The following is a 230,686-nucleotide window of genomic DNA, read 5'->3' as shown; positions in this document are numbered from 1 at the left end:
TTAATAACATCATAAGCAGTTAAATCTTGTTTTTGATCCATTCTCATATCTAATGGGCCATCGAAACGATAACTAAAACCGCGTTCAGGATCATCAAACTGTGGAGAAGATACACCTAAATCAAACACAATACCTGAAACGCTATTAAAGCCAGCTGAGGAAACGGCATCTTTTATTTGTCCATAGTTAGACTTTAAAAGAATCAATCTATTTGTCTTTATTTCTGAATTAAAACGTTGTTTACCAAAAGAAATTGCTGCTTCATCAAGGTCAAGGCTAATCACATGCCCTTGATTAATATTTTTAAGCATTTCAAATGTATAACCGCCTCTACCAAAAGTAGCATCGACATAAATTTCATTTGATCTTATACCTAAAGAATCAACAGCTTCCTTTAATAAAACACTATTATGTACTAATTCAGTCAAAATCAATATCCATCAAATTTTCAGAAATTTCACTAATATTGTCCGCCATCTCGCTGTCAACTTTCTGATATGTATCAGCGTCCCAAATTTCCACCCGGGAATTGACGCCTAAAACAATACATTCTTTTTCTAACTTAGCAAAAGAAATCAAATTTTGAGGTAAATTTATTCTACCTTGTTTATCTATCTCAACCTCTGTCGCTCCAGAATAGAAAAATCTGCTAAAAGCTCGTGAATCTTTTTTAGTTAAAGGTAAAGAAGAAAGTTTTTTGACGAGAGAATCCCAGGACAATTGAGAGTACACGAAAAGGCAACCATCCATTCCTCTGGTAACAATAAAAGATCCTCCTAGTTCACTGCGAAACTTAGAAGGAATAATGATTCTGCCTTTTTGGTCTAAATTGTGACGAAATTCACCCATAAACATATCAATTACCCTCAAAAAAATTCTACCACATACCACCACTTCTCACCACGAAGTGACACTTTGTAATATAATTTTAATAAGAGAACATCAGTTCTAAGGCTTTCTAACCGTTTAAACTAGTTATTAAAAAAACTGATAATGAAAAAGATAAAATACCATCCAAACAAAAGTAAATTAAGGAATTTTCTCGACTGCCTAAAAAAATAACGATAACGAAATCGTTTGAAATTTAATGTATATGCTAAAATAAAAATTATTTCGAAAATAAAATACATTAAAAAGAATAATGGTAAAATGGAATTCACATAATTATTTTTTGTCTCAAGCCAAAGAGAAAAAGCCAAAGGAATTGAAATCCAATGACTTAATTTTATTTTATGTCTAGGTGCAAAATTAATCATAAAAAGGTTTATTGTACCAACTACTATAATAAAAATAATTATCAAAATTAAACTAAAGATTTGAATGCCACCCATATTACCACTTTATTTGATATTTTGTTAAAATAACTAACTAAGGAAAATACAATGAAGAAGAAAAAAACAAGTAAATTTCAAAGAATAACTAATATTGCAGTTTGGTTGATGATTATTGCAACGGTTTCGGGAGTCATTCTAACTGTTGTTGCTGTTCTTAATCAATGGTAGTTACTTTTCGTATAATTGAGGCCTAATTGCATAAAGTAACACTAAACATACCGCTGCAACAGCAAAAGTTGCTAGAAAACTTGGGAGCTGATAAATTAATGCTGCCAACCACATACTGCCATTCTTTGGTACCGTTAAATATTTGCCAAAGAAAATAACCGAAGCAGCTGTGTGACACAAGAATTTACCAATACAGGCAACCAAAATTCCTAAAAACACAAAAAGCACAGCAAAGGCATGCTTTTTTTTGTTTATCGCTAATTGAAGCGGTCCATGAACAATCCCCGCTAAACCAATCAAACTAAATGCTACAATATATTCTAAAAATGCTTGAAGCGGAGAAACAACACTGCTTGACCCAATTCCTCTTAAAAACAGATCTAAAATACCAAAAATAAAACCTGAGATAGTCCCGTTTACTAACCCTCTTTTTAATGCAAAAAAAACAATTGGAACTAAACCTAAAGAGATATTAAGAACATCTCCAGCTGATGATTTTGGTTTAAACTCATTTAAAACCATTGCCAAAGCTGCAAATAATGCGTCTTCAACTATTAAACGAACAGTTACAATACTTGATCCATTTTGATTATTTTTCATGTTTCAATTCCAGCTTTTTCCTAAAATACTCAACAATTTTTTCTGTTGGTAAGTATAAAATAACAAAATAAATTAAATTAGTAAATAAAGTGGTCGGCAAATATACTGAAATATACTGAAATAATCTTATATCAGTTAAATTAAGATAACTATTAAGCAAATAATAAATTGAGCTAAATAACGTGATTGTTAAAAAAAAGGAAGATAAAATATATATAAAATTATTCGGCAAATGATTTTCTAACCATCTAAGGAATAATGCTGAAATCACAAAGGAAACTGCATAAAAACCAATTACTCCTGAGTAAAAGATATCTTCAATAATTCCGACTACTAAAGCAACCCAGACAAAATTGAAATCAATTTCAAAAGTTAAAACAGTTAATCCGATTAGCCCACCCATCCAAGAAATCCGACTTGAAAAAATAAAGGGAATTGAATGAGAAATAAAACTGATTGATCCATCAATCAAAATCAAAATATACAAAACAATAAATGCAAAAAGTCCAATTTTAAAAGATAATTTTCTATCCATCCTTAATCACCAACTGTGCGATCAATTACCGTTACCACGCTAAAATCATTAATATCAGTTGCCGATTTTACATAAATCATTGTTGATAGTCCGTAATCTTTTTTTTCAACTTTATTAACTTTTCCAATTAAAAGACCTTTAGGAACAATCCCCCCAAACCTGACGTAACTACTGAATCTCCAACTTTTATCGAACTATCTTTAGAAACATCACCAAAAATCAACGCGTCTTCACTCTGAGAAAATCCTGTAATTACACCATTAATAACATCTCCGTTAGATGATGTTATTTGGGCAGAAAAATGATTAGCAACTTTACTATTAGAAGATATTAATTCAACTTTAGAAGTAAAGTCTGCCGCTTCAATAACTCTTCCGATCACTCCCGATCCAGACATCACAGGCATATTTTTCTTAACTCCGTTCACCGTTCCACGATTAATTATAACCAAATCCTGCCAGTTAGAAGGAGAACGAGAAATAACTGCTGCCGTTATTTGAGAATAATCAGATAAAGTTGCATTTAACTGGAGTTCTTTCTTTAATTCTTTGTTTTCCTTAGTCAAAACTGCAAGCTTAGTTTCATTTTGTTCAAGTTCATCAATCTTTTTTTTCAAACGTTGATTTTCACTATACGTTGAAACCAATTCTCCTTGAAATTTAAAACCATTGTTAATTAACTTTCCCGGTTCATTAACTACATAGCTCGTCACTCCAATGACATCATTTGTTAATTTTAAAAGATAAGGTGGAGTTTTAGAATAGTTAATGATTCGGATCGAAAACACAATCGATGAAGCTGCTAAAATAAATGATATTAAAATTACAATTAATCTTTTATTGGAAAAAAATTTAGGCATTTGCTCTTTTTTCTTTTCTATTATCCATGGCTTAACTCAATTAATTTATCCCAGCCACCAATTGCTGCGCTATCAGCTGGATTGGGAGGTATTAAAACCGTTAACCCGGTTTTTTCTTTTACTGCTAACGATAGGTTATTAAGCAAGGAACTGTCACCAGTCAAAATAATTCCTTGTCTTATTATATGATTTTGAATTGATTCTGGAAGTATTTTTATAAATTTTTTTATTTCTTTACTAAACCTATCCATCGTTTTATTCGTAATTTGCTCAATAATTTTATTAGAAATATTTAAATATATTGGCAACCCTGTCTTCGATTCAATTCCTTTAATTTTTAAATTACGATTGCCATCATAATCGGATGAATTCATAAAAAAATTACTTTTTAGATATTCTACAGTATTATTACTTAAAATTACTCCAAATTTTTCAATAAATTCCTTCTTTACTAGTTGATTAAAACTATTAATTCCTTGTCTGAACAATCTTACTTTTAATTTTTGGTCAGAAAAATTGGCAAAACTTGTAAGATTACTCCCAATATCTATCAATAAATAATGACTAACCGATAACTTTTCTTTTTTTCTTAAATAAACAGTATTTGTTATAATTTTATCCTCAACAGTCACATTTCTAACACCCATTGCCATTAATTCATGTTTGAAACGCTCTTTGGTTCTAAAATTAGGAAAATTAGGGATAGAAATCAAAACATTAAGCCGATCTAGTGGTCCAAATTTCATCAAAAGACTTTTTACAAAATATAGCATTGCATTATAATTTACAATCTTCCCATTCTTAAAAGGTCTAACAATTAATTTACTAGTTGGAAACCGTCCCACAAGTTGCTCTGCATTTATTCCAAATGAAATATAATCCTTTTTTATAACATCAAAAGCCACAATAGTTGGCTCTTTTACCAAGTTATCTGTCTGGTCGTACTTAATAGTTGTATTGACTTGTCCCAGATCAACTGAAAGGTATTTAACACCAAAATTAAACATTTTTTTCAACCCTAACTAAATAAATTTTCTTCTTGCAAGGACAAATAGCGTTCAGTCCCTATAATTAGATGATCCGTAAATTCAATTCCTACAATTCGGGCAGCTCTATTCATTTTTTTAGTAAAACGAATATCTTCAGGAGATATACTACATTCCCCACTTGGATGATTATGAGCCAAAATAAAACTATGCGCATGATATTTTAAGGCAAATTCTAAAATTTCTCTTGGACATGCAATACTAGCATCAAGGGTTCCTTTAAAGATTATTTCACTCTTGATCAGTTTTCTATTAACATCTAGAAAAAAGCCAACCAAACATTCCTGATAAATATTATTGAAAAAACTAAGAGATATCTCTCCGGCTTCCTTACTAGTTGTTAATTGTCCATACCTCAAACGGCAGCTTTTAAAAACACGATTGCCTAATTCTACTGAACATAATAATTTATAGATTGTATTATCACAAATACCGGTCTTATCTTTTAATTCCTTGAAATTTAAAAATGCTAAATCTCTCAAATCAAAGTCATCACTTACTTCATCATCTTCTCTCGAATCAGAACGAATAATTATTGAAAGTAGATCTTCTGTTGTAATTGTTGAAATTCCAAAATTTTTAATTTGATCATAAATTTCAAAAGTTCTTAATGAATCCATTTGCTTTACGCTCCTTTTTTATTCCTATATAAAAAAATTACGCAAAGCAAATAATTAAAACAAAAAATCTAATCCATTTACCAAATTACCTATAATTTAAATCAATAAAATTATTAAAAACTATTATAAAAGATTTAATATTTCTTCTTTTTCATTATTTAGATAGTTTTGATCTATTTTAATATTAGTAATTTGAATATTATTTAAAGCATCATCAATCAACTGCTCAACATCTAATAATTTTTCATAATTTCTTGCTTGATCTAAATGCGGTCTAGTTTTTGGCTGAGGAGGAGCAAAAATCGTACAGCAATCCTCAAATGGCATAATTGATAAATCAAAAGTATCAATTTTTTTGGCAATAGAAATAATTTCATTTTTATCAAAAGACACTAAAGGACGTAATATCGGAGTTGTTGTCACATCATTAATTGCCATCATACTCTCTAAGGTTTGCGAGGCCACCTGTCCAACAGACTCTCCGTTAACAATTGCTAATCCATTTCTTTGTCTTCTAACCAAATCAGCTAATCTTAGCATCATACGACGCTGAATTGTCATTAAATAGCCTTCAGGAACTTTCTTCCTAATTTCTTCCTGAATTGCAGCAAAAGGTACTGCGATAAACTGAATCCCATTTGCTCCAGTAAAGGGAATTAACTTTTTTGTTAATTCTTTACTTTTTGCTAGTGCCTGCTCCGAGGTATACGGTGGAGAAAAGAAGTGAATCATTTCAACCCGCATTCCTCTTTTTAAGGCTAAATAAGCTGCTACTGGAGAATCAATCCCACCTGAAAGCATCACGTGAACTAATCCCGCAGTTCCGGCCGGCATCCCATGGGCTCCTGCAATTACCTCACTATACAAGTATGCTGCATCACCTCTAATTTCAATTGTCAACTCAATATCAGGGTCATGAACATTCACTGTTAAATAAGGATGTGTTTCTAAAATCAAGTCGCCAATTAAATTATTAATCTCAAATGTTCCGTAAGAAAAATCTTTATTGGATCTCTTCGTTCGAACTTTAAAAGTTTTTGCTTCATGACTGAAATTATTTATCACAAAAACAGAGGCTTCTTTAATTCTTTCAATATCTAATTCAACCCGTACTACTTTACAAATACTTTGAATTCCAAAAATGGTTTTAAGAATTTTTATAATCGGATCTGGATCTTCATCATTAAGAATTACATGTAGGTGGTCACGGGTAGTTTTAATTTCAACTGAAAAATCAGTTAATTTACTTTTAATATCTCGTCGGAGATTTTCAATAAATTGTCCTCTATTTTTTCCTTTCGTTGATAATTCACCATAACGGATCATCAATTCATTATATTGCATTAATTAATCACCTTAATATCCTCTTTCATTTGTTTCAAAGCATTTATAAAACTTTGCATTTCACTTAACATATTTTGAGATCCTAAACTAACCCTTAACGCCCCTTTCAAAACTTCATCCGGCAAATTCATTGAAGCTAAAACATGTGAAGGTTTATTATTTTGCGATGAACAAGCACTCGTTGTCGAAATATAAATATTTTTCTTTTCTAAATAGTGAACGGCAGTTTCTCCTTTAATTCCAAGAACTGCAAAGGAAATTATCGAAGGTGTATAGATTGATGAATCTTTAGAAACAAGACAAAAATCTGGATCATCCTTTAAAAAATCAAGTAAAATATTTTTCATTTTCTGATACTTTTTATGATTTTCTATGCTGCCTTCTAAGGATATCCTGAAAGCTTTCACCATTGCAGCGATAGCTGGAGTATTTTCAGTTCCGCTTCTTAAATTTTTCTCCTGACCTCCTCCGTTAATTAACGGCTCTAAATGTCGATCAGGATTATAAATAATAAAACCTACTCCTCGCGGTCCTTGAAATTTATGTCCAGAAAATGTTGCAAAATCAATCCGAGGATTTGAATATAATTTTTCTAGATTTTTGCCAACCGCTTGAACAGCATCAACATGAAAAACAATCTGAGGATGATCTTGCAAAATCTCAGCTATCTCACTAATAGGCTGAATAGCTCCAGTCTCGTTATTAACGGCCATAATTGAAATTAATGTGGTGTTTGGTCTAATCGCTTCAGCTAATTTCTTAGGGTCAATTTGGCCTAATTTATTAGGCTTTAGGTATGTAATTTCAAATCCGTATTTTTCTAACTGTTTAACTGCTTCAAGAACCGCTGCATGTTCAATTGAACTTACAATAATATGATTGCCGCTTATTTTACGAGCCAAGGCGACTCCTTTAATTACTAAATTATCACCTTCAGATCCGCCGCTCGTAAAAATAATTTCCTTAGTTTTAAGATTGAGCAGATCTTTTAATTGTTGACGCGAAACTTTAAGTACTTCTGCAGCTTCTAGACCTAATTTATTTAAACTAGAAGGGTTCCCGAAAAACTTTTTCGATACTGTAACATATGTTTCTAGTACTTCTGGAGCAATTGGTGTTGTTGCACTATTATCAAAATATATCATTAATTTTTCAGATGCTCCATTCGTTATAATTGAATTTTTATTTCATCGCTTTCATTGTAATTGGCTGCTATTTCCTGAAAAGATCCAGGTTTAATTAATTCGAGCTCTTTAGCTAAAACATTTACGGCCTGTCCATAATCAAACTGATTTGCATAAATTTCTTTAGCTTTGTTAATAGATTGAGTAACTGAAGGATTTGTTTCCTGATATTGAATAGCGTTTTGAATCAAAATTTCTGTTAACCGAGAATTTTTAACCATTTCATTAGTTTGATCGCTTAAGGTTATTAAATCTTCTTTGAGTAACGAAGATACGTTTTCTATTTCATCAATATCAATTTTAGAAGAAGTGATCAAACTCTTCATTTTCTTTAATTCTTTACTTACAACTAGATAAAATTCGCGGTAATCTTCTAAAACACCAGGCAAATTCTCTTTTTCTACATATCGAGCAATAACTTTAAAAGCAGAATCATAGTCTAACAGATCTTTTTTAAATTCTTCTAATTTATCATATTTTTTAGAAACTTCATCAACAATCTCTATTTGTCTCTGCTCAATTTCTGTCAGCTGTTTGCGCCATAATTCAAAATCACGATTAATTACACTTAAAACAGCTTCTTTATCTGTTACCTTCTGCATGTCACGATTGTAATCCAACCTAATATTTTCAATTTGAAGTTCAAAATCAGCTGCTTGCTTTTCTTCATTATTTTTTAATACAAAAGTATTTGATGCTTGATAAATATTTTCGCTTAGCGTTCTATTTTGACGTCCTGCATGAATAATGAATTGGTAAAGATCATCTTTAGTATTTTTTACTTTACGATGAGACTTATACTCTCTTTCAAGAATCGTATATAATTTATCTATCTCTTTAGAAATGTGTTCGCAATTTGCTCTAATATCATCAATAGCTGCCTGCGTTAACAATTCCTTTGTCTGATCAACTAAATTTTGCAGAGTTAAAATTTTATTGTCAAAATCATCGTCAATAAATTTATAACCACTTGCTTTCATTTTTTCGTAAGTGGCTCTAATCTCTTTAAGCTGTCCAGGAAAAGTTTTATTTACCTGCTCAAAAAGGATTGAAATCTCTTTCATATCATTTTTTAAATCAGCTAATTCGTGAGTGATTGTTTCAAAAAGTGCTTTAGCTTTTGAATAATCACCGCCAAGATAAACTTGCTGGGCACTGTCGTATGCTTCATCAATTTTTGAAAGCCGATTTTCCAAAATATCCTGGGCAGGTCCATAAGCATACCCTTTAGATAAAATACTTCTCTTCACGTCAGTTAATTCGTTATTAATTCCATCAATTAACTTCTTATCAAGATCTTGAACGTCCTGTATTTTAAATAAAGCTTGTTTGATTTCGGCAATATCTTTTTTAGAATCTTTGAGCTTTTTTTCTAGCTCAGCCACTCTTTGACGTCCCTGAACAAACTGAAATTTATTATTTGCATCTTCAGCTTTAAAGAAAAAAGTTTCTAAATCAACAAGTTGACGATTTTTAACTCTTTCATATACTTGCTGCCAATGATTAAGATCAACCAGACTCTCTCCACTAGGACTTGACTGTTTTAACTTAACAAATTCTTCATCAATACTAGGGTCAAGTAACTTTTTTTTCTCTTGATCTAAAGAATCAATTCTTAAACTAACTCGACGCTGATAAAAAACAATACCAAACCATCCGAGTATAATAACTATAAAAACTATAAATACTGATATCCACAACATAATTTCACAAAAGCCTCACTATAATATGTTAAATTATACCAAATTCCAATCAATAAAAATTATAATTAAGAGAAATTGACTATAAAAGCTAAATAAAGTAAAATTAAAAATTGTGTAGAATAGCAGCAATCATCTAATCGGACGTCAACAATTTACACATTTTAAGGAATGAGTAACTTTGCTGCTAAAGCGAAAATTAGGTTAAATTGTACGAGATAAGGATGATAGTTATTTTACTCCAAGACAAAAATTTGGAGGATAAAAATGTCTAGAAATATTAAACCAATTTGGAAACAATCTAGAAGATTAGGATATTCATTATTAGGAACTGGTAAAGAGTTACAAAGAAGACCATACGCTCCTGGTGATCATGGACGAAACAATCGCTCTAAACCATCTGAATATTCTACTCAATTAAAAGAAAAACAAAAGGCTCGCTTACTCTATGGTTTAAACGAACGTCAATTCAGAAATTCTTTTATTAAAGCCGGTAAAATTAACAGTGAATATACTCACGGCGAAAATTTGCTTAACTTACTTGAATCAAGACTTGATAGTCTAGTTTATCGATTTGGATTTGCTTTGACTCGTCGTCAAGCTCGCCAATTGGTTAATCATGGTCATATTACGGTTGATGGCAAAAGAGTTGATATTCCTTCTTATATTGTAGAACCTGGACAAGTTATCAGCTTAAGAGAAAAATCAAAGAATCTTGACATTGTTAAGACTGCGCTTGACAGTACTATAAGTCGTCCTAATTATGTTACATTTGATGATAACAAGTTGGAAGGTACTTACGTTCGTGTACCTGTTCGTGATGAACTAGATCCAGATATTGATGAACAGCTAATCGTTGAATACTACAATAAGAGACTTTAGTATCAATAATATTGTTGGTAATAAATCTTTGTGATATATTTGAAGTGTTCTCTAGTGGTCGAACTAAGTCCAAATTGTGTTGACCGACAAACATTGATATTGGGAACAAAACACACTTGTCAACATAGACCTGGCACAAAGGTAATGGGGCATTTGGATATAGTTCCCACCTAACTATATCGTGGGATCAACCAAAAGTGCTTAGTGAACGACACCAAGAGATTTAATAAACTGGATAAATCCAGTTTATTTTTTTAGTGAGGAAAATATATGTATTTTTTATTTGCCATCTATGCGATTTTAATCAGTTTGTGTGGTGTTTTTATTACTGTAAAAAGAAGTTTTTTAAAATTAACTAATCTTAAAGTATTATGTTACGATATAATTATCGGCATTGTTGTTGTGATCACCATTTTTGCAATAGTGACTAAGAATTCTTGGTTAGAATTTTTATCATTATTTCTAGGTGCAATAATAGCTTTCATGATCAATCGGCTTCTTATCAAATCGATGAAAGGTAAATAGATGACTTACAGAAATATATTAATTGCTTTTGACGGCTCAGACGGATCTTTTTTTGCTTACGCCAAAGCTTGTCATCTTGCACTCAAAACTGGTGCAAATTTAGATATAATTTCAGTTATTGACAATCATATGCTTAAAGGTATTTCAAGTTTTGATACTGATTACATCCAACAAATTCGTGATGGGGTCATTAATGAAATTAGTGAGTTGACTGATAAAGCTAAGAAAAAAGGTGTAAAATCCGTTCAAAGATTTGTTGAGTTAGGAAATCCCAAAGTCATCATTTCGAAAGATATTTTTTCTAAAAAACATGACTTAATTGTAATGGGCGCTACCGGAATGAGTGAAATTGAAAAGATATTTATTGGATCAGTTACTGAATATGTCATTAATAATGCAAAATGCGACTGTTTAATTGTAAAAAGTTAAATTTAAAATCTCACAGTAGATAAAAAAGAGGTTGAGACATAAGTCACAAAAATCGATCAGACGTGCAATTATAGTCTGAGTTTAAACAAAAACGCTGATGAAAAACGAGATCAAGAACGATTTCGATTTCATCAGCGTTATTTTAGTTTTGAGAGGCAGTTATGTCACAGCATCTTTTTTATTTACCAAGATCTACGACCCAACCATCAGGCCCTTCAACATCTCCGAACTGAATTCCTGTTAATTGATTATAAAGTTTTAAAGTTACCGGTCCTGGCTCAGTTTCTGAATAAAATACATGCTTTTCACCATTATGAGTAATCGAGCCAACTGGTGAAATAACTGCTGCTGTACCCATCGCTCCTGCTTCAGAAAATTCATCGATATCATTAATTGAGATCTGAACTTGCGCAGGTTTTAATCCCATTTTTTCTGCTAAAGTCAAAACTGATAGTTTTGTAATTGATGGTAAAATTGAAGGCGATTTAGGTGTCAATAATTGACCCATCTTGGTAATACCAAAGAAATTGGCTGAGCCCAATTCTTCAATATATTCATGCTCTGTTGGATCAAGATAAACAACATCTGAATATCCATCGCTATGTGCTTTTTGGCCTGGATACAAGCTAGCAGCATAATTACCGCCTACTTTAGATTGTCCTGTTCCACCATGAGCTGCCCGATCGTATAAGGAAGTAACGAATGCAGTCGGAATAAGGCCTCCTTTAAAATATGGCCCAACAGGTGTCACATATATGTTTAAAATATATTTCTTTCCCGGCTGAACACCAACAACAGAATCAACAGCAATCATCAAAGGTCTGATATAAAGAGTCGCACCACTGCCATACGGAGGTACAAACTCTTCATTTGCTAGAACAACTTTTTTAACTGCCTCAATAAATCGATCAGTTGGGAATGCAGGCATTAACAATCGACTTGCAGATCTGTTCATTCTTTTTGAATTTTCATCTGGACGAAAAAGATTAATTCCTCCATCTTTACGGCGATATGCTTTCATTCCTTCAAAAATTTGTTGCCCATAATGTAGAGATGGAGTTGCTTCAGACATTACTAAATTAGAGTCTTCTGTCAACCCTCCTTCGCCCCATTCACCATTTTCATACGTAACCCGATAACGATACGGTAGATCGTGATATGAGAAACCTAGATTCTCCCAATCGAAATCACTTGGTTTTGCTTTTTCCTGCATGTTAATTTCCCTCCTAATATACACAATTTTGAATGTTTATAATAATAACATTTATTTTGATCCAGGGAAATACATTTTTAAAAAATATTTCTTTTTGTAATAAATATTAAAAAAAATACCCCCTCAGGGATATCTTCTAAATCTAACAAAATCAGCCAATTCCTCCGACAAATTCCATTCCGATTAATCGATTCAACTCAACGGCATATTCCATCGGTAATTCTTTGGTAAACGGTTCAACAAAACCCATGACTATCATTTCTGTCGCCTTTTCTTCGGATATTCCTCGACTCATTAAATAGTAAAGTTGTTCCTCAGAAATTTTAGAAACTTTTGCCTCATGTTCCATGGTTACATTACCATTTAAAATCTCATTATAGGGAATTGTATCCGAACTTGATTGTTCATCCATAATAATCGTGTCACATTCTACATGACAAAACGAACGATCAGATTTGGGACCAAAGCGAACTGTTCCTCGATAATCAACCGCACCTCCGTCTTTTGAAATAGATTTAGAAATTATTGAACTTGTTGTATCTGGTGCATTATGAATCATTCTTGCACCGTTATCTTGATCAACATCCTTAGAAGCAAAAGCAATAGAAAGCATTGTCCCTTTTGCTCCGCGACCGTCTAAATAAACTGCAGGATATTTCATTGTTACTTTAGACCCAAGATTACCATCAACCCATTCCATTGTGGCATTTTCCATTGCTTGAGCTCTTTTTGTTTCAAGACTATAAACATTTTTAGACCAATTTTGAATTGTGGTATAACGGCAATATGCATCACGTTCAACAAAAACTTCAACAACTGCCGCATGAAGACTATCACTGGAATAATTAGGAGCTGTACACCCTTCTACATAGTTTACCGATGCCCCTTCATCAACAACAATTAAAGTTCGTTCAAATTGACCTGAATTTTCTGCATTTATTCTAAAATAAGATTGAATTGGAGTCTCAACTTTTACACCTTTTGGTACATAAATAAAAGTTCCCCCTGACCATACTGCACTATTTAAAGCAGTAAATTTATTTAAATTAGGCTTTACTAATGTACCAAAATACTTTTTAAAAATTTCGGGATACTCATGCAGAGCTGTGTCAGTATCAGTAAACACAATTCCTAACTTATCAAATTGTTCTTTCATGTTATGATAAACAACTTCTGATTCATATTGAGCAGATGAACCGGCCAAAAACTTTCTTTCAGCTTGAGGAACTCCTAACTTTTCAAAAGTTTCTTTTATGGTATCTGGAACGTCTTCCCATTTTCGATATTTACGATCAGTTGCTTTTTGATAATAAAGCATATCTTTAAAGTCTAAGTCACTTAAATCGGGACCATAGTCAGGCATTTCCAGCTGCTGATAAACTTTAAATGCATGGAGTCGATAATCAAGCATCCATTCTGGTTCATTTTTCTCTCTTGAGATCGAACGAACAATTTCTTCAGTTAATCCTCTTCCAGTTGAAAAAACCGGTTCAAAGTCATCAGAAAATCCATAATCAAAACTTTCATCAATTTGAATTTTTTCAGCAATATCTTCATTATTTTTGGTGTTTTTTGTCTTTGCCTCAACCATTATCATCCTCCATTTTCATAATTGACTTTTCCAATGCATTCCACGCTAATGTAGCACATTTAATCCTTGGTGGAAATTGCCTTACTCCTTGTAAAATTTCAGCATCTTCTAAAACATCAGTGTCTTTAAAGTCTGGATCAGTAATCATTTTAGAAAAAACTTCTTTTAAATTTTTCGCTTCTTTTAAACTTTTCCCTTTTACTAAATCCGTCATCATTGAAGCACTGGCTTGTGAAATAATGCAACCACTGCCATCAAATTTTATTTCGACAATCTGGTCATTAGCAACTTTTAATTGTAAATTTAGAACGTCTCCACATGTTGGATTATGCAATTCCGTTGAAATTGTTGGATCTTTTATTTCACCAAAATTATGAGGAGACTCCCCATATTCAATAATCATTTCACGATAAAGATTCATTAAATTAGCCATTTTAGTGTTTGAAAAACCTCTGAACTTCCTTTACTGCAGTAATTAACTGATTAATATCTTCTTCATCATTATAAGCATGAATGCTAATCCTCAAACATGCCGAAATATTAAAATAACGCATTAATACTTGAGCACAATGATGCCCTGCTCTTACTTCAACCCCCAACGAATCAAATACTGTAGCTGCGTCATGAGGGTGAATCCCATTTAAATTAAAAGAAATAATATCATGATGTTTAAGTGCACCTTTGGAACCATATATTTTTATTTCTGGCAAATTACTTAATTTGTTAAAAGCTGAATCCAAAAGTTGGGAGTTATGAGTTTCAATTTCTTTTAACCCAACTTGATCAATATATCTTACAGCAGCTCCAAGTCCAATTACCCCGGCAATATTTTGAGTCCCTGCTTCAAGACGCAGCGGCAAGTCCTTAAATGTTGTATTTTGATAATCAACATCTTCAATCATTTCACCCCCATATTCGACTGGTTTTAATTGATTTAATAGATCATACTTACCATATAATACTCCAACTCCCGTTGGCCCAAACATCTTATGAGCCGAAAAAGCATAAAAATCACAATCTAAGCTATGAACATTAACGGGTAAATGTCCGACTGCCTGGGCACCATCAACCACTGCTAAAGATCCTGCGTCATGAGCAAGTCTACAAATTTCTTCAACAGGATTTAAAGATCCTAAGACGTTTGAAACATGAGCAACAGCTACAACTTTTACATGATGATTTAATTTATTTTTAAAATCTTCAAGATCAAATTCCCCATCGTCATTTAATTGTACGTACTTAAGATGGGCTCCTGTTAATTTAGCGATCTGCTGCCAAGGAACTAGATTACTATGATGTTCCATTACTGAAATAAGAATTTCATCACCTGGTTTCAAAAACTGCTTAAAAAAGCCAAAAGCGACCCAATTTAAACTTTGTGTCGCTCCTTTCGTAAAAACTATTTCTTCACGTCTGTCAGCATGAATAAAATCTTTAATTAAATCTCGGACTGATTCAAATTGTTCAGTAGCTTGCTCGGCAATTTGGTAAACTCCACGATGAATATTAGCATTGCCAAATGAGTAATACTGATTTAAAGAATCAATGACAATTTGAGGTTTTTGGGAAGTAGCAGCACTGTCTAAATAATCTAACCTTTTTCCATTAACCTTTTGATTAAAAAAAGGAAAGTCTTTCCTAATATTATTACTGATTGTCAATGTTTAAGCTCCTCTCAATCACAGAACGGAGCATTTTTTGAGTCCTTTGACTCTCAACAACAGTTATTACTGATTCCAAAAAGCCTTTTATAATTAGCCTTTTAGCCATATCCGCATCAAGACCACGGCTCTCTAAATAATACAACTGTTCTTCATCAATTCGGCCTACAGAAGCAGCGTGACCCGCTGTTACATCATTTTCATCGATTAGAAGAATTGGATTTGCATCCCCACGAGCTTTTTCACTCAACATTAAAACTCGATTTTCCTGCTGTGAATCTGAACCGCGAGCACCCTTTAAAATTTGCCCAATACCGTTAAAAACTAATTTAGCTCGATCTAAAATAACCCCATGCTGTAAAATATTACCTTTTGTTCTAAGGCCAACATTTGTAACTCGACTATTAATTGCAGACAACTGATCATTTTGAGCAATTGCTACTGTTTTAACTTCTCCAGTTGAATCATTGCCTTTGAGTCTTATCTTATTGTTAATTAGCACGTTTCCTTCTGTAAACTCACCAGAAGTTAAATTAACTGTTGCACGTTCGCTCGTCTCAAAATAACGATAAAAATAATTATGTCCGGTTGTTTTGGATTGATCATTTACAACGTATGATAACACCGAACCTTCCTGCGGATATATTTCAAAAAAGTTGGAATAATCTCCCTCAGCTACCATTTCAGCCATCTGATTCTCAGTAATAGATAATTTTGCATTTTTTCCAACGATTAAAACTACTTGGATGCTCTGACTTGCATGAGTTGAATAGTGAAAATATGCTTGTAAAGTTTCTTTAATTTTCATTTCATCCGGCACATAAATAAAAACGCCGCCGCTCAAGCGTCTGTAATGCTCAAAAGTAATTAAATCTTCTCTAGCAGAGATTAATTTTGAAAAATATGACGAGAAAATATTTGCATATTCACTAAAAGCATGCGTCATATCAGTAATTATTAAGCCTTGATCTAAATATTCCTGAGGAACCTTGATTGTGTTTAACTCCCCGCCTTTAAAAGAAAAAGCAAAGTTATCGGATAACTCAAAAGTATCTTCAGAATCCATTTGATTAAAAGTTTCGTCAGGTCTAATTAATTGAAGAGATTTGACATTAATTTGATCAAAAGATGGTAATTGTAAATCTTTTGGGCCTTCAGAATTTAATTCACTTTGTAAAGTTAGGATTTCTTTTGGAATTAATCTGTCATTTTCCATTATAGTTCCTCTTTAAAGCCATCATATCCTACTCGTTCTAATTCTGCAGCTAATTCTGCTGAACCAGTTTTAATAACTTTGCCACCCATCATAACGTGAACAAAGTCTGGCTTAATATATTCAAGCAATCGTTGATAATGAGTAATAATCAAGGATCCAAATCGATCTGAACGCATTGAATTAACACCCTTAGCAACAATTTTCAAAGCATCAATATCAAGACCTGAATCAATCTCATCAAGAATCGCAAACTTTGGTTCAAGCATCATTAGTTGAAGAATCTCGTTTCTTTTCTTTTCACCGCCTGAATAACCTTGGTTTAAGTTTCGCTCCTCAAATTCTTCTGAAATATGAAGTAAATCCATAGTGTAATCTAATTTTTTTATAAAATCCTTAATTGAAATTTTATGTTCTGGATCACGTTCATTCATGGCGGTTCTAATAAACTCCGTATTAGTTACACCCGGAACTTCAGCGGGATACTGCATTCCCAAAAACAACCCTTTTCGAGCTCTCTGATCAACCGTTAACGGTAAGATTGATTCACCATCAATAAGGATATCTCCATGAGTTACTTCATAATGAGGATTTCCCATAATCGTTTCTGAGAGAGTTGACTTACCAGTGCCATTTGGCCCCATAATTGCATGAATCTCACCAGTTTTAACGACTAAATTAACCCCTTTAAGAATCTCTTCTTTTTCATTTTCGTCGTTAGTCACTTCAACATATAAATCTTTTATTTCTAATACTGTCATTTTATATAAACCTCACCTTCGGTAGAGCTAAAAGTTTCGCTATTACGAGAAAACATATAATTTTTATAGTGGAATTTCATCGACATCACAAGACCAACTCCAATCATATTACTCAATAGATTAGACCCCCCTTGTGATATAAAAGGTAATGGAACCCCCGTCATTGGTAAAAGGCCAATTGACATCCCAATATTTTCAAATACGTGGAAAAGAATCATCATAATTACACCAGTCGAAATATAGGCATAAAACTCATTTTTTGTTTCAAAAGTCGTACTTAACATTTGATAAATTAGAACAAAATAAATAAAAATTAGAACACAAGAACCAATAAAGCCAAAATTCTCACCTATGACAGAAAAAATCATATCAGATTCTCTAACTGGGACATAAACTTGAGATACACCAAAACCTTTACCCCAAAGCTGACCAGATCCAATTGCCTGAATACTGCTTAAAACCTGATTTGAAGAAACACTTCCGCTTGTTGGATTGAGCCAATCAAAAATTCGATCAAACTGATAAGGTTTAAAACCAAGCTTTATTAAAAAGCCTTGATCAAACACTACTAAAGCTAAAACGCCGCCTATAAGCCCACCAACTGCAAGAAATGAAGGCACTAAAATCTGCCACATAATTCCTGACATAATCAAAATTCCCAAAAAAATTGCAACAAATACTAAAGTCGTCCCTAAATCCGGCTGCAGCATAATAAGGCCAATAATCGGAAGTGTCCAACCTATCAATTCAAAAATTAAAACAAAGTCACTATGAATTGAGTGCGTTGGATATCTTGTATTATGCAGCGTTGTAATTCGAGCCAACATGACAATATAAGCCGGTTTTGCAACTTCTGAAGGCTGAAAAGTAAATGATCCAATTCGAAACCAGCTTTTAGCTCCATTATCAAATGCAATTTGTCGATCAAAAAAAACTAAAACTAAAATTAGAAGAAAAATGCCAGCAGCGTAAAAATAAGGAGTTAATCTCCAAAGCTGTTCAGAGTCTAACTGCATTACTGCAACCATACAAGCAGCCCCAAATACATACCAAACACCTTGAGAAACCATTGGTTTAATAAGGCTAACATTAAGTGGATCATGCATTAACGAAACATAAAGGGCAGCCATCCCAATTATAACTAATAAAAAGACACTAAATAAAATGCCATAATCTATTTTATTATCTAACTTCGATTCATTTTTCATAAGATAAGATTATCGTACTTCTCTTTCATTTTCACGATTACGAAAAATAGTAAAATGATCAGGAACGTGATCAATTCCACCTCTATTAAATGGATTACACCGCAAAACTCGTGCAACCCCCATAATTAATCCTAAAATTGGACCATGTTTTTTTAAAGCTACGATCATGTAACTTGAACAAGTTGGATAAAATCGACAACTCGGAGGAAAAATAGGCGAAATAAATTTTTGATAAAATCTAACAAAAGCTATTAAAATTATTCGCATCCTCACCTCTTAAAATAATCTAATAAATGCTGCCATGTTGACCAATTAAACGCTTGAAAAAAATTACCGCCACCGACCATAAAGCCGATGCCGGTACCAATTAAAACTAAGAGAATAAAGGTCAAAATATAAATCACAACTTTTATCAAAAAGTTTGTTTTTCCTTTATCTGTTCGCAAAATTAAATTTTTAATCCTTTATCAAGATGATCGAGTAAAATTCCTGTTCCAAGCGCAACTGCTAATAAAGGTTCATCACCAACAATAACTGGAATTTGTAAACTATCTGAAAACATTTGAGAGATTCCTCGTAATAAAGCTCCGCCCCCTGTTAACATTACACCACGGTCTACAATATCAGCCGAAAGCTCAGGAGGAGTTTTTTCTAAAACTTCCTTTGCTCCAGCAATAATTGATAACATCGAATCATGCAATGCCTCTGATACTTCTACAGAACTTATTGTGATTTCACGCGGCAAACCAGAAACCATGTCACGTCCTCTAACTTCAACAGAAACCTCTGGATCGGGTTTATACACATAGCCAATGTCGATTTTAATCTTTTCAGCAGTTCTCTCTCCGATCAAAAGGTTATGCTTTTGCCGTACAAAATTAGCAATCTCTGTATCCATTGCATCTCCAGCAAGTCTCAAAGATCGGCTCGTGACTACTTCTCCCATTGAAAGAACAGCAATATCACTCGTTCCACCACCAATATCAACTACCATATTACCGCTCGGTTCATAAATATCAAGACCTGCTCCAACTGCAGCTACTTTGGGTTCTAATTCAAGATAAACTTTTTTCCCGCCAGCCTTTTCAGCAGCATCAATAATTGCCTTTTGTTCAATCGATGTAATATTAGTTGGACAGCAAATCAAAATCGTTGGGCGTGACATAAAACCTTTCAAATTCAATTTATTGATAAAATAAGTCAACATCTGTTCAGTAATATCAAAATCAGCAATGACTCCATCTTTAAGTGGGCGTATCACTCTAATATCTCCGGGGGTTCTTCCTACCATCCGGTAAGCTTCTGAACCAACAGCAACTACCCGATTACTTTTCGTTTCCACTGCAACTACAGATGGTTCATTTAAAACAATCCCCTTATCTTTTTGATTAATAAGGACATTGGCGGTCCCTAGATCAATGCCAATTTCTTTAGCCATGCGTATTCTCCAAATTTATTATATTTATGAATATCTCAATGAAATTAATTATAACATTTTATCCCATTAAAAATTAAAAATTATTGATAATTCGTTGTTTCTTAAAATTTTATGCTACAAAATTTTTTAAGAAAATAAAAAATCTCAGATTTAAACAATTCATTTGTTTAATCCAAGATTGTATTTATCTTAAAGATACTGTATTAATTCGGTTAATTGCTCGATTCAAAGCCACAGTTGCACGTCGAAGCTCTGCCTCATCGTGTTCTCGTTTTGCTTTTTCTATCTTTTCTTTAGCTCTCTCTTCAGCAGACTGTGCTCGATCAACATCAATATCGCTGGGGCGCTCAGCAGTATTGGCAACAATTGTCGCTACGTTGTTATCCATTTCTAAAAAGCCACCATTAACTGCTACATACTGTACTTGTCCATTAGTCCGGTAAATTTTAACCGGCGCAATCTGCAAAGAAACCAAAGCGGGCTCATGTTTGGCTTGAAAACCAATTTCTCCACCAATCGCTTTAACAACAACCAAAGTGGTTCGATGATCATAAACTAAACCATCTGGAGTTACGATATTTACTTGAAATACTTTATCATCACTCATATTTCACCTACTTTGACGTTTCCTTATTTTCATCGTCGCTTGTAGATTTATCATCAGATTCATTAGAATTATCAACAGCCTTTCCTTCATCAGAACCTTTAGATTTAACCTGAGTTCTCATACTTTCAGCCTTTTTAATAACATCTTCAATTGGGCCCACATTACGGAATGCATCTTCGGGAATATCGTCATATTGACCATCAATAATTCCTTTAAATCCTTTAATCGTTTCTTTTACTGGAACATAAGAACCTGGATTTCCAGTAAACTGTTCAGCAACGAAAAAGTTTTGAGAAAGGAAAAATTGAACTTTTCTAGCTCTTTGAACAATGGTTTTTTCATCATCAGATAACTCGTCCATCCCTAAAATTGAGATGATATCCTGTAATTCACGATAACGCTGGAGAACATGCTGGACTCCTGTAGCTACTTCATAATGCTCATCACCAACAATTAACGGATCAAGCGCACTAGAACTCGACTCTAGTGGATCAACTGCTGGATAAATTCCCTGCTCTGTTAATCTACGTTCCAAGTTGGTCGTTGCATCCAAATGAGCAAACGTTGTTGCCGGAGCCGGATCTGTATAATCATCAGCAGGAACATATACTGCCTGAATTGATGTAATAGAACCTGACTTCGTAGAAGTAATTCTTTCCTGAAGCTGTCCCATTTCAGTTGCTAATGTTGGTTGATAACCAACTGCTGATGGCATTCTTCCAAGTAATGCGGATACCTCAGAACCAGCTTGAGTAAATCTAAAGATGTTATCAATAAAAAGTAAAACATCTTGTTTTTCAGCATCACGAAAATGCTCAGCAATTGTTAGCCCAGTAAGAGCAACCCGCATTCTAGCTCCAGGCGGTTCATTCATTTGTCCAAACACTAGTGCGGTGTTCTTTAAAACGTTTGAATCTTTCATTTCGTAGTAAAGGTCATTACCTTCACGTGTTCTTTCACCAACACCTGTAAAAACGGAAATTCCACCATGCTCAGCAGAAATATTATGCATTAATTCCTGGATTAAAACGGTTTTACCAACTCCAGCGCCACCAAACAATCCAATTTTTCCACCTCTTAGATAAGGTGCAAGCAAATCAATAACCTTGATGCCTGTTTCTAATATCTGATCAGATGGTGTGATATCTTCATACTTAGGTGGTTCACGGTGAATATTATCCCTTGGATAATCCGGGGCAAAACTTGGCCCACCATCAATTGCTTCACCTAGAACATTGAATACTCTTCCTAAATCTTCTTTACCAACTGGAACTTTTAAAGAAGAACCGGTATCTATTACCTTCATCCCTCTAGTTAAACCATCGGTAGATTCCATGGCAATTGTTCTAATTACGTTATTTCCTAACTCCAAAGAAGCTTCAAGAGTAACTGTTTCTTTTTCATCTTTTTGGACGATGAGGGCATTATTAATATCGGGCAAACTGTCTTGAGTCGGAAACTCAACATCAACGACCGGTCCAATAACCTGAACTACTTTTCCTATATTATCAGCCATTACTATCCTTTCTACTCAAGAGCGGATGCTCCGCCCACAATTTCATTAATTTCAGTTGTAATCGCACCCTGACGAGCACGATTATATTCGATCGACATTCTGCTGATCAAATCTTCTGCGTTATCACTTGCACTCTTCATAGCCATTGTTGAAGCAGAATGCTCGGCAAGTTTTGCATCAAGAATTGCCCCATAAATTAAACTTTCAGCATACTGTGGTAAAACAGTATCCAAAACCGTAATGGGGTCTGGCGTAGATAAAAACTCAACTTCTTCATCATCATTACTTTTAGCATTATCATCAAAAATCTCGAGTTCAGACAAAGGAAGAATCTGTTCAACTCTAAAACTACTAGTTAAAGAATTAACAAAATGGTTGTAACAAATAATTAATTTTGTATACAAACCTTTTTGAAATAAATCAACTGCTTTAGAAATTATTTTTCTTACTTCACCAAAGCTAGGATTATCTGACAAGTTCATAACTTCAAGATCTGTTTTGATACCTCGATGATGAAAGAAGTCAACCCCTACACTTCCGACGCAAAAAAGTAACGGACTTTCACCCTTATCTTGTGCTTGGCGCAATAAGCTTAATGCCGATTTTAAAACACTACTGTTATAACTACCTACTAAGCCACGGTCTCCTGTGATAACCAGATAAGCTGTTCTCTGATCTTCTATCTTTTTGTAATTTTCTTTTCGACTGTCGAGAAAACTATTAACTATAGATTCCTCAGTTTGGTCAAAATAAATTCCTTCTAAAGCTTCTGGGTCTGTCTCATGGAGTTTAGCAATATTTTTAAAGTTTTGAGATTTAGCAACTTTTTTTACAATGCTTCTTAATTTTTTATCATAAACCTCATATTTATTATATTGCCTTTGCACCTGATTCATTTTAGCCGCAGAAACCATTCGCATTGCTTTAGTAATTTGCTCAGTACTTTTTACTGAAGCAATCCGATGTTTAATATCAGTTAACGATTGTGACATTTCATCACCTAATTAGAAATCTGATTAGCAATTTTACCTGCTGCATTCGGATTATTACTTTTTAACGTAGAGATAAAACTGTCTGTGATTTCTTTAACTGCTTGATCCAATCCGTCCCCTTCAGGTAAATCCTTCTTTTCTTGGATTTCTTTCATAAGGTCCGAATACTGAGCATGCATCTTCTTAATTAAATCTTCTTCATAAGCAGTAATATCATTAATTGGTACGTTATCTACATAGCCTTTAGTTAAAGCATAAAAAATCACTGTTTCGTCAGAAACTGATAACATTTGGTGAAGTTTTTGCTTTAATACTTCTACAGTTCGACGTCCACGATTAAGTTTCGACTGTGTAGCTGCATCAAGATCTGTTCCAAATTGAGAGAATGATTCTAATTCTCGGTAACTGGCTAAATCAATTCTTAAAGTACCTGATAACTTCTTCATAGCCTTTGTCTGAGCGGCTCCACCAACACGAGATACTGAAGCACCGGCATCAACCGCTGGTCGAGTTCCAGCAAAGAATAAATCACTAAGTAAGAAGATCTGACCGTCAGTAATTGAAATAACATTAGTAGGAATATATGCTGAAATATCTCCTGCCTGAGTTTCAATAATTGGTAATGCGGTCATTGATCCACCACCTAGTTCATCGCTAAGCTTTGCACTTCTTTCAAGTAAACGTGAGTGGGTATAGAAAATATCACCGGGATAAGCTTCACGTCCTGGCGGACGACGAAGTAACAACGATATTTCACGGTAAGCGACTGCTTGCTTCGATAAGTCATCGAATACAATCAAGACGTCTTTACCTTTGTACATAAAATATTCACCCATTGCTGATCCTGCATAAGGTGCAATATAAAGCAGTGGTGCTGGTTCAGAAGGTCCAGCTTCAACAACAAACGTGTAATCAAGTGCTCCATACTTTCTTAATGTTTCAACTTGAGAACGTACAGTTGATTGTTTTTGCCCAATAGCAACATAAATACAAATCATATCTTGACCCTTTTGGTTCAAAATAGTATCAATTGCTAATGAGGTTTTTCCAGTTTTTCTATCTCCAATGATCAATTCACGCTGACCTCGACCAATTGGAACAATAGCATCAATTGCTTTAATTCCTGTCTGCAGTGGTTCATCAACTGATTTTCGCTGCATAACTCCTGGAGCTTTATATTCAATTGGACGATTTTCAGTTGAATGTATTTCTCCTAAACCATCTATTGGACGACCCAGTGGATCAACAACTCGACCAATCATATCATCACCAACTGGCACTTCCATGATTCGACCAGTTCTTTTAACGGTGTCGCCCTCTGAGATTTCATCATAATCTCCAAGAACGATGATTCCGACATCGTCTCTCTCAAGGTTCTGAATTAAGCCGAACACGCCGTTTTCAAACTGTACAAGTTCACCATACATGGCGTTGTTAAGTCCAGATGCTCGGACAATTCCATCACCTAAATAAGTAACGGCACCAATTTCATCAACTTTTATCTCGTCTTGATATTGGCTCAGCTGTTTTTTTATAAACTCAGCTAATGCCTCAGTAGTTGCCAAAATTATGCCTCCAATCCTTTATCATTAATTTTTATATGAAACAACGATTCTTTTATCCGATCTAATCTCGTACGAATGGAATCATCAATCAAGTACGTATTACTTTCAATGATGATCCCTCCAATTAGATCCTTATCGACCTGATAATTGATTTGAACCTCATTCAGATCAAATTTATTTTTTAAAGTCTCTTCTAACTTCTGTTGTTGTGCGTTATCGAGCTTATATGTGACTGTTACTTTAAAGGCCATAAGTTTAAGACGTTCATTTTGAAAATCAACAAATTTGTCGCGCACCCGATTCAAAATCATAATATGTCCATTTTGAACCAGAACTTGTAGAAATTTCTCAACGTTACTGTCATAACCATTACACAAAGCATTAATTAAACTTTTTTCTACATCAGTCGGTAACCTCCGACTAGCAAAAGCAAGAACTAATTCTTCGTGATCCTTTACATACTCATTCAACTCAGTTAGCTGATCGATAAATTTACCGCCATCTTTAACTGAAACGATATCTCCTAAAGCATTAACATAAGCTTGAGCATACTTTTCTCGATCATAACTCATTTACTAGCCTCAAGTTTCTGCAAAAAATCATTAACCGATTGTTTTTGCTTATCTTCATCGATTTGATCTTTTAAGATACTTGCCGCCATTTTAGCTGATACTTCGACTAAATTATTTTTAACTTCGCCAAGCATTTCTTCTTTTTGGCTTGCAATATCATCTTTAGCACGCTCAGTAATAGCTTGTGCATCATCATGAGCCTGTTCAATAATTACACTTCTTTGATTTTGACCATCTTTTTCGGCCTTTTCAATAATCAAATTAGCTTCAGCATGACTGGCACTAACTTCTTTTTGACGTTGTGCAGCAAGTTTAGTAGCTTTTTCTCGCTCTGATTGTGCAGAATCAAGATCGTCATTGATTTTATTTCGACGATCTTCAAGCATCTTATTAACCGGGCCATACGCATACTTCCCAATTAAAAAGATCATAACAATCAAAGTCGCGAGCAACAGAAGAGGATCGCCTATTTCAAGACTATTCATTCCTAAATTAAGCATCTTCTCTACACCTTTCTAACTTTAAACAATTATTATTTAAATACTAAGATAAGGGCAATAACAATTGCTAAAATAGGAGTTGATTCAGTTAAACCAACGCCAAGAATCATCGTTCCACGGATAGTTCCACTTTGTTCTGGCTGACGAGCCATACTTTCTAATGCTTTACTTACAACAATTGCATCACCAAAACCACCTGCAATAGCTGCAAAAGCTGCTGCAAAAGCTGCTGCGATTAAATTAATTCCCATTTTTATAAAAATCCTCCAATTTTTTACTCATTTGCTTTTCGATCAATGTAAACCATTGATAAATTTAAAAATACATACGTCTGGACTGCGCCAATAAAGAGCGAAAATGCTTGCCAGATTAACATCAAGATAAAGGCAAAAGGAACTGTTACAAAAGCAAATCCCTTAATACCAAAGGCCAATTCAGTGATTAAATGAATCAAAACTTCACCTGCATAGATATTTCCATACAAACGTAACGAAAGCGTTAAAAAGCTTGAAAAATCATCAATCAAGTTAATTGGTAGAAAAAGGGCAAAGGGCTGGACAAAACTTTTAAGGTAATTTTTCAACCCATGTTTTTTTACTCCAACATAATGGGAGTATGCAAGTACCATCGTTGCTAGAGTCATTGTAACAACAGCTGAAGCAGTTGGTGACCTAAAGAAGCTATACCCATTACCAGAGAGCTGGAAAAATAATCCAATTTCATTACTTACAATAATGAATAAGAAGATTACAAATCCAAACAATCTTGCCGGTTTTCTTTCTTCCTCTCCTGATAAATTACTATTTACGACATTGTTGGTAAAATCTACCAACCATTCTAGAGCATTTTGCTTTTTTCCAGGTTTCATTTGTAAATTGCGCGACCAATAATAAACCAAGAAAAAAATCAAAACAGCTATTACTAAAATGGGAATATCGTTGGCAAGGTTAAAACGTAATCCAAAAATACTTATTACTGCATCCTTATCCGTATCCTTACCTCACTTTCAACAAAATTAGAACTTTTTAAGTTCTTCTTGTCAAGTAGTTATAATACACCTTAAAAACAAAAAGTGAACCAGATTTTAAAACAAGGAAACGCTTTTATTTTGTTCCGAACAGTCGATCGCCTGCGTCACCTAGTCCTGGAACAATATATCCGTTGTCGTTTAATCTCTCATCCAAAGCTGCGGCATAGATGTCCACATCGGGATTTTTTTCTTGAACTTCTTTAACTCCTTCAGGTGCAGCTACTAAAACAACAAGCCTAATTGATTTTGCTCCTCTTTTTTTGAGAGCTTCAATAGCCATATTAGCAGAACCCCCAGTCGCCAGCATTGGATCAACAACAAAAAGGATTCTTTTGTCAATATCAGATGGCATTTTAACAAAATATTCATGAGGTTTTAACGTTTTTTCATCACGATACATGCCCACATGACCAACTTTAGCAGCTGGAATTAATCTTAAAACTCCATCAACCATTCCGAGACCTGCTCTTAAAATTGGAACAACGGCTAGTTTTTTTCCTGCTAAAGTTTTTTGAATCGACTTACCCATCGGTGTTTCAACCTCAACATCTTTAAGAGGCAGATCTCGGGTAATTTCGTAAACCATTAATTCAGCAATTTCATTGGCTACTTCCCGAAAATCTTTCGTTCCGACGTTCTTATTTCTAATCATCGTTAGTTTATGTTGAATTAACGGATGATTTAATACTGTAAAATTACTCACTAAACACCTCCAATTTGAACTTATCCTTTTTCCTTATTAATCGATCCTGATAGATTTTAATACTTGTTGATTCAATTCTTCAAGTCTTATTATGTTTTTTTGCTCGTTAAAAGCATTACAAATTAGTTTTCCAAAATTTTTAACATCTTTGGAAGTATAGCCTTGATGGGTTACTTGATAAGTTGACAGGCCAAAAGACTTTTTCCCATCTATATCTATATTTTCTTCTTTCACTTCAATTCCAATTTGTCGCAAAATCTTTTGAAAATCTTCAATTCGATCTTCTTTCTCTTTAAAAATTAAATGAGAAAAGCTGCCAATTGGTTCACAAGAAAAAGTTTTATTTAACTCAAGACATAAAGAATCCATATTTTCATTTGATTTTAAAACATCAACTTCTTCAGATGCCAACATGGGCTTAAATTGGAAGAAATTTAAAATAGCTTCATCAATTAGAGAACTATCTGAATTTTTTGAGATAATTAACCCATCACCCCACTGCGCAGTCATAAAATCAGCATGTTCACTCAAACTAGTTTCTTGAGCTAAATCACTGGTAATAGCTTCGCCTAAACAAACAACCAGCTCAGAGCCATTAATTCGACTCAAGTGTCTCAATTGTTCCCAATCAGGTGATGAAGAAAAACTAAGAAAATCGTAAACAATAACCTGTGGACAATAACTTTCAATAATTGATTCAACTTTTTTTAAATCAAGATCATTAAACTCTTGATGAATATATTCAACTTGATAATGATCTAAAACCCACCTAAATTTACAAGCAAGATTTTTAAACTCTGATGTGATTATTAAAAGACGTTCATTTTGTTTCATTAAAGAATCAATTAAGATATTAAATGCCATTATTTCACTTTGGGGTACTATTTCTACTGTCTCTACTCCCAACAGTTTCTGGTACTTTTGACTCAAGTCCTCTGATAGATTCTTGTTCCCTTTTGAGTATAAATCTATTCCCATTTTGTAGCTATTTCCTTTAATTTTTGAGTATATAAATCATTTTCAAGGTTCTGTGCAAAAATAATACTTATGTGTGGATCGTTATCTAACTTTGTTAAAACTTTGAAAAAGTCTTTTAATGGGTTTTCCCCTAACGTTTTTTTATTTCCTTCAAAACCAAAACTATTGCCCCAAATCACAAAATTATCGTTTTTATTTAATTTTATTAAATTAGCTAATTCATCTTTGTTATGGTAAACAAACAATTTCTTTTTTAGCTGATAATGCTTGAAATCTGATATAACTTCAATTTTTTCTTCTAAAAAGTTTGAAAGATCAGCTGCTGAAATTGCTCCAGAGCGTCGAATTATCGGGGTTTTAGACAAATCTAATATTGTCGATTCAACACCGACGGTCGCATCACCATCTAAAAGAATAATATCAGCCTTGTTGTTCATTTCGTTCAAAACATCAGATTCTTGGGTTAAAGAGAGATTGCCGCTTAAATTGGCCGACGTCCCAGGCATTGGTCCCACTTTTTCTAAAACTTTTAAAAATAAATCATTAGCAGGCATTCGAAGAGAGATTGTTCCTTGATGCGTAAAGTATTCACTACCTGATTTTGAGTAATTCGTTTTAAAAATAACGGATAAAGGCCCCGGTAAGAATTTTGCAGCAATTTTTTGATAAAGTTTAAAATCCTCTGAACTAATAAACGATTGAGCCATTCTAACGTTAGAAATGTTTAGACTTAAAGGCTTTTTTAGAGATCTTTTTTTTATTGCAAAAATTTTCTTTAAAGACTGCGAATTAACAGCTACTGCCCCAATTCCATAAACCGTTTCAGTTGGATAAACCGTAATTGCTCCTTCTTGAATAAAAGGAATTGAATCAATATAATTACCTACTTGATATTTTTCCGTCATTTAATCCACCTTAACATTCGATCTCGTCCCCCAAGATCTTTTTTAAAAGTTAAACTACCGTCTGAGAATAAAGGATTTATTTTATCCTTTTGATTGTGACCAAACTCCATAAATAATTCTCCGTTTTGATTTAAAAAATCTTTAACTTGTTTTGAAATTTGTTGATAAAAATAAAGGCCATTATTTGGTGCAAATAGTGCATTATACGGTTCATAATTCAAAACAGACTTATCCATCTCATTAACTTCAAAAGACGAAATATAAGGAGGATTTGAGACAATTACGTCATATTTATCTTTAATTTGCTTAAACAAATCACTTTGGATAAATTCAATTTCAGTTTTAATTTTTTTAGCATTAAATTTTGCTATCTTCAAAGCTTCACTTGAAATATCACTTGCTGTCACCTGCCAATTTGGTCGATAATGTTTCAAAGTAATCGCAATCGCCCCCGAACCAGTTCCTAAATCCAAAACTTTCAAATGGTCTGTATTATGATTTTTTAAAATCCATTCCACCAACTCTTCAGTCTCTGGACGCGGAATTAAAACATTTTGATCAACATAAAAAGTTAAATCAAAAAAATAAGCCTGATGACTAACGTACTGATACGGAACCCCGGTTAAAAACTTGTCTAACCATTGGTACGCTATCGTAGTTTGTTCAAAAGACTTCCCGTAATACATGGGCAAATTACTCAAAGGTATTTTTAAAAGATCAGCAGCAATATAATCAGCAATTTCTGGTTCAGATCCTAACATTTTTTTTGCTTCTTCTAAAAATTTAGATACTAACTGATCATCCATTTTCAATTTCTTTTAATTTTTGGGCTTGATCATATGCAACTAATGCATCAATAACCTCACCTAAGCCGCCATCCATAATTTTATCGAGTTTATTTAGAGTTAAGCCGATTCTGTGATCAGTAACCCGATTTTGCGGGTAATTGTAGGTTCTGATTCTTTCTGATCGATCACCTGTACCGACCAAATTTTTTCTAGTAGAGTCATATTCTTCTTGATTTTGCGATTCATAATAATCATGAACTCTAGTGGTTAGAATTTGTAGTGCTTTAGCACGATTTTGCTGCTGTGATCTCTGTTCTTCCATAAATACCATAATGCCAGTTGGTAAATGGAGCATTCGAACTGCACTAGAAGTTTTGTTAATATGCTGGCCTCCTGCACCACTTGAACGTAAAACATCTACTCTAATATCTTTAGGTTCAATTTTATAATCAGTTTCACTATATTCAGGCATAATAATTACTGTTGCCGTTGAAGTATGAACTCGACCTTGAGACTCAGTAACAGGAACTCTCTGAACCCGGTGAGCTCCATTCTCATATTTTAACTTAGAATAAACATGATCTCCGGTAATCATTGCTTCAACTTCTTTGTAGCCGCCGACCTCAGTTGGCGAAGAACTGACAATTTCCATCTTCCAACCGGGTTGAGTTGCAACAAATTTCTCATACATGCTCAAAAGATCTCCAGCAAATAAAGATGCTTCATCTCCACCTGCTGCTCCTCTGATTTCCATGATAATATTTTTTTCATCATTCGGATCTTCTGGCAGCAGGTCTAGTCTAATTTCTTGCTCTAAATTTTTATTTTCTTCATTTGCAGTTTTCGATTCATCTTTAGCCAATTCAATTAATTCTGAATCCTCTGAACTGTTAATAATCTCTTGATTTTCTTTAATTAAATTTTGATTTTTAACATAACGATCATACTTTTCAATAATTGGTCGTAAATTAGCCTCTTCTTTTGAAAGTTCCATGTAACGATCAGTATTTGCAATAATTTCCGGGTCGCTCATCATACCTTCTAATTCACTGTATCGATCGGCTATTGCTTGAATTTTATCTAAAAAATTATTCATTTCGTAATTCCTTTATATTGGGATTAAAGTAGTGGTAACGACAAACTGGTAAATATGACTCATTGCCCCCAGCATAAACTGTTCTCCTTCATAAACTGGTTTATTATTTGAAAGCCGAAGATTCATAGTTGCTTTATGGTCACAAAACCAACAGATTGTCTTAATTTCCTCAAATTTATCAGCATAAAGTAATAAATACTGTGTCCCTTCGAAAAGATGGTTTTGAAAATCATTTTTAAGTCCAAAAGCCATCACGGGTACTTTTAAATCATCCACAATTCGAGCGCAATCAATTACATTCTGCTTTGACAAAAATTGAGCTTCATCAATTAATACACACGATATATGTGCATCCTTTGTTTCATTTTTTACTTTTTCAAAAAAATTTGTATCTGGATCAATTACCTCAGCAGATCGTCCGATTCCAATCCGGCTCTTAATTTTACCGTGTCCAAACCGTGAGTCGAGTCCAGAAGTAAAAACTAAAACTTTTTTCCCCTCTTCCTCGTAATTATGTGCAACCTTTAGTATTTCAATACTTTTACCACTATTCATTGCCCCATAGTTAAAAAATAATTGTGCCATCTTCCATCCTTCCAAAGAAATTCCTATTAATTATAAGAGAAGTCTCATAAATTGACAAAACTAGTTATTCATGTAAAATAAGACTATTGTTTTTGATCTTATTGCCCGATAGTCAAGGGGTTAAGACGTCGCGTTCTCATCGCGAAGACACGGGTTCGATTCCCGTTCGGGTGATTATAGTAAGCCACTGGCTTATTTTTTTTACATTTAATCATTCCTTCGCCAACGTTTATCCATGATTACTCGAGCGGTAAACAAACCTAAAGGAAGCATCATGATTATTAAAACTGCTCTAGACATCCATGATGCCCCTACACTAATATTATTTAAGCCAATATTGTACATTCCACGGTAAATATACAGCCCTGGAACCATAATCACAATTGAGGGAACTGTCAAAGAAATTCGTGGATATCCATTAAAGTGGTTCATTCCAGACGCAATTAAACCGGCAAAAAGTGCTGCAATAAAGGCTGCCGCTGCAGGCGGTATCTTAGAATAATCAACAATTTCCAATCTTAAAGTATTTGCAATTGCTCCAATGATGCCACTTAAAAACGCCATTCGATAGGGACTATTAAACATAATTGAAAATCCAAAAACACCACAAAAACTTGCTATCAATCTCAATCCCAGCATTAGAAAGGGGGGTAAATTGAGTGGTAAAAAATTAGCTGGTTTTAAGTGAACTGTTAAAGCAACTAACCAACCTACTAGTGTTGCTACTGTTGTAATCATTAAAGCGTAAACTAATCTTTCTAAACCTGAACGTAAATCCTGTTTAGAAATATCAAGCATGCTGGTAATAAACGGAAAACCTGGAATTACAAATAACATAGCTCCAATATATCCAGCTTCATGTTGCCCTGAAATATTAAAAATAATCTCAAGAACATGAAACATCAATAAATAAACTAAACACGCACTTGCAACTCCCAAAGCCACTGTTGCAATTAAAGTTAATCTTTTTTGTAATAATTTGGTTCGAATCCAATTACCGATTGCAGCTCCAAAAAAGCAACAAACCATTTCAATTGATCCTCCTCCCAAAAGAAAAACAAAAGCACTACATGCTAAACCTGCAGCTAAACCAGTAATAACTGCACTATAATTTCCAGGCATCTTTTGAATTTTATCTAATTCTTTATGAATATCTCTCGTTGACATTTGATGAACATTTTCGGAAAAATTTCTTACAAAACGTTCTAATGCATCAAGTTTATCGGTATCTACCCCACTTTTTGAAAGCGTCAAGACCTCAGAGTAGGAATGATTTTTATAAAAACAGGTAAATGAGATCGAGGTTAACCCAATATCTGCTGAACAAGTTAGACTTAAGTTTCGAGCAATATTGTTCATTGCTTCACGAACCCTCCAAGCACCAGTACCGCATGATAAAAGCATGATCCCAACTCTTCCAACAATTGAAGCCCTTTCTTTTAAAGCAGCAGTTATAACTTTATCATTATCGTCATCAATTAGATCATACCAAGGTATCTGCATGTGATGATCTTTGGAAAGTTCTATTTTAGAATAATTATCTGTAAAATCTTCAGTCATTAATTTTTTGGACCTCTTTATTATTTGAATACAAATCATTTTATACCAAAAAAGAAAGTAATCTGATGTATAATCTTATTATTTGAAATGGTGGGTCTTAAAAGTGAGCTTTATTTTATTAAAAGAAATAAAAGGTGAAAAAGAGTTTGAAGTCTGGATTAATTTAGACAAAGTCACCAGAATTTTTAGAGAAAAAAATGAATTAAGCGATAAATGTTTTAGAATTTGCTTTTCATCTTCTAATGATGATTCAGTTCTTATAAACGATAGCGAAAATCATTTACAAAACGCATTATTCAAAAACAAAGCTAAAGAATAATTTTTTAAATACAATTAACAGGAGTAACAACAAATGGTCATTTGGATTGCTGTCATCAGCATACTATGTCTTTTTTTGTCTTTGATTTTAATCAAACAAAAAAAAATAAAAATCGGATTAATTACATTAACTGGTTTAATTACGTTCATCTCAATTGTTTTATTTGCAGTGAATACACTTTTTCATTTTGGAATGACTAAACAAAATGATCTAGAAACCAAACAAATTTATAGTGTTTCTTCAAGAAAACAGTTTCCGTTACTAGTTTACCAAACTTTAAATAAAGATCTGTCAATTTATCTTTATAAAGATCAACCTAAAGGTAAAAACAATAATACCGATCTTAGGTATCATGTAAACAATAGCGTTCAATTTACTAATAATAATGGAGCTATTCTAGTAAAAAGAGAAACATATTGGGGTTATTCAAATAATTTCACAAAATCTTTTTTTAACAACAACAATGATCACGAATTTATCGAACAAAATAATACTTTTAAGATTCCTAAAAATTGGACTGTCCTGACCGTCAAGCAAAGCCAGTTGCTCGGAAAAAAACTTAAAAAGCTCAGTAAACCAACAGCAGAACAAAAATCTTACATGAAAAATGCTATTGGTCAGAAAGTTAAAGAAGCACATCTTAAAAATCCTCAGATGACACCTCAAATGGATCAGAAATTAATAAATAAAATAACTAATGAATTACAGCAAAATGAAGTTCAAAAAGTTATTAATGATGTTAAAAACAAAAAATAATTCTTTATCTTTCGTTTATAATGGTTAAAGAGATTTTATTGATTAGGAGTGAATTAATTAAATAATGGATCAAACAAATAAAAAGCCTTTTTACAAAACTTGGTGGTTTTGGATTATTATACTTATCATCGTTATCGTAGGTGGATATTTTAGCAGTACTTTAATATCAAATAAGACCGCTAATGTTAAAGATTCAAGTACAAAAACAGTAAAAAAAGTAACACCTGTCACTAAGAAGTCAAAAGCCAAAGAAGTAGCAGAAACAGCAATATACAATTATTTATCTAAAGAGAAGAAGCAAAAGATTAAAAAATCAGACATTCAAATTACCGCAGTAAAAACCTCTGGACCTTATTATGTCAAGAAAAATAAAAAAGCTCGTACCAACGGTTGGGAAATTCAGGGTAAGATTAATAACAAAACTAAGGGTTCTTCAGTTGATTTAATAAGTGCAGTAGTTAATATGCCTGATCAAAATAAAAGTCAAATCGATTATTTGTCAGTTGGCTGGGATACTTTTGTTAACAACGTTAAACAAACTGATGCCAAATAAAAAGGAGTTGTAAAAAACGCAACTCCTTTTTATGACTTTAAGAATAAATATCCTTTAGCGGTGCCAATCTTTTTTCCAGAAAGAAGAAAAGATTGCGCCTTTTTTTGTAAAGATGTTTGAGCTGGATAATGTTTTATATCCTGAACAAAATTAAAAATTCTCTCTTCCGCCTGCTTGTTGTGTAAATCAGTATTAAGCAAAATAAAACGTCTTTGAAATTGCAAAATATTACTATTTGAAGATAAAATTTTGATTAATGCGGGAGCTAATAACCAAGATTCACAAATCCCTATTTGATAATCCAGCCAATGTTCTGATGCTTGCTTTAGCGAATCAGAAACTAATCCATTAGATAAATGATTGCCAGCAGGAATATGAATTTTTAAATATTTAGTCCCAATTGAAAAATGATCATTACCCTTAGTAATCGCCTCAGTAAGTAATTTGGGCTCAAACTGTAACCTTCCTAAACGAAAAACTTTACCTTTCATCGTCAAAGCTAACCAATGCCACTGATCAACTCCATATGTTTGAGTTCTCTCAAAATAACTTTCGGCCCAAATTGTTAAATCTTTCATTGAATCAACAAATATTTTGTCTGATATCCACTGCTTTTTGTATATTTGTTCAGTTTGGTCCATTATTCTGCAAAGAAAAACCAACATGTATAAGTTTGGATTGCCAGTTTGGGAAATTTTATGAAATAACTTTTCTTCGTTAAAATAAAAAAGGGTTCGATCATCTTCAAAATTTTGGTCAGAATAACAAAAATCAAGAATTGCGAAACTAATTCTTGAAGGCATTTCTATTAATTTAAGATTCTTTTTTAAACTCATTAAAAGTGGACTCTGCTTTTATTTTATAACTTCATAAATTTTATCTAACGGTTGACGTGTCTTTGGAGTGATTTGCTGATCTCGATAACCAAATCCTGCCATATGAGAAAGTCCATAATGCTCTGGATCCATTAAATTATGATCAATTAAATAACTACTAACCTTTTCACGATTAAATCCTTCGATTGGACAACTATCAATCCCAAGCCATGCAGCAGTGGTTAACATATTACCCAATGCAATATATGTCTGCTTACATGCCCATTCAAATAAAGATTTTGAATCATTAAGCTGAAAATCATTTGCTTGAAAATTTCGAAAAGCATCAGTCCGCGGAGAATGCTCTTCATATTGATTATGAAAAACCTCTTCAACCATATATTTGGCGTATTTACTATCAGCAGTGACATCATTACGAGCTAAACAAATAATAAAGTGACTCGCACCATTCAGACTATTTACTGCTCCCCAAGCCAAATCCTTCAAGTCTTCTTTTATTTGCTGATTTTCGATCAATAAAAACTTCCATGGCTCATAGCCAAAAGAACTAGGAGATAATCTGGCTGCTTCCATAATAATTTGCCAGTCTTCATTAGATATTTTTTTAGTCTGATCAAACTTTTTCGTTGCATAACGACGATTAAAAACTTCAATAAGATCTTTACGGATTTGTTCTTGCCTTTTCATATAAACTCCTTTTTATTTTCAATCAGTTTTTCTTCTTTTAAAAACACGCGCTAAAATCTTAGTAAAAATTAGATCAAGTTTACCAATTATTTTTGCAAGAAAATTAATATAATAATTCTGAAATTTACCAAACATAATTGTTCTTGAATACTCTATCAAAAGACAAACAAAAAGTATCACCGCTGGAATTGTAAAAGTCTGTTGCATTACCATCGGTAATTCTTTTACCTTGGTAAAATGAATAAAATTTCTAAAAATTAAGCCAGAAATATATGGATTATCGTGAATTAAATAAACAGCAAAAACGCCGCTGGCTGCGTAATTGACAAGAAAATTAGGCTTCAACCGCATGTTTCTAAATAAAAGAAAAACCACAATTGCCACAACATAACTATAGAAACTATAGTTATACATTCCGATATTCATTGTATATGTATAAACCTTAGGGTGTTCAATTCCAATATTAAAACCCCAAAAGTGAAATAAAAAATTACCTGCAATTAGAACTAGTAAGAAAATAAGCAGAAGCCAGCTTCTGATATTAATGTATTGCTCATACTTGCGAAGAAATGCTCCCGTAAACCATAAAAGAACCATAACTGCAACATCTGTGTAACCATAAACGGGGATCCCATAATACATTAAATAAGCCGGTCCGCAAATTACAAAAATTAATACTGCCAACAAAATAATGTATTGTTTTAAAGCCATTTTTTCTGCAAGAGTATTAAGATAAGGCATCAAAATATACATGAAAAAGTAAGCAGTCGCAAACCAATAAAAATTAGAAATAATTGGAAATACGCTCTGAAAAAAAGTTTGCGGTGTAACCCTTGTGCCTGGAATGGTTAAATTAGCCAAAATATAAATCAGGATTGAATAAAAGCTGGTAGTAGTTACAATGCGCAACAACGTTTTTAACTTGGGAGGATGCCGAAAAGTAAAATATCCCGTAATCAGGATAAAAGTTCCAACACCAACTTTTCCCAAAGGGAGTATTGACATCAGCCAGATTTTAATTGGCGTAACTTTAAATTGACTCCACGTGAAGCCGCTGTGGGCAATTAAATGGTGAATAATGATTGCGTACATACTTAATATACGCAGCACTTCAAAATTTGACTGACGATAATGACTATAATCTACGTGCGATCTTGTTCTTCGTGAAATTTCCATATTATTATTAAACAATACTTTGTACTTTTTTTAAAACAAAAAAATTATCTTCGATAATGTTCATTATTTCTTGGCTCATTAGCAGATCCATTCCTGTAATTGTATTCTTTCTGTTGTTTCCGTTCTTTATCTTGCTGTAAGGTTTGATATGCCATAATTTTTCGAATTTCTTTTAGCTCATCCAACTCAGCATTATACCCAAAACGATCTTCTGGATTTTTAGCAATGGTTTTATTTAACCACCAAATAATCATATAAACGATGAAAGCCAAAATTAAAAAATTAAGTAAGTCACTTATGAATTGACCCCAACGAACATAAATTGCATTTGGACCTTCACCAACCTGTAGTACTTTTTGGGCAAAGTTAACACGATTTAAGATAATGCTTACAAATGGGTTAATTAAATTACTGACAAAAGAACGAATAATATTTGAAAAAGCTGATCCTACTACTAAGCCGATTGCCATTCCAATCACATTATCTCGTAAAAGAAAACGGCGAAAACCTGAAGCTATTGAATTCTTGTCGTTACTAGACATTGGTATATCTCCTTTTATAACGTTAATCAATTAATAAATGTATCAGAAAATTTTGCTTTTTCTTTGAACATTTATCTGGAAAAAAGATTATACCCTCATCTTTTGCTAATTAAAATGCAATTGATTTAACAAATTCACAATGAACGAGATGATTAAAATTCCAATTAATCCTTGTAACAGCTGCTCACTCCCAGTAAGCGCAACCCAAAACAAAATACAAATGATAACCGCCGTCACAATTATTCTTAAAATATAGATTAAATTTTTATTTTGTTTCATATTTTTAGTTAATTTTACCTTTATTTTTGTTACACTGATCTAAACAATAAGAAAGCGGGTTAAGTAGTGAATTCAATGATAATTTTAAGTATAATTTCTTGTGGCGCTCTAGGGTTCATTTTCTTCTCGCTGAAAAAAGCGGGCAAAGAATAAATAATTCCTAATTTCATTATAAAGATAATTTCTTTAAATTAAAAATCTCTTCAGTTTTTGTGTATAACTGGAGAGATTTTTTGGTTTTGGAATTTGAACATCTACAAACAATTTAAATAGAAAACATATAAGTATTGTCATAAATTAGAGGATCAATTTTTTTAATTACTTTACATGTTTGAATGGAACTAGACTCTTATTAAACTGACATAGTTCTGAAGCACCAGAAGTTAAAAACGGGTACGCAATGGCGGTCTAACCCTCATTGAACTGACATAGTTCTGAAGCCTTAGGCTCGGTAGAACTTAGAGATCGAGAGGTCTAACCCTCATTGAACTGACATAGTTCTGAAGCTAATGGCTTCACACGGACAGGCGCTACAAGGGTCTAACCCTCATTGAACTGACATAGTTCTGAAGCATCTGTGGAGCTTGATCCAAGATATCCGCCGGTCTAACCCTCATTGAACTGACATAGTTCTGAAGCCATAATTTTGTACTGTGTCTGTGTAAAATAGGTCTAACCCTCATTGAACTGACATAGTTCTGAAGCTTTTAGAGCAGAAAATGTTTCAGCTTAGTAGGTCTAACCCTCATTGAACTGACATAGTTCTGAAGCGTTTGTTGAGCATAATTTGCAAAGTAATCTGGTCTAACCCTCATTGAACTGACATAGTTCTGAAGCGTGATGTTGGCTATCGTTTAAAGTATGACAGGTCTAACCCTCATTGAACTGACATAGTTCTGAAGCTTAGTGCAAAAGCGCTCTGACGAACCACCAGGTCTAACCCTCATTGAACTGACATAGTTCTGAAGCACATCGATTAAATCGATCTGGTACGTCTGCGGTCTAACCCTCATTGAACTGACATAGTTCTGAAGCGTTTTTATCTTGATAATAGTCCGGATCAATGGTCTAACCCTCATTGAACTGACATAGTTCTGAAGCTCTTGTAGCACGTGATAGCGATCCTGATTTTGGTCTAACCCTCATTGAACTGACATAGTTCTGAAGCTTGATAACATCATTTGTGGTATGATCGCCAGGTCTAACCCTCATTGAACTGACATAGTTCTGAAGCTCTTCTTCAGTAGGTGAGAGTAAACTTCAAGGTCTAACCCTCATTGAACTGACATAGTTCTGAAGCAGATTAAACACTTCAAATCGTCGAAATCGTGGTCTAACCCTCATTGAACTGACATAGTTCTGAAGCTTAAATGTGCTCGGCAAGGCTCGAAACCTAGGTCTAACCCTCATTGAACTGACATAGTTCTGAAGCTCTTAATTCAATTATAAAGATTAAACGGGCGGTCTAACCCTCATTGAACTGACATAGTTCTGAAGCAAAAAATCAAAACTATTTATTAAAAATAGAGGTCTAACCCTCATTGAACTGACATAGTTCTGAAGCGGAACATGCGTTCGAATTACCAGTTAGTGAACATAGTGAAATCACTATCAATAAAACAACCATGTTTATCCGCTTCATTTTTACTTATGCCCTCAATTGACAAATTTAACGACAAAACTAAAACTTCTTTACTCTCAAGCTCATAGACAACTTTTTCAAATTCTTCCTTAGAAAAATAATAGCTAAGGTTGGTAAAAATTAAAATTCTAATATCACCAAGATAAAAAGATAAATCCACAAACTCGTTAAGTAAATCTATTGGATTTGTATTCTGATGAAAACTATAACTTAAATCCAACATTTTAATTATATCATCAAAAGACCATTCCTGACTTACTTCTAAGGGCAATCCTAAATTAAAAACTTCTTTTGAAAGAATATTTCTGATCTCACGATCTAAAAGATAAATATTATGTTTACTTTCATCAGAAATAAAACTATTTAATTTTTTTAAGATTTGTTTATAAAAAACTTGTTTTGGACTTGGACAACTTCCAATATCTCCTAAATAAACTATATACTTAGAAAAATCTAAAATTTTGTTATTTTCGCTAAATACTAAAACATCCTTATCTTCTTCTTTTAAACTATTTATTATCTTCCAAAACAAAGGTATATTTTGAATATTTATTGAATTATAGCCATTTTTTAAACTAATCGGATCAAAAGGAAAAATTGTCAGAGATTTAGTCATATTACGATCATCCGTTCATCAGAATTTCTAACATCATCAATCTTTTTACCTGCAAGAAATTTAATTTCAGAATATTGCTTTTCAGTAACAATCATTGATTGAACAATTCCATTTACTGGAGCAACTCTTTGGATTCTTTCTTCTAAAAAAGCAGCAGATTGTTTATTTATTAAAACTCTAGAATAAACTGATTCCTGAATCATTAAAAAGCCCTCCTTAACTAAAGATTGATGCAACTTACGATAATTTCTTCGATCATCTGCAGTCAAAGTTGGTACATCAAAGAAAATTAATAATCTCATAACACGATACCTTAAGCTCATACTTTTATCTCTAATTCAGGGATATTCTCAACGTCTTCTGATAAATATTTAAGACAGCTTCTAACAAACGTCTTGATAACACCTGATAACAACGCATCTCCATTGTTCGTTGTAATTGTTTGATTTAAAAGATCTACTAATTCTAATTTATCAGACATATCTAATTCTGATCCCGGTGTTTTATTAAAGGCAATTTCATCAACAAAAATTCGAAAAGGTTCTATAAAATCTGAAGCAAGATTATAAAAATTTTCCATACTATTATGATGAACCCCTAACTCAGTTAAATATCCAGCACAACAAATTTCTTGAGTTATTAACGATAATAGTATCGAATATCCAAAATTTAAATAACCATTAATTTCATTTTCATCATTTCTTCGATTAAACTTTGTATCAAACAATCTTTGAAAATACATTCTGGCCGCGACAGCTTCTCGATTGGTAACATCTCCAATTTCAATCTGGTTAATTAATTCTTCTAAATCTATATTTGCCAGATTCCCATCATATTTTTCGCGGTCATACTTTGCTAAGAGCTTTGCTTGGTTAGTAATTTTTATTTTTATAATCGCCTGCCACAACAACGATTTTTTATCTGAATCCCAGGAAATTTGTTTTAAAATATTTCTATTTCGATTTAAATTACTATAATACGGATTAAACTCTCCAACAGGCATTTTCTTATTATCCGTAAAGATGATTTTTATATCTCTTTTTGCCAATTCCATTACAAGATGAGATGTTATAACCGATTCAGTTGTTGCAATTAATAAAATTTGAATATCCGACATCGGTATCTTTACAACATCATCTTCAGTTTGAATAATCAAATGTTCCATCTTATAAGAAGCTTTTGAGTGCTTAGTTATAACAACTGTTCGCCATCCCATTTACAAATCCTATCTAATAATGTATATTATCTTTGTAGGTAAATCTACATGGTCTACCTCGTTGAACTGACATAGTGAATTGAAGTAAAACAATCAGTTTATCTGAGAGTTTATGTACTGTCCCGAGAGGGACTTTTTTTATGCTCATTTTTATTCTAAATCTCGAATTGATGGCAAATTTTTAATTTGTACTTTTCTTTGAAAAATTCCTGAAGGCGAATTGAAAAGAAAAACATCGTTAATGCTAAAATTATGTCCTAATGTTAATCCATATGAAAGATTAATCTTTCTCTGGAACCTGCCAAAGCTAGAACTAAAGTCTATTTTTTTATAAGTTGCATCAGCATGAAGTCCACTTAAGATTCCTTGTAATAAGTCTCTTTGATCTTCAAATTTACTTTCAATAAACTTATCACGATACTCCAACATCTGTTTTAAATAATTTTTATGCATCGGAAAATACTCTTTCATTGCTTGAGTGATTGCATCAAAAGCCTGGTTTAAAATATCAGAAGCAGTTTTTGTAGTAACTCTCTCTAATCTTGCATCTGCTTGTTCTTCGTTATCTGCCTTTAAAACTATCGTTAAATTATTATATAAATCATGTGCAAGATACAATTGTTGAGCATTATGGAGTTCGGTGGCTGAACCAATGGTCATCCGGGCCCCATCTTTAATAATCTCTTGTTCACTTGGAATATGGCTTAAAATAATTTTAGCTCCAGGTGCAATCTCTTCAACTTTTCGTTCTAAAAATTCTGGGTCTTTCTTCATTGCATCAACCCAAATCCTTCTAACGCCCATTAAACGAAATTCTTTTTTATAGTAAACGAGAATCGAATAAGCTAGTTGAATGGAATCAAATCCACCGTACAACTCAACAGATTGTTTATCATTAAATGGCTGCTTCCCTTTAGTTTTTGGATCATGAAGCTTACTTGGAAAACGAGTCTCCTTATATAACTGTCCTTTTGAATCTTCAGTTCGACGAGTAAATAATATATTTCTTTCTTCGAGCTGTTTTAATAAATATTGATAATTTTCTTCGGTCCAGACAATTTCACCGGTTTCTCGATTAGTTTGCTGAATTAAAGACTGACTTCTCATACTTCCAACTACAAAACCATAAGGATCAATGCGATCATTATCCTTACCTTCTTCACGTTTTTCTTTGAGCCATTTTTTGGTATACCGATTAAAAGCATCATAAGTAAAATCGCCGTTAGCATCAAAACCTCGCCGTTGAATATACTTCCCGACCGTTGCAATCATTAAAGCATCATGAGCATGATGATAATCGTTAATATCACGATTCTTTAATTTATGAGTATATCTTCTCATATCACCAGTTAAGCTAGCTCTAATTGCCACCGCTTTTGTATCTTCTCCAAAATAATCTTCAATTAAAGCAGCAACGTTTTTAATAATTTGTCTTGTCTCAACCAAAGATCTAGCAATAAATCTTTTCTTTTGAGTTTCATCAAAATCCCCTTTTCGAGTCAACGAATTAAACTTATCCTTACTAATCAATCCAAGGTTCAAAAGGTGTAACCAAAATGGACGCATTCTTTCAATTAATTCTGGTACGTAAGTTGGAGAATCGCTTTTTCTTGCATTATCAGCTCTATTAACTAAAACTCGATTATCAAGTGAGTTATTTTTGGTATAGGCTTGAGGAACAATATGATCGATATCATAGTTAGAAGAGATATCTTCAATTGGAATTGGTTTACCAGTATACATATCTTTTCCAAGTTGAAGATAATATAAATAAAGACGATCATCTTTGATTGTTTCTTTATTTTCTTCAGATAATTGTTTTGAAATTTCTGCAAATTCGGCTTTAATTTCTTTATTACTATAAAGCTGTTTTAACCGATTGATTCGAGAATTCGTTGTTTTAGAAGCTTGAGTTTCTCTTGCAAATTCCAAAAAAACATTACTAGGAGCCACTCCGCCCATCGCTTTTTTAATATCATCTAGAATCCTAAAAGATTGTCTGATGCCTCTTTTAATATTTGGAGCCCCTGCTAAATCACTAATTGCTTGATAAATATTGTTTTTTTCTTCAACACTTTGATTCTCTTTAGAAATCCAATCATTTACTTTGTATACAGGATCATTGATAATTTCCATTAAATTAAGGCCTGTTAAATATAAAAGGTCTAAAATGCTGTAATTGCTAGATGTGGCATTTTCCGGCAATTTAACATAAATCTTTTTTGCAGTTAAAAATTTCTTTGAGAGTCTTCCCCAGCCTGTGTAATGTTTATTGCTAAGCTTCTTAATTTGCTCTTCAGATAATTCTTCGTGTTTGGATAATTGCCTCTTTATAAGTTTCTTATCTTCAAAAATGGTTTGAATTTCAACGATGTCTTCAAGTAATTCTTCATGTTTTGGATCTTCGACAAAATCTCTTCCAAACACACTAACAAAATAGTTATAAGTCTTCAGTGAATTATTAAACTTAGTCTTGCTAGCTAATCCAACAATTTCTGCATTTAAACCTTCGTTACTTAAAATATAATCTTCGACCATTCTTTTGGTTACGTTGGAATGTTCTTTAAAGACATTATTAAAAATTTTCTGTTTTAATTTAACAGGTAGCCGACAACGCCTTGTTTCACCCTTTAGTACATAGCGAACATTATTTAACTCCTGAAGAACCGTGTATTTTTGATAAATCATTGAATTTTGCGGGATTGTATCCTCATGAATTAAATAAGTATCCTTAATTGTCATCCTTTTAATAAACTGTTTGGCAGATTCATCTGTATCAACCATATCATCCAGATTCCAAGGTGTTATAACACCTTCACGTTTTCGCTTCATCCAATGATTCGTACTATCACCTTGAACTTTTTCTTTTTCTACAAGTGGACCAACATAATAAGGAACTCTAAAAGTTAAAAGACCAACAATTTTATTTTCGGTTTTCTCTTCTTTTTGATAAGTAGAGTTTAAAAACGGGTAATATTTACTCTGTTTTTCAATAATTTTTCTTAATTCATTCTCATGCAGCTGATGCGGAATAACTCCGTTGCTTTTATTACGCTGTGTCAACAAGAAATTCCCTAAATTTATATCATTCAGCATTTGTACAAGTTGATAATCTTCTATTGCCAAAGGATCAAGTTTATCGACCCTTTTTTTAACAATCGCCGTTAACTCAACAATAGATTGCTGAACATCTTGTTCACGACTTTTATTATTAGTTATAACACCGCTGATAGAATCAAATTCTGGCTCATTACTAAATTCTTCCGCAATTTTATCAACAATTACATCTCGAAAGTATTTTCTGCCAGGTTCTTGAAGTTTCTCATCATGTGACAAAACTTTACGATACGCTTCATCAAATGCTTCCTTTGTTTTAGGATTACGAAACTTAGTTTTTAAAAGTTTCAGATTTCTTTTATGATCTTCATAACGTTGAACCATTGCTTCGGAAATTGATTTATGTTCTTGTAAAATCGAACGAAGTGTCAAACCGTCATATGCGTTATGTAAATTGTTAACAAATTGAAACTCATCTTCAGACAAAATTGATGCTAAATTTCCAAGAGTTTCATCTAAGTTTTCATCTGAAAACTTGAATTTATAGTTCTTCTGTTCTTCTTTTTCAACTTCTTGTGATTTATCAAAAATCTTTATTAAATCAACCGTATTACCAACAATTGCCATCAAAATAGCTTTTAAGATTGGCAAGTCACCTTTTTCAACCTCAAAGCCCTTAATAGCATTTTCTACTCTCTCTGTTTTGGATTTATCAAAATCTAATAACCCTTGGTTAATTAAACTTGAATCTTTAATTTCAAATATCGGACTATCACTATAAAAAATTTCGTTAAATTCTTTTAAATAATCAACTAACTCGTTAATATCAAAAGTATTTTCAGGATTTATTTTTCCTTCAATTAAAAAATGACCACGATATTTAATTAAATGATGAATCGCTAAATAAACCTCTCTAAGGTCGTGCTTATTATCATCTTCAGCTAACTTTTTACGCAAATGGTAAATTGTCGGATATTCTTTATAAAAATCTTTATCACCTTGTGAATCTCCAAAAACCGCACCTCCATAAAAATAACTACGATTTTTTTCATCTAAAGGATGTACCCAAGTATATTTTAAACGCTTAAGAAAATTCTCATCTACTAATGCAAGTTCTGGCGCAAAAATTTCATTCAGGAGATTGATTCGCCATCTTCTTCTAGAAAGTCGACGTCTTGTAGTTCTATACACACGACGGTCAGCTGCTGTTTCAGCAGAATTGAACAGATTTGCTCCCATCAAATTTTTACCTCTGGCTTTTAAAACCTGATAGTCATCATCGATTACTGCCCATCCTACTGAACCAATTCCTATATCTAGACCAACACTATATTTTTTCATTACAATCTCCCAATTCTAAAAAATAATTAATATTACTACTTTACCAAAAATGCGCTTACAATGCATTCATGTTTGAAATTTAATTATTAATTAAATTGCTAAGCCAATCGCTTCTCTTTTTTAATTTATTTTTGTTAATCAAAAGCCAACTGTATCCAAGGAAAAAAATAGTTGAAATGGAAATTGATAAAATGGTCTGGTAATTTACAGAAACTTTTTGCTGCGCGGGTCCATTCGTATACATAGATAAATAATCATATAAAAAGTGAAATAGAAATGAAGGAATAATTGATTCAGAACTGACATAAAGACTTGAAAAGAATACTCCTGCGCACAATGCAAACCATACTTGCAGACAAGTAGTTACAAGATCTTGTGATGCTAAGTTAAAAAAGTGAAGGCAAGCAAATATTAAAGAAGAGAAGAATACTGCTAAATAAACATTTTTACTTTCAACTTTTTTGATCCCATTTATTGATTTTAATATTTGAGGAAGGAGCAAGCCTCGACACAAGTACTCTTCAAAAAAACCTGCTGCCAACGGAAGCGGCAAAACGTAAGCATATGTCTGATCACTTCCGCTTTCCGAAATCGAAGCCATAAACATCAATAACAATAAAACTACTGGTAAAAGAACTAAAAAAGAGTTTTTAATTTTTATATCATAACTAATCATTTGTCTTATAAAATAATGGTTTATCAAAATCATATAAACAATAATCAAAATTTCTAGTATCGTCTGCAGCCAAACAAAACTATGAATATGTAATTTTGAAAATAAGCCAAAATTTTCAGCAACTTTTATGAAAAAGCGAAACAAAAGATACGCACCCAAAATAATAAATACTTTGTACCAACTACTACTTTTTTTCAATTTGATACCCCCATTGATTTTTGAAAACAAAAAAACCATCGCTGAATTCAACGATGGCATTTTTAATTTCCTGACATTGGGTAGATAGGATTCGAACCTACGCATTATGGATTCAGAGTCCACTGCCTTACCGCTTGGCTACTACCCATGAACAATATAAAATTCTATCTAAAAAAAGAAGAACTGTCAATATTTTTCATTTTTTATAACCCAACTTAAAAATTCCAAGTATAATTATAAACGAAAGATTAAGGGAGGATAATATGAACTTCTATACTTATGACTATTTAGTAAAACAAATTAACAGTTCGCAAAATATGAAATTTATTGTAGCAGCTATTTTTGGGGTTATCTTGGTTGCTTTAGCTTTTCAATTTGCGCATCATCGCGATGATAATAAATACCGTGATTTAATTATAATTTTTGTCCTTTGCGGCATTTTGTTGTTGGGAATTCAATTCACTAACTATCAGCAGTCACAAAGCAGTACCAATCAAGCATCTCAAATGACTTCTTTTTTACGAAATCTAAGTAAAGATAAAAAGGTTAAAACTAGCGAGATATCTTGTAATCAAACGACCCTTACGAACCAAATGGTGGTAAAAATCAAAAAAGACTATTATCAAGTTCTTTTTAATAGTGATTTTTCCAGTTATCAGCTAGTCAAAGCCGCACTTGTAAATAAAGACATCAATTTTATAAAGTAAGGAGTCTACAATGATTAATTATAGTGAAGTTGCAATTAAATTTGTATTAGGTTTTATTTGTATAATTGCTCAAATCAATCTATCAGGAAAAGGAAATCTAGCACCAACAAACGTAATTGACCAAATGCAAAATTATGTTTTAGGGGGAATTGTTGGTGGTATTATTTACAACGAAGCTATTACTCCCCTTCAATTTTTCTTAGTATTAGTAATTTGGACTATTGTTGTTTTGTTAATAAGATTTCTAACTAATCATACACGAGTAGTCAAAAAGCTTGTCGAAGGATCACCGCTTACCGTTATTTCAAATGGAAAAATAAATGTTGATGCTCTTACCAACCGGGGAATGACCGCTAGTACTCTTATGTTCCAATTAAGAACTGATGGAATTGAAGACTTAAAAAAAGTAAAAAAAGCGGTTCTTGAACAAAATGGTCAGCTTACAATAATTCAAGAAGGTGAATCAATGATTAACGCACCTTTAATTACGGACGGTCAAATTTTAATAGAGTCACTAGAATCCATAAATAAAGATGAAGATTGGCTAAAACAAGAAATAAAAAAGAGAGGCTTTCAAGCTAGTGATATTTATCTCGCAACGTATGAAGACAATAGCCTTAAACTTTTTACTTATCGCAGCCATCAAAAATATTCAGCTGGAAATAGTACGGCAAAATAGGTTATAAAATTATAAAAAATAAAATAATAGTTAACGTTATCGATGCCAAAGTGAATTATCTATGTTATTATTAAGTAAATTTTAACCAAAGGAAGATTGTCATGATTTTAATGAAGGATATTATTCGTGAAGGAAATCCAACATTAAGAGCGACAGCAAAAAAAGTCTCATTTCCTCTTTCCCAAGAAGATCGTGATCTTGGAAAAAAAATGATGAAATATCTCGAAGTCAGTCAAGACGAAAAATTGGCTGAAAAGTATCATCTTAGAGCCGGCGTTGGTTTAGCAGCTCCTCAAATTGATGTTTCAAAAAGAGTTGCGGCAGTTTTAGTGCCCGACAATGATGGATCAATTGTTTTTAAAGATGTACTTTATAACCCAAGGATATTAAGAGAATCAGTGAAACGCGCAGCACTCAACGAAGGTGAGGGCTGTCTTTCTGTCGATCGCAATGTAGCAGGTCTTGTTATTAGAACTGACCGGATTACCCTTGAATATTATGATGTTAATGGTGAACGCCATGAAATTAAATTGGAAAATTATCCAGCAATTGTCGTTCAGCATGAAATTGACCATTTGAATGGGACTCTTTTTTATGATCACATTGATAAAGAATCTCCTTTTAAATTACCTGAAAATACAATAATTATTGAATAAATTGGAGGAATATGATTTATAAAGTTTATTATCAAGAAGACTCTGAAAGTGCTCCCCGTCGGGAAAGTACAAAGTGTCTATATGCGGAAGCTGAAAGCATTCCGGATTTAAAGAAAAAAATAACAGATAAATTTAACTACGGTATTGAATATGTTACAGAGTTAAATGATGAATATTTAAACTATGAGAAGGAACACAACCCTGATTTCTCAATCATAAAGGACTTATGATGCCTACGAAATCAAAAAAAACAAAAAATGTTCGAGTTGCGGCAATTGGCGGTCTAGGCGAAATTGGAAAGAACATGTACTGTATTGAGTACAACGATAAAATTGTAGTTATCGATTGTGGTATTAAATTTCCAGAAGACGATTTACTAGGGATTGATTATGTAATTTCCGATTACCAACACCTTATTAAAAATCGCGATAAGATTTTAGGACTTGTAATCACTCACGGACATGAAGACCATATTGGCGGTATCCCTTTTCTATTGAGACAGCTTCCTGGTATTGATATTTATGCAGGTCCTTTAGCTTTAGCTTTAATTCAAAGTAAACTAGAAGAAAATGGATTAACTAAAGATTGCCAGTTAAATGAAATTAATGAAGATTCTGTTTTAGATTTTGGAGAAATGTCAGTTACTTTCTTTAGGACAACTCACTCGATCCCTGATACTTTAGGGGTTGCTGTCCATACTCCTGAAGGAATCATTGTTCAAACTGGTGACTTCAAGTTTGACTTAACTCCCGTTGATGGTCAACCTGCCCCAAATTTACAAAGAATGGCCAAACTTGGATCTGATGGTGTTCTACTTTTAATGTCTGATTCTACAAATGCAGAAATTCCAACTTTTACCAAGTCTGAACGTTTTGTTGGAACATCCATTAGAAACATTATGGGTGCAATTGAAGGAAGAATCATTTTCGCTAGTTTTGCTTCTAATATTTCAAGAATTAAACAAGCATCTGACGTAGCGATTGAGCAAGGAAGAAAAATTGCAGTTTTCGGTCGTAGTATGGAAGCCGCAATCAAAAACGGAATAGAATTAGGCTATCTAGATTACCCTAAAGATACTTTAATTGAGCCAAAAGACGTTAATAAAGTTTCTGGCGATAAATTGATGATTCTTTGTACGGGATCTCAAGGAGAGCCGATGGCTGCTCTTTCTAGAATTGCTAATGGAACTCATAAACAAATTTCAATAGTCCCTGGAGATACCGTCATCTTCTCTTCTTCACCAATTCCAGGTAACACTGCTAGTGTTAATCATGTTATTAATGGATTGGAAGAGGCAGGAGCTAACGTCATTCACGGGAAAGTAAACAATGTTCACACTTCCGGACACGGTGGTCAAGAAGAACAAAAGCTAATGCTTCGATTAATGAAGCCTAAATTTTTCATGCCGATTCACGGTGAATACCGAATGTTGAAAATTCATACTGAATTAGCTCAGTTATGTGATGTACCAAAAGAAAATTGTTTTATTATGGAAAATGGTGATGTTCTAGAAGTTAACCATGAAAAAGCAGAAGTTGTTGATCACTTCCCAGCTAGTGATGCTTTCGTAGACGGTAACGGAATTGGGGATATTGGAAATGCTGTTATTCATGAAAGACAATTGTTAAGTGAAGACGGATTAGTCGCAGCATGTGCAACTGTTAAGATGAAAACTGGTCAAATTCTATCAGGCCCAGATATTCTATCACGTGGGTTTATCTACATGAGAGAATCTGGTGACTTAATCAATCAAGCTCAAAAACAAGTTTATCATGCTATTAAGCAGTGCTTCCGTGAACAGCAGCATGTAAATGAATCCATGCTCAACGAAGCAATTATCGATGCTTTACAAGATTATTTATATGATAAAACAGAAAGAAAGCCAATTGTCATTCCAATGATTATTAGTGTTTAACAAAAAAGGTAAAATTTAAAAATTTTACCTTTTTTGTTTTGTTTTAGAAATCAGTTGGGGAAATATCTGACATTCCAATCATTGGATCAATATTTTGATAATTTTCAGGCGTTAGAGTATATGTCTTTGGCTGATTATTTATCTGCGGTTCTTTTTTTTCAATTAGTTCACTTTTAACCGGAATAACTTTTTGCATTTCTTTACTTATAGAAGGAATATCCTGATCTTCTTCAAATTTTTGGTCTAATCTTTGAACTAAACCAGTCGTTCGAATAATTGACGGTAATCCGGCTGCTCTAATAAAAGTAGCTAGATCTCCTACTAAATAAAGATGTTCTCGTGCTCTTGTAACTGCCGTATAAAGTAAATTACGACGCAGCATCGTATCAAATCGGCCGTTCATTGTCACAATTACGGTTTTGAACTCACTGCCTTGAGCTTTATGAATTGAAATTGCATAAGCAAGCGTCAATTGGTTTAAATCATCCGGTTCATAAACAATTTCATGATCGTTATCAAAAAGAACTCTCGTTTCCACGCGCCCACGAACTCTAGCGACACTCTTTACAATTCCAATTTCACCATTATATATGTCTTTTTCAGGATCATTTTCAAGTTGAATCACCTTATCACCCACCGCAAAACCATTAATTTTGCTTTTTTGGGGATTTACCAGCTGCCTAATTGAATCATTAATTTCAAAAATACCCCCTTCCCCTTATACATGGGAGCCAAAATCTGTAGTTCAGTAATTGGGGTTCCTTCTTTAATTTCTTCTTTGACAATTTTTTCGATTGCAGGAACAATTTCATCTCCACTAGCTGAAATCATTTTTAAATCTTCATAATCATCTTCCATGCTGTCATAAATTTCTCCAGAATTTACAAGACTGGCAAAATTAATAATATTTCCACCTGAATCTTGGCGAAAGTTATGCTGCAAAGTAGTAACTGCTAAAACATCGCTATTAATTAAATCCTTGAATACTTGCCCCGGACCGACAGAAGGAAGCTGATCGACATCTCCTAACATTACAATCGTTGGTTCAGTTTTTAACGATCTAATCAGTTGCGCAAATAAACCCGTGTCCACTAGTGACATTTCATCAATAATTAGTAAATCTGGGCTAATAAGATCAGTTTCTGAATTTCGGTCTTCGATATCTCGAACTTTTAATAATCGATGAATTGTAGCAGCCGGAAAATTAGTCTTATCACTTAAAGCTTTCGCAGCTTTACCAGTAGGTGCGGATAGAAGAATTCCCGAATCCTCTTCATGTTCTTGCTCTTTTAGATCTAATTTATGAATATTGGCAAAAATCTCAATAATGGCCTGAACGATGGTCGTCTTTCCTGTTCCTGGTCCCCCGTAATGATACTAACATTATCTTGAAACGCTGCTTTTACAGCTGATTTTTGAAAAGGATCTAATTTTAAATCAGCCTTTTTTTCAAAATTTTGAATCTCTTGTGAGAGTTGATCTTCATCAGATTCAATCTGATGATTTAATTTAATTAAATTGGAACTAATTTCTTTTTCATAGGTTGCATAATCTAGAGTTGTGACACTTTCACCCTGAAAGAAGAAATATTCTTCATCGTTATCATTCAAACATTTTTCAATTAATTCTTCATCAACAATCGCTCCGCTATTTTCGCCCAAAACCCACGCAGTATTCCGTAAGACTCTTTCTTTTTCAATTAGGGTGCTGCCAGAACGAAGGATCATCTCGCTAGCCACCCATTTCAAAGCACCGCTGATTCGTTCTTCTTCACTAACACTTATTTGAGTTAACTTACAAGATTGATCAATCTGACTAAATGAAAGTCTCGCTACCCGGCCTAAAAAATAATATGGATTATCATTTAAGATGTTTATGGCATCTAAACCGTAAATGTTGTAAGCATCAATTGCTGCTGACTGGGAAATATGAAAACGACTAAACGCTAACAGAACCTGATTCAATTCGACATCTTCAGTTAGTTTATTTCTGATTTCTTTTCTTCGCTCAGGATTAATCTTAAATCCATTTAAACTGTTCGGATCATTGATAATCTCATCAACTGCATTGACGCCTAATTTATCAACAATTTTTTGAGCTGTTTTTTCCCCAATGCCTGGTAACTCTCTCGACACCAAAAATTTAACAACTGCTTTGGGATCATCGGGTTCAGAAGCTGGTTCAAAAGTCTTTGCTTTAAATTGACGACCATACTTTGGGTGAGTTGTTAATTCACCGTAAAATTTATAAGTTAAGCCTTCGGCTAATCCCGGAAGAGTTCCCGTAATTGTAATATCATCTGTCGAAAAATCAAAAGAAATCTCAGTAATATCTACTGAGATTATAAAAAACTGATCTTTTAAATTTCGGAAAATAATTTTCTTTACTTTTCCGACTACGTACTTATCGTTATTTTCTTCCATATTAAATTGTATCTGTTGAATCCAAATAATTAAGGTGATCTGTATTATTAAAATCAATTAATTGCGCAGAATGATCATCGTTAACATTAACTCTCGTCAATGAAGCATTTGTAATTCCCCCGTGCTTTCGATAATCCTTAAGCGGTATTTGTAAAAGAGCGTTAATGAGAATATTTAAAATTCCACCATGACTTACCAATATAATTTTGGATTGATCGGAATAAGTTTTTAAAAGGCTGATTATAAAATTTTTGGTTCGAAGTGCTGCCTGCTGGTAACTTTCTCCATGCAGCTTTTCCCCATTATATTTTTCAGGCTCTTTAAAAAAATATGAAACTTCTGCCTGATACTTTTCGGGAAGATCCTCATCCCTTTTGCCTTCCATCACTCCAAAATCAAATTCTCTTAGTGCTTCAGCAATTCTAATTGGTTTCTCATAATTCATCGCTTTTGCTAAAAGTTGAGCCGTTTCAAAAGCTCTTTTTAAAGGCGAAGAATAAATTTCGGCAAACTCAATTCCTTCAAGCCGCTCAGCCAAAGCTTTAACTCGATGTAAATCCTCTTTTAAAAGCGGAGAATCACCCCAAGCACCTTGGAGTCGATGTTCATCATTCCATTCAGTTTTCCCATGACGCACTAAGTACAATTCAATCATCTATTATACGTACTCTAATTGTTTTTGATCTTGAAAAACTTGATCAATAAAAGCACTGCCTAAACATTCATCTCCCTGATATAAAACAACTGCTTGTCCAGGAGTAATTGCTCTTTGAGGAGAATCAAAATTAACTACGATTTCTTTCCCCTCAGTTTTAACTGTTACAGGTACATCTTTTTGCCGATAACGAAACTTAGCAGTCAAATTCTTAGAATGATCTAAATCAAAATCGTCATTAACTAGACTTAAATTGGTTGCCTTTAAACTCGTCGACATTAATAAAGGATTATTATAGCCCTGATCAACGTAAAGGATATTCTTAGAGACATCCTTACCTACTACAAACCAAGGTTCTGAATTTTCTTTCGTCCCGCCAATTCCCAGACCTGACCTTTGACCAATAGTATAATATAAAACTCCGTCATGCTCTCCCATAATTTCTCCGTCAGGAGTCATCATAAAGCCTTTTTGGCTTGGTAAGAAGTTATGGAGAAAATGTTTAAAATTGCGTTCGCCAATAAAGCAGACTCCAGTTGAGTCTTTCTTATGGGCTGTTGCCAAACCGTACTCTTCGGCAATTTTACGCACTTCAGGTTTTTCTAAATTACCCAAAGGAAAGATAACCTTTTTTAGCTGGGAGCTGGTTAACTGAGATAAAAAGTAAGTTTGATCCTTATTAGAATCCTTAGCCCTCATTAAATGAGCGTTACCCTCACTATCGATAACATTTTGAGCATAATGTCCCATTGCAACGTAATCTGCATCAAGTTCCATGGCATAATCCAGAAATGCTTTGAACTTAATTTCCTTATTACAAATAATATCAGGATTCGGTGTCCGTCCTGCTTTATACTCATCTAAAAAGTAAGTAAAAACTCGGTCCCAATATTCCTTTTCAAAATTAACGGAGTAAAAAGGTACGCCAATTTCTTCTGAAACCGCGGCTACATCCTCAAAGTCTTCAGTGGCAGTGCACACCCCGTCATCCTTGGTTTCATCCCAATTCTTCATAAAAACGCCGACAACATCATAGCCCTGCTCTTTTAACAAAAGAGCGGAAACTGATGAATCGACTCCACCGCTCATTCCTACAACAACTCTTTTACTCATCTATCTCCAATATTTCCCGGTCCAACAAATTATTAATTAAAAAATGATATTGCTCGATCGCTTCTTTATCACCAGTATTTTTAAAAATATCAATTGCTCTTAGACCAGAAGCATCTGTTGTGCTCATGTCTAAAAGCTTTAAATCACCATCAATTGCTATTTTCAATTTCTTTTTTGCAGTATAAGGATCCATCGGATCCAATGAACGCTGCATTACAAAGTTTCCTCGTTTAGTCTTTGCAAATCCGACATCTGTTAAAGAATATCTCTTAATATTTTTATTAACGCGATAAGATTTGTCATCACCTTTAATTGTATTTACTTCTTTTAACATTCTTCTACTGACCTTTCTGTTTTAGATGAGTAACCTGCTTGACAAGCTCTTCAGCCAATTTCACGACATCATTTTTGTTGTTGTCACGACCAAAGCTAATTCTGATTGACTCACGAACTCTCTTTAAATTATCTGGATACATTGCCAGTAACACATGTGAATCTTCAGCACTTCCCGCAGTGCAGGCAGAACCTGCTGAAACGGCAAATCCATCTAAATCTAATCTGGGTATTAATACTTGCGAAGGAATATCTTTTAACCAGAGGTTAATAGTTTGGGGTAATGAATGATCTAAATCACCATTTATTTCAAATTCAATCCCACTATTTTTTAATTCATCAATAATAATTTGTTTATATTCCCTATATATTATAGCCCATTCTTGTTCATTTTTTGGAGTGCATAACTTCATTGCTGCTTCAAATCCCATGATTAATGGTAAATTTGTCGTTCCAGCTCGAAATTTGTTCTCTTGCTCTCCGCCTAACAATAAAGGAGGAATTACCAACTTTTGATTTTTATATAAAAAGCCGATCCCTTTTGGACCATAAATTTTATGGGCAGAAACACTCAAAAAATCAATGTTAAGTTCTTTGACATCAATTGCTTCGATTCCAAGTGCCTGCGTGGCATCAACATGAAACCAAGCAGTGTGGTCTTTCAACGTCTTTCCGATCTCTTTTATCGGCATCAAGCTGCCCGTTTCGTTATTTGCTGCCATAATTGATACTAAGATCGTGTCTGGTCTTAAAGCATTTTTCAGATCATTTAAATTGATTGCTCCCGTATCATTTACTGGCAAAAAAGTTACTTCATAACCATGCTCTGATAAATACTTCATCACATTTAAAACTGAAGGATGCTCAACAGAAGTTGTGATTAGATGGCGTCCCTCATTTGCTCTTTTTAAAGCAACTTGTCTGATCACCGTATTATTGCTTTCAGTTGCCCCGCTTGTAAAATATATTTCATTTAAATCTGCATGGATCTCATCAGCCATTACTTTACGAGCATTACGCAGCTTTAGTTTTTCGCGTTGACCAAAAAAATGGGTACTTGAAACATTACCGAAGTCATTAGTTAAACTATCAGTAATTACTTTAATGACTTCTGGAGCAACCGGCGTGGTCGCCGCATGGTCAAAATAATATCTATTCAATTTTTTTCCTTAGTTCTTGTCTGATAGCTGATTTATGTATTCAATTGCAACTTCGGCAGCCATTAAGCCTGCATCATCAATGGTTTCATCAAATTGGTTAGCTGATTCATCAGGGTTGTCATCGCTAATACTGCGAATTTCGCCGAACTCAACTCCAAATTCACTGCAAACTTGACCAATGGCTGCTCCTTCCATTTCTGCACACAATGGTTTAGGGAATTCAGTAAAGATTTTATTTTTTAATTCATTACTGCTCACAAAAGAATCTCCAGTTGCAATTAAGCCTCTTTTTGCATGAGCTCCGTATAACTTCTGATCAATTTCCATGAGCTGATCAGTTAAAGAAGGTTCGGTTTTAAAGATCAAATCATGACCTGATAATTGTCCTAATTCATATCCAAATGCTGTCATGTCAACATCATGATAAAAAGCTCCATCGGCGATGATACAATCACGCTGTCTGACATTTGGATCAATTGCTCCAGCAGATCCGGTATTAATTACCAGATCAGGTTGTCGCTGACTAATTAAGTAACTTGTAGTCATTGCAACTTGAACTTTACCAATGCCTGATTTAGCCAATCTTAAACGTAAATTTCCTTTTTCACCTTCATAATAATGAAAGTTCTCAGAAATTTGTTTGTCTTCAAAATAAAACATTTCAGTAAACCTTGTAATTTCTTCGTCCATTGCACAAATAATTAAAATATCTTTCATTTTTGCCTCCTATACAAAAAACAGTACTAAAAAAACTATAATAAGCAGAATAATCTCAGTTATAATAATAAAATTTAACTTCTTGTTAAGTATCTTTGATTTTTTTTCTTCTGAAAAAATGCTTTTATTTTTTTTAAAAAGATTCATTCTTTAGACCGAGCGCGCTCGATTCCCTTTGTGTTAAAATTTTTATAATCAAGTAAGAAAGCTGGCCTTGGAAAATGGATTATATTGATACACCCTTCGCGATGGCGGGATATTTTCATCACATAATAGGAATTATAATATTTATTTTCTTAATCTCAGCCATTGGATCTATTATTTGGAAGTCCTTCCATTATATTAACACCAAAAGCAAGTGTAAAGAACAACGTAATAAAGGCAAAAACATCAATAAAAAAGTTCTTGCAAACTATCACAAAGAAGGGCTCAACGACCATGATATTGATTATTTTCGTGAAATGATGGCGACGGCTCTAAAACAGATTAATCAAATCGAATCAATAAGTTCAAAAAACAAAACTTTAAAAAGTATTAATAAAGAACTTAATTTAGAACATTTATTGCATGGCTTTTTTAAAGCAATTGTAGCTAAACCTAATCGAATTGATGCTGCCAGCAATTTTCTATTTAAAGAATTGCCTAGTCTTACGACAATTTATCAAAAGTATAGTGAAATTGACTCCTACTTATATAAAGATCAAGATACCGAGAAAGTTTTAAATCTTAGTAAAGAAGCAATCGAAAAGGCTTATCATAAAATTAATGAAGAATATCATAAATTTATTTCAGATGATCTTCAAACTTTACATGATGCAGCAGATAATTTTCAGGAATAATTAATATGGATAATAAAAACGATTTAAATCAACCAACAACAAACCAAGAAAAATCAATTGTTAATGATCTAGTTAACAATGCTTTTTCAACCCCTAAGCCTCCATCCACTACTTCGGAACAAACAATCAAACCGATCGCCGAGGATGTTGTAGATCATTTAAACAGTACTGATCGAGAAAGTGCTCAAAAGTTAGCCGAACAGATTGATGAAACAAAACGCGAATCTGTTTTAAATTTTGGTAATGATGCTCAAAGAAAAATTAGTGCATTTTCTGATAAAGTCCTCGACCACGTTCAAAATCAGGATACGGGACCAATAGGTCAAACTTTATCGGATCTTTTATACGATATTAAACAAGCCGATCCAAAAGATCTTGAGAATAATAAGCCTTCTTTTATTCAGCGAATGTTTGGTCAAGTTAAACAATCGATGTTCGAAGTCAAAGCCCGTTATCAAAAAGTCACAACTCAAATCGATGTTATATCCCAAAAACTTAATCGCCAACGAAACATATTGATGCGGGATAATCGCGTGCTTGACGACATGTACGAAGAGAACAAAAATTATTACGAGGCATTAAATATTTTTATTGCGGCTGGACAAATGAAAATTCAAAAACTTGACCAGCAAATTGATGACCTTGGCAACAAACAAAAGAACGGTGAAATGAACGATTTAGAAATTGAGGAAATCAATGATGTGCGACAATTTAGAGAGCGTTTGGATAAAAGAGTGTACGATCTTTCACTAGTAAGAGAAATGACACTACAACAAGCACCGCAAATTCGTCAAATGCAGCGCACGAACGAAGAACTAATTGATAAAATTCAAACATCAATTAATACCGCAATTCCTCTCTGGAAAAATCAGACTGCCCTTTTGATTAATGCATTAAGTCAAAGAAATGCGTTAGAACTTCAACGAAAAGTTACTGAAACCACTAATGATCTTTTGAAGAAAAATAGTGAAATGATTAAGGGATCTTCTATTGAAGCTGAAAAAGAAAATCAACGAGGCGTAATTGATATCGAGACATTAACTCAAACTCAGAATAATTTAATTGAAACCTTAAATGAAACTTTACAAATTCAAGCTGAAGGCCGTAAGCGACGTGAAGAAGCATCCAGACAGCTTAATGATATGGACAAACAATTAAAAGATCAGCTATTAAACTACGTAACTAAAGAAAAAAATAATTTTGAATAAAAATAATTGATTCTAAATACCCGAAAGAAAAAATAATTTCCAGGGTATTTTTTCTGTAATAATTTAATAAAATCCGTATTTTGTATTGATTTTAAAATAAATTTATTTAAATTTTTAATATTTTCTAATCAAAACTTTTAGTAGTTACGGTAAAATAAATTGTATTGAAAGAAAGAAGGATTATAAATGAAAATTGGTTCTAGTTGTACTTCAATCTTAGTGGGAAAAAAAGCCTCGATTGATGGATCAACAATGATAGCTCGTAATGACGATACATTTCATGCTGTTGCACCACATAAATTTATTCAACATCCGGCAGTTCATAACGAACCTGGACGGGTATTAAAATCATGGCTGAATGGTTTTTCCGCTGAACTGCCTGAAAATAGCTATCGCTACCCGGCAGTTCCAAATGTTGATTACAAAAAATTAGGTTACTACGAAGAAAGTGGAATCAATGAAAAAAACGTTGCAATGAGCGCTACTGAAAGCACTTATGGCAACGAACGGGTTCTCGCTTTTGATCCATTGGTTAAAGATGGACTAGACGAAGATTGTATTGTAAATATGACTTTGCCGTATGTTGATTCCGCACGTGGAGCAGTTAAATACCTTGGAAACTTAATCAAACAATACGGATCTCCGGCTGGAAATTCAGTTCTTTTTAGTGATAAAGACGAAGTCTGGTACATGGAAATTTCCAGTGGTCATCATTGGGTTGCTCAAAGAATTCCTGACGACGCATATGCAATTTGCGCTAATCAGGTTTCAATTCAACAAGTTGATTTCAATGACTCTGATAACTTTATGTGGTCAGAAGGTATTCAAGAATTTGTTGAGAAGCATCACTTAAATACTGATCAAGAGGGCTTTAATTACCGTCACATTTTTGGCACATCTAACGAAAAAGACCGCCATTATAACACACCTCGTGTTTGGTACGGTCAAAGATATTTCAATCCTGAAATTGAACAAGATCCAGAAAGCTCAGAACTTCCATTTATTTGTCGGACCTCTAAAAAGATTTCACCCGATGATATCGAATATGTTTTGGGATCACACTACAATGAGACGCCTTTTGATCCATTAAGTAAAGGTGACGATCCTAGAAAGTATCTCTATCGTCCAATTGGTTTAAACAGAACTCAAAACGCTCACGTCTTACAAATTAGAAATGATGTTCCTGAAGAAGTTGCTGCCGTAATGTGGTTATGTCTTGGTTATCCTACATTTACCCCATTTGTTCCATTCTTTACTAATATGAATGATACTGCTCCTTCATATAACGATACTAAATTAGACTATTGCGATCAGGATGCATATTGGCTTTACAAATCACTTTCAGTTTTAGTTGAATCTGATTACAAAAACTTTATTCAAATGGATCGTGATTACTTAACAGAAGCTCGCCGAACCTTAAGAGCTAGAGTTGCTGAAATAACCAATGATGCACTTAATAGCAACTTAAAAGGTGAAGACCTCACAGATTATCTAACTAAAGAAAATCAAAAGACTGTTAGTGAAATTGAAGATACTACCCGTAAATTTATGGGTGAACTTTACACTAAAGGAATTACTGTTTCCCGTCTCACTTTTAATATGGATAAAAATCTTTAATTTAAGCATTAAAAAAACCGCTGGTCGTTTGCCAACGGGTTTTTTTATTTACTTATTTTTTTATCCAATTTTAAAAAATTTAAAATTAAAGCAATAACCGACAGAACGATCATCACCAAAAATAAAACTTTCATTCCAAACATAAACAAATCTGGACGTCCGTTCACGTATGAAATAACTTTATGACCAGCTTTTACAGACATTGCTGAGAAAAGGATGGTCGTAGAAATTGTAAGGCCAAAAACCATTCCTAAATTTCTAAAGAGTGCATTTAAGCCTCCGGCAATTCCTAAATGCTTAACATCAATGCTTGCCATAGTTAAAGCATTATTAGGTGATTGAAATAATCCATTACCAAATCCTAAAACACCGATCGTTAAGATCACAAACCACATTGAAGAGTTGCCACTAAAGAAACAAAAACCAATCTGGCTTATAATAATTGCCCCTACACCGATTCTAATTAGTAATGAGGCTCCATATTTATCAGTTAAACGTCCAGCAATTGGCGAGAAAATCACTTGCGCAATTGGAAAAGCCATTAAAACTAATCCCGAATGACTCGGATTCATACCTCTTAAATTCTGCAAATAATATGGACCAACAACATTAAAAGCAAAATTACCGATAAAAACTAATAGTACGGAAATTAAACTTATTGAAAATGGTAATTTGCGAAAAAGGCTTAATTCAACTAAAGGATGAGAATTTTTCTTTTCCAAGCGAATAAAAACTAAAAAACTAACAATAAATACAACTGCTAAAATTAACACCGGCAAATTCACAAAACCGTTAAGCTGAGCGTAACTCATTAAACCAACAATACTAATAACTGCCAGGGAAAATGTTACAGAACCGCCATAATCAATCGGTGATTTTTGAAATGTGATGTCTTTTGGTAAAACTTTTAATCCCAACAAATATGCAAAAATTCCAACTGGAATATTAATCCAAAAGATGTAGCCCCAAGGTAAGAATCCTAAGACGATTCCACCAATGCCGGGACCTGCAATACTTCCTAAAGCTACAAACGTACCAATCCAGCCAAGCGATCGTCCCCGTTCGCTGTCTTTAAACACTTCTGTGACAATCCCGTTACTCGTACTCATTGTCATCGAGGCTCCGATTCCTTGAATTAATCGGGATCCGAGTAACATCCAAAAACTAATGTTAAATCCACAAAGGAAAGAACCAAGAGTAAAAATAATCATGCCAATTTTAAAAACTTTAATTTTACCGATTAAATCACCAATTTTACCAAATAGTAATAAGAGACTGCAGACGACTAACAAATAAACGGTCGCCACCCACTCGGTTTGACTCATGGAGACGTGTAAATCTCGACTAATGGTCGGTATTGCAATATTTACAATTGACGTATCAAGCGTCGACATAAAAGTAAATAAGCCAATTGCCGTAATAATCCACCAACGATTTTTTTGAATCTTGGGATCTTCACTAAATGCAACTGAATTTCTCATTAGGAATCAAAACCTTCCGTAACGGTCTCTGGATAAACATCACTAACGATTTCTGCACAGCTGGCACAAAAATCAGGATAATGAGAATCACTTCCTACATCTTCTTTAGTTAATCGACAGCGCTGACAAACTGATCCTTTTGCTCGATCAACTTTAACGTTAGTGTCAGAACCTTCAGTCTCATTAAGTGAACTGACCATTAAAATTTCACGAACATCTAATTCAAGATCACTAACTGCTTTTGCTACTTCTGGCGCATAAGTGATCGTAAGTGCTGCTTCCGCATTCTTCCCAATAAGTTCACTTTGACGTGCTTCTTCTAGCGCTTTATTAGCAACGTCTCTAAATTTCATAAAAATTGCCCACTGATCCATCTTTTCTTTATAAGCTTCAAAGTTACGAACCTTTGGCATTTCACTTAAGTAAGCATATGATTCATATTCTTTAAGATTTTCCCAAATTTCTTCACTAGTGTGTGGCAATACAGGGGCTAGAAGCTGTGTCAATTCTTTTGCAATTCGGTAAAATACTGTCTGCATGCTCCGGCGAGTCGGATCATCAGGTTTTGTGATATAGACGATGTCTTTTGCCACATCAAGATAAAAAGCAGAAAGATCAACATTAATAAAATTCATTAACATTTTAAAAGTATCTTGAAAATTATATTTATCAAAATTATTCAGGTATTTAGCAACGATGTCATTCCATTTAACAGCCATATATTTATCAATTGGCTTCAAATCATCAAAAGGAATTTCATCTTTTTGCGGATCAAAGTCATCAGTGTTTGAAAGTAAAAATCGCACAGTGTTACGGATTTTTCGATAAGCGTCACTAACCTGTTTAAACAGATCCATTGAAACTTTTACATCCCGTCCTGTATCAATACTCATGACCCAAAGGCGAAGAATTTCAACTCCCATTTGATCAGCAACTTTAATTGGACTAATCACGTTACCTAGAGATTTACTCATCTTGCGCCCTTGATCATCTAAAGTGAAACCTTGATGTAAAATTCCTTTATATGGTGGAATTCCATTCGTTGCAACTGAAGTGATTAGCGAAGAATTAAACCATCCTCTAAACTGATCTGAACCTTCTGAATAAATATCACACGGATAATCTAAATTATCTCTAGTATTTAAAACTCCATTCCAAGATGATCCCGAATCAAACCACACATCTAAAATATCATTTTCTTTAGTAAACTTCCCGTTTGGTGAATGTTCATTAGTATAACCTTCTGGAAGCAATTCTTTAGCATCATGCTCAAACCAATAATTAGATCCATGTTTTTCAAATAAATCAGCAATATGATCAATAACTTCAGGATCTAAAATTGGCGTTTCATCTTCTGCATAAAAAATCGGAATCGGAACGCCCCATGCACGTTGACGAGAAATGACCCAATCTCCACGATCACGGATCATATTGTAAAGCCTTTGTTTGCCCCACTCTGGACTAAATTCAACATGATCGAGCTGATCTAAAATCTCTTGTCTAATTTTTTCAACCGAAGCAAACCATTGCGGAATAGCCCGCCAAATTACAGGTTTTTTTGTTCGCCAATCAAATGGATACGAGTGAGTAATTTTCTCAACGGCTAATAGTAAATCTGATGATTTTAACTTATCAATTACGATTGGCGTTGCCTTTTCATAAAAAACACCTTCAAAATCCGGTCCGGCATTTTTCATCATTATTCCTCTTGAATCAACAGTTACATCAGCTGGCAGTCCATATTTTTGACCCTCGTTCCAGTCATCTTCCCCAAAACCAGGTGCCGTATGAACTAATCCAGTTCCACTGTCAAGAGTTACATAATCACCCACCATGACCAATAATTCAACATCACTATCCCATGGGTGAGCAGCTGTAATTCGATCCATTTCCTGACCTTTAAAGGTTTTTAGAACCTGATATTCATCCCAACCAAATTTTTGTGCATCCTGTTCAAGCAAGTCTGAACCAATGACGTATTTATTAGCACTTCCTGCTGGCTGAACCAATGAATATTCGAAATCAGGACCAACTGTGATTCCCCGACTTGCAGTAACTGTAAAAGGAGTTGTCGTCCAAACTACTAAATAAGTATCATCATCTAACAAACCTTTGCCGTCAATAACCTTATTTGCATAAAAAAGTGATGTAGATTCTAAATCATGATATTCAACTTCAGCTTCTGCTAATGCTGATTCTGAGGACCATGACCAAAAGATTGGTTTTGAACCACGATAAATCAAACCTTTCTTAACCATTGCTTCGAACACTCTAATTTCTTGAGCTTCAAATTCTGGATTTAAGGTTAAATATGGATTGTCCCAATCTCCTATAACTCCTAGGCGTTTAAAATCTTCACGTTGGAGATCAACTTGTTCTAAGGCAAACTTTCGGGCTAATTCGCGCCACTCAACAATATCCATTTTCTTACGATCATGACCGGCTTTTGTCAATTGTTGTTCAATTGGTAGACCATGGGTATCCCAGCCAGGCACATATGGTGCGTAAAAACCATTCATATTCTTATAACGAACAATGATATCTTTGATGACTTTATTCATCGCATGTCCGATATGAATTCTCCCGTTGGCATATGGCGGCCCATCATGTAAATTAAAATGTCTTTTATTTTTATTTAATTCAAGCCGCTTTTCATAAAGATTATCATCTTCCCATCTCTTCTCTCGAACTGGTTCAGTTGTTGGAAGTTTTCCCCGCATTGGAAAATTTGTAGATCCTAGGTTAAGGGTATCTTTAACTTTCATAAATCCTCCTCATTGTATAAAAAAACTCGCCTTTTTGAGACGAGTTAATCGCTATACCACTCATTTACGTGATTATCATTAATTCAAAATGCTTTAGGTGATAAAGGACTAGCTTCACATGCTGACTTTCACCGTTTTCAGCTCGCTGTGATGTTCCACTAGACCCACTTGTCCTTAGTCAAAATTATAAAACAACAGGGCAATTCGTCAAGTTGTTTCGCACAAACAATGGATCCTTGATATAATAACTGCATGACTTATGCTTTAATAATTCTTTTATCATGTATTTTAATCTTTATAATTGGTGCTAAATTGAGATTGTATTTATCAATCCCAATTAATGTTGCTGTTATTGTATTTTTGGCGCTTTTAGAGCTTAACCTTGACCATAATGATATGACCTTTTTTTGGGTTTACGCAATATTTATGATTGTTACCAACTCCATTGCTATCTTTCTTAAATTATATTTTCATGACCATCCTCGTAACAAGCATGATAAAAACAATTTAATTTAAGAATGGTTATTTTTTCTCAACTTTAGGAATCGTCAGACGCCAATTTTGATCAAAATATTGTCGATAAGCCCAAAAGCCAGTAATGCTGGTGGAAATCCCAGTAGAACAAAATAGCATAAAAACAACTAAAATCTGATACTTAATGGCTTCTACAGGATCAAATCCTGCCATTATTAAACCACTCATCATTCCGGGCAGCTGAACTAATCCATACATTCTTACAGAATCAATTGTCGGCTGCAAGCCAAAATGTAAAGCCTGCCTAACTATTTCTCCTGCAGCCAATTTTGGACTTGCTCCTAATGCCAACATCTCTTCAATTTTTTCAGAATTTTCTCTAAAACTTTGATTGAGATTTGAATATACTAGTCCTACTGCTGCCATTGCATTTCCAGCAATCATCCCAGTTACTGGAATTGTCTGAAAAGGTGCTGGCTTCATTACTTTAGTAAGCAACATTAAACTAACCGTAATTGCAGTTCCACAAAATAATCCTACAAAACTAATTAAGAACGCATGATTAATTCCATGAGCTCTTTTTTTGCCGTTATATGCAGCGTTTACAACAATAAAAATCATCATTAAAATTGTCAAAAATAAGTTGTTAACTTTAAAAATAAATCTTAAAGCAAAACCGATAATAATTAACTGAACAATTGCTCGAAAAATTGACCAAATTATTTCTTTATTTAACCGAAGCTTCTGATAGTAACTAATAATTAGAGTGATTGTTACCATTAATGCTGCTAAAGCCAATGAAAGATTAGATATTTTTAAATTATTCATTGCTTCCTCCAATTTGAATTTTTCTTTTAGCTTGAGAAATTTCTTCTGGATCATGGCTTACAGAAATTAGACTGAAGTGATTTTCTTCCTGTAATTGATCAATTACCTGCCAAATTTTGCTTTTAGTATCAGAATCAAGACCAGTGGATATTTCATCAAGTAAAAGCACTTGTGGTGGAAAAAGTAAATTCCTTAAAACTCCAACACGCTGCCTTTCACCACCGGAAATATCATTAATCGACTTATCTAGGTATTCAGCCGGTAATTCCATTTTTTCTAAACCTGAAATTTCTTGCTGTTCATCAATTGGTAGATTTCTGACTAAAAAAGGTAAATCTAGATTATCGCGTACCGTTTCACCAAAAAGCTGCACACTTTGCGCAGCATAAGAAACTTTTTGACGATAATTTTCAATCGGAAGATCTGATATATTTTGCTGATCTAGAAATATCTCTCCTTGTTGAATAGCAACTAATCTAGCGATAATTTTTAAGATTGTGCTTTTACCACTGCCTGAAGGCCCCGTTAATAACAAACTATCTCCCTCATCAACTGAAAAATTCAAGTTTTGAAATAAGACTTTGTTATCCGCTTGATAAGAAAGATTATGAATTTTAATCATTAAAAAACTCCTCTAAAGTATAATGATTCTAGTTTAAAGCAAACAAAAAGAGCTAGCAATAAAAATGCCAACTCCTCTTAATACTTTTATCTAATAACCATAACTGAAATTGGTGCATATTTAGCCATGTAAGCTGCTTGTGAGCCAAAATGTTTACGGATACCTTTTTTTGCAAGTGATCCAATAACTAATAAATCAGCTTTCGTTGCTGGAATAACATTTTTAACGATCGTTTCGCCGGGATCACCCTCGCTAACAACCATCTCAACGTTCTTTACTCCTGCTTTAATTGCAAAATCTCGATATTCTTCAATGTGCTTTTCCAAGTCTTCCCGTTCTCCATGAACATAATCACGACTTAAAGCTTGATAGATATTCATTTCACTGTTTTCAAGAATCGATGTAATTATTAGATCTGCATCAGCTTCACGTGCCGCATTAATCGCATACTTAAATGCTAACTGGGCGTCAGCAGAATCATCAACCCCAACTAAGATTCTTTTAAAGGCATTCTCATCATTTCTTAATTGTTCTGGTGTTTGATTTTTTAATTGATCAGGTGTCTCTTTCATATGACCTCCTTAACTATTCAGTTCCGGCCTGTTTTAAAATTTTATTGTTAGTTCTACGCATATCAATAATCGTCCACGCAAGAAGACCCAAAATAACAACTATTGCTGTATATGCGATGATATTTGCTTGTTGAAGTTGACTTGCTGTTGGGTTATCACCATAAAATGAAGCTATCGAATCTGGTAAACCTTTCATATTAAGAGCAGTAAGCCCAATTACTGAAATCCATCCAGCAATTCTTACCCAAAGTGAATTAACAAATCTGTTTCCCATTTCTACTTTATTATCTGTCATTAATAATAGCGGAAGCATCGAAAAAGGTAAGGCAAATGCTAGGAACACTTGTGAATTATTCATCAAAGTATTTAGTGCTTCATGCTGTTTAAGTTCAGATAAATGACTAGTCATTCCAACACAGATTAAAACTGGAACAACTGATATCAAACGAGTAACAAGTCGACGCAGCCACAATGGCATTTTCATATGGACAAAACCTTCCATAATTACCTGACCCGTTAAGGTCCCGGTAATTGTAGAGTTCTGACCTGAAGCTAACAATGCAACCGCAAATAATACAGATAGTATACCTGACTTGGCAACACTAATTAAAACCCCATTACTTAAAGTCGAAGTATCCGACAAAGCTTTAAATAATCCGAAAAATGAAGGATCTTTAACTGCTCCCGTTTTAAATACTGCAACTCCCATAATTAAAAGTAATGAATTTACTACGAATGCAAATGAAAGTTGAATATTTGAATCCCAAGTTGTGAATTTAACAGTTCTAGCGATATCCTCTTCGTCATCGTGATTAACTTTACGAGTTTGAGAAATTGCAGAATGTAAATAAAGATTATGCGGCATTACCGTTGCACCAATAATTCCAAGTGCTCCCTGAATTGGATTTTGTCCGCCAATATTAGGAGTCGAAGCAAAAGTCTTAGTCGTTGGAACTAATCCTTTAATTACTGCCGCCCAATCTGGATTAGAAAGAGCTACTTGATAAACAAAAACTAGCAAAATTACTAAAATTAGACAAACAACAATAGCTTCAATTTTACGAAATCCAACCTTAGTCAATAAGAGTAGTAACAAAACATCAAATACGGTAATTAAAACTGCGTAAAATAATGGAATGTGAAACAACAGATAAAGAGCAATAGCTCCTCCGATTACTTCAGCAATATCAGTTGCCATAATTGCCAGCTCTGTTAAAACCCACAAAACGATTCCCAAAGATCGACTTGTTCGAGCTCTAATCGCTTGTGCTAAATCCATTTGACTTACGATGCCCAGTTTAGCTGCCATATATTGTAATAACATCGCAATTAAACTCGACAGTAAGATAACTGACATCAATAGATATTGAAAATTTTGTCCGCCAGTAATTGAAGTTGACCAATTACCAGGATCCATATAACCAACCGCTACCAATGCTCCAGGGCCAGAATACATGAACAAAGTTTTCCAAAAGCTCATTCCTTTTGGCACTTCAACCGATCCGTTTATTTCTTCCAGCGAAGGGCCGTTAGCATAATGAATTAAATGCTGTTTCTTCTGCTTTTTTTCTCTTTCATCAGACATTTAATACCTCCTTTTTTTCATTTAAATCATAGCATACCCCTAAAGAAAGTAAACCCATTTTTTTACTTCAAGCCTTTATTTAAGGCATTTTGTGAGTTATACCGCCTTATATAGAATGAAAATTATTATTTAATTTCAGGAAAAAATTTGTATTTTCTCATAATCTTTCACAATGATTTTTTCTTAGTCTTGCGTATAATAAAACGTATGGAATTTAAAAACAAAAATGTTTACTTAATTGATAATGATACCCCCATTGATTTAACTTTAATCGTTAAAAGATTAAAAGAACTCGGTGGTAATCAGGTTACAATTAGTGAAAAGAAAATTGATTATCTTATTTACGATGAAAATAAAGACCATGATGAGAATTTGGCAAAAAGATTTGAGCGTCTTAAAAAAGGAAATCCGATAGTTATGTCTCCTTCTGATTTTATTAAAGAAATGGGTTTTAATCCAAATCCTGCTTATATCGAATGGGATGAATATCCAAACTATGATCCTTGGACTGGAGAAAAGTTAAGCTTATGGCAAGATTAACAGACAATTTTAAAATGTAAATTTTAATTGGTTAAAAAGGATAAAAATGAATAAACCTAAATAGATTAAATAATCTCGCCGATGATACTTAATCTCTTGATAATTAAAAAGACGTGCTCCTCGATGATACCCTTTTGCAATTAAAGCATCAGACACTCGGTCAGCTTTTCTAAGCGCAATTAAAATTACCGGCTGAAGCATAAAAATATAATTCATTGCTCTTTTAAGATAACTGCTATCAGTTTTTGAATTACGCAAAGTATAAGCATAACGAACTGATCGAAATGTCTCCTGAAATTCGTTAATAAATGACGACATAATTATTATTACTAAAGGAATGCCTAGACCATTATAGTGCCCAAGCGTTATATCATGTGCAATTTTTCCCACAGCTAATGCCATTTCTTCTGGACTCGTTATAACAATTAAACCTAATGCCAAAATCAAAAGGATTATGAGACGAATAAAAATTTGTAAATCTAAATTAGTTAACTTTAACCAGCCCCAACGCCAAATAACAGGACCATTTACAAAAAATAAATTAATTAATAGGTTTAAAATTGGCAAAATTAAGATCAGTTTCCAGTGACGAAAAATTTGACCTCTTTCAGAAGAATTTAATTCAGTAAATACAGTCAATCCTAAAAGTATAATCATAACTAAATATTGGAAATAATAATGGAAATTAAACATCAGAAGAGTCAACAAAATCCATGTGATTAGTTTTGTGCGCCCATCGATTCGATTAATTAATTTCATGAAAGCACCTTTTCTGCCAATGCTTGAGCAATTTCTTGATTGCTTTTATAATAAGACCCCTTTGAGAATATTTTTTGATTAATTAATGCCTGACAAACTGCAATAGTCGGTGGATCAATTAAACCAGCATTTTTAAAAACATGGGGATTTCTCAAGACCTGCTTTTTTGATTGCTGTTCAATTCCATCATTTTTTAAAAATAAAAACTCATCTCCATAGGTCAAGGCTTCACTTAAATTATGAGTAACCATTAATACAATGTGATTAGACTTAAAGTAATTGATTTCATCCATAGTTAATTGAAGATTTTTAGCATCAAGACCAGCTGTAATTTCATCACAAAATAAAATTTTAGGCTTTTTTAGCAGCATGATTGCCAACTCTAACCTTTTTTGCTGCCCACCTGAAAGTTCAAAAGGTGATTGCTTTAATAAAGATTCTAATTTAAGTTCTTCAATAATTGCTGTGAGATCTCCAGAATAATGATACTGAAGTTCTTCTTCCACCGTTTGATTAAAAAATAAATTTTCTGCGTTTTGTAAACAATAACCAACATTTGTCAGGTAATTTCGTAAACTCGCTTTTGATTGATGAATCGGCTGATCCTCAAAATAGATTTCACCTTTAGTCGGTTTAATAAGACCGCTTAAAAGATTAAGCAGAGTCGTTTTTCCTACTCCATTAATCCCTACTAAAGTATAAATTTTGCCTAATTCTAAACTAAAATTTAAATCATGCCACAAAAAGGGATGCTTTTTTGACACTTGATAATTAAGATTTTTAACGGTTAACATATAATTCTTCCACTGTTTTGATAAATGTAGCTAAACTCGAATCTTGGAGACTAATGGGGTCATTAATCAAATCAGCCAAGCGATTAATGATATCAACAGTAATCGGAATTGGCATTTGATTTTCTTTTAACAAACTTGGATTAAGCAAAAGATCATTGGTCTCAATTTTATTAGTAATTTGTCCTTGATTTAAAATTAAAACTCGTTTTGTTAGAGCTAACTCTGCTAATTTATGGGTAATTAAAAGAATCGTAACTTTTCTTTTTTCCTGCAATTCTCGCATCAATTTATATACTAATTGAGAATTTTCTGGATCAAGCTGAGCTGTAGGCTCATCTAAAATTAGGATTTTGGGTTCTAATACTAAGGCTTCTGCAATAGCTAAAAGTTGTTTTTGACCGCCTGATAAAGTTTTAAAAGATTGCTTAATTATCGACTCAATTCCCAACTCATTAACGATTTTCATCATTCTGCTTTTAATTTTTTCCTTGCTCCAGCCAAAATTAGCTAAATATAAACTAAGATCTTCCACAAAATTAGGTGCAATAAACTGCGAATCTACATTTTGAAACACTAAACTAATTTCATGGTGCAGCTTCCACTGAGGTTCAATCTGCTCATAATTAATACCATTGAGTAAAATTTCCCCTCCTGTTGGCTCAATAATGCGAGTTAATAATTTACTAATTGTGGTTTTTCCCGACCCATTAGGACCGACAAGTCCCACAAATTCTCCTTCAAAAATACTAAAGTTAAGATTGTTAATAATTTCTTGCTTTTTAGTTTCTAATTGCAGATTAATCAGTTGTTCAGCTGCATAACTAAGATTACGTATTTCTAACAAAGGTGTTGCGTTCAAATTATTCTCCTAAATCAATTTAAAATAGCTCATGAACAATAGCGCAACTGTTGCAATCACTAAGAAGATCACTGCAAAAGCCGTCCATTTTTCTTCATGGTTAATCATCTTAAAATCAGTTGTTCTTAACACATTACCTTTCATTAAAGCCTCAACTACTGGCCGATAAAGAATAACCGTAAACAAGGAATTTAGGCCGCCTTTGATTAAATTAAACGGCAAAATAATTGGAACTAACATTTTAACAACTGATGCTCTAGTGTAACCAAAGAAAATCGGAGAAAGTAAATAATTCCAAAGCAGCATCGATATTGTCTGCATGATAATTCCAATTATTAATCCAACAATTAAATTTTTTGCATTCTTTTTTCTGGAATAAGCAATGACCGGCGGCAAGACAAAACAGATCGCAGCAATCACATTCATAACAAAACCTATTGCTCCAGTCGAACTAACTGTAATCATCTCAAAAAATGGTACTAAAACTGATAGTAAAATTGCAAAAATCGGGCCAAATATCATCCCACCAATTGTTAAAATTACATCTTTTGGTTCATAACTTAAAAAGAAAAACATTTTTATTTTAATAAAAGTAGATAAATATGCTAGCGCCCCAAAAGCAGCTAAAAATGTTAAATATCGGATATAACTCTGATCACGTTTCATTTTGAATTCTCCTTATCAAAAACAAAAAGCTATGACTCAATTGAATAACCTCAGCTGAGCCATAGCTAAAAAAATCCCGCAATTTTGCGGGGGTACACGACGAAGAATCTTCAATAAATAAAATTTTATTGAAGAAACTTCTTCTTCCATCCAGACTTTAACTGTCGGTTCCGGTCTCACACCGGATCAGCTGCCATAGGCAGGTCGCGGACTTCAATTTTAATTGTTACCGCCGATTGGGAATTACACCCGACCCCGAAGAAGTTATCTATTTACTTAATGTAAGTGTAGCATACTTTTATTAAAATAAAAGAAACGCTTACTTTTTTTTCGGATACTAAATAATTTGAAACGCAAAAAACTATCCATAATTTCAGGATAGCCCTTAATTTTTTCATTCTTCAATTTATTAAATAATTTTAAGGAATATCATTCACTAACGTAAATGTTACCGACGCATTGTAAGTACCAGCCTTCGGAATATCATTTGGATTTGCCTTAAAGCTTAATGTCCACGGATAGTTCTTGTCTTCAGGATGATTATCACTTCTAGTTCCGTTATAGATAGTCTGAGCTGTTGATGTTAAATGAGTCGTTGTGCCCCCGTCAGTGTCCTGATAATACAGCGGATCGCCACTAATCACTTTACTTGAATCTGTCGTATGAGTGAACGGCTTCGTTACCGCGGCCTCAATGTGCCACTGACTTGTTGCATTACTATTCCGATTATCTGTTCGTTTTAAATTCTGAGCACTACTTATGTACTCCTGATTCTTTAAATATCCCGCATGGGTCCCTAAATCAATACTTCCTGGTATTGATGTTAACGTCTGAGTACCAACCTGATCCCAAACATAAGTTCTTGTATCAGTTCTAGTTTGTGATTCAGTTGCAATCTGAGCTGCCGTTCTTGCTGCTCCCGTTGGTGCATGAACGGTTGCCGGAGTTAGCGCCTCCCGCCACTGAGGATTAGTCGCATAATACACTGGTGTTGGATTGTCTAAATCAGTAATCGGAGTCCCTGCGGTCGGATCAGCAAGCAACGTATCACTTCCTAATTTAGTTCCGTTTCCTAATGTCAATTTCCATAGTTTATTAGTATATCGAAACATAGAAGTTGTTGATGCTGTAGATTGAATATTAAAATTTGATAAATCTAAGCTAGTTAAATTTAAACAACTATCAAATAACCATCTAAAATCAGTTACCTTTGAAACATCAAAACTACTCAAATCAAGTTTTGTTAACTCTTCACAATCAAAAAACATTCCCGGCATTGCAACAACTTTACTAGTATCAAAATGACTAACATCAATGGACTTTAATTTTTTATCTCCGTAAAACATCCATCTCATTTGTGTTGCTTTTGAAGTATCAAAATGACTTACATCAACTTGTTCCAATGAATAACAATTTGAAATCATTGAATCAAAATCAAACGCATTTTTGGTATCAAATTTACTAATATCTAAATCGGTTAAGGATGTATCTGAAATAAACATGCCACCGAAACTAGTTACATTACTAGTTTTAAACGCTGGACCAAATTTAACACTGGTTAAACTTGTACAACCCCGCAAAAATCGATACAGTGAAACAACCGAACTCGTATCCCATGGAATGTTAAGGGAAGTTAAACTTGTACACTTAGCAAAAACACCAGACATATTAACTACTTTGCTCGTATCTAAATTAGCAAGACCCTCAATTGTGGTTAGATTAGTCATCCCATAAAATAAATGAATTAAATTGTCGTTTCCTGATACTCCCGGACTAATCACAACTTTTTGAATTTGAGATAAATAATCATTCCAAGGCCATTTAACTAGGTCATCATATGGATCATCTGGATCAGGATGAGTCTGTTGAGCGTCAACATTTGCATTTAAAACATGGGGATAAATCGTTAATGTCCCACTTTCATATTTCCACCATAAGTATTCACTTAAGCTAATCGTCTTTACTGCTGATACATTACTATTGTTATCCACCGCTACAACATGAAGATACTTTCCCGCATCTGCTGCTCTTGTCAAATTAATCGTTCCATCAGTCCCACCACTATTTGGCATTAAATTAATATTTGTTACTTTTTGGGTCGCGGGATCTCTTACAATTGTTGGACTTCCATTTGGATTATCATCAACTGTATAAACATATCCCCTCATTCCACTCATAACCGGAACTTTGATAATATCTGAATACGCATTTCCTGCTGATGTATCTGCGCGAGCTCGATAATAGTAATCAGTAGCATTGTCGTTGGCATCAATTCTTAAACTCGCATTATCATTAACAACTGAACTTGATACCAACGTCGGTGCGTTAGGAGCAGCAGTATCTTTAGTCATGATATCTTTACCATTAGTACTGGTATTTAAACTTGACGTATAGTAAATCATGTTGAAAATAACTTCTGCTTCCTGTGGCGTACATTGATTTACAGTATGGCCTGTTTGAATCTGGGCGTAATTATTTTTCGACACTAAATACCAGTTATTGTCACCAATAACATTGCCGTTAGCGTCTTTTAACTCTTCATATTTTCCCGAAGTAATATTTGCAGGATCATACTTTAACCACCTTATAGCACCTGAATTGTACATGAAATATGAAGAAAAACTATGAGAAGGCGACACTTGATAAGTCACTGTTGGATCCAAAAAATACGGTTGTTCTGTTAGTGAACCTGGAGTAGCCACTTGAATCTTATCGCTACCAACTGGCTTGTAATCAGCTGATACTTGAACCCCTAAAGATGAAGCAAAGCGATTAAAATAAGTATGATAAGGCACATTAGGTAGACCAGTCCAAGCAAATCCCTCAACGGTATCATGGCCCATCGTAATAGCTCGACCGGTATCTCCAAATGCTTTTGTTGCTTGATACGAAGCTTCATTCAAATCTTGATTGTCTGGATCATAATTGTCTGAATTCCAGTCTGACGCGCCAAAGAAGATACTGTCGTACTTATAAGTTCCATCTGGATTCTTAAGCATGCCTGGATTATCATTAAAATCTTTCAGCCATACCGTTGTAATATTGAATAAGCCCTGATCTACAGGACCTGTCCCATCAACATTCGTCATCTTCATCCAGTTTTTAAACCATGTCTCAGCAGCTGCAGTTTTAGGTGCTACGTTTAAAATATTAAAATGTTTACCGTAGTTAGTCCCAATTTCATTTGCTGTTGTAAATGATGGACTAGTATCTTTCTCAACATGGTATCCCCCGCTAATGTTTGTCGGCGGTACCCATGTTAAATTAACATCGTTACGATTATCAGTATCATTCCAATAGCTTTGACCAGTCATCTGAAAACTGCCTGGAGTTACAACTGTTGAATTAATTACTGATGAGATTCCTCTTGGCTGTATTTTAGGGAGTGATAATTGTTTCAATGGATCACTGAAACTCGGTGTAAGCTTGTTAGCTAAACGCCCCCCCCCTGGAAACGCTACCATTATTTACATTCGCTGTGTTCTGTGGAAAATCTGCTGCTTTACTCTCTTGTTTATTGTTTAAAGCAATCCCAATAGTCGCGATACTCACAATCACTACTATTAAATATCCTAATCTTTTGACTAACTTGTTCATAAACTCACTCCCTAAATTGATTTATTTATACAAAGTTAGATTTATTATATCAAAAAGTGGGTTTTTTCAATTCTAATTTTCATAAAATTTTTAGCAAAAAAACGATCAACAGCCGTCTTATTGGCTATTAGTCGCTTAATCATTTTAAGGTGTGTCATTCACTAACGTAAATGTTACGGTCGCATTATATCTCCCTGCACTCGGGATATCACTTGGACTTGCTTTAAAACTTAACGTCCACGGATAGATCTTGGTGTCAGGTTGATTATCACTCCTGGTCCCACTATAGATAGCCTGGCCTGTTGCTGTTAAGTGGGTAGTCGTCCCTGAAGTTGTATCATGATAATATAACGGATCTCCACTAATTTTCTTTGTCGAATTTGTTGCCAAAGCAAACGCTTTCGTTACCGCTGCCTCGATATGCCACTGCTTGTTAACTTCACTATTGCGGTTGTCGGTCATCTTTAAGTTCTGTGCCGTACTCTTGTATTCTTGATTACTTAAATACCCCGCATGAGTCCCTAAGTCTATATTTCCTGCTTCTGCCTCTAATGTCTGAGTTCCCAACTGATCCCATACATACGTTCTAGTATCATTTCTCACTGCCGATTCATTCATCATTTGAGTTACATTGAGCGCATTTCCCTTTGGTTCGTGCGCGCTCCCAGTTCCTACTTCTCTCCACTGTGGATTTGTTACATAAAACACGCGATTGGGGATATCATCATCATAGATCTTACCATCATCTCCCCCTACCGTTGGATCCTTTAATTTGTTCCCTTCAACATAATCTTCTAGAATAAAGTTCGGTCCAAACGTTATCTTCCACAGCTTCGGCGTATTGGCTAACATTGCCTTGCGGTAATCACTATATACCCGCTTCGTGTTGAAATTCTTTAAATCTAAAGTCTTTAACTTGCTGCACCCTGAAAACATTGAATTGAAGTTGTTCACTTTCTCCGTGTTAAAACCACCTACGTCTAACTTTGTTATCGCTGCACACCCATTAAACATATTCTCCATTGTTGTCACATTAATGGTTTTAAATTTAGCTTGATCTATCTTAAGATCGGTCAGTGACCGACAGAGTTGAAACATGCCTAACATCCGTGTGACATTTGTTGTATTGAAACTTCTCAGATCTAATGATGTTAACCCAGTACAAAAACCAAACATCGAACTCATATCCAATACGCTGTTTGTAGTAAAATTATTTAAATTTATAGTCGGTAACGAGGTACATTCAAAAAACATCGAAGTCATATCCGTAACCTGACTCGTGTTAAATTGCGTTACATCTAAGCTTGTTAATTTCTTACAGCTCATAAACATTGCTGACATATTGAGTACCTTACTTGTATCAAATTTCGTCACATCTAAGCTTGTTAGGTTATTACACTCCTTAAACATCGCTGCCATGTTATCCACATTACTAGTGTTAAAGTGAGTTACATCCAAATTGGTGAGCTGACTGCAGTAACTGAACATACTTGACATATCTGTCACTTTAATTGTATTAAAATGGGTTACATCCAAGACCGGTAGCGATGAACACGAAGAAAACATCGAGTTCATGTTGATTACTTCACTGGTATCAAGCTGCGTAAGACCTTCAATTGCAGTCATTGCACTCATTTTATTAAAAAGTCCAAACAGTGAATCCTTGGCTGTGACCCCCGGGGAAATAACTGTTTTGACAATCTGACTGTCTTTTTGATACCACGGCCAGTCTGAAGTGGGTTTACCCTCAGAACTCGTGAAGTTAACGTGATCTTTATCAAAATTAAGTTCATGCGGATAAATCGTCAAAACATTCGTTGCTGCATTAAAATTCCACCAGCTTCCAACAATAAACGTCGCTTGACTGCTCATCCCCTCCTGATCCTTCACCGTCACTGTCACCGTTTGGTTATAAGAAGATAAGTTCCCATAACCCATATCACTCGGCAGCTGTGCCGTCCACGCTTGGTCAACTCCTGCTGTATTGGTTATTAATCGATTTTGAACTAACGTCGTCGGATTCTTTAAATTCCATGGAACTGTTTTAGTGAGACCTGTATTGCTTTTATAGGTGATGTAAAAGTCCAGATACGCTGGATTGGCTGCAGTTCCCGTGTAGCGATTATTTACTTTACCTGTTATCGTTGCGTGATCACCGTTATAGCTTGGCTGATCGGTTGTTACTGTCGGCTTATAAACCAAAATTTTATTGGTTACTGTATTTGTACTTCCTGTAGTTACTGGATTTGTCCCCACCTGATAAGTAAACGTTGCCGTATTGGGATAACCCAAATAAAAATTCTGAGGATCGGCTGTCGGCTGCAGCTGCGGCTGCCAAGTTGTAATTTTACTTCTATCGACACTTCCTTTAATCAGAAAAGTAAAAATATGTCCCGCTGTGCCATAGAAATCAGCCTTACTCAACTCTGTCGGTTTAGCCGCAATTATCAAATGATTTAAGGTATCAATACTAATATTAAATTTGGCAGTTACATTATTATTGTCTTCATCGGTTACCATGATATCGGTTGGATTAACTTTCCAAGCTGGATTCAAGTTATCATCAATTTGATATCTAGTTAAATAATCGGCTGTTGATTGCGGGTACGTTAAAATTTGGGTAACTGAATAAAGCGTTCTAACCTGTCCCGGTTGAACAGTAGCTAGATTGGGATTAATTCTTGGTGTTAAAAATGATTCTTCTTTTTTGTTTTCAGTTAATAATTCATTATTTAACGGTAAAGTTTGAGCGGATGCATCTATAAGCGGATCTAAGCTTTCATCATTTCCAGCTTTATTTGGATTTGGCATTGCGATATTAACTATCGACCCTAAAAGAAAACCACTTCCTATATAAGCCAATTCATAAGGTTTTGTGGTAAAACCATATTGAAACTCAGATTTATTTTCAAAAATTGCAGTAAGTCTCGCAGTTTCATCAATTTTCCATACATCACTAGAAAAATCTGTTAAACCTCCTGACCCCGGAGCATACTGAATAATTGTGTCGCTTCTAGTATAAATTTTTGTAAAATTATCTGTATTTAAGGATACAATTTTTGCACTATTAATTGGACCAAAGGTCAAATGACCACCTGAAACTGTTGCCGGAGTGTTAGTTCCGTGTAACACAAAATTTAACTTAGCTTGAGCGCTCATTTGCCCGGGAATAACATTACTAGTCGTAACAGCTCCAATTGGCAAAACAAGTGCATACTTATTAGAATTAGTGGTAGTAACAGTGGTTACTACATCAATGGATCTACCTAAATTATCAAATCCAACGTTAGTATAAGTAAATTTAGCTTGCATGTTACCATTAGAACCTGCAGTTGGCCACATTACATAAACCTTCGAAATATCAGCAGGCATGTTAGGGACATTAAGACTTGGTTCATACAGCTTAATTGTACAATTGTTAATCGAAGTAGTAATTACTCTTGTCTGTGAACTCACAACTGGAGAAAAAGCATATTTCCCATCTAATTGGGTTGTTAAATCCGTGCTAACCATTGGGGATTGAGGCAATGGTGTACCAACAAATGCATCAACCCGTTTTACCCCCGTCAAAACACACAAAAAGACCGCAATCATCATTACGGTCATTAATCCAATTCTTCTATGATGCGCAAAAATAAATTTTAGAGGGTTAGCTAAACGCCCCCCCCTGGAAACGCTACCATTGACTTCATTTGCTACATTCTGATTCTTTTCGTCGTTATATAAAGAAACAAAATCAAAAAATGATATTTTTTTCACAAATTTTCTCATCAATTTCTCCCTCACTCTATATTTATTAGTTAATTATACCAACGATTTGTTTTTACATTAATTACTTTAACAAAAATTTTTTACAAAAAAAGCAACTAACCTATAAATTAGCTGCTTTCATATATTATTTTCATTTTTATAAATAAAATTCGTCCAATCGATTTATGATAATTCTTTGGCAGAATTAGACATGTCAATCTCTGTATTGGTTATTTCTTTTTGATTAGGATCAAGCTTCATGGTACTAAAACCAATTCCCCGACAAGTTTGAACATAAATTCTACGCTCGCTTAAATTATAGCCAGCCCAATATCGCGTAAAATCGCTTAATGGATCTTCTTTACTTGCCCGTTCTAAACCTCTAGGTACCATTACGGTTCTAAATGCAGAATATAATTGATTAATCCCATCATCACTTGAAAAATCATCCAAATGATTAGAGATCATTGTTGAACGGACAAATCTAGAAGGTGAAGTATAGTCACCAGGAAGGCCGAACATTCCATATCCGGTTCCCATCTCAATTGGTGACAAAGTGACATCTTTGCTGATTTGACGTGGCTTTTTAGGATCAATATTATCTAAACTAATATAATTTCTAATATTTGTTAAATGCCAACTGTACTCAGGACTATTAGTCATTATTCCAATACTGTCATAAACTTTAAAACCGCCTTGATTAGTTGGCTCAACAACAATTTTTGCACCAGTTTCATCAACAAACGTGTAATGAGCAGGAACTTGGATGGATTGTCCTGCCACTTTGTATGGCTGATCAATTAAACCATATTCATTAATATGCTCTTTAATATCAGCAACATCTTTGAAATTACTTAGAACATAGGTCACAAATTCTTCAGCCATTAAACCAGTTAAGTTGCGCTTAGCTAATTCATCGCTAGTTGCATGAGTACATTCCATTAATACTTGTAAATCACCGCTTAAGCCCGCTTCATTAACTCCATCGTATAAACAAATTGTTCCTTTAGACCCTACTCCCATTACCGCATATTTACTGTCCCAAGGAGTATATTGACTCTCTAATTTAGAACCTTTCGGAAACGTTAGAATACTCGTTAAAGTCCCTGGATCTTCGCCAAACATTCCCATATTGAAATCCATCGTTCGGCCGTAAAACACTTGACCTTCTTTTGAAGTAATTGTGATACTAGTGCACATATTGTCACCTTCCTAATCGTATTTTGTTTAATTATACATCTTATATGCGATGATAACGATAAAACAAAAAACTGCCTAGTAAATTCACTAGACAGACTTTATTATTAATCGTTATTTGATTCTTTTTTATTAAATAAACCGCGGACCCAGACAATTACCGCCGGTAAAACTGAAATGATGATAATGGCAATTAAAATCAGTGAAAAATGCTTTTGAACAAATGGATGCTGCCCGAAGAAATAACCTAGAAGCGTCATTAACATCACCCAAGTAGTTCCTCCAACCAGGTTATAAATCACAAAGTGGCGATAAGTCATTTTTGCGGTTCCTGCAACAAAGGGCACCATTGTTCTAATAATTGGCATAAAGCGGCCTAAGAAGATTGAGATTTTCCCGTATTTATTAAAAAAGTTTTGAGCTCTCTTTAAATACTCAGGTTTGATAAATCGCTGCCAACGCGGACTATTTTCAATATGATGTCCGAATCTTTTACCGATTTCAAAATTAACAAAATCGCCCAATATTGCAGCAACAATTGAAATGATTATCAAATACCAAAGATTGATCCCTCCGTTTCTTAGGGCAGCTAGCGATCCTCCTAAAAAGAGAATCGAATCACCTGGTAAAAACGGAAAAATTACCAACCCCGTCTCGACAAAAAGAACCAGAAAATATAAAAGATAAATCCAAGAACCATAGAGTTGAATAAACTGCGGTAAGTACTTTTCTAAATGAATAATGTAATCTAAAAATTGCATCAAAAATCCTTTTTAAATAAATAGTTATCAATAATCATAACAAAATTATCTTTAAAACACTTAATAAAATATTTATTTAAACATTCTTTAACCTTGAGTTTCATTATGATACATGTTACTAGCAGTATCTTTTAAAGAATTCAGAGTACTTAAATCTTCTGCATCAATTTGAAAATTGAGATTGGTATTATCTACTATATGATCTTTTTTAGTAGAACGAGGTAATGGCAACACTCCATTCTCTAAAACAAAGCGCAATGCAAGCTGTGCTGTAGTAACCCCGTATTTAGCTGCAATTTCTTTTACCTGCGGATTGTTTAACATTTTGCCAGTTGCTAGAGGTGAATAGGCTTCAACTAAAATATCATTATCTTTACAGAACTTAGATATTTTTGGTTCAGTAAAACCAATATAATACTGGATCTGATTAACTGCCGGCTTAAGCTTGCTATTATCCAAAATATTCTGTAAATCTATAACATCAAAGTTGGAAACCCCGACAGCTTTAGCTCGACCGCTTTGGTAAATTTCAGTGAAAGCTTTCCAAACATCTAAATTTTCCTGATTGTATCTTTTTCCTGCCAAATCCCAAGGCCATGGAGCGTGAATTAAATAAAGATCGACATAATCAATGCCTAAATTTTTTAAAGATTGATCAAAGTCTTTCAATGCTTGATCGTAAGATTTATTTTCAGCCGGCTGTTTAGTTGTAATGAAAACTTCTGACCGAGGAATCCCAGAATCTTTAATTGCCTTTCCAACACTTTTTTCATTTTCATAGACAAGCGCTGTATCTATATGACGATACCCAGCCTCTAATGCCCATTTGGTGGAATTATATGCCTCTTCCCCATCTGGAATTTCCCAAGTTCCAAAACCTACCTGTGGAATCTTAATCCCATTATTTAATGTAAATGTATCTGTTAATAGTGTCATTTTATTCTCCTAACTTTATTTCCTTTGTTGCTATTTTATCGCTAAAAGTTCGATCATGTTCAACAAAAATCATCGTCGGCTGGGTTCGTTCAATCACTTCTTCAACCTGTTTAACATTATAAACGTCCAGATAATTAAGCGGTTCATCCCAAATATATAAGGTCGTAGGTAGGCACAACGATTTTGCAAGTGCTGCTTTTTTTCTTTGCCCCTGACTTAAAGAATTAATTGGCGTAAAGAAATTGTCACGCTCAAAACCTAACTTACGTAAAATATTTAAAAACAATGATAATTCCAGTCCCTCCTGCTCACCAAATTGTTTCAAATTACCTGAAAAATCGATCAGATTTTGTGATAAATATGAAAATTTAACTGGTGTTGTTACTAGATTTCCCGTTTGAAGTCCATCAAATTTTTTCACGATTGCTTTTAAAAATGTTGATTTTCCACTGTCGTTATCTCCTCTAACCAGCAAACGATCTCCTTGATACAAATTTAAATCAGGAATCTTAATTTCTCGATCAGAATAAGATAAAACCAAGTTTTGAGTTGATAATAAATTTTTATGAACATCCGGCTGATAATTCATTTGAAGTTCTGAAGTCACTTCAATATCTTTTAAAAGGCCCTTTTTCTCTTTAATTCTTTTCTCCATCCGATGTTCCAAATTTTTAGCCTTTTTCATTACTCTTTTAGCTCGAGCACTAATCTGATCTTTATTTACAATAAGACCGCTATTTTTGATATGTCGATCACCATGTTTATCTTTCTCACGCCGTTTAGACCATTGTTCCTTGTCAGAAGCGGTTTTCTTTAAACGACCAATTTCTTTTTTTAAGGTTTTATTTTTTTCAGCTTCATAATGATCCCGCATAGACTTTTCTTCTTCATAAACTGAATAATTGCCTTGATGAACTATCATTTGGGTTCGTTCAATTGCTGCGACGTGATCTACCGTAGCATCAATAAATGACCGATCGTGGCTAACTATGATAAAACCTTGCTTTTTATTCTTTAAATATTTTGCGATTATCTGCCGTGTTTTTAAATCCAAATGATTCGTTGGTTCATCTAACAAGGGAAAAACATTTTCTTTTAAAAATAAAACTGCTAAAAGTGCTTTGGTTTGTTCTCCTCCGCTCAATGTATTAAAATGGCGATGAAGAGCTTCTGGATTTAGAGCAAGTTTCATAAATTCACATTCGAGTTTCCATAAAGGAAATTCTTGATTCTGAGTTAAAACATCAATCGTCAGCAAATTTTTATTCGAAATAAACTTGGGAAAATAAACGAAATTAAGATTGGTTACAATTTCTCCCTGCCCGATCAAATCCCCTGACAAAATTTTTAATAATGTAGTTTTCCCTCGACCATTTCGTCCAATTATTCCTAATTTCCAACTACTGTCGAAATCAAGATTAATATTTGAAAAAATGGGTGCTAAGCCACTCTCATATGAAAAGTTTAAATTCTTAATTTGAATTACAGTCAAAAAAACCTCCATTTCTTCCAAAGCGAAATAGAGGTTAACCAAAAGATAACCGAAAAAAGACACAATCTACCCCGCTTTAGAAATCTAAAAAATTTCTATTTACAGTGCAGATCATTCTTCAACGGCTTACTCCTTTGTTCTTATTTTGTTACATACTAACGAATATTCAATAAATAATCAAATTAATTTTAATTAAATTTATATTTTAAAATTTGGCAGGCATGTAAAATGCATTTAATATTATTTTAATTCAAAGACCAAAAAAAATATTGACAATTTTGCAATTAGCTTTTTATTATAGAAAGGATAATAATTAGTTATCGTTTTAAAAAGTTAAGCAAAACAATTTTATATTCCTTATTTTCTAAAATTTTTTTTTAGAAAAAATAGATACGAAGAATAAAACAGAATGCTATCAATATTATTTATAAATAACGAAAGTCTTTTTTTACATTTTCAGTTAAAAGCAATATCTCAGTGGGTTTTTCTCTGTTTTTTGGTATAATTTTAACAAAGTAAGAAAATTAGGAAAATTTTTATCATTTAATTTCATATGAGATACTTTATATATATAGGTATATGCTTAGTATGATGTATTATAGGAACTAAAAGATTAAACAAATGGCCGAAAATATACTATTAAAAATAAAAGAGAATCTAAAGAACTTCAGTTTTGCCGAAAAAAGAATTGCGGTTTACGTTCTTAATAATCAAAATGATGTTCTCCAAATGAGCATTAAAGAATTAGCCGATGCTTGTGAAACTAGTCAGGCTACTATTGTACGTTTTTCCAGAACTGTCGGTGCGACAGGTTTTTCAGATTTTAAAATTCGACTTTCAGCTTTACAAAATCTTGATAAAACATTACTTGAAGAAATTTCTCCAGATGAAGATTTGAGCACCGTCAAAGAGAAACTAACGGTTCGAATTCAACAAACACTTTCTGACACAAATAAAACTTTAAACGATAGTACAATCAATGAAGTTGTAAAATTAATTGATAAAAGTAAAAGTATTAGTGTATATGGAATGGGGTCTTCTCTTTTAGCAGCATCAGATTTTGCTCAAAAGTTTGGGCGGCTTGGTTTGACTCCTTTTGTCGGTCACGATGTTGATGAAGTAATTGCTCATGTTGTAAATCAAGAAGTTCCTGGTTTATTTATTGTAATTTCTAATAGCGGAGAAAGGCCTCTTTTAAAAAATTTACTTAAATCTATTCCAGAAGAAATAAAAACCGTCGTTCTCACTAAAACCCCAAAAAGTTCCTTAGCAAAATGTGCTGATTACGTCCTGAACTATAGCGCCACCTCTTTTCCTAATAAAATGAGAACTTCTGAGACTACTAGTTTGCTAGCACAGCTTTATTCAATTGATTTACTTTACTATCGATATTTTCAAAATAACTTTGAAAAACATTTTTTCCAAATTCAAAATTCTTATGAAAAAACCCACGGACCTCGTAAAAAATAGTCATCGTTATGATTGAACTAAACTGGTTATATCAAACTTTATCAAAACACATGGGACCATCTGGTTGGTGGCCCGCTGACTCTAAACAAGAAATTATTATTGGTGCCATCTTAGTTCAAAATACCACTTGGAAAAATGCCGATTTGTCGCTTCAAGCACTTAAAAATAAAACTAATTTTAAACCAGAAAAGATTTTGCACTTAACTGATCAAGAATTAATCGAAACAATTAAACCGAGTGGATTCTATCGCAATAAATCTCGAACTATCAAACTTATTTATCAATGGTTTAACAACCGAGATTGGAATTTTTTACTTCAAAATGGAGAGACCAAAAGTCAGCTTCGAAAAGAACTTTTAAATATTACTGGAATTGGAAATGAGACAGCTGATGTATATCTGGTTTATATTTTTGACCAAGTTGAATTTATTCCTGATTCGTACACTAGGCGTCTATTTAAAAAGTTAGGATTTTCACATACTAATCGTTATGAAGATTTAAAGTGTCATATAACTTTACCTCAAGAATTTACTTATCACGAGGCTCAAGACTTTCATGGTTTAATTGACGAATTTGGCAAAATTTATTTAAAAAATGATGTCATCTTTAATAATAGTTTCCTCGCAAAAGAGATTCAATTGTCTAAAAGTTGAATCTCTTTTTTTATCTTGGCAGCTAATTGCGGTTCATCAGTAAATACTCCCTCAATCCCATTTAAAAAGCACTTTTGCAATTGACGACTGTTATTTATTGTCCAAGGCCGGATTGGAATAGAACTGTTGAGATAAACATATAAATACATTGGATGAAAGCTTTGAATGATGCCTTTTCGATACAAATCTTTTGCTTTTCGATCACTACACTTAAACAAAAGAGCACATTCAAAATCAGAAATATCGTGTAATTTAACAACTGAAGGTGGATAAAAGCTAGAAAAAATTACTCGGTAATTTCCCGAATATTCTTTAATCAGCTCAACTGTTATTTCTTCAATTCGTGGATAATGAATTTTGTCTGTTTTAACTTCTAAATTTAAAACACCTTGAAAATTGCTTTCTTTTAAAAACGCTAAAAATTCTATCAAAGTCGGAATTTGTTCATTAGAATTATTCAACCTCAATTCTTTTAATTGAGATAAAGTTAAATCCTTAATATAACGTTCGTCACCCGTCATTCTTTGTAAAGATTCATCATGCATAATTACCGGTACAAAATCTTTTGTTAAATGAACATCAGTTTCGATTCCTTCAATCCCTATAGAAATAGCTTCCTTAAAGGAAGCCATCGAATTTTCTGGATCCAAATTATGAACCCCTCGGTGAGCAAAAATAACTGTCATTAAAAGTCTCTCTCAAATGCATTGAAATACATAATTGAAGCCACTGTATGAGCTGAAAAAATCTTACCTTCTTTAACTAGTTCCAAAACTTCTTCAAATGGAACAAGATGATTCGTTACAAACTCATCTGAATCAAAATGCTGCTCTCCTCTGACATTTGGATCAAACTTGACCAGTGCTAACCCCACCATTTCAGTAGTAAATCCATCGGAACTAGTAACATAAGTCATCATTTTAACGTCTTGAGCAATATAACCAGTTTCTTCTTTCAGTTCTCTTCTAGCAGCTTCTTCATCAGTTTCTCCGAGATCGGTCAGCCCTGCTGGTAAAGCAATTACTTCACTATTTACACCCGGTCGATATTCTTCGTTTAAAATAATTTTATGATCTGGCGTAATTGCTAGCAGATTAACCGCTGGTCCGTGTTTAATTAAATCTCTTTTTACCACCAGATTATCAGGTGTTTGAATTTCTTGTTTAACGAGATCAAAAATTGGGCCTTCATAAATTTTATCTTCTTTTAAAACTTTTCCTTTTTGACCAAATTTTTTAAATTTCACTAGTTCTTTGCCTTCTTACTTTCAACAACTGCACTTAAAGTTTTAATACTGCCCAACGAATCAGTAACTGAAGTTGGAACAACAACAGTATTTGTTTCACTGCCTGCCAATTTTCTAAAAGCATCAATACTTTGAGCTGCTAAATATTGATCAGAAGTTTGACTCAAAATTTCATTTTCTTTAGTAATTCGATAAGTTTCAGCATCAGCTGCTACTTTTACAGCTTGGGCATTAGCTTCTGCGGTAGCAATTAAAGCATCATTGTTTGCTTTGTTCGTTAATTCGATACTTCTTGCTTCCCCTTCAGCTTTTGCAATGGCTGCTTCTCTTTCCCGAGTTGCATTAATTTGTTTATTCATTGATTCTTGAATTTCTGGTGTGGGTTGAATTGTATCAATATTAATTCGATCAACATTAACCCCATATGAGTCAGTAATAGAATCAAGCTCTTTTGAGAGTTCAGCATTAATTCGTTCAGTTCCATTTAAAACTTCATTTAGATCCATTGTCCCAATAATTCCTCGTAAGTGGGCCCGCGACTGTTGAATCATACTCTGAACTGAATCGGCATTTTCAAATGTAAACTTATAAGGATCTGTAACATGATAATTTAAAGAAAGGCTTATTATTACTTCGGCATTATCTTTTGAAATAACCGACTGTTCATTTAATTTCAAAGGTACTTGCGCTAAATCAACTCGATCCACTCTTGTGATATAAGGCAAAATAATATGAAGTCCTGGTTCAATTTTTTTTGAATATTTCCCAAGTGTCGAAACCATTCCAACCTGATTCTGCGGAATTACAGCTACTGCATGACTAATTATTAAAAAAAGTACAAAAACTACTAATACTATCAAAGCAATCATATTAAAAGGTAACATCACTATCTCCTACCATCTTTTTTTCTAAAATTAAAATATTCCCTTTGGTTCCAGTAATTATCACGGTGTCCCCTAGCTTTAACGGCATCCTGCTTTCATAACGATAATAAATGCCATTTAACCTCAGTCGATCATCATGAAAATTTTCTTTGTCTAATATTACTGATTCCCATAAAAGGCGATCATCGAAATTATAGTCCATAATTATCAATCTCCTAAATATAAGAACATTTTATCATAGCAATAACCTAAAAAATCACTTAACTAATTTATTAAGGATAATCACTCACAACAGTCCAAGAAATTTTGGCCCTATAGTTGCCGGCACTGCCAACTCGCGGAATAAATAGTGAAGTATTTTCGCTTTTAAAAGATACGGTCCAATTACCTTTATTTGAAGCTGTTAGACTATCAAATAAAATTGTTGCTGTTTGATCAGTTGAAGAAATATTGTATTGACTAGATGTAAAAGAAGGCTTTGTCAGAGAATCAAGATTTCCATCCTTTTCAATCATGCTGTTATCTGCATTAATTTTAATTGTTCCATCAACGTCAGGACCGCCATGCCCAACAGGCATAAAATTACTCATTTGAGCCGTAAGCTGGATATTAGATACTCCACTTCCAATATGGAAGCCTAAACGAGCAGGACCATTTACTAATTTATTAGTTGATCCATTAAAATGCATGCTTCCAAAGTTTAAATTTGGCGGGGCTTTTGTAAAGAAAGACGATGTTTTTTTAGCATAATAAAAATCAATATGCGGATTGGTCCCCGTATCTTCTTTAAAAGTACCGTTTTGGGTATCTAAACCTGGACTAAAATGTCCTTCTGTATCACTAGATCCTACTAATTCATAATCACCAATCTGACTAACAGCTGCAAAAGACCAATTTAATCCAACGAATCCTTCAATGTTAGGAGTTACAGGGGCTCCCGGAACTGGTGTTGAACTTAAACTTCCGTCGTCGTTTATCTGAAAATAATTAATTTTAACCGATGATGTAGGAGTCGTTCTTTTAGTAACAATCACATTTGCCGTTGAAGAAGACCCTTGATACGAATACTCAACTGGATAAGTGCCTAATATATGAGTATCAACCGTTGTAGGATTTACCGTTATTTCAGAAAATGGGACATCATTACCTGCATTATCTACTGCACTGACAAAATTATCAACTGGATTCCAGGTGGAATCTTGAATAACAATAACATCTCGCACTCTAATATTGCTATCTCCAAAATCAACTGTATAAATCCCGTTGTAAGATTTATCCTCTTGACCACTTGAAGAAATATATCCATCAAAATTAAAGACAAACCTTGTCACATTTGCTGGAACATGAAAACTTCCATTTGAATAGGTAACACCGTTAGTCATATTAGAAAAAAGCAATTTTTTTGCTTGATCAATTCCGTCAATGTGTACATCAAACAGATCATCAACTGGAATATCTGTTTGATAAGTTAAATGTTTATAAATACTTTGTCCATTGAATGTTTGATCCCCAATTCCAATTGGTGCATTATAAGGACTCATTTCAATGTCCCACAAATTGTTCCAAGAAAATGCATCATAAAGAAAATTTTGATACCCAAGTTTTGCTTGTGATGGAATTACGACTTTCTCTAATTTACCGCTCCAAAAAGCTTGATAACCTATTTCAGTAACGGTGTCTGGAATAATTAGTTCTTTTGCTTGAATAAATTGAAAAGCTTGAGGAGCAATCGTTTCGAGTCCATTTTCTAAAATCAATTTTTTTATTGGATTTACTGAAAATGCATCTTTACCAATTGTCTTTATCGTACCTGGCACTGTTAAATCAGTGATTTTGGCATATTGAAAACAGCCGTTAGGAATTGATGTTAACGTTGATGGAATCGTTAAGCTTGATATTTCAGTACTTGCAAAAGCCTCTATCCCTATACTTAACAACCCTTCTGGTAAAACTAAACTACCCTGCATCTTTTTACAAGATTCAAAAGCTTTTTCTCCGATCGCAGTAAGTTTAGATCCTGTCTCAAAATTTAAACTACTTACGCCATTTGAACAACATGCAAAAAAAGCTGTATCTTTGATTTCAGTCACATTTTTTGGAATTGTAATTATTCCTTGAAGATTACTACAATAGGCAAAAGCAGCTGTTGGTATTATCGATAATTTAGAATCAGCTCCAAAAGTAAGTGTTTTAAGACTCGTACAACTTTGAAAAGCACCATATCCCATTGTTGTTAAATTAGTAGGAAGATCAATTCTTTGCAAAGAAGTGTCATTCGTAAACGCCCAATCACCCATTGAAATTAGACTCTCAGGCAAATTACAGCTAACAAGCTTTGGATCATTTTGAAGAGAAGATCCATCAATTGAAGTGATCCCTTCATTCAAAGATACTGTTTCAAGATTTGCACAACTGCTGGCAAAATTTGTTCCCAATTTATTAAGGTTTCTACCAGTAGTAATGCTTTTTACATAATTGTTTGTGAAAAAAACTGCTCCTGAGGTAGTTATCCGATAAATCTTTCCATTGTAATCAACGGTATCTGGCATCACTACAATAGGATCAGTTCCGTTATACTTAACTACATTGCACGTTAAATTAAGATCATTGAAAGAATCAAAAGTAAAATCACTTACGTCAGTTTCCCCAATTCTGACCAAACTTTTTTTTGAATCATTTTTGCCTGTTGAATTATTTTCAACTTTATTATTAGAAGGCGCTTTTAAACTTTCGTTGACAGCAGAGTCTTCATTAATGTTGCCGTCTGCACGAGAAAGAAAACCATTCGTAACCTGTAGGAAAATCAAAGTAAGAATTAAAAGAAATGAAAAAATAAAAGTAAATGTAAATTTTAAACTCTTTTTTTTCATTCCGATATTTTCTTCCTTTCTATGCACATAGTTTTAGCATTATATTTAAGATATTTCTTATTATAATTTGAATTTGAATTATTATTGTCCGAAATTTAAAAATAAATATTATAATTTTTGAAATAAAACTTCAATATCTTAGATAAATAAAATAATCTATATCTTTGAACATTATGTGATATTAATTCAAAAAATCAAAAAAGAAAGTTCTAATAATTTTTTACAAATTTTATAAGGTAAAAATTATTGAAAAAATAAATTCATAACCTCAGCTTTTTCTGAAAGAAAAAAGTCTCTACTTCATCAAAGACCGTATTATTTTCAACAAGCCATGCATGAGCAACTTTTTCTTTTAATTCATGATCTTCATACTCTCTACTGTGACCATATAACATTTTGCCGGCTTTAACACTTTCTACTGGAACAATCCCGTCTGAATCATCTTCAAGATTACTATAAATGTTACTTACTTCAATATTCCGTGGCAGTTTATTCTTTGCCGCGAGTAATGGTTTTAAGTCACTAGAAATTGTTTTTAATTTATTATGATTATCAAGCTTGTTTTCGTCTGCTTCAATTCCATTGAAAGGAGCTCCTAAAAACATTAATTTATCTGGAATTGGATCACCATTTTTGACATGAGATTCTAAATAATAAGTGATAATCAAACCTCCATTAGAGTGACCTAAATAATTGAATTTCTTAAATTTATAATACTTTTTTAAATATTGAAAAGCATTGCCTAACCATTGTCCTTGCGCTGGAACAGATTCATCACTACTGTCAGCAAAACCAATCACGACAATCGGAATTTTGTCTGTTTTATGTAAATTTCCTTGAGAAGTCACTTTACCTTTTTGATCTACTGTTAATTTTAACCAATTAACTCCTTTTTCGTCTTTTTTGAGCTGATCAATCATTGTGTCATAACTATCAGCGGTCCCACCTGATCCTGGAACCATAATTAGTGGCTCTTTGATTGTTACTTTTCCTGATTTTAAACTTGGAAATTCTGCAACTTGCGGTTTAGAATCGACTTTTTTTGATAAATAAATTGCTCCAAATACTAAAATGCAAACTAAACCAATTATGGTTCCTATTAGAAACTTTTTCTTCAAATGATCACCTCCAATAAAACAAAAGAATAGCCTTATTTTAGAATGACCACTCTCTAAAATAAAGCTCGTAATTTGGTTTGTTAATTTATTTCTTGACCAAATACATCAAACTGAGTCCTGAAATATTCACGGGTAAAATATAATCATTACCTACTTTTTTTGCAGTTAGAGTTTGATGAACAACATCGGAACCATCTCTAAAAGATACCTCAAACTCGATATTAGCTTCGAACTCATTAGGTAAATGAAGCTTAATTTCTTTATAGTCATCCAATGAAAAATTAGCTAAAACTAGTGCTAAATGGTGATTATCCTCTCCAACGCTGACGTTTACTGCCGGCATTTCTGAAACGTAAGGAAGCTCACAATATTTACTTAAGATTTCTTGGAAAATATCTGCTTTAAAGTTAGTATATTGATCACCATAACCATATTTAGGATCTACCGCCAGTGGCATTAACAAGGTTTTCTTATTAACTAATGCCATTACTGAACCAAGTTTTTCAGTTTTCGCGTTATAAGCATCGGATAATATTTGGGTATCAGAACCTTTTTGATAATCATTCTGCAGGTAAGCTCCTATATGCTGCAGCATGCTTACTCGTGGTTTTTCAATTCCTTCCATTGATTTGCGATATTCTTCAAATGACTGATAATTAGTTCTTTCCTCATGCCAAGTACTATCTTCAATATTTAGAAGATCTTGCAATCCTAAATCGATAACGACCTGAATTGCTTCTCCATCAAGAATTACAAAATTATCTTCCAGCAACTGACGAACTTTTGAAGCATCAAATCCTCTTAGCACCTGACCTGAAATCGCAATTGTCGCGTTATGATATTCTTGTCCGTCATAGAAAACGGGTACGGTCGGAATTCCAAAAGTTGATAGTAAGGAAACCCACTGATAGGCAGTCGGATAAAGGCCTGCTAATGTTCCCGGCTGAGAATTTACGCGGTAAAATGATTCGTCCTGATTTAGCAAGACTTTTACACCTTGACGCTGATTTAATTTATGTGATGTTAAAAATTCCATTAATGAACGAGATTCTTGCAGCATTGAAGCATAATCAAAGCTTTTAACAACTCCACTGCCAATCATGTCATATAAATTTAAAAGAATCCCATCAGCCGGCAAGATTGCCGTTGACTCGATCTGAAACTGCGTAAATCGTTTAGATTTAGCATAAGGAGAGTACATATAATTCTCTAACTCTGGAAAAATTTGAATATCATCCGGCACCAAGGCAGCAGTAGTTCTCGTATATTGGTTAAACACTCGTGAATAGATTACCCCTGCAACTTCTTCATAAGCTGGCAGATGCGGTCTTACCGCAGCTCCGACAGACCCTGCTAACGTTCTAAGCAGCTTATGCCAGTCTCGTCCTTCCATCGCATGCATTTCGGGAAACGAACACATCAATCCTAAACGAGTTTTCGGCGACACTTCATGAACTCTCTTTTCAATGCCCGCAGCTGCATCAATCATTTCTTCTCTTGCAACTGCCAAATAAACTTGCCGTTCTTTAGTGGGAGCTCCATCTTCTAATATCCGATTAACAAAATCTTCTCGACTGATTTCGTAACCAAGTTTTTTAGAATAAATTTCCATATGCCGCTCACAAAAACAGCCAGTTGTAATATGTGGCGTATGCTTGTAATGCTTAAAGTCATCTTCTAACCAAAGATAATCGGGTTTAATTGTGGCATAGTGTCCATATATTCGAGCAATATATTTTTTCCATTTAGGATCCGCAGGACAAGCAACTGCAACTGCTGATTCACCAGTATAATCAACCATCGGAGAAAAGCCTAAAACAGGATTAATTTTTGGCCCCCGATCACTATGCAAAAGCGTTGTCCAAGGATTTACACTAACACTCACACCCATTTCATGAAGCTTAGGAGTCAGTTCCTTCATGATATCAAGCCACTCGTCAGCCTCAACTTCTGTTACATGACCGCGATTTAATTCTTCTTGATTGAGGAAAAAAGTGACTCCATCAGTTGTGCTTTCTGATAAAAAATCAATTAAATCTTGTTTTTGTTGTTCACTAAATGTTTTGGGATCAAATGAATAGCGAAGATCATAACGATATTGATGTTCCATTAATACTGCCTTTCATCTATAATCTACGTTCTATTGTAAGGTAAAAGCGCTTTAATTTAAACGGATTTTTCCATAAAAAAACCTGAGAAAAATCTCAGGCAATTTTTAATCTACTGTACTATGCTGAAGTTTAAACATCTTAGCATAATAACCACCTTTATTAATCAATGTTTCATGAGTTCCAGCTTCAATAATTTGTCCGTCATCGAGAACTAAAATCTGATTAGCATCAACAATAGTTGAAAGTCGATGTGCTATTGCAATCGTAGTCCGACCGTTCTTCATTGATGCAAGACTAGCTTGAATCTGCTCCTCAGTTTGAGTATCGATATTAGCAGTTGCTTCATCAAGAACCAAAATTTTCGGGTCAGTAACGACCGTTCTGGCAAATGCTAAAAGCTGCTTTTCACCAGTGGAAAATTGCTTTCCTCCTTCAATAACCGTTTCGTTATATTGCTGCGGTAATTTTTCGATAAATCGATCTGCATGAACAATTTGTGCAGCTTGTTTAACTTGTTCATCAGTAATTTTATGATTGAACATCCGAATATTAGATTTAACATCACCATAAAAAATAAATGAATCCTGCAGAACCAAGCCGAGCTTCTTTCTGATCTCAGAAATTGGATAATCACGAATATCTCGATCATCAATCAGAACTTCTCCCGATCCAAATTCATAAAACCTCATTAAAACATTAATGATTGAACTTTTGCCGCTTCCAGTGTGTCCTACTAAAGCCAAAGTTTCACCCGGTTCAACGACAAATGAGATATCTTTTAAAATCTGATCCTTGCCATTATAAGAAAAAGTCACGTGACGAAATTCGACTTTTCCTTTAGTAATTTCAAGACCTTCTTTTGGGTGCTGTTTAGGATTTTTGATATCACTATCCATAATCCGAAAAATTCGGCTTCCAGACACAATCCCATCTTGGAAAGTAGACAAAACATCCATGATATTAACAAAAGGATTAAAGAAATTACTTGCTAAATTAACAAATAAAAATACATACCCAACCTCAATTGAATTATGAAAACTCATAATTCCAAAAAATGAAAGGATTAAAATGTTTGCTAATCCATTTAAGAGATTGATAATCGGGGCAAGCAATAAAGCGTTCATTTTAATTACATCTTTTCGTGCCTTATAATATGCATCATTCGTTTTATCAAACTCTTTTTGAATTCTTTTTTCCTGGCGAAACCGTTGAATAATGTTAATTCCTTCGACTGATTCAGAAATTTTAACGTTGATTTCTGACAATCGCTGGCGCATCTGACGATAGTTCTTAGTACTTACATAGAAATAAATTCTCGCAATAATTAAAATTACCGGAATGAAGCACATTAAATATAGAGTTAACTGAACGTTTTTAAAATAAAGCGTCACTAGTGAAGTAACAATTGAGACAATACCTGCTACGATTGCGTAAAAAAGGTACCAAAAATCGTTCATTGTCTCGGTATCATTAACTAATCGAGACACAATTGAACCCGCAGGAACTCGATCAAAAAATGTCATTCCAAGGCCCATCACTTTTTTGTATAGGTCTTTACGAAGATCCTGCTTTGCTCTTTCCATCCCGTTGTAATACACAAATGCTGAAATATATTGGGTTATAACCCTAATAAATACAAAAACTAAATAAGATAGCGTAAAACCCAACAATAATTTTGCTGCCGTCTGTCCCTGCTTTAAATGCTGATCCAAAAGAGTTTGAATCAAAGTCATCATCTCAATATAAGTAATACTTGAAACAACTCCTAAAACCACAGAAAAAATTAAATGCCAGGGATATTTAAGAAGATAGCGATTGAGCCGATTAATAATTTGAAATTGTTCTTTAAGCGTAAAGTGTTTGGCCCAGACTGATTCATTTTGTTCATCATTAACCATCTGTTAAACCTCCCATCCGGTCTGATTCCTGTTTATTCCAAGTATCGTAATACCAGCCTTTTGCAGCAAGCAGTTCATCGTGATTTCCACGTTCTGATATCTTTCCGTTACTCATAACTATTATTTCATTTGCATTCATTACACTGCTTAAACGCTGAGCCAAAATAATTGTCGTTTTTCCGCTTCGTTCATACTTTAAATTATGCAGAATATTTTTTTCAGTTAAAGCATCGACTGCTGATAAAGCGTCATCAAGAATTAGAATATCAGGATCAGTAATTAGAGCTCTCGCAATCGCAATACGCTGCTGCTGTCCGCCTGAAAGCGAAACTCCTCTTTGTCCTACTTTAGTATCGTATTGTTCTGGAAATTCACTAATATCTTTATCAATATCAGCAATATGAGCTGCTTTTTTAACTTCATCCATTGAAGCTTCAAAGCGCGCAAATTTAATATTTTCCGCAATACTTGAGGTGAACAAAAAGTTATCTTGTGGAACATAACCAATTGCTTTTAAATAAGAATCAAGTGAGTAATCTTTGATGTTTTTGCCTGAGTAAACTATTTCACCGTTATAATCGTCAAAAGTCCGCAGTAATAATTTAATAATGCTGCTCTTCCCAGCCCCAACGGGTCCCACAATACCTAAGATCTGACCTTTCTTTAAATCAAAGTTCACGTTAGTTAACGCAGTTTTGGAATCATCCGGATACTTAAATTCCTCAATGTGATAATTTAAATCGCCACTTGGAATTTGATGATCGTCATGAATTGATTCAATGATGCTGCTTTTTTCATGCATCAAAAAGTTAATTCGATCATAACTAGCGTTCCCCCGCTCTACGATATTAAAAATCTGTCCAATCGCAAACATCGGCCAAGTTAAATTTAAAATATAAGAAAAATAAGATACTAATTTTCCAACTGTTAAAGTCCCAGCTGCTACCATTCCGCCACCGATAAAAATGGTTAAAACATAAGTCATTCCAATGAAAAGCTGAGAAGATAAATCGAACAATGGATCAATATAGAAAATTTTACGAGCTGCTCGATAAGAACTTTGAGTCATTTGAGCAAAATCTTCGTAATCTTCTTTTTCCTGCCCTAAAGCTTTGATAACTTTGATCCCGCTCATACTCTCTTGTGCTTTATCATCAAGCCGTGAGAATGATGCCTGATATCGATCAAAAGCCTTGTGCATCCATTGACCTAATAGGAAAGCTGTTACAGCTAGAAAAGGCATCGGTATCAATGTCATTGCTGTTAGCTTAGGACTAACAATAAAAACCATAGCAAAAATTGTTGTCAAACCGGTTACAACTGCGTCGACCAGTGATAAGACCCCGCTTCCGACAACCTGCTGAACTGCATTAATATCATTAGTGGCATGAGCCATTAAATCGCCGACGCGATATTTTTGAAAAAACTTTTCATCCATTTGTAAGTAATGTTGAAAAAGTCTTCTTCTTAAAGTTTGTTCTAATTTGGCCGCTCCACCAAAAAGGGCGTAACGCCAAATAAAACGCATTCCGTAATCAACTAATGTTAAAACTAATATCAAAAAAACCTGGAATAATAACTTGTTCCAGGTCAGAGTGTGTTTATTAAGCTCATCAACAATTAAGCCAATAATATAAGGAGGCAGCATATGGATTATTGCAAGGAATAAAAGATCTGCAATCCCAATTAAATACCGCTTCCATTCAGCTTTAATAAACCACGAAAGTTTCGAAAATATATTCATCCTTACTTCTTTCGTTTATTTGCTTTGCGCTGCGCATCTTTCATACTTTCCATGACCTGGTGTAATTTTTTACTTGATGGTGTTTGTCCCATCTGCATCATCATCGCGCGCATCATATCTTCTGTAATCGGTGGATTTTCAACCAATTGTTTTTTAATCGTTGAACGAGCAATAAAAATTCCAATTACTACTCCACCACAAAGGCCAATAACTAAGGCCAAAATAATCCATGCCATTAATCTCTCTCCCTAAATTTAATCTTTTCGTAACCCTTTTTTCTTTTGAATTTCTTTTAGTTTTTCAGGTGTTACATCGTTTCCTTCTGGATCAATAACCTTTAAACTTTCAATCTGCGAACGAAAGCCTTTCTTGAATTCTTCCAAATACTTTTGGCGTAATTCAGCTTGTTCCTTCTTTTCTTCTTCAGAAAGCCCAACGGTCTTCTGTAAGTGAGCTAATTCATTGATTCGTTCTAAATATTTATTTTCCATTTTTTCACCCACCGATCTTTTTACCGTAAAACATTGATTACTAGTATAAAATAAATACCAATTTTCGGCAAATTATTACTTGAAAAAAACAAAAGAAAAAGCCCTCAATCCAAGGACTTTTGCTGATTGTTGATTACTTTCTAACTTCTTTAATACGAGCTGCTTTACCACGAAGTTTACGGAAGTAATACAATTTAGCTCTTCTAACTTTACCGATTTTAATAACTTCGATCTTTGCAACACGTGGTGAATGAAGAGGAAATGTTCTTTCCACTCCAACACCGCTAGAAATTTTACGAACTGTATAAGTGGCACTGATACTATCTCCACCTTTACGTTTGATTACAACACCTTCAAAAATCTGGATTCTTTCGCGCTTACCTTCGACGATCCGAGCATGAACTCTGATCGTATCTCCGGCTTTAAATTTAGGAAGATCCGTTTTCTTTTGATCTTTTGTAACTTCTTCAATAACTGGATTCATTCTAACCTCCAAAAATATTAACTATCATTTGTATCTTGTGCCATAAACTTTTGATATAAGTCTGGCCTTTTTTCTTGCGTTCTTTTTATTGCTTCTTGTAATTGATAATCTCTAATTGCTTGATGATCGCCGCTAACTAAAATATCAGGCACTTGCATCCCCCTAAATTCACGGGGTCTCGTATACTGCGGATACTCCAGTAAATAATGGGAAAAAGATTCTGTCTCAGTCGAATCGCTGTTGCCTAACACTCCAGGAATCAATCGAATAATACTATCTAACATGACCATGCTGGCAAGTTCACCGCCTGATAAGACAAAATCTCCTAAGGAAACTTCATCAGTAGCTAAACTTTTGATTCTTTCATCGTATCCTTCGTAGTGCCCGCAGATGAAAACTAAATGCTCACTTTGGGATAAATCACTCGCTAGTGCTTGATCAAATGTTTTGCCGCCGGGATCTAAAATAATAGTCCGCGGAGAATCACTTTGATCGATTGTATCATAGGCACTAAAAATCGGTTGAGGCATCAAAAGCATTCCGGGTCCACCGCCAAATGGTGCATCGTCGACATGCCGCTGTTTATTGTCCGTAAAATCTCGAAAATTAATAAGATTTAACTTTACTAATTCACTTTCAAAAGATTTTCCAATGACCGAAGACTCTAAAGCTGCAAACATCTCAGGAAAAAGGGTTAAAACATCAACTTTCATCTGCGTATAATTCCAAATCAATAATTATTTTTTGATTCACAAGGTCAACGCTTTTAATAAAATCTGTTGTATACGGTAATAAAATTTCTTTTCCTGCTTGGTTTTCAATCACCCAAACATCGTTTGGTCCATATTTTAAAACATCTTTTAACTTGCCGTATTTCTCTTGATTAACCGTATATACTGGTAAATCTACTACATCAGAAACATAAAATTCATCTTTTTCTAACTGATCATTACGCTCAGTTACAAAAAGTGTTTGACCGACAAAATCTTCAACTTGATTGATATCATTAAGGTCTTTAAACGTTATGAACCAAAAACCTGCTTGTTCACGGCTTTTGGCTATTTCTACTGGAATATCTCCACTTTTAGATTTAATCAAAAGTTTTGAACCAATTTTAAAGCGCGTTGGAAAATCAGTAGTTGATTTAACTTTTAATTCTCCTTTAAGACCATGAGTTTTTAAAATAATTCCTACTTGAAAGAAGTTTTGATTTTTAGTCATTATTACCAATAACAGAGACTTGAACTTTCTTTAACCCAAGGTGCCCGAAAGCTCGAATAATCTGCTGAATATTTTCAGCAACGCTGCCATTACGACCAATTAGCCGACCAACATCACTTGGTGCTGAATGAATAATAAATTGAATTACATCCGGTTGATCATCAATCTCTATATCCAACTTATCTTCATATGCCACTAAAGGCGCAATTAACGTCCTGACCATTTTGTTTAGATCATCATTCATATTTTATCAATTATTTTTTTGTATATTTTTCGTCGTGATATTTCTTCATGACGCCAAGGTTAGAAAGAAAACTTCTGACCGTATCAGATGGCTGAGCACCTTTCTTTAACCAATCTAATGCCTTATCTTGATCTAATTCTAATTTTTGAGGATTAGCTAAAGGATCAAAATAACCTAACTGTTCGATGTAACGGCCATCACGGGGCATTCTAGAATCAGCTACTACGATCCGATAAAACGGCTTCTTTTTTCTACCAATTCTCGTCATTCTAATTTTTACTGCCATTAAACGTACTCCTTTTGTTAAGATAACTTAAATATTCTACCAACTTTTTTGGGTGGTGTAAAGTATTTTTACTTGACAGTTTTTTGAACATTTCAACACTAGTATCGGTGTCAGCAATTCAAATTTAAGTTAAAAAACTATGCAATGTAGTTAATAACAAATTTTAAATACTAAAAAAGCAGATTTTACTCTGCTTCATCTATTGTTAATTTAGTTTTTTAATTTCCTCGTAACTAAGTCCAGTAATGTTCTGAATAAGTTCAATGTCTAAGCCTTCGTCTAACATCTTACTGGCATCTTCAAGTTTAGCTTTATTAATTCCTTCTTCAAGGCCTTGCTCCAAGCCCTGCTCCAAACCTTGTTCTAAACCCTGTTCCAAACCCTGCTCCATCGCTTGTTTTCTCGCATAAGCAAGACTGCTCTCATTATCTGCTTTGATTCTCTCAATTTCACTTAACATTTCTCTCTCCTCCTCACTGAAATTAATGTATTCTGCTTTTCTGTGCGCATCTTTGATGTAATTAGGTGCTTTTTTTCCAACCGGTTTACCTTTAAAATATTGAAACCATTCAATCACATCTGCTGGTAGATTATCAGCCGCTTTCTTAAGCTCAACTATTACCATCTTCATCAGCTGTCTGCCGTCTCCACCGTTAAATGTATCTTTAGTTTCTCTTATTGTCGTTTCAACCGTATGAATCGGCAACTCATCATCAAAAAAATTATGATATAAAACTACGATTTGATACACCGGTCTTAACGAATTGTACTTATCCGTTTCAATATCTGCCAGTCCTTTTATTCCATAATTCGCACTGTATTTCTCCGACCAATAGTGCATCAATCTTTCCGCTAAGTATAACTCAGGCAGGACCTGCAGTTCAACAATGATCCCTGTCCCATCTTCCAGCTGAGCATATAGATCAACAATGGTTACCTGAAGTCGGGCATTATTTTTGATTTCTTTAAGCGATCTGATGTTGTAAGGGGACCCGATTTTAATATCTTTTGCTTTGATGTGAAGAAAGTCCCAGATAAGACCTTTTAAAATGTGAATATTTTCTGGACTGGCAAAAGTTTTTTTGAAGACCAGATCGTTTGAAGGTAAAATATATTTTTTCATAAAACTCCTTTTGCATAATTTATTTGCCTACATCTAAAAATTACGCAAAAGGGTCAAAAAAATACCCGACGATGGGCATTAATTTGACTAGCTTGTTTTAAAACGTTTAACTTTCTTCAAACGTTTCATTTTCTTCTTTTTATTTTTCTTAATCATGGAATTCATTGCCATCTGACCAAGTTTGCCTTTGACACCTTGTCCCGCAAACATCTGATCCATGCCACCCATATTTCCTTTTTGCATCTTATTCATAAGGGTTGAAGTTTGTTTATATTGTTTAATCAAACGATTGACTTCCATTACATCACGGCCAGAACCTGCAGCAATTCGTTTTCTACGTTTTGGCGTTAAAAGATTAGCATCCATTCTCTCATCTGGAGTCATTGAGGACACAATTGCCCGCATATGAGCAAAATCTTTATCACCAAATTGGATATTAGAAGCTCCCGGCATGTTTGAAAGACCTGGGACCATTTTGACTAATTCATCAACTGGTCCCATTTTTTGAACTTGATTCATTTGTTCAATAAAATCATCTAAATCAAAATTATTTTCTTGAATCTTGCGTGCCAAATCTTGAGCTTGCTGTTCATCATACTGATGTTGGGCTTTTTCAACCAGAGATAAAATATCTCCCATTCCCAAAATTCTGCTAGCCATTCGATCTGGATAAAATACATCAAGATCGCTTAACTTTTCACCAGTTCCGACAAACTTAATTGGAACTCCTGTGTCATAGCGAATTGAAAGGGCAGCCCCACCTCTCGTATCGCCATCAAGTTTAGTTAAAACAACCCCGGTAATGCCTAAAGCGTCATTAAAATCATTTGCAACATCAACGGCAGTTTGACCAGTCATTGCATCAACAACTAGAAGAATTTCGGTCGGCTGAGTTAAATCTTTAATTCTCTTCAACTCATCCATCAACTCTTCGTCAATTGTTAATCGGCCAGCCGTATCAATAAAGACGTAGTCGTTGTTGTTTTCATGTGCTTTTTCAAGCCCATTTTTGACAATTTCGACTGGATCTACATCGGTCCCTTCGTCATAAACTGGTACGTTTAAAGTTTTACCAAGAGTTTTCAACTGATCGATCGCAGCGGGACGGTACACATCGGCTGCAATTAACAATGGTCTAGCATTATTTTCTTCAACTAGTTTTCGCGCTAACTTACCAACCGCAGTTGTTTTACCAGCACCTTGGAGACCAACCATCAAAACAATCGTCGGAATATGCTTAGATTTATTTAAACTTGCAGCCTCAGCACCCATTACATCTGTTAATTCATCGTTAACAATTTTAACGATCTGCTGATCAGGTGTAATACTCTCAAGAACATCAGCACCTATCGCCTTCTCTGACACTCGGCGGGTTATTTCACGAGTTACCTTCAAACTAACATCAGCTTCAAGCAAGGCTGCTCGAATTTCACGCATTGCGTTATCAAGATCAGTTTGATTAATTCGGCCTTTGCCGCTTATTTTCTTAAAAGTTTCTTTTAATCTTTCTGTTAATCCTTCAAATGCCATTAATTACCTCTTTCAAAATCCATAATTGTGCGGATTTTTTCGATTAAATCCTTTGGTGCCTGCTCTTTTTCTTCAGCCTGGTTCAAAACTTGCTCAAGTTGATCTAGCCGATTTAAAACACCAATTTTTTCTTCATAATTCTCTAACTGCTGAACTGAGCGCCGTAAATTTTCAGAAACTGCCTGCCGGCTAATTTTAAAATATTCGCCGATTTCATTTAATGAAAGATCTTCATCATAATAAAACGTCAAATAGTCACGCTGCTTATCAGTTAACAACTCGCCGTAAACATCAATTAATTGGGTAATCCGCAGTTTTTCTACGTAATTCATTATACTTGTAAGATTCCGCTGAAGAAACCACGCATGAATTCTACGGGATCAAAATCAACCAAATCATCTACGTGCTCTCCTAAACCAACTAATTTCACTGGAATGTTAAGTGACTTTTTAATTTGCAGGACAATTCCACCTTTGGCAGTTCCATCAAGCTTACTTAAAACGAGTCCTGATAATTTAGTTACTTGATTGAACTCTTTTGCCTGATTTAAGCCATTTTGCCCCGTGGTGGCATCAATTACCAGCAAAGTCTCTGTCGGATCAGTTTCGGCCTCTTTTTTGATCGTACGCTTAATTTTATCAAGCTCATTCATCAAATTCACTTTATTTTGAAGGCGTCCAGCTGTATCAATCATTAAATAGTCCGCGTTTTCCTCTTTTGCTCGATGAATTCCCTCAAAAACAAGTGATGCAGGATCTTGATTGGTTTTCCCTTTTACAATTTCTGCTCCGGTTTTTACTGCCCAGCGATCTAACTGCTCAGTAGCACCTGCTCTAAAAGTATCACCCGCAACTAAAATAACTTTTTTTCCTTCTTTAACGAGCCGATTGGCTAATTTACCAATTGTTGTAGTTTTGCCAGCACCATTTACACCGACAAATAGATAAATATTTAAACCATCTTGCTGATTAAGAGCTTTCCCTGCCTCATCAGTATCATAACTATCAACCAAATATTGAACAATCGCCTGTCCGATCTGTTCTTTAGTCTTAAGATTCTCTTCTTTAACCATTTCTTTAAGCTGGTCTGTTAAATCCATCGTTAATTCATAACCAACATCAGACTCAATTAAAAAATCTTCAAGATCATCAAAAAATTGATTATCAACTGTTCTAAATTTAGCTAAAAAGTGATTAAAGCCCGCAGCAAAACTATTTCGTGATTTTTTTAGGCCTGATTGATACTTTTGATCGGGCTTAGAGTCATCATTTTCTTTTTCAGGCTGATCTTCAGATGCAACTCCCGTTATATCAGTTTTTTCTTCAGTTTCATTAGAAGTAACTTCAATAGTCTCTTCTTCTTTTTGATCTTCACCATGATCAGATTCTTCAGGAGAATTATCTACTTCGATATTTTCTTCTTGATCGTTCTCATTTTTATCGGCTTTGTCTTCAGTTTCATTGGAAGTAACTTCAATTGTCTCTTTTTCTTTTTGATCTTTATCATGATCAGATTCTTCAGGAAAATTATCTACTTCATCTTTCTCTGATTCATGTGTTGGTATTTCTGCTTCTTCTGGCTCTTGATCTGAAATATCAGTCTCATCTGTTTTTTGATCTAAAGGTACATTGGTTTCAGAAGCAGGTCCTTCATCAGCAGAATCATTTTCGGATTCTTTTAAATCATCAGTCTCTGATAAATTTGCTTGTTCCTCATTTTTTTCTTCTTCAGAATTATTGCCAAAAAGTGACTTTTTTAATTTATCAAATAATCCCATCGTTACTCCTCGTTAGTAAGCTCATCGTCAAGCTTCACCGATACCATCTTGGAAATTCCTGTCCCCACCATTGTAACGCCAAAAAGCCTTTGTGCAGATCTCATTGTTGAACGTCGGTGAGTAATAATAATAAACTGAGTTTTCCCATTAAACCGTTCCAAGTACTGACTAAAACGATCAACATTAGCATCATCTAAAGCTGCTTCAACCTCGTCAAGAATTGAAAAAGGAACGGTACTAACATTAATTATCGCAAAAAGTAAAGTAATCGCACTTAGTGATTTTTCTCCTCCTGAAAGTAAACTAAGTGAGCGCGTCTTCTTGCCAGGGGGTGCAGCAACAATTTCAACTCCAGTTTTTAGTAAATCATCCGGGTCAGTTAATTTCAGCTCTGCCGTTCCACCACTAAACATGGTTGGATAAATCTCTTGGAAAGCTTCATTTACTGCATCAAACGCTTCTTTAAAAAGATCCCGAACTCGATCATCTAATTTATCAATTGACTCCTGCAGCTCAACTCTTGCCTGCAAAACGTCATTCAGCTGTTTTTCAGAAAAATCAACTCGTTCCTTTAATTTTTGATATTCATTAACCGCATCTAAATTGACATTACCAAAATCCCGCAGCTTCTTTTGTAATTTCTGAGGATCTGATTTTAGTTCTTCATCGGTTAGCTCATTTTCGTCTACAAAATGCTTTGCACCTTCAAAGGTCATTTCATATTCATTTGATAAATCGTCTAAAAGTGAATCTAATTGAACCTTAAACCTAGTTAACTGAACTGTTAGATCATTTAACTTCTCAGCAACATCAGATCGCTCTTTTTGCTGTAATTCAAGTTTTCGATCTAATTCTGAATGCTTTGAAGTTATTTCTTGAGACTTTTCAATTAACGCCTTTTTCTCATCATTTAGTTTTTGTTCACGATCGTTTGACTGTTTAAGTTTATCTGATGATTCCTTAATCTCAACAATCAAATTTTTAAGATCATTTTTTAAGTTTTCAATTCGATCTTGAGTTGTTTTTTGTTCAGTCTGATTCTTTTTAAGTTGAGTATCAAAATCCTTTTGACGCTGCTTTAAATTAAGCTTTCTTTCCCTTAAGGTAGCGAGTGCTGATTCTAACTCACTTCTTTTTCCTGATTCATCCTCACGTAACCGTTTATCAACTTGTTCGTTAATTGAAGCCATTTCTTGATCAAGTTTCGTAGTAGTTTCAGAATTTTCCTTTAATTGCCCTTTTAACTCTTCAATTTTTTCGGCACTCTGCTGGTGTTTTTCCTGTTCAGAAATTTCTAATTTTAGTTCTTCAATTTGTTCATTAACACTATTTCTTTTCGCATTAATTTGCGCCTGCAGTCGATTCTGCTCTTCTGTTTCTTTACGTAAAGACTCTACTTCTAACCGACACTGATTTAAAAGTTTTTCAATTTCCTGCGATTTAGAAATAAGCTTTTTATCTTCAACCTCATTTTTAGAAATATTACTCTCTACTTCAGTTAAAAGCTTAGCTTTCTCATCAATTTCGGTTTGACGGAAATAATCGTTTCGGGTACTTGATTTTCCACCCGTCATCGAACCGCCAATATTTATTAAATCACCATCTAATGTGACAATTCGATAACGACTTTGAGTTAAATGGGCAATTTTAGTCGCCTCATCAAGATTTTCGGCGATAATTAATTTACCAAAAAAATTGGAAATAACGTTACGATATTTCTCATCAAAACTTATTAAATCAATTGCAATTCCTAAAAACCCAGGAACTTGAGCTAATTGATCTTTCAAAGAATCACTAACTGTCTGCTCTTGAATCCGATCTTGCGGATAAAAAGTTGCCCTTCCTTTATTAGCCTTCTTTAAATAACTAATTGCCCGCTTTGCAGAAACCTCATCACTTGTGACAATGTTTTGAAACCTAGTGCCTAGAGCTTCTGATAGTGCTTTTTGATATTTAACAGGAACGGTTACTAATTGGAAAATTGTCCCAACAATTCCGCCAATTTGTTCTGAATTTTGAATAACTGCTTTAACACCCTCAAAAAAACCGTTCATCGCACGTTCTTGATTTTTTAAATCTCTGATTTGACCGCTTAATAATTGCTTTTTATTGTTGTTTAAAGCTATCTCATGCTCTAATTTGGAACGCATTGCTTGAATTTCTGTTCGCTGACTAGTTAATTCATCAATTTTCTTGCGATTATTTTCAATTGCAGTCTGGTTTAACTGAATTTCTTTATTTATTGCTTCTAATTGCTGATCTAATTCAGTTAAAGTTTCTGACTTTTCATCAATCCGTTTTTGATAACTAGCAATTAAGTTATTTCCTGCAGTTTGAGCACTCTCTAAAACATTCAGTTCATTTCTTAAACCTGTTTTTTTATTCAACAGGTCAAAATATTGTTCTTTTAGCTCATCAAGTTGATGGTTTAATTCCTCTAAACTGGCACCGCTGTTTTCAACAAAAGCACTTTGCTCTTTTTCTTTAAGTACTAATTCATCAGTAATTTTTTGAATATTCTGAGTCGTCGACTCTTGTTCAGAAGTAATCTGTTTAGCTTCTTTGCGCAAAACAATAATTCGCTCATCTAGTTCTTTTATCTGATTTTCGTGCTGATCTTTTTTGGTCAGTAAAACTTGATGCTCTGAACTAGTATCGTCACGTTCTTTAATAATTTGAACTAATTTTTGCTGCAGCGCATCTTGTTCAATTTGCTGCTGATTAGATTGTTCAGTATATTTTTGTAATTGCTGTTTAGAACTTTGAATCTGTTGATCTTTAGATATTAAATCTTCATTTAAAAGCTTTTGCTGAACTTCTTTTTGTTCACGTTTAGAAACTAACTGATCAATTTTTTTGACAATGCTAAAAAGATGAATGCGATCATATAACTCTTTTAAATTAGAATATTCAGTGGCTCTTTTACTTTCGACCTCTAAAGGCTTTAAATTATTGTTTAACTCAAATAAGAGGTCCTTTAGACGTTGAACCTCAAAATCAGTCGCATCAAGATTACTTACTGCTTCACGACGATTTAATTTATATTTATAAACACCAGCAACTTCTTCAAATACGCCCCGGCGAGAAACTGGGTCGCTATCAATAATACTTTGAACTTTACCTTGATTGATAAATGCCATCGTGTCTCGACCAAGACCAGCACTTAAGAATAAATTCTGAACATCCTTTTGACGGACATTCTGTTTATTAATCTGATAATCAGAAGTCCCGTCACGATACAAAGTTCTTCCAACTTCGACTAAGTCACCAAATTCACTTAGAAGATGATCAGAATTATCTAAAACAATTTGAACCTTCGCACGATTTAAGGCACTTTCAGTCTCTGAGCCAGAAAAAATAATGTCTTTCATGGTATTTCCCCGAAGACTTTTCCCGGATTGTTCACCCATCGCAAAACGGATTGCTTCAATTAAGTTGCTTTTACCTGAACCATTAGGGCCAATAACCCCATTAATCTGCGGGTCAAAATCTATTGTTGTCTTTTTTTGAAAAGATTTAAAACCTGTTAATGTTAAAGATTTTAAATACAAGGATCAATTTTCCTTATCTGTTTGAATTTTTTGAAGTGCTTCCTTTGCGGCTTCCTGCTCCGCTAATTTTCGATTATGACCGATTCCACTGCTTAGTAATTCACCGTTAACATAAAGATCTGTCGTCCAGTCCTCTTTCTGATCAATGTGCTCTCGCGGAATATATTCAATCTTTATAGTCCCGTCTTCTTGAAGTAATTCCTGCAGCGTTGTTTTGTAATCGACATTCATTTTTAAAGTGCCATTTTTGATATCTTTAATGACGCTTTCATTTAAAAACTTAACGACATCGGATAAACCCGTGCTTAAATAGATCGCTCCTAAAAGAGATTCAAAAACGTCCTCCATTAATGATCTTCTTTTATTGCCGCTATTTTTTAATTCACCTTGTCCTAGTAAGACTGCTTTATCAAGTCCAATTTCAAGTGAAAATTGACTAAGACTTGCAGACTGGACAATATTAGCCCGAAATCTCGTCAATTCTCCTTCATCAAGATCAGAGTAATTTTTATAAATATACGAGGTGATTACAAATTGAAGAACTGCATCACCCAAAAATTCCAACTTCTCATAACTCTTAGAACGGTCTTCATTAATTTCATTAATATAACTAGTATGTGACATGGCCTGAACTAAAAGAGCATAGTCAACTTTAATTCCAAAGCGACTTTCTAATTTATTCTGTAATTTTATTATTCGTTCTATTTTTGTATCCATAATTGTGATTATACAAGAATCAAAAGCTACATTAAAGAAAAAAATATTCATTCAGCTAATTTTTGAGTAAAAAAAAACTAGGTTTCCCTAGTTTTTTAAATCTACTTAGATTATTTGCTGATACCAATCTTGTAATAGTTCATTGTAGCATTTTGTTGATCAGCTAATTTCTGTGAGTAGTTTTCAACTTTACTATTAAGGGCAGTTACTTTATATGCACGATCGATAGGAATTATATAAGCTTCCTTGTTCATATTATCCTGCCACTTAATCATTGCATTAACAAAATAATCATGATCAGTTATAGATTTTTCAGATTGAACATCTTTAATCAATTGGTTATTCTTAGCGCTATTAAATCTACCATAATTCATTGGCTGATTTGCGCTCCACATTGTTGCTGCATTACTTGGCTCAGTAGAAAGTGACCATGCTGCCATGAAGATATCAAATCCTTTAGCATCTTTTGTCAAATTATCATAGAAGGAATTAAATTCAGTTAATTTACCATTCATTAATTTAACATGGAGACCAACATCTTTCCATTTCTGGATGTAATTATCCATAATAGACTGTTGTTCAGGTTTCCCAGACATTGCACTTAAAGTAATAACTAATTTCTTACCTTTAGGATCAGTTCTGTAACCATCTTTACCCATCTTGTATCCAGCTTCGTCTAAGAGTTTCTTAGCCTTAGTTGGGTTATAAGGGAAGCCTTTAGCTTTAGAATCGTGGAATTCACCAAAACCAGTTGGAACTAGAGTTGTATCACGATAACCTAAGCCATGACTAAATTTCTCAACAACTTGATCAACATTCATTGCATAAGCCATTGCTTGACGTAATTTTTCGTTACCCATTTTGGCATTTGGATCCTGAACGATAGTACCTTTATCTTTGTCAAATTTACCAACTCTAAATGCCATGTATGAATATTCAAGCGGTTTTACACCTAAGAAATCATAACCTTTAGTATTCTTAACATTATCCCAAACGCTTGACTTTACATCGATTAGATCATATTTATGAGCTTTAATCTGTTGCGCTAACGTTGCTGGGCTCACGATTGAAACTGTAACTTTCTTTAAATGTGGAGTCCCTTGATAGTAATATTTGTTAGGTACAAAAGTAACTGACTGTCCGCTTACAATATTATCTACTTTATATGGACCATAAAATACAGGATTAGTATTATTCTTCTTTGAAGATTTTAAATCTTTAAATGCAACATCTTTCAAGTAATGATAAGGTTCAGCATTTTCCCAGAACCAACCATTACCTGAAACGTCCATTCCTGGTTTCATTTCTTTAAAATGAAGAACAACGCTATCACCATTTTCACCGTTTGGATAAGTAATTCCAGAAATAGTCTTTGCTTTTCCTTCGTGATACTCCTTAACGCCTTCGATATTTTCATACTGATCATTATATCTTTCAGTAATCGTATCTTTATTAGCTACCATTTCATAAGGATACTCAATATCTTTAGCAACTACTTTCTCACCATCAGACCATTTCAACTTAGGATTAAGGGTGATTGTGGCAGTCTTTGCCTTATTATCAAGCTTAATATCTGCTGGTCCACCATCTACAAAATTGAAATGCTCATCAGTTTTAAACAACGGCTCATACGACCATCTCATAATATCCGCATCAATAGCACTAGTTTGAATTTCAGGCAGCCATAAAGCTGTAAATGGAGTGTCATTAATCTCAGCTACATTTAAAGTGCCGCCCATTGTATTGCCCTTTTTGGTAGCAGTTTTAAACTTAAGTGAAGATTTAGCTGCATCATTCTTGCTTGAATCAGTGCTTGAAGAGCTACTGCTTGAACTACTTGACCCACAAGCAACTAGCATTGTTGTCGCCAATAATGTTATCCCCGTAGTCAAGGCTTTTTTGAATTTAATCATAAATTCATCTCCCAACAAAATAAATTTTAATCGTACTATACCAGTTTTTGAATATTTTTACAAATTTATTTATTTTTTTATGCTGTTCTTTGTCTTGCGTCAGCTGCTCTTCTTAAAGCCTGACCAAAAAAATTAATACTAACAGTTAAAACAATTAATAAAATTAACGCCGGTAACCAGCCCCATGGATAGGTCAACATAAAGTTAGTGTCACTTGCATATCCAATCAGTGTCCCAAGACTTGGAACACTTGTCGGCAAACCAAATCCTAGATAACTAAGTGTGACCTCAAAACCAATCATACTAGCAAGAGTTAACGTAAAATCAGTGATAATAAAAGTTGAGATATTAGGAAGAATCTCTCGAAAAATAATGGCAAATGTACTAGTTCCTGATGTTTTAGAGGCCAAAACATAATCGCGGTCTCTTTGAGATAAAGCAAGCGACCTCATTAAACGAGTTGTCCCCATCCAAGAAAATGCGGCCATTAACAGCACTAAATTAAGAGGTGTATAGTGCTGCCAAATTGAAACGATTGAGATAATCGTCATTAAGAACGGCAAAATCATAAAGAAATCAACGATCCGCATAATGATTAAATCAACGACTCCCCCGAAGTATGCACTTATCAAACCAACAAAAATCCCAACAACTTCAATAATGATTGCTAAAGCAAATCCCATCAAAATAGAGTTTCTGGCACCAAGAATTAAAAATCCCAATAAATCGTAACCTGAATTATCAGTTCCTAAAAGGTGTCCGTTTTGTCCCGGTTTTAACCAAGAGTTCATAATATCAACTTTTAAAATTTGATTTTGGTTTAAGAAAAAGCTGCCGATAAGTGAAAATAAAATAATGAATAAGGCAACAAAAAGCGAAAACATTGCCAGCTTATCATGAATAATTTCCCGGTAAATTACTTTAAAGGTAGATGGGGTTACTTCTTCTTGATTATTTAATTTTTCATTTTTTTGATCTTTATTTTCCATAACTTCACCTACTGAATTCTAATCCGTGGATCCACGATACTCATAATTATATCTGACAGTAAATTACCAATCAGGGTTAAGATTCCAAACAATAACGTTAACGCAATCATTACCGAATAATCACGACTCATTACTGACTGCATAAACAACTGTCCCATCCCCGGATATGAGAAGATCTGTTCAGCTACTAAAGCTCCACTAAGTAAATTAAGAATTGTCAATCCAATTGAAGAAGCAATTGGTAAAAATGAATTTCTTAAAATGTGTTTTCTGAAGATAACATTTTCTGGTACCCCTTTTGAACGAGCGGTCTTAACATAATCTTCCTGCGTATTATCAATAATTCCTGAACGTAAGTATTGAACAATACTAATTGTTCCTGATAACGTCATCGCAATTGCCGGGAGTATCATATGGTACAGCCGCGACATCACCACTCCGAAAAATCCGTGAGCATTAGCAGAAACGGTTCCACTGGAAGGAAAAATTTTCAAAATAAATGAAAATAGAATTAAGAGAATTAAGTAAATTGCAAAAGGCGGAATTGCATTAACGATAAAATTATAAAAAGCAATAACTCGATCAGGCCATTGTCCTTCATGACGTCCTGCAATTACTCCTAAAGGAATTGCCAAAGCATAAGTTAGGATTGCCGTTAACAAGCCAAGCCAAAAAGTATTTGCGGCTCTTTCACCTATTAAACCAATCACTGGACGTTCATATGTATAACTCATCCCCAAGTTACCATGAAAGACATTAACAACCCAATGCCAATACTGAACCAACGGTGGATCATTTAACCCCAGTTGCTGTTTTAATCTTGCAATCGTTGCGGGATCAGTTTTCGGGGTAATTTTCCCACTAAAGGGGTCGCCCGGCATTAATTTGGCTAAGAAAAAAACCAAAATGCTCAAAATAATAATTTGCGGGATCATTAAAAGAACTCGTCTTAAAATTGTTTTCCACATTTTTACTCTCCCCCTTCATTTGATTTCAGCGTTTCTTCAGGTACTGCTGCAAAATGAGTTTCTGATATTGGTTTTAAATCAAGAACCCGATGATCTTTATCATACCAAGACTTTTCGTCTTCATCATATTCTTTTTCAACTTTAAGACGTTCTTTTGTATCTTCTTCTCGATTACGTGGATTAATATCCGGAATCGCTGCTAAAAGACGCTTAGTATAAATATGCTGCGGATTATTATAAATATCTTCACGAGTCCCGACTTCTACTAATCTTCCACGAGTCATAATTGCAAGATTTTTACACATATGACGCACAACCCCTAAATCATGTGATATTAAAAGATAAGAGATATTAAATTCTTTTTGAATATCCTGCATATAATTTAAAACTTGTGCTTGAACTGAGAGATCTAGTGCTGAAACAGGTTCATCTGCAACAATAACTTTTGGGTGAGTTGCAACTGCTCTTGCAATTCCAATTCTCTGACGCTGTCCGCCACTAAATTCAAACGGATATTTATACATTGAACCAGAAGGCATTCCAACAATGTCGAGCAATTCTTTAACCCGATGTTTCTCTTCAGTTTTGGAGGGGTGTTCAAAATTTCGCATTGGTTCGGCAATAATATCAAAGATCCGCTTACGTGGATTTAAACTTGAAAGTGAATCTTGGAAGATCATCTGAACGTCACGATTATATTTGAGTGATTTACGATTATGCGATTTTGTAACGTCTTCATTTTTATAAAGAATTGAGCCAGAAGAAACTCTTTCAATTCCAACGACTGACTTTCCAATTGTTGTTTTACCGGAACCAGACTCCCCAATTAAGCCGTATGTTTCTCCTTCTTCAATGTCAAAGGTTACATCATCAACGGCTTTTACATACCCCTTAATTGTGTTAAAAAATCCACCTCTAATGGGATACCAGACTTTTAAATTTTTTATTTCAATTAAACTCATAACGATTACCCCTACTATTGATCCTCAAAGTGGAAATCTTGATAACACGTACATAAAACGTAATGTCCATCTCCCACTTCATGATATGTTGGATTTTCTTCGTGTGCAGAATCAGGAATCCACGGAATTCGTGGTGCAAAACGACAGCCGGAACGCTTCATTTCGGTTAGCGGCGGAACGTTCCCTTGAATAACATGTAATTTATCACCCAATGAATCTGCTTGAGGAATTGAGTTTAATAGTGAACGGGTATAAGGATGTTTTGGATCTTCAAAGATATCATAAACGCTGCCAGTTTCAACAATTTGACCAGCATACATTACACCTACTTGATCAGCAGTTTCAGCAACAACACCAAGATCATGGGTAATTAAAATAATTCCTGACTCTTTCTCTTTTTGAATATCCTTTAAAAGATCAATAATCTGAGCTTGAATTGTCACATCAAGCGCGGTTGTAGGTTCATCTGCAATAATTATTTCTGGACTGCAGGCTACAGCAATTGAAATCATAATTCTCTGACGCATTCCGCCTGAAAGTTCATGAGGATATCTGCGATAAGTCTCTTCAGGATTTACAATCCCAACTCTTTCAAGTAAACTTAACGCCTTCTTTTCGCGTTCTTCACTAGTCATTTTTGTGTGATATAACAGAGATTCCGTAATTTGATCCCCAACCCGCATTAAAGGATTTAGAGAAGACAATGGATCTTGGAAAATCATTCCAATATCTTCGCCCCGAATCTTGTCATATTCATCAGAATTCATCCCAATTAACTCTTGATCGCGGTATTTTATTGATCCCTCAATTTTCGAGTTTTTTGCATCTAGTAAACCAATAATACTGGTCGCAAGCGTCGACTTGCCACAACCTGATTCTCCGACTAGAGCATAGATTTCATTTTTATGCAGTTTCAACGAACAATCATCCACAGCATCATAAAATGATTCGCCTATTCGAAAAGACGTGTGTAGGTGCTCAATCTCTAAAAGCGTATTATCTTTTTCCGTATCCAAAACATTTCCTCCAAACTAATAGTTTTAATTATACTAAAAAAGCCCCTAAAAATGAATTTTTCTTCAATTTTTTGTTTAGGGCTTTAGTTTTGTGCTTTGATAAAGTTTACCGCATCTTGTACAGTTTGAAGCTTTTCTGCATCATCATCGGATATTTCTTTGCCAAATTCATTTTCCAGCTCTAGCGAAAATTCTAATAGTGAAATTGAGTCTGCATCTAAATCATTTTTAAAGTTTAGATCGGGTGTTACTTTAGCTGGATCGATTTCAAATTGTTGGATAATAACATCCTTTATTTTATTGAATATTTCTTCGTCAGTCATTTTTAACCTCATTCATACAAGTTTTTAAATTTTTGAACAGTCTGTCCTTGAATCATCTCTTTAACCTGCTTAATTGCATAGTATACTGTTTCCGGCTGAGAATTTCCATGCCCTTTTATCACTGGCGCATTAACCCCCAACAACACAGCACCGCCAAAACGAGAATTATTAAATTGTTCTGCTAAATTACCAAGACTTCCTTTAACTAAAAGGGCTCCCATCTTAGTTTTAAGATTGCCTGACATTAAGGAATCTTTTAAAAGGTGTAGAACTGTTTTCATCGTGCCTTCCATTGTTTTTAAGACAGCATTCCCAGTGAAACCATCAGTTACAATCACATCAGCCTTGGCATCCATAATTTCGTTGGGTTCAATATTACCCTGAAAATTAATTTCTTTCAATTGCTTTAATTCTTGATAAACACTCTGATGCAGTTCGTCTCCTTTATGCTCTTCAGATCCAATATTTAATAATTTTACAATTGGTTTTTTTACGCCTCTTAAATCAGACGCATAAATTGAGCCCATTTGGGCAAACTGAACTAGATATTTAACTTTTGATTCAGCGTTAGCTCCAACATCAAGCATGTTATAAAATGTATTTAGGACCTTTGTCGGCAAAGTTGGCATTAAGGCTGGCCGCTCAACATTTTTAATCCGTCCAATGACAAAAATTCCAGCTGCCAAAACTGCCCCTGTATTACCAAAAGATAAGTAACCATCGGAATTACCTTCTTTAACATCTTGAGCTGCTCGAACAAGTGATGAATCTTTTTTATGTCTAATTGCAGCTACTGGTTCATCATTACCATCAACCACTTCAGTAGTGTTTATAATTTCAAGCTGGTTCGAAGGTTCGATTAGTTTTTCTATTGCTTCTTGTTGACCAAATAGTCTAATCTTAGTTTCTTGATCTTCACTTAAAAATTTCTGTACCCCTTCAACGACTGCTTGGGGAGCAAAATCTCCTCCCATCGCATCAATTGCAATTTTCATCACTCACTCCTTTAGCTTGATCATATAAATATACCACTTTAATCAATAGTTTCGTCTTGATCTTTAGTATGAACTAAAAATTCATGAAAGTTTTGATTCTCTGCATCAGTTAATTCTGGATCTTTGCTAAATACTTGATCAACTGCGTCTCTTGCTAGCTGCAGACTTTTTTGATCTTCTAGCGGATCACCGACTTTAAAATTAATTTCACCAGACTGACGATTACCAAACACTTCACCTGCACCTCGCAATTTAAGATCATTTTCCGCCAGAAAGAATCCATCATTTGATTCAACCATCAATTCAAGCCTTTTCTTGGCAACTTCATTTTGCGGATTAGCAACTAAGATACAATAAGACTGAATACTGCTGCGTCCTACACGCCCTCGAAGCTGGTGCAGTTGCGAAAGGCCAAATCGATTTGCATCATAAATAATCATCAAAGTTGCATCTTTTACATCAACACCAACTTCAATAACCGTTGTGGAGACCAAAATCCGATACTTTTTGGCAGCAAAATCGTTCAAGATTTGCTCTTTATCATCCGGCTTCATCTTTCCGTGGAGCAATGCAACTTCCACTTTGGGATAATTTTGCACGTATTGATCATAAATTTCTTCAGCATTTCTTAGGTCCATTGTTTCAGATTCTGCGACCAAAGGAGCTACGACGTAAACTTGATGATCATGTTCTAGTTCATATCGCACAGCTCGATCAATTAATGGATCGCTTGCTCCTTTTACCCAAATAGTTTTAATTGGCAAACGACCCTTCGGCATTTCTTTAATGGTCGATATCTTGATACTTCCGTAAATAGTAATTGCTAGAGTTCGAGGAATTGGGGTTGCAGTCATTGATAAAATGTTAGGCATTAAACCTTTAACTCTTAGAGCTCTTCTTTGATTAACACCAAATCGATGCTGTTCATCAATAATTACAAATGCCAAATTATTAAATTCCACATCTGGCTGAATCAATGCATGAGTTCCAATTAATAGATCAATTTTCCCGTTTTTCAAATCTTCAAGTAAAGCTTTCCGCTCACTCTTTGAGGTCCCACTTGTCAAAAGTGCAACTTGAAGATTAGTATCATTAAAAAGTTGTTTTAAATTATCGTAATGCTGCGCTGCAAGAACTTCTGTTGGAACCATTAAAGCACTTTGCATTTTCGCAGTAAAAGCTGCATAAATACCCAGTGCAGCCACAATTGTTTTACCAGATCCAACATCTCCCTGCAATAAGCGATTCATTGCCTGTTCACTTTTTAAATCAAAACAAATTTCGTTAACTGCATGTTTTTGCGAATCAGTTAATTCAAAGGGTAGAGTTTCAATAAATTGTTTTAATTCATTTAGATTATAGTTAACTTGAATTCCGAGTTGATCGTCATCCTTTTTCAACCACTTTAAACGGCCTAAATACAGAAAAAATTCTTCAAAAACCGCTGACTGCCGTGCTTCTTTCACATCATCATATGATTTAGGAAAATGAATTTTAAAAATCATGTCGTGTTCATCCATCAGATGTAACGGATCTCTGATTTCATTAGGCACTATATTAATTAACTCAGAGCCATAATCTTCAAAAGCTGATTTAATTAGTTTTCGAATTGCCCACTGTTTGATAGAAGCTGTTGTTGAATAAACTGGCTCCAACTGGTCGGTCTTTTTCAAGTCCACAGTTTTACTTGCAGTCAAGCTAAGCTTTGCCTGTTCCCATTTTCCATAGACAGCAAGATCCTCACCAATCATAATTTTATCCCGTAAATAAGGCTGATTAAAAAATACAACGTTAATTACAAGATCCTGCACTTCCATTTTAAATCGTAAAGAGCTCTTTTTATAACCGAATCTGCTTAACACAGGTGTAGTTACAACTTGACCATGCAAAACCGCCTTATCACCATCAGCCAGATTATAAACATTTTGTTCATAAAAATCCTCATACCGATAAGGAAAATAATAAAAAAGATCCATCACCGTTCTGATTCCGAGACCACTAAGTGCTTCAACTTTCTTAGCACCGACCCCCGAAAGAATCGAAACAGATTCATATAAATGCGAACTTTTACTTTTGACCATCTTTACTCAACTGAAACAAGATATGGATAGACTGCTTGATCTCCTGCATGAATTTCTAATTCAAGATCGGGATATTTCTTTTGAATTTCACTTTCAAGTTTTGCGGCTTCTCGTTTAGAAGCATCGATTCCATAAAAAATTGAAACAATTTCACTATCATCATCAATCATATGTTCAATTAATTGAATTAAGGCGTCTGGTCTTCTTTCAGCAGTTGTTACAATTTCACCATCTGCAATCCCCATAAAATCACCTGAATGAATCTCGATACCATTAATTTTAGTGTCACGAACTGCATTGGTCACTTCACCCGATTTGACCATCATGATATCTTCTTTCATCATTTCAGCATTTTCTGATAAAGAATTTTCCTTAACAAAAGAGAACAGTGCTGAGATACCTTGTTGAATCGATTTAGTTGCAATCACTTCAACGGGCAGATCTACTGAACTGGCAGCTGCTTGGGCAGTCATTAAAACATTCCCGTTGTTTGGTAAAATAATCGCATTTTTAGCATGAGTCCGATTTAAAATTTTTAAGAAGTCTTCAGTACTCGGATTCATTGTTTGACCACCAGTAATAACGTGGGTTGCACCTAAGCTCTTCATTAATTCAATCAACCCTTTACCTTGGGCAACAACTATTATTTCGGTAGTAATATCATCGCCTTTATCACTATTGCTATCATTCTCAATAATTGTCTCATGCTGCAGCCGCATATTGTCAATTTTAATTTTACCTAGTTGACCAAATTGAGCTCCATAACTAAAAACCTTCTCAGGACTTTCAGTATGGACATGAACCTTCGCTACTTCATCATCAGAAACAGCTAAAAGTGAATTCCCTAGTTGATCTAAATAAGTTCTAAATTCCGAAAGATCAAAATGAACCTCTGGATCTAAAGTAATCATCATTTCCGTACAATACCCAAATTCGATATCATTTGTTGCTAATTGACTCTGAACACTTTGGTGATGAGCTGCATTAACCATTTCGTTCATCTGTTCATCGCTCGGGGTATAAACGTCATCGTTAACTTCACCTTTGATTCCATTTAAAAATCCTTCATAAAGGAAAACAAGCCCTTGACCGCCAGAATCAACGACACCAACTTCTTTTAAGACTGGAAGTAAATCAGGAGTCTTTTTAAGCCCTTCTTTAGCTCCTTTTACTACCGCCTCCATAACTTCTGCCAAATCGTCACTTTGATTTGCTGCTTCGAGGCCACTATGAGCAGCATACTTAGCAACTGTTAAAATTGTTCCTTCAACTGGTTTCATAACAGCCTTATAGGCTGAATCAACTCCTTGCTGTAAAGCAGCAGCAAAACTTTTGGCATCTAAAGTTTCCTTTTCGCTGACTGATTTTTGAAATCCGCGAAAAATTTGCGATGAAATTACTCCAGAATTTCCTCGAGCGCCCATTAAAAGGCCTTTACTAAAAGAAACGGCTAGTTCACCAACGCTTTTAGATTCTGACTCATTAACAAATTTAGCACCACTTTGAAAAGTCAGGTTCATATTAGTCCCAGTGTCACCATCAGGAACTGGAAACACATTTAATGAATTGATAAAATCAACATTCTTATTTAGACGGTGTGCTCCCATCTTGATCATATCTCTGAAAATATCAGAATCAATTATTTGCTTACTCAATGGTACTCCCCATTCTCATTAATCATCAATCAACTTTACGTCTTGTACAACCACATTAACGATTGAAGGACTTACAGACAACATCAATTCTAAATTATACCTAATGCGATCTTGAACATTCTTCCCAATTTCTGAAATCTTCATTCCAAAACCAACTACAACAGAAACCTCTACTTCAATTTCGCCTTTTACCTGTTTGATCTGAATTCCTTTTTGATAATTTGTTTTATTCAACAACACTAAAATATTATCACGAAGATTACGACTAGGTGCAAGACCAACAACTCCAAACACATCAGCTACAGCATTTCCCACAATTGTTGAGATTACCCGATTTGAAACGTCAACCTTACCATATTTTGTATTAACTTTCAGTCCCATTGAGAACTCCTTTCACAAAAATAAAACAATAATGTTAGTGTACCGCAAAACTCAAAATTACTCTCTCTATAATACTAATAATTTGCAAAAATACATCTTTGATGATAATATTTTTAAGATACTTTTTAATGGAGCAGACAAATGGCAAAAGATTATTTTACAGGTAAACATACCACATTTGGTAATAACCGTTCGCACGCTTTAAATTCTAGCCGTCGTTCGTGGAAACCAAATTTACAAAAAGTCCGTATTTTAGTTAACGGCAAAAAGAAAAGAGTTTGGGTTTCAGCTCGAACTTTAAAATCTGGTAAGCTTACTAGAGTTTAAGCAACTAATGTAGTTGCTTTTTTTATTGCTCAGAACCTAAAATATTTCGTAATTTTGAAACTGGTTTTGTTAAATCAGTTTCGTTAAAAATATATGAACCAACCACAAACTCATCTGCTCCTGCATCACGACACAATGCTATTGTCTGTTCATTGACACCCCCATCAACCTCAATTTGATACGAATATTGATTAATTTGTTTTGTAAGATCTAATTTTCTTACTTTATGAAGCATTGGTTTAATAAATGATTGCCCGCCAAATCCCGGATTTACTGTCATCACCAAAACTCGATCCGCTGCCATAATCGCAGCTTCAATTGCTTCATAAGAGGTACCGGGATTTAATGCAATGCCCGCTTTAACCCCTTTTGATTTAATTTTTTCTAAAAGTCGAAAACTATCATGAGTTGCTTCATAATGAAACGTTATTCCAGCTGGTTGAATTTCTAATAATTGATCGATTATCCGTTCAGGATTTTGTACCATTAAGTGAATATCTTGCTTTAATGTTGTCTCTTGAGCAATTGCTTCAACAAAACTTGAACCAAAAGAAATATTTGGTACAAAATTGCCATCCATAATGTCAACATGAATCATTTCAATATCTAAATTTTCTAACTCTTGTAAATCTGTTTTTAAGTTCAGTAAATTAGCATTCAAAATTGAAGGAACTATCATTATTTTTCTCTTTTCTATTGCATTTAATCAACAATTATAACTTATTATCAATGAGATGTGCCATTAGAGGGTTGTGACCCTTTAGATAATGTAATATGAATTGTGTCTCCTTCTTTTATGTGTGCCCCTTTGGACGGCCATTGAGAAATAACTTGGCCAGCTTCGTACTTATCAGAAAACTTAGCAGGATCTTCAACTACATTTAACCCATTATCACTGGCATAATCATTGGCTTCTATTAAACTCATTCCAATTAGATCTTCAACCACTAAGTCTTTAGAATCACTATCTGTGTCACTATCTTTTGAATCAGAGTCATTTGAATTGTCACTATCATCCGTGTCATAATCATTTGGAAGATTTTTTTTCGGTTCAGGGCCAAGAGAAAGCGTAACGTGGAAACTGTCACCTTTTTTTAACTTTGAACCATAAGCAGGCTGTTGAGACATTACCGTTCCTGCTGGATATTGATCGGAATATTGTGGAGGATCTGCAATTTGATTCAAACCAGTTCGATTTGCAAAATCAATCACATCTTCACCCGAAGAACCAATTAAATTATCCATCGTAAATGTTTCAACACCTTTACTGACCGTTAAAGTAATTGAGGTCCCTTCAGGAACATTTTTACCTGATTCAATACTTTGTGAAATAATTAATCCTTCTTTAATCTTATCTGAGTATTCCTTCTCTACTTCAACTTTTAACCCTTTGCGGCGTAAAATATCACTTACTTCTGAAAAAGGTTGTGAAGAATAATCCTCTATTTTAGTTTTTGGAACTCCCGTACTGACATAGAGCCTGACAGTTGAACCTTCTTTAACAACTGTTCGTGCTGGTGGGTCTGTTTTAATTACGTGACCTGCTTTAATAGTTTTATCACTCACTCTTTCGACTTTTGGACTAATGACTAGTTTTTGCTCCTTTAAAGCTGATGTTGCTTCATTAACTGTCATATTGGTGACATCCGTTAACTCAATACTTTTCTTGTGATTTAAAAGCAAAATTAAAGTCAAAAGTAAAAATACAAAAACAATCACACTCGTAGCAATTACAAAAATTTTCTTTTGATCACTCCAGTGCGTTTTTTGTTTTAAAGGCTTCTCAGGTTCAGGGAACTCTTCCAAAATTTCTTTTGAATTAGACGACTCCGGCAAAAAATCAGGCTTATCAAAAATAATTTTAGGTTCATTAAATCGTTCACTTTTTAGAGCAGTATTCAAATCATCTAACATCTGCCCAGCTGAATGATAACGATTATTAAGATCTGATGCCATCGCAATAGTAATAATATTCTCAAAAGATTGCGGAATTTGGGGATCTTTTTGACGAATTGAAGTCATTTGATCTACAGTTATCGAATTTGGATCTCCATCAATGAGAAACAACGATTGATTGAGCAACTCAAAAAAAATAATTCCTAAAGAATACAAATCAGATTGTTTACTAGGATATCCCCCTTTCAGCAGCTCCGGTGCTAAATAATAAATGTCTGTCACATTAATTGGCTTGATTCCGATTTCCTTTAAAGCACTGGACAAACCAAAATCACTAACTTTAATATTTTTCTCATCGTCGATTAAAATGTTGCTCAGTTTCAAGTCACCATGAATAAAACCCATTGAATGAGCTGCATTAACTGCAAAAAGAACCTGCTCCATGATCCTTTGAATTTCTTCAAAACTTAAAGGAAAATTCATCTGCAGGTATTCTTGTAAATTGGTTCCCGACACATATTCCATCACAATGTACTGATTGCCATGATCGTTGCCAATATCATAAATATTAACAATTCTGGGATCATTTAATTCTGACATTGCAGCAGCTATTTCTTCAAAATGCTGACTTTTTTGTGACCCTGACTGAAGCGGGACTATTAAAATTTTTATTGCTACTTTACGGTCTAATATTAAATCGTGAGCTAAATAAACAGTCGAATTTTCACCGTTTCCAATCTCTTGGATAATTTGATAACGTTCATCAACTATCTGCCCAATTTCCACCATTAATGAGCAACCCCCATCATTGTAAAAATATTATTTACGGTGCCGTTACATTTTCAGACATAATTAACTGACCGTCAGAAACAACTCGATACTGACCTCGTTGCCCTTTTTCTACTGTAAAAGGTAATGTTATCTGAGTATCTTTTCTAATCTTAATTTCAGTGTATAAATCACTAATATTATGATGTGCATCACTTAAATAAACTTTTACATCGTTTTGTTCAGGATTTGCATTAGCCGGCGCTGTATCACCATCTTTATTATTTTGGTAAGGAATAATAATATTAACTGAAAATGAAACTTCATTATCATTCTCGTTTTTATTAGATTGAGAATTACTATCATTTGAACTAGATTTGCTGCTTGACGATGAAGCCGTTTCTTGTGGTTTCGGACCTAAAGAGAAAGTAACATGAAATTCATCACCTTTCTTCAGCTTAGTTCCAGAAGCAGGAGTCTGGGCCATTACCGTATTTTTGTCATAGTCATTAGAATATTGAGCAGGATCCTCAATCTTCTTAAGACCGTGATCATTAGCAAAATCAGTTACGCTTTTACGTGAATAGCCAGTAAGATCAATCATCTCCACTTTCTCTTGACCGCGGCTGACCGTTAAAGTTATCGTACTGCCTTTAGAAATCCGCCGACTAGATTTAACACTCTGATTCATAATTAAGCCTTCTTTAACAGTATCAGAATATTTCTTTTTAACTTTCACTTTAATGCCATGTCGCTCCAGCCTATCTTTAACATCTGAAAAAGGTTTAAAAGTATAATCATCTAATTTATAAGAAGGTGTCCCCGTGCTTACAAACAGTTTAATACTGTCCCCTTCTTTAACATTAGAATCCGCCGATGGATCTGTCCTTATAACACTACCAGCTTTAACCTTGCTGTCACTAACCTTCTCAACTTTGGGACTAATATTAAGCTTTTTAGATTTCAGCATTGAAACCGCTTGGGCTTGAGTCATATTTGTTACATCCGGAACTTCAACATTCTTTTTCCGATTTAAAAGTAAAACTAACAGCATGATTAAAACAATTGCAGCAGTCACTCCACCGGCAATCACCATAATCTTTTTCTGTTTTGACCATTTCTTTTTAGGTTTTTTTGAATCTTTTGGTTCATCTTCAGAAGGTAAAATTCCTCCTTCAGGCATCTTAGACAAATCCTGATCATCGAGATCGCTAACTGGATGAGTTGGAATTAAACGAGTCGCTTCACTATCGTCATGATTAATAAACAACTTCGGTTCATTAATCCGGTCAGAATCAAGCGCTGTCTTAACATCTCCCATCATCTCTTCAACATTTGCATAACGGTCTTGCGGATCTTTCGCGGTTGCTCGACTAATAATATTCTCAAATGACTGCGGAATACTTGGATCTTTTTGTCTAACGGAAGGTAAGTCGTTACGAGAGTGTTTAATTGCTACTGAAACAGGGGTCTCACCAACAAAAGGAACTGAACCCGTTAAAAGTTCATACAAAATAACCCCAAGTGAATAAATATCAGACTGTTTAGTAGCTTGCGCTCCCCTAGCCTGTTCTGGTGAAAGATAATGGACCGTCCCCAAAACTGAGTTGGTTTGAGTCATCCCTTCATCGTTTAAGGCCATCGCTATTCCAAAATCTGAAATTTTAATATTGCCGTCTTTATTAATTAAAATATTAAGCGGCTTTAAATCACGATGAATAATTCCTTGCGAATGAGCGTGAGCCACCGCCGAAAGGATCTGTTCCATAATCTGCTGAATTCTCTCCAGCGGAAGCGGAAAATTATCTCTTAAATATTCCTTTAAGTTTGTCCCGTCAACATATTCCATTACCAAATATTGCATTCCATGATCATTTCCCACATCATAAATGCTAACAATATTAGGGTGGTTCAATTCAGAGATCGCCATTGCTTCTCTCTCAAAACGTCTGGTTGTTTCTGGATTGTTCTGCAGATCATATTTTAAAACTTTAACTGCAACATCACGATCTAAAATCAAATCATGGGCTAAGTAAACAACCGACATCCCACCTTCGCCAATTTCGCGAATAATCCGGTATCGGCCGCCGACAGAGTATCCTTTTTCCATCATGATTGATCACTTCCTCTATCGCTAATACCTAAAATAATTGAAATATTATCTAGTCCACCGTTTTTAATTGCCTTTTCAACTAAATTATCAACAATTTGCTGCGGAGCGGCATTCGAGGACAGTTCCTTAGAGATTTCGTCATCAGAAACCATATTAGTTAATCCGTCACTGCTCAAAAGAATAATTTCATCACCCTTTAAATCTATTGTTTTATATACTGCATCGACTCTTTTATCGACCCCTAAAGAACTAGTAATAATGCTTTTATTAGGGAAAACTTCAGCCTCTTCTTCACTCAATTCGCCTTTATGAAGAAGTTCATTCACCAAAGTCTGATCGACAGTTATTTGTTCTAAGCTACCAGACCTAAATAAATAACCCCTTGTATCGCCTAAATTAGCAAATACAATTTGTTTTTGATTACTTAAAAAAACACCGACAAAAGTCGTCCCCATTCCATGGAGTTTCATAGTTGTTTCAGATTGCTCGATAATAGTGTCGTTTACTTTAAATAACTCGGCATCCACCCAAGAAATGAATGATTCTGCATTCAAATCTTTAGTTTGTTCAAATGAAGTTCCAACGAGTTTTAGGGCAATATTGGAAGCAACATCTCCTCCGAGATGTCCTCCCATTCCGTCAGCAATCATTGCCAATGTTTCTTGCGATTTATTCGTAAAAACGCCAATTGCATCTTCATTATTTTCTCTTTTTAGGCCTATATCAGTCTTTTGAAAAAATTTCATATTCTCCTAAGCTTCTTGTTTCTGCATTAATGCGATAAAGAATCCATCTGTTAAATAATCATCCGGGTAAATCTGTAACATTGATTCTTTTTCACTTTGTGGGTTCACAGATAGATTAACCAAAGAAAAATTTAAATGTTTAGTTAAAAACTGTGAAACCACGTCTTGTGTTTCTTCTTTAAAAATCGTACATGTACTATAAAGCAGTAACCCCCAGCCTTCAGGCTTGGGGCAACACTATCTAAAATTTTTAATTGAATCTTGTTCGAACTTATTATATCAGATGTTTCATGATTGTATTTCACTTCCGGTTTACGGCGTAAAAGTCCAAAGCCACTGCAAGGTGCATCAACCAAAATCTTATCAAAAGATACCCCTGGCATTTTGCTTTGAATCTCCGTTACATCAGCAAGATGTGTTTTAACAACCTTCTCTAAACCTAAACGTTTGACATTTTCCTCGATTAAAGCACATTTTTTATCCGAAAGATCAAACGCATGAACCATTCCATTTTGTGAAGAATCAAGATATTGAGCAATATGAGTCGTTTTACCACCGGGGGCAGCACAGGCATCAAGCACTACATCGCTTTTTTCGATTAATAAGTTAGGCGCAACCAACTGACTAGACTCATCTTGAATTGTGTAATAACCTTCTTTAAAATCTGATCGATGGATAACGTTACCTGCTTTAGAAATCACTCCGACGGGAGAAATCTTACTAGGCTGAAAGTCTGCATTCTGCGCTAATAATTCGGCTTGAGTAATTTTCGTGGTATTGACTCTTAAACTAGTGCGGGGCTTTTGAATTAAAGAATCAAATATTAATTCAGTCTTTTTTGTCCCTAATTCAAGATTTAATTTCTGTACTACCCAATCAGGCATGCTATAAGTCATTGCTTGTCTTTTAACCGGATCTTTAATATCATCAACAGATCGAAGTCCTCTCCGCTGGGTTTGGTGTAAAACAGCGGTTACAAATTTGACATCACGCCGATTCACAACTTTAGCAATTTCAATTGCTTCATTAACTGCTGCGTAATCAGGAATTTTCTCTAAGTAATACATTTGGTAAATTGCAATTTTTATTACTAAAAGCGTTGCTGGGTCAGTCTTTTTTACGCTTAAAAATGATGAAAGTTCATAATTGAGGCGCAAATTATAAAAAGTGACCCCGTATACCAAATTAGTAAAAAGTCTCCGATCAGCATCATTAAGATTACTTTTTGTTAAATAATAATCTACTACGTTATTTGAAAATCTTTGATCAAAAAGAATCTCTTTTAATGCTAAAAAAGAAAGATAACGTGCTGATTGTTTAATCGATTGTGACAAATTGATCTCCAACTTTTAAATTTTTGCCTGCCCCATTTAAAAAGTCTCTAACATCGACTCTTTTTGCGCCCTGCAATTGAATTATCCGAGGCATTATTCCTCGTTGATCTCCTGTTACAATTCCTAATCTCTTTTTATCTCGAAGAAAGATACTGCCAGGTTTCCCTTCAACTTTTTCGACTAACGGAATTGCTTCATAAATTTTTATTCTTTTGCCCTGATTCAAAAAATAAGCACCTGGTTCAGGTGAAAGAGCCCTGATTTTATTATTTAAATGTTCTAAATCATTGTTAAAATCTAACATTTCTTCTTCTGGTTTGATCGATGGAGAAAAACTAACCTGCTCTTCATCTTGTGAAATTCGCATGAAATCATTATTAAAAATTTTCGGTAAATCACTTTTAACCATCTCACCAGCTAATTCTCCCAATTTAACGGTTAAACTGCCTAAATTATCCTCAGGGGTAATATTTACCTGATCTTGAAAGAAGATATCTCCGGCATCCATCTTTTTAACCATTTCCATAATTGTAATTCCGGTCACATCATCTCCGTTAAGAAGCGCGTACTGAATCGGTGCTGCACCACGGTAATGCGGGAGCAGTGAAGCATGGAAATTAATAGCTGCATATTTAGCACTGTCTAATAATTTCGTTGATAAAAATTGACCGAAAGCCGCGGTTACTAAAAGATCTGCATGACTGGAGATGATTTTCTCCTCTTCTTCACTGCCGGTTAGTTTGACGGGCTGAAGAACAGTTAAATTATGATCTACAGCAAACTCCTTAACCGGACTCGCAGTTAGTTTTCTTTTACGTCCAACCTCTTTATCTGGTTGTGTTACAACGTACTTAATGTCATAACCCTCTTTTAACAAAGCTCCCAGCACATTAACCGAAAACAGCGGGGTTCCAAAAAAAATTACACTTTTCATTTCATTTTCCTTTTCTTAACAAGTGATATGACTGATACTGATTTTTACTTTATTAGCATTTTTCTGAGTCTTACTCATAATTTCCTGTAAGGTAGTTTTGATCAATTCATCTTTCTTGTACTTTAATGATAACTGATAAGTATATTCATTATTGATTCGCTTAATATAATATGGCGCAGGTCCTAAAATCTCCGTTTGCGCTTCCTTATTTTTCTCTAAGGTTTCTTTAATTTGCAGTGCTGTCTTCAGTGCCAGCATTTCCTCTTTACTGGTAATTTTAAGAAAAATTGTATAGTAATAAGGTAAATATCCATAAAGATGACGAACATACATTTCCTGCCTAAAAAACCATTCATAATTTTGATTTTTTGCATCTTGAATTGCATAGTGGTTAGGATTATAAGTTTGAATAATAACATTACCCGCAATCGTCCCGCGACCAGCACGTCCAGCAACCTGAGTTAATAAATCAAAAGTAACTTCACTTGCATCAAATTCTGGCCGATTAAGGCTAATATCAGCATTTAAAACTCCTACGAGCGTTACATCTGGAAAATTGAGCCCCTTAGCAACGCTTTGTGTACCAATCAAAATATCTGCTTCATGATTTTCAAATTGACTGATAATTTTTTGATAACTGCCTTTGCGGCTCGTGGTATCTCGATCCATCCTTAAAGTCTGGATTTCTGGATTAAGTTGATGAATTTCTTCCTCAACTTTTTCTGTCCCTCCACCAAAACTGCGTAAATCGTTCTCGTGACAATTTGGACAAACCTGTGGAATTTCTGAAGAATAACCACAATAGTGACAGATCATTTTATGTTCATAAAGATGAAGCGTTAGAGAAACATCGCAATTAGGGCAGTTAAAAGTATAACCGCAATTACGGCACTCTAAGAAATTTGCATATCCTCGGCGGTTTAAAAAGAGAATTGTTTGTTCACCGTTCTTAAATCGCTCAAGAATGGCTTTCTTTAAAGGAGTTGAAAAAACAAGCGATTTACTGCGAACCGAAGGATCACGTAAATCTACAATCTTTACCTCTGGAAGATGTCCGTTTTTATTCACTCGTTTATCTAATTTTATTAATTGATAAACATTCTTTTCTGCTTTTGCTCTTGCCGTCACAGTTGGAGTTGCCGAACCGAAAATAACGGGACAAGAATTATATTTTCCGCGCCACTTAGCAAGCTCTCGCGCATCATAAGAAGGATTTTCTGTCTGACGATAAGAATTTTCATGTTCCTCATCAACGACAATTAATCCAAGATCTTTAATTGGAGCAAAAATTGCCGATCTAACTCCTAACACAAGATCAACTTCATCATTTTTTATTCGGCGCCATTCATCATATTGTTCTCCTCTGGATAATCGACTATGCCAAACGGCAATTCGTTCTCCAAAAGTCTGCTGAAAAAAAGAAATGATCTGGGGAGTTAAGGAAATTTCAGGCACCAAAATGATAACCTTTTTCCCTTGATTTATCACCTTTTGGCTTAATGAACGATAAATTTCTGTTTTCCCGCTGCCGGTGATTCCTTCAATTAAAAAGACCTCAGGATTCTTTAATGAAGCTGCAATTTGATCAATGGTGCGAGTCTGATCTTTTGTATGCTTCAATTCTTTTAGCTGCTTGTGAGCAAAACCAGATAAAGGTTTGCGATAAGTTTCAACTTTTTGAATTTCAATTGTGCCTTCTTGCACTAATTTATTTAATACTCTTCGAGGAATTCCAACTTCCTTAGTTAAATGTGTTATTGCCAGAGGGCTTCCTTCTTTTTCAACCGTTTCCCAAAACAAACGACCATATTTATTCGTTTTTGAAAGTTTTTCTAATTGATTCGGAATTTCTTTTTTAGAGATATTTAAATTAATAATTTCTGTATATTTTTTTGTAATTTGACGCGACTGACCGTAAATAACTTCGATCTGATTATTGGAAATGCCCTTTTTAATTTTTTTTATTTGATCACTGGTAAATGATCTCAAATCATACTTAACAGGTCCTGCGCTAAAAATATTTTCCAGCGAAGGATCACTAAAATCATGCGCAATAAGAAACTTTTCAGTTTTTCCTTTTAACATCGTCGGCAGCATTAACCATAAATTTGAAACTTTAAAAGTGAAAAATTCCTTCGTTAAAAAATCTGCCATTGCCAATTGCTCACGATTTAAAACTGGTTTTTCATCAATAAGTTCAGAAATTTCTTTTAGCTTCCCATCATATGCAGGAACTTCCGCTAAATCTATGACAAAACCCGTTACTTTTCGATGACCAAACTCAACAACGACCCGCATCCCTTTTTCAACATTCATCTCTGTCGGAATTTCATAATCAAAGGTATGATCAGTTTGTCTTGTTGGAACATCAACAACTACTTTTGCAATTTTCATAATTAAACTAAAAAAGGTCTGATTACTTCAGACCCCCAATCCAACTAAACTTTTTCTTTTTTATTTTTGGCTTCAATTTCATCTTGAGTTTCCACCGTTATTTTACCATGATCAATTTCTTCTAAAGCCTGCCCAACAGACTTTAATGAATCATAATGATCAAGCGCTTTAGTAAAGCCATCTTCAATTTGATGTGCTCTTTTAGCTGCTAAAACTGCTAAAGAATAACGTGACGGTACTTTTTCTAATAAATTATCAATTATTGGCTTTGTAATCATTTTGAACTCCTGAGACTTTTAGATAGTCTTGTATAATTCTTTCTACTTTTAAATGTTCACTTTCGATGATAGTCTCAATTCGGTCAGCTGCTTTTGAAACAACATCATTGACCACGGCGTAGTCATACTCTTTCATTAAATTGATCTCGTTAATTGCTTGTTCCATTCTTCGATCAATCACCGCAGCAGAATCTGTGCCTCGTTGAGTAATTCTTCCCCGCAGCGATTTCAAATCTGGCGGAGTTAAAAAAATAAAAACTCCTTCAGGCATCTTTTCTTTTACCTGCATTGCCCCGCCAACATCAATCTCAAGAAAAATATCTTTTCCCTGGTTGATCGTATCTTCTACGTACTTTCGAGGAGTTCCATAATAATTTCCTACATATTGATTATACTCCAACATTTGATCGTTCTTAATTGCTTGCTGAAATTCATCAACCGTTGAGAAAAAATAATCAACTCCATCAACTTCTTTAGGTCTCATCTTCCGAGTCGTCATCGATACTGAATAAACGAATTGGCCTTTATCTCTGCGGGTCAATTCTTGTCTAACTGTACCTTTACCAACCCCAGAAGGACCGGATAAAACAATTAACATTCCTTTTGACATTATTTAAACTCTCCCGTATATGAAACCTATTGTCTTATAAATACGGTTAGTTTTCAAGCCATTATTCTTCAAACTCCATTGGATCTATTGATAAAAGTTCCTGTAATTCTTCTTTAGATAATGTTACTCCTCGTCCCATCTTATGGTGTTCTGGATCCCAACTACGAATATCAAATTTAGGTTCGGCATCATTCCATGAAATAAGATTAATTTCTTTCGTCCAACCATTTTTTTCGTTTTTGGATAATACTTTAAGATTCTTAATAATCTGAAATTTTATTTCAGCCATTTATTCCCGCTCCTTAGATTTTTGAGCTAGCTCTAACATTTCCATTGCATGATCTTTGGTTACTTTCGTCATTTTTGTCCCCGTCAGCATTTGAGCAATCTCGTCAACTCTTTCTTTTTGATCAAGCAGACGAACTGAACTGATTGTTCGGTTATCAACAATTTTCTTCTCAATCAGATATTGATAGTCACTCATTGCTGCTAACTGAGGTAAATGGGTAATGCTGATAACTTGATTTGAACGAGCAATTTGGTAGATTTTATCGGCCATCGATTGAGCTGCCCGACCACTGACTCCTGAATCTATTTCATCAAATATAAATGTAACATTTTCAAAAAATTGTGAAAAAACTGATTTTAAGGCTAATAGTATTCGTGACAACTCCCCACCAGATGCAATTTCTGCTAACGGGAGCATTTTCTCGCCGATGTTAGTTTGGACCATAAACATTAAATGATCTTGTCCTCGTTCTTGAAGTTCACTTTTCGTAAATTTAATTTCAAATTTTGAATTTTGAAACTCTAGAGTTTTCAGTTCAGAATTTATCAGTGGTTCTAATTTATCAGCTGATTTCTTACGAATGTCTGTCAACTTATCAGCTAATTGATGAGCTTGTTCAAGATAAAGGCGATATTTTTCATCATATTCTTTTAAGGACTGCTCACTATTTTCAGCAAATTTAATTTCTGAACGGGCTTTCTTTTGATATGATAAGACTTCTTCCAACGTCCCGCCATACTTCTTTTTTAATTGGTCAAAACTGCTTAATCTCTCCATCACTAGTTCTAGCTCATTTTCGTCATTTAAGTCAAGCGTATCACTTACATCGCTAACTTCTGACATTGCATCATTTACCGCTTCTATTGCATTAGTAAGATTATCAGCAATTTTTTGGTAACTTGATCCATAGTTTTCAAGGCTATCGCTAAGTGCTTGTGCTTGTCCTAAAAGATCTTGAATCGAATCTTCACCGCCAATTAAGGTTTGAATTTGTTGTAGACTGCTTGAAATTTTTTCAAAATTACTAAGTTGAATTTTCTTCTCTTCCAGCCTTTGATCTTCACCAATCTTTGGATCTACTTCAGTAATCTCTTGATCTGCAAACTTCAGATAATCCAGTCTTTCTTTTAAATCTTGATTTTTCTTTTGAATTTCTTCTTTCTTTAATTTAATAGATCTTAATTCTCGGTAAGTTTTCTCGTAACTAGCTAAAGTTTGAACTAACTTCTTGCCGCTAAAAGCATCAAGTAATGCCAATTGAGCATCAGCATTTAAAAGCTGCTGATGCTTAGATTGTTCTTCAATATTAAAAAGATGGTCGCCAACTTGTCGTAAAAAGCTTCCGTTAACAACACTCCCGTTAATCCGAGCAATTCCGCGACCATTTTTTTTAATTTCTTTTTGAATACTGAGGTAATCTTCATCTAAATCAATATCATTTTGTTCAAATAATTTTTTTAGCGAGCTAAATGGAAAGTGCGAGAATTCAGCCAAAATAGTTGCCTTGTCACTGCCATGACGAATTAACTCTTTACTACTCTTAGCACCTGCAATTTGAGCAATTGCATCAATGATAATTGATTTGCCTGCACCAGTCTCACCCGTTAAAGTGCTAAGACCATGGTGAAAATCAACTTCAAGATGTTCGATAATTGTAAAATTATCAACGACGAGTGATTCGAGCATTATTTGTCCCTAAACTATTTATTTTATCAATTAGTTCAGCTGCATCATTACTAGTTTTAGTAATCATAAAAATTGTATCATCGCCTGCTAAAAGTCCATGAACCTCAGAAAATGCAAGTTGATCAAGCAAAGAACCCAAAGCTTGGGCATATCCAGGTATCGTTTTAACAATCACAATAAAATGTTGAGCCTCAATGTTGACCATTGATTCAGTAATGATTTGTCCTGCTTTTTGTTCCAAACCATTATTTGATTCTTCTGGCAAAACATAAATGTAGCCATCATCACCGCTAGAAATTTTAACAATATTCATTTCATGCATATCTCTTGAAATTGTTGCCTGAGTAAAATGTAAACCTTTATCTTCGAGCATTTGAACTAACTGGCTATGCCTACTTATTTTATTATTTTTGATTAGTTCGCGTATTTCATTTTGACGATCTGCTTTTAACATATCTTCATCCTAATTATTTAAATTGTGAATATTATACATTGATTTGAATATTTTTCAAAATTATAAATTAGTTTTTGCATCTTTTATTAATAATTTTAAATCTTTTTCAGAATATGGATTCGATGACTCTTCAGATTTTTGAACTTGCACCAAAAATTCTACGTTGCCATGCTGCCCCTTTATTGGTGAGTAGGACAAGCCCTTAACTTTAAAACCATTTTCTACAAAATAGCCTAAAACTTGCTGTAAAACCGCCAAGTGAACAGCTGAATCCTTAACTAAGCCATGTTTTCTAATATATTCTTTTCCTGCTTCAAACTGAGGTTTAATTAAAAACACAGCTTTTCCATTTGGTTTTAATAATGTCGATGCAGGAGGAATGATGTGTTTCAAAGAAATAAATGAAACATCGCATTGAATTAAGTCGAACTTTTCTGGCGGAAAATCATTTTCTTTAGCATAACGAAAATTATAATTTTCGATCACTATTACTCTTGGATCTTCTACAAGCGTGGTGTTTAATTGACCAGAACCTACATCAAGAGCGTATACCTTTTTGGCTCCCGCATTTAATGCCACCTGAGTAAATCCACCGGTAGAAGCTCCGATATCCAAAACCATTTTATCCGTAAAGTCGAGATGGAATACTTCAATTGCCTTTAATAATTTATAAGCACCGCGACTAACATAATTATCATGGTTTTTAATCGTAAAAGCAGTATCATCAGGTAAATCTAAAGATGATTTTTTTACCGGTTTACCGTCAGCCAGAAAAACTTTACCCTGACTAATTGCTTCTTGGGCTTTAGCTCTGCTGCTGAATTTATTTTGGGATAATAATAATTTATCTACTCTCATAATTATAAATATTCATCTAAAAATTTCTTTAAGGGATCTGATGTAAAATGGTCGCCCGACAAACGATCCAGTGCTTCATTAGCTGAAGAGATTCTTTTTTCTTTTAGTTGTCGAGCTTGTTGAATCCCAAAATCAACTGCAAAATTGTTTTCACCGCTTTGATCTTGATCTAAATCACTCAAATCATCAGCTAACTGGAAAGCCAATCCAAAATTTTTAGCAAATTTTTTTAATAAATTGGTTTGATCAAAATTAAGATTTAAACAAATTGCTCCATATTCGCTCGCAGCCACAAACATTGCAGCTGTTTTATGATAATGCATTTCAATTAAATTCTCTTCTGAAACATCTGAAATTTGTAAATCCTGAACCTGACCATTCACCATATTTTGAGAACCAGCAGCATTTGATAAAGCATTTACTAATGAAACTTTTTGATCTGAAGAAACCTTGCTGTCAGCAATAACTTTAAACGCATCAGTTAATAAGGCATCTCCAGCTAAAATTGCTAAATCCTCCCCAAATAAAACATGGTTTGTGGGTTTTCCTCTTCTTAAATTATCATTATCCATTGCTGGCAGATCATCATGAATTAAAGAATACGTATGAACCATTTCAAGTGAAGCAGCAATGTCAAAATAATGTTCGAATTCATTGATCCCAAAAGAATTAAGAATGCTAAAAAAGAGCAACGGCCGAAGTCTTTTACCATTAGACAACAATGAATAGTTGATTGCTTCTTTTAATTTTGGATCGATCTCTTTTGATCCATAAAGGTGTTCTAAATATTCATTAAATTTTAAAATCACCTTTAAAAGATCGCTATTCATTTTCTGCTTGCTCCGCAAAATCTTTGATATTGCCATCTTCATCAATAATTGAGGAAATTGATTTTTGAGCTTCAGAAAGAGTTTTTTCCATCGATTTAGAAATACTAACTCCTTCTTTAAACCGATCAATGGATTCTTGAAGTGGAAGATTTCCTTCTTCAAGCTGTTTTACAATTCCCTCTAATTTTTGCATTTGTTCTTCAAAACTTAATTCTTTTTCACTAGTTTTCTTTGCTGGCATTATCTTCTCCTTCAATTTGATCGACTTTTGAAATTAATACACCATCACTTAAAATCACTCGAATATTTTGATCAATTTTAGCTTTTGAAATACTATCAATAACATTATGTTTATTATCTTCTGTAATTGCATATCCACGTTTAAGAACATTGTGCGGATCAAGCATTACTAGATTTCTAGAAAGATTATTTAATCTAACTTGTTCATTATGATTTAAATTTTGGATTACCCGAACCAAAGAATTCTGAGCTTGTTTATTAGCGATTTTAAATTGATTAAGTGTTCTATTAGGTGCAAACGACTTTAAAAGTGATTGAAAATGATTAAGCTTGTTTTGATCTTGAACTAATACATTTTTTTCAGTTTGTAAAAGTCGTTCTTTTAATCGATCTAAAGATATTGATTGATTTTGATAAAAAGCTTCAGGCCTTCTAAATAAGTAACTTTCGGTCAAAGGTTTTATTTTGGCAGTTAAATTCTCTAAATAATGAAGCTCAGCCTGACGTAATTCAAGTTTCTTCTGACGTACTGATTGCTTAAGTTCATCAAGAAGCGGTGTTGCTAACTCAGCGGCAGCGGTTGGTGTCGGAGCTCTAAGATCAGCAGCATAATCAACAAGCGTCGTATCTGTCTCATGTCCAACAGATGTGATAACTGGCGTCTTACTTTCAGCTACAGCTATCGTTAGAGCTTCATCATTAAACGGCCAAAGATCTTCAAAAGATCCGCCGCCTCGAGCAATGATAATAGTATCAAACGTGCCCATTTGATTTGCTCGATTCAATTGATTCAGTACTGATTCAGCTGCTTTATCTCCTTGGACAACTGCTGGAAATAAAACTAACTTCACAAGTGGAAAACGGCGACGCGTTGTAGTAATGATATCCCTAATCACTGCCCCGCTGGGACTAGTAATTACTGCGATGCGTTTTGGAAACTGACTAATCGCTCTTTTTCGCTCAGGTAAAAAGTAGCCGGCTTTGCTTAACTTTTCTTTTCTTGCCTGTAATTCAACCAAAAGGGTTCCTAATCCATAGGGTTCAATTGACTCAACAATCAGCGAATAACTTCCGCCCGGAGCATAAATACCGACTCGTCCGGTACAAACGATCATATCTCCATCCTTAAGTTTAAAGTTAATTTTTTGGTAGATATTACGAAAAAGAGTGACCCCAATTTTAGCACCATCATCTTTTAAACTAAAATACTGATGCCCATTCGGCCGCTCTCTAAAATTCGTTATTTCGCCTTTAATATTAACGTGATCTAAATAAGGATCCTGACTAAATTTCTTTCCAATATAAGTCGTAATCTGACTTACGCTCAGATAATCATCCTTATTTACCGTTTTATTATCCATTCACTTCTCTCAATTTTGCTGTATTAACAATCTGCTGCATCAAAGTAATAACTGTCATCGGACCAACGCCCTTTGGAACTGGTGTAATAGATGAACATTTTTCTAAAACTGATGTAAAATTAACATCTCCTTTAAGACCTTCTTTGGTTCGATTAATTCCAACATCAACAATAACTGCACCCTCTTTCACATACGAAGCATCGATGAATTCAGGTTTGCCAATTGCAACAAAAAGAAAATCTGCTTGTTTCGTAATTTTTTGCAGGTCTTGCGTTTTACTATGACAAATTGTCACTGTACTATCACGATTTAACAATAATCCCGCAAGTGGTTTACCAACAATATTACTTCGTCCAACAATAACTGACTGTTTTCCTGACACATCAAAATGATAAAAATCAAGCAAATTCATTATGCCGACCGGCGTAGCAGGGGCTATAAAATCAGTTACTCCGGTCCATAATTTGCCAACATTAATTTCACTAAATCCGTCCATATCTTTGAGCGGATCAATCGAGTTAACAACTTTGGAATAAGAAATTTGCGGTGGCAGCGGCAGCTGAACCATAATACCGGTAACTTCAGGCTGCAAGTTATAAGTGTTGATTAAAGAAAGAACTTCTTCTTCATCAACATCATTATTCAAGTAAGTAGTGTTTACTTTAATTCCAATTTCTAATGCCCGCTTCTTCTTATTACGAACATAAATTTCGCTCTCAGGATTATCGCCTAAAACCAAAACTTGTAAAACTGGAACATGCTTTAATGATGCAACAGTTCCTTGTAATTTTTGGGCTATTTCATCAGCTGCTTTTTTACCATCTATAATTTTATCCATTTACTACTCAACGCTTCTGCTAATTTCTTCAAAAATACTGACTAAGATCCCATTTATAAAACTCGGTGACTTTTCAGTTGAATATAATTTGGCTAAGTCAACTGCCTCATTAACCGTTACGTCAAAAGGAATATCGTCTAAATATTTTATTTCAACAATCGCAACTTCCAAAACTGCTAAATCCAACCATGGAATTCTTTCGATTTTCCAGGTTGTCTTTAGATGATCAGATATAAGTTTTTGACACTCTGATTCCTCTTTAGATAAATGCTCTAGTAAAGGATCAACATATTTTCGATGGTCTTCATTTTTTAAACGCTCATTCATAAAATTAAATTCAATTGAATCTAAAAGTTCAGTTAAAGATAGATCCTTTTGAAAAAAATGAGCGAAAACCGATTTTACTAATAAGTCTCGCTGCTGTTTTCTTTTCATGCCTTTTCATCACTAATGTTTTCATCAATTAGATCAAGCACATGAACATTAACTTTTGAAAGATCAAGGTCAAGCATTTCTTTAAACTGATTAATCACTTCAGACTGAACTTTATAAGAAGTTTGAATTACATTAACACCATAATTAACATTAATATAAATATCAGCAACTAATTCATCATTAACCAGCTTGATCGCTGCCGAATGCACTAATCGAACTTCTGGAAATTTAGTGCCAAAAATATTCTGGAAAGCATTAGACATTTCATTAACATCCTCAACATTACCAGCTGTTAGTTCTAAAATCTTTTCTAACGCCTTTTGAGAAATTGAAACCTTGCCAGTTACAGTTAAGCTGCTATTTAGCTTTAATCCACTCCGTAAATTTGCCATCATTAAGCCCTTGAAATGTATGAACCATCAGTTGTATTAATTGTAAGAACATCTCCTTCATTAATGAAAAATGGTACTTGTACAACTAATCCTGTTTCCATTGTTGCCGGTTTTGATCCGCCAGATGCTGTATTACCTTTAATTGTTGGTTCAGTTTCTGCAACTGTTAAATCAACTTTATTAGGTAATTCAATTCCTAAAGTTTCACCATTATAAGTAGAAATGCTAACTAACATATTTTCTTTTAAATATTTAGTCTGATCACCAACAACTTCATTAGGAATTTCAACTTGTTCATAAGATTCAGTATCCATAAAAGTATAAGTGCCGCCATCATTGAATAGATACTGCATTTCTCTAGTATTTACGTCAATTTTTTCAACTTTTTCCGTTGCTCTAAAAGTTTTATCCTGCACAGCACCGGTTCTTAAATTACGTAAAGTTGAACGAACAAACGCTCCGCCTTTGCCCGGTTTCACATGTTGAAATTCAACTACCTGCCAAATATCTTTTCCTGTACCAATTGTTAAACCATTTTTAAAATCATTTACTGATATCATTAATTTTCTCCATTAAATAATTATTAATTCATCTTTCGGTGAATTTGTTAATACTTCATATCCTTGATCTGTGATCAATACATCATCTTCAATTCGAACACCAAATCGATCTGGTAAATAAATGCCAGGTTCAATTGTTATTATGTTACCACTAACGACAGGCTCTGCTTGATATTTGCCCCAAGCCCCCGGGCCTTCATGAATACTTCGACCAATTCCGTGCCCTGTACCATGACCAAAATTTTCTTTGTATCCCGCTGAATCAATAATACTATGAGCTTTTTCGTGCATTTCAGCGCCAGTTACTCCCTGGCGAAGAATGGCAATCGTTTCTTTGTTCGCTTTTAATACAATATTGTAGATTTGACGCTGACCTTCACTTACCGAACCAACTCCAATTGTTCTAGTAATATCAGAAGTATATCCCTCGTAGTAACAACCAAAATCCAAAGTCACGAGGTCTCCTTCTTTTATTCTATTACTAGAAGCAGCTCCATGTGGCATCGAAGAACGAATTCCAGCAGCCACAATTGTTTCAAAAGATGGTCCAGTAGATCCGAGTTCTTTAAAATGGCTTTCTAACCGAGCTGCAACTTCTAACTCAGTCATGCCAGCCTTGATTTCTTTTAAAATCATCGCAAATGATTGATCTGCGATTTCACAAGCCTTTTTAATCTTTTCGATTTCTAATTCATCTTTAACTTGTCGTAATTCATCAATTTCTTCAGAAACGTCAATTATTGGACGTTGAATTTTCTTCTTTATCGTTAAATAATCCGCTGCAGACACACAAGTTAGCTCTACTCCGATATCATCTAAAGAAAAATTCTCATGAATTAAATTTAAAACTCCATCCAAGCCTTTTTGGTTTTGTTGAATTTTAAAACCGTTTAATTCAACTTTTGCTTGGCTGACAAATCGCGAATCGGTAATAAAAATTTCTTCTTTTGGAGTTACAAAAAGGTAAGATTCATCGCCAGAAAATCCAGTAAAATAAGAAACATTCACGGGATTTAAAAGAAGTGCCCCTTCAATTCCTTTTTCACTTAACCAATTTTGAAACTTTTTTAACTTTTTATGTTCCATAAGTCTTCCAAACAAAAAAGCAAACATTCATGAAAAACATGTGTCTGCTTTAATAAAATAACTATTCGGGATTAACAGAAACTTGTTTCTTGAATTTACCCATTCGTTCATACTTAACATAGCCATCAGCTAAGGCAAATAAAGTATCATCTCCGCCTTTGCCAACATTCGTTCCTGGATGAATATGTGTACCGCGTTGACGATAAATAATTGTTCCTGTATGAACAAATTGACCATCAGAGCGTTTTGCACCTAGACGACGACCAGCAGAATTACGACCATTTGATGACGATCCGCCACCTTTATGGTGAGCCATTTTAGTTAATCCAACATTATTAATATGAAAATTCATTAACATTTTTATTTACCTCTTAAACGTTGATAGATTCGATTGAAACACGTGTATAAGGCTGACGATGTCCTTGTTTTGTATGATAGTGTTTCTTTGCCTTGTATTTGAAAGTAACGACTTTCTTTTCTTTGCCTTGCTTTTCGATTTTTGCTTTAATCGTAGCACCAGCAACTGTTGGATTGCCAACAGTAATCTTGTTATTATCGTCAGAAACTAAAAGAACCTGATCGAAGGTAACTTCGCTGTCAACATCCTGATCAATTTTTTCGAGGAAAAGAGTATCTCCCACTTGGGCTTTATACTGTTTTCCGCCATTTGCAAAAACTGCGTACATTTAACTTCACTCCTATATTAGACTCGCCTTACTGGTTATTTCATTAATTCCAGATCAGTGCGGTTGTATACATACAACTGATAAATTTTATCACATTTTCTTGTTGTAAGCAAAACAAAGCCGATTATCTAATCATTGTTTTAGCGGCTCTTAATAAAACACGTGGATCTTTTTCGTAATGATGGACTTTTGTTAATTCAGAATCAGGAATTCCCAGAAGTTTATATACTGCAATTTGAGCAGCTCTAACAGAAAATTGTTCAGTAAATACCATGTCAAATGGCATTTCTACAAACTGACTGATAAAAGCTAAGTTGTGCGAATGAGCTGGTACTACATCTGGTCTGTCCCCCTTTGCCCGCTGATTAAATAATGCACTGGCATAAGGCATATAAACTGGTATTGAATTAATCACACTGTCCATAATCCGATCTTTATGATTTCTAATATTATCTTGTGCTGGATCTACTTCAGCTAGATGACCAATCAACTCTTCAACAATTTCACGCCCTGTCATTTTAATAATTGGTTTTAATACGTAATCACCTAATTTACGTGGAAACATGAAGTAGCCCCAAAGAACACCCTCTTCAGGTTTTTGAGCATGGAAATGAGGTTGGTGGTGAACGACAATTGAAAGCAAACCAGTGCTGTCAATCCACGTATTTAAGGCATTACCCGGTTGCTGCTGGGTGATTCTTGCAATCTGATTAAACAAGTAATGATCTTTGGTCGTAATTGTGAAACTTAACCATTCTGATTGAGCTCGATCATTAAAAAATTTATCCGGGTGCCCTAAACTATAAAAGTGTTCAGTTGCTTGCTTCCAAAGTTTGGCACTGACAGGATAGTCATGGTTTTCAGTCACTGGTGTATCCAGATCACCCAAAGTTGCATCGTCAGTAATGGCTCCGTTCGTATCAAAAACAAGGTCATCTTCAGCAATTTTAACTTCACTTGCTTCTTTAGTTTCAACATTCTCCATTTTAAGACCAGTTACAATAATGTCATCTCTCAGTGGAGTGTCAGCAAATTCAAATTCTTTAACCAACATATTATTAACAAAATTAACGCCATGGTCCTTAAGATATTTACGCATCGGCACAATAATTGATTCGTATTGATTATACGGTGTTCTGGTAACGCCTTCTAATGTGTTAATTCGACTAAACTCAACAATCATCCGGTTCATGTAGCGCCTAAGCTCCATTGCACTGCTTTCTTTCTTAAAAGCAAAAGTAGTTTCCCACATGTACCAAAAATTAGTTGTAAAAAAGTGAGGACTGTCTCTAAACCAATCTTCTATACTAATATCATTAAGGAGTTCTTCCTTTTTTTCCGGCAAAAGCATTAAGCGGCTTAAAAGCATCCGGTCTTTATTATCAAACTGCATATGATAATAGTTGTCAGCATTATCTTTATTTCGGATTCCATTCTTTTTATCCATTAAACGTCCGACATCATGAGTTGGATGGGCATGATCAAAGTTAAGAATATCATCCGTTACGGATTGACCGGGATTATCAAGCGATGGAACGCTTCTTAGTACATCCCATAAATTTTCATATGTTTCTTCATTAAGCATGCGCCCGCCTTCGGCTAAGAAACCTTTAGTATTTCCGACATGCGGCACTTCATATTCATTTTGATATTTCTCATAAGGCGCTCCATCGTTAGCCCCATGTTTATTAATTCCATACATCGTAATCTGCGAACCGTCCCAATAGCCATCTCTAATCAAATAAATACCAGCAGCTAAATTACCAATTCCAGTTCCTATCATATAAGCTTTGCGTACCATAGTTTTGTGCTCCTATCTATAATTATCTTTCATACTCAATTATACTCGTTAAGCGCTATCATTGTTAAATTACTATATATTTTATCATTTGCTGCTACTTCACTATTTTGATTAAAGCATGTATTATTATTCATAAACATGAGAGAGAAAGGACCATAATTTATGGCATTAAAAGAAACTTGGAACCTGAAAGACTTATTTGGCGGTGATATTGAATCAAAAGAACTCGAAGAAGCATTTCATAAAAGTGATGAAATGATTGACGAGATCAGCAATTCTTTTGATCAAACAGAGTTAAAAGATTTTCCTAAAATTGCTCAAAAACTTCAAGATGCAGAAGCAAATTTAGGAGAAATTTCTTCATTTATTGGAATGTGGCAGGCCGCATTTTATTCTGATTCAAGAGTCAATGTAAAATACGGTCAATTTCAAGATTTATATTTAAAATTAATCCAATTGGAACAAAGTTGGGGCCGTAAACTTGCTGAATTAAGTGATGATGAATTCAATGAACTTTTAAAAAATCCTCAAATGGAATCAATTCAATTTACCTTAAAGGAACAAAGAAAACAGGCGCAGCGTTTATTAGATCCCCAAACTGAATACTTCATTCAAAAGCTGCAGCAGGATGCCTTAAATGCCTGGTCCAGTCATTATGAAACGATTGCCTCTGGTTTGAAAACTTCTTACACAGATGAAAATGATCAAAACCATGAAGTAAGTGCAGGACAAGCACTGAATTTACTTGACAGTATTGCTAACCCCGCAGCTCGAAAGAACTTGATGACTAATTATGAAAAAATGTGGGGCAGTGCTGAAAACTTGTCGGGAGATACACTTAATCATTTAGCAGGCGCTCGTTTAACTGAATATCAAGCTCACAAATATCAAGACTTTCTTGATTATCCACTTGAACTTAACCGAATGAGTCGAAAAACTTTAGATACGATGTGGCATGTTGTTTCAGAAAACAAAGAAATGTTGGTGAAATTCCTTAACCGAAAAGCTCGCCTTTTGAAACTGCCAACTGACAAAATTTCATGGCAGGACCAATCCGCACCTCTTGACCTGCCTGGTTATAAATCCCGCCAGTTAACCTATGAAGAAGCAGCAGATATTATTGTTACTAATTTCACCAAATTTTCACCAAAAATGGGAAAAGTTGCAAAATATGCCTTTGAACATCAATGGATTGAGGCTGAAGATCGACCAGGCAAACAGCCTGGCGGTTTTGAAACCCCGCTTCCCGTTTCTAAAGAAGCAAGAATTTTCTTAACTTTTACGGGTTCTGTAAATGATGCTGCTACTATTGGTCACGAATTAGGTCATGCTTTTCATACAATGCAGATGTATGATCTCCCCCTCTGGCGGCAAAACTATGCAATGAATGTTGCCGAAACTGCGTCAACTTTTGCCGAAACAATTATTAATAATGCCAATGTTGAAAGTGCTAAATCTAATGCTGAAAAATTAACTCTTTTAGATGCTAAAATGGTCAATGCCGTAGCAATGTTTATGAACATTCACGCCCGCTTTATTTTTGAAAAAGACTTTTATACCGAAAGACAAAAAAGAATCATTACTCCTGCTGAACTCAATAAAATGATGATTAACGCTCAAAAAGAGGCATTTGCAGGAGCGCTTGACGAAAATGGATATCATCCTCATTTTTGGACCAGTAAACTTCACTTTTACATTGACGGCGTTCCATTTTACAATTTCCCATATACTTTTGGATATTTATTTAGTTTGGGCATTTATGCTTTTGCTAAGAAATCGGGCGATAATTTTGAAGATCAATATATCTCACTGTTACGCGATACTGCTAATATGAATGTCGAAGAATTAGCCAAAAAGCACTTAAACGTAGATTTAACTAAAGAAGATTTTTGGCAGGATGGAGCCGATTTAATTAAGCAAGATATTGATGAATACATAAAACTATCAGAAGAATTTATCTAAAAAAAGCCTCTTGAAGTTATTTTTCAAGGGGTTTTTAATAAATTTTTGACATCAAAAACAAGATGCATATAACAATATAATTAAATAAACAAAACGCTGATGAAAATCAAAATCCAGAATAGATTTTAATTTCATCAGCGTTAATTTTTTTAGATTAATTTTTCTTCAAAACATATAAAGGCACTTCTTTACGGCTTAAAAATTCCAAGTTCTGAACTAATAATAAAAGCCACGAAAATGCTAGAATAAAAGCAAAAATTTCAAAAGCAGTAAGTGAAAAGTACCGAAATATTTTCCATAAAATTCCTACGAAAAGAATTAATCCTCCAATGATGTACGAAGTTGCCAAAAATGTTTTTGTAACTTGCGGCAGCAACCATTTAATAGCAACAATTTGAAAAAATATTAAACAAACCATCAACAAAGCTGAATCATCATGCAGCTCATGTAAAATATCTCCATGAACGTTCGGAAAAAGCCCCACTCCTCCCAAACAAATTGCCGTCATCGTTAAAGTAATTCTTAAAAGGTTAAGCCGCCAATTATTGTGAAACTTTTTCTCTAATGAAACAAATAGATAGTCAATCAGCGCCACCATCAACAAAGCTGAAAGAATTAAAGTAAAGTTAAACTGCCAAGCATTTTTTGCAGCCTTCGAGCCCAAAAAGCTCAGATTTACTTCCCACCAACGAGAATTTTGATTCATGATAATAGAAAAAATGACCCCGCTAATAATCACCACAATTAGTAAATTAGTAATCATCGAAGGCGAAACATTATTAATCATAAAATTCACGCTGTAATTATTAATTGCCAAAAACATTGAAGCCAGAATCGTTGAAGTATAAATATCAAATTCTGCACCTTTGAAAGCCACACTTAAAAGCCAGAAAAAGGCAATCAAGAAAAATATTGTAATACAGGTAAAAGCAATGATAATCGTCGGAAAACTTCGCCAAGATAAATCTTTTAATCGCGGTATTTCTTTGAATTTACCTCGAATAAAATAATTCATTAATAAAACTAAAGAACTTACCGCACCAATTACAATTACGAAGCTTGATAAAGAATAAACTCCAGAAATCGGTAAATATCTTTTTTGAGTTGAAAGAGCCAGCAGCAAAAAAACTAACGACCCAACGATAATCGGCCATATTGACTTGTGAATCAAATCAGACTGCTGATTTTGATCATTTTCAATTAAATTAACCTGATAGGTTTTGCCATCTGCTTTAAATTGAAATTTTCGATCCTGAGGAATCTTAAGTTTTGAACCATCTTCTGTAATATAAATTTCGTGTTTTTTATTATCCATCGATGAATAATTTTACCTGAAAACGAAAGAAAGAACATCCTAAATTACAGATTCATTTTCCAAATGCGATTCAAATATTTTTCTCTTTGTTCTTTTTTTGAATGGGTCATGTTGCCAAAATTGATCCATCTCGCTTTTTTTACGCCTATTTGTTTAAGAGTCTGATTAATAAAAATCTTCTTAATTCCATTCCCAGCCAAATATTTATAATATAGGGTCGGAGAAGTTGAACTTGTAAAAACGTAAGCCTTTTTGATGTTGGTTAATTCTCCTTTGATCCCAGTTTTTGTGACAATATGGCTTAACCCCTCACCTTCTTTCATCACCTTATCAATAAAACCTTTAAGCATCCCGGGAATTCCATTCCACCAAATTGGTGTGACAAAAATTACTTGATCTGCGTTTTGCATCATTTTAAGATACTTTGTAACTAATGGGTCATGAGTTTTTCCTTCGTGAAAAAGTCTCAACTCTTCCTCATCGTATGCTGGATCAAAATGTTCTTTATATAAATCGATCAATTCAAATTTCTGATGATGCGATTTTAAATTGGCGATAATTTGCTGCAAAACAGAATGATTAAAACTTCCATTCCAAGGATGGCAATAGATAATCAAATAATTATTCACTCTCTGGTTCCTCCAATAATTGGTTTAAGGTTCGTTTTAAAAATTGCGAGTCAAAATGAGTAACGTGATTAACCACTAAAGTAATATACCCTTGAATAAAAGACCACAACTGAATAAATAGTTCTTCTTCATTCACTTTTAAATGTTTTGTAATGATCAAATTTCTTATCAATTGCTGAATTAATTCAAGCAGCGGAAACACTGGCTTTTTCGCAATCAGAACTTGACTAGCAACTGGATTAAAAAACAAAAAATTCATTAGATTAGGATCATCGTCAAATAACTTAAAAAGTTTATCGGCATATTTTAAAATTGCAGTTTGTGGTTCACAATCAATTAAATCAACTTCAATCTCTTGAGAAATTTCTGTTGATATTTCTAAAGTAACCTCTTCAAACAACTCATCCCGACTACTAAAATGCTTATAAAAAGCTCCCGTCGTCAAACCAACCTGCTTTGATAATTTTCTCAGTGATAAATCTTGATAATTGTGTTCACGAAGCTCATTAATCGCCGCTTCAATAATTTTTTTCTTAGTATCTTTCTTTTTATTAATCATTTTTGTCCTCTACAAAAAGATAACACTGTTATCTTTTTAAAGCAAGAAAAAATCACCGTTTTTAAAAAAGTAACCTAAAAGAGACAAAGATTACTATATCCGGTGACATTAATTATTCATTATTATGATATTACTACTTAAATAAATTTATTTTACTCATTCTTTACGTGATTTCCCGCCAGGATGATTGTTAATCTCCTTATTTTCAGATTCTTTGGTGTCTTTAGACTTTTCGTCAGAATCAATCGGTGTTCCCCAATACAACAGCCTCTTTGATTTATATACGCTAATAAAGAATTTATATGTAGCAAATATAACAATTATTAACACAGTAACAATCAGTAAAATAAACTTAATTCGGATTCCAGAATCTATTCCTTTGGATTCTCCACTTTCTTGACTACTGAAACTTTTATCTACTAATTTTGTAACCGAGTTATAAACATTTCGCAAACCTCGATCTAATTTCATAGAATCAGTAGATTTTAGATCATCACGATTACTCTCAAGAATTTCTTTTGCTTCTTTATCAGTAACAACTTGGGCTAATCCATAATCAGTTTTTATTGCAACATTTTGTTCTCCGTTATTATACGCATACAAAACCATTGCTCCATTGTGTTTATCTCGGCTTCCTAGTTTCCAATCTAAGATTATTTCGTCTGCGTATAAGCTGACACCTTCACCGTGACTAGAATTTACCACAACTAGCATTACTTGCGGTGCTTTGTCTTTTTTACTATATTCAGCGTTTTTATTTTCAACTTCATCTTTCGTTGAATTACTTAAAACTCCCAGTTCATCATAATAGCTTGTCGAGGGCTTCGAAGGTATAAAGTCTGACGCATTTACAGTTTTTATATTTAAAGCAATAACAAAAGCTAAGATTAGCAATAAACTTGGAATTAACTTATCTTTAAATTTCAAATCTGGCCCCCTACGATCCAATTTTTTTGATCTTTTAAAATCAAAAAAGAAACAAGTTCAAACTGCCCACTACAACTTAATTCCTGGCTTTTTTGGAGGATTGTCCTTAGAATCGGAAGATTTTTTCTTAAACCCATTACCTTTAAAAGGATTACTATGATCTGGATCATCATAAGTTCTTCGGATGAATTTAGCAAAAAATCTTTCAGATTTTGATCTAATAAAAAGAACAATCAGTAATAAAACTACAAAGATCATTGCAACAGACATTAAAATTCGAAATACAATACCTTGAAGAGTTGGGTTTAAATCACTAAATTTAGTGTTAGAATCACTGCTGCTAGAACTGGAATCAGAAGTTGAACTAGAACTAGATGTTGAATCATCATCTAAACTGACAGCTGAGTGAACTTCATGATATGGTATTATTTCAGCCGCAACATTTTGAAAATTGAGCAAACTACCGCAAATAAAAAATAACACTAAGTACAAAATACAGTTTCTTTTTGTAAACATTTTATTTAACCTTTTCTGATTTTAGCTTTAAACGTATTTTAACTATATATTATTTAATAAATTTCAACAATCAAATTGTCACCTAAAATAAAAAAACAGCTAACAAATCGTTAACTGCATTTTATTAAATGCTGGCTCCGCCGCCGCCGGAAGAACCGCCGCCTCCAGAAAATCCTCCACCGCCGGAGAACCCTCCGCCGCCACCGGAAAATCCGCTTCCTCCCCAAAAACCACCGCCACGATGATTGTTGTTCCAAAATAGGATCCAGAAAATCCACCACAAAATACTGTGGCGCAATCCATCTTTATGAACACTTCTAGGTTTGATACAGGCCAATACTGCAATGAATATTACAAAAATAATTACAAAATATGGTTTTATGCCAGTACTATCTTCGTTACTATTTCTCTGATTAACGTATGTTTCACCGTACTTAACATCTGAAGTCTTGTACCCATTAGCTTTATCGACAACTCCCGAAACTGATTTAAAAACTTGCTGCAATCCTTTATTAACGCGATCAGGTGAATTAGATTTTAAATCACTTTTATTATCACTAAGAATTTTTCCCGCTAAGGCATCCGGCAAATCTCCTTCAAGTCCATATCCAACTTCAATTCTTACGTTTCGCGATCCATTATTAACCGCATATAGAATTAGGATTCCATTATTTTTAGATTTATTCCCAATTTTCCATTTTTGAAATAAATCCGGCGCATATTCATCAATATCATCACCATTAGTACTTTTGATCATTGCAAGAACGATCTGAGGAGCCTTGGACTTTTCCTTATAGTAAAGATTCTTTTTCTGAACCAAATCTTTGGTCGTTTCATTCAATGTATTAGTTTGATCATAATAAAATGAATCTGGTGCACTTGGAAGATCTTCAGCTGCTCTAACTATTTGTCCTGACGAAATTGCCGAAAAAAAGAAGGTCAAAAGAAATAAGAAGATGAAACTATACTTTCGATTTTGTTTGTTTGTCATTTTAAATTATCCAATCTTATTGAATAAAAAGAACTCATTGGATGAGCTCTATTAAAATTATTTATTTACCTGTATCAAGATCAACTTTTGGTGCATTTTGTGCTTTACTATCTGCTTTATAGTAATCCATTTTATGATACCCTAACATGCCGGCAACCATATTTTTAGGAAAAGTTACAATTGAATTATTATAAGTCTGAATTGATTCGTTATATCTCCGTCTTTCAACACTAATTCGATTTTCGGATCCTTCTAATTGAGTCATTAAACTATTAACGTTATCGTTAGACTTTAATTGAGGATAGTTTTCACCGATTGCATTTATCAACGTTCCAACAGAACTATTGATTTTAGCATCAGCTTTTAATTTATCGGAAGCAGTTGTTGCATTGCCATAACTCTTGCGAGCTTCTGCAATTTCCCCAAAAACCTTTTGTTCTTGTTTCATTGATCCTTTAACAGCATTAACCAGATTAGGAATCAAATCATATCGACGCTGCATCACGTTTTCAACCTGTGACCACTGCGCATCAACATTTTGTTTTGATTTAGCTAATGAATTATAGGTCCCAATAACCGAAAAAATTAACATTAAAACGATGACAACAGGAATGCCAATCCAAAGCCAGCGACGTGTATTTCTACTCATAAAAATCTCCTTAAAATTAATAATAATTATATATTAAATGCTATTTAGAAAACATTACTCAGTATTAAGACTGATTTTGCGGTCTAACCAACTGTTCCAACAAATCTTCATAAATTGGCTTGCCGCTCAATTCATCAACCACCAAGTAAGAGGTAATTGCCACAATTAATAATGATAATACCTGACTTGTTCCTCCTACCATTTCGCTTACTAATAAAATTGCAGTAAAAGGAGCCTTTGTTACTCCAGCGAAAAAACCAACCATTCCTAAAATTACCATATTTGGTAAATAATTAATTGGCAGAACACCAATATTAATTAGAATATTTGCGCTCCACGCACCTATTAAAGCGCCTAAAGTCAAACTCGGTAAAAATATTCCCCCGGTAACTTTGTTGCATAAGACAAAAGCGAGTATAAAAATCTAATTAAGATAATCAATCCTAAAAACCAGATATTAATCGAATTTTTGCCTACAAAAGTTATCAACTGATTTCCCCCACCGATGCAGTAAGGCAAAAACAAAGCCAGCGGAATCATCAGAATGTAAACAAAAGGTCCAAAAAAGTAATCTGGGAGCTTGGTGTAACTCATTAACAGCGGCATTTTCAAAAGCAATATTTGATATAAGCGGCAAAGCAAGCCAATTAATATCCCAATTATAATAATCCAGGGATAATATTTAAGCTGTAAAACAGAAATATAATGAATTTTTAATACTGGCTGTAAGCCAAAAATATTTAAAGTCACAAAAGATGCTGCCATTGAACTTACAAACGCTGAAATCCAAACAACTGGAATAAAGCGGTGATAAATTTCCTCTGCTACAAAAATAACGCTTGCTAATGGTGCCGTAAAAGCAGCTGATAAGCCAGCAGCTGCCCCGCAAGCAATGAAAATTTTTAAATGGCGATCTTCTTTTTGATGATAAAAAGAACTTGTAATCTGACCAATCGAACCGCCGATCTGCACACTTGGTCCCTCGCGTCCCAGCATTAAACCACTGCCAATCGCGATTATCCCGCCAAAAAATTTACCGATTAATGTACCTATTGCTTTTTCGTGGTAAACACCTTTTAATTGTCCTTCAATTTGAGGAATCCCTGAACCGCTTAAGTAAGGATATCGATGGATTAAGAATCCGCACCCGCTTAAAGCAAGCACACTAAAAATTATTAAAAGTAAAACGGGTATTGGCGACTGATTAAAGTTGGTAAAAATTTTAGTGATTAAATCAAATATTTTTTCGATTGCTAAACGAAATACTGAAATGACAAATCCGGTCAAAGTTCCAATAATTAACGCGTTTGCAATTAAAAATAATTTTTCCTGATGATCACGAAATTCACTCTCTTTATTTTCCATTTTTCACCAAATAATAATAGACTGCTGAATCATAAAATTGACCTGCTGAAAAGTGATCTTCTTTGCGGATCCCTTCAAAAGAAAAACCTGCACTTACTGCCAACTTGCGACTTGGCTCATTATCTACATCAGTTCTTATTACAAATCGGTGTAGCTTTAAAACCTCACTAATTTCTCTAATTAAGACCTTGATCGATTTAGTCATAATACCCTGATGACAGAAATTACTTGCCAGCCAGTATCCCACTTCTGCCGAGCGCTCATTTTGATTTACTTCATTAATTTCAGCAATTCCTACAATTTCCGTTCCTTTTACGATTAGATATTCAAACATTTTCCCTTGACCAAATAAATCAATCGCATTAGTTAAAAACTTCTTTAAATCATTTAAGGTATTAATTTTGACCCACGGAAGATATTTTGCTAAATGGTCACGATTTTCTTCAATCACTTTCTCCAAAGCATTTGCATCAGCTGGCATTGCTAAACGCAAATTTAAATTTTTTTCGACTGAGATTTGAAATAGCCTTTGGAGATTTTCCAAAATTATTCACCTTCTATAAGATAATAATAAACTTGAAAATCTTTAAATTCACCATTTTGCTCAACTGCTCCATGTTGAACACCTTCTAATGTAAAACCAGCATTCAGAGCAACCTTTTGACTTGAAACATTTGAGGGATCGGTCTTAATTACAACTCGATGAAGGTTTAAAACTGGGGAAAGTGCTTCGACTAATTTTTTAACTGCCATTGTCATTATTCCTTGATGCTGATGGTTCTCTGCCAGCCAATAACCGATCTCGGCATTTGTTTTATGAATATTATGCAAATCAATCGTTCCAACAATTTTTTCATTCTTTTCAATAACATAATCAAATGACACTCCAGCGTCAAAACTTGCTACTGCTTCTTTAACAAAACTTTCTTCGGCTGCTAAATCATTAGCTGTTGCCCATGGCAAAAACTTTGCCAAATTATCGCGGTTTTCTTCAACTAATTGCTGAATTTCTTTAGCGTCATTTAACTGATAACGCCTAAGACTTACTTCATCAGTAACCGAAATATTCTCGATTTTTTGTAAATCTGCTGAAGGCATCTTCTTAAGTACTTTAAGTCCCAATTCATCTAGCTGAGCTTGTTCTACTTCACCCGGTGCATCAGTGAGAACTTCAACACCCTTAGAATTTTTTGGAAAAGCAATTACGTCACGAATATTATTTTTCTTTGCCAAAAGCATTGCAAAACGATCTAACCCAAAAGCTAAGCCACCATGGGGAGGAAATCCGTAATCAAGAGCATTCATTAAAAATCCAAAACGTTCATTAGCATCTTCTGCTGTGAAGCCCAATGCTTTAAACATTTTTTCCTGCATTTCTCTCGTATGAATTCTAAGTGAGCCGCCGCCAAGTTCGTATCCATTCAAACAAATATCATAGGCATATGCATAAACTTTGCTAGGATCACTTTCTAAATACTCAAGCGTATCTTCTTTTGGCAGCGTAAATGGATGATGCTCAGCCATATATCGATCTTCTTCCTTTGAATAATGGAACATTGGCCAATCAGTAATCCAAACAAATCGGAATTGATCATGATCAATTAATCCGAGTTTTTCGCCAAGAAATGTTCTTAAATATCCCAATGTCGCATAAACAACTTCTTTTTCATCGGCTGCAAAAAGAATTAAATCATCATCTTCTGCTTCTGTTGCTTTTAACAACTCTTCAGTCACTGGTTTCATAAATTTAGCAACAGGTCCTGCTAGTTCACCATCTTTAACTTTAAGCCAAGCAAGACCCTTTGCCCCAAAGCGTTTAACATATTCACCCCAAGAGTCAATATCTTTTCGAGAAAATTTATCTCCTGCTTTTGGTGCAACTAACGCTCTAACAATCCCACCGTTATTTAATGCTGAACTAAAGACCTTAAAATCAGTTTTACTGACGACTTCTTCAACATTAATAAGTTTCATGTCAAAACGAAGATCTGGCTTATCTGAACCGTAATTATCCATAGCTTCATTCCAACCCATACGCTCGATCGGCAGTTTAACATCTACATTAATTACTTCTTTTAAAACTGTCGAAATTAATTGTTCAGCAATTGTCATAATTTCTTCTTCACTTAAAAATGAAGTTTCAATATCCACTTGCGTGAATTCAGGCTGGCGGTCTCCTCTTAAATCTTCATCTCTAAAACAACGAGCAATTTGATAATAACGATCAAAGCCTGCACTCATTAAAAGCTGTTTAAATAGCTGGGGTGACTGCGGTAAAGCCCAAAAATTACCATTATAAGTACGAGATGGGACTAGAAAATCACGCGCTCCTTCGGGCGTTGATTTTGTTAAATCGGGAGTCTCAATATCAATAAAGCCGTTTTCATCCATAAAACGATGAATTACGTGCTTAATTTTAGAACGCAGCATGATTGCCCGCTGCATTTCTGGCCTTCTCAAATCTAAATAACGATACTTTAATTTTAAGTCTTCTTTAACGTCAACATGATCTTCAATATTAAACGGCAAAGCTTTCGAAGTGCTGAGAACTTTTAAATCGGTAACTTCAATTTCAATCTCACCGGTCTTCATGCGTTCATTTGCTTCACCATTAGCTCTTTTGCAAACTTTACCGGTAACCTCAATTACGTACTCATTTCTTAACGTTTCAGCCAAATCATGTAAATTTTTAGAAGCATCATCTTTAAAAACGATTTGAACAATGCCCGATCGATCTCTTAAATCAACAAAAATAAGGGCTCCTAAATTACGTCTTTTTTGAACCCACCCTTTTAATGTTATTGTTTGATCGACATCACTTACTGTAACCTCGCCAGCATACTTCGTTCTTTTTGCCATTATATTTCTCCTAACATTTCTTTTGTAATCTTATCAAACGGTACTTCAACTTCCGTTCCATCAATCATTTTTTTAATTTTACAAGTTTTGTTTTTTAACTCTTCATCACCAATTACCGTAGTAAATGACGCATTCTCTCGACTGGATAATTTAAATTGAGATTTTAATGAACGGCCTGTGTAGTCATATGAAACCGAGATTCCCCGTTCTCTCAGCTGATTCGTTAAAACAAAAATTTCTTTAAATGCTTCGTCCCCTACTCCAATAATAAATAAATCAGTGGTTGGCTGCAGGCGTTCTTTTAATTCTTGATCGTGCTGTAAAATTTCAAAGACTCGCTCTTCTCCCATTCCAAAACCAACTCCCGGAGTTTCTGGACCTCCCAGTTCTTCAACTAACTGGTTATATCTACCGCCGGCTAATACAGTAAGAGGATTTTTACCAAATACAGATCCGGTATAGATTAACTCAAAAATTGTATGGTTGTAATAATCTAGTCCCCGAACTAAATCTTCATCAATTTCAAATGGAATATTAATTAATTTTAAGTAACTTTTTACTTGTTCAAAATATTCTTTGGCACTTGTTGTTAGATACTGACTTATTTTTGGAGCAGATGCGACAATTTCCTGATCATGGTGATCCTTTGAATCGAGAATTCTCAAAGGGTTCTTTTCCAATCTAATTTTTGAATCATCTGATAGTTCTTCTTTAAAAGGTGTTAAGTAATCGACTAACGCTGCAACGTATGATTTACGAGACTCTTGATCCCCTAAAGTATTAATTGCAACTTTAAATTCATTTATCCCCAAGCTTTTTAAAAGTTCTTGTCCCATTGCAATAGTTTCTGCATCAAGGCGTGCATCTTCAACTCCAAAAGCCTCGACGCCAAATTGATTAAATTGGCGGCTGCGTCCGCTTTGTGGCCTTTCATATCTAAACATTGATCCAATATAATAAACCTTAACTGGTTTAACGTAATCCGGACCATACAGTTTGTTTTCAATATATGCTCGAACAATACCCGCTGTTCCTTCGGGCCTCAGCGCCATCTTTCGATTTCCTTTGTCGATAAATTCATACATTTCTTTAGAAACTACATCAGATGTCTCTCCTGCACTTCTTTGAAAAAGATCAAGACTTTCAAATATTGGCACTCTCATTTCCATATAGCCAAATTTTGATGCTATTTCTTTAGCCGTGTCTTCAAGATACTGCCAAAAAACAGCATCTTCAGGCAATATATCATTAGTTCCTTTTGGTTTTCGATAAAGCAATTTTTCACCTCATAAAATAAAAAAAAACGCCACTAAAAAAACTTTTAGGGCGCAATATGCACGGTACCACCTATAATTATTACTCTACTTTGATAAGGCAGCGGACTGCCGAGAATCGTCACGTGTTGTTTTTCAGATCTTTCAGCTATTGATCTGCTCTCTGTTATTCTATAACAATAGAATAAACACGAAAAAGATCCCTGTCAACAAAAACCAATTGATGGCTAAAGCCCACAAGCTCTGATATAATTTTTTATTAATTAAAGGAAAATCGGTCCCAAGGACCAAGCTTTAGATTTTTTTTAATGGATAATTATAATTATTGATTAAAAATTTATAATTAATTTCAAAAATCGATTTTTTTTTTAAATTCATGGATTGATTTTAATAATTTTTAGTTTAAATAGGTAAATTATTCTATAATGGGGTGGTATGTTTTGAGATCATCAAATAATTTTAGCAATGGCTAAGGAGTAATCTTTAATGAAGAAAAAATGGCTAGCCTTTAAAAATAATGAAATTACTCGATTTATTTTTACAACTTTATTTTATGCAGCAATTTTTTTGGTTTTAGTCTATCTTTATAGTTATAGCGGCGTCGGTGGCGGCGGATTTATATATAATGGATTTTAAATTGGAGATAATTATATGATAGAAAATTTTATCCAAACGGTCGATCAATTTGGAATTAATGAACCAGATCGAATTGTTTACGAAAATGATGGCGTTAAAAATACATACGGTGAATTAAGAGAATATTCAAATAATCTTGCAAATTATATTGACCAGCTAAAATTAGACCCCGATCGGCCAATTTTAGTTTATGGGAATCAAAAATTTGAAACGATTGCAACGTTCTTTGGGGTTGTCAAATCTGGTCATGCATATATTTCAGTTGATTCACATTCACCTCAAACAAGACTCATGTTGATTAGTGAAATTGCTCAGCCGGCAGCATTAATTACTGTTGAAGAAACTGATTTTTCTGTACCTGAGATTCCCACTGTTAATGAAGAAAAGCTTAAACAAATTTTTTCCAACCAAATTGACTATCGTGTTGATCATGCAGTTAACGGCGACGAAACTTACTATATAATTTTTACTTCTGGTACAACTGGAAAACCCAAGGGCGTTCAAATTTCTCATAACAATCTTTTGAGCTACGTAAATTGGATGTTATCAGATCAATTTAAATTGCCTGAGCATCCCAGAAATCTATCTCAACCACCTTATTCTTTTGATCTTTCGGTCATGAACTGGGGACCTACTTTAGCTAAAGGTGGAACTTTAGTTGCCATCGATAAAGAAGTCACTGATAACTTCAAACAGCTGTTTCAAGTTTTACCCCAGACTAACATACAAGTTTGGGTCTCAACACCGACATTTATGGATATTTGTCTTTTAAATCCGGCTTTTAATGCTCAGTCAATGCCAAATATTACTCACTTCCTTTTCTGTGGTGAAGAACTAACGCATAAAACTGCCCAAACTCTTCGTACTCGTTTTCCTAGTGCTCATATTTTTAATACTTACGGTCCGACAGAGGCTACCGTTGCAGTTTCGGCTGTCGAAATTACTGATGAGATTTTATCTGAATATGACCGACTACCGATTGGAACTCCCAAAGAAGATACCTCATTTACAATCGTTGACCCCGAAACTGATGAAAAATTACCTGATAATGAAAAGGGCGAACTAATCATCGGCGGACCGAGCGTTTCTAAAGGGTATATTAATAATCCTGAAAAAACGAAAGCTGCTTTTATCGACCCAATTCCTCGTAAATATCGAACTGGTGATCTTTGTGCTCGTGATTCTAATGGGCAGTATCTTTTCTTTGGCCGTACCGATTTTCAAGTTAAGCTGCATGGGTATCGCATTGAGTTAGAAGAAGTAAGCTTTCACTTACAGCATCAGCCTTCTGTAAAGCAAGGTGTTGTGGTCCCAATCTATGATCGTAATCAAAAAGTTTCTCAATTAATTGCTTGGGTAGTACCAAACGAATCGGTTGAAGGAAAAGAGCTGCAGGAAACAGAAAAGATTAAAGCTGGATTACAAAAAGAAATGATTTCTTATATGGTACCGCAAAGAATTATATACAAAGAAGCTCTTCCCCAAACTTCTAATGGCAAAATTGATATTAAAACGATAATTAAAGAGGTTAACTCTTAATGATTTATTTTCAACCATATGAAAATCCAATGTATTTTGGAGTTTTGTTTATTGCATTAATTCCGATTATTGTTTTAATTTTAAATGGTCGTCGAAGTAAAATTTATGAATCAATTATCTCAATTTTTTTCTTATTTTTAACTTTCGGCGGTCCATCTTGGAATCAAGGCGTTGCGTTAATTATTTACACCATTTATGAAACAGTTTTAACTTTTGCCTATTCAGCTTATCGGAAAAAAGCCAACAAATCTTGGATTTTCTACCTTGCAGTTTTTCTAGCGGTTTTACCGCTGACTCTTGTAAAAATTTCTACTGCAACCCATGATCAGGTTCAAACTTTAATTGGATTTTTAGGAATTAGTTATTTAACCTTTCGGGTTGTTCAAACCATCATGGAAACACGTGATGGAGTTATAAAAAACTTAAATTTAATAACATTTCTACAGTTTCTGTTATTCTTTCCAACGATTTCTTCTGGTCCGATTGATCGTTATCGCAGATTCGAAAAGGATTACAATCGAGTTCCAAAACAAGATGAATATTTGGAAATGCTAAAAAAAGGGATCCATTATATTTTCATCGGATTCCTCTATAAGTTTATTTTGGCCTATATAACAGGAACCTTAATGCTGCCTGAATTAAAAACAATGGCGATGGCTCAGCGTGGTAATTTTCTTGGTTTATCATGGCCGCTTTTAGGTGTAATGTATGTTTATTCCGCTGATTTATTTTTTGATTTTGCGGGATACAGTCTATTTGCCGTTGGTACATCTCATATCCTCGGAATCAACACCCCAATGAACTTTAATCGTCCTTGGCAGTCTTTAAACATCAAAGATTTTTGGAATCGTTGGCACATGAGCTTATCATTTTGGTTTCGAGATTACATTTACATGAGACTTCTTTTTATGTTTATGAAAAAGAAGACCTTTAAATCAAGAATTACCGCAGCCAACGTGACCTATGTTTTAAATATGTTAATTATGGGATTTTGGCATGGACTGACCTGGTATTATATTACATATGGTTTATTCCATGGATTGGCGATCGTTATTAACGATGCTTGGCTAAGATTTAAAAAGAAACATCAAGAACAGATCCCCCATAATCAATTTACTAAATATTTTGCTATTTTCTTAACAGCAAATATTGTATGTTTCAGTTTTTTAATCTTTTCAGGATTTTTGAACCAATTATGGTTTTCCCCGGTGACAACACCTAAACCACATGTTAAATTAAAATAAAAAAGGAGTTCTATCATGGAAATTAAAAATGAAGTTCTTGAAGTATTAAAAGATATCACGGGAAATGATTTATCAGATCAAATGGATGTCAATTTATTCGATACAGCTCTAATGGATTCAATGGCAACAGTTGAAATGTTACTTCAACTGCAGGAAAAATTAGGAATTGATGTTCAAATTTCTGAATTTGACCGTGCTGAATGGGATACTCCAGAAAAAATTGTTAACAAAGTTAGTGGTATGCTTCAATAATGTTTAAGAAACTCTTCAAGATTTTTGGCCCGATCATTTGTGCCGCGATCCTCGTCTTTCTTTTGTTAATTTCACCCCTAAATTTTGGTTTTGGACATATCAATAAGAATGTTCAAAAAGATGCTGCAACTTCTTTAGAAGCCAAAGTTGTTAAAGGAAAGGAAGTTAAAGAGCAGGCGCTTAACGACAATTATGTAGCTTTTTTTGGCTCGTCTGAGTGGTCACGATTTGATCCCATGCACCCTTCAGTTTTGGCTCAAAAATATGATCGTAGTTATCGGCCTTTCTTGTTGGGAGCTAAAGGAACCCAATCGTTAGTTCAATTTCTAACGATGCAGACTGTTACTAAACAATTAAAAAATAAAAAAGCCGTCTTTTCAATCTCTCCCCAATGGTTTGTCCCTGAAGGGGCTAAATTAGACGCTTTTAACTACTATTTTTCACCACTGCAAGCGACAGAATGGATTCTTAACGAACATAATTCAACAATGGATCGTTACATTGCAAAAAGATTCTATGAAATGCTTAATTCTTCAAAAGATCCAATTTTAAGGCAATCTTTTAAAGATGTTAGTGAAGGAAAAGATTTATCTAATTTTGAAAAGTCTTATCTAAAACTACGTCATCGTATTCTTTTAAAAGAAGATCGCTTCTTTTCAACACTATTTATTTCTAAGAAGAATCAATTAAAAATTAGAAAGTGTGAAAAACAGCTTCCGAATAATTATGATTACAATAAATTATATGATTTAGCTGGTCAATTGGGACGAAAACAGACTTCAAATAATAAGTTTGGTATTAGCGACAAATTTTATCGTAAACAAATTAAAAAGAGAGTTAAACAGCTAAAAGGATTTCAAAAAGACGAAACTTTTACAAAATCACCTGAGTACTCAGATTTTGAGGCTGCTTTGGAAATGTTTGCCCGTAACAATACAGATGTAATATTTGTTTTACCGCCAGTTAATGCAAAATGGCAAAAATATACAGGACTATCACAAAAAGAAATTCAAAATGCAGTTACCAAATTGAAATTTCAGTTAAATTCTCAAGGATTTCATCATATTGTAGATCTCTCAAATGATGGTGATATTCCGTACTTTATGACTGATACAATTCATTTGGGATGGCGAGGCTGGTTATATTTTGACAGTGCTGTTAGACCATTTCTTGAAAACGAACAAAAGAAACCAAATTACCATATTAATGAACAGTTTTATAGCTCATCTTGGCAAAACGCAATGGTTTCTCAAATTAAAAATTTTAAATAGCTCAGAAAAGAAGCCTGATCTTTTGATCAGGTTTTTTGATAAAATCAATTAGGATCAAATTTTAACCCTTTCCTATTTTTAAAAAATAAGATATCGTTATTTCAGTACCTAAAATTGAAGTGAATATTCGGAAACAATAATGAAAGTTTTTCTTAAAAAAAATTATATTAATCTAATTTTGTTAATCGCAATCGTGATTGGTTTTATGACAACTTACGCTTTAGCTGTTTCTAATGTTGTCAGCATTAAGGCAAAAGTTGTTAATGTTCGAACTGGTCCAATGCTTTCTTATAATGTGATGGGTCAGCTGAAAAAAGGTGACCAAATTCAAGTTATAAAGAAACAAAACGGTTGGTATATGGTCAGACTTGGCGGGGATAAGGTCGGTTGGGTTGCCAGCTGGCTGACTGATTCCACCGAAATTGATTCAGCAACCAATACAGTAGGAATTATAAATACCGATCAAACTAACGTTAGAGAATATGCAAATACTAATAGTAAAATTTTAAAACGTATTAACAAAGGTGAAAAAGTAAATGTTGTCTATTCCAATGGCGAATGGAGCCAAATTATTATTAACGGAAAAGTTGGTTGGATTAATAATAAGCTTTTTAACTTAGCTGATAATGAAGTTATCGAAAATCAAAAAACATTACGTTATGTTTACGTGCTTGAACCCATGACTCGCCTACGAAGTGATGCTGATCCTAATTCTGCAATAATTGCTAATTTGAAACAGCAGACTAAGCTATCAGTTTTAGGTTCCAAGGGTGATTACTATGAAGTTAGAAATCCAGATAATGTAACGGGGTTTGTAGCTAGAAAAATGGTAACAACTGAAATTCCAGACCCTATTAAAATTATTAGACCTGATTCGATAACTAAATCAACAATAGTTTTAGACGCCGGACACGGTGGAAGCGATCCCGGTGCCCAAGCCAATGATAACGAGAATTTTGAAAAATCATATACCCTTTTGTTCACCGAAACTTTAAAACAAAAGCTTGAAGGTGCCGGAGCTCATGTCGTAATGGCTCGAAGTAATGATCGTTACATCTCATTAGAAGACCGAGTTGAATTAACCAATAAAACTAAACCAAATGCTTTTATTAGTATCCACTTTGATTCTTCTAATCAATCAAATCAAGCTAGTGGTGTAACTACTTACTATTATTCAAAAAAAACCGATCTTAAATTAGCAAGATCGATTTCTCATCAACTTAACGATTTAGAACTGTCAAATCGCGGAGTCGCTTTTGGCGATTTTGAAGTATTAAGAGACAGCTTTTATCCTAGTATTCTACTAGAATTAGGTTATATAAACAGTGATCAGGATTTTGCTCAAATTAGTTCGCGTCAATATCGTGATCAGGTTACTGATAAAATTATTGATGGCTTAAAAAATTATTTTAAATAATTTTCAATTTCTGCCAAATTATTAATTTTAAAATCAGCATCATTAACAGTAATCAAATCATTTGGCGCAAAGAAAAGTCCAGAAATATTTGCATTATGAGCAGCTTCAATGTCCAATTCTCGATCTCCAACATAAACCGTTTCGTTAAGCGGTAATTGATACTTGTTAATCAGATAGTTAAGAGACTCAGGATCCGGTTTTCTTTTAAAACCACTGTTATTTAAAACGAAGTCCGAAAAGTATTCCTTAATATCAAAAGCTTGAAGTAAAGTTAAAGCAGTCTCATCATTATGGGTTATCAAAAAATTATTCCCGCTCTTAGAAACGATTGCTTTTAATGCTTGAGAAGCTTCCATAAAAGGTTTTGCTTCCATCTCATGTTTTAAATATTCAGATCGATAATCATCATTTAACTTTAACGGATCAATCTTAAATTCATCTGCAAAATATTTTAAGCCAAATCCAATTGACTTGCCTCGAATAACTCGTTCAATATCATCTAAAGGAATACTTTTAAAGGTATTCTTTTTTATTGCAGCTTGTAAAGAAGAATTATAGATCGGATATGTATCAAATAAGGTTCCATCAAAATCCCAAATATAATTTAAAAATTTTTGGCTGTTTAACAACTTATTACTCCCTACTTCAGAACTCCGTTATGGCTTTGTAAAATAAGGGTGAACGGTCCATCATTAATTGAACTGACTTCCATATGGGCTCCATATTCACCCGGTAAAGTTTTAATTCCTAAATCATTTAATTTTTTTAAAAAGAAATTATACAGAATTAACGCATTATCATAAGACATTGCTGAAACAAAACTCGGCCGGTTTCCTTTTTTGATGTCAGCCGCCAAAGTGAACTGAGAAACGGCTAAAACTTCACCTTTAATATCTTTTAAGCTTAAATTAATCTTATCGTCTTGATCTGGAAAAACACGTAATTTGCTGATCTTTTCGACTAATTTAAGCACGTCGTTTTCTGTATCTCCCTCTTCTGCCCCGATTAAAAGCAAAAAGCCACGGCCAATTTGATTAATTAATTTTTCGTCAACCGTGACTGCTGCTTCTTTTACTGTTGTAAGAACTACTTTCATTTATTTGCCCGCTTTACATCATAAACATCCGGCACTTTTTTCAAACTTTCCATAATGCGCCTTAAACTATCGTGATTATAAATCTTAACTGTTGTTTCAATTGTCGCCGTTTTATCATCTGAGCTGATCTTGGCACTAATATTACCCAAGCCTTTGGCCAGAATACTCAACTCCTGAACGATATCTTTTAAAACACCTTCTCGATTATAAGCATAAATTTCAATATCAGTTGAATAGAGCACATTTCGATTATCCGGATTGCCCCAAAATACTTCAATTAAACGCTGCTGTGCATTATTATTTTTTACATTAGGACAATCGGCTCGATGGACTGTAACTCCTCTTCCCTGAGTCACATAACCAACAATTGGATCTCCAGGAACTGGCATACAGCAATGCGCTAAATGAACCAAAAGATTATCGATCCCTTCGATGTAAATTCCCGTATTATCATCAATACTAGATTTCTTTTCGGGAATATTATTCGAACTCAGCATCTCAGCTAAATCTTGATCTTGTTTTTCTTTAGCCAATTTTTTTCGATAATCTTCAGTTAATCGGTTACCTACTGATTGAGGTGATAATTCGCCATACCCAATCGCAGCTAGAATTTCTCCAGGTCCAAAACCTTTAAATTTATCTCCAACTTTGGCTAGTGCCTCTTTAGACATAAATTCTTTTGGATCAAATTTCTTATCAATTAGATATTCTTCAAGCAGCTGCCTGCCGTGCTCAACATCTTCTTCTTTTTCTTGATTCTTAAAATATCTGCGGATCTTATTACGCGCTCGATTAGTTTTAACAAAATCGAGCCAATCATGACTAGGCTTAGCCTGAGTTGCTGTCATAATTTCAAGGATATCACCGTTTTCAAGCGGCGTATCTAAAGTAATAATCTTACCGTTACGTTTGGCACCAATTGCATGATTGCCAACTTCTGTATGAACAAGATACGCAAAATCGAGCGGTACTGATCCTTTTGGCAGATCATACACATCTCCCATTGGGGTAAAGACATAAACTCGATCAGAAAAAAGATCACCTTTAACCGTTGCCATAAAATCATTAGCGTCAACGTCTTCGGATTCACTTTGAATTTCTAGAATTTCACGGAATAGATCAAGCTTCTTACCAGTTGCATCAATTTTTACCTGATCAGTTTCACCTTCTTTATAAGCCCAATGAGCTGCCACCCCAAATTCAGCAATTTGATGCATTTGTTCAGTCCTAATCTGAATTTCTAATGGTTTGCCGCCAGGTCCGATTACTGTCGTATGAAGCGATTGATATAAGTTTTTCTTCGGACTTGCAATATAATCTTTAAAACGACCGGGAATGGGACGCCACTCGGTATGGACGGCTCCAAGAACAGCATAACAATCTTGAACATTTTGGGTAATAACCCTAAGTGCCAAAAGATCATACAACTCATCAAATTGTTTATTCTTTGTAACCATCTTTTTATAAATCGAATAGATATGTTTTGGACGGCCGTAAATTTCATAGTCAAGATGCAAATCTGCGAGACTTTTATTTACTGCTTCAATTGCTTCATTAATGTAGCCTTCTCGTTCTCCTCTTTTGGTATCCATTAAGTTAGCAATTTTATGATATTCCTTCGGTTTAAGGTAAAGAAAAGATAAATCTTCTAGCTCCCATTTAATCGCACTAATTCCCAAACGATCGGCTAAAGGAGCGAATATTTCTAAAGTTTCGTTTGAAATTGCCTGCTGGCGATCAGGGGCTAAGTAATCTAGGGTCCGCATGTTATGTAATCGGTCGGCTAATTTAACCATAATAATACGCAAATCTTTCGCCATTGCTAAAAGCATTTTGCGGTGATTTTCTGCTAATTCATCTTTATGAGCAACATATTTTACTTTCGATAATTTAGTTAACCCATCAACAATATAAGCAATATCACTGCCAAAAAGGACTTCAACATCACCGACTGTTACGCCCGTATCTTCGACTACATCGTGAAGAAAACCCGAACTTACAGTGTCGGGATCCATTTTTAATTCAGCCAAAATACCCGCTACTTGGATTGGATGAATAATGTATTCTTCTCCTGATTTACGCCGCTGATCCCGATGAACATATTCTGCAAAATCATATGCCTTTTTGACAATTGCAACATGTTCTTCATTCATGTAACTGCGGCACATTTCAATTACATCATCAATTGTAAAATTTTTCGTTTTTACCATTTTCCCACACCCTGATCGATAAATATGATCCATTATAACGTATATTACCTATCAAGTATTCATATCTCAAAATAAAATGACAAAACACTCAAAAAAAACAGTGGTGCATTTTCAGCTCTTAAAATTCGACGACCTAAGGAAATTGAATGAAAGCCGTGTTCAATAAATTCTTCTACTTCTTTTGAGGCAAAACCACCCTCCGGACCAAATGCACAGCACAAAGATGATGGGATTGCTATTTTACTTAAACGCTCTTTTAAGTCACTCTTAGAATCACTTGCTTTTTCATAAGCTAAAAATTTTGTTTGAAATTCCAATTCGTCCCATAGAAGGTGCTCTTGAACTGTAACGGTTGGAATAAAGTTACGATGAGATTGCTTAGCAGCAGTCAATGCAATCTTATTTAAACGCTCTTCTTTCTTTTGCCCCCACTCGTCTGAATATTTAACTGGAGAATATTTAGAATGATAAAAAATAAAATGATTTGCGCCAAATTCACTACCTTTTTCGACCGTTTCGTCGATTTTTTTCCCTTTGGTTAGAGCACAAATTAGGGTTACCTCAACTGGAAGTTCTGTATCACGATCATTTTTTGAAACTAATTTAATATCAAGGGTTTTCTTTGATTCATTAATTTTATTAACTTCATAGACTGCAACTTGCCCCAATTTATCAGCAACTTCAAAGGTTTTGCCTTTTTGATACCGCAAGACTTCGATCAAATGATGATAATCTTCACCACTAAGCGTTATTTGATCAGTTAATTCATTAGAAATAAAAACTCGCTGCATTAATCACCTCTTTGAACAATATAACTAACCCAATCTTTCATCGCCAAACGTTCAACAACTTTAAAACCATGATTTATCAACTGTTCTTCAACAGCGGCCGCCTGATCGTTTATAATTCCGCCTAGAACAACTCGACCATTTTCTTTCAGGTGCGAATCAAGTTCTGGAATTAATTTAAAGTGCACTTCGGCTAAAATATTTGCCAAAATTAAATCGGCTTTTTCTTCCGTTCCTTTTAAAAGATCACTCACAACTAAATTGACCTCATCACTAACGTCGTTCACCGATAAGTTTTGTCTGGCATTTTCCATGGTTGCCTGATCAATATCAGTTGCATAAACATTTTTTGCTCCCAATTTAACTGCTGCAATTGAGAGAATTCCACTGCCGCTGCCAATATCAAAAACTCGATCTCCTTTTTGATAAGCAATCAAAAGTGCCTGTAAAGTTAAAATGGTAGTCGGATGATCTCCCGTCCCAAAAGCCATTCCCGGATCAATAAAAATTTTAATTCGTTGATCATTTTTGTATTCTTCCTTTTGCCAAATTGGAACAATCACCAAATTTGCAGCAACAGGAATTGGAGCATAATGGTCTTTCCACACCTTGTTCCAGTTTTCATCATCTTCAAATGAGATAAAAATTTTAACTTCTCCCGGATCAATTCCGTACTCAGTTAAGTTCTCTATTTCCTGTTTAATTTGTTCAGGATTTAAATCTTCAGATTCTGGAATCCAGGTTGTTACACTTACATCTCCTTGATCAAGTACTGCTGAATCAACCAGTGTATCAGATGACGGAATATCATAATGATCTAAGGGATCATTGATTTCAACCCCTTTAGCTCCATTTTTTTCTAAAATTACACTGACGGCCTCAATCGCCTCATTAGTTGTAATAACTTTAATTTTTGCCCACTGCATAATCTACTCCTTTAAAAAAAGATCTGCTGGATCAGATCTTTTTAAAATAATTAATTCCCATTGCATCACGCACTTCTTCAAGTGTCGCATTTGCAATTTCATTTGCTTTTTCGCTTCCATCTTGTAATACCTGATAGACATAATCTAGATTAGCTTCAAATTCATCATGTTTAGCTCTAATTGGATCAAGAAAAGCGTTTAAGACCTCGATTAAACGACGTTTGATCTTAACATCGCCCAAGCCGCCTTTTTGATATTGATCTTTTAATTCTTGCACCTGAGCTTGATCTGGATCAAAAATATCTAAGTAAGTAAAAACAACGTTGCCTTCTACTGAACCTGGATCCTCAACGTGGATGTGATTTGGATCAGTATACATCGACATAACTTTCTTTTTGACCTCATCAGCACTATCAGACAAGTAGATTGCATTGCCTAACGATTTACTCATCTTGGCATTTCCGTCAATGCCCGGAATTCTTCCCTGACCTTTTGGCGGGAAAATTCCTTTCGGCTCTACTAAGATATCTTTTTGATAAATTGAATTAAAAGAGCGCACAATTTCTCGTGCCTGCTCAATCATCGGCTCTTGATCATCACCAACCGGTACATAATTGGCTTTAAATGCCGTAATATCAGAGGCTTGCGAAACTGGGTAAATAAAGAAGCCCGCCGGAACACTTTGACCAAATTTCTTTTGTTTTATTTCGGTTTTAACAGTTGGGTTTCGTTCAAGCCGCGAAACGGTAACAAGATTTAGATAAATCATGGTTAATTCATTTAAGGCTGGAATCTGCGACTGAACAAAAATCGTTGAAACATCAGGATTAATCCCTACCGAAAGATAATCCAATGCAACGTTAATCAAACTACGACGAATTTTTTCAGGATCCCTTGCATTATCGGTTAATGCCTGCATATCTGCAATCATAATTAGATTTTGATCAACCTGATCCTGCAGCTCGACCCGTTGTTTTAGCGATCCAACATAATGACCAAGATGAAGTTTTCCAGTGGGCCGATCACCCGTTAATGCAATTTTTTTCATTTTTCCTCTTTTCTAATTGACACCCATGTAAGTTTTTGTTAAATTTTATTTATTGCCGCTTTAGCTCAGTAGGTAGAGCACCACCGTGGTAAGGTGGGGGTCAGCAGTTCGAATCTGCTAAACGGCATTTTTATAACTTGAATAATTATATAGCTATGAGCATTTATTGGTAAAGTAAAAAGACTGAGTAATGTAAAATGCAGCAAAAAAGGTAAAAACAAAACATTTACGAGTTTGTTTTTACCTTTTTTTAATAAATTATCAATATTAATCATAAATTTATAATTATAATTATATCCCCGAAGTATTCACTAGTGTAAATGTAATTTGACCCCAGTAAGTTCCAATACTCGGAATATCTGTCTTTCGAGTTTTTATTCCTACCGTCCATGGAATGTTGATTTCATCTTGGTAATCCGTGCTTCTTGCTCCTGTACGCACCGTCTGAGCAGTTGAAGTTAAATTATACTTATTACCTGTATCCGTATCATGAAACCACAGTGGATTACCAGAAATTATTTTTGTTGAATCACTGGATAACTGCAGTGGCTGCGTAACTGCTGCCTCAATCTTCCAAGTTTGTCCCTGCCGAAAATTACGATTATCTTTTTCAGTCATTATCTGCGGGATGCTTTCTACTTCTTTTTCATTAAACCAAGGATTTTGACCTGAAATATACCCAACATTACTTACCCTAAACGTTTGAAAGCCTTCCTGATCCCAGACATAAGTTCTTTTATCAGTTCTATTCATCGTGTCACGAGTAATATCATTGCCATGAGATTTTGGCCCTTGAGGATTGTGATCACTCCCCCCTGATCCTACTTCTTGCCAGTAATCACTTGTTGCATAACAATTTAAAGTTGGTTGATCAAGATCTTTAATTTTCGTCCCCGCTACTGGATTACCTAAATTATCTTCTGAAAGAAGTTCATAATCCAAAATTGTGTCTGGTCCTAAGGTTAACTTCCATAGTGACGGCATATTTTTAAGAACTTTTTGTCTTTTATCCTGACCATAGTTTCGTACTGCTTTCCTCGTATTAAAATTACTCAGATCTAAACTACTTATTTTCAGACAATTACTAAACATCTCATTAAAATTTGTGCCTTGACTCGTATCAAAACTGCTTAAATCAAGCTGTGTTAACTCTTTAGAATAAGCAAACATCTCTGAAAAATAAATAACCTTACTCGTGTTAAAGTGCCTAAGATCTATTTCTTTAAGAATTGTACAGTCATAAAACATGCGATCCATTCTAGTTACTTGACTCGTGTCAAAATGAGTCACATCGATCGCTGGTAAAGATTGGCAGGAGGCAAACATTGCATCCATATCCTTCACTTGACTCGTGTTAAAGTTTGTAAAATCATATTTTAAATCAACTAGTTCTATACAACCCTCAAACATCCGGCCCATATCGTTAACCTGATTAGTCACAAAATTTCTAATATCGAGCTGCGTTAATGCCCCGCAAGATGCAAACATCGTATTCATTGTTGTTACTTTTCGAGTGTCAAAATGGGTCACATCGATAGTTGGCATCGATTGACATCCCGAAAACATGCCATCCATTCTTGTCACTTGACTCGTATCAAAATGGGTCACATCTACGGTCGGTAAAGAACTGCAGACAGCAAACATCGAATCCATATAAATCACTTTGCTGGTATCAAAATGAGTCACATCAAGTGATGACGATCCGCAACCGGAAAACATCGCACCCATATCTGTAACTTTGCTGGTATCAAAATGAGTCACATCAAGTTCTGGTAAAACGTTACAACTTCGAAACATCGATCTCATAGTTGTTACTTGACTAGTATTAAATTTAGTCACATCCAAACTGGTCAAGGCTCTACAGTCCCCAAACATATAGCTCATATCTGTGACTTTACTAGTGTCAAAATGAGTGACATCTAAACTTTTAACTTGACTGCAATAATCAAACATTGCCTTCATATTTGTGACATTGCTTGTCACAAGCGGCGTGACATCGAGACTTGTCATTGACGAACATCCCCAAAACATTTCACTCATGTCATTCACTTGCCTCGTGTCAAGGGGTGCTAAATTTAAACCCGTCAATGACACACATCCAAAAAACATCTCACTCATATTGGTGACCCGACTCGTGTTTAAAGGTGTTAAATTTAAATTCTTGAGTGATCTACAGTATCTAAACATCGCACTCATATCGGTGACGTTAGCGGTATTAAGCGGCGTCAAGTCGATACTCTGCAACGCATAACAATAATTAAACATCCAGCTCATATTAGTTACCTGACTGGTATCCAACTGATCAAGTCCTTCAATTGAGGTCATTTGTTTTAAATCACTAAAAAGTTTATACATTGAATCTTTTACCGTTACGCCAGGTGAAATTACGGCTTTAAATATTGGTACGCTCTCATCAGACGATTGATATACGGCTGGAACCCATGGCCAGTTCTGCATGGCTTGACCATTTTTAGCGGTCCAATTCACGTGATCCAAATCCCAATTGAGTTCGTGAGGGTAAATCGTCAAAACTTTGTTGCTGTCAACGTTCCACCACAGATAATCACTTAAAGTAACCGTTTTTGTTTTAGTTACGTCGAAGTTATTATTATTATCAACTGCAACAATATGTAAATACTTCTTACCCCCGCTGCTAACACCATCAGCGCGGTTAACGGTGATGAACCTGTGTGTATTAATATTTGTAACTACTCCGTTAGCATCCTTAACTGGGGTTGCCACTCCGTTGGGATCTGTGTCAATTTGATAAACATAACCCTTAATGCCGCTAGTGATTGTTGATTTAACTACATCCGAATACTTAGTTCCCGCTGCCGTCTGTGCCTTGATCCGATAATAATAATCAGTTCCTAGATCAACTCCAATTACTGAAATTTCTGCATAATTCTTATCCACTGACACACTTAGTCCTGGAGTATCTGGTGCTGTCGTATCACTGACCGTGTGATCTTCACCATGCGTGGTGGTATTTAGGCTGCTCGTGTAATACACCATATTGGCAATTACTTTTGCTTCATCTGGCGTACACGATCCAGTTGTGTGACCCGTCTGAATGATTGCATAATTATTTTTCGTCACTAAATAATCATTGTTATCGCCAATGCGATTCCCGTCATCGGTCCACGTCCGTTGACCGCTGGAATCTAAGTAGTGCTCTGAGGTCGGAATCCCTGAATCTCCATAAACATAATATGGAGGTAAATATTCCATCCAACGGGTGCCTCCACCTGAATACAAGTAAAATTGGCCTCCTGAATGCGAAGGCTGAATGTGATATTGCGCATTAGGGTCGAGTAGATAAGGATACTTGGTTAAATATCCATTTCTGGCTTGCGGCGAAAACTGAACCACATTAGAACCAAAACGATCATCATTAATTGAAGCATCATCAATATTTGGCATTAGTTGGATCCCCAGATCTGAGGCAAAATTATTAAAATATGGATGCAGTGAACTCATGACCGTATCGTGACCAAAAATCACTGACCTCCCGGTCTGACCAAAACTTTTCACTGCGTTAACACTACTGCTGTTTAAATCTTGGTTATTATTCCCATCAGATGAACCAAAATAAATCCCGTCATACTGATAATTACCCGCAGCGTCCTTTAAATAACTATCAGGGTTATTATTAAAGTCAATTAGAGAAACCGGCGTCACTTCTATTAAGCCCATTGAAACCGGCTGTCCGGTATTAGGATCCAATTGATCCATCCAAGTTTTCAAAAAGTTACCATTAACTGGATAGACGTTTAAAATTTTGACTTTCTTGCCATAATTAGTTGGCGGAGTCTGCCACAAAGCATCATTATCCGGCAAACTTGAATCTGTCGAACGCTGAACGAGATAGCCGTCATTTATTCCAGAGACATTTTCCCAATCTAAAACCACATAAGGCTGATTTGCAGTAGTTAAACGATCATCAGCAGTTAAACGAAAATCATTAGTTTTAACTACTGGTCCAGCACCTCTAGAAGTAATTCTATTTTGACTTTGAGCAACTAACTTTCCGTGCGGCTGTAAATGACTGGAAGGGTTAGTTAAAACGTCCTCCTCCCTGGAATCGATTACATTATTTTCACGAGATAAATTATTGGCTTGGCTTTTTTCTTTTGGCATGGTGTTCAAAAAAGCAATTAACAATACAAAACTTATCATAAAAAATAACGGCAGCTTTAATCTCTTCCAATTCATTTAATTAATCCTTTCAGTCTCAAACGCTTTACTGAACTTTAACATCTCACCGATTCTTTATTCGGTTATTTTTTAATATATTTTTTATAAAAAATAGTTATATTAAATTTTATTTCGTAATCGATTATTTTAAAGATCAATATATAAAGTTTTGTTTCAACCGTTGAGAAAGAACGATTCAGGATTAATAAATATTTTTTAATTTAATGAGCAAGATTTAAAGCAAATAACAAAAATAGAAAAATTAAAAATGCCAAATACATAATTGGATGTACTTTTTTGGCTTTGCCTTTGACGACCATGATAATTACGTATGACATTACGCCAAATGCAAAACCATAGGAAATATCATAAAAGAGCGGCATCCCGGCAATCGTAACAAATGCTGGAAAGGCACTTTCAAACTTGTTCCAATCAATATTACCTAGAGAAGTAACCATATATGAACCAACAATAATCATAATCGGTGCAGTAACTTGCGAAGTTACTACTGATAAGAGCGGTGAAAAGAACAGACTAGCAGCAAAAAATACTGCGACAGTTAGTGAGGTAAGGCCGGTTCTGCCCCCAACTGCAATTCCTGTCGATGATTCGACATAAGCAGAAGTTGGTGAGCTCCCGAAAATTGAAGAACCTGTCATTGAAATTGCATCACTAAGTAATACTTTTCCAACTCGCGGTGAAACCTTCTCGCCTCGTTTCATTAAACCAGCTTGTTCAAGAAGACCAACAACTGTACCGGTAGTATCAAAAAAGGCTACTAAGAAAAATATTATAACGACCGTTAACATTTGCGGTGTAAAAACATCTTTAACATGAAATAAAGCTTGCGCAAACGTCGGTTTAATTGAAGGAATCGGTGCCACAATTGCCTTAGGCATTTTTATCAAACCCGTTAAAATTCCGAGAATCGAAGTCGCTGCCATCCCGATCAACATATTACCTGGAACTTTTCTGGCAACCAAAATTAGAGTTAACACTAGTCCAAATACTGTCAGCCAAACTGTCGGATTATGAAAATCAGTTATTGTTAAAAGAGTTGATTTATCTTTTTGAACTAGTCCTCCATTCTGGAGTCCTACAAAAGCAACAAAAAGACCAATTCCTGCTGCAATTGCCGATTTTAAATCTGCTGGAATATTATTGATGATCTTTTCTCTAACTTTAAAAACGGTAACTAATAAAAATAATAATGACGCGACAAAAACACCTGCTAAAGCCGTCTGCCATGGAATTTTCATGCCAACTACTACGGTATAAGCAAAAAAAGCGTTACTCCCAAGAGAAGGAGCAATCGCAATCGGATAATTAGCTAGAAAAGCTGTGGCAACACATCCAATAATTGCAGCTAATGCCGTTGCTGCAAAAATTGCCCCCTGATCCATGCCCGCAGCACCTAAAACACTTGGATTAACAAATAAAATATAAGACATTGCAATGAAGATAGTAGTTCCAGCTAATATCTCACGTCCAATGGTAGTGTTATTTTTTTTAAGCTTAAAAACTCGATCTAAAGATCCTTCAATAAAACCCTTTTTCATTGATTCCCCCATCTTTATTTTCATTGTCATTTTCATTATTACTGAAAATAGAAGTAATTTCCAGTCTTAACACGTAAATAACAATTAAAAACAAATCAAAAAAACACTGGTTTTTAAACCAATGCCTCTAACCTAAAAAAGTGGTAAAAGATTTTGCAAAACTAATGAAATACGGATGAACTAAAAGATAACTTACAATCATCGAAACTGCAAAATATAAAGAAATAATGTAAACCCGATCAAAGAGAACCTGGCCCCTTGCTTGTAGTAAGTATAACGAACTCGCTAATATCAATATAACCGGAGCTAGACAAAGTAATATTAAAGTAAGTTTAGTAACAAAAGGGTTATTAAATAAAGAATAAACAAATGCTAAAACTGAGATCGGCAATAAGGATATTGAATAGCGAGAAAACTGAGCAATAAATGATTTTATTGAAAAATCTCGATCACGAATTAAAAATTTATCGCAGAAGATTCCCAGAAGCGGAATCAGCAGAAAAACTAAAAATAAAACTAACATCAATCCTAAAATATTATGCTTATTATTTGGATCTAATGCATGAATCAAGTACTGACCAAAGGCTTTATCATTTCCCTTAGCACTCATTTGAAACCCACTATTATAAAGAAGCTGGAGTGAAAAAGCGAAAAAGATAAACTCTATAACTAAAGAAATAATTCCCATTAAAAAATCATTAGAAGTTGTTTTTAGCGAAGGAGCTTTTAAAGACTTGATGATAAATTCTAGAAATTCTTGGAAGATGTTATCTTTACTCGCCGTTTGATGAATCTTTTTCTCAGGTTTCGATCTATTGCTTTTAAAATCTTCAGGTTCATCAACTTCTTCTTCAACTTGAGTATTAATTATAATTTTTTCAGGCGCATTAAGATCTTTTATCTCGTCTACACTTGAATAACGATCAAAATCATGATCATTTTCTAACTCATCTTCTTGTTTAGTGTTCGCATCAACGCTTTTAGAATTAGAAAGAAGGCCCCTTCTTTTTTTTACGTAGTTCATTTCTTTTTGGCGGACGCCCAGTATCTCCAGCATAATTTTGATTTGAATCAATTTCTTCTTTTTTCTGAGATGTAGAAGTCAGCGGTTCAACGCTATTATCTACCGTTTGACCATTAGATGCTAACAGTTGCTGCAATTCATGAATAGTAATTTTACTTTGACTTTCTTGACTGTCACTTAAAATTGTATCCAGTTCCTCAAATCCTTTATTCGTAGAAGAATTCGAACCAAAATCACCTTCAGAAGATGAACCTTCAGAAGATATTTTTTGATCATTTTCTTGATCATCAAGCGGGACAATATCCCCCACATAAGAATCGCATTTAGGACAATAATCCAATCCGGCATCAATTACTGCACCGCAGATTGGACATTCTTTTTTTAAATTTTTAATTTTATTTTCCATTATTAAAATTCGAAAGAGATGAAAGGTTATTAGTTATATAATATTGGTTTCTTATCACCAATCCATTATATAACAAACTGAACTCATATGTCTTATTATTATCTTTTTTTAAATCAGTTAAAAGTTTCCCTTGTGGCTGCATTTCGAATTTTATTTTCCGTTCATAATTTTTAACTTTATTCGAAATAACTTTAACTTTTAAGTTATCTTCTGGATAATCTTTAAACCCCCATCTAAATTTAGATGTGTCCTCATGATAACCGACGGTTAAAGAAATTTTTGGATGATCTAGTAATTGTTTATTCGTATAAAATAAATTGGGATGTTTTTTAAAACTTTTTTCTGAAGGACGATCATATGAACGTTCAAAATTAACAATTTTAAATCTAACCTTTTCGTCAGCTTGATTCTTAATGAGCTTTATATCGTCAATTAGTTCTCCTTTGCTGTCAGAACTTTCACCAAGATAGATAAATCCCACATTCTTTTTTTTCTTTTTCTTGGTTAAAACGTTAGTCGAATCATAATGAACTGTCTTATTTTTGTAATAAATCACTAGCTCTAGATTATCATTTACTGTCAGCGGAAAAGGTGCTTTAAAATAGAGCCTTTGTCCCTTTTTAGGATTATCTGGCAGTTTAATTTGTCCTTCATAGTTATAAGGTATTAAATATAGTTTTTCTTCCGAATAAGCTGTCAAAGTATCATCAGGCAGTCCTTTTTTATCAAAAGTCAGATTCGACTGAAGTCGTTTTTTTCCTATTTCTGTTAAATAAGTATACGAGTTACGTTCAGTATGCAGTTTCCCCTTTGTAGACAAAAGGTGATACATTGTTTGAACCCTTTTATGGTCTCGCAAATGCTTTAACTTTGATCCAGCCATAAAGGAACCACCTAAAAAAATTAACGCAACTAAAATAATTGCTAAAGCCATTAAGCTATTTTTTTGTGATTTTTTCATTCGACAGTTCCTTTTTATCTTCAGTTAGATTTTGTTTAGCTTGTCCCAAACATTCTTCAATGACTTTAACATTCTCATCTAAATTATTAATTTCGGCAATCCAAAGTTTAGATTTATTTACGTAAGGAGATTCGATTGAAAAATAAAACTTAATTTCTGCCTTCGAACCGTCAGAAAAAAATTCAGCATACTTGTTCGCATATGAATACGGTAAATTAATTATATTTGAAAAAACATTAACTTTTAAGTCATCCAAATCGCTAATGTCAAACTGATACATTGCGAGACCGTTTTTCTCATAATTATTTTTTACTGTCTCAAACGATTTCTGAATGAGCTTTTGATCATCTTTTATAAATTCTTTTAACAATAAATCTCTTTTTTCAAAAAAGTATTTTTCTTCTTCAATTAATTTACTAGCTTCTAAAATCGCAATCTCCACTTTAATTTACCTCAAGTTAACTATAAACTTTCTAAAAAAAAAGCTCAAACACAAAGGTTTGAACTATGTGCAGGACTTAATTTCTTAAGCAGACTATTAATCCTTGCTTCCTCTTCCCGAGGTGTGCAAGCAACCTGCTGAAAGGGTACATACGTACCCCATCGACTCATCGCACAATCGTATTTTATCAATTACTATACTTTAAATCAAGCACGGATTTTTTTGATGATTCTTTTAAAAGCTTCATCTATTAACTGACTCAACATCGTACCGACAGCCAAAGCTAAAATTACAATCATTACTCGAACAACAACATTTAACCCAGAATTCACTCCATTAAATACTGTATCGTGAACTCCTTTATAAGTTAAAGCACCCGGTGCCAAACAAATTAAACCTGAAACATTGAAGTTAAGAATCGGAACTTTTTTGTACTTTGCAAAAAGATAACTTATAAGTCCTATTACAAGTGCACCCATAAAATTAGAAATAAAGATTCCTAAATTTAAATCATGAAATAGTAAATACGTCATCCAGCCACAAACTCCTGTAAGTCCAGCTGCATTTAATAAACGATGAGGGACATTGATAATAATGCCAAAACTGACACTCCCAATGTAACTCAAAATTAAGTTAGTTAAAATTTCCATTATCATCGAAAGAACCTCAAAACTAGGGCAAGACCTGCACCAATAAAAATAAATGTTAAGACGGCTTCAAGAAATCGTAATAATCCCGAAAGTAAGTGTCCTGAAAGCATATCCCGCAGACCATTCATAATAACGATTCCGGGTACCAAGGGCATTACCGCACCAATAATCACTCCATCTAAACTGACAATTAAATGCAACTTTAATGAGACTACCGCCAAAATACCTATCAAAAAAGAGGCTACAAAATCACTAATAAACTGTACTTCATAAAAACGGTGCAAAAATGATGACATTAAAAATCCTAACATGCCAATAATTCCGGCTGGAATAAAATCACCCCAATTAGCCGTTGCATGAGAAAAAAGGATCATTAAACCACCACTAATCAAAAACGCAGAGATTCCTTTAAGCCACCACGGAAAGTCTGGAACATATTTTTCCACTTGATCTACACCACAAGCTAATTCTTTAAATGTGATTTTGCCAGCTGTAAATTTGCGGGATAAATCATTTATTGCGACTATTCGCTCCATATTGGTTGCTCTCGAATAGATTTGAATTACTGCGGTTTTATCAACTTTATTAATTCCAATCACAATCCCTGTTAAAGTTGAAAACACTTCTAAATCCGAAACTCCTGCTTGTTTTGCGATCCTTTTCATTGTATCCTCAGTTCGCGTAGTCTCAGCACCATTTTCGATCATAATTCTCCCAACTTTTAAGAGAACCTGCGAAATATAATCATAATTAAGATCTGACTGCATGAATAAACTTCCCCAAATTGAAATTATTTAATTCATTTTAGCCTTTTTTCTAAGGGAAAGCGATGATTTAAATGAATCCCAAACTCCTTTTTGAGAATAAACCAAAACGTTTGAACGATATAATTTTGCAGAAACTAAAGATATTACAACTGTTGCAGCTAAACAAATAAGAATTGAAACGATGCTTTCAAGCCAGGTCACTTTTCCTAGAACTAGTAAAAACGGCATTAAAGTCTGAGAAATAAAAGGAATAAATGCACAAATTTTAGTAATCGTCGTAAGTCCACCGCCAATTGAAGCAAAGATTAAAATATAAGCTATCATTGCTGGAACCATGAGCGGAATAATAGCCTGATTGACTTGTTCAATACTAGAAACTAAAGCTCCCAGCATTGCCGCCACTACTAGGTAAATAAAAATACCCATCATTCCAAAAATTAGTGTGTAAATCATTTCAGGACTAAACACCAGACCCCAATTAAGATCTTTTAAAATTCCGTTGAATCCATCGGTGACTTGGAAATATTTTATAAATCCTAAAATCATCGCCAAATAAATTAAAATTTGGACCACCATCGTTAAAAACACCCCGCCAACTTCGCCTAAAAACTGGGTTTTGGCATTAGTACTCGATAAAATAACTTCCATGACCCGTTCGCCTTTTTCTCGCCCAATATTTGTTGCCATTTGAGTCATGTAAATGATCATTAAAAAGAAGAAAATAAACGATACCGCCATTACTGCTACCATTTTTATGATTAATTTACTTTGATCCTGAGTCACCAATTGATGGTTACTGACCATACTAGTATGTTGTTTAAATTCAATCGGCGTCACTATTTTTTTCAAAGTTCTCGGTGGTAAATTAAGATGATTAGCTTTCACGCTTAAACCGATTTGGTTAACGGCTAACTGAATATCCTGCTCGGAAATCTTGGAACTTTGATTGGTATTATAGAGAAAAGCAGCAATTTCCCCTTTTTGTTCTTTCAGGACTAAATAACCGTCAATTTTCTGATCAATGAGAGCTTTTTTAGCAGATTTCTGATCATCATATTTAGTAATGTATTTAGTATCATCCGAATCAAAATGAGAAAAAGATTTAGCTAAAGAGTCATTAGACGAAATAACTGCTACTTTTGCTTGATCAGAGCTCGACTTACCAACGATGCCTACCACAGCTCCAATTAAAATCGGAAAAATTAACATCCAAATAAAAATGGGAGATTTCAAATTTTGAATTAAAACATTTTTTAAAACCACTTTTAGTTTGTTCATTAGTTTTCCCTCGCTTTAATCTTAAAGATTTCGTCTAATGATAAAGGCTGCTGAGAAAATTCTTGAAAACTTCCCTTGGCTTGAGCCTGAGCTAAAATTTCTTTACCGACCTCAGGATCGCTTAAAGTAATTTCAAAACGACCATCTTTTTCTTTCAAATCCTTTATGCCAGAAATTTGTTCTAGATCTTCAGCAGTTAACTGCGACTCTAAAAAGACCTTAATACGACCATAACTATTTCGGACTTCTTTAACCGTTCCATTAAGAATTGTATTCCCGTTTTTTAACATCATGATGCGATCACTAAGTTCTTCAACATTATCCATATTGTGACTTGAAAAAATAATACATTTTCCTTTTTCTTTTTCTTCTAAAATTGCATCACGAAAAATTTGAGCATTAACTGGATCAAGACCTGAAAATGGTTCATCAAAAATAATAAAATCAGGATTATGGATTAAAGTTACCATTAACTGAACTTTCTGCTGATTTCCCTTCGAAAGAGATTTCAGTTTATCGTTTTTCTTACCTTTAATTTCAAACTTCTCAAAATATTCGTCAATTTTATTTTTTGTAACTTGTCGAGATTGACCCTTAAGTTCAGCTAAATAAACGACTTGATCTTCAATTTTCATTTTCGGAAAAAGTCCTCTTTCCTCTGGTAAATAACCAATTTTGTTTAAAACCTCTTCATCAACCTTTTGATCATCGAACTTAACATTTCCATAATCAGGTTTCATTAAACCTAAAACTATCCGAAAAGTTGTTGTTTTTCCAGCACCATTCTGCCCGATTAAACCTAAGATTTCTCCTTTGTGAACCTCAAATGATTCATCAGTTAATGCTTGAACGTCTCCAAAAGACTTGCTAACATTATCTACTTTTAACATTAGTTCCCCTTTAAAATTTAGTTAAATCCATCTTTTAATATAAAACAAAAAAGATCCTATTACAGTAATTCCAACGAATAATATCACAAATAAAGAATGAGCACCTAAAAAAGCAATGCAAAAAATCCACATCGCAATTAAAATAGCTTGAACTATCCCGTTCATTTTTTTAATTGGCTGATCAAGCTTATCCTCCGTAAATTTAGTTAAACGCATTGTAATTAAGCTATCGACGATCAAAACAAGAGAAATTATCGCACCGATCTTAGTACTACTCATCATATAAACCACAAACAATAAAAACATATTTGATCCCATTAAAATTATGATATTCGACCTCATTACTTTAGCGGCATCTTTTTTTATTTCTTCATTCATATCCTTATCCTCACAAAATTAGTTATTTTAAGAATAAGAAATTAGACCAATTTTTGCTAACAAAGAATCTTTGTATCTTTGGTTTAACAGCAAAAAATTTTAATTTTCCAAATTCTTTTGATTAAGAAATAATGCAAAAGTTAAAATTATTAATACACCAATTAAAAAGCCACTAAAAATTTTTGATACTGGAGAAAAAAATAAAATTAATCCTAAGATCCAAAAGCATATAAGAATCGGCCAGGAATACCTGCTAAGTTTTAAACGAGGTTTATTAAATAATTGGGATCTCATAAAAAAGCTGATATAAACTAATGCAAAACTATTGATTAACATTACCGCCAGCAAGATTAACACTGAAGCATCCTGCTTCTTATCATTAAATAAATAGATAAGGTCAATTAAAAGTAACCCTAAATTAACCACAAGTAATGAAATGTGAATCCGTCTAATTACGTGAATTACCTGTTTTTTTTCGATGCTATCTTTTAATTCGGCATCTTCTTTTAACAAAACATCAAGCGACACCTGATACATTTCACTAAGATTGATTAGAGAATCGAGATCAGGATAACTACGCCCATTTTCCCAACTAGAAATTGTCTGTTGGGTGACGTGGAGATTTTCCGCAACTTCTTTTTGAGTTAGATTTAAAAGTTTTCTTTGGTTTTGTAATCTTTTATTAAATTCCATTATTTTGCCTTCTATAAAGTACTAAAAATTTTAAGTTTAGCTAACAAAGAATTCCTGTATTCTTGATTTTATCAGCTTCGATTATAATTTTCTTATTTATTAATACATTTTATAAATACCGGTAACGTAGAAAGATTAGTTGCGGTATAATATGAAAGATAAATTTTACTATTTTTAAGAGGAACGAATGAATTCAAAAACTAACAAAAGTTTCACTAACTTTTTTCAGACTATGATTCTCTTTGGGATTGTCTTAATAATTTCCCAGCTGCTTTTAACTTATGTGATTGGTAATGATGTCGTTAATGGACCTTCAATGGAACCTACCCTATACAACGGCGAAAGACTTCTTTCTGCCAGAAATTTTAAAGTGAAAAGAAACGATATTGTTGTTTTAAAAGCTCCTGATAAAGTTAATCAGCTTTACATCAAACGAGTTATTGGTTTACCGGGAGATAAAGTTGAATCTAAAAACGATCAACTCTATATTAACGGCAAAAAAATTGCCCAACCATATCTTAGTGCAAGTAAAGAAAAAAAAGGACTTGCTCAATTCAACAGTACTTATGGAGCCAACCAAACTCAATATACTAATGATTTCACGCTTAAACAATTATTTCACGTTGATCGAGTGCCAAAGGGAGAATACCTAGTGATGGGTGATAACCGCCCAGTATCTCACGACGGAAGATCATTTGGCTTTCTTAAAAGAAGTTCTTTAACCGGAAAAATTTTTGTTCGTTATTGGCCTTTTAATAAATTCAGATTCTTCTAACTAATGAATAAGAAAAAGGATTGAGATGAAGGATAGACTCCTCATTTCAATCCTTTTTATATTGCTTAAATTAAGCTAATTCTTTCTGATCTGGATAACTCTTGACTTCTTTTTGACTTGAATTAGTTCGTTCAACCTGAAGTAATTGAATTTCACGATAAATTCGATAAAATTCATTTTCGTTGGCTTCGCTATTCCAATATAAAACTTTCTTATCTTTAGGAACAACAATATTCGGAAGATTATCCAATTGTCCAAGTGGAGTAATAACAACATCTGCTAGTTCAATCGGATCTTTTTTGCTAAGAATATGTATTCCTTTAAGATCAGATAGAAATGTCATAAGGTCTCTGCTAGCCAAAATATCATCTTCAAGATAAAGCTTAACGCGAATTGCATCCGCAGTTAATATCTTACTAATAACCGGCAAAAAGAGCTGATAGATATCTTCACCAATTTGTCGATTACTGATAACAATATCCTGCATTTCATAATCACCCGCATTTTTAATAATAAAAGAACGGGTAAGTTCAATTAAGGAGTTATATCCAGATAAATTGTGCTTCTCTTTTCCAAAAAGGCGCCCAACCGTCGGATAATCACCCATAAAAACATAATAAGAGTAAAAAACGCGAACAAGATTAGATAAAAACACCTTATCTTCTAAAACTTTAGAAGACAGATCTTGTGAGTATTCATTTGCCAAAAATTCAAGATACTTAACCGTAAACTGCCACAATTTAGAATTATTCGACTTAAAAGTTTCAATTAAGTTATTATCATTAACATTTGATTTAATGAATGGAGAAATTGTTCGATTAAATGTAAAAAATAAATTTTCCACTTCGTTAAAAGAATATGTATTTGATAAGCGGAATATTTCAAAATTCTTAGCTTTTTCAGTGTTAAAAAACTTATTATTTTCAATAATTAAGTCAAGCCTACTAGCTCTAGAAATTGGATATCCATCCTGCATTCTTTTCATCGCAATGGCTGTTCTGAAAATACACTGATATTCGTCAACTTTATTAGAGTAAAGATAGTAAAATTCACTATTGTTAAATAGATTTAGAACTTGACGTGCCTCTGAAAAAGAAACATTTTCAAAAGGCCACTTATAACCCATAAATAGAGAATAATAAAAAATAAATAAAAATTCTCTGATTTTCTTTTCGTCACCTATAAACTTCATATCGATGTATGAAATTCCAATTCCGTAATGTTTCATATATTCATGAAGTGAGGAAGTTTTGCGAGAAAGAGTAGAACGGGAAATAAAATTAGTATCTAAAAAACCTTTTATATCAGAAAATTCATTCTTAAAAAGCGAATCGATAAAACGAAAAGTGAGCGTATTTGTAATAACTCGATTCCGATACTCTGTTAAAGACATTGTAAAACGGGTCCGGAATACTTCATTACCATCAAAAAATTCTTCAGGCGGAATCTGATATAACTTTTGAAGATCTTTAAGCAAACTTTGAAGGTTGTTATAGGTTTGCTGATAATTTGTTCCATGAACATTTGCCAGATCTGTTACTTTAAAAATTGGTTTTTGGATCGACAAAATATCTCGATACAAATTCAACCGAGTCAGATCAGATTTTTCTAAAAAGAGATTTTCAAAAATCATTATATAATTTCTCCACGAAAGTTGTTCATACTATACTTAACTAAGATATCACAAAAAGCTTATAAAAAGTCAAATTTCAAAAAAAAATTTATTATATTTAAAATATAATTCACAAATTTACTACGTATTAATCAAAATAAAAAAGATTAAAAGTCTATTTATCGTTAACAAATATTCATGTTTTAACCATCTTTTATAGTTTCAAAAATTCGATATAATCCACTCGACATTCAATTGTGATGATCTTTAGTATCCATTCTATCATATTTTTTTCAACAACTTTACAAATGTTTTTTAACTAAAAATGCCTCCAAATGAATTTAATTTGAATAAAAATCACTTATACTTAAATATATAAAATTTTGGAGGAAGTAATGGCACAAAAATCAAGAAATGAGATCCCTGAAAAATATACGTGGGATTTAACAACGATCTTTAAAACCGACAACGACTTTGAAGACAATTTCAAAAAAGTTCAAGAATTATCAGACAAAGCCAGTAAACATCAAGGTACGATGGCTACTAATGCTGAAACATTTTTCAGTGCGATTGAATCCAGCTTAGCTGCTTTTCAGCTGCTTGAGAAAGTTTATGTGTATGCAAGCATGAAAAATGACCTTGATACAAGCGACAACAAATATCAGGGCTATATTGCGAGAGTCAACGCTTTAGCTGCCCAAGTTGAAAGTACACTATCTTTTGTTCAGCCTGAAATTCTTAGTATCGAGCCTAGTGTAATTGATAAATTTATAAATGAAAAGCCTGAATATCAACTTTACAAACATTATCTCGACTACATTGAAAAGAAAAGGCCTCACGTTCTTAATGAAAATGAGGAGGCAATAATCTCAAAAGCGCAAGATGTTCTCAGTTCCTCTTCTGAAACGTTTGCGGTTTTGGCAAACTCAGATTTAAAATTTCCCGAAATCACTGATGAAGATGGTAATAAAGTTCCGTTGAGCAATGGATCATACGGTCTTTATATTGAATCATATGATCGAAGAGTTAGAAAAGAAGCATTTCAAGGAATTTATAGTGCTTATGGGGAATATAAAAATACTTTTGCCCAAACTTTAGCGGGACAAGTTAAAGCTGATAACTATCTAGCAGATGTTCATAAGTACCCTAATGCCCGCAGTGCAGCCATAGCCGAAAATAATATTCCTGAAACAGTTTATGATAATTTAGTTAACTCGGTTCACGACCATTTAGATCTCTTACATCGTTATGTTGCATTACGTAAAAAGGTTTTAAAACTTAATGAAATGCATATGTATGATCTATATGTTCCATTATTAGACGAACCACCAGTTGAATATAACTTTGATCAAGCTAAAGAAAGAGCTCGAAAAGCTCTTGAAATTTATGGTGATGAATATTTAGAAGCAGTTGATCATATATATAATGAAAGAATGATTGATGTTTATGAGACAAAAGGTAAACGATCAGGTGGATATTCTGGCGGATCTTACGATACAAATCCTTTTATCCTGTTAAACTATCAAGATACTCTCGATGACGTTTTTACTTTAATTCATGAAACTGGACATAGTGTTCATAGTTGGTTAACTCGCAAGTACCAGCCTTATGTTTACGGAGATTATCCGATTTTTGTCGCTGAAATTGCTTCAACTACCAACGAAAATCTGTTAACCAATGATTTCTTGGCAAATTCAGAAGATCCAAAATTAAAAGCTTACATTTTAAATCATTACTTAGATGGAGTAAAAGGAACAGTTTTCCGGCAAACCCAGTTTGCTGAATTTGAACATTACCTTCATATCTCTCAGCAAAACGGAACTCCAATAACTGCTGATGGAGCTTCTGAATATTACGGTAAACTTAATTCCGAGTATTACGGTGACAGTGTGATCAGTGATCCTGAAATTTCACTTGAATGGTCAAGAATTCCTCACTTCTATTATGATTATTATGTTTATCAATATGCGACTGGATTTGCGGCAGCTACTACTCTATCTGAAGCAATGTTCAATCATCAAAATGGCGCTGTTGAACGTTATCTTGGATTTTTAAAGAGCGGTAATTCAAAATATGCGATTGATACCATGAAAGAAGCTGGCGTCGACATGACTAAAACTGATTACTTAGATAAAACCTTTGCAGTTTTTGAAGAACGGCTTAATGAATTAGAAAAATTAATTTAAAGTCTATAAAAAAGGAACATTTTCAAATTAATGAAAACGTTCCTTTTTAAATTTTAAAAACTATTTTTTAATAATCATTACATCAACTTTTGCATGTCGATTAACGTATTCTGCAACTGAACCAACTAAAATCCGTTCGACTGCATTTAACCCTGTTGACCCAATCACAATTAAATCAATGTGATATTCATCTACAAAATCCTTTGCAATAACTGTTTTGGGATTACCAAATCGCACATGAATTGAAACGTTCTTTGCTCCAAGCTTTTCAGCTTTTTCTTTCATCTGAGTTAAATATTCACGAGCCCGCTCACTTAGATCATAAAACAGGTCCCCCGATACCACGCCATAATTGCCAACTAGTGGCATTGTATCGATGACATGGACCAAATACAAGGAAGTACCTGGCTCTGACACAAACTCCATCGCTCGATTAAATGCTAATTCAGAATTATCTGATCCATCTAAAGGAACCATGACTTTTTTATAATCCATTTTTTTACCTTCTTACTCTATAGTAGCCTTGCTGCGATCATTATAACATGATTTTCTCAATGTGATATTATTAATATTAATCACTAGCAGTATCCGTCTAGGTCCAAAATTTTTTTTAGAAAAATATTGATAAAAGTCTTTTTTCTTATTTAATAGTGTAAAATTATAGATATCCATTAATACGAAAGAGATCGCTATGTCTAATAAATATAATCAAAAAAATCACCATATATTTATCCTGTTAGTAATAGTTTGCTTAGTTTTACAAGTAAGTGAAACTGATGTATTTGCTGATGATTCCGCGCCGTCATATACGCCAGCGGAGTTGTCAAGAATAAATGAAATTAAAGCAAAATATTCTGATTTAGCATCTCGTGATTATGTTCGGGGAAATTACAACATTTATTCCGTTCCCCCAACTTTCTCTTATCCTTACAATGCTGGATTTATTAAACAAGATTATATCGATGATACAACTAACTGGATCAACTATTATCGTTTTTTATTAAACCTGCCTCCTGCTACAAACGCAGCTAAGACTAACGAAGACGGAACAGCTAATACTTATGCACAATTGGGAGCTTATTTATTGGCTGCCAGCAATGCTGATCCTGGGAAATATCAGCACAATCTTACAAATGCTGTTAGACCAAGTTATATTCCTACCCCCGTTTGGAATCAAGGGAAACCTTATACAAATTTTGCGGTTTTATATTTTAATACTAATTTAGCAGAGGAAACTGCATATTTTTCCATTTCTTCTTTAATTGCAGATAATTATGATTATCTAACTCCTGAAGCAACTGGACACCGAGCTGATCTGTTATCAAGCAGATTATCAAATTTTGGGGTCGGAGTTGCTTATGGGACTAATGGGACAAAATATGAAGTAATTCATTTTGACAATACCTTAAATGATATAATGTCAAAGCCAAGTCGAGAAATAGTAAATTATCCTGCTGAAGGTGTTTTTCCTATTGAAGAATTAACTCAAAGTAATACTGAACAACATCCAATTTATTGGTCAATCTATTTCAGTAATGATTACTTAATTCCGAAAACCGGGCTTAGCGTTACTGTAAAAAATGATACTGACGAAACTAGCGGTAATGCAACAAATGTTAAAAATGTGCAGGCAGATAATGTTGCAGGACATTACGCTAGTGCGCTAACCTACATTCCGCCCAAAAACGTAAAACTTCAATCCGGTAACCAATATACAGTTTCATTAAAGGGACTCGATCCTCAAAAATATAAAGGCGGAGAATATTCTTATACTTTTAAGCTTTTTAATGAAGTCGGGGCTCAAATTCCAATCAAAGATCCTGGAAATACCGTTGATATGAAACAAGACGGAATTGCTACTGTCCGTTGTGGACAAGGATCAATTCCAGTTTATGATAGTTATCCAGCTAATCATAAAAAAACTGGTCAATATTTAATCAATAATTCTCGTTGGAAAACGTCTGGCATATCATACTCTAACAATACTTTTTGGTTCAAAGTTGGAGATAAACAATGGATTAATGGAATTTATGTTGAATCAAATAACTATAGTTACAAATCAATTGCTACTATTAATTACTTACCAAAATATGGTATTAGAGTTTGGACCTCTCCATTCTTTAACAAAAAACCAGTGGGAAACAAATTTTTAAAAACCGGTACAAAATGGAAAACTTTTAAAGCAACAACAGTTAATAACGCAAGCTGGTTCAACCTTGGCGGTAATCAGTGGGTTGATGGTAAATATTTAATTGTTAAATAAAATTTAGGAGATATTTTGATAGAAGCATTAACGGCTGACGCCGCCTGTATTTTAGTCTTTCTTTTTTTAGAAGAATTATTCAATTTTTGGCGTCAAATTTTATACTATAAAATTAAATTTGGTGAAGATGACAGTAGTAAATCGGCCAAACTTCAAAAAGAACAGACTAAAACTTATTATTCTGCAATTATCAGCTGGGTGTTAGCTATAATTACTACTGGATTTTTTTCTATTACATTAATAGATAATATCGAAAAATATTTAATTAGTTCATTAACTAAAAATATTTGGATCGAATTGATTATTTATATCGTAATCTTTTTAATTTTTGTTTTTATAGGAAGTTTTTGTATCACATACAGCAGAAACCATATTTTTGTTGCTACAAAAAATAGTGAAATTGGTCGTTTTAGTTTTATTTTAAAATTAGCCAATTTAGTTTTTTACCCGGTTAGCTCTTTTGTTATCAATTTTCAAAATCATCCGGAAACCAACTCTGATGAAGCTGATGAAAAAATTGATTTTGTTAGTGAAGATGAAATTATAACTTTAACTGAGGAAGCTGTTAAACAAGGCGCGGTCGATGAATTTGATTTAATCTACATGAAAAGAGCTTTTGAATTTAATGATAAAATTGCCACTGATATCATGGTTGATCGCACTAGCTTGGAAGTTATTGACATCACAATGACTGTAAAAGACGCTCTTGTTACATACTTAAAAGAAGGATATAGTCGATACCCTGTAGTTGCTGACAACGATAAGGATAAAATTCTAGGTTATGTTTATATATACGATTTAATCAGACAATCTCAGGTTGACGGGACTATTACTGTCAGTCGGCTCTTACGATCAATTATTACAGTTCCTGAAACAACCCCTGTTCATGATCTTTTGCAAGAGATGATATCAAAACACACGCCAATTGTTATTGCTGTGGATGAATATGGCGGCACTAGCGGGATTATAACTGATAAAGACATCTATGAAGAATTATTCGGTACCGTTCGAGATGAAATTGATGATGTTAGTGACGAATATATTCAAGAAAAAGAAGATCATACTTTTTCTGTTTCTGGCAAAACAACTCTTTATGATTTTGAGAGATACTTCAAAGTTGAAATTGAAAGTTTTGAAGATTCAGAAAGCACCACAATTGCTGGCTACATTAGTGACATCAAGCCGGAAATGAAGGCCAACGACACTATCAATATCAATAACTTTAGTTTTACTGCGCAAGAAATAAAACGTGGTTTTATAACTTGGTTCTTAGTTAAAGAATTACCTCAAGAACAAAAAGAGATTGATCCTAACGATGAAGATCAATCTTCAGATTAAAACTAAGGAAGATATTTGTTTAGAAAATTAACAACTGTTTTCTGATACTTAATACGTTTCTTTTCAAAAGACCCTGCATGGGATGCACCTTTGACTACTAACAGCTGTTTAGGAGCAGACGTTGCTTGGTAATTATCATAAACCATTTTAGTTGGAACAAAAGTATCCTTGCTGCCGTGAATAAATAAAATCGGCAGCTTATTTTTTTTGAGTTGAGCAATCGAATCCCCATCATTAAAATTATATCCACCTCGAAGTCGTGTCTCTAAATTAACTGATGGAATTAACGGAAAACTAGGCAGATGAAACATTTGATTGAGCTGATATGATAGCTCACTATTAATACTAGAGTAACCACAATCTTCAATTAAAACTTTAACTTGCCGAGGAAGTTTTTCGCCGGCCAGAAACATCACTGTAGCCCCACCCATACTAACGCCAAAAAGTCCGATTTGAGCATTAGATTTGCCGGTTTTTTTAATTAACCGTTTTATCCAAAGCAAATCATCATAATGATCTGGCCAACCATAACCAATTATTTTTCCTTCTGAAGCCCCAGAAGCACGCGCATCCGGCGCTAATACATTATAACCATTATTATGAAACATCCTAATATAATCAGCCATATGCTCTTTATTTTTTGTATAGCCATGGAAAACAACAATTGTCTTATTTGTTTGTTTTGCTGCTGGTACAAAAGCCGCTTCTAATTTTAACTTTCCTTGAGCTGATTGTTCATACCAAATTTGTTTAGGATATTTCTTTAACCAAGCTTGATCTTTTTTTAAAGCCTGAGAACTGCCTGATTTAATAAAGGACTTATCTTCCCGCACAAAAGCATAGTTAAACATGTAGTTACTGGCAAAACCCAAACCAACTACCAAAACAAAAAGTACAGCAGCGATTATTATAAGTATGCGACGCTTTTTTGACTTTTTCATTGAAGGAACCGCCTCAAAATTTATTAAATTGTTCAGTTTTAGTGTAATAACCCACCTTGATCACCAGTTTCCTTATAACGAACCAGCAAATCTTTCACTAAATCTGGTTCATATCGATAAGCGTGAGCAAATTCTAATGTGCGGTCAACTAGAATGCTCTGTGAATCTAATAATTGATCGGAGATCTTTAAAATATCAGCGGCGTAAGATAATTCTGTACAGCCTAAAATTAAAGTTGATACTCCAAAGTATTCGCGAGCCTCTTTTAATATTTGATTAAAGAAAGTGCGATCCATCTCATTTTTTTCTTTAACATTTTCATAAATAAACTGCATGACTTTATCAGTAAGTTTTTCGTCCGGCAGCAGAATTTTTTTACCAAGAATTTCAAAAGACTTTTCGTAAACATGGTCGTGAACCGTTCCCTTGGTTGCTAATAAACCAAAAGATTCTTGATCAGGATACTTTTTCACTGCTTCCAAAGCTACCAAAAATGGCATATGTAAAATAGGAATTTCTGTCAATTTCTGAAGATCAGAGTAAAAATAATGTGCTGTATTACATGCAATTGAAATAAACTGTGGCTTTATCAGATTTTGCTGTCTGACGTCATCTGCAAGATCTGGAAAAAAGCTTTCTTTTTGATGATCTAAAATGTAATCTGTGCGATCAGGTACTGAAGCATGATTGACTAAGAGATAATTATAATAATCTTGATCCTGGTGAGATTTTGTACGTTCATTTAATAATTTTTCAAAATTCATCGAAGCAAATGTTCCCATCCCACCAAAAATCGTAAAAAATTTTTTCATATTTAATCCTTAATAGTTGCTAAGGCAATTTCTTTATCTCCTGCATAAGGTAGTTTCTGTCCTCGAACAATCATGTACTTATCAGCACCTTTTCCTGCTAAAAGAACCACATCCTCTGGACCATTATTCAAAACTGCTTTCTTAATAGCTTCTTCTCGATCTTCCACATAGGAAACTTCTACTTGATCATTAGTTATATATGATCTCATCTCTTCAGCAATATCACTGGCTTCTTCAAAATCAGGATCATCGGTTGTTAAATAGACCCGGTCGGCAAGATCATTGAGAACTTCACCCATATCACTCCGCCGGTTAATCCCTTTGTCCCCTGCACTGCCGGTTACAACACTAATTTTAGCATTTGGGAATTTGCTCTTTATAAAGTTTAATGTAGCAGTCAAACTTAATTTGTTATGAGCAAAATCTACAACTACCGTCCCGTGTTCCTTCAAATCAAGCACTTCAAGACGTCCTGGTACTCTAACGTCTTTAATACCTAAAAAGGCTTCATGACGATTAGCGCCTAAAAGAGTGGAAGAAATAATTGCTCCCACGGCGTTAATAACGTTAAATATACCTGGCATTGAAATTTCATAATCACCATCTATATTTAATAATTTCCCTTTTTGTGAATTTGCATGGAGGACAAATTTGACCCCATTAATTAAATCTTCATTAATCTCATAATAAAAATCAAAATCAATTTCCGGATGTTTTTCTAAATAATCCTTGCCGGCATAGACAAAAATACTATCATCATCTGTACTAACTTCTGCAGCTTTTGAAACCATGTCCCAATCTTGAGTGTCTGCGTTTAAAACGACCTTTCGTGAATTCATGATCAACTGAATTTTATTATGAAGATAATTCGCATAGCTTGGATGTTCATTTTCTCCCACATGATCTGGTGAAATATTTAAAAAGACCCCCACATCATAGGTTAATCCGAAAACTCGATTCCGTAGATAGGCTTGACTGGATACTTCCATAACCAAATCCATCATGTCGTTGATCCCGGCCTGACTCATTTCAGAAAAAAGATCGACACTTTCTGGCGTCGAAAGATTCGAAGGAATCGTATCCCCCGGATTAGATCCCATAATTCGTTCAATTGTTGAAAAAAGAGCAACTCGATGAGGAATCTGTTTATCCAAAATAGATTGAGCAAAATAAGCGGTGGTTGTTTTTCCTTTAGTTCCAGTAATTGCCAAAACATTTAAATCATCTTGAGGATAATCGTAGAAAGCTGCTGCTAAAATAGCCATTGCTTTAGTAACATTACGAACGATAAAAGCGTTAAGGCCCGTTCCTTCAACCATTGGTTTTTCTGCTACGTAAGTGATTGCTCCTTTATCTTTAGCCATTGTTAAAAAAGCAGGTCGAAAATGATCCCCTTTACAGAAAAAAATGGAATCTTTTTTCACAACGCGGGAATCAAAGGCAATATCACACATTACCGTATCTAAATCACCTTGAATTGCGCTGCTTTTTAATAAATGATGTTCTTTTAATAGTAATAAACACGAATTAATTGTTAGTGACATAATTGACTCCTTATTATTACCAGTTTACCATGGATTCTCTCATTTGCTGTTAAGATTTCCTAAAATATACCCGGTTAATTATTTGAACCTTGATAAAATATTTATTACTTTTAAATATTTGTAAAAATCTAATTCTTCATCTAAATTGGGTTATACTTAGTAATAGCAATTAATTTTTTTATCAAGTAAAAAGACATTTCTTCATTGATCAAACTTTCTATAATTAGGGATACGAAAATTATCTTTAATTACTTTTCAAAATTAACAGCCTCTTTTTTCAAGTCAATTTTTGATTTAATCAAAGCAGTAATTGTTTAATAATATATGCGTTTAAAATTCAAATTTTAAATATTAATAATTTTATTTTTTTAAAGAGGGATAAATAATCATGGAAATAAGAGCAGCCAAAGAATCAGACTTAATACATTTAATAAATATGGAAATGGTGATAATTGATGAGATGGAGACTCCACTCTATAGAAAGCTCGGAGCAAAAAAATCGGAAGAAATACTTTTAAATGCTAGTCAAAATTATCCAGATTCCAGATATAATTATAGAAGAGCTATCGTAGTAGAGATTGACGATAAAATTGCAGGAATGGCCTATGGATTTCCTAGTGAAGACGAAACTATTGTTAACTTGGAATTAGACCGATTAACTAGAGAGACTGCTAACACTAGTGACACATTTTTTACCGATCAGGAAGTCGTCGGAGATGAATGGTATCTCGATTCACTGGTTGTTAATCCAATGTTTCGAGGGCAAGGAATCGGAACGGCACTTTTAAATCATTTACAGACAAATGCAAAAAAAGCCCATAAAAAGGTTATTGGGCTTAATGTAGATGATAATAATCCTCGTGCTAAAAAACTTTATTTACGTACAGGATTTAAAGACGTAGCCACTATTAAAATCGATTCGCACAATTATACTCACATGCAAAAAGAAGTTGACTAAAAAGCCTCTTATTAGAGTGAGAGTCTTTGCAATAAGTTTACATTATTTATTTGAAGTAATTATTTTGTTTTAAACGATCATAAATATAATAGCGATAAGTTAACTAATTTATCTAGCAGAGATAATAAATATTGATTTCTTTAATAAATTATTTTATGTTTATTTCATACAAAAATATTATTAACTTTTTAACAATATTAAGCTTTAGGTTCTTGTTGAGTAATACAGTGAACATTTCCTCCGCCATATACAATTTCAATAGTGTCAACCCCTACAACCTTCTTATCAGGAAAAATTTCTTTTAACTGTTCTAAAGCCAAGGCATCATTTTTGTCACCGTATTGCGGAACAACTACGCCATTATTGGTGATCAAAAAATTCATATAAGAAGCAATACATAGATCTCCTTCTTCACGAGGAATAGTGCCTTCAACAAAATCAATATTAAAATTCTTTTGAATTGTAACCATTTTTTCTGGACAGCATAACTTATGTACCTTCAATTTTCTGCCTTTAGCATCAGTCATTTCACTTAAACGTTTAAAGGCATCTTGTGAAGCTTCATAAAAAGGACTGCTTTTATCATCAGTATAAATACAAACAACTTCTCCAGGTTTAACAAAACAAGCAACATCATCAACATGTCCGTTGGTTTCATCTGGATCAATACCATCTTTCAGCCATAATACTTTTGAACAATTTAAATAATCACAAAGCTTTTTTTCGATCTCTTCTTTGGTTAATTCTGGATTACGACCCTTACTTAAAAGACACATTTCTGTTGTTAAAACTGTTCCTTGACCATCTACATGGATTGAACCACCTTCTAACACAAAATTATCTGTTCTATAAGAATCAACATGTTCAATTTCACATAACTTTCTTGCAACTAAATCGTCTTGATCCCAAGGAAAGTATAATCCATCTACCAAGCCACCCCATGCATTAAAAGTCCAATCAACTGCTCTTCTCTCACCATGATCATTAATTAAAAAAGCTGGACCGCAATCTCGAACCCAAGAATCATTGTTACTCATTTCGTATACAGAAATTTCCGGTGGTATTTGTTCCCGACAATTTTGAAATTGCTGAGGTGATACTAAAACATTCATGGGAGTAAATTCACTAATAGCTTTTGCTACATTAGCAAAAGCTATTTGCGCGGGTTTTCCTCCGTTTCGCCAATTATCTGGTCTTTCAGGCCAGATCATCCAAACTTTCTCTTGTGGTTCAAATTCTCCCGGCATTCTAAAACCATCTATTTTAGGAGTGCTATTTTTAATTCTTTGTGCCATTTTTGTTCCCTTCTTTAATTATTCTTTTAATCTTAATAATATTTCTAAAAACTCTACATTCTTTGTAAACGCTTACAAAGAGATCATACATGTTAAGTTTAATTTAAAAAAGTGATTTCTTGCTCTTGGTATTCAGATAACAATTATGTATTTTGTTACATTTAGTGAAACGATTTTAAATTGAATCTAAAAAAACGCCGTGCATTAATTACACAGCGTTCTTACTTCTAAGAATTCATGAGAAGATCTAAAAGTTCTTTCGCAGATTTATGGAGACTCTCTTGTGACTTATCATTACCTAAATGAGTATAAATTTCTCCTACATACACTTGATGATCAAACAAGTTTTTAAATACTTTATCAATAACTGGTCTGGTTTTTGCCTCTTCTTGAACAGGACCAAAAGGATTGGCGAAAAATGTGGTGCTCATTCCTTTTTCATCGGTAGTTCCTAAAGCTTTTCGTTTACCAGAAATAAAGGTTTCTTTGGCAGCTTCTTCATTATCAAAACGATGAATCCCGACTTGATCGTCATAGTTATTAGCATAAACAAACATATCAATTTCGTGATGCGCAATCACGTTTTCATAAGAATCCGCGGGAATAATTACCCGCGCATTTTTTTCGTTCGGATTTAAATAGATTCCACGATCCATATTGTTAAATGCAACAGCTGAACTTAGATCGTCCAAACGGACAAAAGCTCCAATTTCAGTCCCTTGCGCATATAATTGATCGCCATCCAGGGCAAAACTGCCCATATCGTCAAATATTGTTTCAATTCTAATTATCTTTTCATCTGCAACATTCTGTAAGGCCTCAATCGATTCTGATTTACCAGCACCTGAGTCTCCGAAAAAGACAACTGTTTTAGTCTTGCCGTTTGTGAATTTAATTTTGACCATTGAACCGTGAATTGGCAGTTTACCTTTATCAATCATTCTAAGATTATGAAGAGTTAGACACATTTTTTTCATGTAGCCAAAATAAGTTGTTTTATCATTATAAGGTACTTCACCAACCCAGATATCATTTTCGGTATCGTGATAGTAATGACATGTCCCTCCTTCAGTTTCTGTGAGACCAAAAAGTAAAATTAAGTCTGGTTTATTTCCTTCAATATCTTTTGCACTGGCAACTTCAAATAAGTTGGCAAGTGAGATGCCGCTGACAAAATAATCACGATGAAAATAAATATAGGCAAGACTTTCGCCAATTTTTGCTGGGAAACAATACCACTCTTCACTCGTTGCAGTAAATTTATGAATCGGGTTTGTTTGAACTGCACTAAAAACGCCTTCCCGTTTATTGCTTGGAGTTTTCATCATCATCGGCGGACGTAACATTAAAGTATCAATAAAACGAATGGATTTTAAAGATTCATAGCCTGAAGGAATCGGCCAATTGTGAGATTGAGTAAGGACACAGGCAGAAGATCCAGCACTTACCTGACGATAAGTTTTATTAGAAAATCCCTGCAGCTTTTCTTCAACTGATCGATAAAAATGAATAATTAAGTCATTAAATTGATTATCAATAATCATGAAATTTTGAGCAATGACATCAGAATCATGCTGATTTAGAACTGAAATTCTTAAGAATGAACGATAAAAAGAATATAAATCTTCAATACTTTGGAGAATTTTATCAGGTTTATATTGACCAAAAATATCAGTTTGATCTAACACAACTGCTTTTATAACTTCCACATATTTTTCGGCAGTTAGATTTTCAAATTCTGGACTATCATCATGAACGTGACTTGCAAGAAATAAGCGAACCACTTCTAAAAATTCTTCACTATTTAACAAGGAAAAAGAATCTAAAATATATTTATTGCTATAATCAATCACGCCAATGTGACGATTTAAATTAAGATAAAGTGCTGGTGTTTCAACATTCTTGTATTTTGCCATTTATTAATTCTCCTTTTCAATTATTATGCCTTAAAATTAAGCTAGATACTATAAATTTCATTAATCTACCGACTTTAAGGCTGCCAACATATCCACATTTCTTAATTTCCGATTGACGAAAATGCCTAAAATAATCGTTATCACAGAAACTACAACTAATGGATATAAAAACGGAATGTAATTTAAAGCTGGATTAAACATCACATCATCCGGGGGAACTGTCACAATAATATATTGATGCAGAAACTCTCCAAATAAGTAACCGACTAGAACGCCAATTAAAGATAAATAAATCGTCTCGCGATAAATGTACATGGTTACCTCTTGATTGTAAAATCCCAAAACTTTAATCGTCGAAAGTTCTCGAATCCGCTCAGTAACATTAATGTTGGTTAAATTATACATAATAACTACTGCTAAAAGCGCTGCAATTATAATCAGAACTACCATAATTTGATCTAGTGCTTTTACAACGACACTAACTTCATTCATGAGGGCAGTATTTTGAACAACACCTGCTACAGCTCCTAATTTCATATAAGATGCTGCTTGATTCTGCACATTTTCAAGCGATCGATCTTTAAGGGTAATTAAATTAGCGTTTGAACTAAATTTTTGGTTAAAAATTTGATGATAGACCTTGGGACTCATAAATACGAAATGACCCATGTACATCTCAGTAACCCCGTCAATTTTCATTTTACGATTATGACCATCAGCGTCTTTTAAAATAATTTTAGAACCTTTTTTTACGTTCAGTAAATTGGCTAACCGTTCTGAAATCACAACGCCTTTACTGGAAAGAGAAAGTTTCTTATGGCCTTGACGTTGATTTAAAGTAATAAAATTTTGCAAATCGCTAACCGATTCAGGAGAAATCATGGTAATCGTCTGAAGATCTCCATTTTTTCCAGCAACTTTGGTCATTTGTTCATAATGTACATTTAAGTTTTGACTTACATTGTTTTGTTTTAGTTTTCGTTCAAACGTTTTTGACTGCTGAGGTGAAACATAATTGTTTTTGGCAACTATTAAATCATATTGAATTAAATCATTAAATTGCCGAGAATTGATACCTGAAATCGAATGCTGAACTGACAAGCCTGCAAAAAGCATACAAACAGCTCCACTAACTCCAAAAATGGTCATATACATTCTTTTTTTGTAACGAAAAATATTTCGTGCTGTTACTTTAGCTGAAAATTTAAGATGATCCCAAATCCAAGTTAAACGCTCTAACAAAATTTTTGAACCAGCTGCCGGAGGTTTTGGTAAAAGTAGATTTGCGGGTTTTTCCTGCAGTTGTCTAGCTGCAACAATATAAGTGGGCACCACTGCACTGATAACCGCCAATAAAAGCGCAACGATAGTAATCGCCGGATCAAAATTAAGTTCAATTTTTGGAACCGTAAATCCTTCTGAGTATGCATGGTCAACAATTAAAGGAATTAAAATGTGCCCCATGATAATGCCAATGGTTGATCCTAAAATAGCTGAAATAAAACCGTATAGCGTAAATTTCTTAATAATATCGTTGTTACGATAACCAAGAGCTTTTAGCGTCCCTGATTTAGTTCGTTCTTCATCGACAAATCTGGTCATCGTTGCCATCGTAACCAATGCCGCCACAAAATAAAGAAAAATTGGAAAAACATTGGCCAATGAATCTACAATGTCAGCAATGTTGCCGTAGATGCCGTACCCTAAACCGCCCGGTGCATCACGGCGATTATAATCTGTATAAACGGGTGTGGGTAAATGATCTAAAGTTGCTTGTCCCCGCTTTAATTTAAACTCTCCCTTTTGAATTTGAGCAAGCACCTGCGGCTTTTTCTCATCAAATTCTTTCTTTTTAGTTTGATAAGCTGATAATTTGGGAGCTAAAGCTTGGCTGGCAGATGCAATTTGTTGTTTACCAGCGTTAGTTTGGGCAAGCGACGAGTTTTTGGCTGCTTTAATTTGATTTTGAACAGCATTAATCTCTTGTTCAGCTTGCTTTAACTTATTCTCCTGATCCTGAAGTTCTTTTTTAGCATCGTTTAATTTTGCGCTTGCTTGAGAAATTTGATGCTCTGAAGATTCTTTAATTGTCGCTAATCGTTCTTGCGGCTGACTCTTTAATAAATCGTTTAAATCTTTTTTATGGTCTTCAACACGTTTATTATATTTATGTGAATAGGGATTAAGCCCTTTAGTATCTCTAAAAGTGAGCCGGGCGATCATATAATAATCACTTTGAAAGTTTTGGGGCAAAACAACAGCGTAACCCTTTAGTTCTCCTGTTCCCGCAGTTGACTCACCTCGATTAACGTAAGAGATTATTTCTCCCGAGTAAACAAAACCCGTGATCTTATAAGAGTGCCGTTTTAAATTTTTATTTCCTGCAGGGTCAGATTTTTCTTTAAATTTTACCTTTTGACCCAATCGATACTTTTTTTGGTAATGAGCATCAATCGCAATTTCATCAGACTTTTCAGGTAAACGCCCTTTAATTACTTGATATTTTGAAACTTTCTTTGGTTTTGAAAAAAGGCGAAAACTATTATGCGTATTATTGATTGTGGCATCTTTAAAATATCCATATTCAATCTGCCTCAGATCATCTATTTGATTTATCTTCTTTTGATCATTTCGGTCAATTCCAAGTGAACCAATAACTGAAATATCAGCGCTATTGAGATCATGAAAATATTTTTCGCCAGTACTTCGCATATCAGGACCAGTAACTTTTAGCCCCACTAAAGCAAAAGATCCTAAAAGCATTAACCCAACAATTGCAAAGAAACGACCTTTAGAATGACTAAAAGATTTCCAGATATCTTTCCATAAAGCCTTCTTTTTCATCGTTCACCTCTACCAAGTTATATCTTGAATCGATTTAGGGTTATTATTTTCTTCAATTTTCTCAATTTTTGCATCACGCATCCGAATTACCCGATCACCAATCGGTGCAATTGCTGCGTTATGAGTAACTATTATTACTGTTGCTCCCTTTTTGCGGCTCATATCTTGAATAATTTGTAAAACTTGTTTGCCAGTTTCAAAATCAAGCGCTCCTGTTGGTTCATCACATAATAAAATTTTCGGATTTTTGGCTACTGCCCGCGCAATTGCTACTCGCTGCTGTTCTCCACCAGAAAGCTGAGCCGGAAAATTATTAATTCTTTTTTCTAATCCAACATCTTTTAAAGTCTGTTCGGCATCGAGTGCTTCGCTAACAATTTCAGAAGCTAATTCGACATTCTCTTTTGCGGTCAAATTCTCGACTAAGTTATAAAATTGGAAAACAAATCCGACGTCATTACGCCGATAAGTTGTTAACTGCCGTACATCATACTTTGCAATATTATTGCCATCAATAACTACGTCCCCTTCATCGTTGGTATCCATGCCGCCTAAAATATTCAACAGAGTTGATTTTCCAGCACCCGAAGCTCCCAAGATAATTGCCAATTCTCCCTGCTTAATGTTAAAAGTAACATCATTATTCGCAACTATCGTTGTATCACCCATTTTATAACGCTTATAACTATGTGCGACTTCAATATAATCCATATGTCCCTCCGCAAAATTAAAACTTGATCTATCAAAAATTATTATTACTGGTATTCTATACTTAATTCAGTTAATTGGGTTAACAAATTTTAAGAAAGGACCAATAATAATGAAAGTTTATATTACCGATCCAATCCCAAAAGTAGCTAGAGAAAAATTAGAAGAAAATCATTTAGAAGTTACTACTTTTGATGGAAATGGAAAATTAATTATCGAAAAAGAATTGATTCAAGCTGTCGAAAACACTGATTTTTTAATTACTTCTCTTTCTACCAAGGTGTCCCCTAACGTAATTGATCACGCTAAAGACTTAAAACTAATTGCTAATTTTGGAGCAGGATTTAATAACATTGATACAGTTTATGCCAGAAAAAAAGGAATATTAGTAACTAATACTCCCTTGGTTTCCACAAATTCTGTTGCCGAAGTAACTCTTGCCTTAATGCTTAGTATAAGTCATCGAATTGTCGAGGGTGATACTTTAATGCGAAATAATGGATTTTCAGGTTGGCAGCCTTTGTTCTTTCTTGGTCATGAACTTGCTGGTAAAACTCTTGGAATTGTCGGATTAGGACATATTGGCAAGGCTGTTGCAAATTTAGCACAAAATTTTTCAATGAATGTTAAATACTGGCAGCCACGTCGCTTAAATTCTGAACAGGAAAGTATTCTTAATGTTGAATATCGTGATTTTGAAGATTTAATTAAGAATGCAGATTTAATTACAATTCATGCGCCAGCTAATAAAGATAATTTTCATCAATTTAATACCGATATTTTTAATAAAATGAAAGAAAGTTCTTTCATTATCAACGCTGCCAGAGGACCAATTATTGACGAAAAAGCTTTAGTGTCAGCGTTAAAAGAAAAACAAATTGCCGGAGCTGCTCTTGATGTTTATGAAAACGAACCCAATGTTGAACCAGAACTAAAGAAGATGAAAAATGTAATATTAACTCCTCATATCGGTAATGCAACGGTTGAAGCACGCAATGCAATGGCCGAAATTGTTGTCGATAATATTATGAAAGTGATTCGTGGTGAAGAAGTTACAACAGTTAACTAATTTTGCGGATACAGATCTTTGAAAATCTCGCGCATTTTTGTATCCATATTGCTTAACTCTTCAGCATATACCTCAAGATCTGCTTGATATTGTTTCTTTACCTTTGGGTCTAAGTTGTTCTTATAAACCAATTCGTGTTCTAAACTAGCCCAAAAATCCATACCAATTGTTCTGAACTGAACTTCAACTGGAATATCATAAACTCCATCAGTTTGAAACACTGGAACCGAAAAAATTACATGCAAACTACGATATCCATTATTTTTCGGATTTTTGATATAATCTTTTTCTTTAATTACCGTTATGTCACTCTGTTGTTTTAATAGATCAGCAACCGAATAAGCATCATCAATATAGCTGGTCACAACTCTAATCCCGGCAACATCAAAAATATTATTTTGAATACTTTCAACATTGATTGGCAATTTCTTTCGATTTATTTTACCCATTAAACTTTCAGGAGACTTCATCCGGGCCTCGATTGAATGAATTGGAGCATAATCATAGGTTAAACGAAAATCATCATCTAAATTACTTAGTTTAGTCCCAATTTCATTTGCCCCGGCCTGATATCTCTGATACATTCTAACTAAGCTCTCGATATTTTTCATCTCATCTTCGGAAATTACGTGCTTAAATTCTTGTCTAATTCTTGAAAGGTTAATAAAATTATTGCGCTGATTAATCAATTTGAACTCCTAATGTTTTTATAGATTATAATTTATCATAATTATCAAATTTTTAATCGGCCAGAAGTTGTATTCACAACAATAAAAGGAAAAAAATGAAAATAAGTGAAGGCTATATGCCATTTTTAAAATACCAAACGTATTACCGGATTGTCGGAGAAAATAACTCGCTGAAAGCTCCACTCCTCCTAATTCATGGCGGTCCCGGTTCATCTCACAATTATTTTGAAGTGCTTGATGACTATAGCAAAACTGGCCGTCAATTAATTATGTATGACCAAATCGGCTGCGGTAAATCATCGATCCCTGAAGACGAAACAATCTATGTCAAAGAAACCTGGATTAACGAGTTGATTGCTTTAAGAGATTATCTTCAGCTCGATCAAGTTCACATTGTAGGACAATCATGGGGCGGGATGCTCTCACTATCATATTTGTCTGAATTTCACGCAACGGGCATCAAAAGTTTGATGACAAACGGCGCTGCCGCTTCAATTAAATTATGGAATCAAGAACAGCAGCGTTTAATGAAGTATTTATCGTATGAAGATCAAATTGCAATCAAAGAGGCCGAAAAGTCTCAAGATTTTGATAATGTGAAATACCTTGCCGCCTGTGATCGGTTTTTAAGAAAATTCTGTGGCGACGGAGTTAGCAAGGACTTACCGGAATCTCTTCAAAGGCCCACTAACGGCGAACGAGTGGGATTAGTTACGGGAGGTGAAGACATGTTTAACGAAGATGGGACAATCAGTGATTTTGAAATTACCGATCAATTATCTAAAATTAAAACTCCTGTCTTAATTACCAGCGGTACAGATGACTTCTGTACTCCTCTGATCTCTAAAAGTATTTATGATCAAATTCCGAACGCTAAATGGCACTTATTTAATAACAGCCGCCATTTAGCTTTTCTCGATCAGCCGGATGAATTTATAAATGTGCTTGATCAATGGCTTAAAGATAACGATTAAAAAACGAGGCTTAATTACGGCCTCGTTTTTATATTTTCCTGTATACCATTAAAACTATAATCGTTGAGATAACTATTTTTACCAGAAAGTGACTGGGATGAACTTTGCCTAAAGTTATTTTCCCGTTTAAAACACCTACATATAACGCTAAACCCAGACCTAATATTAACCAAATTATGCTCATAAAATTTAAAACAATCAAAACTGCCGCCAAAATATTTAAAATATAAAGCCAGATTGGCATCTTTTTTGTTGTAAACATCGTGTACGATGCAGCAAAGGCAAATAGAGCTGCATAAATATATGCAATAATACTTCCAATCATTAAGGTTTATCTCCCAGTTTAATTGCCTTTATAATATCACGACTGATTAAAATACTAATTAAGTTAATAAGAAAATGAATTAAAACTGCATTAATCAGACTTTTAGTTTTAAGTTGAACCCATATCAGCAAAATTCCTGCAAGAATAAAAAAAAAATTACCTAGAAATGTTTTCTCAAAATGCAAAATAACAAAAATGCTTAAGCTAATAGCAATTCCTAAGATCAAATATCCATTATCATTCAAAGTTTCTAAAATCACTTTTCGACAAATAATTTCTTCAATGATGGGTGAAAATATTAATGCTTGAAAAATTAATGATGAATTTAGTTTAACGGATTCACCAGCAGGATAGAACTTTAAAACCAAAAATAAAACAAGACCAATCGGATTTTTCAAAGTTTGAAGTTTTCACCATTAATAATCCTCTTAAAGATTGATTGCAATATTACGACATTATTTGTTTACCGTTTAGTCAAAGAACTACGACAAAACTACTCCCAAAACATAGGTAATAAAAATTGTTAAAAATCCGATCAAAAGATTTCGTAGAATTGTTTTCCACATTGGAACTTCTGTACCCCAAGTGCTGACAATCGCGTTTAGCAATAATGATATTCCCATGGCAATTGCAGTAATCAACACCCGATAAGGTTTTGGGGATAAGGTAATTGCCGCAAGCGGGATAAGGGAACCTAAAATAAAAGAAACAAATGATGTAGCAGCTGCATGAAAAGGCATTAATAGATCGTTTTGCTGTAGTTTAATCGGACAGTCTTCACATTCTTCAGCGGTCTGCTGTCGTTCCATTTCTTTAAGTTGTAAGTCATGCTGGGTACTAACTGACATCCACTCTCCACCAGCCATCGAACAAGCGCCTGCCAACATGCCAGAAATACCGCTAATAAAAAGTGTTTTAGGGTCTAAATTAGCTCCGGCAGCTCCTAAAACAATTCCGGACACTGAGATAATGCCATCATTTGCACCTAAAATACTTGCTCTTAAGACGTTTAAGTGATCCCAAAAGTGAGTTTTCCTTCTTTTCTCTGACTTTAAAATGTTTAACATTATCCCTCCTTAAATTCCTAAAAGGTAGCGTGCACTTCGGCTAATTCGATCGATACTCCATGCTGGTTCCCAGACTAAATTGATTTTACAAGTGTCAATTCCCTCAACAGCAGTTACCGCTTCGTTAATATCTTTATTCAGCCATTCAGTTAAAGGGCATCCTACGGTAGTCAATGTCATATCGATTATGCATTGTGATTCGTGACAGCTGATATTATAAATTAATCCCAAACTAACAAGATCAACTCCCAATTCAGGATCAATTACTTTTTTTAAAGCAGCTAAAACTTGATCTTCGAGTTGTTCATCTATTTCACGATTCTTCATTAAGTCCCCTTTTATAAATAACTACTATACTAATAATTTTACTACTTTTAAACAAATTAATTTTATAAAAATGCGGTCACACAGCTTGCAATCAAGATCAATGCTAATCCAGAGATAGTTTTCACTAAATCTTTTCCTTTTTGGTGCTCTTTTAAAATAAAAATACTTCCTAAAGTGGAAATAACAACATTAAGCTGTCCAATGACAAAAGCTGTGTTAACCCCTACTTTACGAGCTGCAAAAATATAAGCCAACGAGGCTAACCCATATAAAATTCCCGGTATAATATTTAACCAGCTCTGCTTTTGTTTCACCACTTGATTATTTTTATACAATGAATAGATAATGGCAACCGTAAATGTTCCTAACATTTGAATTGAAAACAGCTGAAGCCCATTAACATTAATTGCCTTTGGAATGCAGCTATAAACCCAATATCCAATACTAGTTATAAACAATGGCAAATAGTCTTTAATATTTTGATCTTTGGTTTGCTTTCCAGTTTTAGAAATAACATAAACTCCTATGATTAAAACAATAATTGCTGCAAATCCAATCACCTTATTTATTACTCCAGTCCATTCCCCAAAGGCAATCACTCCGATAATTGACGTTCCAGTTAACTGTAAACCAGTCGAAATTGGCATTGTTTTAGAAATTCCAATGGTTCGAAAACTCATAAATTGGCCTAACTGACCAATTGCCCAAGCAGCACCTGAAATAAAGCTTAGTCCAAAAGTTAATAGAGTTAACCCGCTAATATTACCCACAATTAAAAAAGCTCCAATACTAGTAATTAAAGCTCCCAAACCAGTGCCAAACATTTCATTTGATGTATGACCGTTAATCTTCTTAATAATCAACGGGTTGATTCCCCAAAAAATCGCCGGCAATACTGCTAATAATAAATACATTCTTTTCTCCCTATTCGAAGTTACGTTTCACTAATCAAAAACGCACTAGTCATTAGTTTAAAACAAAATTTCAAATAGAAAAACAACTAATTTTTTTTAAAAATTTCTTTCGCGATATTTATTGCGTTTAACACCCGTGGAAAACCAATATAAGGAATACATTGAATAAAAGTTTCAACTATTTCATTTTTCGTTAAACCAACATTCAAAGCTCCATTAATATGAACATTTAATTGTGACGATGTGTCCCCTTGAATTAAAAGTGCAGTAATGGTAATCATTTCCCGCTGCTTTAAATTTAAACCCGAACGATTATAAATATCTCCAAAAGCAAATTCGAAAATATATTTCCCGACATCCGGCGCAATTTCTTCCAAGGATTTAATTACTGCATCTCCTGCCTTGCCGTCAACTTTCTTTAGTGTTTCTTTTCCAATTGTTAATCGTTCCATTTTTAAACCAACTTTCTTAATTATTGCATTAAGCGTACAAGCTGGTGTTAACTCCAGGTCAAGACTTATTTAAATCATTCTTCATGTTTTGATACATTTTGATTTTTTGAGCCAAAAAATCTAAGTGACTTTGGATTTCTGTTTGCTGCCCCAGTAAAAGTTTCTGCTGATTTCCTAAAAGAAGCATTCGTTCATCAATAGTTGAATTTCCCTTACGTCTTAATTCAGCATACTTTTTTATATCTTTAATCGGCATGCCGGTTAGTTTTAAACGTTTAATAAATTCAACCCATTTAAGATCTGATTCAAGAAATTGTCGATGACCATTTTTAGCTCTTTGCGGTTTAATGAGACCTTCCTTTTCATAATACCTCAAAGTATCAATCGTCAAATTAACTTTCTTCGCAAATTCTCCAATTTCATAACTCATTTTTTCTCCTTACCCGACACCCTGTCTAAATTTGTTGGTTGTTTGAGTTTTTACCCGATGCAATACTAATAATCATCAATTCTTGAAAGAAGGAAAATATGAATTCAAAAAAGAATAATTTGATTTTTAGTACCCTGCTTTGTGGAGCAATTGTTACTTCTTTACTTCAAACCGCCCTTACTACGGCACTTCCAAATATTATGAAAGAACTCCAGCTAACTGCCGCTACTGCTCAGTGGCTGACCAGTGCTTTTAGTTTAACTATGGCCGTCATGATCCCCGCAACAGCATTTTTAATCAAGCGATTTTCAACTCGTCAGATCTTCATTTCTGCAATGACATTTTTTACAGTTGGGACTTTGATCAGCTGGCTTGCTAAAAACTTCGGTATTCTATTAATAGGAAGAATTTTTCAAGCACTTGGCAGTGGAATTATTCTACCTTTAACCCAAGTTGCTGTTATGACGATGTATCCTGTAGAAAAGCAAGGCACAATCATGGGAGTTTTTGGCTTAGCAACCGGGGCGGCCCCAGTTATTGCTCCGACACTGACTGGTATTGCCATTGATTTATGGAATTGGCGCAGTATTTTTTTGATCAGTCTAATTCTTGCTGCCTCAACTCTAATTCTCTCACTTTTTACAATTAAAAATGTTACCCCAACTGAAAAAATCAAATTCGATCTTTGGTCAATGATTCTATGTACTGTTGGATTAAGTGGCATTTTAATCGGATTAAGCAATTTAACGTCTGATAATTTTGCTAAGGCAGTCATTCCACTAATCATCGGGATCATTAGTCTTATAATATTTTCAAAAAGACAGTTAAATCTTAAATCTCCATTTCTTGAACTTAAAACGTTAAAAACTAAAAACTTTCGAGTAGCGGTTATTATTAGTATCTTGCTGTACGCTGTCATGATGGGAGGATCAACAGTTTATCCAATTTTGATTCAAAGTGTGATGAAGAAATCAGCGATGATCTCTGCATTAGTAATGCTTCCTGGATCTCTCGCGATGGCGCTTATTAACCCTTTTACTGGTCGTTTTTTTGATCGTTTTGGAATTAACAAATTAGTGATTGGCGGCAGTATCTTAATGTTCATCAGCTGTCTCGGAGTTTCATTTGTCAGTTCTTTTACTCCAATTGGACTTTTAATAGTTTTCTATTTGATGCGTTTATTAGCAATTGGGTGTATTATGATGCCAATTGTAACTTGGGGAATGCAGAATCTTCCTAGTGAACAAGTGGCTCACGGAACTGCGCTTTTAACCGCTCTAAGAACTGTTAGCGGTGCTTTTGGAACAGCAATTTCAATGGAAATTATGACTGAGATCTCAGCACCTAAACCTGTTAATTATGCTGGCGTTCGAGTTGCATTTGTTACGATCACGATAATCGCTTTAATTCAGTTAATTATTTCCCTTATTAATTTTCGAACTATTAAAAGAGAACCTTATGAAAACACAAAAGAAAAGTAAAGAAGGTCGCAAAAAAATTCAATCAGCCGTGATTGATCTTTTAAAAGATCATGAATTTAGCGAACTAAAAGTTACTGCTATCTGCCAAAAAGCAAAGATTAACCGCTCGACTTTTTACGATAATTACCTTGATATATTCGATCTTGCAGATCAACTGAGGGAATACTTGACTCAACAATTTATTGAACTGCAAAAAGATATTCATGAACCCAATTTTTTAAAACTATTGGAAAATATTAAGCAAAATCAAGATCAATATCGAATTTTCTTTAAAATGCAGCTTCATGTTGGGCTTGCTGAACAAATTGATGATAATTTTAATCAACAAAACAAATACGAAAAAATCTTTTTTCGCGCAGGAGTTGAAGCAGTAATTTCAAACTGGCTAATTAATAACTGTCAAGAATCACCAGCAGAAATTGCGAAAATCATTGAAGAATATAAGAAATAATACTTACTAAACGATCCTTTATACAAAAAGAGCAATGATCTTTCTCATTGCTCAAAATTTTTTAAGGTGTGGTTTCAACTAAGGTGAAAGTCACTGTCCCCTTATAAGTTCCAGTTGCTGGAATTGCCATTGGCGAGGACTTAAACACTAAGTTCCAAGGTTTATTCCACTCATCTTGATAACCGACACCGGTACTCGTACCTGAATAGAGCTCTGCAGCCGTTGATGTTATCTGATGTTCTCCCGCTGAATCTTTAATATATAGCGGATTTCCATCAATCTTCTTCGTTGAATCATCTGATTTCACCAAATCAGTTGCTTCAACTGTCACCTGCCATTGTTTATTCGTTCGAAGATTTCTGCTGTCAGTTACATCGATACTTTGCGGTTCACTTTCGTATTTTTCATGATTAACTGGTGGCTTTCGAGTTCCTAAATCGATCTCGGTTGGAGCTGTAAAACCAAGTTTACCCACTTGATACCAGACATAAGTTCTCGTATCTGTATGCGGTAATTGCGAATCGGCAATAATATCATCAGCGGTTTTCACCGCCCCATTTGGCTCGTGGTCATTAGTCGATGTCCCCAATTCCTGCCACTTAGCATCTTTACAATAATACTCTCCTGTTGGATCAGCTAAATCAACGATCTGACTTCCCGGCGTTGGATTTACAAAATACGGGTCAAAAGTTTGCCATCCTGACTTTGCTTTTGGATAAATTTTAGTCTTCGGTCCTAAAGTTAATTTCCAAAGCTTGGGGGTATTATCAAACAGATGATCCATAGTAAATGAACCTGGATAGATACTAGGACCTAATTTAGAGGTATCAAAATTATTCAAATTAAGACTGGTTAGCGAGGTACAATTTTGAAACATACTAACAATAGTTCCTCTACCATAAGTATCATAGTATTGTCCAAGACTACTGGTATCCCAGGCACTTAAATCTAGTTTTTGTAATGAACTGCAGTTTTGAAACATATATGCAAAAGTTTTTGTTGTAGTTGTATTTAAATGACTAACGTCTAAATCAGTCAAAGAAGAACAATAAGAAAACATCGAATCCATTTTTATTACATTAGCTGTATTTAGTTTTGTCACATCTAAACTCGTTAAAGAAGAGCAGCCTCTAAACATGGATCCCATATCCTTAACCATCCCAGTTATCCATTTAGTAACATCTAGATTAGTAAGCGAATTACAACCTGAAAATACTCCATTCATGTCAGTTACTCTTCCTGTATACCAATTACTAACATCCAAACTCGGAATAGATCTACATCCATAAAAAATCCATTTCATATTCTGCAAACTGTTGGTCTGAAAATTGCTTACATTTAAATTGGTTAATCCAATACAATTGTAGAAAGCATAACTCATGTCAGTAACGTGGCTTACATCAAAATTAGTAAAATTTAAATCAGTTAAAGCTATACAACTACAAAATGTATAACTCATATTAGTAACCTGACTCGCACCCCAATGACTTACATCTAGAGTAGCTAATTTACCACAGCCATAAAATGAATACTGAAGGGTTTGAACTTTACTTAAATTCCAATTTGTCACTGCCAATTCAGGTAAATTTCCACATCCATAAAATAGGTAACTCATGTCAGTAACATTACCTGTATCCCAGCTGCTAACATCTAAATGATTTAAAGCAGTACAACCATAAAACATCCGAAACATGTTAGTAACACTAGATGTATTCCAGTTACTAGTGTCTATAGTTGGTAAAATTTCACAGCCTTCAAACATATTGTTCATTGTCTGAACACTTCCCGTATTCCAATTACTAGTATTAAGGTTATTAAGTAATTTACAATTATAAAACATATAAGCCATTTGAGTAACCTGACTCGTATCCCATCTACTAGTATCAACCGTTGGCAGAGCCACACAACCTTGAAACATTGAGCCCATTTTTGTAACATGACTCGTATCCCAATTGCTAACATCAATTGAGGTTAATATCGGACATGACAAAAACATACTGGTCATATTGGTAACATGGCTCGTATTCCAACGATCAAAATCAATGGAAGCTAATTTATTACAATTATAAAACATCGCACTCATATTAATAACTTGGCTCGTATCCCAGTTGTTGAGATCAAGTTGAGTTAATTTACTGCACCCTGCAAACATCTGACTCATATCGGTAACTTGACTCGTATCAAAATGAGTCACATCGATGGTCAGTAAAGCGCAGCCATAAAACATCGAACCCATAGTTGTCACTTTGCTGGTGTCAAAATGAGTAACATCGATGGTCGGTAAAGCGCAGCCATAAAACATCTGACTCATATCGGTAACTTGACTCGTATCAAAATGAGTCACATCAAGTGCTGGTAAAGAAGAGCAGCCGTAAAACATCGAACCCATAGTTGTCACTTTGCTGGTGTCAAAATGAGTAACATCAAGTGATGGTAAAGACATGCAGTTCGCAAACATAAAACCCATATCTATCACCTGACTAGTATCAAAATGAGTCACATCCAAACTGGTCAGAGCCTTACAGTAACTAAACATACCGCTCATATCTGTGACTTTCCTGGTGTCAAAATGAGTGACATCTAAACTCTTCACTTGTCTGCATTGATCAAACATTCCTCTCATATTCGTGACATTGCTTGTCACAAGCGGCGTGACATTGAGAATTGGAATTAAACATCCAGAAAACATTTCGCTCATATCGGTCACTTGACTCGTATCAAAGTGGCTTAAATCTAAAGATGTTAATCCACTACCCTTAAACATCTGACTCATATCAGTAACATTACTGGTATCAAAGTGGGTTAAATCTAAACTAGTCAAAGCATAACATCCCGAAAACATTCCGCTCATATCAGTAACATTACTGGTATCAAAGTGGCTGACATCTAGACTGCTGAATCTACCACTAAACATTGAATTCATATCAGTCACCTGACTGGTATCAAGTTGTGCCAAACCAACTATTTCTACCCCCCTATAGTTATCTGCAAAATTAAACAATCTGTATAAAGATCCTTTTGCGGTTACTCCCGGTTCAAGAACTACTTTGTTTATATACGAGCCCCTTCTTCCATTATAGGATTCCCAAGGCCAGCCGGTTACTAACTGATTATTTTCATCACGATAAGTTACCTTATCCGTATCCCAATTCAGCTCATGCGGGTGAATTGTTAACGTGCGACTACTATAATCATAATCCCACCAAGTGCCGTCCCGCAGCCAAAAGTCTTTCTTCATCCCGTCAACACTCTTCGCCGTCAGCTTCACCGGTGCTGCTTTGGCGTTCAGGTTCTCAGGCATTGCTGCCTGCCACTTCTCTTTAGTATCTCCACTTCTGGCTGTAAGTGCATTAGCTGTCAAATTAGGTTTGGTGGTAATCTTTAATGGTTCGTTATCATGGGGCTTTCCCGCGTTATCTTTATAGCTTAAGTAAAACTTCGTTGTCTCTGGGTGACTGATCTTACCGCTAAAAGTTTTCATCCCGCTATAAATTGAGCTCTGGTCCAGTTCAACCTTAGGTAAGGCAACTTTTACTTGATTGACCGCTGCATTAGTCTTCTGCGTCACAACCCCGTCTGCTGTTTTTAAAGTGATTTTAGCGGTATTGGGTTTCCCTAACTTTAAATCGTCTTTATCACTCTGCAGGCCCTGTTGAGGATTTACCTTACCTTTAATTAAAACTGAATACGTATGACCATAAAAGTCTGAACTCTTTAATGCTTCTGCTGCAGCATCAATTGTTAAATGATGACCCTTAATCATTACTTGAAAATTGTTGGTAACATCTTCCTGCAGTTCATTGGTAATCACAATGTCTTTCGGTTCGACTGACCAGACTGGATCTAGTTCATCATCAATCTGATTCCAACCTAAATACCCAGCTGACTTACTTGGAATATTCTGCTGCAGCAGATATAAAGGACGTACTTTATTAGGTGCTGCTTTGGTTTCTGTTAGTTTTCCTTGAAATTGATCAGTCTTCGTTTCTTCTGAACTCTCTGCTGGATCAACAGTTTCATCAATCCCCGTCATCCTCGCCTGAGGCATCTCAATCTCAACTACTGAACTGCTGCTTAAATTAAGCTGTCCTGCTTCTGCTCCGATATTCTGTAAGGTGTAGTCAAGTTCTGCCTGATTCTCATAGACTGCCGTAAAGCGATTATGTTCACTAACAGTATTAACCTTGAAATTAGTATAACTTTGATCAGAATTAGTCTGAACTAAAGAATCTCCCCGACTGTAGATCTGCTTAAGCTGATTAAGCTTCAGTCCTATTTCTTCATTTGGCTTTAACTGGTCAATTGTAAAATGACCATCTATTGCTATCGGGGTCTTTGTCCCATGCAGCAAGAACTGCAGCTTCATCTGAGCTTTAGCGTTCCTTCCAGTGAGGGTAATGCTGCCGATTGGCGCCACCGTTACTTTTGATGCATTTTGGGCAGTTACGGTTAATACTGCATCAATCAGCTTACCGCTTGCAGTAATCCCGGCGTTAGAATAAGTAACTTCACCTGAGATTTCATTGTTAACTGCATTAAACTGATAGGTATTACGGTTAAGCTTAACTGCATTAGAACTGGCAGTAACTTTTGAGTTTTCTGCCAAAGCTAAAGAGAAAGCATCCTTACCAGCCAGAGGTTGATTTAAATCGGTGCTTACTTGAGAAAGTTTGGTAATCGATAAAGTATCTTCAGCTTTTGAATTAAAAGCCAGAAATTGTTTACCGAGGAAGGTCAAGATTAAGGCAACCAGGATCAAAACCTGCCAAAACAAGATAATATTAAAACGTCGTCTCCCATTTTCTGAATTAAAATTCATGTTAAAGCTCCTTAAGAAACAAAATAATAAGTGAAAGGAAATAAATATCCAAAGAAATTATATCATCACAGCAGAAAAGAGTTTTTTTTTTTTTTTTTTCTTAATAACATAATTTTAAACAGAGGGGTCTAACATCAAGGGGGACGGGCAATGGAAGAAAGAGAACCGATTTTTGTAATAAATCTTTTCAAAAATTGAATTAGCTATAAATTAATTAATAAAAAAACTGGCAAAATGTATTGTCAGCTTAGAAGGGTAGAGCCTATTCAATTTAATAATATCTGATAAAAACTTTATTAACTATTTAACAAGCTTCTCGATTGCTTGGTTTTGATATTGAGCAATTAATGCTTGCTGCTGTTCTTTTGTCATTTGAGGATGATTTTTCATTGCTGAAATCATCTTTAGTTTAACTTCCTGCTTTAATTTATTTTGAATTTTAGGATCTTTAAGTTTTTTGGCTTCTTTGGTTGATAAAACCATCCAGTTTTTTGGAATATAAAAAGTATTAGTGGTTTTTATTCGGGTCCCCTCGTTACCAGAAACACTAAACATTACTCGATAGAAACTGTTTTTATAACGCCAAACTTTTTTATTAGTTATCAATTTAGGACTAAGTTTTGTTCTAACAACTTTATTAGTCGTTAAGTCAGGAGTGGTATGTTTAATTTTTCCACTTGCCAAAGTCTTATATAGATAAACCTGTTCTTTTCCTGCTGTTCCCAGTGGTTCATACAACAAAAATGGCATTTGTTTTTGCGGTGAAGCAGAACTTATTTGCGTAGTTGAAGTTTCAACTTGCTGCTCCATGCCAAAATGATATGAATTATTTGTAATAATTAAAGCAACAATTCCTACTAACAACAGATCGCTGATAAAACGAATCCAATTGCCAACTTTTCGATTTTCGACATAAACGCCGCCAAAGTAGGCAACCAACGTCATCATAACTAATAAGGCAATAATCATTTAGATTCACCTCCTAGCGGTAAATCAGCTGAGGTCTGTTTATCCTTTAATTTAAACGACAAACAAAATGTAACTACACAAAATAACACGGCCACTCCAAAGGCTGCTCTGTAACCCGTAATTGTTGCATTCAGCATTTTATCCTTATACAACATTGGAGTTGCAGATAACACGCTTTGAGCAGGTTTCAAATTATTAGTGACGTTAGTTAACACACTGACCAAAATTGCCGTCCCCATTGAGGTAAATACTTGACGAGTCGTGTTATTAACGGCTGTGCCATGGCTAATTAGATTAAACGGCAGAGAATTCATTCCAGAAGTCGTGACCGGCATATTAACCATTGAAATACCAAACATTCTAAATGCGTAAAGTGCCACAATATAGAGAGTTGATGTATCTTTTGTAATGAAGATAAAAGGAATTGTTCCGGCAGTTAAGAAAAACATGCCTGTAGTTGCGAGCCTTTTTGCTCCGTATTTATCAAAAGCGGCCCCAGTTACCGGACTCATAACCCCCATAATTAATGCACCTAACAATAAAGCAAGTCCGGAATGAAATGCAGATAATCCTTTAACCATTTGCAGATAAAGCGGCAAAATCATTTCGACTCCCATCATTGCCATATTGGTAACCGATGACAACACCACCGACAGAGCAAATTCTGGGGACTGAAACACTCGTAATTGGAGGAATGGAATTTTTAGATGCAGTTGGCGAAAAACAAAAAGTGCAATAAATATTATCCCTAAGATGATTGTTCCATAAACCATGGGTGAACCCCAGCCGTGATCTCCGACTGAAGAAAATCCGTATAATAAACTGCCGAAACCAAGTGTTGATTCTATTATTGAGAGAACATCGATTGAATTGTGAGATATTTTCAAAACTGAACGCATCGTGAAGAAGCTCACGATTATGACCAGAATCACAATCGGAATAATAATCCCAAATAAATCACGCCAAGTCCAATTATCAATTACCCAACCAGAAAGTGTTGGGCCAATAGCCGGAGCTAAACCAATAACAAGTCCCCCCAGACCCATCGCAATTCCCCTTTTTTCAGGCGGGAAAATTGTTAAAATTATTGTCTGCATTAAAGGCATTGTAATTCCGACCGCAACACCTTGAATTAAGCGACCGGCAAGTAACATTTGAAAACTGCCGGAGAAATAACAAATAATTGTTCCGATTAAAAATGTACTCATCGCACTTATATAAAGAATTTTTGAGTTAATCCGAGTACTAATCCAGGCACTAACTGGAATCATGACTCCATTTACCATCATAAAACCAGTAGTTAACCACTGGACTGTTGAAGCCGATATATTAAAATTTCTCATTAAAGTTGGAAAAGCGGTTGCAAGAATTGTTCCGTTTAAAACGGTACAAAACGTCCCACAAAGTAATGTGACTACTAAAGCAATTTTATTGAAAGGCTTCCCATTAATATCAACAGTTTGATCCATAAACTACACCTCATTTTTTGTTTTTATTTTGGAATTCATTTAATAATTCTTGATAATTCATTTCTTTTAAATTTAATTCCATTTTTGATATTAATTTTTCTAAATCATTTTGTTCTTGCTCGTTAAAATTCTTGAAGATAAGCTGGTTCCAAAGTTTTAAGAAACTATTGAATTCATCAAAAACTTCCTGTGCCTTTGTCGTTGGGTTAACTAATTTCTTTCGATGGTTATCAGGATCTTCACAACGTGTAATAAGATTTTGACGTTCAAGATTTCTGAGCCCACGCGCAATGCTTGTCTCATCAGCCATGACATGTTGAATAATGTCACTTTGACTGCATCCGGGATGCATCAATACAGTAACAAGCAGCATACTATCAAATGCTTTTAACTCATATGGTTTCAAAAATTCTTGCAGCAAGCGGCGTTTTAAGCGGTAAAAACCAATTTCAAAACGCAAAAAAGACTTAGTATTCATGATCGCCTCCCTATAGCAAAGAAAATTATAATTTTATACTTGTCTTATGTCAAGTGTTGTCTTTAGACAATAATTTTCTTGCCCTTAAGCTAACTCTAGGGTTTATGATTAATTTATTGATTGAGGAGGACTACCGATGAACATAAAAAAAGCTGCTCAAATGTTTAATCTAAGTATCGATACGCTGAGATACTATGAGCGAATTGGAGTAATTCCGCCCATTAAGCGAAACGACCATGGCTACCGTGACTATTCAACAAATGATTTAAATTGGATTTACTTAGTAAAAAGTCTAAGGGGCGCTGGATTATCGATTGAATCTTTAATTGAATTTGCTCATTTATCTGGTTTAAGAAATAAGGCAAACGTTGAAGAAGCACAAAAACAGATTCTATCTGACCAATTAGAAGAACTCGATAAAAAAATCAGTGACTTAAAGAAAGTTAGAAAATTGTTAGTTTACAAGATAGAAACCTATGATGATCACATTGCAAAATTTAAAATTGGGGAAATGAATCCCAATAAAACCGAAAAATTATGGGAAATAAATAAAGGAGAACAAAAATGAAAAATATTCTTATTATTGGGGCCGGGGGACAAATTCCAAAAGTTTTGATTCCCAAAATTTTAGAACAAAACGATCTCAATTTAACATTATTTGGAAGATCAGCAGCAAATTTACCTTACAAAAATTCAGTCAAAATTTCTGGTGATGCCAACAATCAATCAGACTTGGTTAAAGCCATGAAAAATCAAGATCTAATTTATATGAACTTTGACGATAAAATAATCACCGAGGCAGTAATCGAAGCTATGCATAAAACTGCAGTAAAGCGAATCATTCAAGCTGGTGTTTTAAGTGTCTACGGGGAAGTGGCAGAGCCATTTGCCAGTTGGAATAGTCAAATGATGGGTGGTCCTATCGCTAAAAACAGAGGGGTTGAAGCATTAGAGCAAAGCGATTTAGATTATACATATATGAGAATGACCTGGTTATATGATGGTGAAAGGGATGATTATGTTGCAAGTCCAAAAGGAGAGCCTTTTCTAGGAGCCCAAATAACAAGACGGGCAATTGCACATTTTGTAATGGATAATATTAACAGAAAGCGTAATGATCTAAAGTCCAGTATTGGATTGTGGGAACCGGGCTCAGAAAACAAACCTAAACCTGACTTTTATTAACTCTCATTAAAGAAGGATTATTGATGAAAATTCCAAAAAAGCTTTTGATTGGTATAATTTGCATTTTTGCTGTAATTCTTATTGTTTTAGCAAATCTATATAAAAAAAGGGAGGTGAAGCCAAGAATGAATGAACCCAAAACATTAATTGTGTATTACTCTAGATCTGGAAATACTAAAGCTGTTGCAAAAATAATTCAAAGTAAAGTCGGTGGTGATTTAGTTCAAATTGAAACAAGTGATCCTCGGCCAACTAACTATCGAAAAGAAGTTGAACAAAATGTCCAAGAACAAAATAACAATACTTTACCAAAATTAAAAACAAGTATTAAAAATTTCAATAGTTATAAAAGAATTTTTATTGGAACTCCAACATGGAACATGGCATTACCACAAGCTGTCGTTACATTTTTGAATAGCTACGATTTCTCTAAAAAAACAGTCATTCCTTTCAATACAAATGGTGGTTATGGAATTGGGTCGACCTTCGATCAGATTAAAAAAGGTGCCAAAGGAGCGGACGTGCTTCATGGATATTCAGTAAAAGGCGGCGAAGAAATCGATGGAATCTTACTCACCATAAAAGATCAAAAAAAAGTCAAAGTATCAAAAGAAGTAGATTCATGGCTCAAAAGAATTCGAGTTAAATAATAGCAACTTTATATCATAAAAAAAATTAGTTTAAGCATAATAATTTTCAAGTAGAATTATTATGCTTTTTGTATATAATTAACAAAAAATAAAAACATGGCATAATATATTAGTTAGAGGTATTAAGATTGAAAAACAGAAATGCAAAATTAGTTAATGATGATTACTTCAAACAGGGACATTGGGGTTTAAAAATTTGTCAAACACTAGTGGCAATTATTGGATGGTGTGGTGTCCTATTTCCTTTTTTCTGGGTCTTGTCACCTATTTGGTGGCCGTCTTTTGCCAAGAAAATCAACATTGCCCATTATGCTGATGAAATTCAATTATTAAAATTTTTAGGCCTATTTTTTATTGGTTATTTTATTTTTATTGTAATTTTCTATTTTTGCGTGACGTTATGGAATAATCGACGTTTCTCGCATACTTTAGATCGCTATACTGTTCCTGACCAAGAAAAGTTAAAAAATCGCGAACAAGTATTAGAAGAAGCCTGGAAAGAGCGCTTTGGCTCAATCGAACAGCGCCATGAATTGAAATTTTATAGCGTTCCACCTGAAAAAAATCTAGATACTCATTTTACGGAAAGACTTTTTAAGGAACACGAGGTATAAAATGAATCCTTTTTGGCAGACAAGTACCACTACTTTTAATATTTTGTTTTTAATCTTGATTTCTTATCCTATCTTAGGCGGGATTGCTTGGTTCGTTGGAGTTCTTTGTTATAAGTTTATTTTTAAACATCAGCAAAGAGAATGGGTTGAAATCCCAAAAGATATTGAGCCAATGATTACGATCATGGTTCCCGCACACAATGAACACGTGACGATTAAACACACGATTGATTATTTAATGAACGAGCTTAATTACAGTAACTATGAAGTATTAGTTACTGACGATGGATCGACAGATGATACGCCCCAGATTCTTCAAAGCCTTCAGGAGCAATATCCGAAGTTACGAGTTATTCACATCGAAAAAAATAAAGGTAAAGCCCATGCTTTTAACATCGGATTAGCTTTTGCCAAAGGAGAACTAATTCTTAGTAACGACGCTGATACTGTGCCAGAGCCGGATGCTTTAAAGAAGTATGTTAATTATTTTATTCGGCAAGATTCTCAGAATATTGCAGCCGTTACTGCGAATATGGATGTGCAGAATAGAAACAAGCTGATTGCTAAATCTCAAACAGTAGAATTCTCAAGTATTGTTGGAATTATTAAAAGAACGGAAACTGGTGTTTTTGGCGGCATTTATGCTTATAGTGGCGCCAACACGATGTATCGCAAGAGTGCTTTAATTGATGTTGGATTGTTTCGCCAAGATCGCGCAACTGAAGATATCAGTGTTGCTTGGGATCAACAGTTAAGAGGTTGGCTGGCCGCTTTTGCTCCTGACATTATGTTTTATATGAATGTGCCCGAAACGGCTAAAAATCTTTATCGCCAACGAAAGCGCTGGGCGAAAGGCGGAACTGAAGTTTGGTTAACTAATTTTAGTAAAATTCTGCGCCATCCATTAGAAAATATTGGTCGAACATTGATGTTTATCGATCAGAGCTTTAGCATTATCTGGTCATTCTTCTTCTGGCTTTCCACAATTTACTTTGTTGGTTTAGTAATTAGGGATCTTGCAGCTAATAGCGGCAGCGAACTTATTCACTTGCTCACAATGGCATTAGTTTTTGTATGTTTTGAAATGATTGCCGGAGCACTGCAGTTAACAGCATCTCTTATCATCGATGATCGTGGGAGAAAATTTGCCTATATATTATTTGCCCCACTCTACATGCTTTGGTGGTGGATTATGAATGCCCTCACTATCGTCACAACTTTTATCCCTGCAATCAAAACCATTTTAGGCCATGGATCTGGGACTTGGGTTAGTCCGACGCGGGAATAGTCGTAAACAAATGCTTCCGTTAAAGGACGCTCAAACTTAAATGTCCTACTGTATTAAGTCAGAGAATTAATAAATATAAGCAACATTTTTAAATCTAATAATGATAGAATTTAATCTTAAAATATCAGAAATTGTGACCTTAGCTGTTGTAGTTATTGGAATAGTTTTACAAGTGATAATTGAATTTATGTATATTTTTACGTTAACAGCAATTAAAGTTACTTTACCAAATAATCAAACGATCTTCTGGGCAACGATACATTCGGTCACCTGAAGTAACGTTAAAAGCTTCGTACCATTCAGAAAAATTAGTTACGGGGATATTCGTCCTGAGCTCAAAAGGCGCATGAACTTCTACAAACAGTAGAATTTTGGCAAATTCTGGTCGATATTTAATCCGCCAACTGCGAGCATAATTTTTAAAAAACTTCTGATAATCGGGATGCTCAAGATTTTTCATGAGCTGCAAGGCTGCATTTAATCCTGCATTATCAGCGATATTCTCACTGACTACCAGCTGCCCGTTAACTTTACCACCAAAACTTTCAATCCCATCGAATTGTTGAATCATCTTGTCCACATATTTTTCAAAATTTTTGTAATCTCTCGCTTGCCACCAGTCATTTTTGTTTCCGAGTTCATCAAAAAACGCACCGTTATTATCAAAAGCGTGACTAATCTCATGGGCAATCGTACAACCGATCCCACCTAAATTAGTGCTTTCATCAGAATCGGTATCGTAAAATGGAGGCTGTAAAATTCCTGCAAGAATCGTTATATCATTAAACGAACTGTTATATTGAGCGTTGACCATTTGCGCAGGCATGCCCCACTCTGTTCGATCAACCGGTTGATTCAAACGAGTAAAATTATATTTAATCGCAATTCGACGACAATTATCTATCGTTTTACTTAATGAGAGGGTTGGTGAAATTTCTAACTGATCGTAAAGATCAGATAGCTGTTCAGGATATCCCACCTTTAGAGTCATTGTCTCAAGTTTCTTTATTGCCTTCTTTTTGGTTGATTCACTCAGCCATGAATTGTTTTGAAGTTGAATGCGATACGTTTTAATCAATGTCTGAGCTAACTTTGTAACTGTCGCTTTTGAATCAGAACCAAAATATTTCTGTCCATAATGGCGACCAAGCACTTCATCAAAAATTTCATTGGTCACATCATAAGCATGTTCATCCTCTGAACTTAAGGATTCTTGTCCCAAAGCAATCATATTGAACTGTGATCCAATCGATCTGATTTCTTGGCTTAAATAATCACTATGGTTAATAATTTCTAAAACATAAGCCCAATGCTGCCAAAGAATAAACGTTTTTGAATTAAAAACTTGGTCGAAATTCAGCAAATATTTTTGATCATAAACATTAACCGTTTCAGGCTCAAGATGGAAAATGGTTTTTAAAACCCGTCTAATATCAAAAGCCGAAACATGTTCAGCTAATTCAGCTACCCCAATCTCGTGATCTAAATTATTCATTTCAGCTAGCTCGACCGAAGTGAGTTTAAATGATGCAATTAAGCGGTCAAAAGCAAGTGTGTCATCAACAAACTGTTTTTGTTCGGCTAGAGTTAGCGGTGTAAAAGCTATGAGATTGGTTGCCATTGTGGTAAAAAGATTTATAAGCGGTTCGCTTTGTTCTGGGTGTTCATACATCATGACATCGGGAAGAATTGTTTCTGGAGCAGAAATATTTACTTGGTAACGGTTAGAATCGAGAATAGAAGGGGCGACACCCAGTCTAATTGGATGATAAAAAGAATCTTCGATCCAACTAGGCAGATGGTTCTGGAAGTCGTCCAAATTTTGCAAATCCAAAATTTTCTTCAAATTCGCTAAAATTGGGTCGATCCCCTCTCGGTTACGCCGTTCAAAATCACGAGCCTTACTAAATAACTGCGCTGCTCTGGTGAAGTTATCCGATTTTGCGACCTGATCCCCCTCTTTTAAATCAGCAATGAGCTGACTGCGAATTTTTAAATCTATATCAGTCGTCACACCTGCAAAATTACGATCGGGTCTAATTTGAGCATGCTGCTGCCAGCTCCCATTAACCGCACCGTATAGATTATCTTGAATCCTTGGGATTATTGAATTTTTCATTTGTTGTCCTTTTCGACTCTTTCTAAGACTTCTTTAATCATCAGTGTCGGAGCCATATCAATTTGAGCATAATATTGCTCTTGATCAGAAAGATTACTATTGTATCCAACATGAACTTTATCTGTTTTTTCAAAAACTAATTTTCGATATTTATTAACATTGCTATTAATTAGATCCTCAACTTTTTGTTTTTGTTTTAAATCTTCAAATTAGATTTCACCTCTAGCTCCTCTTGTTAATCTAATTTTAATGACCATAAGTATCGATCTAACTCTGAAAGAACCCCTTCTTTATGAGCAACTCTTCTTAATCTTTGACCTTTCCCTGGATTTAAATAATAATATTTCCTAATAGATTCAACTTTCGATTCCTCATCAGTACATGAATTCGGTCTCAAAATATCCGCAATTGTTCGCTCAGAGGTCGTCACTCGAACAGGATTACCTTCACTTGTTTCTTTAATTAAAATTTGAGATTTCTCAATAGGTTCACTTCGAGTTAAAACAAGAGGGTCATTATCTGGATATCTTACAAGTAAAGATTTTTTCCTATTATATATTTCCCAGGATGATCGCAAAACAGTATCGCTAATTTGAGATAACTTATATCTCATCGGCATACTCATAACGGTTCTTTTTGGGATGACATCACACAAATCCAACAAATACAAAGCTGATTCATGCGAGATGACAGATTTTGAATATTGTTTTTGAAATAAAAACGGCGCATCAATTTTTTTTGACGGAAAAACAAGAGTTTTATTGGTGATAGTTTTCAAATGATATTTCTTACTAAATTTATCTATGTAATAATTGCTAATACCCGCTTCATTCATTAAACTTCTAACAATATTTCCATGATATTTAGCTGCCTGGACCAAGAAATCAAACTCTTTCGAATCAATTTCTGGCAATTGCGAATCGATCAAATATTCATTTAATTGAGCATTAAAAAAAGGTTTCTTCAATGATTCAATGACCTGAGAAATTTGATTATCATCAAGTTTAGTTATCATTTTATTTACTATACTTATTTTTTCTTCTTTACTTATTTCAAATTTTTTTTCCAGAATCTCTGCTAGTTCAGTTGACATCATAAATAGTACCTCCGTTTAAGTTTATTTTAACATTTAACTAATCTATTAGCATTAAAATTTAGTTAAAAATAAAAATATATTAAAATTTATATCTTTTATTTTTGATTTTAACTCAAATTTTTTCATATTTTTTAGTTGTTTTCGAAAAATAGAAGGTCTTTTTCTACAACAATTATGATGACAAGATCGATTGATAAAAAAATACCAAAGATTGTCTTATCGGTACTAAGAAATTATTTATGAACGATGCGACCACGGATTTTTTAATGATGACAAAGCTGTTTTTACTCGTGTCTAGAGATGATAAAATAATATAAGGATTCGGGTGTTACAAATTTATTTATCAACAAGCCCTCTACCGTTATGTAAAGCGCGGTTTACTCTTAAATTTGCAAAAGGTACACTTAAATGTTAAAATATCCTAGAAATTGAAAAGAAGCCACTGAGGGCTAGCTCAGCAGCTTCAATCGTGGTTTGGAAGAATCTTGTTTAGCTAATCTTTACGATTAGCTTTTTTTATTATCGCATAGGCTTTGGCGATTCTTATCACTAAGAAGCCGACTGCCACGATAACCGACGCTAGGTTCAGCGCCCAAGTTCCTCCGTTTTAAAATTGTCATGTCCAATCACCTCCGTTAGTTTTTCAATTGAGGGGTGATTTGAACTTCCAAAATCCACGATAACTAATTTTATCGTACAAATGTTCTTTTTTCAAATAGTATTTACTTTTTAATTCTGTACGCATTTATTGTCAAATAAATAAGCTCCCGCTTAAATTTCGAGGAGCTTATTTTAGATTATCGTGCTTTTCTTGATCTTCCACTTAAAATCTGCAGCGTCCAAAATGCTGCTGCAAAACCAACAACAATTAGCATCGACTGTCCAAATGATTGGTAAAAATTCGCATTAAAATTAACCGTATCACCAATTAAATCATTATTTTTCGTAAACCAATAAACTGGTGTGAAGCAGGCAATTTTGCCAACAAAATCAGGCAGCAGACTGCTCGAAACAAACACTCCGCCCAAAAAGCAACTTCCTAAACCATAAATGTTCTGAAAACCATTTAACGCCTGCTCATTTTTAAATAAACTAGTAATTAAGCTCGATAGCGTGACAATTGAAAGGATAAAAATCAAAGAATTGAGAATAAATAACAAGGTTACTTTATTAAAACTTAGCCCCGCGGAAATGAAAATCAGGAACAAGAAGATGGCGCTTGTCGCAATCAGATAGGTCGACAATCCTCGATTAATCTGCGTAGATAATTCGCGTGGTTTAAGCGGTGAACACTGGTTGCGCACTTTAATTTCCTTGCGGTTAAAGACTAAATTAACTGTGCTAAATGCCCCAAAAATAATGATAAAAATCCCGTAGGCAACTAAATTGTAAATGTTTGACGCCCTACTCTGTTTTTCCCGCTTTTCGTAGGATTCATCAAGTTTAACTTTTCCCTGCTTGCTCAAAGTCCGGCTCGTCTTAGTTAAAAGTTGATCCCATTTTAAATCGGGCAATTTCGTTTGGTACAGACGTAAAGTATTTAAATATTGATCAACGTTACTATCGACCAACTCTTTGGTATAAGTCCCCGGACGAACTTGCGTTTTGAGCTTAGGTTTCTGACCTGACTTTACTTGTTCTTCAAAATCTGCGGGCAAGTATAAAATGTAATCCGCAGTTTGAAAAAATATCGCATCATCAATCCCCTTTTGACTCTGATCTTTGATTTTAACAACCTTTTGCTGGTGCCCTAGATACTCAGTTAACGAATTAGCGAGATCACTTTTTTTAGTCGTAATTACCGCAACTTTTGCCACTTGATCAGAAGAACCTTTTTGTTGAAAGGTTAAAATTACAAGAATCAACAACGTAACTCCAAATGCCAGCAAAAGTTCGCCAATATTTTTGATCAAAACTCTTAAAATCGTCTTATAAACTGACATACTGAACCCGCCTTTCGAATCGATAATCTAAGAGCACAAAAAGGATTGTCAAACTTAACAGCCAGACTAAATTTTGATAAAAAGTTGTTAATGACTGGTAAAAGAATAGTTGATAAATGCTATCGCTGATCAGGTTAATTGCATTGATCTTACCCAAAAGCGGCAAATTTAAATCAATTCAATGTTTGATACTCTGAGTGCCCATCATCCCAGCAAGGATAGTTAATAACGATACCATCAGACTCACAACCCCGAGTTTTTGAGAATTGCTTTGCTTACTCATTAAATTACCGATAAATTTGCCCAAACAAATTTGCAAAACACTCCCCATCAAACAAACTAGGAGAATCAACCCCCAACGATTGCCAAAATCGACCTGATAGCCCCAATGGAAAACTGCTAAAACGATCAAGACGATCGCATAAAATACAATTAGCGCTGCAATTAAATTACTGATGACCACCCGTATTTTCGGAATCGGCGTTAAAGTAAGCCGAATGCCGTTTTCTGATTGATCCGCCTGCTCGTCTTCGGCATTACGCAGACCAAATTGCACGCCATAGCCGACCGCCATCGCAATTAAAGTAAAGAAATAAAAACTCATAATGCTAAAATTACGACTTTTGGCTTGATTAACAGTATAGTGATCATCTGACACCTTCAGATTTACAGGATTCACTTTGCCAGACTTTGCCAATTCCGTAAACATCGCCCGATTTTGCTCGTAGCGGCTCAGAATTTCCTTTAAAATATTTTGTTCGGAACCATTTTGAGCAATCACTAATTTAATCGGTTGAGAATTTGTATCGTAATATCCCTCCAGATCTCCTGCAGTTAATTTCTTTTGAGCTTCTGCTCGGCTTAAGTGGCTCACCTTAAAAACTGGCTTATTTTTATTTTTTACCTCAGTTAAACCATGCCGAAGTTCCCGATCACTGCCCACAACTGCAACTGGGATACCGTTATCTAACATTTGGATCTGGTCTAAATTACTAAATACCATTTTGAAGAAAAGTCCCATGACTAAAGGGAACACCAGTGTCCAAAAAAGCAAAAAACGGTTACCAAGCAAAACTTTAACTCGGTAATAAACTAAGTGTCTCATCATGCTTCGTCCCTCAATTCACGACCGGTAATTGTTAAGAACACATCGTTTAGCGTCACCTCTTTGGTATGAAGATCGGCGTAAGCAACTTTGGCCTGCTGCAAATATTCAAGCACGGGAAGCATCGTTTGCTCAAGATCAATACTGGTAATTTCTAAAATTTGATCAGCATAGTTAAGTTCTTGCACTGCTGGCAGCTTCAACAAATCAGCTTCTTGCACTTTGGTAATCAATGGAACCGTCATGACAATCTTTTCGTTAGCTTTGACCATTGCTTTAAGTTCGTCTGAAGTACCCTTAGCAATGACCGAGCCATGATCTAAAATCACAATTTGATTACACAAAAACTCGACTTCTTCCATGTAGTGAGTCGTATAAACAATTGTCGCCCCATTACGATTTAATTCTTTAATGCTTTCCAAAATTCGATTCCGACTTTGCGGATCCACAGCAACCGTCGGTTCATCTAAAAATATCAATTCAGGTTGGTGCGCAATTCCACAAGCAATATTAAGACGTCGAGCCAAGCCACCACTCAGCTGCTTAGGATAAAACTTAGTAAAGTCCTGCAATCCGACTAATTCGATCGCTTGGGCCACATTTTTTGCAGCCTGAGCGCGGTCTTTGATGTATAAACCACAATAGTAGCTAATATTTTCCTGCACGGTTAGTTCTTTAAAAAACGCCAGCTCTTGAGGTACAATCCCGATTCGCTGTTTAATTGCATAGCTATCAGGCTTCATCGTTTGATCAAAAACTTTGATTTCACCCCGATCATAACTAAGTAGTGATAAAATACAATTAATCATTGTCGATTTACCACTGCCGTTTGGTCCTAACAAGCCAAGAATGTCACCTTCTTGGACTTGCAGATCCACGTGATTGAGCGCTGTTAACTCCCGATAGCGTTTGACCAAATTTTCAACGTCAATAATCATTTTGAACTCCTCATCTTGATCTGATATCCTCTACTATATAAATTTGTTGACATGATGCCCAGTGACTTTAGGCCAAAATTATGTGACAAATGTCATGAAATGGATTCAAAATATGAAATTAAAAACACATTTTTATCTAGAAATTGGCTTTTTAGCTGCTGGTAGTTTAATTTTAATGGCCATTAAAGGTTTTAATCCTTTAATGATTAGGGTCTTTTTAATAAGCATCATTAGTCTTAATCTAACCCTTTTCGAACCTAAATTACCGGGATCTCTTTTTGTCACAATATTTCTATCAATACTAGCGTGTTTTGACTCAACTTTCATTTATTGTTTACCAATAATTACGAGAGTCTTACTTTTAAAAAGAAAACCAATTATTTTAATTCCTCTAGTAATTCCGCTTTTGATTTCATTAAATTGGCTTAAAATTTTAGTGGCTTTGGGTTGTTTATTAGCAATTTATTTTTCACAGCAAGATCGAGATTTATTTAAAATACAGCAAAAAGTATATACGCTGCAAGATGATAGTTTTGAACAGCTTGCTAAACTACAGGAACAAAATTTACTATTAAAATTAAACGGACAAACAAAACTAAAACTGCAAGTAGCTCAAGAACGAAATCGGATCGCCCGTGATATTCATGATAATGTCGGTCATTTGTTATCCAGTAGTATTATTCAGCTGGGAGCGATTCAAATCGTGAATCACGATTCAAAAATAGAAAGACCTCTTACCGAACTAAATACAACTATCAATCAGGCGATGAATAGTATTAGAAATAGTGTGCAGGGAATCCAAGAAAAGTCTTTAACTTTAACTCAAGCGTTAAAACCGATATTAGCTAATTTTACTTTTTGTACTCTTGAAGTTGAAGGTGAAATTTTTCAAAATCTTCCCGATGAAAAAAGCCAAGTTATCGTAATGACGATTAAAGAGGCTTTAACTAATGTAATTAAACATTCTGATGCCTCAAAAGTGATAGTAATATTTCGAGAATTACC

At 34.3% G+C, this 230,686-nt stretch carries 218 protein-coding genes, 3 tRNA genes, 3 pseudogenes, 1 CRISPR repeat array and 1 riboswitch (2 of these 226 cut by a window edge); of the genes and pseudogenes, 42 read left to right on the top strand and 182 right to left on the bottom strand.

Annotation, left to right across the window (positions count from 1 at the left end):
* The 3 genes from rsmH to R8749_RS10785 form a co-directional block, all read right to left on the bottom strand.
* On the bottom strand, positions 1 to 428 hold the 5' end (the start) of the coding sequence (gene rsmH, locus R8749_RS03765) for a 16S rRNA (cytosine(1402)-N(4))-methyltransferase RsmH (RefSeq protein WP_317698088.1). The gene continues 532 nt to the left of window position 1, outside the view; 428 of the gene's 960 nt are visible here — the first part of the coding sequence; the start codon lies at positions 426 to 428; its stop codon lies off the left edge, out of view.
* On the bottom strand, positions 421 to 855 hold the full coding sequence (gene mraZ, locus R8749_RS03760; RefSeq protein ID WP_317698505.1) for a division/cell wall cluster transcriptional repressor MraZ: 435 nt from the start codon (positions 853 to 855) through the stop codon (positions 421 to 423). The genes rsmH and mraZ overlap by 8 nt, the downstream gene beginning before the upstream one ends.
* A gap of 116 nt (positions 856 to 971) precedes the next feature.
* Complete coding sequence (locus tag R8749_RS10785; protein WP_425613210.1) at positions 972 to 1,331, bottom strand: DUF3397 family protein; 360 nt, start codon at positions 1,329 to 1,331, stop codon at positions 972 to 974.
* A 51-nt stretch (positions 1,332 to 1,382) separates the two neighbouring features.
* Between R8749_RS10785 and R8749_RS03755 the strand changes: the two genes are divergently transcribed.
* On the top strand, positions 1,383 to 1,502 hold the full coding sequence (locus R8749_RS03755; RefSeq protein WP_317698087.1) for a DUF4044 domain-containing protein: 120 nt from the start codon (positions 1,383 to 1,385) through the stop codon (positions 1,500 to 1,502).
* On the opposite strand, the gene thiT is transcribed toward R8749_RS03755, so the two are convergent.
* The 8 genes from thiT to R8749_RS03715 form a co-directional block, all read right to left on the bottom strand.
* Complete coding sequence (gene thiT / locus R8749_RS03750) at positions 1,503 to 2,102, bottom strand: energy-coupled thiamine transporter ThiT (protein ID WP_317698086.1); 600 nt, start codon at positions 2,100 to 2,102, stop codon at positions 1,503 to 1,505. It lies immediately after the preceding gene.
* Positions 2,092 to 2,637, bottom strand: coding sequence for a hypothetical protein (locus R8749_RS03745; RefSeq protein ID WP_317698085.1), 546 nt, complete (start codon positions 2,635 to 2,637; stop codon positions 2,092 to 2,094). Before R8749_RS03745 ends, thiT begins: the two co-directional genes overlap by 11 nt.
* 127 nt (positions 2,638 to 2,764) lie before the next feature.
* A complete protein-coding gene (gene mreC / locus R8749_RS03740; protein WP_317698084.1) occupies positions 2,765 to 3,496 on the bottom strand; it encodes a rod shape-determining protein MreC in 732 nt (243 codons plus the stop codon).
* A 20-nt stretch (positions 3,497 to 3,516) separates the two neighbouring features.
* Entirely contained in the window at positions 3,517 to 4,503 is a 987-nt protein-coding gene (locus R8749_RS03735; RefSeq protein ID WP_317698083.1) for a rod shape-determining protein, read from the bottom strand.
* Between the two features lie 11 nt (positions 4,504 to 4,514).
* Positions 4,515 to 5,162, bottom strand: coding sequence for a JAB domain-containing protein (locus tag R8749_RS03730; RefSeq protein WP_317698081.1), 648 nt, complete (start codon positions 5,160 to 5,162; stop codon positions 4,515 to 4,517).
* Positions 5,163 to 5,285: 123 nt separating this feature from the next.
* Entirely contained in the window at positions 5,286 to 6,506 is a 1,221-nt protein-coding gene (thiI, locus tag R8749_RS03725; protein WP_317698080.1) for a tRNA uracil 4-sulfurtransferase ThiI, read from the bottom strand.
* Positions 6,506 to 7,651: a cysteine desulfurase family protein gene (locus tag R8749_RS03720; RefSeq protein ID WP_317698078.1), complete on the bottom strand. Its 1,146-nt coding sequence runs from the start codon at positions 7,649 to 7,651 to the stop codon at positions 6,506 to 6,508. Before R8749_RS03720 ends, thiI begins: the two co-directional genes overlap by 1 nt.
* A 23-nt stretch (positions 7,652 to 7,674) precedes the next feature.
* Entirely contained in the window at positions 7,675 to 9,393 is a 1,719-nt protein-coding gene (locus R8749_RS03715; RefSeq protein ID WP_317698077.1) for a septation ring formation regulator EzrA, read from the bottom strand.
* Between the two features lie 264 nt (positions 9,394 to 9,657).
* Between R8749_RS03715 and rpsD the strand changes: the two genes are divergently transcribed.
* Both rpsD and R8749_RS03705 read left to right on the top strand, forming a co-directional pair.
* The gene (gene rpsD, locus R8749_RS03710; RefSeq protein WP_317698076.1) at positions 9,658 to 10,272 is read left to right on the top strand and encodes a 30S ribosomal protein S4; all 615 of its coding nucleotides are present in this window, start codon (positions 9,658 to 9,660) and stop codon (positions 10,270 to 10,272) included.
* 525 nt (positions 10,273 to 10,797) lie between these two features.
* Entirely contained in the window at positions 10,798 to 11,226 is a 429-nt protein-coding gene (locus tag R8749_RS03705; RefSeq protein WP_317698075.1) for a universal stress protein, read from the top strand.
* Positions 11,227 to 11,404: 178 nt separating this feature from the next.
* Here R8749_RS03705 and R8749_RS03700 read toward each other — a convergent pair whose 3' ends face one another.
* From R8749_RS03700 to R8749_RS03585, 24 genes and pseudogenes are all read right to left on the bottom strand, one after another.
* Entirely contained in the window at positions 11,405 to 12,439 is a 1,035-nt protein-coding gene (locus R8749_RS03700; protein ID WP_317698074.1) for a branched-chain amino acid aminotransferase, read from the bottom strand.
* A gap of 151 nt (positions 12,440 to 12,590) precedes the next feature.
* Positions 12,591 to 14,030, bottom strand: a complete 1,440-nt coding sequence (sufB, locus tag R8749_RS03695) for a Fe-S cluster assembly protein SufB (RefSeq protein WP_317698073.1) — start codon at positions 14,028 to 14,030, stop codon at positions 12,591 to 12,593.
* Positions 14,023 to 14,463 (bottom strand): Fe-S cluster assembly sulfur transfer protein SufU, encoded by a 441-nt coding sequence (gene sufU, locus R8749_RS03690; RefSeq protein WP_317698072.1) that lies wholly within the window; start codon positions 14,461 to 14,463, stop codon positions 14,023 to 14,025. Before sufU ends, sufB begins: the two co-directional genes overlap by 8 nt.
* A gap of 1 nt (position 14,464) precedes the next feature.
* The gene (locus R8749_RS03685; RefSeq protein WP_317698071.1) at positions 14,465 to 15,691 is read right to left on the bottom strand and encodes a SufS family cysteine desulfurase; all 1,227 of its coding nucleotides are present in this window, start codon (positions 15,689 to 15,691) and stop codon (positions 14,465 to 14,467) included.
* Entirely contained in the window at positions 15,678 to 16,907 is a 1,230-nt protein-coding gene (gene sufD, locus R8749_RS03680) for a Fe-S cluster assembly protein SufD (protein ID WP_317698070.1), read from the bottom strand. Before sufD ends, R8749_RS03685 begins: the two co-directional genes overlap by 14 nt.
* Positions 16,907 to 17,665 carry a Fe-S cluster assembly ATPase SufC gene (sufC, locus tag R8749_RS03675; protein WP_317698068.1) on the bottom strand — a complete coding sequence of 253 codons (759 nt, stop codon included), beginning with the start codon at positions 17,663 to 17,665 and terminating at the stop codon, positions 16,907 to 16,909. The genes sufD and sufC overlap by 1 nt, the downstream gene beginning before the upstream one ends.
* Positions 17,662 to 18,873 (bottom strand): FtsW/RodA/SpoVE family cell cycle protein, encoded by a 1,212-nt coding sequence (locus R8749_RS03670; protein ID WP_317698066.1) that lies wholly within the window; start codon positions 18,871 to 18,873, stop codon positions 17,662 to 17,664. Before R8749_RS03670 ends, sufC begins: the two co-directional genes overlap by 4 nt.
* A gap of 9 nt (positions 18,874 to 18,882) precedes the next feature.
* Entirely contained in the window at positions 18,883 to 19,140 is a 258-nt protein-coding gene (yidD, locus tag R8749_RS03665; RefSeq protein ID WP_317698064.1) for a membrane protein insertion efficiency factor YidD, read from the bottom strand.
* A gap of 2 nt (positions 19,141 to 19,142) precedes the next feature.
* A complete protein-coding gene (locus R8749_RS03660) occupies positions 19,143 to 19,319 on the bottom strand; it encodes a DNA-directed RNA polymerase subunit beta (RefSeq protein WP_317698062.1) in 177 nt (58 codons plus the stop codon).
* Between the two features lie 2 nt (positions 19,320 to 19,321).
* Entirely contained in the window at positions 19,322 to 20,311 is a 990-nt protein-coding gene (gene mreB / locus R8749_RS03655; protein ID WP_317698060.1) for a rod shape-determining protein, read from the bottom strand.
* 184 nt (positions 20,312 to 20,495) lie between these two features.
* Positions 20,496 to 20,918, bottom strand: a complete 423-nt coding sequence (locus R8749_RS03650) for a F0F1 ATP synthase subunit epsilon (protein WP_317698059.1) — start codon at positions 20,916 to 20,918, stop codon at positions 20,496 to 20,498.
* Positions 20,919 to 20,925: 7 nt separating this feature from the next.
* Positions 20,926 to 22,434 carry a F0F1 ATP synthase subunit beta gene (atpD, locus tag R8749_RS03645; protein ID WP_317698058.1) on the bottom strand — a complete coding sequence of 503 codons (1,509 nt, stop codon included), beginning with the start codon at positions 22,432 to 22,434 and terminating at the stop codon, positions 20,926 to 20,928.
* Between the two features lie 11 nt (positions 22,435 to 22,445).
* Complete coding sequence (gene atpG, locus R8749_RS03640; RefSeq protein WP_317698056.1) at positions 22,446 to 23,426, bottom strand: ATP synthase F1 subunit gamma; 981 nt, start codon at positions 23,424 to 23,426, stop codon at positions 22,446 to 22,448.
* Between the two features lie 8 nt (positions 23,427 to 23,434).
* Entirely contained in the window at positions 23,435 to 24,994 is a 1,560-nt protein-coding gene (gene atpA / locus R8749_RS03635) for a F0F1 ATP synthase subunit alpha (protein WP_317698504.1), read from the bottom strand.
* On the bottom strand, positions 24,994 to 25,563 hold the full coding sequence (gene atpH / locus R8749_RS03630) for an ATP synthase F1 subunit delta (protein WP_317698054.1): 570 nt from the start codon (positions 25,561 to 25,563) through the stop codon (positions 24,994 to 24,996). Before atpH ends, atpA begins: the two co-directional genes overlap by 1 nt.
* Positions 25,560 to 26,063, bottom strand: a complete 504-nt coding sequence (gene atpF / locus R8749_RS03625; protein WP_317698053.1) for a F0F1 ATP synthase subunit B — start codon at positions 26,061 to 26,063, stop codon at positions 25,560 to 25,562. Before atpF ends, atpH begins: the two co-directional genes overlap by 4 nt.
* A 32-nt stretch (positions 26,064 to 26,095) precedes the next feature.
* Entirely contained in the window at positions 26,096 to 26,308 is a 213-nt protein-coding gene (gene atpE / locus R8749_RS03620) for an ATP synthase F0 subunit C (protein WP_317698503.1), read from the bottom strand.
* Positions 26,309 to 26,337: 29 nt separating this feature from the next.
* A pseudogene (gene atpB, locus R8749_RS03615) lies at positions 26,338 to 27,051 on the bottom strand (F0F1 ATP synthase subunit A); the annotation flags it as partial.
* Positions 27,052 to 27,166: 115 nt separating this feature from the next.
* Entirely contained in the window at positions 27,167 to 27,796 is a 630-nt protein-coding gene (gene upp, locus R8749_RS03610) for a uracil phosphoribosyltransferase (protein WP_317698052.1), read from the bottom strand.
* Between the two features lie 36 nt (positions 27,797 to 27,832).
* Positions 27,833 to 28,774 carry a hypothetical protein gene (locus tag R8749_RS03605; RefSeq protein ID WP_317698051.1) on the bottom strand — a complete coding sequence of 314 codons (942 nt, stop codon included), beginning with the start codon at positions 28,772 to 28,774 and terminating at the stop codon, positions 27,833 to 27,835.
* A complete protein-coding gene (locus R8749_RS03600) occupies positions 28,765 to 29,679 on the bottom strand; it encodes an L-threonylcarbamoyladenylate synthase (RefSeq protein WP_317698048.1) in 915 nt (304 codons plus the stop codon). The genes R8749_RS03605 and R8749_RS03600 overlap by 10 nt, the downstream gene beginning before the upstream one ends.
* Positions 29,676 to 30,485 carry a peptide chain release factor N(5)-glutamine methyltransferase gene (gene prmC, locus R8749_RS03595; RefSeq protein ID WP_317698046.1) on the bottom strand — a complete coding sequence of 270 codons (810 nt, stop codon included), beginning with the start codon at positions 30,483 to 30,485 and terminating at the stop codon, positions 29,676 to 29,678. Before prmC ends, R8749_RS03600 begins: the two co-directional genes overlap by 4 nt.
* Positions 30,478 to 31,563, bottom strand: coding sequence for a peptide chain release factor 1 (gene prfA / locus R8749_RS03590; RefSeq protein WP_317698045.1), 1,086 nt, complete (start codon positions 31,561 to 31,563; stop codon positions 30,478 to 30,480). Before prfA ends, prmC begins: the two co-directional genes overlap by 8 nt.
* Positions 31,556 to 32,148: pseudogene (locus R8749_RS03585) on the bottom strand (thymidine kinase). Before R8749_RS03585 ends, prfA begins: the two are co-directional and overlap by 8 nt.
* A gap of 102 nt (positions 32,149 to 32,250) precedes the next feature.
* Here R8749_RS03585 and R8749_RS03580 point away from each other — a divergent pair.
* Positions 32,251 to 32,322: transfer RNA gene (locus R8749_RS03580), tRNA-Glu, on the top strand.
* Positions 32,323 to 32,355: 33 nt separating this feature from the next.
* Here the strand turns inward: R8749_RS03580 and R8749_RS03575 are convergent.
* On the bottom strand, positions 32,356 to 33,708 hold the full coding sequence (locus R8749_RS03575) for a threonine/serine exporter family protein (protein ID WP_317698044.1): 1,353 nt from the start codon (positions 33,706 to 33,708) through the stop codon (positions 32,356 to 32,358).
* Positions 33,709 to 33,811: 103 nt separating this feature from the next.
* Between R8749_RS03575 and R8749_RS03570 the strand changes: the two genes are divergently transcribed.
* The 3 genes from R8749_RS03570 to R8749_RS03560 all read left to right on the top strand — a co-directional run bounded on the left by R8749_RS03570 (position 33,812) and on the right by R8749_RS03560 (position 35,336).
* Positions 33,812 to 34,027, top strand: a complete 216-nt coding sequence (locus tag R8749_RS03570; protein ID WP_317698043.1) for a hypothetical protein — start codon at positions 33,812 to 33,814, stop codon at positions 34,025 to 34,027.
* Positions 34,028 to 34,060: 33 nt separating this feature from the next.
* Positions 34,061 to 34,783: a DUF4811 domain-containing protein gene (locus tag R8749_RS03565; RefSeq protein WP_317698042.1), complete on the top strand. Its 723-nt coding sequence runs from the start codon at positions 34,061 to 34,063 to the stop codon at positions 34,781 to 34,783.
* Between the two features lie 64 nt (positions 34,784 to 34,847).
* A complete protein-coding gene (locus R8749_RS03560) occupies positions 34,848 to 35,336 on the top strand; it encodes a hypothetical protein (protein ID WP_317698040.1) in 489 nt (162 codons plus the stop codon).
* Between the two features lie 29 nt (positions 35,337 to 35,365).
* On the opposite strand, the gene R8749_RS03555 is transcribed toward R8749_RS03560, so the two are convergent.
* The 10 genes from R8749_RS03555 to R8749_RS03510 form a co-directional block, all read right to left on the bottom strand.
* Positions 35,366 to 36,172 carry an acyltransferase domain-containing protein gene (locus R8749_RS03555; protein ID WP_317698039.1) on the bottom strand — a complete coding sequence of 269 codons (807 nt, stop codon included), beginning with the start codon at positions 36,170 to 36,172 and terminating at the stop codon, positions 35,366 to 35,368.
* A gap of 18 nt (positions 36,173 to 36,190) precedes the next feature.
* Complete coding sequence (locus tag R8749_RS03550) at positions 36,191 to 36,859, bottom strand: NAD(P)H-dependent oxidoreductase (RefSeq protein WP_317698038.1); 669 nt, start codon at positions 36,857 to 36,859, stop codon at positions 36,191 to 36,193.
* Between the two features lie 18 nt (positions 36,860 to 36,877).
* Positions 36,878 to 38,035, bottom strand: a complete 1,158-nt coding sequence (locus R8749_RS03545; RefSeq protein WP_317698502.1) for an acyltransferase — start codon at positions 38,033 to 38,035, stop codon at positions 36,878 to 36,880.
* A 44-nt stretch (positions 38,036 to 38,079) separates the two neighbouring features.
* The gene (mscL, locus tag R8749_RS03540) at positions 38,080 to 38,577 is read right to left on the bottom strand and encodes a large conductance mechanosensitive channel protein MscL (RefSeq protein WP_317698036.1); all 498 of its coding nucleotides are present in this window, start codon (positions 38,575 to 38,577) and stop codon (positions 38,080 to 38,082) included.
* A gap of 684 nt (positions 38,578 to 39,261) precedes the next feature.
* Positions 39,262 to 40,420: a CRISPR direct-repeat array (repeat unit 36 nt; unit sequence GGTCTAACCCTCATTGAACTGACATAGTTCTGAAGC).
* A 16-nt stretch (positions 40,421 to 40,436) separates the two neighbouring features.
* The gene (gene csn2 / locus R8749_RS03535; protein ID WP_317698034.1) at positions 40,437 to 41,114 is read right to left on the bottom strand and encodes a type II-A CRISPR-associated protein Csn2; all 678 of its coding nucleotides are present in this window, start codon (positions 41,112 to 41,114) and stop codon (positions 40,437 to 40,439) included.
* Complete coding sequence (cas2, locus tag R8749_RS03530) at positions 41,111 to 41,437, bottom strand: CRISPR-associated endonuclease Cas2 (protein WP_425613209.1); 327 nt, start codon at positions 41,435 to 41,437, stop codon at positions 41,111 to 41,113. The genes csn2 and cas2 overlap by 4 nt, the downstream gene beginning before the upstream one ends.
* Positions 41,434 to 42,330: a type II CRISPR-associated endonuclease Cas1 gene (gene cas1 / locus R8749_RS03525; RefSeq protein WP_317698033.1), complete on the bottom strand. Its 897-nt coding sequence runs from the start codon at positions 42,328 to 42,330 to the stop codon at positions 41,434 to 41,436. Before cas1 ends, cas2 begins: the two co-directional genes overlap by 4 nt.
* A gap of 150 nt (positions 42,331 to 42,480) precedes the next feature.
* On the bottom strand, positions 42,481 to 46,728 hold the full coding sequence (gene cas9 / locus R8749_RS03520) for a type II CRISPR RNA-guided endonuclease Cas9 (protein WP_317698032.1): 4,248 nt from the start codon (positions 46,726 to 46,728) through the stop codon (positions 42,481 to 42,483).
* Between the two features lie 79 nt (positions 46,729 to 46,807).
* On the bottom strand, positions 46,808 to 47,602 hold the full coding sequence (locus R8749_RS03515) for a CPBP family intramembrane glutamic endopeptidase (RefSeq protein WP_317698031.1): 795 nt from the start codon (positions 47,600 to 47,602) through the stop codon (positions 46,808 to 46,810).
* 76 nt (positions 47,603 to 47,678) lie between these two features.
* Positions 47,679 to 47,750 (bottom strand) — tRNA-Gln (locus R8749_RS03510).
* Positions 47,751 to 47,865: 115 nt separating this feature from the next.
* Here R8749_RS03510 and R8749_RS03505 point away from each other — a divergent pair.
* The 5 genes from R8749_RS03505 (at position 47,866) to rnjA (ending at position 51,559) form a co-directional block, all read left to right on the top strand.
* Positions 47,866 to 48,309, top strand: a complete 444-nt coding sequence (locus R8749_RS03505) for a DUF3290 domain-containing protein (RefSeq protein ID WP_317698030.1) — start codon at positions 47,866 to 47,868, stop codon at positions 48,307 to 48,309.
* 10 nt (positions 48,310 to 48,319) lie between these two features.
* Positions 48,320 to 48,988, top strand: coding sequence for a DUF421 domain-containing protein (locus R8749_RS03500; protein WP_317698029.1), 669 nt, complete (start codon positions 48,320 to 48,322; stop codon positions 48,986 to 48,988).
* A gap of 101 nt (positions 48,989 to 49,089) precedes the next feature.
* Positions 49,090 to 49,644 (top strand): peptide deformylase, encoded by a 555-nt coding sequence (def, locus tag R8749_RS03495; protein ID WP_317698028.1) that lies wholly within the window; start codon positions 49,090 to 49,092, stop codon positions 49,642 to 49,644.
* Positions 49,645 to 49,655: 11 nt separating this feature from the next.
* The gene (locus R8749_RS03490) at positions 49,656 to 49,874 is read left to right on the top strand and encodes an RNA polymerase epsilon subunit (RefSeq protein WP_317698027.1); all 219 of its coding nucleotides are present in this window, start codon (positions 49,656 to 49,658) and stop codon (positions 49,872 to 49,874) included.
* Positions 49,874 to 51,559, top strand: a complete 1,686-nt coding sequence (rnjA, locus tag R8749_RS03485) for a ribonuclease J1 (protein WP_317698500.1) — start codon at positions 49,874 to 49,876, stop codon at positions 51,557 to 51,559. Before R8749_RS03490 ends, rnjA begins: the two co-directional genes overlap by 1 nt.
* Before the next feature lie 43 nt (positions 51,560 to 51,602).
* On the opposite strand, the gene R8749_RS03480 is transcribed toward rnjA, so the two are convergent.
* The 8 genes from R8749_RS03480 to R8749_RS03445 are packed head-to-tail and all read right to left on the bottom strand — an operon-like array spanning position 51,603 to position 57,960.
* Positions 51,603 to 52,196 (bottom strand): ATP-dependent DNA helicase, encoded by a 594-nt coding sequence (locus R8749_RS03480; protein ID WP_317698026.1) that lies wholly within the window; start codon positions 52,194 to 52,196, stop codon positions 51,603 to 51,605.
* Between the two features lie 32 nt (positions 52,197 to 52,228).
* The gene (locus R8749_RS03475) at positions 52,229 to 52,879 is read right to left on the bottom strand and encodes an ATP-dependent DNA helicase (RefSeq protein ID WP_317698499.1); all 651 of its coding nucleotides are present in this window, start codon (positions 52,877 to 52,879) and stop codon (positions 52,229 to 52,231) included.
* The gene (locus tag R8749_RS03470; RefSeq protein WP_317698025.1) at positions 52,855 to 53,982 is read right to left on the bottom strand and encodes an ATP-dependent DNA helicase; all 1,128 of its coding nucleotides are present in this window, start codon (positions 53,980 to 53,982) and stop codon (positions 52,855 to 52,857) included. The genes R8749_RS03475 and R8749_RS03470 overlap by 25 nt, the downstream gene beginning before the upstream one ends.
* Before the next feature lies 1 nt (position 53,983).
* Positions 53,984 to 54,637: a histidine phosphatase family protein gene (locus R8749_RS03465; protein ID WP_317698024.1), complete on the bottom strand. Its 654-nt coding sequence runs from the start codon at positions 54,635 to 54,637 to the stop codon at positions 53,984 to 53,986.
* Between the two features lie 3 nt (positions 54,638 to 54,640).
* The gene (gene mnmA, locus R8749_RS03460) at positions 54,641 to 55,750 is read right to left on the bottom strand and encodes a tRNA 2-thiouridine(34) synthase MnmA (RefSeq protein WP_317698023.1); all 1,110 of its coding nucleotides are present in this window, start codon (positions 55,748 to 55,750) and stop codon (positions 54,641 to 54,643) included.
* The gene (locus R8749_RS03455) at positions 55,743 to 56,084 is read right to left on the bottom strand and encodes a cysteine desulfurase (protein ID WP_317698022.1); all 342 of its coding nucleotides are present in this window, start codon (positions 56,082 to 56,084) and stop codon (positions 55,743 to 55,745) included. The genes mnmA and R8749_RS03455 overlap by 8 nt, the downstream gene beginning before the upstream one ends.
* 4 nt (positions 56,085 to 56,088) lie before the next feature.
* Complete coding sequence (locus R8749_RS03450) at positions 56,089 to 57,243, bottom strand: cysteine desulfurase family protein (RefSeq protein ID WP_317698021.1); 1,155 nt, start codon at positions 57,241 to 57,243, stop codon at positions 56,089 to 56,091.
* A 9-nt stretch (positions 57,244 to 57,252) separates the two neighbouring features.
* Complete coding sequence (locus R8749_RS03445) at positions 57,253 to 57,960, bottom strand: 5'-methylthioadenosine/adenosylhomocysteine nucleosidase (RefSeq protein WP_317698019.1); 708 nt, start codon at positions 57,958 to 57,960, stop codon at positions 57,253 to 57,255.
* A gap of 221 nt (positions 57,961 to 58,181) precedes the next feature.
* On the opposite strand from R8749_RS03445, the gene R8749_RS03440 reads away from it, so the two are divergent.
* The 3 genes from R8749_RS03440 (at position 58,182) to R8749_RS03430 (ending at position 61,624) form a co-directional block, all read left to right on the top strand.
* A complete protein-coding gene (locus R8749_RS03440; protein ID WP_317698018.1) occupies positions 58,182 to 58,799 on the top strand; it encodes a 5-bromo-4-chloroindolyl phosphate hydrolysis family protein in 618 nt (205 codons plus the stop codon).
* Positions 58,800 to 58,804: 5 nt separating this feature from the next.
* The gene (locus R8749_RS03435) at positions 58,805 to 60,007 is read left to right on the top strand and encodes a toxic anion resistance protein (protein WP_317698017.1); all 1,203 of its coding nucleotides are present in this window, start codon (positions 58,805 to 58,807) and stop codon (positions 60,005 to 60,007) included.
* Positions 60,008 to 60,193: 186 nt separating this feature from the next.
* Positions 60,194 to 61,624 (top strand): C69 family dipeptidase, encoded by a 1,431-nt coding sequence (locus tag R8749_RS03430; RefSeq protein WP_317698016.1) that lies wholly within the window; start codon positions 60,194 to 60,196, stop codon positions 61,622 to 61,624.
* Between the two features lie 44 nt (positions 61,625 to 61,668).
* On the opposite strand, the gene R8749_RS03425 is transcribed toward R8749_RS03430, so the two are convergent.
* The 6 genes from R8749_RS03425 to R8749_RS03400 form a co-directional block, all read right to left on the bottom strand.
* Entirely contained in the window at positions 61,669 to 63,105 is a 1,437-nt protein-coding gene (locus R8749_RS03425) for an MFS transporter (protein WP_317698014.1), read from the bottom strand.
* Positions 63,105 to 65,870, bottom strand: coding sequence for an isoleucine--tRNA ligase (ileS, locus tag R8749_RS03420; RefSeq protein WP_317698013.1), 2,766 nt, complete (start codon positions 65,868 to 65,870; stop codon positions 63,105 to 63,107). The genes R8749_RS03425 and ileS overlap by 1 nt, the downstream gene beginning before the upstream one ends.
* A 522-nt stretch (positions 65,871 to 66,392) precedes the next feature.
* Positions 66,393 to 67,172, bottom strand: a complete 780-nt coding sequence (locus R8749_RS03415) for an ABC transporter permease (RefSeq protein ID WP_317698012.1) — start codon at positions 67,170 to 67,172, stop codon at positions 66,393 to 66,395.
* Positions 67,165 to 67,794 (bottom strand): ABC transporter ATP-binding protein, encoded by a 630-nt coding sequence (locus R8749_RS03410; RefSeq protein WP_317698010.1) that lies wholly within the window; start codon positions 67,792 to 67,794, stop codon positions 67,165 to 67,167. The genes R8749_RS03415 and R8749_RS03410 overlap by 8 nt, the downstream gene beginning before the upstream one ends.
* 86 nt (positions 67,795 to 67,880) lie before the next feature.
* Positions 67,881 to 68,366 (bottom strand): universal stress protein, encoded by a 486-nt coding sequence (locus R8749_RS03405; RefSeq protein WP_317698008.1) that lies wholly within the window; start codon positions 68,364 to 68,366, stop codon positions 67,881 to 67,883.
* Between the two features lie 13 nt (positions 68,367 to 68,379).
* Entirely contained in the window at positions 68,380 to 69,951 is a 1,572-nt protein-coding gene (locus tag R8749_RS03400) for an Nramp family divalent metal transporter (protein ID WP_317698007.1), read from the bottom strand.
* Between the two features lie 207 nt (positions 69,952 to 70,158).
* Here R8749_RS03400 and R8749_RS03395 point away from each other — a divergent pair, with 207 nt between their 5' ends.
* Positions 70,159 to 70,491, top strand: coding sequence for a BRCT domain-containing protein (locus R8749_RS03395; RefSeq protein ID WP_317698006.1), 333 nt, complete (start codon positions 70,159 to 70,161; stop codon positions 70,489 to 70,491).
* A gap of 9 nt (positions 70,492 to 70,500) precedes the next feature.
* On the opposite strand, the gene R8749_RS03390 is transcribed toward R8749_RS03395, so the two are convergent.
* The 11 genes from R8749_RS03390 to abc-f all read right to left on the bottom strand — a co-directional run bounded on the left by R8749_RS03390 (position 70,501) and on the right by abc-f (position 85,302).
* Positions 70,501 to 71,250, bottom strand: a complete 750-nt coding sequence (locus R8749_RS03390) for an energy-coupling factor transporter transmembrane component T (protein WP_317698004.1) — start codon at positions 71,248 to 71,250, stop codon at positions 70,501 to 70,503.
* Entirely contained in the window at positions 71,247 to 72,044 is a 798-nt protein-coding gene (locus R8749_RS03385) for an energy-coupling factor ABC transporter ATP-binding protein (RefSeq protein ID WP_317698003.1), read from the bottom strand. The genes R8749_RS03390 and R8749_RS03385 overlap by 4 nt, the downstream gene beginning before the upstream one ends.
* Complete coding sequence (locus tag R8749_RS03380; protein WP_317698001.1) at positions 72,031 to 72,903, bottom strand: energy-coupling factor ABC transporter ATP-binding protein; 873 nt, start codon at positions 72,901 to 72,903, stop codon at positions 72,031 to 72,033. Before R8749_RS03380 ends, R8749_RS03385 begins: the two co-directional genes overlap by 14 nt.
* Positions 72,904 to 72,912: 9 nt before the next feature.
* A complete protein-coding gene (locus tag R8749_RS03375; protein WP_317697999.1) occupies positions 72,913 to 73,569 on the bottom strand; it encodes an ECF transporter S component in 657 nt (218 codons plus the stop codon).
* A gap of 134 nt (positions 73,570 to 73,703) precedes the next feature.
* Positions 73,704 to 73,836: riboswitch (FMN riboswitch) on the bottom strand.
* Between the two features lie 152 nt (positions 73,837 to 73,988).
* Positions 73,989 to 77,033, bottom strand: a complete 3,045-nt coding sequence (locus R8749_RS03370) for a BspA family leucine-rich repeat surface protein (RefSeq protein ID WP_317697997.1) — start codon at positions 77,031 to 77,033, stop codon at positions 73,989 to 73,991.
* Positions 76,999 to 77,166 (bottom strand): hypothetical protein, encoded by a 168-nt coding sequence (locus R8749_RS03365; protein ID WP_317697996.1) that lies wholly within the window; start codon positions 77,164 to 77,166, stop codon positions 76,999 to 77,001. The genes R8749_RS03370 and R8749_RS03365 overlap by 35 nt, the downstream gene beginning before the upstream one ends.
* 144 nt (positions 77,167 to 77,310) lie before the next feature.
* Entirely contained in the window at positions 77,311 to 80,937 is a 3,627-nt protein-coding gene (locus tag R8749_RS03360; RefSeq protein ID WP_317697995.1) for a BspA family leucine-rich repeat surface protein, read from the bottom strand.
* A gap of 162 nt (positions 80,938 to 81,099) precedes the next feature.
* A complete protein-coding gene (locus R8749_RS03355; protein WP_317697994.1) occupies positions 81,100 to 82,116 on the bottom strand; it encodes a linear amide C-N hydrolase in 1,017 nt (338 codons plus the stop codon).
* Positions 82,117 to 82,220: 104 nt separating this feature from the next.
* On the bottom strand, positions 82,221 to 82,874 hold the full coding sequence (locus R8749_RS03350; RefSeq protein ID WP_317697993.1) for a VTT domain-containing protein: 654 nt from the start codon (positions 82,872 to 82,874) through the stop codon (positions 82,221 to 82,223).
* 87 nt (positions 82,875 to 82,961) lie between these two features.
* Positions 82,962 to 83,810 carry an aldo/keto reductase gene (locus tag R8749_RS03345; protein ID WP_317697992.1) on the bottom strand — a complete coding sequence of 283 codons (849 nt, stop codon included), beginning with the start codon at positions 83,808 to 83,810 and terminating at the stop codon, positions 82,962 to 82,964.
* 1 nt (position 83,811) lies between these two features.
* On the bottom strand, positions 83,812 to 85,302 hold the full coding sequence (gene abc-f, locus R8749_RS03340) for a ribosomal protection-like ABC-F family protein (protein ID WP_317697991.1): 1,491 nt from the start codon (positions 85,300 to 85,302) through the stop codon (positions 83,812 to 83,814).
* A 621-nt stretch (positions 85,303 to 85,923) separates the two neighbouring features.
* On the opposite strand from abc-f, the gene R8749_RS03335 reads away from it, so the two are divergent.
* Together R8749_RS03335 and R8749_RS03330 are read left to right on the top strand one after the other, a co-directional pair.
* Positions 85,924 to 86,772 (top strand): MurR/RpiR family transcriptional regulator, encoded by an 849-nt coding sequence (locus R8749_RS03335; protein WP_317697989.1) that lies wholly within the window; start codon positions 85,924 to 85,926, stop codon positions 86,770 to 86,772.
* Between the two features lie 8 nt (positions 86,773 to 86,780).
* Positions 86,781 to 87,425: an endonuclease III domain-containing protein gene (locus tag R8749_RS03330; protein ID WP_317697988.1), complete on the top strand. Its 645-nt coding sequence runs from the start codon at positions 86,781 to 86,783 to the stop codon at positions 87,423 to 87,425.
* Here the strand turns inward: R8749_RS03330 and R8749_RS03325 are convergent.
* The 32 genes from R8749_RS03325 to R8749_RS03170 all read right to left on the bottom strand — a co-directional run bounded on the left by R8749_RS03325 (position 87,407) and on the right by R8749_RS03170 (position 122,003).
* A complete protein-coding gene (locus tag R8749_RS03325) occupies positions 87,407 to 88,111 on the bottom strand; it encodes a glycerophosphodiester phosphodiesterase family protein (RefSeq protein ID WP_317697987.1) in 705 nt (234 codons plus the stop codon). The genes R8749_RS03330 and R8749_RS03325 overlap by 19 nt on opposite strands.
* Complete coding sequence (locus tag R8749_RS03320; RefSeq protein ID WP_317697986.1) at positions 88,111 to 88,671, bottom strand: NUDIX hydrolase; 561 nt, start codon at positions 88,669 to 88,671, stop codon at positions 88,111 to 88,113. Before R8749_RS03320 ends, R8749_RS03325 begins: the two co-directional genes overlap by 1 nt.
* On the bottom strand, positions 88,671 to 89,555 hold the full coding sequence (locus R8749_RS03315) for an SPFH domain-containing protein (RefSeq protein WP_317697985.1): 885 nt from the start codon (positions 89,553 to 89,555) through the stop codon (positions 88,671 to 88,673). Before R8749_RS03315 ends, R8749_RS03320 begins: the two co-directional genes overlap by 1 nt.
* Positions 89,542 to 89,757 (bottom strand): NfeD family protein, encoded by a 216-nt coding sequence (locus R8749_RS03310; RefSeq protein WP_317697983.1) that lies wholly within the window; start codon positions 89,755 to 89,757, stop codon positions 89,542 to 89,544. Before R8749_RS03310 ends, R8749_RS03315 begins: the two co-directional genes overlap by 14 nt.
* 70 nt (positions 89,758 to 89,827) lie before the next feature.
* Positions 89,828 to 92,425, bottom strand: coding sequence for a leucine-rich repeat protein (locus R8749_RS03305; protein WP_317697982.1), 2,598 nt, complete (start codon positions 92,423 to 92,425; stop codon positions 89,828 to 89,830).
* A gap of 260 nt (positions 92,426 to 92,685) precedes the next feature.
* The gene (locus tag R8749_RS03300; RefSeq protein WP_317697981.1) at positions 92,686 to 93,543 is read right to left on the bottom strand and encodes an alpha/beta fold hydrolase; all 858 of its coding nucleotides are present in this window, start codon (positions 93,541 to 93,543) and stop codon (positions 92,686 to 92,688) included.
* A gap of 85 nt (positions 93,544 to 93,628) precedes the next feature.
* Positions 93,629 to 95,653: a hypothetical protein gene (locus R8749_RS03295; RefSeq protein ID WP_317697980.1), complete on the bottom strand. Its 2,025-nt coding sequence runs from the start codon at positions 95,651 to 95,653 to the stop codon at positions 93,629 to 93,631.
* A gap of 105 nt (positions 95,654 to 95,758) precedes the next feature.
* Entirely contained in the window at positions 95,759 to 97,552 is a 1,794-nt protein-coding gene (locus R8749_RS03290) for an ABC transporter ATP-binding protein (protein ID WP_317697979.1), read from the bottom strand.
* Entirely contained in the window at positions 97,545 to 99,296 is a 1,752-nt protein-coding gene (locus R8749_RS03285) for an ABC transporter ATP-binding protein (RefSeq protein ID WP_317697978.1), read from the bottom strand. Before R8749_RS03285 ends, R8749_RS03290 begins: the two co-directional genes overlap by 8 nt.
* Before the next feature lie 2 nt (positions 99,297 to 99,298).
* Positions 99,299 to 99,532, bottom strand: coding sequence for a YneF family protein (locus tag R8749_RS03280; protein WP_317697976.1), 234 nt, complete (start codon positions 99,530 to 99,532; stop codon positions 99,299 to 99,301).
* 18 nt (positions 99,533 to 99,550) lie between these two features.
* On the bottom strand, positions 99,551 to 99,787 hold the full coding sequence (locus R8749_RS03275; RefSeq protein WP_317697975.1) for a DUF896 domain-containing protein: 237 nt from the start codon (positions 99,785 to 99,787) through the stop codon (positions 99,551 to 99,553).
* Between the two features lie 133 nt (positions 99,788 to 99,920).
* Positions 99,921 to 100,271 carry a 50S ribosomal protein L19 gene (rplS, locus tag R8749_RS03270; RefSeq protein ID WP_317697974.1) on the bottom strand — a complete coding sequence of 117 codons (351 nt, stop codon included), beginning with the start codon at positions 100,269 to 100,271 and terminating at the stop codon, positions 99,921 to 99,923.
* A gap of 17 nt (positions 100,272 to 100,288) precedes the next feature.
* Complete coding sequence (gene trmD, locus R8749_RS03265) at positions 100,289 to 100,984, bottom strand: tRNA (guanosine(37)-N1)-methyltransferase TrmD (RefSeq protein ID WP_317697973.1); 696 nt, start codon at positions 100,982 to 100,984, stop codon at positions 100,289 to 100,291.
* Positions 100,974 to 101,492 carry a ribosome maturation factor RimM gene (gene rimM / locus R8749_RS03260; protein ID WP_317697971.1) on the bottom strand — a complete coding sequence of 173 codons (519 nt, stop codon included), beginning with the start codon at positions 101,490 to 101,492 and terminating at the stop codon, positions 100,974 to 100,976. Before rimM ends, trmD begins: the two co-directional genes overlap by 11 nt.
* Positions 101,485 to 101,736, bottom strand: coding sequence for a KH domain-containing protein (locus R8749_RS03255; protein ID WP_317697970.1), 252 nt, complete (start codon positions 101,734 to 101,736; stop codon positions 101,485 to 101,487). Before R8749_RS03255 ends, rimM begins: the two co-directional genes overlap by 8 nt.
* Positions 101,737 to 101,746: 10 nt before the next feature.
* Complete coding sequence (gene rpsP, locus R8749_RS03250) at positions 101,747 to 102,022, bottom strand: 30S ribosomal protein S16 (RefSeq protein ID WP_317636103.1); 276 nt, start codon at positions 102,020 to 102,022, stop codon at positions 101,747 to 101,749.
* 205 nt (positions 102,023 to 102,227) lie between these two features.
* Complete coding sequence (locus R8749_RS03245) at positions 102,228 to 103,145, bottom strand: Rpn family recombination-promoting nuclease/putative transposase (protein ID WP_317697969.1); 918 nt, start codon at positions 103,143 to 103,145, stop codon at positions 102,228 to 102,230.
* An 87-nt stretch (positions 103,146 to 103,232) separates the two neighbouring features.
* The gene (gene ffh, locus R8749_RS03240; protein WP_317697967.1) at positions 103,233 to 104,675 is read right to left on the bottom strand and encodes a signal recognition particle protein; all 1,443 of its coding nucleotides are present in this window, start codon (positions 104,673 to 104,675) and stop codon (positions 103,233 to 103,235) included.
* Positions 104,675 to 105,007 (bottom strand): YlxM family DNA-binding protein, encoded by a 333-nt coding sequence (gene ylxM, locus R8749_RS03235; RefSeq protein WP_317697966.1) that lies wholly within the window; start codon positions 105,005 to 105,007, stop codon positions 104,675 to 104,677. Before ylxM ends, ffh begins: the two co-directional genes overlap by 1 nt.
* Positions 105,007 to 106,452, bottom strand: a complete 1,446-nt coding sequence (gene ftsY / locus R8749_RS03230; RefSeq protein ID WP_317697965.1) for a signal recognition particle-docking protein FtsY — start codon at positions 106,450 to 106,452, stop codon at positions 105,007 to 105,009. Before ftsY ends, ylxM begins: the two co-directional genes overlap by 1 nt.
* Positions 106,453 to 106,454: 2 nt before the next feature.
* The gene (smc, locus tag R8749_RS03225; RefSeq protein ID WP_317697964.1) at positions 106,455 to 110,003 is read right to left on the bottom strand and encodes a chromosome segregation protein SMC; all 3,549 of its coding nucleotides are present in this window, start codon (positions 110,001 to 110,003) and stop codon (positions 106,455 to 106,457) included.
* A 3-nt stretch (positions 110,004 to 110,006) separates the two neighbouring features.
* Positions 110,007 to 110,720: a ribonuclease III gene (gene rnc / locus R8749_RS03220; RefSeq protein ID WP_317697963.1), complete on the bottom strand. Its 714-nt coding sequence runs from the start codon at positions 110,718 to 110,720 to the stop codon at positions 110,007 to 110,009.
* Positions 110,721 to 110,830: 110 nt separating this feature from the next.
* Entirely contained in the window at positions 110,831 to 112,633 is a 1,803-nt protein-coding gene (locus R8749_RS03215; RefSeq protein WP_317697962.1) for an oligopeptide ABC transporter substrate-binding protein, read from the bottom strand.
* Between the two features lie 77 nt (positions 112,634 to 112,710).
* Entirely contained in the window at positions 112,711 to 113,622 is a 912-nt protein-coding gene (locus R8749_RS03210; protein WP_317697961.1) for an ABC transporter permease, read from the bottom strand.
* Positions 113,623 to 113,630: 8 nt separating this feature from the next.
* Positions 113,631 to 114,590 carry an ABC transporter permease gene (locus R8749_RS03205; protein WP_317697960.1) on the bottom strand — a complete coding sequence of 320 codons (960 nt, stop codon included), beginning with the start codon at positions 114,588 to 114,590 and terminating at the stop codon, positions 113,631 to 113,633.
* A 2-nt stretch (positions 114,591 to 114,592) separates the two neighbouring features.
* Positions 114,593 to 115,552 carry an ATP-binding cassette domain-containing protein gene (locus tag R8749_RS03200; protein ID WP_317697958.1) on the bottom strand — a complete coding sequence of 320 codons (960 nt, stop codon included), beginning with the start codon at positions 115,550 to 115,552 and terminating at the stop codon, positions 114,593 to 114,595.
* Between the two features lie 14 nt (positions 115,553 to 115,566).
* Positions 115,567 to 116,568 carry an ABC transporter ATP-binding protein gene (locus R8749_RS03195; RefSeq protein ID WP_317697957.1) on the bottom strand — a complete coding sequence of 334 codons (1,002 nt, stop codon included), beginning with the start codon at positions 116,566 to 116,568 and terminating at the stop codon, positions 115,567 to 115,569.
* Positions 116,569 to 116,651: 83 nt separating this feature from the next.
* Positions 116,652 to 116,891: an acyl carrier protein gene (acpP, locus tag R8749_RS03190; RefSeq protein ID WP_317697956.1), complete on the bottom strand. Its 240-nt coding sequence runs from the start codon at positions 116,889 to 116,891 to the stop codon at positions 116,652 to 116,654.
* 8 nt (positions 116,892 to 116,899) lie between these two features.
* Complete coding sequence (plsX, locus tag R8749_RS03185; protein ID WP_317697954.1) at positions 116,900 to 117,889, bottom strand: phosphate acyltransferase PlsX; 990 nt, start codon at positions 117,887 to 117,889, stop codon at positions 116,900 to 116,902.
* A gap of 35 nt (positions 117,890 to 117,924) precedes the next feature.
* Entirely contained in the window at positions 117,925 to 119,967 is a 2,043-nt protein-coding gene (gene recG / locus R8749_RS03180; protein WP_317697952.1) for an ATP-dependent DNA helicase RecG, read from the bottom strand.
* Between the two features lie 2 nt (positions 119,968 to 119,969).
* Complete coding sequence (locus tag R8749_RS03175; RefSeq protein WP_317698498.1) at positions 119,970 to 121,583, bottom strand: DAK2 domain-containing protein; 1,614 nt, start codon at positions 121,581 to 121,583, stop codon at positions 119,970 to 119,972.
* A 57-nt stretch (positions 121,584 to 121,640) separates the two neighbouring features.
* Positions 121,641 to 122,003: an Asp23/Gls24 family envelope stress response protein gene (locus R8749_RS03170; protein WP_317697951.1), complete on the bottom strand. Its 363-nt coding sequence runs from the start codon at positions 122,001 to 122,003 to the stop codon at positions 121,641 to 121,643.
* 141 nt (positions 122,004 to 122,144) lie between these two features.
* Between R8749_RS03170 and rpmB the strand changes: the two genes are divergently transcribed.
* The gene (gene rpmB, locus R8749_RS03165) at positions 122,145 to 122,330 is read left to right on the top strand and encodes a 50S ribosomal protein L28 (RefSeq protein ID WP_317697950.1); all 186 of its coding nucleotides are present in this window, start codon (positions 122,145 to 122,147) and stop codon (positions 122,328 to 122,330) included.
* A 22-nt stretch (positions 122,331 to 122,352) separates the two neighbouring features.
* On the opposite strand, the gene rpe is transcribed toward rpmB, so the two are convergent.
* The 24 genes from rpe to R8749_RS03045 all read right to left on the bottom strand — a co-directional run bounded on the left by rpe (position 122,353) and on the right by R8749_RS03045 (position 144,919).
* The gene (rpe, locus tag R8749_RS03160; protein ID WP_317697949.1) at positions 122,353 to 123,009 is read right to left on the bottom strand and encodes a ribulose-phosphate 3-epimerase; all 657 of its coding nucleotides are present in this window, start codon (positions 123,007 to 123,009) and stop codon (positions 122,353 to 122,355) included.
* Positions 123,010 to 123,056: 47 nt separating this feature from the next.
* Entirely contained in the window at positions 123,057 to 125,015 is a 1,959-nt protein-coding gene (locus R8749_RS03155; RefSeq protein WP_317697948.1) for a Stk1 family PASTA domain-containing Ser/Thr kinase, read from the bottom strand.
* 34 nt (positions 125,016 to 125,049) lie between these two features.
* Entirely contained in the window at positions 125,050 to 127,107 is a 2,058-nt protein-coding gene (pknB, locus tag R8749_RS03150; RefSeq protein ID WP_317697946.1) for a Stk1 family PASTA domain-containing Ser/Thr kinase, read from the bottom strand.
* Entirely contained in the window at positions 127,104 to 127,853 is a 750-nt protein-coding gene (locus R8749_RS03145; protein WP_317697944.1) for a Stp1/IreP family PP2C-type Ser/Thr phosphatase, read from the bottom strand. Before R8749_RS03145 ends, pknB begins: the two co-directional genes overlap by 4 nt.
* Before the next feature lie 143 nt (positions 127,854 to 127,996).
* Complete coding sequence (gene rsmB / locus R8749_RS03140) at positions 127,997 to 129,187, bottom strand: 16S rRNA (cytosine(967)-C(5))-methyltransferase RsmB (protein WP_317697943.1); 1,191 nt, start codon at positions 129,185 to 129,187, stop codon at positions 127,997 to 127,999.
* Complete coding sequence (gene fmt / locus R8749_RS03135) at positions 129,171 to 130,121, bottom strand: methionyl-tRNA formyltransferase (protein ID WP_317697942.1); 951 nt, start codon at positions 130,119 to 130,121, stop codon at positions 129,171 to 129,173. The genes rsmB and fmt overlap by 17 nt, the downstream gene beginning before the upstream one ends.
* A 15-nt stretch (positions 130,122 to 130,136) precedes the next feature.
* Positions 130,137 to 132,515: a primosomal protein N' gene (gene priA / locus R8749_RS03130; protein WP_317697940.1), complete on the bottom strand. Its 2,379-nt coding sequence runs from the start codon at positions 132,513 to 132,515 to the stop codon at positions 130,137 to 130,139.
* 44 nt (positions 132,516 to 132,559) lie between these two features.
* Positions 132,560 to 132,793 carry a DNA-directed RNA polymerase subunit omega gene (rpoZ, locus tag R8749_RS03125; protein ID WP_317697938.1) on the bottom strand — a complete coding sequence of 78 codons (234 nt, stop codon included), beginning with the start codon at positions 132,791 to 132,793 and terminating at the stop codon, positions 132,560 to 132,562.
* A complete protein-coding gene (gmk, locus tag R8749_RS03120) occupies positions 132,771 to 133,406 on the bottom strand; it encodes a guanylate kinase (protein WP_317698497.1) in 636 nt (211 codons plus the stop codon). Before gmk ends, rpoZ begins: the two co-directional genes overlap by 23 nt.
* A 58-nt stretch (positions 133,407 to 133,464) precedes the next feature.
* On the bottom strand, positions 133,465 to 133,692 hold the full coding sequence (locus R8749_RS03115) for a YdbC family protein (RefSeq protein ID WP_317697937.1): 228 nt from the start codon (positions 133,690 to 133,692) through the stop codon (positions 133,465 to 133,467).
* Positions 133,693 to 135,378 (bottom strand): DNA repair protein RecN, encoded by a 1,686-nt coding sequence (recN, locus tag R8749_RS03110; protein WP_317697936.1) that lies wholly within the window; start codon positions 135,376 to 135,378, stop codon positions 133,693 to 133,695. It abuts the gene before it with no gap.
* Complete coding sequence (locus R8749_RS03105; RefSeq protein WP_317697934.1) at positions 135,356 to 135,832, bottom strand: arginine repressor; 477 nt, start codon at positions 135,830 to 135,832, stop codon at positions 135,356 to 135,358. The genes recN and R8749_RS03105 overlap by 23 nt, the downstream gene beginning before the upstream one ends.
* A 60-nt stretch (positions 135,833 to 135,892) precedes the next feature.
* Positions 135,893 to 136,690 carry a TlyA family RNA methyltransferase gene (locus R8749_RS03100; protein WP_317697933.1) on the bottom strand — a complete coding sequence of 266 codons (798 nt, stop codon included), beginning with the start codon at positions 136,688 to 136,690 and terminating at the stop codon, positions 135,893 to 135,895.
* 2 nt (positions 136,691 to 136,692) lie between these two features.
* Positions 136,693 to 137,520 carry a polyprenyl synthetase family protein gene (locus tag R8749_RS03095; RefSeq protein WP_317697931.1) on the bottom strand — a complete coding sequence of 276 codons (828 nt, stop codon included), beginning with the start codon at positions 137,518 to 137,520 and terminating at the stop codon, positions 136,693 to 136,695.
* Positions 137,513 to 137,761: an exodeoxyribonuclease VII small subunit gene (locus R8749_RS03090; RefSeq protein ID WP_317697930.1), complete on the bottom strand. Its 249-nt coding sequence runs from the start codon at positions 137,759 to 137,761 to the stop codon at positions 137,513 to 137,515. Before R8749_RS03090 ends, R8749_RS03095 begins: the two co-directional genes overlap by 8 nt.
* Entirely contained in the window at positions 137,742 to 139,121 is a 1,380-nt protein-coding gene (xseA, locus tag R8749_RS03085) for an exodeoxyribonuclease VII large subunit (RefSeq protein WP_317697929.1), read from the bottom strand. The genes R8749_RS03090 and xseA overlap by 20 nt, the downstream gene beginning before the upstream one ends.
* The gene (locus R8749_RS03080) at positions 139,114 to 139,959 is read right to left on the bottom strand and encodes a bifunctional 5,10-methylenetetrahydrofolate dehydrogenase/5,10-methenyltetrahydrofolate cyclohydrolase (RefSeq protein ID WP_317697928.1); all 846 of its coding nucleotides are present in this window, start codon (positions 139,957 to 139,959) and stop codon (positions 139,114 to 139,116) included. The genes xseA and R8749_RS03080 overlap by 8 nt, the downstream gene beginning before the upstream one ends.
* A gap of 3 nt (positions 139,960 to 139,962) precedes the next feature.
* Complete coding sequence (gene nusB, locus R8749_RS03075) at positions 139,963 to 140,394, bottom strand: transcription antitermination factor NusB (RefSeq protein WP_317697926.1); 432 nt, start codon at positions 140,392 to 140,394, stop codon at positions 139,963 to 139,965.
* Positions 140,391 to 140,789 carry an Asp23/Gls24 family envelope stress response protein gene (locus R8749_RS03070; RefSeq protein ID WP_317697924.1) on the bottom strand — a complete coding sequence of 133 codons (399 nt, stop codon included), beginning with the start codon at positions 140,787 to 140,789 and terminating at the stop codon, positions 140,391 to 140,393. Before R8749_RS03070 ends, nusB begins: the two co-directional genes overlap by 4 nt.
* The gene (efp, locus tag R8749_RS03065) at positions 140,789 to 141,346 is read right to left on the bottom strand and encodes an elongation factor P (protein WP_317697923.1); all 558 of its coding nucleotides are present in this window, start codon (positions 141,344 to 141,346) and stop codon (positions 140,789 to 140,791) included. Before efp ends, R8749_RS03070 begins: the two co-directional genes overlap by 1 nt.
* Positions 141,347 to 141,358: 12 nt before the next feature.
* Positions 141,359 to 142,432 (bottom strand): M24 family metallopeptidase, encoded by a 1,074-nt coding sequence (locus tag R8749_RS03060; RefSeq protein ID WP_317697922.1) that lies wholly within the window; start codon positions 142,430 to 142,432, stop codon positions 141,359 to 141,361.
* A gap of 61 nt (positions 142,433 to 142,493) precedes the next feature.
* Entirely contained in the window at positions 142,494 to 142,784 is a 291-nt protein-coding gene (rpmA, locus tag R8749_RS03055; RefSeq protein WP_425613218.1) for a 50S ribosomal protein L27, read from the bottom strand.
* A 19-nt stretch (positions 142,785 to 142,803) separates the two neighbouring features.
* Positions 142,804 to 143,118: a 50S ribosomal protein L21 gene (rplU, locus tag R8749_RS03050; RefSeq protein ID WP_317697920.1), complete on the bottom strand. Its 315-nt coding sequence runs from the start codon at positions 143,116 to 143,118 to the stop codon at positions 142,804 to 142,806.
* 124 nt (positions 143,119 to 143,242) lie between these two features.
* The gene (locus tag R8749_RS03045) at positions 143,243 to 144,919 is read right to left on the bottom strand and encodes an oleate hydratase (protein WP_317697919.1); all 1,677 of its coding nucleotides are present in this window, start codon (positions 144,917 to 144,919) and stop codon (positions 143,243 to 143,245) included.
* A gap of 162 nt (positions 144,920 to 145,081) precedes the next feature.
* On the opposite strand from R8749_RS03045, the gene R8749_RS03040 reads away from it, so the two are divergent.
* Positions 145,082 to 146,881: a M3 family oligoendopeptidase gene (locus tag R8749_RS03040; RefSeq protein ID WP_317697918.1), complete on the top strand. Its 1,800-nt coding sequence runs from the start codon at positions 145,082 to 145,084 to the stop codon at positions 146,879 to 146,881.
* A gap of 154 nt (positions 146,882 to 147,035) precedes the next feature.
* On the opposite strand, the gene R8749_RS03035 is transcribed toward R8749_RS03040, so the two are convergent.
* The 11 genes and pseudogenes from R8749_RS03035 to hisS all read right to left on the bottom strand — a co-directional run bounded on the left by R8749_RS03035 (position 147,036) and on the right by hisS (position 157,968).
* Complete coding sequence (locus R8749_RS03035; protein WP_317697917.1) at positions 147,036 to 148,196, bottom strand: DUF998 domain-containing protein; 1,161 nt, start codon at positions 148,194 to 148,196, stop codon at positions 147,036 to 147,038.
* A 44-nt stretch (positions 148,197 to 148,240) separates the two neighbouring features.
* A complete protein-coding gene (locus tag R8749_RS03030; protein ID WP_317697915.1) occupies positions 148,241 to 148,825 on the bottom strand; it encodes an NAD(P)H-dependent oxidoreductase in 585 nt (194 codons plus the stop codon).
* Positions 148,818 to 149,384, bottom strand: coding sequence for a TetR/AcrR family transcriptional regulator (locus R8749_RS03025; protein WP_317697913.1), 567 nt, complete (start codon positions 149,382 to 149,384; stop codon positions 148,818 to 148,820). Before R8749_RS03025 ends, R8749_RS03030 begins: the two co-directional genes overlap by 8 nt.
* A 156-nt stretch (positions 149,385 to 149,540) precedes the next feature.
* Entirely contained in the window at positions 149,541 to 150,311 is a 771-nt protein-coding gene (locus R8749_RS03020) for a TPM domain-containing protein (protein ID WP_317697911.1), read from the bottom strand.
* A 69-nt stretch (positions 150,312 to 150,380) separates the two neighbouring features.
* Entirely contained in the window at positions 150,381 to 150,827 is a 447-nt protein-coding gene (locus R8749_RS03015; RefSeq protein ID WP_317697909.1) for a hypothetical protein, read from the bottom strand.
* 124 nt (positions 150,828 to 150,951) lie between these two features.
* Positions 150,952 to 151,818 (bottom strand): TPM domain-containing protein, encoded by an 867-nt coding sequence (locus R8749_RS03010; RefSeq protein WP_317697908.1) that lies wholly within the window; start codon positions 151,816 to 151,818, stop codon positions 150,952 to 150,954.
* 61 nt (positions 151,819 to 151,879) lie between these two features.
* A complete protein-coding gene (locus R8749_RS03005) occupies positions 151,880 to 152,467 on the bottom strand; it encodes a LemA family protein (RefSeq protein WP_317697907.1) in 588 nt (195 codons plus the stop codon).
* A gap of 64 nt (positions 152,468 to 152,531) precedes the next feature.
* Positions 152,532 to 153,832: pseudogene (locus R8749_RS03000) on the bottom strand (ClC family H(+)/Cl(-) exchange transporter).
* Positions 153,822 to 154,376 carry a GNAT family N-acetyltransferase gene (locus tag R8749_RS02995; RefSeq protein WP_317697906.1) on the bottom strand — a complete coding sequence of 185 codons (555 nt, stop codon included), beginning with the start codon at positions 154,374 to 154,376 and terminating at the stop codon, positions 153,822 to 153,824. The pseudogene R8749_RS03000 and the gene R8749_RS02995 overlap by 11 nt, the downstream one beginning before the upstream one ends.
* 2 nt (positions 154,377 to 154,378) lie before the next feature.
* Positions 154,379 to 156,691, bottom strand: a complete 2,313-nt coding sequence (gene aspS / locus R8749_RS02990; RefSeq protein ID WP_317697904.1) for an aspartate--tRNA ligase — start codon at positions 156,689 to 156,691, stop codon at positions 154,379 to 154,381.
* A complete protein-coding gene (gene hisS, locus R8749_RS02985; protein ID WP_317697902.1) occupies positions 156,691 to 157,968 on the bottom strand; it encodes a histidine--tRNA ligase in 1,278 nt (425 codons plus the stop codon). Before hisS ends, aspS begins: the two co-directional genes overlap by 1 nt.
* A gap of 483 nt (positions 157,969 to 158,451) precedes the next feature.
* On the opposite strand from hisS, the gene R8749_RS02980 reads away from it, so the two are divergent.
* The 6 genes from R8749_RS02980 (at position 158,452) to R8749_RS02955 (ending at position 164,324) form a co-directional block, all read left to right on the top strand.
* Positions 158,452 to 158,601 carry a teichoic acid D-Ala incorporation-associated protein DltX gene (locus tag R8749_RS02980; protein WP_317697900.1) on the top strand — a complete coding sequence of 50 codons (150 nt, stop codon included), beginning with the start codon at positions 158,452 to 158,454 and terminating at the stop codon, positions 158,599 to 158,601.
* A gap of 15 nt (positions 158,602 to 158,616) precedes the next feature.
* Positions 158,617 to 160,140, top strand: coding sequence for a D-alanine--poly(phosphoribitol) ligase subunit DltA (dltA, locus tag R8749_RS02975; protein WP_317697898.1), 1,524 nt, complete (start codon positions 158,617 to 158,619; stop codon positions 160,138 to 160,140).
* Complete coding sequence (gene dltB / locus R8749_RS02970) at positions 160,140 to 161,384, top strand: D-alanyl-lipoteichoic acid biosynthesis protein DltB (protein WP_317697896.1); 1,245 nt, start codon at positions 160,140 to 160,142, stop codon at positions 161,382 to 161,384. The genes dltA and dltB overlap by 1 nt, the downstream gene beginning before the upstream one ends.
* Before the next feature lie 15 nt (positions 161,385 to 161,399).
* Positions 161,400 to 161,636 (top strand): D-alanine--poly(phosphoribitol) ligase subunit DltC, encoded by a 237-nt coding sequence (gene dltC / locus R8749_RS02965; protein ID WP_317697895.1) that lies wholly within the window; start codon positions 161,400 to 161,402, stop codon positions 161,634 to 161,636.
* The gene (gene dltD / locus R8749_RS02960; protein ID WP_317697893.1) at positions 161,636 to 162,907 is read left to right on the top strand and encodes a D-alanyl-lipoteichoic acid biosynthesis protein DltD; all 1,272 of its coding nucleotides are present in this window, start codon (positions 161,636 to 161,638) and stop codon (positions 162,905 to 162,907) included. The genes dltC and dltD overlap by 1 nt, the downstream gene beginning before the upstream one ends.
* Positions 162,908 to 163,046: 139 nt before the next feature.
* Positions 163,047 to 164,324: an N-acetylmuramoyl-L-alanine amidase family protein gene (locus R8749_RS02955; protein ID WP_317697892.1), complete on the top strand. Its 1,278-nt coding sequence runs from the start codon at positions 163,047 to 163,049 to the stop codon at positions 164,322 to 164,324.
* Here the strand turns inward: R8749_RS02955 and R8749_RS02950 are convergent.
* From R8749_RS02950 to trpS, 6 genes are read right to left on the bottom strand one after another with little or no spacing between them, the layout of a single operon-like run.
* Entirely contained in the window at positions 164,312 to 164,953 is a 642-nt protein-coding gene (locus R8749_RS02950; RefSeq protein ID WP_317697891.1) for an HAD-IA family hydrolase, read from the bottom strand. The two genes, R8749_RS02955 and R8749_RS02950, sit on opposite strands and share 13 nt — an antisense overlap.
* Before the next feature lie 11 nt (positions 164,954 to 164,964).
* Positions 164,965 to 165,420, bottom strand: coding sequence for a D-aminoacyl-tRNA deacylase (gene dtd / locus R8749_RS02945; protein ID WP_317697890.1), 456 nt, complete (start codon positions 165,418 to 165,420; stop codon positions 164,965 to 164,967).
* Positions 165,417 to 167,630 (bottom strand): RelA/SpoT family protein, encoded by a 2,214-nt coding sequence (locus tag R8749_RS02940; protein ID WP_317697889.1) that lies wholly within the window; start codon positions 167,628 to 167,630, stop codon positions 165,417 to 165,419. Before R8749_RS02940 ends, dtd begins: the two co-directional genes overlap by 4 nt.
* Positions 167,631 to 167,689: 59 nt before the next feature.
* Positions 167,690 to 168,421 (bottom strand): RsmE family RNA methyltransferase, encoded by a 732-nt coding sequence (locus tag R8749_RS02935; RefSeq protein WP_317697888.1) that lies wholly within the window; start codon positions 168,419 to 168,421, stop codon positions 167,690 to 167,692.
* Complete coding sequence (gene prmA / locus R8749_RS02930) at positions 168,421 to 169,344, bottom strand: 50S ribosomal protein L11 methyltransferase (protein WP_317697887.1); 924 nt, start codon at positions 169,342 to 169,344, stop codon at positions 168,421 to 168,423. The genes R8749_RS02935 and prmA overlap by 1 nt, the downstream gene beginning before the upstream one ends.
* A gap of 31 nt (positions 169,345 to 169,375) precedes the next feature.
* Positions 169,376 to 170,392: a tryptophan--tRNA ligase gene (gene trpS / locus R8749_RS02925; RefSeq protein ID WP_317697886.1), complete on the bottom strand. Its 1,017-nt coding sequence runs from the start codon at positions 170,390 to 170,392 to the stop codon at positions 169,376 to 169,378.
* A gap of 54 nt (positions 170,393 to 170,446) precedes the next feature.
* Between trpS and R8749_RS02920 the strand changes: the two genes are divergently transcribed.
* A tRNA-Thr gene (locus R8749_RS02920) sits at positions 170,447 to 170,519 on the top strand.
* A gap of 164 nt (positions 170,520 to 170,683) precedes the next feature.
* On the opposite strand, the gene R8749_RS02915 is transcribed toward R8749_RS02920, so the two are convergent.
* From R8749_RS02915 to R8749_RS02860, 12 genes are all read right to left on the bottom strand, one after another.
* Positions 170,684 to 174,607, bottom strand: coding sequence for a BspA family leucine-rich repeat surface protein (locus R8749_RS02915; RefSeq protein WP_317697884.1), 3,924 nt, complete (start codon positions 174,605 to 174,607; stop codon positions 170,684 to 170,686).
* A 203-nt stretch (positions 174,608 to 174,810) separates the two neighbouring features.
* Positions 174,811 to 176,148, bottom strand: a complete 1,338-nt coding sequence (locus R8749_RS02910) for an NCS2 family permease (protein WP_317697882.1) — start codon at positions 176,146 to 176,148, stop codon at positions 174,811 to 174,813.
* A 127-nt stretch (positions 176,149 to 176,275) separates the two neighbouring features.
* Complete coding sequence (locus R8749_RS02905; protein ID WP_317697880.1) at positions 176,276 to 177,172, bottom strand: hypothetical protein; 897 nt, start codon at positions 177,170 to 177,172, stop codon at positions 176,276 to 176,278.
* Positions 177,135 to 177,578 (bottom strand): zinc ribbon domain-containing protein, encoded by a 444-nt coding sequence (locus R8749_RS02900; RefSeq protein ID WP_317697879.1) that lies wholly within the window; start codon positions 177,576 to 177,578, stop codon positions 177,135 to 177,137. The genes R8749_RS02905 and R8749_RS02900 overlap by 38 nt, the downstream gene beginning before the upstream one ends.
* Positions 177,568 to 178,539, bottom strand: coding sequence for a hypothetical protein (locus R8749_RS02895; protein ID WP_317697878.1), 972 nt, complete (start codon positions 178,537 to 178,539; stop codon positions 177,568 to 177,570). The genes R8749_RS02900 and R8749_RS02895 overlap by 11 nt, the downstream gene beginning before the upstream one ends.
* On the bottom strand, positions 178,517 to 178,981 hold the full coding sequence (locus R8749_RS02890; RefSeq protein WP_317697877.1) for a hypothetical protein: 465 nt from the start codon (positions 178,979 to 178,981) through the stop codon (positions 178,517 to 178,519). The genes R8749_RS02895 and R8749_RS02890 overlap by 23 nt, the downstream gene beginning before the upstream one ends.
* Before the next feature lie 206 nt (positions 178,982 to 179,187).
* Positions 179,188 to 179,637 carry a threonine/serine exporter family protein gene (locus R8749_RS02885; protein ID WP_317697876.1) on the bottom strand — a complete coding sequence of 150 codons (450 nt, stop codon included), beginning with the start codon at positions 179,635 to 179,637 and terminating at the stop codon, positions 179,188 to 179,190.
* Positions 179,634 to 180,398, bottom strand: coding sequence for a threonine/serine exporter family protein (locus tag R8749_RS02880; RefSeq protein ID WP_317697875.1), 765 nt, complete (start codon positions 180,396 to 180,398; stop codon positions 179,634 to 179,636). Before R8749_RS02880 ends, R8749_RS02885 begins: the two co-directional genes overlap by 4 nt.
* A 27-nt stretch (positions 180,399 to 180,425) precedes the next feature.
* Complete coding sequence (locus R8749_RS02875; protein WP_317697874.1) at positions 180,426 to 181,676, bottom strand: ABC transporter permease; 1,251 nt, start codon at positions 181,674 to 181,676, stop codon at positions 180,426 to 180,428.
* Entirely contained in the window at positions 181,676 to 182,566 is an 891-nt protein-coding gene (locus tag R8749_RS02870) for an ABC transporter ATP-binding protein (RefSeq protein WP_317697873.1), read from the bottom strand. The genes R8749_RS02875 and R8749_RS02870 overlap by 1 nt, the downstream gene beginning before the upstream one ends.
* Before the next feature lie 21 nt (positions 182,567 to 182,587).
* Positions 182,588 to 182,944: a hypothetical protein gene (locus R8749_RS02865; RefSeq protein WP_317697872.1), complete on the bottom strand. Its 357-nt coding sequence runs from the start codon at positions 182,942 to 182,944 to the stop codon at positions 182,588 to 182,590.
* A 99-nt stretch (positions 182,945 to 183,043) separates the two neighbouring features.
* Positions 183,044 to 183,637: a helix-turn-helix domain-containing protein gene (locus tag R8749_RS02860; protein ID WP_317697871.1), complete on the bottom strand. Its 594-nt coding sequence runs from the start codon at positions 183,635 to 183,637 to the stop codon at positions 183,044 to 183,046.
* A 187-nt stretch (positions 183,638 to 183,824) separates the two neighbouring features.
* On the opposite strand from R8749_RS02860, the gene lepB reads away from it, so the two are divergent.
* The gene (lepB, locus tag R8749_RS02855) at positions 183,825 to 184,412 is read left to right on the top strand and encodes a signal peptidase I (RefSeq protein WP_317697870.1); all 588 of its coding nucleotides are present in this window, start codon (positions 183,825 to 183,827) and stop codon (positions 184,410 to 184,412) included.
* 70 nt (positions 184,413 to 184,482) lie between these two features.
* Here the strand turns inward: lepB and R8749_RS02850 are convergent, their stop codons facing one another.
* Positions 184,483 to 186,045 carry a helix-turn-helix domain-containing protein gene (locus R8749_RS02850; protein WP_317697868.1) on the bottom strand — a complete coding sequence of 521 codons (1,563 nt, stop codon included), beginning with the start codon at positions 186,043 to 186,045 and terminating at the stop codon, positions 184,483 to 184,485.
* Between the two features lie 374 nt (positions 186,046 to 186,419).
* Between R8749_RS02850 and pepF the strand changes: the two genes are divergently transcribed.
* On the top strand, positions 186,420 to 188,210 hold the full coding sequence (pepF, locus tag R8749_RS02845) for an oligoendopeptidase F (RefSeq protein WP_317697866.1): 1,791 nt from the start codon (positions 186,420 to 186,422) through the stop codon (positions 188,208 to 188,210).
* A gap of 60 nt (positions 188,211 to 188,270) precedes the next feature.
* On the opposite strand, the gene R8749_RS02840 is transcribed toward pepF, so the two are convergent.
* Entirely contained in the window at positions 188,271 to 188,705 is a 435-nt protein-coding gene (locus tag R8749_RS02840; RefSeq protein WP_317697865.1) for a universal stress protein, read from the bottom strand.
* A 196-nt stretch (positions 188,706 to 188,901) separates the two neighbouring features.
* Between R8749_RS02840 and R8749_RS02835 the strand changes: the two genes are divergently transcribed.
* A complete protein-coding gene (locus R8749_RS02835) occupies positions 188,902 to 190,473 on the top strand; it encodes a CAP domain-containing protein (protein WP_317697864.1) in 1,572 nt (523 codons plus the stop codon).
* Positions 190,474 to 190,488: 15 nt separating this feature from the next.
* Positions 190,489 to 191,811, top strand: coding sequence for a hemolysin family protein (locus tag R8749_RS02830; protein WP_317697863.1), 1,323 nt, complete (start codon positions 190,489 to 190,491; stop codon positions 191,809 to 191,811).
* 2 nt (positions 191,812 to 191,813) lie between these two features.
* Here the strand turns inward: R8749_RS02830 and R8749_RS02825 are convergent, their stop codons facing one another.
* The 3 genes from R8749_RS02825 to murE are packed head-to-tail and all read right to left on the bottom strand — an operon-like array spanning position 191,814 to position 195,108.
* Positions 191,814 to 192,752 carry an alpha/beta hydrolase gene (locus R8749_RS02825; RefSeq protein WP_317697862.1) on the bottom strand — a complete coding sequence of 313 codons (939 nt, stop codon included), beginning with the start codon at positions 192,750 to 192,752 and terminating at the stop codon, positions 191,814 to 191,816.
* A gap of 38 nt (positions 192,753 to 192,790) precedes the next feature.
* Positions 192,791 to 193,564 carry an aspartate/glutamate racemase family protein gene (locus R8749_RS02820; RefSeq protein ID WP_317697861.1) on the bottom strand — a complete coding sequence of 258 codons (774 nt, stop codon included), beginning with the start codon at positions 193,562 to 193,564 and terminating at the stop codon, positions 192,791 to 192,793.
* A 2-nt stretch (positions 193,565 to 193,566) separates the two neighbouring features.
* Complete coding sequence (murE, locus tag R8749_RS02815) at positions 193,567 to 195,108, bottom strand: UDP-N-acetylmuramyl-tripeptide synthetase (RefSeq protein WP_317697860.1); 1,542 nt, start codon at positions 195,106 to 195,108, stop codon at positions 193,567 to 193,569.
* A gap of 388 nt (positions 195,109 to 195,496) precedes the next feature.
* Here murE and R8749_RS02810 point away from each other — a divergent pair, with 388 nt between their 5' ends.
* The gene (locus tag R8749_RS02810) at positions 195,497 to 196,066 is read left to right on the top strand and encodes a GNAT family N-acetyltransferase (RefSeq protein WP_317697859.1); all 570 of its coding nucleotides are present in this window, start codon (positions 195,497 to 195,499) and stop codon (positions 196,064 to 196,066) included.
* A 197-nt stretch (positions 196,067 to 196,263) separates the two neighbouring features.
* On the opposite strand, the gene aguA is transcribed toward R8749_RS02810, so the two are convergent.
* The 4 genes from aguA to R8749_RS02790 form a co-directional block, all read right to left on the bottom strand.
* Complete coding sequence (gene aguA / locus R8749_RS02805) at positions 196,264 to 197,361, bottom strand: agmatine deiminase (RefSeq protein ID WP_317697857.1); 1,098 nt, start codon at positions 197,359 to 197,361, stop codon at positions 196,264 to 196,266.
* A 227-nt stretch (positions 197,362 to 197,588) separates the two neighbouring features.
* Entirely contained in the window at positions 197,589 to 199,277 is a 1,689-nt protein-coding gene (locus tag R8749_RS02800) for a phosphoenolpyruvate carboxykinase (ATP) (protein WP_317697856.1), read from the bottom strand.
* 60 nt (positions 199,278 to 199,337) lie between these two features.
* Positions 199,338 to 202,121, bottom strand: a complete 2,784-nt coding sequence (locus R8749_RS02795; RefSeq protein WP_317697855.1) for an FtsX-like permease family protein — start codon at positions 202,119 to 202,121, stop codon at positions 199,338 to 199,340.
* 9 nt (positions 202,122 to 202,130) lie between these two features.
* Positions 202,131 to 202,832 carry an ABC transporter ATP-binding protein gene (locus R8749_RS02790; protein WP_317697853.1) on the bottom strand — a complete coding sequence of 234 codons (702 nt, stop codon included), beginning with the start codon at positions 202,830 to 202,832 and terminating at the stop codon, positions 202,131 to 202,133.
* Between the two features lie 106 nt (positions 202,833 to 202,938).
* On the opposite strand from R8749_RS02790, the gene R8749_RS02785 reads away from it, so the two are divergent.
* Entirely contained in the window at positions 202,939 to 203,898 is a 960-nt protein-coding gene (locus R8749_RS02785) for an NAD(P)-dependent oxidoreductase (protein WP_317698495.1), read from the top strand.
* Here R8749_RS02785 and R8749_RS02780 read toward each other — a convergent pair.
* Positions 203,895 to 204,587: a GTP pyrophosphokinase gene (locus R8749_RS02780; protein WP_317697850.1), complete on the bottom strand. Its 693-nt coding sequence runs from the start codon at positions 204,585 to 204,587 to the stop codon at positions 203,895 to 203,897. The two genes, R8749_RS02785 and R8749_RS02780, sit on opposite strands and share 4 nt — an antisense overlap.
* Before the next feature lie 95 nt (positions 204,588 to 204,682).
* Between R8749_RS02780 and pepI the strand changes: the two genes are divergently transcribed.
* Positions 204,683 to 205,561 carry a proline iminopeptidase gene (pepI, locus tag R8749_RS02775; RefSeq protein WP_317697848.1) on the top strand — a complete coding sequence of 293 codons (879 nt, stop codon included), beginning with the start codon at positions 204,683 to 204,685 and terminating at the stop codon, positions 205,559 to 205,561.
* A 28-nt stretch (positions 205,562 to 205,589) separates the two neighbouring features.
* Here the strand turns inward: pepI and R8749_RS02770 are convergent, their stop codons facing one another.
* The 7 genes from R8749_RS02770 to R8749_RS02740 all read right to left on the bottom strand — a co-directional run bounded on the left by R8749_RS02770 (position 205,590) and on the right by R8749_RS02740 (position 209,076).
* Positions 205,590 to 205,886, bottom strand: a complete 297-nt coding sequence (locus tag R8749_RS02770; RefSeq protein WP_317697846.1) for a hypothetical protein — start codon at positions 205,884 to 205,886, stop codon at positions 205,590 to 205,592.
* Positions 205,886 to 206,284 carry a CPBP family intramembrane glutamic endopeptidase gene (locus R8749_RS02765; RefSeq protein ID WP_317697844.1) on the bottom strand — a complete coding sequence of 133 codons (399 nt, stop codon included), beginning with the start codon at positions 206,282 to 206,284 and terminating at the stop codon, positions 205,886 to 205,888. Before R8749_RS02765 ends, R8749_RS02770 begins: the two co-directional genes overlap by 1 nt.
* A gap of 84 nt (positions 206,285 to 206,368) precedes the next feature.
* Complete coding sequence (locus tag R8749_RS02760) at positions 206,369 to 206,953, bottom strand: VIT1/CCC1 transporter family protein (protein WP_317697842.1); 585 nt, start codon at positions 206,951 to 206,953, stop codon at positions 206,369 to 206,371.
* Positions 206,954 to 206,962: 9 nt separating this feature from the next.
* The gene (locus tag R8749_RS02755; protein ID WP_317697839.1) at positions 206,963 to 207,280 is read right to left on the bottom strand and encodes a metal-sulfur cluster assembly factor; all 318 of its coding nucleotides are present in this window, start codon (positions 207,278 to 207,280) and stop codon (positions 206,963 to 206,965) included.
* Positions 207,281 to 207,342: 62 nt separating this feature from the next.
* A complete protein-coding gene (locus R8749_RS02750) occupies positions 207,343 to 208,194 on the bottom strand; it encodes a GRP family sugar transporter (protein ID WP_317697837.1) in 852 nt (283 codons plus the stop codon).
* Between the two features lie 86 nt (positions 208,195 to 208,280).
* Entirely contained in the window at positions 208,281 to 208,646 is a 366-nt protein-coding gene (locus R8749_RS02745; protein ID WP_317697836.1) for a carboxymuconolactone decarboxylase family protein, read from the bottom strand.
* 58 nt (positions 208,647 to 208,704) lie between these two features.
* Positions 208,705 to 209,076 (bottom strand): MerR family transcriptional regulator, encoded by a 372-nt coding sequence (locus tag R8749_RS02740; RefSeq protein WP_317697835.1) that lies wholly within the window; start codon positions 209,074 to 209,076, stop codon positions 208,705 to 208,707.
* Between the two features lie 98 nt (positions 209,077 to 209,174).
* Here R8749_RS02740 and R8749_RS02735 point away from each other — a divergent pair, with 98 nt between their 5' ends.
* Both R8749_RS02735 and R8749_RS02730 read left to right on the top strand, forming a co-directional pair.
* Positions 209,175 to 210,557, top strand: a complete 1,383-nt coding sequence (locus R8749_RS02735) for an MDR family MFS transporter (RefSeq protein ID WP_317697834.1) — start codon at positions 209,175 to 209,177, stop codon at positions 210,555 to 210,557.
* Positions 210,535 to 211,008, top strand: coding sequence for a TetR-like C-terminal domain-containing protein (locus R8749_RS02730; RefSeq protein WP_317697832.1), 474 nt, complete (start codon positions 210,535 to 210,537; stop codon positions 211,006 to 211,008). The genes R8749_RS02735 and R8749_RS02730 overlap by 23 nt, the downstream gene beginning before the upstream one ends.
* 61 nt (positions 211,009 to 211,069) lie before the next feature.
* Here the strand turns inward: R8749_RS02730 and R8749_RS02725 are convergent, their stop codons facing one another.
* From R8749_RS02725 to R8749_RS02710, 4 genes are all read right to left on the bottom strand, one after another.
* Complete coding sequence (locus R8749_RS02725) at positions 211,070 to 215,827, bottom strand: BspA family leucine-rich repeat surface protein (RefSeq protein ID WP_317697830.1); 4,758 nt, start codon at positions 215,825 to 215,827, stop codon at positions 211,070 to 211,072.
* A 300-nt stretch (positions 215,828 to 216,127) separates the two neighbouring features.
* Positions 216,128 to 216,796, bottom strand: coding sequence for a DUF4811 domain-containing protein (locus R8749_RS02720; RefSeq protein ID WP_317697828.1), 669 nt, complete (start codon positions 216,794 to 216,796; stop codon positions 216,128 to 216,130).
* Positions 216,793 to 218,265, bottom strand: a complete 1,473-nt coding sequence (locus tag R8749_RS02715; protein WP_317697826.1) for an MDR family MFS transporter — start codon at positions 218,263 to 218,265, stop codon at positions 216,793 to 216,795. The genes R8749_RS02720 and R8749_RS02715 overlap by 4 nt, the downstream gene beginning before the upstream one ends.
* A 10-nt stretch (positions 218,266 to 218,275) precedes the next feature.
* Positions 218,276 to 218,743, bottom strand: coding sequence for a MarR family winged helix-turn-helix transcriptional regulator (locus R8749_RS02710; protein ID WP_317697823.1), 468 nt, complete (start codon positions 218,741 to 218,743; stop codon positions 218,276 to 218,278).
* A gap of 136 nt (positions 218,744 to 218,879) precedes the next feature.
* On the opposite strand from R8749_RS02710, the gene R8749_RS02705 reads away from it, so the two are divergent.
* The 5 genes from R8749_RS02705 to R8749_RS02685 all read left to right on the top strand — a co-directional run bounded on the left by R8749_RS02705 (position 218,880) and on the right by R8749_RS02685 (position 222,480).
* Entirely contained in the window at positions 218,880 to 219,311 is a 432-nt protein-coding gene (locus R8749_RS02705; protein ID WP_317697821.1) for a MerR family transcriptional regulator, read from the top strand.
* Positions 219,308 to 219,928, top strand: coding sequence for an NAD(P)H-binding protein (locus tag R8749_RS02700; protein WP_317697819.1), 621 nt, complete (start codon positions 219,308 to 219,310; stop codon positions 219,926 to 219,928). Before R8749_RS02705 ends, R8749_RS02700 begins: the two co-directional genes overlap by 4 nt.
* A 125-nt stretch (positions 219,929 to 220,053) precedes the next feature.
* Positions 220,054 to 220,578 (top strand): flavodoxin family protein, encoded by a 525-nt coding sequence (locus tag R8749_RS02695; RefSeq protein ID WP_317697817.1) that lies wholly within the window; start codon positions 220,054 to 220,056, stop codon positions 220,576 to 220,578.
* Between the two features lie 128 nt (positions 220,579 to 220,706).
* On the top strand, positions 220,707 to 221,192 hold the full coding sequence (locus tag R8749_RS02690; protein ID WP_317697815.1) for an acetate uptake transporter family protein: 486 nt from the start codon (positions 220,707 to 220,709) through the stop codon (positions 221,190 to 221,192).
* 1 nt (position 221,193) lies between these two features.
* On the top strand, positions 221,194 to 222,480 hold the full coding sequence (locus tag R8749_RS02685; protein WP_317697813.1) for a glycosyltransferase family 2 protein: 1,287 nt from the start codon (positions 221,194 to 221,196) through the stop codon (positions 222,478 to 222,480).
* A gap of 223 nt (positions 222,481 to 222,703) precedes the next feature.
* Here R8749_RS02685 and R8749_RS02680 read toward each other — a convergent pair whose 3' ends face one another.
* The 5 genes from R8749_RS02680 to R8749_RS02660 form a co-directional block, all read right to left on the bottom strand.
* The gene (locus R8749_RS02680) at positions 222,704 to 224,599 is read right to left on the bottom strand and encodes a M13-type metalloendopeptidase (RefSeq protein WP_317697811.1); all 1,896 of its coding nucleotides are present in this window, start codon (positions 224,597 to 224,599) and stop codon (positions 222,704 to 222,706) included.
* 235 nt (positions 224,600 to 224,834) lie between these two features.
* Positions 224,835 to 225,695, bottom strand: coding sequence for a hypothetical protein (locus tag R8749_RS02675; RefSeq protein WP_317697809.1), 861 nt, complete (start codon positions 225,693 to 225,695; stop codon positions 224,835 to 224,837).
* A 797-nt stretch (positions 225,696 to 226,492) separates the two neighbouring features.
* Positions 226,493 to 227,638: an ABC transporter permease gene (locus R8749_RS02670; protein WP_317697806.1), complete on the bottom strand. Its 1,146-nt coding sequence runs from the start codon at positions 227,636 to 227,638 to the stop codon at positions 226,493 to 226,495.
* Positions 227,639 to 227,816: 178 nt separating this feature from the next.
* A complete protein-coding gene (locus R8749_RS02665) occupies positions 227,817 to 228,746 on the bottom strand; it encodes an ABC transporter permease (RefSeq protein WP_317697804.1) in 930 nt (309 codons plus the stop codon).
* Complete coding sequence (locus R8749_RS02660; RefSeq protein WP_317697802.1) at positions 228,743 to 229,681, bottom strand: ABC transporter ATP-binding protein; 939 nt, start codon at positions 229,679 to 229,681, stop codon at positions 228,743 to 228,745. The genes R8749_RS02665 and R8749_RS02660 overlap by 4 nt, the downstream gene beginning before the upstream one ends.
* 112 nt (positions 229,682 to 229,793) lie before the next feature.
* Here R8749_RS02660 and R8749_RS02655 point away from each other — a divergent pair, with 112 nt between their 5' ends.
* A protein-coding gene (locus R8749_RS02655) for a sensor histidine kinase (RefSeq protein ID WP_317697800.1) crosses the window boundary here: on the top strand, positions 229,794 to 230,686 show its 5' portion. 196 nt of this gene lie beyond the right edge of the window; 893 of the gene's 1,089 nt are visible here — the first part of the coding sequence; the start codon lies at positions 229,794 to 229,796; its stop codon lies off the right edge, out of view.

This window comes from Xylocopilactobacillus apis (genome assembly GCF_033095965.1).
GTDB classification, from domain to species: domain Bacteria; phylum Bacillota; class Bacilli; order Lactobacillales; family Lactobacillaceae; genus Xylocopilactobacillus; species Xylocopilactobacillus apis.
The sequence above is the reverse complement of the archived record's forward strand: the minus strand, read 5'-3'. Positions and strand labels throughout refer to the sequence as shown.

What these genes read in the sequence shown, in the direction of transcription:
- ffh (WP_317697967.1), bottom strand. Translation starts at nt 104,675, where the DNA reads ATGGCATTTGAAGGATTAACAGAAAGATTAAAAGAAACTTTTAAGAAA.
- ileS (WP_317698013.1), bottom strand. Translation starts at nt 65,870, where the DNA reads ATGAAAGTTAAAGATACCCTTAACCTAGGATCTACAAATTTTCCAATG.
- R8749_RS03385 (WP_317698003.1), bottom strand. Translation starts at nt 72,044, where the DNA reads ATGTTAACCGTTAAAAATCTTAATTATCAAGTGTCAAAAAAGCATCCC.
- nusB (WP_317697926.1), bottom strand. Translation starts at nt 140,394, where the DNA reads ATGAAAAGAAAACAGCAGCGAGACTTATTAGTAAAATCGGTTTTCGCT.
- R8749_RS02670 (WP_317697806.1), bottom strand. Translation starts at nt 227,638, where the DNA reads ATGTCAGTTTATAAGACGATTTTAAGAGTTTTGATCAAAAATATTGGC.
- R8749_RS03575 (WP_317698044.1), bottom strand. Translation starts at nt 33,708, where the DNA reads ATGACTGAAGATTTTACAGATAATTATTCTAAAATAGAACTTTCCAAA.
- R8749_RS03295 (WP_317697980.1), bottom strand. Translation starts at nt 95,653, where the DNA reads ATGGAACATCAATATCGTTATGATCTTCGCTATTCATTTGATCCCAAA.
- R8749_RS03170 (WP_317697951.1), bottom strand. Translation starts at nt 122,003, where the DNA reads ATGGGACTGAAAGTTAATACAAAATATGGTAAGGTTGACGTTTCAAAT.
- rnc (WP_317697963.1), bottom strand. Translation starts at nt 110,720, where the DNA reads ATGGATACAAAAATAGAACGAATAATAAAATTACAGAATAAATTAGAA.
- R8749_RS10785 (WP_425613210.1), bottom strand. Translation starts at nt 1,331, where the DNA reads ATGGGTGGCATTCAAATCTTTAGTTTAATTTTGATAATTATTTTTATT.
- R8749_RS03255 (WP_317697970.1), bottom strand. Translation starts at nt 101,736, where the DNA reads ATGAATGATGATCTAAACAAAATGGTCAGGACGTTAATTGCGCCTTTA.
- trmD (WP_317697973.1), bottom strand. Translation starts at nt 100,984, where the DNA reads ATGAAAGTTGATGTTTTAACCCTTTTTCCTGAGATGTTTGCAGCTTTA.
- lepB (WP_317697870.1), top strand. Translation starts at nt 183,825, where the DNA reads ATGAATTCAAAAACTAACAAAAGTTTCACTAACTTTTTTCAGACTATG.
- R8749_RS03285 (WP_317697978.1), bottom strand. Translation starts at nt 99,296, where the DNA reads ATGAATATATTTTCGAAACTTTCGTGGTTTATTAAAGCTGAATGGAAG.
- prmC (WP_317698046.1), bottom strand. Translation starts at nt 30,485, where the DNA reads ATGGATGATCAGTTAGTATCTAAATTTTTAGAAGAAGCAAAAAAAATG.
- rnjA (WP_317698500.1), top strand. Translation starts at nt 49,874, where the DNA reads ATGCCTACGAAATCAAAAAAAACAAAAAATGTTCGAGTTGCGGCAATT.
- R8749_RS03505 (WP_317698030.1), top strand. Translation starts at nt 47,866, where the DNA reads ATGAACTTCTATACTTATGACTATTTAGTAAAACAAATTAACAGTTCG.
- prfA (WP_317698045.1), bottom strand. Translation starts at nt 31,563, where the DNA reads ATGAATAATTTTTTAGATAAAATTCAAGCAATAGCCGATCGATACAGT.
- R8749_RS02695 (WP_317697817.1), top strand. Translation starts at nt 220,054, where the DNA reads ATGAATGAACCCAAAACATTAATTGTGTATTACTCTAGATCTGGAAAT.
- R8749_RS02770 (WP_317697846.1), bottom strand. Translation starts at nt 205,886, where the DNA reads ATGATTGGAAGTATTATTGCATATATTTATGCAGCTCTATTTGCCTTT.
- R8749_RS03015 (WP_317697909.1), bottom strand. Translation starts at nt 150,827, where the DNA reads ATGTTTACAAAAAGAAACTGTATTTTGTACTTAGTGTTATTTTTTATT.
- R8749_RS03035 (WP_317697917.1), bottom strand. Translation starts at nt 148,196, where the DNA reads ATGGATAATAAAAAACACGAAATTTATATTACAGAAGATGGTTCAAAA.
- R8749_RS03735 (WP_317698083.1), bottom strand. Translation starts at nt 4,503, where the DNA reads ATGTTTAATTTTGGTGTTAAATACCTTTCAGTTGATCTGGGACAAGTC.
- R8749_RS03090 (WP_317697930.1), bottom strand. Translation starts at nt 137,761, where the DNA reads ATGCCAGCAAAGAAAACTAGTGAAAAAGAATTAAGTTTTGAAGAACAA.
- R8749_RS03315 (WP_317697985.1), bottom strand. Translation starts at nt 89,555, where the DNA reads ATGTTACCTTTTAATATGATTGCTTTGATAGTATTAGTAGTTTTTGTA.
- R8749_RS03305 (WP_317697982.1), bottom strand. Translation starts at nt 92,425, where the DNA reads ATGAAAAAAAAGAGTTTAAAATTTACATTTACTTTTATTTTTTCATTT.
- R8749_RS03425 (WP_317698014.1), bottom strand. Translation starts at nt 63,105, where the DNA reads ATGAGAAATTCAGTTGCATTTAGTGAAGATCCCAAGATTCAAAAAAAT.
- R8749_RS02935 (WP_317697888.1), bottom strand. Translation starts at nt 168,421, where the DNA reads ATGCAGCGAGTTTTTATTTCTAATGAATTAACTGATCAAATAACGCTT.
- R8749_RS02910 (WP_317697882.1), bottom strand. Translation starts at nt 176,148, where the DNA reads ATGAAAAAGGGTTTTATTGAAGGATCTTTAGATCGAGTTTTTAAGCTT.
- aspS (WP_317697904.1), bottom strand. Translation starts at nt 156,691, where the DNA reads ATGGCAAAAAGAACGAAGTATGCTGGCGAGGTTACAGTAAGTGATGTC.
- efp (WP_317697923.1), bottom strand. Translation starts at nt 141,346, where the DNA reads ATGATATCAGTAAATGATTTTAAAAATGGTTTAACAATTGGTACAGGA.
- R8749_RS02895 (WP_317697878.1), bottom strand. Translation starts at nt 178,539, where the DNA reads ATGAAAAAATCACAAAAAAATAGCTTAATGGCTTTAGCAATTATTTTA.
- R8749_RS02800 (WP_317697856.1), bottom strand. Translation starts at nt 199,277, where the DNA reads ATGGCAAAATACAAGAATGTTGAAACACCAGCACTTTATCTTAATTTA.
- rpsP (WP_317636103.1), bottom strand. Translation starts at nt 102,022, where the DNA reads ATGGCAGTAAAAATTAGAATGACGAGAATTGGTAGAAAAAAGAAGCCG.
- rpsD (WP_317698076.1), top strand. Translation starts at nt 9,658, where the DNA reads ATGTCTAGAAATATTAAACCAATTTGGAAACAATCTAGAAGATTAGGA.
- R8749_RS03440 (WP_317698018.1), top strand. Translation starts at nt 58,182, where the DNA reads ATGGATTATATTGATACACCCTTCGCGATGGCGGGATATTTTCATCAC.
- R8749_RS03060 (WP_317697922.1), bottom strand. Translation starts at nt 142,432, where the DNA reads ATGGAACATAAAAAGTTAAAAAAGTTTCAAAATTGGTTAAGTGAAAAA.
- R8749_RS03310 (WP_317697983.1), bottom strand. Translation starts at nt 89,757, where the DNA reads ATGGACTATAATTTCGATGATCGCCTTTTATGGGAATCAGTAATATTA.
- R8749_RS02740 (WP_317697835.1), bottom strand. Translation starts at nt 209,076, where the DNA reads ATGAGTTATGAAATTGGAGAATTTGCGAAGAAAGTTAATTTGACGATT.
- R8749_RS02865 (WP_317697872.1), bottom strand. Translation starts at nt 182,944, where the DNA reads ATGAATGAAGAAATAAAAAAAGATGCCGCTAAAGTAATGAGGTCGAAT.
- R8749_RS03345 (WP_317697992.1), bottom strand. Translation starts at nt 83,810, where the DNA reads ATGACACTATTAACAGATACATTTACATTAAATAATGGGATTAAGATT.
- R8749_RS03555 (WP_317698039.1), bottom strand. Translation starts at nt 36,172, where the DNA reads ATGAGTTTAAAAAAGAATCTTAAATTAATAGAAATGCCTTCAAGAATT.
- R8749_RS02795 (WP_317697855.1), bottom strand. Translation starts at nt 202,121, where the DNA reads ATGAAAAAGAAGGCTTTATGGAAAGATATCTGGAAATCTTTTAGTCAT.
- R8749_RS02720 (WP_317697828.1), bottom strand. Translation starts at nt 216,796, where the DNA reads ATGATTATTGCCTTATTAGTTATGATGACGTTGGTTGCCTACTTTGGC.
- R8749_RS03105 (WP_317697934.1), bottom strand. Translation starts at nt 135,832, where the DNA reads ATGTTAAAAGCAGATCGTCAAAATGAAATACGCGAACTAATCAAAAAT.
- R8749_RS02905 (WP_317697880.1), bottom strand. Translation starts at nt 177,172, where the DNA reads ATGAACTACGTAAAAAAAAGAAGGGGCCTTCTTTCTAATTCTAAAAGC.
- R8749_RS02710 (WP_317697823.1), bottom strand. Translation starts at nt 218,743, where the DNA reads ATGAATACTAAGTCTTTTTTGCGTTTTGAAATTGGTTTTTACCGCTTA.
- R8749_RS03005 (WP_317697907.1), bottom strand. Translation starts at nt 152,467, where the DNA reads ATGAGTAGAAATACACGTCGCTGGCTTTGGATTGGCATTCCTGTTGTC.
- R8749_RS03405 (WP_317698008.1), bottom strand. Translation starts at nt 68,366, where the DNA reads ATGAAAGAGACACCTGATCAATTAAAAAATCAAACACCAGAACAATTA.
- R8749_RS02915 (WP_317697884.1), bottom strand. Translation starts at nt 174,607, where the DNA reads ATGAATTGGAAGAGATTAAAGCTGCCGTTATTTTTTATGATAAGTTTT.
- recN (WP_317697936.1), bottom strand. Translation starts at nt 135,378, where the DNA reads ATGCTCGAATCACTCGTCGTTGATAATTTTACAATTATCGAACATCTT.
- R8749_RS02760 (WP_317697842.1), bottom strand. Translation starts at nt 206,953, where the DNA reads ATGTTAAACATTTTAAAGTCAGAGAAAAGAAGGAAAACTCACTTTTGG.
- dltC (WP_317697895.1), top strand. Translation starts at nt 161,400, where the DNA reads ATGGAAATTAAAAATGAAGTTCTTGAAGTATTAAAAGATATCACGGGA.
- R8749_RS02825 (WP_317697862.1), bottom strand. Translation starts at nt 192,752, where the DNA reads ATGAAAAAGTCAAAAAAGCGTCGCATACTTATAATAATCGCTGCTGTA.
- atpH (WP_317698054.1), bottom strand. Translation starts at nt 25,563, where the DNA reads ATGAGTTATGATCGAGAAAAGTATGCTCAAGCTTATGTTAATGCTTTA.
- mnmA (WP_317698023.1), bottom strand. Translation starts at nt 55,750, where the DNA reads ATGAGTAAAAGAGTTGTTGTAGGAATGAGCGGTGGAGTCGATTCATCA.
- R8749_RS03205 (WP_317697960.1), bottom strand. Translation starts at nt 114,590, where the DNA reads ATGTGGAAAACAATTTTAAGACGAGTTCTTTTAATGATCCCGCAAATT.
- atpF (WP_317698053.1), bottom strand. Translation starts at nt 26,063, where the DNA reads ATGCTTAATTTAGGAATGAATAGTCTTGAAATAGGCGATCCTCTTCTG.
- thiT (WP_317698086.1), bottom strand. Translation starts at nt 2,102, where the DNA reads ATGAAAAATAATCAAAATGGATCAAGTATTGTAACTGTTCGTTTAATA.
- R8749_RS03560 (WP_317698040.1), top strand. Translation starts at nt 34,848, where the DNA reads ATGGATCAAACAAATAAAAAGCCTTTTTACAAAACTTGGTGGTTTTGG.
- R8749_RS02755 (WP_317697839.1), bottom strand. Translation starts at nt 207,280, where the DNA reads ATGAAGAATCGTGAAATAGATGAACAACTCGAAGATCAAGTTTTAGCT.
- acpP (WP_317697956.1), bottom strand. Translation starts at nt 116,891, where the DNA reads ATGACTGACGAAGAAATATTCAATAAAATAAAGGATGTTATTATCCAA.
- R8749_RS03215 (WP_317697962.1), bottom strand. Translation starts at nt 112,633, where the DNA reads ATGATTAAATTCAAAAAAGCCTTGACTACGGGGATAACATTATTGGCG.
- R8749_RS02700 (WP_317697819.1), top strand. Translation starts at nt 219,308, where the DNA reads ATGAAAAATATTCTTATTATTGGGGCCGGGGGACAAATTCCAAAAGTT.
- R8749_RS02680 (WP_317697811.1), bottom strand. Translation starts at nt 224,599, where the DNA reads ATGAAAAATTCAATAATCCCAAGGATTCAAGATAATCTATACGGTGCG.
- R8749_RS03500 (WP_317698029.1), top strand. Translation starts at nt 48,320, where the DNA reads ATGATTAATTATAGTGAAGTTGCAATTAAATTTGTATTAGGTTTTATT.
- R8749_RS02705 (WP_317697821.1), top strand. Translation starts at nt 218,880, where the DNA reads ATGAACATAAAAAAAGCTGCTCAAATGTTTAATCTAAGTATCGATACG.
- R8749_RS02900 (WP_317697879.1), bottom strand. Translation starts at nt 177,578, where the DNA reads ATGGAAAATAAAATTAAAAATTTAAAAAAAGAATGTCCAATCTGCGGT.
- R8749_RS02820 (WP_317697861.1), bottom strand. Translation starts at nt 193,564, where the DNA reads ATGAAAAAATTTTTTACGATTTTTGGTGGGATGGGAACATTTGCTTCG.
- R8749_RS03395 (WP_317698006.1), top strand. Translation starts at nt 70,159, where the DNA reads ATGGAATTTAAAAACAAAAATGTTTACTTAATTGATAATGATACCCCC.
- R8749_RS03650 (WP_317698059.1), bottom strand. Translation starts at nt 20,918, where the DNA reads ATGAGTGATGATAAAGTATTTCAAGTAAATATCGTAACTCCAGATGGT.
- R8749_RS03245 (WP_317697969.1), bottom strand. Translation starts at nt 103,145, where the DNA reads ATGAAAAAATATATTTTACCTTCAAACGATCTGGTCTTCAAAAAAACT.
- R8749_RS03415 (WP_317698012.1), bottom strand. Translation starts at nt 67,172, where the DNA reads ATGAATAATTTAAAAATATCTAATCTTTCATTGGCTTTAGCAGCATTA.
- R8749_RS03155 (WP_317697948.1), bottom strand. Translation starts at nt 125,015, where the DNA reads ATGGTGGAAATTGGGCAGATAGTTGATGAACGTTATCAAATTATCCAA.
- dltD (WP_317697893.1), top strand. Translation starts at nt 161,636, where the DNA reads ATGTTTAAGAAACTCTTCAAGATTTTTGGCCCGATCATTTGTGCCGCG.
- R8749_RS02735 (WP_317697834.1), top strand. Translation starts at nt 209,175, where the DNA reads ATGAATTCAAAAAAGAATAATTTGATTTTTAGTACCCTGCTTTGTGGA.
- R8749_RS02870 (WP_317697873.1), bottom strand. Translation starts at nt 182,566, where the DNA reads ATGTTAAAAGTAGATAATGTTAGCAAGTCTTTTGGAGACGTTCAAGCA.
- atpD (WP_317698058.1), bottom strand. Translation starts at nt 22,434, where the DNA reads ATGGCTGATAATATAGGAAAAGTAGTTCAGGTTATTGGACCGGTCGTT.
- R8749_RS02685 (WP_317697813.1), top strand. Translation starts at nt 221,194, where the DNA reads ATGAATCCTTTTTGGCAGACAAGTACCACTACTTTTAATATTTTGTTT.
- dtd (WP_317697890.1), bottom strand. Translation starts at nt 165,420, where the DNA reads ATGAAAGTAGTTCTTACAACAGTAAAAGAAGCAGCAGTCACGGTTGAC.
- R8749_RS02835 (WP_317697864.1), top strand. Translation starts at nt 188,902, where the DNA reads ATGTCTAATAAATATAATCAAAAAAATCACCATATATTTATCCTGTTA.
- ylxM (WP_317697966.1), bottom strand. Translation starts at nt 105,007, where the DNA reads ATGAATTACGTAGAAAAACTGCGGATTACCCAATTAATTGATGTTTAC.
- trpS (WP_317697886.1), bottom strand. Translation starts at nt 170,392, where the DNA reads ATGAAAAAAATTGCATTAACGGGTGATCGGCCCACTGGAAAACTTCAT.
- R8749_RS03755 (WP_317698087.1), top strand. Translation starts at nt 1,383, where the DNA reads ATGAAGAAGAAAAAAACAAGTAAATTTCAAAGAATAACTAATATTGCA.
- R8749_RS02660 (WP_317697802.1), bottom strand. Translation starts at nt 229,681, where the DNA reads ATGATTATTGACGTTGAAAATTTGGTCAAACGCTATCGGGAGTTAACA.
- R8749_RS03715 (WP_317698077.1), bottom strand. Translation starts at nt 9,393, where the DNA reads ATGTTGTGGATATCAGTATTTATAGTTTTTATAGTTATTATACTCGGA.
- R8749_RS03115 (WP_317697937.1), bottom strand. Translation starts at nt 133,692, where the DNA reads ATGGCTGAAATAAAATTTCAGATTATTAAGAATCTTAAAGTATTATCC.
- R8749_RS03375 (WP_317697999.1), bottom strand. Translation starts at nt 73,569, where the DNA reads ATGAAACGTGATCAGAGTTATATCCGATATTTAACATTTTTAGCTGCT.
- R8749_RS02790 (WP_317697853.1), bottom strand. Translation starts at nt 202,832, where the DNA reads ATGGATTATATTGAAGTCGCACATAGTTATAAGCGTTATAAAATGGGT.
- def (WP_317698028.1), top strand. Translation starts at nt 49,090, where the DNA reads ATGATTTTAATGAAGGATATTATTCGTGAAGGAAATCCAACATTAAGA.
- rimM (WP_317697971.1), bottom strand. Translation starts at nt 101,492, where the DNA reads ATGACTAAAAATCAAAACTTCTTTCAAGTAGGAATTATTTTAAAAACT.
- R8749_RS03290 (WP_317697979.1), bottom strand. Translation starts at nt 97,552, where the DNA reads ATGGTTAATGATGAACAAAATGAATCAGTCTGGGCCAAACACTTTACG.
- R8749_RS03455 (WP_317698022.1), bottom strand. Translation starts at nt 56,084, where the DNA reads ATGTTAAAAGAAGTAAATACAATTAAAGGTGATGACAAATCTTATCGC.
- R8749_RS02750 (WP_317697837.1), bottom strand. Translation starts at nt 208,194, where the DNA reads ATGTATTTATTATTAGCAGTATTGCCGGCGATTTTTTGGGGAATCAAC.
- R8749_RS03175 (WP_317698498.1), bottom strand. Translation starts at nt 121,583, where the DNA reads ATGATCAAGATGGGAGCACACCGTCTAAATAAGAATGTTGATTTTATC.
- R8749_RS03600 (WP_317698048.1), bottom strand. Translation starts at nt 29,679, where the DNA reads ATGACGGAAAAATATCAAGTAGGTAATTATATTGATTCAATTCCTTTT.
- R8749_RS03335 (WP_317697989.1), top strand. Translation starts at nt 85,924, where the DNA reads ATGGCCGAAAATATACTATTAAAAATAAAAGAGAATCTAAAGAACTTC.
- R8749_RS03025 (WP_317697913.1), bottom strand. Translation starts at nt 149,384, where the DNA reads ATGATTAATAAAAAGAAAGATACTAAGAAAAAAATTATTGAAGCGGCG.
- R8749_RS03325 (WP_317697987.1), bottom strand. Translation starts at nt 88,111, where the DNA reads ATGACAGTTATTTTTGCTCACCGAGGGGTTCATAATTTGGATCCAGAA.
- R8749_RS03045 (WP_317697919.1), bottom strand. Translation starts at nt 144,919, where the DNA reads ATGGTACGCAAAGCTTATATGATAGGAACTGGAATTGGTAATTTAGCT.
- prmA (WP_317697887.1), bottom strand. Translation starts at nt 169,344, where the DNA reads ATGCAGTGGGCAAAAATTAAAGTTATTACAACTAATGAGGCGATTGAG.
- mraZ (WP_317698505.1), bottom strand. Translation starts at nt 855, where the DNA reads ATGTTTATGGGTGAATTTCGTCACAATTTAGACCAAAAAGGCAGAATC.
- R8749_RS03545 (WP_317698502.1), bottom strand. Translation starts at nt 38,035, where the DNA reads ATGGAAATTTCACGAAGAACAAGATCGCACGTAGATTATAGTCATTAT.
- R8749_RS02665 (WP_317697804.1), bottom strand. Translation starts at nt 228,746, where the DNA reads ATGATGAGACACTTAGTTTATTACCGAGTTAAAGTTTTGCTTGGTAAC.
- R8749_RS03430 (WP_317698016.1), top strand. Translation starts at nt 60,194, where the DNA reads ATGAAAATTGGTTCTAGTTGTACTTCAATCTTAGTGGGAAAAAAAGCC.
- thiI (WP_317698080.1), bottom strand. Translation starts at nt 6,506, where the DNA reads ATGCAATATAATGAATTGATGATCCGTTATGGTGAATTATCAACGAAA.
- R8749_RS03350 (WP_317697993.1), bottom strand. Translation starts at nt 82,874, where the DNA reads ATGCAATTTTTAGATTACATTATTCATTTAGAAAAGTACTTACCGCAG.
- rpmB (WP_317697950.1), top strand. Translation starts at nt 122,145, where the DNA reads ATGGCAAAAGATTATTTTACAGGTAAACATACCACATTTGGTAATAAC.
- ftsY (WP_317697965.1), bottom strand. Translation starts at nt 106,452, where the DNA reads ATGGGATTATTTGATAAATTAAAAAAGTCACTTTTTGGCAATAATTCT.
- dltB (WP_317697896.1), top strand. Translation starts at nt 160,140, where the DNA reads ATGATTTATTTTCAACCATATGAAAATCCAATGTATTTTGGAGTTTTG.
- R8749_RS02880 (WP_317697875.1), bottom strand. Translation starts at nt 180,398, where the DNA reads ATGCAGTCAGATCTTAATTATGATTATATTTCGCAGGTTCTCTTAAAA.
- R8749_RS03730 (WP_317698081.1), bottom strand. Translation starts at nt 5,162, where the DNA reads ATGGATTCATTAAGAACTTTTGAAATTTATGATCAAATTAAAAATTTT.
- R8749_RS03705 (WP_317698075.1), top strand. Translation starts at nt 10,798, where the DNA reads ATGACTTACAGAAATATATTAATTGCTTTTGACGGCTCAGACGGATCT.
- rplS (WP_317697974.1), bottom strand. Translation starts at nt 100,271, where the DNA reads ATGAATCCAGTTATTGAAGAAGTTACAAAAGATCAAAAGAAAACGGAT.
- sufD (WP_317698070.1), bottom strand. Translation starts at nt 16,907, where the DNA reads ATGGAAAATGACAGATTAATTCCAAAAGAAATCCTAACTTTACAAAGT.
- R8749_RS03470 (WP_317698025.1), bottom strand. Translation starts at nt 53,982, where the DNA reads ATGGAAGAAAATAACGATAAGTACGTAGTCGGAAAAGTAAAGAAAATT.
- R8749_RS02730 (WP_317697832.1), top strand. Translation starts at nt 210,535, where the DNA reads ATGAAAACACAAAAGAAAAGTAAAGAAGGTCGCAAAAAAATTCAATCA.
- rplU (WP_317697920.1), bottom strand. Translation starts at nt 143,118, where the DNA reads ATGTACGCAGTTTTTGCAAATGGCGGAAAACAGTATAAAGCCCAAGTG.
- cas9 (WP_317698032.1), bottom strand. Translation starts at nt 46,728, where the DNA reads ATGAAAAAATATAGTGTTGGTCTAGATATAGGAATTGGTTCAGTAGGA.
- rpe (WP_317697949.1), bottom strand. Translation starts at nt 123,009, where the DNA reads ATGATAGTTCCTTCAATTTTGAATGCTAATTTACTGAACTTAAAAACA.
- R8749_RS03210 (WP_317697961.1), bottom strand. Translation starts at nt 113,622, where the DNA reads ATGGAAAATAAAGATCAAAAAAATGAAAAATTAAATAATCAAGAAGAA.
- R8749_RS02860 (WP_317697871.1), bottom strand. Translation starts at nt 183,637, where the DNA reads ATGGAATTTAATAAAAGATTACAAAACCAAAGAAAACTTTTAAATCTA.
- R8749_RS03720 (WP_317698078.1), bottom strand. Translation starts at nt 7,651, where the DNA reads ATGATATATTTTGATAATAGTGCAACAACACCAATTGCTCCAGAAGTA.
- R8749_RS03365 (WP_317697996.1), bottom strand. Translation starts at nt 77,166, where the DNA reads ATGAACAAGTTAGTCAAAAGATTAGGATATTTAATAGTAGTGATTGTG.
- R8749_RS02840 (WP_317697865.1), bottom strand. Translation starts at nt 188,705, where the DNA reads ATGGATTATAAAAAAGTCATGGTTCCTTTAGATGGATCAGATAATTCT.
- R8749_RS02885 (WP_317697876.1), bottom strand. Translation starts at nt 179,637, where the DNA reads ATGATAATGGAAATTTTAACTAACTTAATTTTGAGTTACATTGGGAGT.
- murE (WP_317697860.1), bottom strand. Translation starts at nt 195,108, where the DNA reads ATGTCACTAACAATTAATTCGTGTTTATTACTATTAAAAGAACATCAT.
- R8749_RS03280 (WP_317697976.1), bottom strand. Translation starts at nt 99,532, where the DNA reads ATGGCATGGATTATTTTGGCCTTAGTTATTGGCCTTTGTGGTGGAGTA.
- R8749_RS03010 (WP_317697908.1), bottom strand. Translation starts at nt 151,818, where the DNA reads ATGACAAACAAACAAAATCGAAAGTATAGTTTCATCTTCTTATTTCTT.
- R8749_RS03605 (WP_317698051.1), bottom strand. Translation starts at nt 28,774, where the DNA reads ATGGGAATAGATTTATACTCAAAAGGGAACAAGAATCTATCAGAGGAC.
- cas2 (WP_425613209.1), bottom strand. Translation starts at nt 41,437, where the DNA reads ATGAGCTTAAGGTATCGTGTTATGAGATTATTAATTTTCTTTGATGTA.
- R8749_RS03670 (WP_317698066.1), bottom strand. Translation starts at nt 18,873, where the DNA reads ATGAAAAATGAATCGAAGTTAGATAATAAAATAGATTATGGCATTTTA.
- sufU (WP_317698072.1), bottom strand. Translation starts at nt 14,463, where the DNA reads ATGGCTAATTTAATGAATCTTTATCGTGAAATGATTATTGAATATGGG.
- mreC (WP_317698084.1), bottom strand. Translation starts at nt 3,496, where the DNA reads ATGCCTAAATTTTTTTCCAATAAAAGATTAATTGTAATTTTAATATCA.
- R8749_RS03100 (WP_317697933.1), bottom strand. Translation starts at nt 136,690, where the DNA reads ATGAGAGTAGATAAATTATTATTATCCCAAAATAAATTCAGCAGCAGA.
- sufC (WP_317698068.1), bottom strand. Translation starts at nt 17,665, where the DNA reads ATGACAGTATTAGAAATAAAAGATTTATATGTTGAAGTGACTAACGAC.
- R8749_RS03330 (WP_317697988.1), top strand. Translation starts at nt 86,781, where the DNA reads ATGATTGAACTAAACTGGTTATATCAAACTTTATCAAAACACATGGGA.
- R8749_RS03435 (WP_317698017.1), top strand. Translation starts at nt 58,805, where the DNA reads ATGGATAATAAAAACGATTTAAATCAACCAACAACAAACCAAGAAAAA.
- R8749_RS03390 (WP_317698004.1), bottom strand. Translation starts at nt 71,250, where the DNA reads ATGAAATTAATTAATCGAATCGATGGGCGCACAAAACTAATCACATGG.
- yidD (WP_317698064.1), bottom strand. Translation starts at nt 19,140, where the DNA reads ATGCGAATAATTTTAATAGCTTTTGTTAGATTTTATCAAAAATTTATT.
- R8749_RS03200 (WP_317697958.1), bottom strand. Translation starts at nt 115,552, where the DNA reads ATGAGTTTAATTGAAATAAAAAATTTAAAAGTCTGGTATCCCATTAGA.
- R8749_RS03275 (WP_317697975.1), bottom strand. Translation starts at nt 99,787, where the DNA reads ATGGAAAATAAATATTTAGAACGAATCAATGAATTAGCTCACTTACAG.
- R8749_RS02725 (WP_317697830.1), bottom strand. Translation starts at nt 215,827, where the DNA reads ATGAATTTTAATTCAGAAAATGGGAGACGACGTTTTAATATTATCTTG.
- R8749_RS03550 (WP_317698038.1), bottom strand. Translation starts at nt 36,859, where the DNA reads ATGAAAAGGCAAGAACAAATCCGTAAAGATCTTATTGAAGTTTTTAAT.
- R8749_RS02745 (WP_317697836.1), bottom strand. Translation starts at nt 208,646, where the DNA reads ATGGAACGATTAACAATTGGAAAAGAAACACTAAAGAAAGTTGACGGC.
- mscL (WP_317698036.1), bottom strand. Translation starts at nt 38,577, where the DNA reads ATGTCTAGTAACGACAAGAATTCAATAGCTTCAGGTTTTCGCCGTTTT.
- priA (WP_317697940.1), bottom strand. Translation starts at nt 132,515, where the DNA reads ATGAAAATTGCAAAAGTAGTTGTTGATGTTCCAACAAGACAAACTGAT.
- R8749_RS02675 (WP_317697809.1), bottom strand. Translation starts at nt 225,695, where the DNA reads ATGATGTCAACTGAACTAGCAGAGATTCTGGAAAAAAAATTTGAAATA.
- rpmA (WP_425613218.1), bottom strand. Translation starts at nt 142,784, where the DNA reads ATGAATTTTCATATTAATAATGTTGGATTAACTAAAATGGCTCACCAT.
- R8749_RS03095 (WP_317697931.1), bottom strand. Translation starts at nt 137,520, where the DNA reads ATGAATAGCGATCTTTTAAAGGTGATTTTAAAATTTAATGAATATTTA.
- R8749_RS02850 (WP_317697868.1), bottom strand. Translation starts at nt 186,045, where the DNA reads ATGATTTTTGAAAATCTCTTTTTAGAAAAATCTGATCTGACTCGGTTG.
- dltA (WP_317697898.1), top strand. Translation starts at nt 158,617, where the DNA reads ATGATAGAAAATTTTATCCAAACGGTCGATCAATTTGGAATTAATGAA.
- R8749_RS03400 (WP_317698007.1), bottom strand. Translation starts at nt 69,951, where the DNA reads ATGTCTGATGAAAGAGAAAAAAAGCAGAAGAAACAGCATTTAATTCAT.
- R8749_RS02980 (WP_317697900.1), top strand. Translation starts at nt 158,452, where the DNA reads ATGAAGAAAAAATGGCTAGCCTTTAAAAATAATGAAATTACTCGATTT.
- R8749_RS03070 (WP_317697924.1), bottom strand. Translation starts at nt 140,789, where the DNA reads ATGATGGCAAATTTACGGAGTGGATTAAAGCTAAATAGCAGCTTAACT.
- cas1 (WP_317698033.1), bottom strand. Translation starts at nt 42,330, where the DNA reads ATGGGATGGCGAACAGTTGTTATAACTAAGCACTCAAAAGCTTCTTAT.
- pknB (WP_317697946.1), bottom strand. Translation starts at nt 127,107, where the DNA reads ATGATGGAAAAAGGATACTCTGTCGGCGGCCGATACCGGATTATTCGC.
- R8749_RS03745 (WP_317698085.1), bottom strand. Translation starts at nt 2,637, where the DNA reads ATGGATAGAAAATTATCTTTTAAAATTGGACTTTTTGCATTTATTGTT.
- fmt (WP_317697942.1), bottom strand. Translation starts at nt 130,121, where the DNA reads ATGAAAAGTGTAATTTTTTTTGGAACCCCGCTGTTTTCGGTTAATGTG.
- recG (WP_317697952.1), bottom strand. Translation starts at nt 119,967, where the DNA reads ATGGTCAAAAGTAAAAGTTCGCATTTATATGAATCTGTTTCGATTCTT.
- R8749_RS03445 (WP_317698019.1), bottom strand. Translation starts at nt 57,960, where the DNA reads ATGAAAGATATTTTAATTATTTGTGCAATGGACGAAGAAATTACAAGG.
- R8749_RS02715 (WP_317697826.1), bottom strand. Translation starts at nt 218,265, where the DNA reads ATGGATCAAACTGTTGATATTAATGGGAAGCCTTTCAATAAAATTGCT.
- pepF (WP_317697866.1), top strand. Translation starts at nt 186,420, where the DNA reads ATGGCACAAAAATCAAGAAATGAGATCCCTGAAAAATATACGTGGGAT.
- atpG (WP_317698056.1), bottom strand. Translation starts at nt 23,426, where the DNA reads ATGTCACAATCGTTAACTGATATTAAACATCGGATTGCTTCAGTAAAA.
- R8749_RS02940 (WP_317697889.1), bottom strand. Translation starts at nt 167,630, where the DNA reads ATGGTAAAAACGAAAAATTTTACAATTGATGATGTAATTGAAATGTGC.
- R8749_RS03355 (WP_317697994.1), bottom strand. Translation starts at nt 82,116, where the DNA reads ATGTGCACTAGTATCACAATTACTTCAAAAGAAGGTCAAGTGTTTTAC.
- R8749_RS03490 (WP_317698027.1), top strand. Translation starts at nt 49,656, where the DNA reads ATGATTTATAAAGTTTATTATCAAGAAGACTCTGAAAGTGCTCCCCGT.
- R8749_RS03565 (WP_317698042.1), top strand. Translation starts at nt 34,061, where the DNA reads ATGGTCATTTGGATTGCTGTCATCAGCATACTATGTCTTTTTTTGTCT.
- R8749_RS03145 (WP_317697944.1), bottom strand. Translation starts at nt 127,853, where the DNA reads ATGAAATTTTTTCAAAAGACTGATATAGGCCTAAAAAGAGAAAATAAT.
- xseA (WP_317697929.1), bottom strand. Translation starts at nt 139,121, where the DNA reads ATGGATAATAAAACGGTAAATAAGGATGATTATCTGAGCGTAAGTCAG.
- R8749_RS03465 (WP_317698024.1), bottom strand. Translation starts at nt 54,637, where the DNA reads ATGATTGAATTGTACTTAGTGCGTCATGGGAAAACTGAATGGAATGAT.
- R8749_RS02875 (WP_317697874.1), bottom strand. Translation starts at nt 181,676, where the DNA reads ATGAACAAACTAAAAGTGGTTTTAAAAAATGTTTTAATTCAAAATTTG.
- csn2 (WP_317698034.1), bottom strand. Translation starts at nt 41,114, where the DNA reads ATGACTAAATCTCTGACAATTTTTCCTTTTGATCCGATTAGTTTAAAA.
- R8749_RS03040 (WP_317697918.1), top strand. Translation starts at nt 145,082, where the DNA reads ATGGCATTAAAAGAAACTTGGAACCTGAAAGACTTATTTGGCGGTGAT.
- R8749_RS03370 (WP_317697997.1), bottom strand. Translation starts at nt 77,033, where the DNA reads ATGGTAGCGTTTCCAGGGGGGGGGCGTTTAGCTAACAAGCTTACACCG.
- sufB (WP_317698073.1), bottom strand. Translation starts at nt 14,030, where the DNA reads ATGGTTGAGGCAAAGACAAAAAACACCAAAAATAATGAAGATATTGCT.
- R8749_RS03360 (WP_317697995.1), bottom strand. Translation starts at nt 80,937, where the DNA reads ATGAGAAAATTTGTGAAAAAAATATCATTTTTTGATTTTGTTTCTTTA.
- aguA (WP_317697857.1), bottom strand. Translation starts at nt 197,361, where the DNA reads ATGGCACAAAGAATTAAAAATAGCACTCCTAAAATAGATGGTTTTAGA.
- mreB (WP_317698060.1), bottom strand. Translation starts at nt 20,311, where the DNA reads ATGGCTAAAGAAATTGGCATTGATCTAGGGACCGCCAATGTCCTTATT.
- pepI (WP_317697848.1), top strand. Translation starts at nt 204,683, where the DNA reads ATGAAAATAAGTGAAGGCTATATGCCATTTTTAAAATACCAAACGTAT.
- R8749_RS02955 (WP_317697892.1), top strand. Translation starts at nt 163,047, where the DNA reads ATGAAAGTTTTTCTTAAAAAAAATTATATTAATCTAATTTTGTTAATC.
- R8749_RS03410 (WP_317698010.1), bottom strand. Translation starts at nt 67,794, where the DNA reads ATGATTAAAATTCATAATCTTTCTTATCAAGCGGATAACAAAGTCTTA.
- rpoZ (WP_317697938.1), bottom strand. Translation starts at nt 132,793, where the DNA reads ATGATTACAAAGCCAATAATTGATAATTTATTAGAAAAAGTACCGTCA.
- R8749_RS02810 (WP_317697859.1), top strand. Translation starts at nt 195,497, where the DNA reads ATGGAAATAAGAGCAGCCAAAGAATCAGACTTAATACATTTAATAAAT.
- R8749_RS03700 (WP_317698074.1), bottom strand. Translation starts at nt 12,439, where the DNA reads ATGCAGGAAAAAGCAAAACCAAGTGATTTCGATTGGGAGAATCTAGGT.
- R8749_RS03080 (WP_317697928.1), bottom strand. Translation starts at nt 139,959, where the DNA reads ATGGATAAAATTATAGATGGTAAAAAAGCAGCTGATGAAATAGCCCAA.